The 227324-nt window shown below is 64.5% G+C and carries 205 protein-coding genes, 1 tRNA gene, 9 pseudogenes and 1 riboswitch (2 of these 216 cut by a window edge); of the genes and pseudogenes, 119 read left to right on the forward strand and 96 right to left on the reverse strand.

Going from position 1 to position 227324, the window contains the following annotated elements:
* The 4 genes from ACSFBC_RS05785 to ACSFBC_RS05800 all read right to left on the reverse strand — a co-directional run.
* Window positions 1-627, reverse strand: the 5' portion of a protein-coding gene (locus tag ACSFBC_RS05785; RefSeq protein ID WP_435509378.1) for an aldolase. It extends 156 nt beyond the left edge of the window; only the first 627 of its 783 coding nucleotides appear in the window; it begins with the start codon at window positions 625-627; its stop codon lies off the left edge, out of view.
* Between the two features lie 163 nt (window positions 628-790).
* Window positions 791-1642: an aldolase gene (locus ACSFBC_RS05790; RefSeq protein ID WP_435509379.1), complete on the reverse strand. Its 852-nt coding sequence runs from the start codon at window positions 1640-1642 to the stop codon at window positions 791-793.
* A 386-nt stretch (window positions 1643-2028) separates the two neighbouring features.
* On the reverse strand, window positions 2029-2637 hold the full coding sequence (locus ACSFBC_RS05795; RefSeq protein ID WP_435509380.1) for an ANTAR domain-containing protein: 609 nt from the start codon (window positions 2635-2637) through the stop codon (window positions 2029-2031).
* A gap of 714 nt (window positions 2638-3351) precedes the next feature.
* Window positions 3352-3975 (reverse strand): TetR/AcrR family transcriptional regulator, encoded by a 624-nt coding sequence (locus ACSFBC_RS05800; RefSeq protein ID WP_435509381.1) that lies wholly within the window; start codon window positions 3973-3975, stop codon window positions 3352-3354.
* Between the two features lie 143 nt (window positions 3976-4118).
* On the opposite strand from ACSFBC_RS05800, the gene ACSFBC_RS05805 reads away from it, so the two are divergent.
* The 4 genes from ACSFBC_RS05805 to ACSFBC_RS05820 all read left to right on the forward strand — a co-directional run bounded on the left by ACSFBC_RS05805 (window position 4119) and on the right by ACSFBC_RS05820 (window position 11270).
* Window positions 4119-5327, forward strand: a complete 1209-nt coding sequence (locus ACSFBC_RS05805; protein WP_435509382.1) for an efflux RND transporter periplasmic adaptor subunit — start codon at window positions 4119-4121, stop codon at window positions 5325-5327.
* A gap of 15 nt (window positions 5328-5342) precedes the next feature.
* Window positions 5343-8492 carry an efflux RND transporter permease subunit gene (locus ACSFBC_RS05810; RefSeq protein ID WP_435509383.1) on the forward strand — a complete coding sequence of 1050 codons (3150 nt, stop codon included), beginning with the start codon at window positions 5343-5345 and terminating at the stop codon, window positions 8490-8492.
* A 10-nt stretch (window positions 8493-8502) separates the two neighbouring features.
* Entirely contained in the window at window positions 8503-9960 is a 1458-nt protein-coding gene (gene adeC / locus ACSFBC_RS05815) for an AdeC/AdeK/OprM family multidrug efflux complex outer membrane factor (RefSeq protein ID WP_435509384.1), read from the forward strand.
* A 389-nt stretch (window positions 9961-10349) separates the two neighbouring features.
* Window positions 10350-11270, forward strand: a complete 921-nt coding sequence (locus tag ACSFBC_RS05820; protein ID WP_435509385.1) for a LysR family transcriptional regulator — start codon at window positions 10350-10352, stop codon at window positions 11268-11270.
* Between the two features lie 113 nt (window positions 11271-11383).
* On the opposite strand, the gene ACSFBC_RS05830 is transcribed toward ACSFBC_RS05820, so the two are convergent.
* The 3 genes from ACSFBC_RS05830 to ACSFBC_RS05840 all read right to left on the reverse strand — a co-directional run bounded on the left by ACSFBC_RS05830 (window position 11384) and on the right by ACSFBC_RS05840 (window position 13774).
* On the reverse strand, window positions 11384-11548 hold the full coding sequence (locus ACSFBC_RS05830; protein ID WP_435509386.1) for a hypothetical protein: 165 nt from the start codon (window positions 11546-11548) through the stop codon (window positions 11384-11386).
* A gap of 63 nt (window positions 11549-11611) precedes the next feature.
* Window positions 11612-12784: a M20 aminoacylase family protein gene (locus tag ACSFBC_RS05835; RefSeq protein ID WP_435509387.1), complete on the reverse strand. Its 1173-nt coding sequence runs from the start codon at window positions 12782-12784 to the stop codon at window positions 11612-11614.
* 9 nt (window positions 12785-12793) lie between these two features.
* Window positions 12794-13774 (reverse strand): tripartite tricarboxylate transporter substrate binding protein, encoded by a 981-nt coding sequence (locus tag ACSFBC_RS05840; RefSeq protein ID WP_435509388.1) that lies wholly within the window; start codon window positions 13772-13774, stop codon window positions 12794-12796.
* Window positions 13775-13900: 126 nt separating this feature from the next.
* On the opposite strand from ACSFBC_RS05840, the gene ACSFBC_RS05845 reads away from it, so the two are divergent.
* Complete coding sequence (locus ACSFBC_RS05845; RefSeq protein ID WP_435509389.1) at window positions 13901-14803, forward strand: LysR family transcriptional regulator; 903 nt, start codon at window positions 13901-13903, stop codon at window positions 14801-14803.
* Window positions 14804-15046: 243 nt separating this feature from the next.
* On the opposite strand, the gene ACSFBC_RS05850 is transcribed toward ACSFBC_RS05845, so the two are convergent.
* A complete protein-coding gene (locus ACSFBC_RS05850) occupies window positions 15047-15880 on the reverse strand; it encodes an SDR family oxidoreductase (RefSeq protein ID WP_435509390.1) in 834 nt (277 codons plus the stop codon).
* 108 nt (window positions 15881-15988) lie between these two features.
* Between ACSFBC_RS05850 and ACSFBC_RS05855 the strand changes: the two genes are divergently transcribed.
* Window positions 15989-16939, forward strand: a complete 951-nt coding sequence (locus ACSFBC_RS05855; protein WP_435509391.1) for a cupin domain-containing protein — start codon at window positions 15989-15991, stop codon at window positions 16937-16939.
* Window positions 16940-17046: 107 nt separating this feature from the next.
* Here the strand turns inward: ACSFBC_RS05855 and ACSFBC_RS05860 are convergent.
* A pseudogene (locus ACSFBC_RS05860) lies at window positions 17047-17483 on the reverse strand (transposase); the annotation flags it as partial.
* A 619-nt stretch (window positions 17484-18102) separates the two neighbouring features.
* Between ACSFBC_RS05860 and ACSFBC_RS05865 the strand changes: the two are divergent.
* The 3 genes from ACSFBC_RS05865 to ACSFBC_RS05875 all read left to right on the forward strand — a co-directional run bounded on the left by ACSFBC_RS05865 (window position 18103) and on the right by ACSFBC_RS05875 (window position 21179).
* Entirely contained in the window at window positions 18103-18846 is a 744-nt protein-coding gene (locus tag ACSFBC_RS05865; RefSeq protein WP_435509392.1) for a TetR/AcrR family transcriptional regulator, read from the forward strand.
* 102 nt (window positions 18847-18948) lie between these two features.
* Window positions 18949-20148 carry an FAD-dependent oxidoreductase gene (locus tag ACSFBC_RS05870; protein WP_435510026.1) on the forward strand — a complete coding sequence of 400 codons (1200 nt, stop codon included), beginning with the start codon at window positions 18949-18951 and terminating at the stop codon, window positions 20146-20148.
* A complete protein-coding gene (locus tag ACSFBC_RS05875) occupies window positions 20148-21179 on the forward strand; it encodes an alpha/beta fold hydrolase (RefSeq protein WP_435509393.1) in 1032 nt (343 codons plus the stop codon). The genes ACSFBC_RS05870 and ACSFBC_RS05875 overlap by 1 nt, the downstream gene beginning before the upstream one ends.
* Window positions 21180-21993: 814 nt before the next feature.
* On the opposite strand, the gene ACSFBC_RS05880 is transcribed toward ACSFBC_RS05875, so the two are convergent.
* From ACSFBC_RS05880 to ACSFBC_RS05935, 12 genes are all read right to left on the reverse strand, one after another.
* Complete coding sequence (locus ACSFBC_RS05880; protein WP_435509394.1) at window positions 21994-22890, reverse strand: intradiol ring-cleavage dioxygenase; 897 nt, start codon at window positions 22888-22890, stop codon at window positions 21994-21996.
* A 48-nt stretch (window positions 22891-22938) separates the two neighbouring features.
* Window positions 22939-23958: a branched-chain amino acid ABC transporter permease gene (locus ACSFBC_RS05885; protein ID WP_435509395.1), complete on the reverse strand. Its 1020-nt coding sequence runs from the start codon at window positions 23956-23958 to the stop codon at window positions 22939-22941.
* Window positions 23959-23962: 4 nt separating this feature from the next.
* Window positions 23963-24823, reverse strand: coding sequence for a branched-chain amino acid ABC transporter permease (locus tag ACSFBC_RS05890; protein ID WP_435509396.1), 861 nt, complete (start codon window positions 24821-24823; stop codon window positions 23963-23965).
* 16 nt (window positions 24824-24839) lie between these two features.
* Entirely contained in the window at window positions 24840-25541 is a 702-nt protein-coding gene (locus ACSFBC_RS05895) for an ABC transporter ATP-binding protein (RefSeq protein WP_435509397.1), read from the reverse strand.
* On the reverse strand, window positions 25538-26257 hold the full coding sequence (locus ACSFBC_RS05900) for an ABC transporter ATP-binding protein (protein ID WP_435509398.1): 720 nt from the start codon (window positions 26255-26257) through the stop codon (window positions 25538-25540). Before ACSFBC_RS05900 ends, ACSFBC_RS05895 begins: the two co-directional genes overlap by 4 nt.
* Before the next feature lies 1 nt (window position 26258).
* Window positions 26259-27512 (reverse strand): ABC transporter substrate-binding protein, encoded by a 1254-nt coding sequence (locus tag ACSFBC_RS05905; RefSeq protein WP_435509399.1) that lies wholly within the window; start codon window positions 27510-27512, stop codon window positions 26259-26261.
* Window positions 27513-27554: 42 nt separating this feature from the next.
* Window positions 27555-28628 (reverse strand): maleylacetate reductase, encoded by a 1074-nt coding sequence (locus tag ACSFBC_RS05910; RefSeq protein ID WP_435509400.1) that lies wholly within the window; start codon window positions 28626-28628, stop codon window positions 27555-27557.
* Window positions 28629-28635: 7 nt separating this feature from the next.
* Window positions 28636-29613 carry a tripartite tricarboxylate transporter substrate binding protein gene (locus ACSFBC_RS05915; protein ID WP_435509401.1) on the reverse strand — a complete coding sequence of 326 codons (978 nt, stop codon included), beginning with the start codon at window positions 29611-29613 and terminating at the stop codon, window positions 28636-28638.
* A gap of 16 nt (window positions 29614-29629) precedes the next feature.
* A complete protein-coding gene (locus tag ACSFBC_RS05920; RefSeq protein ID WP_435510027.1) occupies window positions 29630-31093 on the reverse strand; it encodes an aldehyde dehydrogenase family protein in 1464 nt (487 codons plus the stop codon).
* A gap of 101 nt (window positions 31094-31194) precedes the next feature.
* Window positions 31195-32202: a hydroxyquinol 1,2-dioxygenase gene (locus ACSFBC_RS05925; RefSeq protein WP_435509402.1), complete on the reverse strand. Its 1008-nt coding sequence runs from the start codon at window positions 32200-32202 to the stop codon at window positions 31195-31197.
* A gap of 26 nt (window positions 32203-32228) precedes the next feature.
* A complete protein-coding gene (locus ACSFBC_RS05930; RefSeq protein ID WP_435509403.1) occupies window positions 32229-32741 on the reverse strand; it encodes a cupin domain-containing protein in 513 nt (170 codons plus the stop codon).
* A 149-nt stretch (window positions 32742-32890) separates the two neighbouring features.
* Window positions 32891-33838 carry a LysR family transcriptional regulator gene (locus ACSFBC_RS05935; RefSeq protein ID WP_435509404.1) on the reverse strand — a complete coding sequence of 316 codons (948 nt, stop codon included), beginning with the start codon at window positions 33836-33838 and terminating at the stop codon, window positions 32891-32893.
* A gap of 71 nt (window positions 33839-33909) precedes the next feature.
* On the opposite strand from ACSFBC_RS05935, the pseudogene ACSFBC_RS05940 reads away from it, so the two are divergent.
* Window positions 33910-34378, forward strand: a pseudogene (locus ACSFBC_RS05940) (IS3 family transposase); the annotation flags it as partial.
* 201 nt (window positions 34379-34579) lie between these two features.
* Here the strand turns inward: ACSFBC_RS05940 and ACSFBC_RS05945 are convergent.
* Window positions 34580-35383: a helix-turn-helix transcriptional regulator gene (locus ACSFBC_RS05945; RefSeq protein WP_435509405.1), complete on the reverse strand. Its 804-nt coding sequence runs from the start codon at window positions 35381-35383 to the stop codon at window positions 34580-34582.
* A gap of 99 nt (window positions 35384-35482) precedes the next feature.
* On the opposite strand from ACSFBC_RS05945, the gene ACSFBC_RS05950 reads away from it, so the two are divergent.
* From ACSFBC_RS05950 to ACSFBC_RS05980, 7 genes are all read left to right on the forward strand, one after another.
* Window positions 35483-36052: a VOC family protein gene (locus ACSFBC_RS05950; protein ID WP_435509406.1), complete on the forward strand. Its 570-nt coding sequence runs from the start codon at window positions 35483-35485 to the stop codon at window positions 36050-36052.
* On the forward strand, window positions 36049-37086 hold the full coding sequence (locus ACSFBC_RS05955) for a fumarylacetoacetate hydrolase family protein (protein ID WP_435509407.1): 1038 nt from the start codon (window positions 36049-36051) through the stop codon (window positions 37084-37086). The genes ACSFBC_RS05950 and ACSFBC_RS05955 overlap by 4 nt, the downstream gene beginning before the upstream one ends.
* 49 nt (window positions 37087-37135) lie before the next feature.
* A complete protein-coding gene (locus ACSFBC_RS05960; protein ID WP_435510028.1) occupies window positions 37136-38110 on the forward strand; it encodes a Bug family tripartite tricarboxylate transporter substrate binding protein in 975 nt (324 codons plus the stop codon).
* Window positions 38111-38126: 16 nt separating this feature from the next.
* Entirely contained in the window at window positions 38127-40493 is a 2367-nt protein-coding gene (locus tag ACSFBC_RS05965; protein ID WP_435509408.1) for a cytochrome P450/oxidoreductase, read from the forward strand.
* A 153-nt stretch (window positions 40494-40646) separates the two neighbouring features.
* The gene (locus ACSFBC_RS05970; protein WP_435509409.1) at window positions 40647-41201 is read left to right on the forward strand and encodes a fumarylacetoacetate hydrolase family protein; all 555 of its coding nucleotides are present in this window, start codon (window positions 40647-40649) and stop codon (window positions 41199-41201) included.
* A 71-nt stretch (window positions 41202-41272) separates the two neighbouring features.
* Window positions 41273-42103, forward strand: coding sequence for a 2OG-Fe(II)-dependent halogenase WelO5 family protein (locus ACSFBC_RS05975; RefSeq protein ID WP_435509410.1), 831 nt, complete (start codon window positions 41273-41275; stop codon window positions 42101-42103).
* A 15-nt stretch (window positions 42104-42118) separates the two neighbouring features.
* Entirely contained in the window at window positions 42119-43090 is a 972-nt protein-coding gene (locus ACSFBC_RS05980; protein WP_435509411.1) for a tripartite tricarboxylate transporter substrate-binding protein, read from the forward strand.
* Between the two features lie 272 nt (window positions 43091-43362).
* Here the strand turns inward: ACSFBC_RS05980 and ACSFBC_RS05985 are convergent, their stop codons facing one another.
* From ACSFBC_RS05985 to ACSFBC_RS06025, 9 genes are read right to left on the reverse strand one after another with little or no spacing between them, the layout of a single operon-like run.
* Window positions 43363-44217, reverse strand: a complete 855-nt coding sequence (locus tag ACSFBC_RS05985) for a fumarylacetoacetate hydrolase family protein (RefSeq protein WP_435509412.1) — start codon at window positions 44215-44217, stop codon at window positions 43363-43365.
* Between the two features lie 33 nt (window positions 44218-44250).
* Entirely contained in the window at window positions 44251-45288 is a 1038-nt protein-coding gene (gene gtdA / locus ACSFBC_RS05990) for a gentisate 1,2-dioxygenase (RefSeq protein ID WP_435510029.1), read from the reverse strand.
* Entirely contained in the window at window positions 45288-46457 is a 1170-nt protein-coding gene (locus ACSFBC_RS05995) for an FAD-dependent monooxygenase (protein ID WP_435509413.1), read from the reverse strand. Before ACSFBC_RS05995 ends, gtdA (ACSFBC_RS05990) begins: the two co-directional genes overlap by 1 nt.
* Before the next feature lie 25 nt (window positions 46458-46482).
* Window positions 46483-46905: an acyl-CoA thioesterase gene (locus tag ACSFBC_RS06000; protein WP_435509414.1), complete on the reverse strand. Its 423-nt coding sequence runs from the start codon at window positions 46903-46905 to the stop codon at window positions 46483-46485.
* A 6-nt stretch (window positions 46906-46911) separates the two neighbouring features.
* Window positions 46912-48576 carry an AMP-binding protein gene (locus ACSFBC_RS06005; RefSeq protein WP_435509415.1) on the reverse strand — a complete coding sequence of 555 codons (1665 nt, stop codon included), beginning with the start codon at window positions 48574-48576 and terminating at the stop codon, window positions 46912-46914.
* The gene (locus ACSFBC_RS06010) at window positions 48573-49889 is read right to left on the reverse strand and encodes a TRAP transporter large permease (RefSeq protein WP_435509416.1); all 1317 of its coding nucleotides are present in this window, start codon (window positions 49887-49889) and stop codon (window positions 48573-48575) included. The genes ACSFBC_RS06005 and ACSFBC_RS06010 overlap by 4 nt, the downstream gene beginning before the upstream one ends.
* Window positions 49886-50413 (reverse strand): TRAP transporter small permease, encoded by a 528-nt coding sequence (locus ACSFBC_RS06015; protein WP_435509417.1) that lies wholly within the window; start codon window positions 50411-50413, stop codon window positions 49886-49888. The genes ACSFBC_RS06010 and ACSFBC_RS06015 overlap by 4 nt, the downstream gene beginning before the upstream one ends.
* A gap of 5 nt (window positions 50414-50418) precedes the next feature.
* On the reverse strand, window positions 50419-51393 hold the full coding sequence (gene dctP, locus ACSFBC_RS06020; RefSeq protein WP_435509418.1) for a TRAP transporter substrate-binding protein DctP: 975 nt from the start codon (window positions 51391-51393) through the stop codon (window positions 50419-50421).
* A gap of 33 nt (window positions 51394-51426) precedes the next feature.
* Window positions 51427-55008, reverse strand: a complete 3582-nt coding sequence (locus ACSFBC_RS06025) for an indolepyruvate ferredoxin oxidoreductase family protein (protein WP_435509419.1) — start codon at window positions 55006-55008, stop codon at window positions 51427-51429.
* Between the two features lie 122 nt (window positions 55009-55130).
* On the opposite strand from ACSFBC_RS06025, the gene ACSFBC_RS06030 reads away from it, so the two are divergent.
* A complete protein-coding gene (locus tag ACSFBC_RS06030) occupies window positions 55131-56069 on the forward strand; it encodes a LysR family transcriptional regulator (protein ID WP_435509420.1) in 939 nt (312 codons plus the stop codon).
* A gap of 240 nt (window positions 56070-56309) precedes the next feature.
* Here ACSFBC_RS06030 and ACSFBC_RS06035 read toward each other — a convergent pair.
* The 3 genes and pseudogenes from ACSFBC_RS06035 to ACSFBC_RS06045 all read right to left on the reverse strand — a co-directional run.
* Window positions 56310-56477 (reverse strand): annotated as a pseudogene (locus tag ACSFBC_RS06035) (hypothetical protein); the annotation flags it as partial.
* Window positions 56478-56578: 101 nt separating this feature from the next.
* Window positions 56579-56883, reverse strand: a pseudogene (locus ACSFBC_RS06040) (TrbI/VirB10 family protein); the annotation flags it as partial.
* Window positions 56884-57368: 485 nt separating this feature from the next.
* The gene (locus ACSFBC_RS06045) at window positions 57369-57647 is read right to left on the reverse strand and encodes a hypothetical protein (protein ID WP_435509421.1); all 279 of its coding nucleotides are present in this window, start codon (window positions 57645-57647) and stop codon (window positions 57369-57371) included.
* A 109-nt stretch (window positions 57648-57756) separates the two neighbouring features.
* Here ACSFBC_RS06045 and ACSFBC_RS06050 point away from each other — a divergent pair, with 109 nt between their 5' ends.
* The 8 genes from ACSFBC_RS06050 (at window position 57757) to ACSFBC_RS06085 (ending at window position 66677) form a co-directional block, all read left to right on the forward strand.
* A complete protein-coding gene (locus ACSFBC_RS06050) occupies window positions 57757-58290 on the forward strand; it encodes an IclR family transcriptional regulator (protein ID WP_435509422.1) in 534 nt (177 codons plus the stop codon).
* Between the two features lie 45 nt (window positions 58291-58335).
* Window positions 58336-59580, forward strand: a complete 1245-nt coding sequence (locus ACSFBC_RS06055; RefSeq protein ID WP_435509423.1) for an FAD-dependent oxidoreductase — start codon at window positions 58336-58338, stop codon at window positions 59578-59580.
* A 129-nt stretch (window positions 59581-59709) separates the two neighbouring features.
* Window positions 59710-61392 (forward strand): DUF1302 domain-containing protein, encoded by a 1683-nt coding sequence (locus ACSFBC_RS06060; RefSeq protein WP_435509424.1) that lies wholly within the window; start codon window positions 59710-59712, stop codon window positions 61390-61392.
* A gap of 21 nt (window positions 61393-61413) precedes the next feature.
* Complete coding sequence (locus ACSFBC_RS06065; RefSeq protein ID WP_435509425.1) at window positions 61414-62781, forward strand: DUF1329 domain-containing protein; 1368 nt, start codon at window positions 61414-61416, stop codon at window positions 62779-62781.
* Window positions 62782-62896: 115 nt separating this feature from the next.
* Window positions 62897-63541 (forward strand): TetR/AcrR family transcriptional regulator, encoded by a 645-nt coding sequence (locus tag ACSFBC_RS06070; protein WP_435509426.1) that lies wholly within the window; start codon window positions 62897-62899, stop codon window positions 63539-63541.
* A gap of 141 nt (window positions 63542-63682) precedes the next feature.
* Window positions 63683-64534, forward strand: a complete 852-nt coding sequence (locus ACSFBC_RS06075; protein ID WP_435509427.1) for an ABC transporter substrate-binding protein — start codon at window positions 63683-63685, stop codon at window positions 64532-64534.
* Window positions 64531-65517: a fumarylacetoacetate hydrolase family protein gene (locus ACSFBC_RS06080; protein ID WP_435509428.1), complete on the forward strand. Its 987-nt coding sequence runs from the start codon at window positions 64531-64533 to the stop codon at window positions 65515-65517. The genes ACSFBC_RS06075 and ACSFBC_RS06080 overlap by 4 nt, the downstream gene beginning before the upstream one ends.
* 23 nt (window positions 65518-65540) lie before the next feature.
* Window positions 65541-66677: an FAD-dependent monooxygenase gene (locus ACSFBC_RS06085; RefSeq protein WP_435509429.1), complete on the forward strand. Its 1137-nt coding sequence runs from the start codon at window positions 65541-65543 to the stop codon at window positions 66675-66677.
* 12 nt (window positions 66678-66689) lie between these two features.
* Here ACSFBC_RS06085 and ACSFBC_RS06090 read toward each other — a convergent pair whose 3' ends face one another.
* On the reverse strand, window positions 66690-67037 hold the full coding sequence (locus ACSFBC_RS06090) for a Rieske (2Fe-2S) protein (protein ID WP_435509430.1): 348 nt from the start codon (window positions 67035-67037) through the stop codon (window positions 66690-66692).
* Window positions 67038-67040: 3 nt separating this feature from the next.
* Window positions 67041-67979 (reverse strand): VOC family protein, encoded by a 939-nt coding sequence (locus ACSFBC_RS06095; protein ID WP_435509431.1) that lies wholly within the window; start codon window positions 67977-67979, stop codon window positions 67041-67043.
* A gap of 140 nt (window positions 67980-68119) precedes the next feature.
* Here ACSFBC_RS06095 and ACSFBC_RS06100 point away from each other — a divergent pair, with 140 nt between their 5' ends.
* The 3 genes from ACSFBC_RS06100 (at window position 68120) to ACSFBC_RS06110 (ending at window position 72597) form a co-directional block, all read left to right on the forward strand.
* Entirely contained in the window at window positions 68120-69028 is a 909-nt protein-coding gene (locus ACSFBC_RS06100) for a LysR family transcriptional regulator (RefSeq protein ID WP_435509432.1), read from the forward strand.
* 171 nt (window positions 69029-69199) lie between these two features.
* Window positions 69200-70222 (forward strand): WD40/YVTN/BNR-like repeat-containing protein, encoded by a 1023-nt coding sequence (locus ACSFBC_RS06105; RefSeq protein WP_435509433.1) that lies wholly within the window; start codon window positions 69200-69202, stop codon window positions 70220-70222.
* Complete coding sequence (locus tag ACSFBC_RS06110; protein WP_435510030.1) at window positions 70222-72597, forward strand: efflux RND transporter permease subunit; 2376 nt, start codon at window positions 70222-70224, stop codon at window positions 72595-72597. The genes ACSFBC_RS06105 and ACSFBC_RS06110 overlap by 1 nt, the downstream gene beginning before the upstream one ends.
* A 78-nt stretch (window positions 72598-72675) precedes the next feature.
* Here the strand turns inward: ACSFBC_RS06110 and ACSFBC_RS06115 are convergent, their stop codons facing one another.
* Genes ACSFBC_RS06115 through ACSFBC_RS06125 form a run of 3 tightly spaced genes read right to left on the reverse strand, consistent with a single transcriptional unit; the run spans window position 72676 to window position 75688 of the window.
* Window positions 72676-73572 (reverse strand): alpha/beta hydrolase, encoded by an 897-nt coding sequence (locus ACSFBC_RS06115; protein ID WP_435509434.1) that lies wholly within the window; start codon window positions 73570-73572, stop codon window positions 72676-72678.
* Between the two features lie 16 nt (window positions 73573-73588).
* Window positions 73589-75085 carry an aldehyde dehydrogenase family protein gene (locus ACSFBC_RS06120; protein WP_435509435.1) on the reverse strand — a complete coding sequence of 499 codons (1497 nt, stop codon included), beginning with the start codon at window positions 75083-75085 and terminating at the stop codon, window positions 73589-73591.
* Between the two features lie 57 nt (window positions 75086-75142).
* Complete coding sequence (locus ACSFBC_RS06125) at window positions 75143-75688, reverse strand: cupin domain-containing protein (RefSeq protein ID WP_435509436.1); 546 nt, start codon at window positions 75686-75688, stop codon at window positions 75143-75145.
* Between the two features lie 197 nt (window positions 75689-75885).
* On the opposite strand from ACSFBC_RS06125, the gene ACSFBC_RS06130 reads away from it, so the two are divergent.
* Window positions 75886-76836 carry a tripartite tricarboxylate transporter substrate-binding protein gene (locus tag ACSFBC_RS06130; RefSeq protein WP_435509437.1) on the forward strand — a complete coding sequence of 317 codons (951 nt, stop codon included), beginning with the start codon at window positions 75886-75888 and terminating at the stop codon, window positions 76834-76836.
* Between the two features lie 174 nt (window positions 76837-77010).
* Here the strand turns inward: ACSFBC_RS06130 and ACSFBC_RS06135 are convergent, their stop codons facing one another.
* Entirely contained in the window at window positions 77011-77523 is a 513-nt protein-coding gene (locus ACSFBC_RS06135) for an ABC transporter substrate-binding protein (protein WP_435509438.1), read from the reverse strand.
* Between ACSFBC_RS06135 and ACSFBC_RS06140 the strand changes: the two genes are divergently transcribed.
* Window positions 77465-77788 carry a DUF2274 domain-containing protein gene (locus ACSFBC_RS06140; RefSeq protein WP_435509439.1) on the forward strand — a complete coding sequence of 108 codons (324 nt, stop codon included), beginning with the start codon at window positions 77465-77467 and terminating at the stop codon, window positions 77786-77788. The two genes, ACSFBC_RS06135 and ACSFBC_RS06140, sit on opposite strands and share 59 nt — an antisense overlap.
* On the opposite strand, the gene ACSFBC_RS06145 is transcribed toward ACSFBC_RS06140, so the two are convergent.
* The 3 genes from ACSFBC_RS06145 to ACSFBC_RS06155 form a co-directional block, all read right to left on the reverse strand.
* Window positions 77731-78267 carry an SDR family NAD(P)-dependent oxidoreductase gene (locus ACSFBC_RS06145; RefSeq protein ID WP_435509440.1) on the reverse strand — a complete coding sequence of 179 codons (537 nt, stop codon included), beginning with the start codon at window positions 78265-78267 and terminating at the stop codon, window positions 77731-77733. The genes ACSFBC_RS06140 and ACSFBC_RS06145 overlap by 58 nt on opposite strands.
* Window positions 78268-78426: 159 nt before the next feature.
* The gene (locus ACSFBC_RS06150) at window positions 78427-78909 is read right to left on the reverse strand and encodes an AtaL-like protein (protein WP_435509441.1); all 483 of its coding nucleotides are present in this window, start codon (window positions 78907-78909) and stop codon (window positions 78427-78429) included.
* Window positions 78910-78939: 30 nt separating this feature from the next.
* Window positions 78940-79809, reverse strand: coding sequence for an SDR family oxidoreductase (locus ACSFBC_RS06155; RefSeq protein WP_435509442.1), 870 nt, complete (start codon window positions 79807-79809; stop codon window positions 78940-78942).
* A gap of 99 nt (window positions 79810-79908) precedes the next feature.
* Between ACSFBC_RS06155 and ACSFBC_RS06160 the strand changes: the two genes are divergently transcribed.
* Window positions 79909-80805 carry a LysR family transcriptional regulator gene (locus ACSFBC_RS06160; protein ID WP_435509443.1) on the forward strand — a complete coding sequence of 299 codons (897 nt, stop codon included), beginning with the start codon at window positions 79909-79911 and terminating at the stop codon, window positions 80803-80805.
* Window positions 80806-81351: 546 nt separating this feature from the next.
* Complete coding sequence (locus tag ACSFBC_RS06165) at window positions 81352-81903, forward strand: hypothetical protein (protein ID WP_435509444.1); 552 nt, start codon at window positions 81352-81354, stop codon at window positions 81901-81903.
* Window positions 81904-81951: 48 nt separating this feature from the next.
* Here ACSFBC_RS06165 and ACSFBC_RS06170 read toward each other — a convergent pair whose 3' ends face one another.
* Window positions 81952-82113: a hypothetical protein gene (locus tag ACSFBC_RS06170; RefSeq protein ID WP_435509445.1), complete on the reverse strand. Its 162-nt coding sequence runs from the start codon at window positions 82111-82113 to the stop codon at window positions 81952-81954.
* A 415-nt stretch (window positions 82114-82528) separates the two neighbouring features.
* Here ACSFBC_RS06170 and ACSFBC_RS06175 point away from each other — a divergent pair, with 415 nt between their 5' ends.
* Both ACSFBC_RS06175 and ACSFBC_RS06180 read left to right on the forward strand, forming a co-directional pair.
* Window positions 82529-82717 (forward strand): hypothetical protein, encoded by a 189-nt coding sequence (locus tag ACSFBC_RS06175; RefSeq protein ID WP_435509446.1) that lies wholly within the window; start codon window positions 82529-82531, stop codon window positions 82715-82717.
* A gap of 72 nt (window positions 82718-82789) precedes the next feature.
* Window positions 82790-83422: pseudogene (locus tag ACSFBC_RS06180) on the forward strand (IS3 family transposase); the annotation flags it as partial.
* A gap of 387 nt (window positions 83423-83809) precedes the next feature.
* On the opposite strand, the gene ACSFBC_RS06185 reads toward ACSFBC_RS06180, so the two are convergent.
* Window positions 83810-84577 (reverse strand): tripartite tricarboxylate transporter substrate-binding protein, encoded by a 768-nt coding sequence (locus tag ACSFBC_RS06185; protein ID WP_435510031.1) that lies wholly within the window; start codon window positions 84575-84577, stop codon window positions 83810-83812.
* Between ACSFBC_RS06185 and ACSFBC_RS06190 the strand changes: the two genes are divergently transcribed.
* A complete protein-coding gene (locus tag ACSFBC_RS06190; protein ID WP_435509447.1) occupies window positions 84522-84854 on the forward strand; it encodes a hypothetical protein in 333 nt (110 codons plus the stop codon). The two genes, ACSFBC_RS06185 and ACSFBC_RS06190, sit on opposite strands and share 56 nt — an antisense overlap.
* A gap of 390 nt (window positions 84855-85244) precedes the next feature.
* On the opposite strand, the gene ACSFBC_RS06195 is transcribed toward ACSFBC_RS06190, so the two are convergent.
* Window positions 85245-86027, reverse strand: a complete 783-nt coding sequence (locus ACSFBC_RS06195) for an IclR family transcriptional regulator (RefSeq protein WP_435509448.1) — start codon at window positions 86025-86027, stop codon at window positions 85245-85247.
* Window positions 86028-86219: 192 nt separating this feature from the next.
* Between ACSFBC_RS06195 and ACSFBC_RS06200 the strand changes: the two genes are divergently transcribed.
* From ACSFBC_RS06200 to ACSFBC_RS06235, 8 genes are all read left to right on the forward strand, one after another.
* Window positions 86220-86987, forward strand: a complete 768-nt coding sequence (locus tag ACSFBC_RS06200) for an SDR family NAD(P)-dependent oxidoreductase (RefSeq protein ID WP_435509449.1) — start codon at window positions 86220-86222, stop codon at window positions 86985-86987.
* Complete coding sequence (fahA, locus tag ACSFBC_RS06205) at window positions 86984-88303, forward strand: fumarylacetoacetase (RefSeq protein WP_435509450.1); 1320 nt, start codon at window positions 86984-86986, stop codon at window positions 88301-88303. The genes ACSFBC_RS06200 and fahA overlap by 4 nt, the downstream gene beginning before the upstream one ends.
* A gap of 37 nt (window positions 88304-88340) precedes the next feature.
* Window positions 88341-88664, forward strand: a complete 324-nt coding sequence (locus ACSFBC_RS06210) for an NIPSNAP family protein (RefSeq protein WP_435509451.1) — start codon at window positions 88341-88343, stop codon at window positions 88662-88664.
* Between the two features lie 29 nt (window positions 88665-88693).
* Window positions 88694-90028: a homogentisate 1,2-dioxygenase gene (gene hmgA, locus ACSFBC_RS06215; protein ID WP_435509452.1), complete on the forward strand. Its 1335-nt coding sequence runs from the start codon at window positions 88694-88696 to the stop codon at window positions 90026-90028.
* Window positions 90025-91005: a tripartite tricarboxylate transporter substrate binding protein gene (locus tag ACSFBC_RS06220; protein ID WP_435509453.1), complete on the forward strand. Its 981-nt coding sequence runs from the start codon at window positions 90025-90027 to the stop codon at window positions 91003-91005. The genes hmgA and ACSFBC_RS06220 overlap by 4 nt, the downstream gene beginning before the upstream one ends.
* 14 nt (window positions 91006-91019) lie before the next feature.
* A complete protein-coding gene (locus ACSFBC_RS06225; protein WP_435509454.1) occupies window positions 91020-91598 on the forward strand; it encodes an NADPH-dependent FMN reductase in 579 nt (192 codons plus the stop codon).
* Between the two features lie 100 nt (window positions 91599-91698).
* The gene (locus tag ACSFBC_RS06230) at window positions 91699-93342 is read left to right on the forward strand and encodes a bifunctional 3-(3-hydroxy-phenyl)propionate/3-hydroxycinnamic acid hydroxylase (RefSeq protein ID WP_435509455.1); all 1644 of its coding nucleotides are present in this window, start codon (window positions 91699-91701) and stop codon (window positions 93340-93342) included.
* A 46-nt stretch (window positions 93343-93388) separates the two neighbouring features.
* The gene (locus tag ACSFBC_RS06235) at window positions 93389-94369 is read left to right on the forward strand and encodes a Bug family tripartite tricarboxylate transporter substrate binding protein (protein ID WP_435509456.1); all 981 of its coding nucleotides are present in this window, start codon (window positions 93389-93391) and stop codon (window positions 94367-94369) included.
* A 471-nt stretch (window positions 94370-94840) separates the two neighbouring features.
* Here the strand turns inward: ACSFBC_RS06235 and ACSFBC_RS06240 are convergent, their stop codons facing one another.
* From ACSFBC_RS06240 to ACSFBC_RS06265, 6 genes are all read right to left on the reverse strand, one after another.
* Window positions 94841-95002, reverse strand: a complete 162-nt coding sequence (locus tag ACSFBC_RS06240; protein WP_435509457.1) for a hypothetical protein — start codon at window positions 95000-95002, stop codon at window positions 94841-94843.
* 385 nt (window positions 95003-95387) lie between these two features.
* On the reverse strand, window positions 95388-95729 hold the full coding sequence (locus ACSFBC_RS06245) for a HipA domain-containing protein (RefSeq protein ID WP_435509458.1): 342 nt from the start codon (window positions 95727-95729) through the stop codon (window positions 95388-95390).
* 88 nt (window positions 95730-95817) lie between these two features.
* Window positions 95818-96489 carry an RNA polymerase sigma factor gene (locus ACSFBC_RS06250; protein ID WP_435509459.1) on the reverse strand — a complete coding sequence of 224 codons (672 nt, stop codon included), beginning with the start codon at window positions 96487-96489 and terminating at the stop codon, window positions 95818-95820.
* A gap of 335 nt (window positions 96490-96824) precedes the next feature.
* Complete coding sequence (locus ACSFBC_RS06255; RefSeq protein ID WP_435509460.1) at window positions 96825-97808, reverse strand: FecR family protein; 984 nt, start codon at window positions 97806-97808, stop codon at window positions 96825-96827.
* A gap of 133 nt (window positions 97809-97941) precedes the next feature.
* Window positions 97942-98457, reverse strand: a complete 516-nt coding sequence (locus tag ACSFBC_RS06260) for an RNA polymerase sigma factor (RefSeq protein WP_435509461.1) — start codon at window positions 98455-98457, stop codon at window positions 97942-97944.
* Window positions 98450-99112, reverse strand: a complete 663-nt coding sequence (locus tag ACSFBC_RS06265) for a secretin and TonB N-terminal domain-containing protein (RefSeq protein ID WP_435509462.1) — start codon at window positions 99110-99112, stop codon at window positions 98450-98452. The genes ACSFBC_RS06260 and ACSFBC_RS06265 overlap by 8 nt, the downstream gene beginning before the upstream one ends.
* A 428-nt stretch (window positions 99113-99540) precedes the next feature.
* Between ACSFBC_RS06265 and ACSFBC_RS06270 the strand changes: the two genes are divergently transcribed.
* On the forward strand, window positions 99541-100203 hold the full coding sequence (locus tag ACSFBC_RS06270) for a hypothetical protein (protein ID WP_435509463.1): 663 nt from the start codon (window positions 99541-99543) through the stop codon (window positions 100201-100203).
* Window positions 100204-100529: 326 nt separating this feature from the next.
* On the opposite strand, the gene ACSFBC_RS06275 is transcribed toward ACSFBC_RS06270, so the two are convergent.
* From ACSFBC_RS06275 to ACSFBC_RS06285, 3 genes are all read right to left on the reverse strand, one after another.
* Entirely contained in the window at window positions 100530-100892 is a 363-nt protein-coding gene (locus ACSFBC_RS06275; protein ID WP_435509464.1) for a hypothetical protein, read from the reverse strand.
* 253 nt (window positions 100893-101145) lie between these two features.
* A complete protein-coding gene (locus ACSFBC_RS06280) occupies window positions 101146-101811 on the reverse strand; it encodes a transposase (protein WP_435509465.1) in 666 nt (221 codons plus the stop codon).
* A 153-nt stretch (window positions 101812-101964) separates the two neighbouring features.
* Window positions 101965-102411, reverse strand: coding sequence for a hypothetical protein (locus ACSFBC_RS06285; protein ID WP_435509466.1), 447 nt, complete (start codon window positions 102409-102411; stop codon window positions 101965-101967).
* 159 nt (window positions 102412-102570) lie between these two features.
* On the opposite strand from ACSFBC_RS06285, the gene ACSFBC_RS06290 reads away from it, so the two are divergent.
* From ACSFBC_RS06290 to ACSFBC_RS06300, 3 genes are read left to right on the forward strand one after another with little or no spacing between them, the layout of a single operon-like run.
* Window positions 102571-103077, forward strand: coding sequence for a prepilin-type N-terminal cleavage/methylation domain-containing protein (locus tag ACSFBC_RS06290; protein ID WP_435509467.1), 507 nt, complete (start codon window positions 102571-102573; stop codon window positions 103075-103077).
* A 2-nt stretch (window positions 103078-103079) separates the two neighbouring features.
* Window positions 103080-103481: a type II secretion system minor pseudopilin GspI gene (gene gspI, locus ACSFBC_RS06295; protein ID WP_435510032.1), complete on the forward strand. Its 402-nt coding sequence runs from the start codon at window positions 103080-103082 to the stop codon at window positions 103479-103481.
* Window positions 103478-104164, forward strand: coding sequence for a prepilin-type N-terminal cleavage/methylation domain-containing protein (locus ACSFBC_RS06300; protein ID WP_435509468.1), 687 nt, complete (start codon window positions 103478-103480; stop codon window positions 104162-104164). Before gspI ends, ACSFBC_RS06300 begins: the two co-directional genes overlap by 4 nt.
* Window positions 104165-104285: 121 nt before the next feature.
* Here the strand turns inward: ACSFBC_RS06300 and ACSFBC_RS06305 are convergent, their stop codons facing one another.
* On the reverse strand, window positions 104286-104765 hold the full coding sequence (locus tag ACSFBC_RS06305; RefSeq protein WP_435509469.1) for an RNA polymerase sigma factor: 480 nt from the start codon (window positions 104763-104765) through the stop codon (window positions 104286-104288).
* A gap of 295 nt (window positions 104766-105060) precedes the next feature.
* A complete protein-coding gene (locus ACSFBC_RS06310) occupies window positions 105061-117984 on the reverse strand; it encodes a filamentous haemagglutinin family protein (protein ID WP_435509470.1) in 12924 nt (4307 codons plus the stop codon).
* Between the two features lie 662 nt (window positions 117985-118646).
* On the opposite strand from ACSFBC_RS06310, the gene ACSFBC_RS06315 reads away from it, so the two are divergent.
* On the forward strand, window positions 118647-118811 hold the full coding sequence (locus tag ACSFBC_RS06315) for a hypothetical protein (RefSeq protein ID WP_435509471.1): 165 nt from the start codon (window positions 118647-118649) through the stop codon (window positions 118809-118811).
* A 19-nt stretch (window positions 118812-118830) separates the two neighbouring features.
* Here the strand turns inward: ACSFBC_RS06315 and ACSFBC_RS06320 are convergent, their stop codons facing one another.
* The 7 genes from ACSFBC_RS06320 to gspD form a co-directional block, all read right to left on the reverse strand.
* Entirely contained in the window at window positions 118831-119052 is a 222-nt protein-coding gene (locus ACSFBC_RS06320) for a hypothetical protein (RefSeq protein WP_435509472.1), read from the reverse strand.
* Between the two features lie 1193 nt (window positions 119053-120245).
* Window positions 120246-120593: a type 2 periplasmic-binding domain-containing protein gene (locus tag ACSFBC_RS06325; RefSeq protein ID WP_435509473.1), complete on the reverse strand. Its 348-nt coding sequence runs from the start codon at window positions 120591-120593 to the stop codon at window positions 120246-120248.
* Window positions 120590-120730, reverse strand: coding sequence for a hypothetical protein (locus tag ACSFBC_RS06330; protein ID WP_435509474.1), 141 nt, complete (start codon window positions 120728-120730; stop codon window positions 120590-120592). Before ACSFBC_RS06330 ends, ACSFBC_RS06325 begins: the two co-directional genes overlap by 4 nt.
* A 280-nt stretch (window positions 120731-121010) precedes the next feature.
* Window positions 121011-122270 (reverse strand): substrate-binding domain-containing protein, encoded by a 1260-nt coding sequence (locus tag ACSFBC_RS06335; RefSeq protein WP_435509475.1) that lies wholly within the window; start codon window positions 122268-122270, stop codon window positions 121011-121013.
* 622 nt (window positions 122271-122892) lie between these two features.
* Complete coding sequence (gene gspF, locus ACSFBC_RS06340) at window positions 122893-124098, reverse strand: type II secretion system inner membrane protein GspF (protein WP_435509476.1); 1206 nt, start codon at window positions 124096-124098, stop codon at window positions 122893-122895.
* Between the two features lie 14 nt (window positions 124099-124112).
* Window positions 124113-125585, reverse strand: a complete 1473-nt coding sequence (gene gspE / locus ACSFBC_RS06345) for a type II secretion system ATPase GspE (RefSeq protein ID WP_435509477.1) — start codon at window positions 125583-125585, stop codon at window positions 124113-124115.
* On the reverse strand, window positions 125582-128026 hold the full coding sequence (gene gspD / locus ACSFBC_RS06350; RefSeq protein WP_435509478.1) for a type II secretion system secretin GspD: 2445 nt from the start codon (window positions 128024-128026) through the stop codon (window positions 125582-125584). Before gspD ends, gspE begins: the two co-directional genes overlap by 4 nt.
* A 7-nt stretch (window positions 128027-128033) precedes the next feature.
* Between gspD and ACSFBC_RS06355 the strand changes: the two genes are divergently transcribed.
* Window positions 128034-128222: a hypothetical protein gene (locus ACSFBC_RS06355; RefSeq protein WP_435509479.1), complete on the forward strand. Its 189-nt coding sequence runs from the start codon at window positions 128034-128036 to the stop codon at window positions 128220-128222.
* A 109-nt stretch (window positions 128223-128331) separates the two neighbouring features.
* Here ACSFBC_RS06355 and gspM read toward each other — a convergent pair whose 3' ends face one another.
* The 10 genes and pseudogenes from gspM to ACSFBC_RS06405 all read right to left on the reverse strand — a co-directional run bounded on the left by gspM (window position 128332) and on the right by ACSFBC_RS06405 (window position 137896).
* The gene (gene gspM / locus ACSFBC_RS06360) at window positions 128332-128892 is read right to left on the reverse strand and encodes a type II secretion system protein GspM (RefSeq protein WP_435509480.1); all 561 of its coding nucleotides are present in this window, start codon (window positions 128890-128892) and stop codon (window positions 128332-128334) included.
* Window positions 128893-128942: 50 nt separating this feature from the next.
* Entirely contained in the window at window positions 128943-130157 is a 1215-nt protein-coding gene (gene gspL, locus ACSFBC_RS06365; protein ID WP_435510033.1) for a type II secretion system protein GspL, read from the reverse strand.
* A 2-nt stretch (window positions 130158-130159) separates the two neighbouring features.
* Window positions 130160-131116, reverse strand: coding sequence for a type II secretion system minor pseudopilin GspK (gspK, locus tag ACSFBC_RS06370; protein WP_435509481.1), 957 nt, complete (start codon window positions 131114-131116; stop codon window positions 130160-130162).
* 84 nt (window positions 131117-131200) lie between these two features.
* Window positions 131201-131653: a type II secretion system major pseudopilin GspG gene (gene gspG / locus ACSFBC_RS06375; RefSeq protein WP_435509482.1), complete on the reverse strand. Its 453-nt coding sequence runs from the start codon at window positions 131651-131653 to the stop codon at window positions 131201-131203.
* Between the two features lie 893 nt (window positions 131654-132546).
* The gene (locus ACSFBC_RS06380; RefSeq protein WP_435509483.1) at window positions 132547-132978 is read right to left on the reverse strand and encodes a TIR domain-containing protein; all 432 of its coding nucleotides are present in this window, start codon (window positions 132976-132978) and stop codon (window positions 132547-132549) included.
* 19 nt (window positions 132979-132997) lie between these two features.
* Window positions 132998-133609: pseudogene (locus tag ACSFBC_RS06385) on the reverse strand (SLOG domain-containing protein).
* A 3-nt stretch (window positions 133610-133612) separates the two neighbouring features.
* The gene (locus ACSFBC_RS06390; protein WP_435509484.1) at window positions 133613-134032 is read right to left on the reverse strand and encodes a hypothetical protein; all 420 of its coding nucleotides are present in this window, start codon (window positions 134030-134032) and stop codon (window positions 133613-133615) included.
* Window positions 134033-134048: 16 nt separating this feature from the next.
* On the reverse strand, window positions 134049-134753 hold the full coding sequence (locus ACSFBC_RS06395; RefSeq protein ID WP_435509485.1) for a hypothetical protein: 705 nt from the start codon (window positions 134751-134753) through the stop codon (window positions 134049-134051).
* Window positions 134754-134830: 77 nt separating this feature from the next.
* Window positions 134831-135220: a TIR domain-containing protein gene (locus ACSFBC_RS06400; RefSeq protein ID WP_435509486.1), complete on the reverse strand. Its 390-nt coding sequence runs from the start codon at window positions 135218-135220 to the stop codon at window positions 134831-134833.
* A gap of 30 nt (window positions 135221-135250) precedes the next feature.
* Window positions 135251-137896: an AAA family ATPase gene (locus tag ACSFBC_RS06405; protein ID WP_435509487.1), complete on the reverse strand. Its 2646-nt coding sequence runs from the start codon at window positions 137894-137896 to the stop codon at window positions 135251-135253.
* Window positions 137897-138329: 433 nt separating this feature from the next.
* Here ACSFBC_RS06405 and radC point away from each other — a divergent pair, with 433 nt between their 5' ends.
* The 4 genes from radC to ACSFBC_RS06425 all read left to right on the forward strand — a co-directional run bounded on the left by radC (window position 138330) and on the right by ACSFBC_RS06425 (window position 143076).
* On the forward strand, window positions 138330-138836 hold the full coding sequence (gene radC, locus ACSFBC_RS06410) for a RadC family protein (RefSeq protein ID WP_435510034.1): 507 nt from the start codon (window positions 138330-138332) through the stop codon (window positions 138834-138836).
* A gap of 643 nt (window positions 138837-139479) precedes the next feature.
* Window positions 139480-141486 carry a ParB/RepB/Spo0J family partition protein gene (locus ACSFBC_RS06415; protein WP_435509488.1) on the forward strand — a complete coding sequence of 669 codons (2007 nt, stop codon included), beginning with the start codon at window positions 139480-139482 and terminating at the stop codon, window positions 141484-141486.
* 244 nt (window positions 141487-141730) lie between these two features.
* On the forward strand, window positions 141731-142180 hold the full coding sequence (locus tag ACSFBC_RS06420) for a thioesterase family protein (protein ID WP_435509489.1): 450 nt from the start codon (window positions 141731-141733) through the stop codon (window positions 142178-142180).
* Between the two features lie 590 nt (window positions 142181-142770).
* A complete protein-coding gene (locus ACSFBC_RS06425) occupies window positions 142771-143076 on the forward strand; it encodes a DUF736 domain-containing protein (protein WP_076196773.1) in 306 nt (101 codons plus the stop codon).
* 53 nt (window positions 143077-143129) lie between these two features.
* Here the strand turns inward: ACSFBC_RS06425 and ACSFBC_RS06430 are convergent, their stop codons facing one another.
* Entirely contained in the window at window positions 143130-143798 is a 669-nt protein-coding gene (locus ACSFBC_RS06430; RefSeq protein ID WP_435509490.1) for a DUF6988 family protein, read from the reverse strand.
* 584 nt (window positions 143799-144382) lie between these two features.
* Here ACSFBC_RS06430 and ACSFBC_RS06435 point away from each other — a divergent pair.
* Window positions 144383-144730 (forward strand): DUF2958 domain-containing protein, encoded by a 348-nt coding sequence (locus tag ACSFBC_RS06435; RefSeq protein ID WP_435509491.1) that lies wholly within the window; start codon window positions 144383-144385, stop codon window positions 144728-144730.
* A gap of 39 nt (window positions 144731-144769) precedes the next feature.
* Here ACSFBC_RS06435 and ACSFBC_RS06440 read toward each other — a convergent pair whose 3' ends face one another.
* Window positions 144770-145060: a helix-turn-helix domain-containing protein gene (locus tag ACSFBC_RS06440; RefSeq protein WP_435509492.1), complete on the reverse strand. Its 291-nt coding sequence runs from the start codon at window positions 145058-145060 to the stop codon at window positions 144770-144772.
* A 176-nt stretch (window positions 145061-145236) separates the two neighbouring features.
* On the opposite strand from ACSFBC_RS06440, the gene ACSFBC_RS06445 reads away from it, so the two are divergent.
* From ACSFBC_RS06445 to ACSFBC_RS06495, 11 genes and pseudogenes are all read left to right on the forward strand, one after another.
* Entirely contained in the window at window positions 145237-145578 is a 342-nt protein-coding gene (locus ACSFBC_RS06445; protein WP_435510035.1) for a DUF2958 domain-containing protein, read from the forward strand.
* Window positions 145579-145598: 20 nt separating this feature from the next.
* Complete coding sequence (locus ACSFBC_RS06450; protein WP_435509493.1) at window positions 145599-146021, forward strand: transcriptional regulator domain-containing protein; 423 nt, start codon at window positions 145599-145601, stop codon at window positions 146019-146021.
* Complete coding sequence (locus tag ACSFBC_RS06455; RefSeq protein WP_435510036.1) at window positions 145939-146478, forward strand: DNA -binding domain-containing protein; 540 nt, start codon at window positions 145939-145941, stop codon at window positions 146476-146478. The genes ACSFBC_RS06450 and ACSFBC_RS06455 overlap by 83 nt, the downstream gene beginning before the upstream one ends.
* A 92-nt stretch (window positions 146479-146570) precedes the next feature.
* Entirely contained in the window at window positions 146571-146867 is a 297-nt protein-coding gene (locus tag ACSFBC_RS06460; protein ID WP_435509494.1) for a helix-turn-helix transcriptional regulator, read from the forward strand.
* Between the two features lie 19 nt (window positions 146868-146886).
* A pseudogene (locus ACSFBC_RS06465) lies at window positions 146887-147705 on the forward strand (replication initiator protein A); the annotation flags it as partial.
* Between the two features lie 233 nt (window positions 147706-147938).
* Window positions 147939-148688 (forward strand): ParA family partition ATPase, encoded by a 750-nt coding sequence (gene parA / locus ACSFBC_RS06470; RefSeq protein WP_435509495.1) that lies wholly within the window; start codon window positions 147939-147941, stop codon window positions 148686-148688.
* A gap of 20 nt (window positions 148689-148708) precedes the next feature.
* Window positions 148709-148948 (forward strand): ribbon-helix-helix protein, encoded by a 240-nt coding sequence (locus tag ACSFBC_RS06475; protein ID WP_435509496.1) that lies wholly within the window; start codon window positions 148709-148711, stop codon window positions 148946-148948.
* The gene (locus ACSFBC_RS06480) at window positions 148948-149463 is read left to right on the forward strand and encodes a DUF2840 domain-containing protein (protein WP_435510037.1); all 516 of its coding nucleotides are present in this window, start codon (window positions 148948-148950) and stop codon (window positions 149461-149463) included. The genes ACSFBC_RS06475 and ACSFBC_RS06480 overlap by 1 nt, the downstream gene beginning before the upstream one ends.
* The gene (locus ACSFBC_RS06485) at window positions 149460-149993 is read left to right on the forward strand and encodes a S26 family signal peptidase (protein ID WP_435509497.1); all 534 of its coding nucleotides are present in this window, start codon (window positions 149460-149462) and stop codon (window positions 149991-149993) included. The genes ACSFBC_RS06480 and ACSFBC_RS06485 overlap by 4 nt, the downstream gene beginning before the upstream one ends.
* Window positions 149994-150368: 375 nt before the next feature.
* Window positions 150369-152324, forward strand: a complete 1956-nt coding sequence (locus tag ACSFBC_RS06490) for a DUF3363 domain-containing protein (protein ID WP_435509498.1) — start codon at window positions 150369-150371, stop codon at window positions 152322-152324.
* A gap of 453 nt (window positions 152325-152777) precedes the next feature.
* Window positions 152778-152900, forward strand: coding sequence for an IS66 family transposase (locus tag ACSFBC_RS06495; protein ID WP_435509499.1), 123 nt, complete (start codon window positions 152778-152780; stop codon window positions 152898-152900).
* 434 nt (window positions 152901-153334) lie between these two features.
* Here the strand turns inward: ACSFBC_RS06495 and ACSFBC_RS06500 are convergent, their stop codons facing one another.
* Complete coding sequence (locus ACSFBC_RS06500; RefSeq protein ID WP_435509500.1) at window positions 153335-153847, reverse strand: MarR family winged helix-turn-helix transcriptional regulator; 513 nt, start codon at window positions 153845-153847, stop codon at window positions 153335-153337.
* A gap of 317 nt (window positions 153848-154164) precedes the next feature.
* Here ACSFBC_RS06500 and gtdA (ACSFBC_RS06505) point away from each other — a divergent pair, with 317 nt between their 5' ends.
* The 33 genes and pseudogenes from gtdA (ACSFBC_RS06505) (at window position 154165) to ACSFBC_RS06665 (ending at window position 186145) form a co-directional block, all read left to right on the forward strand.
* A complete protein-coding gene (gene gtdA, locus ACSFBC_RS06505; protein WP_435509501.1) occupies window positions 154165-155208 on the forward strand; it encodes a gentisate 1,2-dioxygenase in 1044 nt (347 codons plus the stop codon).
* A 27-nt stretch (window positions 155209-155235) separates the two neighbouring features.
* On the forward strand, window positions 155236-156111 hold the full coding sequence (locus ACSFBC_RS06510; protein WP_435509502.1) for a fumarylacetoacetate hydrolase family protein: 876 nt from the start codon (window positions 155236-155238) through the stop codon (window positions 156109-156111).
* A 3-nt stretch (window positions 156112-156114) separates the two neighbouring features.
* Window positions 156115-156537, forward strand: coding sequence for an acyl-CoA thioesterase (locus ACSFBC_RS06515; protein WP_435509503.1), 423 nt, complete (start codon window positions 156115-156117; stop codon window positions 156535-156537).
* Window positions 156538-156573: 36 nt separating this feature from the next.
* Window positions 156574-157452, forward strand: a complete 879-nt coding sequence (locus ACSFBC_RS06520) for a beta-keto acid cleavage family enzyme (RefSeq protein WP_435509504.1) — start codon at window positions 156574-156576, stop codon at window positions 157450-157452.
* Window positions 157453-157457: 5 nt separating this feature from the next.
* Window positions 157458-158462, forward strand: a complete 1005-nt coding sequence (locus ACSFBC_RS06525) for a 3-hydroxyacyl-CoA dehydrogenase NAD-binding domain-containing protein (RefSeq protein WP_435509505.1) — start codon at window positions 157458-157460, stop codon at window positions 158460-158462.
* Window positions 158462-160195: an acyl-CoA dehydrogenase family protein gene (locus ACSFBC_RS06530; RefSeq protein ID WP_435509506.1), complete on the forward strand. Its 1734-nt coding sequence runs from the start codon at window positions 158462-158464 to the stop codon at window positions 160193-160195. The genes ACSFBC_RS06525 and ACSFBC_RS06530 overlap by 1 nt, the downstream gene beginning before the upstream one ends.
* Before the next feature lie 21 nt (window positions 160196-160216).
* A complete protein-coding gene (locus ACSFBC_RS06535) occupies window positions 160217-161014 on the forward strand; it encodes a crotonase/enoyl-CoA hydratase family protein (protein ID WP_435509507.1) in 798 nt (265 codons plus the stop codon).
* 21 nt (window positions 161015-161035) lie between these two features.
* Window positions 161036-162178, forward strand: a complete 1143-nt coding sequence (locus ACSFBC_RS06540) for an FAD-dependent monooxygenase (RefSeq protein ID WP_435509508.1) — start codon at window positions 161036-161038, stop codon at window positions 162176-162178.
* Between the two features lie 24 nt (window positions 162179-162202).
* Window positions 162203-163771 (forward strand): class I adenylate-forming enzyme family protein, encoded by a 1569-nt coding sequence (locus ACSFBC_RS06545; RefSeq protein ID WP_435509509.1) that lies wholly within the window; start codon window positions 162203-162205, stop codon window positions 163769-163771.
* 82 nt (window positions 163772-163853) lie between these two features.
* The gene (locus tag ACSFBC_RS06550; RefSeq protein WP_435509510.1) at window positions 163854-164996 is read left to right on the forward strand and encodes an ABC transporter substrate-binding protein; all 1143 of its coding nucleotides are present in this window, start codon (window positions 163854-163856) and stop codon (window positions 164994-164996) included.
* A 38-nt stretch (window positions 164997-165034) separates the two neighbouring features.
* Entirely contained in the window at window positions 165035-166150 is a 1116-nt protein-coding gene (locus ACSFBC_RS06555) for an alcohol dehydrogenase catalytic domain-containing protein (RefSeq protein ID WP_435509511.1), read from the forward strand.
* Between the two features lie 250 nt (window positions 166151-166400).
* Window positions 166401-166724: a cupin domain-containing protein gene (locus ACSFBC_RS06560; RefSeq protein WP_435509512.1), complete on the forward strand. Its 324-nt coding sequence runs from the start codon at window positions 166401-166403 to the stop codon at window positions 166722-166724.
* 16 nt (window positions 166725-166740) lie between these two features.
* Window positions 166741-167778 carry a branched-chain amino acid ABC transporter permease gene (locus ACSFBC_RS06565; RefSeq protein ID WP_435509513.1) on the forward strand — a complete coding sequence of 346 codons (1038 nt, stop codon included), beginning with the start codon at window positions 166741-166743 and terminating at the stop codon, window positions 167776-167778.
* Window positions 167779-167785: 7 nt separating this feature from the next.
* Window positions 167786-169621 carry a branched-chain amino acid ABC transporter ATP-binding protein/permease gene (locus tag ACSFBC_RS06570; RefSeq protein WP_435510038.1) on the forward strand — a complete coding sequence of 612 codons (1836 nt, stop codon included), beginning with the start codon at window positions 167786-167788 and terminating at the stop codon, window positions 169619-169621.
* A 1-nt stretch (window position 169622) separates the two neighbouring features.
* Entirely contained in the window at window positions 169623-170354 is a 732-nt protein-coding gene (locus tag ACSFBC_RS06575; protein WP_435509514.1) for an ABC transporter ATP-binding protein, read from the forward strand.
* A gap of 195 nt (window positions 170355-170549) precedes the next feature.
* On the forward strand, window positions 170550-171212 hold the full coding sequence (gene leuD, locus ACSFBC_RS06580; protein WP_435509515.1) for a 3-isopropylmalate dehydratase small subunit: 663 nt from the start codon (window positions 170550-170552) through the stop codon (window positions 171210-171212).
* Between the two features lie 45 nt (window positions 171213-171257).
* Window positions 171258-171660 (forward strand): annotated as a pseudogene (locus ACSFBC_RS06585) (CoA transferase subunit A); the annotation flags it as partial.
* 156 nt (window positions 171661-171816) lie between these two features.
* A pseudogene (locus ACSFBC_RS06590) lies at window positions 171817-172059 on the forward strand (transposase); the annotation flags it as partial.
* 167 nt (window positions 172060-172226) lie between these two features.
* The gene (locus ACSFBC_RS06595) at window positions 172227-173114 is read left to right on the forward strand and encodes a LysR family transcriptional regulator (RefSeq protein ID WP_435509516.1); all 888 of its coding nucleotides are present in this window, start codon (window positions 172227-172229) and stop codon (window positions 173112-173114) included.
* A 282-nt stretch (window positions 173115-173396) separates the two neighbouring features.
* Window positions 173397-175388: a conjugal transfer protein TraG gene (locus ACSFBC_RS06600; RefSeq protein WP_435509517.1), complete on the forward strand. Its 1992-nt coding sequence runs from the start codon at window positions 173397-173399 to the stop codon at window positions 175386-175388.
* Window positions 175385-175894 (forward strand): CopG family transcriptional regulator, encoded by a 510-nt coding sequence (locus tag ACSFBC_RS06605; protein ID WP_435509518.1) that lies wholly within the window; start codon window positions 175385-175387, stop codon window positions 175892-175894. The genes ACSFBC_RS06600 and ACSFBC_RS06605 overlap by 4 nt, the downstream gene beginning before the upstream one ends.
* Window positions 175891-176925 (forward strand): P-type conjugative transfer ATPase TrbB, encoded by a 1035-nt coding sequence (trbB, locus tag ACSFBC_RS06610; RefSeq protein WP_435509519.1) that lies wholly within the window; start codon window positions 175891-175893, stop codon window positions 176923-176925. Before ACSFBC_RS06605 ends, trbB begins: the two co-directional genes overlap by 4 nt.
* The gene (locus tag ACSFBC_RS06615) at window positions 176922-177254 is read left to right on the forward strand and encodes a TrbC/VirB2 family type IV secretion system protein (protein ID WP_435509520.1); all 333 of its coding nucleotides are present in this window, start codon (window positions 176922-176924) and stop codon (window positions 177252-177254) included. Before trbB ends, ACSFBC_RS06615 begins: the two co-directional genes overlap by 4 nt.
* A gap of 14 nt (window positions 177255-177268) precedes the next feature.
* On the forward strand, window positions 177269-177532 hold the full coding sequence (locus tag ACSFBC_RS06620; protein WP_475544557.1) for a VirB3 family type IV secretion system protein: 264 nt from the start codon (window positions 177269-177271) through the stop codon (window positions 177530-177532).
* Window positions 177533-177542: 10 nt separating this feature from the next.
* Window positions 177543-179990, forward strand: a complete 2448-nt coding sequence (gene trbE, locus ACSFBC_RS06625) for a conjugal transfer protein TrbE (RefSeq protein WP_435509522.1) — start codon at window positions 177543-177545, stop codon at window positions 179988-179990.
* Window positions 179987-180715 carry a P-type conjugative transfer protein TrbJ gene (gene trbJ / locus ACSFBC_RS06630; RefSeq protein ID WP_435509523.1) on the forward strand — a complete coding sequence of 243 codons (729 nt, stop codon included), beginning with the start codon at window positions 179987-179989 and terminating at the stop codon, window positions 180713-180715. The genes trbE and trbJ overlap by 4 nt, the downstream gene beginning before the upstream one ends.
* Window positions 180716-180725: 10 nt before the next feature.
* On the forward strand, window positions 180726-180998 hold the full coding sequence (locus ACSFBC_RS06635) for an EexN family lipoprotein (protein WP_435509524.1): 273 nt from the start codon (window positions 180726-180728) through the stop codon (window positions 180996-180998).
* A 2-nt stretch (window positions 180999-181000) separates the two neighbouring features.
* The gene (trbL, locus tag ACSFBC_RS06640) at window positions 181001-182383 is read left to right on the forward strand and encodes a P-type conjugative transfer protein TrbL (RefSeq protein WP_435509525.1); all 1383 of its coding nucleotides are present in this window, start codon (window positions 181001-181003) and stop codon (window positions 182381-182383) included.
* A gap of 22 nt (window positions 182384-182405) precedes the next feature.
* Window positions 182406-183110, forward strand: coding sequence for a conjugal transfer protein TrbF (trbF, locus tag ACSFBC_RS06645; RefSeq protein WP_435509526.1), 705 nt, complete (start codon window positions 182406-182408; stop codon window positions 183108-183110).
* Window positions 183107-184129, forward strand: a complete 1023-nt coding sequence (gene trbG, locus ACSFBC_RS06650; RefSeq protein ID WP_435509527.1) for a P-type conjugative transfer protein TrbG — start codon at window positions 183107-183109, stop codon at window positions 184127-184129. The genes trbF and trbG overlap by 4 nt, the downstream gene beginning before the upstream one ends.
* Complete coding sequence (locus ACSFBC_RS06655) at window positions 184126-185415, forward strand: TraB/TrbI/VirB10 family type IV secretion system protein (RefSeq protein ID WP_435509528.1); 1290 nt, start codon at window positions 184126-184128, stop codon at window positions 185413-185415. The genes trbG and ACSFBC_RS06655 overlap by 4 nt, the downstream gene beginning before the upstream one ends.
* Window positions 185412-185657, forward strand: coding sequence for a DUF2274 domain-containing protein (locus tag ACSFBC_RS06660; protein WP_435509529.1), 246 nt, complete (start codon window positions 185412-185414; stop codon window positions 185655-185657). The genes ACSFBC_RS06655 and ACSFBC_RS06660 overlap by 4 nt, the downstream gene beginning before the upstream one ends.
* A gap of 290 nt (window positions 185658-185947) precedes the next feature.
* Window positions 185948-186145 carry a helix-turn-helix transcriptional regulator gene (locus ACSFBC_RS06665; protein ID WP_435510039.1) on the forward strand — a complete coding sequence of 66 codons (198 nt, stop codon included), beginning with the start codon at window positions 185948-185950 and terminating at the stop codon, window positions 186143-186145.
* 221 nt (window positions 186146-186366) lie between these two features.
* Here ACSFBC_RS06665 and ACSFBC_RS06670 read toward each other — a convergent pair whose 3' ends face one another.
* The gene (locus tag ACSFBC_RS06670) at window positions 186367-188940 is read right to left on the reverse strand and encodes an AAA family ATPase (RefSeq protein WP_435509530.1); all 2574 of its coding nucleotides are present in this window, start codon (window positions 188938-188940) and stop codon (window positions 186367-186369) included.
* 1022 nt (window positions 188941-189962) lie between these two features.
* Between ACSFBC_RS06670 and ACSFBC_RS06675 the strand changes: the two genes are divergently transcribed.
* Window positions 189963-190574, forward strand: a complete 612-nt coding sequence (locus ACSFBC_RS06675; protein ID WP_435509531.1) for a hypothetical protein — start codon at window positions 189963-189965, stop codon at window positions 190572-190574.
* A gap of 67 nt (window positions 190575-190641) precedes the next feature.
* Entirely contained in the window at window positions 190642-191115 is a 474-nt protein-coding gene (locus ACSFBC_RS06680) for a hypothetical protein (protein WP_435509532.1), read from the forward strand.
* 598 nt (window positions 191116-191713) lie between these two features.
* Here the strand turns inward: ACSFBC_RS06680 and ACSFBC_RS06685 are convergent.
* The 11 genes from ACSFBC_RS06685 to aceA form a co-directional block, all read right to left on the reverse strand.
* Window positions 191714-192940 (reverse strand): tyrosine-type recombinase/integrase, encoded by a 1227-nt coding sequence (locus ACSFBC_RS06685; RefSeq protein WP_435509533.1) that lies wholly within the window; start codon window positions 192938-192940, stop codon window positions 191714-191716.
* 214 nt (window positions 192941-193154) lie between these two features.
* A tRNA-Pro gene (locus ACSFBC_RS06690) sits at window positions 193155-193231 on the reverse strand.
* A gap of 25 nt (window positions 193232-193256) precedes the next feature.
* Window positions 193257-193718: a MerR family transcriptional regulator gene (locus ACSFBC_RS06695; RefSeq protein ID WP_435509534.1), complete on the reverse strand. Its 462-nt coding sequence runs from the start codon at window positions 193716-193718 to the stop codon at window positions 193257-193259.
* A gap of 65 nt (window positions 193719-193783) precedes the next feature.
* Window positions 193784-194176 carry an integration host factor subunit alpha gene (locus ACSFBC_RS06700; RefSeq protein ID WP_435509535.1) on the reverse strand — a complete coding sequence of 131 codons (393 nt, stop codon included), beginning with the start codon at window positions 194174-194176 and terminating at the stop codon, window positions 193784-193786.
* Entirely contained in the window at window positions 194173-196593 is a 2421-nt protein-coding gene (pheT, locus tag ACSFBC_RS06705; protein ID WP_435509536.1) for a phenylalanine--tRNA ligase subunit beta, read from the reverse strand. Before pheT ends, ACSFBC_RS06700 begins: the two co-directional genes overlap by 4 nt.
* A 50-nt stretch (window positions 196594-196643) precedes the next feature.
* Window positions 196644-197720 carry a phenylalanine--tRNA ligase subunit alpha gene (pheS, locus tag ACSFBC_RS06710; protein WP_435509537.1) on the reverse strand — a complete coding sequence of 359 codons (1077 nt, stop codon included), beginning with the start codon at window positions 197718-197720 and terminating at the stop codon, window positions 196644-196646.
* A 111-nt stretch (window positions 197721-197831) separates the two neighbouring features.
* Window positions 197832-198191 carry a 50S ribosomal protein L20 gene (gene rplT / locus ACSFBC_RS06715; protein ID WP_007832499.1) on the reverse strand — a complete coding sequence of 120 codons (360 nt, stop codon included), beginning with the start codon at window positions 198189-198191 and terminating at the stop codon, window positions 197832-197834.
* A gap of 24 nt (window positions 198192-198215) precedes the next feature.
* Window positions 198216-198419 (reverse strand): 50S ribosomal protein L35, encoded by a 204-nt coding sequence (gene rpmI, locus ACSFBC_RS06720; protein WP_007832497.1) that lies wholly within the window; start codon window positions 198417-198419, stop codon window positions 198216-198218.
* Window positions 198420-198554: 135 nt separating this feature from the next.
* Complete coding sequence (gene infC, locus ACSFBC_RS06725) at window positions 198555-199172, reverse strand: translation initiation factor IF-3 (RefSeq protein ID WP_435510040.1); 618 nt, start codon at window positions 199170-199172, stop codon at window positions 198555-198557.
* 76 nt (window positions 199173-199248) lie between these two features.
* Window positions 199249-201156, reverse strand: a complete 1908-nt coding sequence (thrS, locus tag ACSFBC_RS06730) for a threonine--tRNA ligase (protein ID WP_435509538.1) — start codon at window positions 201154-201156, stop codon at window positions 199249-199251.
* Between the two features lie 263 nt (window positions 201157-201419).
* Entirely contained in the window at window positions 201420-202751 is a 1332-nt protein-coding gene (gene aceA, locus ACSFBC_RS06735) for an isocitrate lyase (RefSeq protein WP_219219328.1), read from the reverse strand.
* Window positions 202752-202979: 228 nt separating this feature from the next.
* Between aceA and ACSFBC_RS06740 the strand changes: the two genes are divergently transcribed.
* The 3 genes from ACSFBC_RS06740 to ACSFBC_RS06750 all read left to right on the forward strand — a co-directional run bounded on the left by ACSFBC_RS06740 (window position 202980) and on the right by ACSFBC_RS06750 (window position 204684).
* Window positions 202980-203132: a hypothetical protein gene (locus ACSFBC_RS06740; protein ID WP_435509539.1), complete on the forward strand. Its 153-nt coding sequence runs from the start codon at window positions 202980-202982 to the stop codon at window positions 203130-203132.
* A complete protein-coding gene (locus ACSFBC_RS06745) occupies window positions 203129-204067 on the forward strand; it encodes a DMT family transporter (protein WP_435509540.1) in 939 nt (312 codons plus the stop codon). Before ACSFBC_RS06740 ends, ACSFBC_RS06745 begins: the two co-directional genes overlap by 4 nt.
* Window positions 204068-204249: 182 nt before the next feature.
* On the forward strand, window positions 204250-204684 hold the full coding sequence (locus tag ACSFBC_RS06750; RefSeq protein ID WP_435510041.1) for an SWIB/MDM2 domain-containing protein: 435 nt from the start codon (window positions 204250-204252) through the stop codon (window positions 204682-204684).
* Between the two features lie 89 nt (window positions 204685-204773).
* On the opposite strand, the gene ACSFBC_RS06755 is transcribed toward ACSFBC_RS06750, so the two are convergent.
* Entirely contained in the window at window positions 204774-206489 is a 1716-nt protein-coding gene (locus tag ACSFBC_RS06755) for a thiamine pyrophosphate-binding protein (RefSeq protein WP_435509541.1), read from the reverse strand.
* A 121-nt stretch (window positions 206490-206610) separates the two neighbouring features.
* On the opposite strand from ACSFBC_RS06755, the gene ACSFBC_RS06760 reads away from it, so the two are divergent.
* The 11 genes from ACSFBC_RS06760 to ACSFBC_RS06810 all read left to right on the forward strand — a co-directional run bounded on the left by ACSFBC_RS06760 (window position 206611) and on the right by ACSFBC_RS06810 (window position 218102).
* Window positions 206611-207261: a TetR/AcrR family transcriptional regulator gene (locus ACSFBC_RS06760; RefSeq protein ID WP_435509542.1), complete on the forward strand. Its 651-nt coding sequence runs from the start codon at window positions 206611-206613 to the stop codon at window positions 207259-207261.
* A gap of 131 nt (window positions 207262-207392) precedes the next feature.
* Complete coding sequence (locus ACSFBC_RS06765) at window positions 207393-208166, forward strand: ABC transporter permease (protein WP_183027171.1); 774 nt, start codon at window positions 207393-207395, stop codon at window positions 208164-208166.
* Between the two features lie 43 nt (window positions 208167-208209).
* Complete coding sequence (locus ACSFBC_RS06770; protein WP_435509543.1) at window positions 208210-209214, forward strand: ABC transporter substrate-binding protein; 1005 nt, start codon at window positions 208210-208212, stop codon at window positions 209212-209214.
* Window positions 209215-209374: 160 nt separating this feature from the next.
* Window positions 209375-210154: an ABC transporter ATP-binding protein gene (locus tag ACSFBC_RS06775; RefSeq protein ID WP_435509544.1), complete on the forward strand. Its 780-nt coding sequence runs from the start codon at window positions 209375-209377 to the stop codon at window positions 210152-210154.
* Window positions 210155-210218: 64 nt separating this feature from the next.
* Complete coding sequence (locus ACSFBC_RS06780) at window positions 210219-211646, forward strand: enolase C-terminal domain-like protein (RefSeq protein ID WP_435509545.1); 1428 nt, start codon at window positions 210219-210221, stop codon at window positions 211644-211646.
* Window positions 211647-211808: 162 nt separating this feature from the next.
* Entirely contained in the window at window positions 211809-212789 is a 981-nt protein-coding gene (locus tag ACSFBC_RS06785) for a tripartite tricarboxylate transporter substrate binding protein (protein WP_435509546.1), read from the forward strand.
* Between the two features lie 46 nt (window positions 212790-212835).
* The gene (locus ACSFBC_RS06790; protein ID WP_435509547.1) at window positions 212836-213999 is read left to right on the forward strand and encodes a Gfo/Idh/MocA family protein; all 1164 of its coding nucleotides are present in this window, start codon (window positions 212836-212838) and stop codon (window positions 213997-213999) included.
* Between the two features lie 5 nt (window positions 214000-214004).
* Window positions 214005-215201, forward strand: coding sequence for a dihydrodipicolinate synthase family protein (locus ACSFBC_RS06795; protein WP_435509548.1), 1197 nt, complete (start codon window positions 214005-214007; stop codon window positions 215199-215201).
* 8 nt (window positions 215202-215209) lie between these two features.
* Window positions 215210-216088: a sugar phosphate isomerase/epimerase family protein gene (locus ACSFBC_RS06800; protein ID WP_435510042.1), complete on the forward strand. Its 879-nt coding sequence runs from the start codon at window positions 215210-215212 to the stop codon at window positions 216086-216088.
* A gap of 48 nt (window positions 216089-216136) precedes the next feature.
* The gene (locus ACSFBC_RS06805) at window positions 216137-217231 is read left to right on the forward strand and encodes a DNA glycosylase AlkZ-like family protein (RefSeq protein ID WP_435509549.1); all 1095 of its coding nucleotides are present in this window, start codon (window positions 216137-216139) and stop codon (window positions 217229-217231) included.
* Window positions 217232-217337: 106 nt separating this feature from the next.
* Window positions 217338-217496, forward strand: a riboswitch (FMN riboswitch).
* Between the two features lie 93 nt (window positions 217497-217589).
* Entirely contained in the window at window positions 217590-218102 is a 513-nt protein-coding gene (locus ACSFBC_RS06810) for a 6,7-dimethyl-8-ribityllumazine synthase (RefSeq protein ID WP_435509550.1), read from the forward strand.
* A gap of 45 nt (window positions 218103-218147) precedes the next feature.
* On the opposite strand, the gene ACSFBC_RS06815 is transcribed toward ACSFBC_RS06810, so the two are convergent.
* Together ACSFBC_RS06815 and ACSFBC_RS06820 are read right to left on the reverse strand one after the other, a co-directional pair.
* Entirely contained in the window at window positions 218148-218906 is a 759-nt protein-coding gene (locus ACSFBC_RS06815; RefSeq protein ID WP_435509551.1) for a sulfite exporter TauE/SafE family protein, read from the reverse strand.
* A 7-nt stretch (window positions 218907-218913) separates the two neighbouring features.
* Window positions 218914-220164, reverse strand: a complete 1251-nt coding sequence (locus tag ACSFBC_RS06820; RefSeq protein WP_435509552.1) for an MFS transporter — start codon at window positions 220162-220164, stop codon at window positions 218914-218916.
* Between the two features lie 85 nt (window positions 220165-220249).
* Between ACSFBC_RS06820 and ACSFBC_RS06825 the strand changes: the two genes are divergently transcribed.
* Both ACSFBC_RS06825 and ACSFBC_RS06830 read left to right on the forward strand, forming a co-directional pair.
* The gene (locus ACSFBC_RS06825; protein ID WP_435509553.1) at window positions 220250-221077 is read left to right on the forward strand and encodes an AraC family transcriptional regulator; all 828 of its coding nucleotides are present in this window, start codon (window positions 220250-220252) and stop codon (window positions 221075-221077) included.
* Between the two features lie 89 nt (window positions 221078-221166).
* Window positions 221167-222852 carry a SulP family inorganic anion transporter gene (locus ACSFBC_RS06830; RefSeq protein WP_435509554.1) on the forward strand — a complete coding sequence of 562 codons (1686 nt, stop codon included), beginning with the start codon at window positions 221167-221169 and terminating at the stop codon, window positions 222850-222852.
* Between the two features lie 9 nt (window positions 222853-222861).
* Here the strand turns inward: ACSFBC_RS06830 and arfB are convergent, their stop codons facing one another.
* From arfB to ACSFBC_RS06850, 4 genes are read right to left on the reverse strand one after another with little or no spacing between them, the layout of a single operon-like run.
* Window positions 222862-223275 (reverse strand): alternative ribosome rescue aminoacyl-tRNA hydrolase ArfB, encoded by a 414-nt coding sequence (arfB, locus tag ACSFBC_RS06835; protein ID WP_435509555.1) that lies wholly within the window; start codon window positions 223273-223275, stop codon window positions 222862-222864.
* A gap of 30 nt (window positions 223276-223305) precedes the next feature.
* Window positions 223306-224490, reverse strand: coding sequence for an acetyl-CoA C-acyltransferase family protein (locus ACSFBC_RS06840; protein WP_435509556.1), 1185 nt, complete (start codon window positions 224488-224490; stop codon window positions 223306-223308).
* A gap of 51 nt (window positions 224491-224541) precedes the next feature.
* A complete protein-coding gene (locus tag ACSFBC_RS06845; protein WP_435509557.1) occupies window positions 224542-225327 on the reverse strand; it encodes an enoyl-CoA hydratase/isomerase family protein in 786 nt (261 codons plus the stop codon).
* The gene (locus ACSFBC_RS06850) at window positions 225324-226043 is read right to left on the reverse strand and encodes a TetR/AcrR family transcriptional regulator (RefSeq protein WP_435509558.1); all 720 of its coding nucleotides are present in this window, start codon (window positions 226041-226043) and stop codon (window positions 225324-225326) included. Before ACSFBC_RS06850 ends, ACSFBC_RS06845 begins: the two co-directional genes overlap by 4 nt.
* Window positions 226044-226185: 142 nt before the next feature.
* On the opposite strand from ACSFBC_RS06850, the gene ACSFBC_RS06855 reads away from it, so the two are divergent.
* Together ACSFBC_RS06855 and ACSFBC_RS06860 are read left to right on the forward strand one after the other, a co-directional pair.
* Window positions 226186-227037 (forward strand): ABC transporter ATP-binding protein, encoded by an 852-nt coding sequence (locus ACSFBC_RS06855; RefSeq protein ID WP_435509559.1) that lies wholly within the window; start codon window positions 226186-226188, stop codon window positions 227035-227037.
* Window positions 227037-227324: the 5' end (the start) of a branched-chain amino acid ABC transporter permease gene (locus ACSFBC_RS06860; protein WP_435509560.1), read on the forward strand. 591 nt of this gene lie beyond the right edge of the window; the window shows 288 of its 879 coding nt (coding positions 1-288); its start codon is at window positions 227037-227039; its stop codon lies off the right edge, out of view. Before ACSFBC_RS06855 ends, ACSFBC_RS06860 begins: the two co-directional genes overlap by 1 nt.

Here is a 227324-nt window from a genome sequence, read left to right on the forward strand (position 1 = left end):
TTGCATTCTTGCCGCTCGCTCCAGGTACACCGACAAATACGTCGCCTCTTGAACAGTCTTTCCTGCGGTGAGGTAACCATGGTGGGCTAACACGATTGCGCGCTTCTTGCCGAGTGCGCCGGAGATGATGACCCCTTCATCGTCCGCGATGGGTACTCCGGGCCACTCGCCCAGGAATGCACAATCGTCGTGAAGCGGCGTCATGTCCATCTGCGAGATGACAAGCGGTTGGCGAGCCGCTGCGAGCGCAGACGCCCACGGAGAGTGGGTATGAATGATCGATTGAACATCCGGTCGTGCACGGTAGACCCAGAGATGAAATCGCGTTGCCGGGTTGGGCATGCCCGATCCTGTGAGGGTGTTCAGGTCACCGTCGACCTCAATGAAATCGTCAGGCGTGGCTTCGTCGAAGCCGAGTCCGAAGCGCAGGGTCCAGTATGCGCCTTCTCGCTCCGAACGGGTGCTGATCTGTCCGGCGAGACCAGCTTCCTGGCCCGTCATTGCCAGAATGCGACACGCGTACGCCATGGTCTCCTTCATGCTCCGTTTCGGAGACTCCAGGTGCCGAGCCATGTCGCGCGTTGCTCGATCGTCGAAGTACTCTTTGGGGCGCAGGTCTTCATTCATCTTCTTTAGCTCCAGCTCCGCGGTGGAGCGCAGTGTTTACGACACAAAGTATCCTATTGATAGGAACGTCGTGCCATGCTTTGCAGGTAATAGCTGCTATACGCAGCTCGGGCAAACTTGGTCGCTTGGCGTCGTGCTGGCGCGAGTGGCACTGCCTCGTGAACTACGCGGTGATCGAAGCACCACGGGCTGCGTCGAGGCAGTCCGAATTGTTGGGGTTCTTGAGCATCCGGCGTGCGTAGTACTCGAACGCGACCATGTTGCGCGTTGGGCGAGACACCCAGTTTCGTGCCTCTGCACCGAGCGAAGGATCGATTGGCTTGATCTCACCCGCGCCGCTGGCGAGCAACTGCATGCGAGCCGCACGCTCGAAAGCTATTGCAAGGACACATGCTTCCTCCACTGTGCTTCCGGCAATCAGGAGACCATGGTGAGAAAGCATCAAGGCACGCTTTTTCCCGAGCGCTGATGAAATAAGTTCACCTTCTTCATTGCCTACGGGGATACCCGGCCACTTCGCTACGAATGCAACATCGTCATAGAGGACGCAATTGTCCATGTGGGAGACTTGCAATGGCTGCTCCAACATTCCCAAGGCTGCGGTGTGAAGTGCGTGGGTATGAATGATGCAGTTCACGTCTGGTCGCGCACGGTACACCCAAGAGTGAAAGCGATTGGCAGGGTTCGGGATGCCGCTGCCGTCCACCACGTTCAGATCCTCGTCGACCAGAAGCAAGTTGCTCTCGGAGATCTCGTCAAAACCTAAACCCAGTCGCTGTGTGTAGTACTGGCCTGGAGTGGCGGTTCGCCCCGTGATCTGGCCGGCAAGGCCTGAGTCATGGCCGTTCTCAAAGAGAATCCGGCACGTCAGCGCCAGCTTTTGCCTCAGAGAGTAGTCGCTTGACTTGAACTGCCGGTCCATGCGCTCGGTGGACTGGGATACGAGTGTCGCTTTGTCGAGCCCGAAGGTGCTCTGCTGTGCGGTCATGGTTAAGGCCTCGATTTCTGGGTGCATGTTTAACTGCATGCCGGGTGACCAACGTCGTGAACGTGCTTCCGGCGCCGTTCGCGCAGGACGTATATGGAACATCTTCATCTCCCAATTAACCCATCCACGTCATCTCGCGCATTGGGTTCAAACGAGGGAAGACCGGCATGTGATGACACATTGTGTCCTATCGCTCAATAAATGTCCATGGCGGTTTCATCGTCGATGACGATCAGACGGATCTTCCAAAGTGCAGGGTTTTTACTTAGGGACATTGGCATCAAGACCTAAGGGATGACGAACGCCGCCCTTTCGCGTTGTATCGCCACCGCCGTCGCGCAGAGACCAATACTCGCAGTTCCGAAATCAAGTGCGCTTGGGCCACTGCCCGCGCAGATGGTGCAGTGCATCGCTTAGCAAGCTCGACGGCGCAACCTCTGTAGATGCGTGAGCAGCCACCGTTCGGACTCAAGCCCGACTGCGGCGCTGTAGCGCCAGCGCAGTAGCAGCGAGCGCGGGGGCGTCGGGCGCCGACTTCCCAACCGGCCCCGGCCAAAGGCGCTCCGCGCTGTGAAGCGGCAGCGCTCCAGGCGATCGTTTTCAGCATGCAGTATGGGAATCACCGCCCTGCTGCCGTGGCAGCGTTCACGGAGTGGGCTGTGGCAGCCGACGCCTGTCAGCACGGAGGGGGTTTGCGCTCGCCCAGCGAAAGAATCTCGTTGGCGTTCACGATGGCCGCCGCGATTTCTTCCATCGTCGTGCGCCTGTCCCTTGGAAACGCTGCGTGTTTTCACGGGGATGCTCTTGGCCTTGAGGAGTTGCCGTACATCGAGTAGTTTGGCCTCGACCTTGCGCAGGCGACGCGCAAGCAAGCGGCTTTCCTTATGGGCCTCGCGAGCCACCACCAGCCCAAACGATCGCCCTGGCGAGGGCAGCACGGCCTTGGCGCCGATCTCGAGCACCGCCTCTACGATGGGCGGGTTTTCGTAGGTCACCACTGCGATGACGGCGGGAGCATCCACGCGATGTCGAACTGGCAGTCGGGCGGTGCGCGAGTCATTAGGAACATCCGACCTTCGAGGCTGTGCGTTGGGTGTCTCCTCCCGCCGCGCGGCTCCTGCAAACGAGCCTGGAACGTCACCGGTCTTTCTTCGGACAAAGCTCCGCCCCCGGATGACGCGCATCCGTTTTGCAAAGGCTTCGTTGCGACCGAAAAAACAAAAAAGCCCGAACCGGTGTTGAAACCGATTCGGGCTTTATTGCCCGACGCCTCGCTGGCAGCACTGGCAGCGGGTGTCGTATGACTGGTAACGATTGCTCGTTGGGGCGGATTCTTCTCAACTCACCCTGGCATGAACATATGCTTTTCCGCTAATTTTCGAAAGCAGCGAAAGTGTGTTGTTCGCCGCTTTCACGAAAGGCATGGTCGTCGGCGTCAAGGAGCCCCACCATGCGGGTGCGTTGGTCAACAACGTTCACACCTCCTTCATCAACATCGGTCTGACTGCTGGCGCAAGAGCGACGCCTGGGCTGCTGACGGCTACGGAGTGCAATCACCGCCGTGGGAGCTTGTTGTGCCGGTCACTTTGCCGGTTGACCTACGTTGGACGCAAGCCGCGAAATTCGCGGGCGATTGCGCAGCCCATAGCCCCTCCCGCGGGCGTATGTCCACCCGTGACACCGCAAGCGGCAGGCTTGCCGATCAGCCTGCGTGGACGAGGCGCCTCGATCCAATGTCATCCCGCAGCCTTGGCGACCGAAGCGTAGCCACCAAGGAACACCTGCAAGGCACGTTGTGTCGCCTCTCGCAGTTCCTTTCGGGTTCTTGGCCCTTCGATGCCGAGCAGACACGGTGTGACGGTTTCCGATTCCAGCAGCGCCATCAGATGGTGCGCTGCCACCAACGGATCCACCTTGCGCAACCGTCCCTTGTTGATCTGCAGCTTCAGAAAAGCGGCCACCTCGGTCAGCCCCTTGTGCGGCCCCCCTTCATAGAAGAGCCGCCCGATGTCACTGCGACCGGACTCCGCGATCACAGCCCTGCGCGCCTGAATGGCCTCTTGCGAACACACGACGGCCAGCGCCTTTTCGCCAAAACGCTGTAGCACCTGCGTCAAGTCGCCATCGCTCTCATGCTCCAGCGCCGCGAAGATCGGCTCGAAGTGGGTCTTCGCCATATCGTGCGTCACCGCGACGAAGAGTTCCTCCTTGGAGCTGAAGTACCCATAGATCGTTGCCCTCGAGCCGCCCACGCGTGCAGCGATCTCCACCATGGAGGCGCCCTCGAACCCCAGCTCTCTGAACACTTCCGATGCCACCTGGACGATGGCTTCGCGCTTGGCTTCGGTTTTCACTCGCATCTCACGTCTCCTTTTATTTTCATACACACGTGCTCATTATTGATTGACAGGCCCAGTTAGTCAAACTACATTTCAATACAGCACTGTCTATTTAATCATCGATCGGACACGCCAACGTCCTGTCGTTTCCCAGGAGAATCGCCATGCGCCCCCCTTTCACCTACGGCTTGACCTTTGTCGCGGCCTTTGTGTCCACCTGCATGCTCGCTGCCTGCGGCAAGCCGCCAGGCGGCCCGCCTCCGGCGCCCGGCACGCCCGAGGTCGGCGTGGTCACGGTGCAGCCGCAGCGCGTTGCCATCACGACCGAACTGCCGGGGCGCACCGTGCCCTTCCTCATTGCCGACGTGCGCCCGCAGGTCGGCGGCATCGTGAAATCCCGCAAGTTCCGCGAAGGCAGCGACGTGAAAGCCGGCGAAACGCTCTACCAGATCGACCCCGCCACGTACAAGGCGACCTACGACAGCAACCTCGCCGCGCTCGCCAAGACGCAGGCCAGCCTGGGCACCACGCGGCTGAAGGCCCAGCGCTACAAGGAACTGGTCGCCATCAAGGCGGTGAGCCAGCAAGACTACGACGATGCCGCGGCTTCACTGCAGCAGGGCGAGGCCGATGTCGCCGCGGCTAAGGCCAATGTCGAAACGAGCCGCATCAACCTCGCGTATGCGCGCATCGATGCGCCGATCTCGGGCCGTATCGGCAAGTCGACGGTCACGCCCGGCGCGCTGGTCACGGCCAGCCAGTCGACGGCGCTGGCAACCATCCAGCAGCTCGACCCGATCTACGTCGACGTGACGCAACCGAGTGCCGCGATGCTGCGGCTCAAGCAGGCCATGGCGCGCGGCGAGCTCCAGAAGAGCGGTTCCAATGCCGCCAAGGTACAGCTGATGCTGGAAGACGGCAGTACGTATCCGCTGGAAGGCAAGCTCGAGTTCTCGGACGTCACGGTGGACCAGAACACCGGCGCCATCACGCTGCGCGCGGTGTTTCCCAATCCCGCTGCGGACCTGCTGCCCGGCATGTACGTGCGAGCCGTACTGCAGGAAGGCGTGAAAGAACAGGCGCTTCTGGTGCCGCAGCAGGCGGTGTCGCGCGACGGCGCCGGCAAGCCGACGGCCTACGTGGTGGATGCCCAGAACAAGTTGCAGCGGCGCGCGCTCGAGACCGAGCGCGCCATCGGTGACCAGTGGCTGGTGCGCAGCGGCTTGCAGGCCGGCGACAAGCTGGTGGTGGACGGCCAGCAAAACGCAGCGCCTGGCGTCCAGGTGAAGACGGTGCAGTGGAGTCCCCGACCCAGGACCGGCACCGAAACCGCCAAGGCGGCCCCGTCCGACGCCGCCGGCACGGCCAACTGATCGCAAGAGACAAACATGGCACGTTTCTTCATCGACCGGCCCATCTTCGCGTGGGTCCTCGCCATCATCGTGATGCTGGGTGGCGTCATGTCCATCGCCACCTTGCCGATCGCGCAGTACCCGAGCATTGCGCCCCCTGCCGTTGCGATTACCGCCAACTACCCTGGCGCCTCCGCCAAGACGCTGGAAGACACCGTCACCCAAGTCATCGAGCAGAAGATGAAGGGGCTGGACCGGTTGAGCTACATGGCCTCGACCAGCGAGTCATCGGGCTCGGTCACCATCACGCTCACCTTCGAGAACGGCACCGACCCCGACACCGCGCAGGTGCAAGTGCAGAACAAGCTCTCGCTGGCCACGCCGCTGCTGCCGCAGGAGGTTCAACAGCAAGGCGTCACCGTCACGAAGTCGGCCACCAACTTCCTGACCGTGTTGGCTTTCGTCTCCGAGGACGGCAGCATGAACGGGTCCGACCTGTCGGACTATGTGGCCGCGAACGTGCAGGATGCCCTCAGTCGCGTCGAAGGTGTGGGCGACACCACACTCTTCGGCTCGCAATACGCCATGCGCGTCTGGCTGGACCCGAACAAGCTCGCCAACTTCAGTCTCACGCCGCTGGACGTGAAGAACGCGATCCAGGCACAGAACGCGCAGGTGTCGGCCGGTCAGTTGGGCGGCATGCCAGCGGCCGGCAACCAGCAGATCAACGCGACCATCACCTCGCAGACGCGTCTGAAAACCGCGCAGGAGTTCGAGGACATCCTCCTGCGCACGCAGACCAACGGCTCCCAGATCCGGCTGCGCGACGTTGCCCGCATCCAGCTCGGCAGTGAGTCGTACAACACGGTCGCCCGCTACAACGGCAAGCCGGCCGCCGGCCTGGCCATCAAGCTGGCTGCGGGCGCCAATGCGCTGGACACGGTCAAGGTCGTCGACGCGCGGGTGGCCGAACTGGAGAAGTTCTTTCCGCAGGGCATGAAGGTGCAGAAGCCCTACGACACCACGCCCTTCGTGCGCATCTCCATCGAGGAAGTCGTGCGCACGCTCATCGAGGCCGTGGTGCTGGTGTTTCTGGTGATGTATCTCTTCCTTCAGAATTTCCGCGCCACGCTGATACCGACCATTGCCGTGCCGGTGGTGCTGCTGGGCACCTTCGGCGTACTCGCAGCTTTCGGTTTCACCATCAACACCTTGACGCTGTTCGCGATGGTGCTTGCCATCGGGCTGCTGGTGGACGACGCGATCGTGGTGGTCGAGAACGTCGAGCGCGTCATGACGGAGGAAGGTCTCTCACCGAAGGAGGCCACGCGCAAGTCAATGGGCCAGATCACTGGCGCGTTGGTCGGAGTGGCCCTGGTGCTGGCGGCGGTGTTCGTGCCGATGGCCTTCTTTGGTGGCTCCACGGGCGTGATCTATCGGCAGTTCTCGATCACGATCGTCTCGGCGATGACGCTGTCGGTGCTGGTGGCGCTGGTGCTCACACCGGCCCTGTGCGCAACGCTGCTCAAACCGGTGTCCAAGGGCCATGCGATGGCAAGCACTGGCTTCTTCGGCTGGTTCAACCGCAGCTTCGACCGCGGAAACCACCGCTACCAGGGCATCGTACGGCACATGGTGGGCAAGGGCTGGCGCTACATGATCGTGTATGCAGTCCTGCTGGCCGCAGTGGTGTTCGGTTTCATGAAGCTGCCGGCTGGCTTTCTGCCGGACGAAGACCAAGGCACGCTGTTCGCGCTGGTTCAGCTGCCGCCGGGCGCGACGAACGCACGCACGGAAGAAGTGACCCGCCAGGTGGAGCATCATTTCCTGGTCGACCAGAAAGATGCGGTCTCGGGCATCTTCACGGTGGCGGGCTTCAGCTTCGCCGGCAGCGGGCAGAACACGGGCTTGGCCTTCATCAAGCTCAAGCCATGGGACGAGCGCGAGGGCGAAGCGCTGAGTGTGACGGGCGTCGCGGCGAAGGCCAGCGCCTTCTTCAGCACGATCCGTGACGCGAAGGTGTTTGCTTTCGCACCGCCGGCCGTGGCGGAACTCGGCAACGCAACCGGCTTCGACCTGATGCTGCAGGACCGCGCCAACCTCGGGCATGAGGCCCTAATGCAGGCGCGCAACCAGTTGCTCGCCACGCTGGCCAAGGACAAGCGCCTGGTGGCCGTGCGCCCCAACGGCCAGGAGGACTCGCCCGAATTCAAGCTCGAGATCGACTCGCACAAGGCACAGGCCCTGGGTCTTTCGATGAGCGATATCAACGACACCTTCTCAGCCGCGTGGGGCAGCAGCTATGTCAACGACTTCATCGACAAGGGGCGCGTGAAGAAAGTGATGCTGCAGGCCGATGCGCAGTACCGCATGCTGCCTAGCGACATCGATCGCTGGTATGTGCGCAACAGCACCGGCACGATGGTGCCCTTTACGTCGTTCGCCAAGGCAAGTTGGGGCTCCGGCTCGCCTCGCCTGGAGCGCTACAACGGGGTCCCCTCGGTGGAAATCCTGGGGATGGCACTGCCGGGAGCCGCATCGAGTGGCGAGGCGCTCGCCATCGTGGAGGCGGCCGTTGCGCAGTTGCCGCCAGGCATCGGCTACGAATGGACCGGGCTGTCGCGCCAGGAGAAGGCGTCAACCGGGCAGACCGGCATGCTGTACGCGCTGTCGATCCTGATCGTGTTCCTCTGTCTTGCTGCTCTCTACGAGAGTTGGGCCATCCCGTTCTCTGTGATCATGGTGGTGCCGCTCGGTGTCTTCGGCGCGCTGCTCGGCGCGATCCTGACGTGGAAGATGAACGACGTCTATTTCCAGGTGGGCCTGCTGACCACGATCGGCCTTGCATCGAAGAACGCCATCCTGATCGTCGAGTTCGCGAAAGACCTGCATGCGCAGGGCAAGGGACTGGTCGAGTCCGCACTGGAAGCGGCTCGCCTTCGCCTGCGTCCCATCCTCATGACGTCGCTGGCCTTCATCCTGGGCGTTCTGCCGCTGGTTCTGGGCAGCGGCGCCGGAGCTGGCGCGCAGCATGCGCTGGGCACGGCCGTGATCGGCGGCATGCTGTCCGGCACCATCCTCGCGATCTTCTTCGTGCCTCTTTTCTTCGTGCTGGTGCGCGGCCTCTTCAAAGGCGGTTCCACCGCGCCGGCCTCCCACGCACAACCGGCTGCGGCCGCATCCTGAGGTGTCTGCTATGAACCTGTTTCGCTTTACACCGCTCGCGCTCGCGGCCCTGATGGCCGGCTGCAGCCTGATACCCGTCTACCAGCAACCCGCGGCTCCCGTGCCGGCCAAGTTTGCCGACGGCTCGGGGGCTGACAGGGCCTCCACGCCTGTCTCCGATCTCGGCTGGCGAGACGTGTTCACCGATGCCTCGCTGCAGCGCGTGATCGAGATGAGCCTCGCCAACAACCGCGACCTGCGCGTGGCGGTGCTGAACATCGAGAAGGCCCGCGCGCAGTACGGGGTGCAGGACGCGGCGCTCTTCCCCACCGTCAACGCCAGTGCTGGCGGCAGCGGCAGCCGCACGCCGGCTGATCTGTCATCCACGGGCGCAGCGCTTACTTCGCATCAGTACAGCGCATCGCTCGGTTTCAGCGCCTACGAGATCGACCTGTTCGGCCGCGTGCGAAGCCTGAGCGCACAGGCGCTCGAGCAGTTCTTGTCCACAGCCGAGGCGCGTCGTAGCACGCAGATCACCCTGGTGGCCGAGGTGGCAACCCGCTACCTCACGCTCGCCGCCGACCAGGATCGGCTGAAACTCGCGCGCAACACGCTTCGGAGCCAGAGCGACTCCTATCGTCTGAACCAGCGCAGCTTCGAGCTGGGCGTAGCGTCGGCGCTCACGCTGAGTCAGGCACAGACCACCGTGGATGCCGCACGCGTCGACGTCGAGCGCTACACCTCGCAGGTGGCGCAGGATCGAAATGCGTTGATCCTGCTCGTGGGCGCGGAAGTACCGGACGAGCTGATGCCACAGACCCTGCCCGACGGCGCGACGGCAGCCGCGAGCCCGCTGGCCACCGTCCCGCCGGGGCTGCCCTCGGAACTGCTGCAGCGCCGCCCCGACATCCTGCAGGCCGAGCGCGATCTCAAGGCGGCCAACGCCTACATCGGCGCGGCGCGCGCGGCCTTCTATCCACGCATCAGCCTCACCGCGTCGGCCGGCACGTCGAGCGGCGAACTCTCGGGCCTGTTCAAGGGCGGCTCGGGCAACTGGAGCTTCGTGCCTCAGATCACGCTGCCGATCTTCGATGGCGGCGCCAACCGCGCCAACCTCAAGATCGCCACGGTGAGCCGCGACATCTCGGTGGCGCAGTACGAGAAGGCGATCCAGACGGCGTTTCGCGAAGTCTCGGATGCGCTGGCCCAACGCAGCACGCTCGGGCGCCAACTCGACGCGCAGCAGTCGCTGGTGGATGCGACGGCAGAGAGTTACCGGCTTTCGGATGCGCGCTTCCGGCGCGGTGTGGACAGCTACCTGAGCGTCCTCGATTCGCAGCGCTCGCTCTACAGCGCCGAGCAGGACCTGATCGGCACCCGCCTGTCGCGCTTCACCAACCTGGTGACGTTCTACAAGACGCTCGGCGGCGGTTGGGACGAGACCATGGGCGCGGCAGCGGCCGTCACGCCTTCGGACAAAACGTCGTGAGCTGATGCTCCAACGGAGATTCCACTACGGCCTGTGCATAGACTTGCAATGAACACTCCGACCCGAACCATTGCCATGCAAGACTTAAGGACGATGAATGAATACCAGGAAGAACAAGACGAAGCCGTACGGCCCACCGAGATGGTGGGAAACGATGGCCGGCGCGCCTTTGGCGTACTTCATGTTAACTGGTGGTCTGTTTGGGACGATTCTCCTTATAGACCTGCTGCTTCATTAGTCCAACGAAGCGATGTACTCTTCCATGGTTGAGGACCAATGGATGCAGTTTTACGCGACGCTGCCCAACACTTTGAAGCGCTGCACCTTCCAATTCCTGGGCGCACAGGCGCCCGGCACTACCGAGCTTTACCTGGAGCACGCACTGCACCATGGATGGACTTGACTTAATCAAAACATTTCGCGAGGTAGCGACACGCAGAAGCTTTTCTCGAGCAGCGGCGTCTTTGGGCCTGTCGAAATCGACCGTCAGCAAGTATGTGAGTACGCTCGAGTCGCGTAGCGGCGTTCGGCTTCTAAACCGGTCAACACGATCTCTAAGCTTGACCGAAGCAGGCGAATTTCTTTTGGCACGAAGTGTTGATATCGTAGAGATTGCTGATCGCACACTCCAGGAGCTTGAGCAGTATGGTGCCACTGCAAAAGGACGCCTTCGCCTGTGTGCGCCACATGCGGTCTCCGGAGGATGGCTCCCTCAGCTGCTGAGCGTGTTCATGACATTGCATCCTGATGTGCATATCAGTTTGGAATCTCGCAATGACGCTCCCAATCTGGTTGAAGAGGGGATTGATATCTGGATCAATGGTGGAGCCGTCCCCAATGAGGGCTTGATCGTCACCCGCCTGTTCAGTTATGAGATGGTGTTGTGTGCCTCGCCTCGATACTGGGAACTTAGAGGGCTACCAACAATGCCAGAGGATCTCCGTCGTCATTCTCTGCTGAGCTTGGCCGCACCATTCAACACGCCCATTGTTTTCAGCATCGATGGTCAACGTCAAACCATGAACCTTCCGAGCAGGATGGACACCAATGATCCAGCGTCGCTAATAGAACTTGCAGTCAGAGACCTTGGCCCGACATACGTACCCTCCCCTCTGGCCGCACACTATCTTGGTCGGGGCATGCTAGTCCCGGTGCTCCAGGAATTCATTCATGACGAACGATGGATCTTGGCGTCCTACGCGCATCGACGTCACAACAGCGCGGCAATGCGCCTGATGCTAGGCTTTCTCAAGGAGCAGGGTCATTCCCAATTTCCTGAAACAATTTATCACCACATGCAAACTTGCTAATATTTCAATGCAAAAATAGCTCGCAACTGGCGGTCAACCAGCATTGAGCAATTCACTCAGGCACTAGACTCATAGGTACAACGAGAAGCGGATCAAAACCTCCCTCGGTTCTCTCAGTCCCGTTGAATATCGGAAGAGCCAGGGCTCGCGGCATAACCAGTCCAAGATTTGCCGCCCCACCGCCACTTCCGGTTGGCGTCAACAGTCGTGGCGTCGAAGAAGCCGGCCTCGCCGATCTGCTCGAACACATCGAAGTTGGGGCCGCTGTCCGGCAGCACCCCCGTTCAATCTGCGCAAGCTTCGCAATCAACTCCTCGCGTTCTGCCCGCAGCGCCGCCTGCTCAGACCAGAAACCGCTGCGCCAGCAGCGCCCAGTAGGCCGCACCTATGGGCAGATTGGCGTCGTTGAAGTCGTACCCCGGGTTGTGCACCATGCATGCACCGGCGCTGTCACCATCGCCGTTGCCGATCAACAGATAACTGCCGGGCACGCGCTCCAGCATGAAGGCGAAATCTTCACTGCCGGACACGGCCGGGCCCTGCAGGGTCACGCGCTCGGAACCGACCAGCTCCAGCGCCACCTCGCGGGCGAAGGCGGTTTCTTCGGGCGTATTGACCAGCACCGCATAACCGGGCCGCCAGGCTATCTGCGCCTGCACCTCAAAGCTTTCGGCCTGCGCGGCGATCAACGCCTTGATGCGCTGCTCCAGCTTGCCGCGCACCGCGCGATCGAGCGCACGCACGCTGATCTCCAGCGTCGCGCTTTGCGGAATCACATTGTTGGCCTTGCCTGCGTGCAGCGCGCCCACCGTCACCACCGCCATCTGCAGCGGATCGATGTTGCGCGACACCACGGTCTGCAACGCCATCACGATGTTCGCCGCCGCCACGACGGGGTCGGCCGCGCGGTGCGGCATGGCGCCATGACCACCGATGCCGGTGAGCGTGACGGTGGCGTAGTCCGACGAGGCCATTGCCGGGCCTTCGCGCAGCACCAGCCGGCCCTGCGGCACGCCGGGCATGTTGTGCATCGCGAAGATCGCGTCGCACGGGTATTTGTCGAACAGGCCATCGTCCATCATGCGCAGGGCGCCGCCGCCGCCTTCTTCGGCCGGCTGGAAGATCAGGTTCAGCGTGCCAGAAAAGCGCCCCCGCTCGGCGAGATACTGCGCGGCGGCCAGCAGCATCGCCGTGTGGCCGTCGTGGCCGCAGGCGTGCATCACGCCGGCATGGCAGCTCGCGTAGCCCAAGCCGGTGGCTTCATCGATCGGCAACGCGTCCATATCGGCGCGCAGCCCGAGCTGGCGCTTGCCGTCGCCTCGCACCAGCCGGCCGACCAGGCCGGTGCCGCCCAGACCGCGCTCGACCTCGTAGCCCCAGGCTTGCAGCTTCTCCGCCACCAGCGCCGAGGTGCGGTGTTCGTCGAACGCCAGCTCGGGGTGGCGATGGATGTCGCGCCGCAGGCCGATGAACTCGTCGACCCGTTCGTTCAGCGCATCAAGCAGCATGCTCATTCCCGCTCCTCATTGCGGTTGCAGGTTGATCGACTTGGCGCTGGCGCGGTAGCGCGCGGTCTCGGCCTCGAAGTACTTGCTCGATTCGGCCAGCGACATCAGTGGCGATGCCACCTGCGTTTGCGCTGCCAGTTGCGAGCGCACGGAGGGATCCTGCAGCGTCGCGCCGATCGCCTTGTGCAGGCGTTGCACCACGTCCTCGGGCGTATCCTTGCGCACCATGATGCCGCTCCAGATCTTGTACGAGAAGTTCTTCAGCTCCTTGCCTTCGCTGACGGCCGGCACATTCTTCAGCAGTTCGGAACGCTGCTCGCCGAGCTGACCGATCACCTTGAGCCGGCCCTGTTCGACCAGTCCGCCCATCGCGGCGCTGTACACCAGCACCGCGAAGTCGACCTGCCCGCCGCCGATGTCTTGCAACAGCGGCGCATTGCCCTTGTATGGCGCATGCGTCAGCTTGATGCCTTTGCGCTGCTGCACGTCCTCGAGGATGAAGTGGTAAAGCGAGCCGATCCCCACGCTGCCGTAGCTCAGCGGCTTGTCGCCCGACTTGCGCGCCAGTGCGATCAATTCGTCGACGTTGTTGGCCGGCAGGTCCTTGCGCGCGACAAACACCATCACCGATTCGGTCACCGGCTGCACGAGACGGAAGTCCTCGGTCTTGAGCTTGACCGCCGCATTGGCCAGCGGTGAGAGGATGACCTCGTTGGCCGTGCCCAGGAACAGGTAATGGCCATCGGCGGGCGCCGCCAGCACCTTCTGCGCCGCGATCGCGCCGCTGGCACCGCCGAGGTTTTCGACGATCACCTGTTGGCCGAGTTCCTTGCTGAGCGGCATGTTGAAGATGCGCGCCATCGCGTCCGACGAGCCACCGGCCGGGTAGGGCACCATCAGGTTGACCGGTTTGGTCGGGTAGGTTTGGGCGAGGGCTCCACCGGTGGCCAGCAGCAGACCTGCCAGCAGGGGGCCGAATTTCTTGAATGCGTTCATGAGATGTCTCCTTGGAATGAGTGCATAGGGGGATGCACTTCACGATGCTAGGCATCCTGAAATAATGAGTCCAATGCATTATTTTTGTCATTGATGGTCGTATTACTCATACCATGCGCCTGCACCATGAACCTCCAACACCTCGCACACCTGCTCGCCGTGGCCGAGACCGGCTCGTTCAGCCGCGCCGCCGAGCAGCAGCATCTGACGCAGTCGGCGCTGAGCCGCAGCATCCAGACCCTGGAAGGCGACTTGGGCGCGCGCCTGATCGACCGCACGGGCAAGCGCAACGAGCTCACGCCGCTGGGCCAGGCCGTGGCGGTGCGTGCACGGCGCATGGTGTTTGAGGCGGCCGAACTGCGCCGCAGCGCCGAGCTGCTCAAGCAAGGCGACCTGGGCGCCATTCGTATCGGCCTGGGGTCGGGGCCGGGCGCGATGCTGATGACGCCGTTCCTGCGCCACATGGCCAGACACCATCCGGGCGTGCAGGTCAGCGTGTCGCCGGGCGCGGCCGAGTTGCAGTTGATGCAACTGCGCCAGCGCACGCTGGACGCGCTGGTGATCGACGTTCGCCGCATCGCACCAGCGCCCGACCTGGCCATCGAGAACCTGGTCGAACTGCGTTCCGGCTTTGTCTGCCGCAGCGGCCATCCCTTGCTGCAAACCGGCGGGCCGGTGTCTTTTGACGACATGCTGCGCTACCCGCTGGCTTCGATACCGCTGAGCGCGGAAGTGGCACATATGCTGGTCAACTGCTTCGGGCCACGGGCCGACCCGCAGCAGGCCGTGAGCCTGCGTTGCGACGACATCGCCAGCCTGATCGCGACGGTCCAGGCCTCGGACGCGATCTACCTCGGCATCCTGGCGGCTGCACGCGCCGGCATCGAGGCTGGACAGCTGGCCGAACTGGCGACCGAGCCGCCGTTGGTTATTGGCGCGCGCTGTGCGTTCGTCACGCTGGCCGGGCGCACCGAGGCGCCGTCGATGGGTTTGTTCCGACAGTTCGTGGCCGAGCGGCTACGCGACTGAGGCGCAAGTGAGAGAAAGCTCAGAATGCGTGGCCGCCGGGGCAAAAAAGCTCTTGGCAGATCTGCTTGAAGCGCTGCGCTTGGCAAGAAGCTCTTACTTCTACCCTCGGGCCCGACTGCAGGTCGCGAAAAATACACAGTAGGGTCGGTTCACTATCGGACCGGTCTTAACCGAAGGGCGAACGAGACCTTTGGTCCGATCAAGCGGTGGACTACTTCCGCTAGATCGGAAGCCGGTGCGCCGTCAAGCCCAGTGCGCCTTGAAGTCCTGAGCGTACTGCTCCATGCGGATGGGATCATGCCCCGTGATTTGCCGCACTGTGTCGGTGATGCGATCGGCAAGGCCAGCCTTGAACATACCCAGGATGCTCAGCAGGAACTCGGCGTAGTCGGCCGGCAGGCCCGCGCTCAGCAGGCCCTGGCGCATTGCGTCTTCGGGGACGTCGGTATAGCCGATAGTCCTGCCCGCCGCCTTCGACAGGATGGCAGCGACCTGCGTGTGATCCAGCGACTCACTGCCCGTCAGGTCGTGTGCAGCATTCACGAGCTCATCGCTGCTCAACAATTTCGCAGCCACGGCCGCGATGTCGCGCGCGTCGATGAAGCTGCCCTTGGCGTTGCCCGTCGGCAGGAGGATTTGGCCTTGGCTCTGAATGCCGTGCAACCAGAAGGTGTGGAAGTTCTGCATGAACCAGTTGGGGCGGATCACGTTCCAAGCCAAGCCCGATTGCTCCAGGTGAATTTCCGCTCGGCGCATCGGAATGCTGTCGTCGGTGTCCGCTCCCAAGGCGGAGAGCATCAGAACCTTGCGCACTCCAGCTTCTTTTGCGGCGTCGATGGCGGGGATCAGCAGTTCGTGCTGGTTGGCGAAACCGGGCGGCGCCATCAGGAACAGCTGGTCAGCACCCGCCAAGGCGTCGGACAGGCCTTCTCTGGTGGCCATGTTTACCTGGATTTCAAGGGGGCTCGAAGCTTCGCGGCTGGTTGCACTGCGGACGGTCTGACCTTGAGCAGCAAGCAATGGAACGAGGGTCGAGCCGATCTGGCCATTGGCACCGATCACGAGGGTGGTGGTCATCTTAGAAACCGCTGTTGGTGGAGAGGCTTTCAGTGTGTTCGCCGAGCTGCAATCCGGGAATGCATTAAATTCCAATATTCATGTCTAATCGTCCAAAATGCGATCCCTATGGACATCCTCTCCGACATACTTCATGTCGCCGGGCTACGCCGCCGCTTGCTGGATCTGCACCCGCTCACCCCGTCTACAGCACTGCGCTTTCCCTGCGAACGCAGCTTTGGGCTGCACGCCGTGATGCGTGGCCGCGCCTTCGTGCATGCGCCCAACCTCGACGAGCCGCTTGCGCTGCAGGCGGGGGACCTTGTGCTGATGGCACGGGGCTGCGTGCACATGCTCTCGCTGGACAGAGCACCACCCGAGCGCAGCACTGACGTTGCGATCACGCCGTTTGTTGGCATGGAGCAACGTGCTGCGCCTGACAGCAGCAGCACGCAGGTGATCAGCGCCGCCTACCAGCTTTGGCACGATCCGTTGCATCCTTTCCTGCGCAGCCTGCCCCCGTGGTTTGTGGTGCGCGGCCACACGCTGCCCCAGCTCTCGCCCCTTCCACTGACCATCGGCCTGCTCGACCGCGAGCTCGGGGATCAAGCGCTGGGCGCTACCTCAGCCTCACACGGACTGCTGGACGCGTTGTTCGCTTTTTCGCTGCGCGAAATCGCCGAGCGCGAAAGTACAGAAAAGCCGGGCTGGCATCACGCCATCGCCGACCGCCCGATCCGCCAGGTTTTGATCCTCATGCACGGGAACCTTGACCACGGCTGGACGCTGGAAGAACTGAGCCAGCAGGTGGGCCTCTCGCGATCGACACTGGCCGAGCGCTTTCGCACTGCCATGGGCGATACGCCGCTGAACCACCTGCGCACGCTGCGCATGCAAAAAGCGATACAACTGCTGGCCGACACGCAGCACACGCTGGAACAGATCGCAGTCGCCGTGGGGTACCAGGACGCCTTCGGATTCTCCAAAGTGTTCAAACGCACCACCGGCCAGTCGCCACGGCGATTCCGCGAACAAGACGCGATGGAGAAGCAAAGCCCTTACCGGGTTCAGAGTGCCTGAAGTTGGGTACGGGTTAAGTATCCGAGGGGCTGCAGCGGCCCCACCACTGGCCTTCCTAATTTGCATCATGGAAGCCTCAGCGACGCCCGTATCGCAGGGCTGCTCACCGGGTCGTACACCACCAGCGTGTGGCCCGGCAATGCCGCGCCGCGGAACCCGCGCAGCAGCGCCACCCGCTTCTCGCTGGCCTGCAGGTGGTTGCCGTCAAACACCCGCAGCTGCCAGCCCGCAAGGCTCTGGCGCTCGGGCAGGCAGCCCACCAGCGGCACAAGTCGCTCGGCGCTGCCTTGCACCAGCGCACGCAGCACCGCAGGCTGGGTGCGCTGCACCTTGGCGTACAGCGCCGCCAATGACACGGGCGGCCGAACGCCATCTTGCGCGCGGCTGCGTGCAGCGAGGGCCGCAGCCCCAGCTTGACCAGCAGCATCAGCTCCACCCTGCTGGGGAACAGCAGTTCGCGCGGGTACTGCCGTTGCCGATGTGCCTGGAACACGTCGTCGATCCAGCTCGCCGGCAACGCCCGGTCGAATGCCAGATGCGCCATGACCGCATCGGGAGCTTGCTGCTCGAACCGCTCCATGACTTTTTGCCAGATCTTGTGCTCCCAGATCACACGGACATCCCGTGCAATCAGCAGCTTGGATGATCAAGTTTGAAAGACTTGAAAGGGATGCAGCTGAGACCTTGAATGAGTACCTAAAATCCGTTCAACCCAGTGTTGCGACGACCGGTTGAATCCGCCCAATATGCAAGTGAAACCTATCGCAGGGCCCTCCAAGAAGCAGGACTGCGCGGATCGATGAGCTCCCCTAGCAACCCTTACCACAATGCGCAGGCCGAGAGCTTCATGAAGACGCTTAAGGGCGAGGACGTCTACGTCGGCGGCTACGAGACCTTCGGTGATGTCGCCAGCCGGCCTCCACGTTTCATTGAAGATCTACAGCGCAAAGCTGCTTCACTCGGCGTTCGGCCATCTTCCACCGAGCGATTTCGAATCCCGACTTGCTCGGAAGGCGGCTAGGTCGCATGAGCCCGGTGGTCCAGCCGCAGGGATTCACTCCAACGAGTGGTCATATCGGATCGGCTTTGTCTACCTGCAACTCAGACCAACCCAGCTCGAACATGCCAACGAGTCAGGCTATCAGTGAAAGTCGGAAGCGATGATGAAGAACAGCCCCACCCATGAGAAAACCTCGGCTCTCGCAGCCCACGCAGAGCAGGCGATACCGGGTCGCATAGCTGAAACACCGAAGATCGGCAACGCCAGGCCGCTGCTAAAGGCCCAACAGACGCGAAGCCGCAAGACCTCACGTGCACTACTCGACGCTGGTTTCTGCATCCTCGAGGAAGAAGGTTTGAGCGGCCTGACCATTCCGGGGGTGAGCAGCCGGGCTGGCGTTTCGGTCGGAACCGTCTATCGCCGTTTTGGAGACAAAGAGGGACTGCTGACGGCGTTGCTAGAGGAATTCACAACCTCATTTCGCGACGAAGCTTACACGCGAATGCATCGCGATCAGATCGACGCGGCTACGGCGCCCTTCGATGCCGTGCGGGTGGCGGTGCACGCCATAGTCGAGACCTATCGAGCGCACGAGCGACTGATGCGCGTCTTTGTCACGCTAGGGCAAGACGATCCGGCCACGTTTCACCAAGGAAGACAAGTTAGCCATGAGGGGCGACTTTTCTTTTGTAGCCTTCTGCGTCCGAGTCACGAGCTGTTCACGCATCCTGATTCCGGAAAAGTGCTCGACTTCGCCTACCGCCTGGTCTACGCAACATGCACGCACCGCGTAGTCAATGGAGCGAATCTCGAGTCGCCGACTGACTTCAGTTGGGATGACTTGGCTGACGGATTGACACGAACTGTCAGCCTGCTGCTGTTCGGCGAACTGCGCTTCCAAAACTGACCTCATCCATTAGTGAAACTACCGATATTTGGCGTCGCTCTTCTTCGTATGATAGTTATGTGAATGTTGGTTCACATTTACATTAAATGAGGAGAAGTGATGATGGCAAGCGCAATTGACGTTGTGGTGGTAGGCGCGGGGCCCGTAGGCCTTGCCACCGCCCTAGGGGTAGCCACTGCGGGGGGACGTGTTCTGATTCTGGAAAAAGCCCTAGAACTGAACACGTCTCCGCGAGCCATGGCATACCCCTTTCCTTCGCTGGAAGCGCTGGAGCGGCTCGGCGTGCTCGATGCGATCACGGAAAAGGCCTATATAGGCAATGGTTGCGGCTTTATCAACTTCCGCACGGGCGAGCAGTTTTCACAGAGCTTGGAAGTCCTCAAAGGTCACGTGCCTCACCCATACGGCCTTCAGCTGGGCCAGGGAGACGTTAGCAGCATCCTGGTTGAGGCTCTGAGCCGGGAAGGCGTGGAAGTTCAGTGGGGCTGTCCAATCACTTCGATCTCACAGGACGAAGCAGCAGCCACTGTCGTCTATGCTGGCGCTGATGGAAAGCCGATCAGCGTACGAGCAGCGTATGTCGTCGGGGCTGACGGTGCGTCCAGCGCGGTGCGCGACCTGGCGGGCTTTCAGTTCCCAGGCATGACTTGGCCGGATCGCTTCGTCTCCACCAACATCCGTTACGACTTCGCCGCGCACGGGCTACCCAGTGCGGCATGGCGCATTGACAGCGAATACGGCGCGGTCATCGCCCGCATCGACAAGTCGGACCTGTGGCGCTACACATTCCGCGAGTCCGAACAATTGCCGCTGGAAGGTCTAGAAGAGCGTATCCATAAGCACTTTGAACGAGGCTTGTATGGCGGCTCCTACGAGTTGGTGCAGTTCGCGCCGTACCGCATGCACCAGCGGTGTGTGGAGAACTTCCGCAGGGGACGGGTGCTGCTCGCCGGCGACGCCGCCCACGTGACCAACCCAGTCGGCGGAATGGGGCTATCAGGCGGCTTCATGGATGCTTATGTGCTGGCCGACGCACTGTCCGCTGTGCTCAAGGGTCGGGCGAACGAAGTGGTCCTCGACTTCTACGCCGCGCGGCGCAAGGAGATCTTTACGGGCATCGTTTCACCGGTCGCTACGACGTTGAAGGGCATGCTTTTTGATCCGCCTGAAGGCGACGCACGCGACGCGATGTTTGCCCATCTGCGTGCGCTCTCGCACGATGAAGACCTTCTGCGCGAAGATCTCCTTAAACAGCGTGCCTTGTTCACCGCCTCAGTTGTTCAGCCGAAGGGAGGTGAATGATGTCGTACACCATCGATCGATTCTGGGTCACTGCAGAAATTGAACCTTCAGAACGCGGCGCGGCCGCCAAAGGCCAGATGTATGTTGAGCATCTGGTACCTACGCAGCCGAACGGACGTGCGCCGTACTTGTTTATTCACGGCGGTGGCGGCCAAGGTCTGGACTGGCTGCAGACCCCAGATGCGCGCCCGGGTTGGGCGCCGTTGTTAGCCGATAGGGGCTACGATGTGTATGTGGTGGACCGCATCGGACATGGGCGCTCGCCCTATGACTCCGCAAAATTAGGTGCACTAGCGCCAGCAATGCAGGACGCTGTCTTTGCGAGCCTGTTCTTCCCGCCCGCCAATGGCGAAGGCAGCCACCCCACGTCCAGCGCGCATACCCAATGGCCTGGTGAAAGTACGCTGGACGACCCGGCAGTAATACAACTGCTAGCTTCGCAATCCCCCATGCTCGCAGACACCGAGAGGGCGCAGCGGCTTGATCAGGCCGCCTTAGCTGCGCTGCTCGAGCGTGTTGGAAAGGTTGTAGTGTTCTCGCACTCTGCGGGCGGCCCAGCAGGATTTCTGCTCGCCGACATTTGCCCAGAAAAGGTCATCAGCCTGGTTGCGTGCGAACCGTTGGGGCCGCCTCTGATCGGTGCACCTGGTTCGCCGCTCTCTTGGGGGGTGGCCAATGCACCGCTCAGCTACGCCCCATCGGTCAGCACTCCTTCCGATATTTCCTATCTCGTCAACGACAGCGGCCCTGTCCCATTGGCGTTGCAGACACAGCCGGCTCGTCGACTGGTCCAACTCGCAAAGGTGCCCATTTTTCTGGTGACCGCCGAGGCCTCAGTGTTTCGTTGGTTCGAAACAAGTACAGCTGCATATCTGCAGCAGGCAGGTTGCTGCGTCACCTCAATCCGCCTGTGGGAGCACGGAGTTTTCGGCAACTCGCATGGCTTCATGCTAGAGAAGAATAACGCCGAAATTTTGGACCTCATCCTTGCCACGATTCAGAAGGCACCTGCACCGGCACTGACGCAATAACAGCCTTGGGCAGGACTGCCCAAGCGGCGCCTTGGACGAGATCGTCAGTCGTGACATGCGACTCAGCCCGGCCGAGACGACTGGTGATCGGAATAGCCTCGGCGCGCCCCCACCAACTGGATCATGCGTTCGGCTACGGATGCGCGCAGGTCAGTGGCCCTGCGCGCCGAAATGTGAAACCTTGCTACGGAGCGCAACAATAGACTCAGTCAGCGAAGTTCGCATCCTGTCGTCACCGCGGGTGGTCAAGTTTGAATCGGGCTCAACTACGCACAAGGCATGAACCAGCACGACATGCCGACGATTCGGTGACCAATGAAAGCCGGATGTCATGTTGAAGATCCGTTCGCCCATGAAAACGCTCTGCGGTCGCAGTTGAGGCAGAGCAAGCGGGACCTCGCCACTGCTAAATCACCGACGACCAGTGAGGCCGGAGTGTTCCGGCAGTCGAACGACAAACACGCGACACGCGCGGAACTCGTGACCACAAACACGGAGCACGGTCAGGCGCTCAGTTCATCGCCCGGTCGAGTTCCCAGTTCCACTCTCGGACTGCCACTTCCCCGAACAGCCCGCTCACTAAGGGTCCGAGGCAAAAAAACTCGTGCGGTAGCCTCGTCCTCAGTTACGACAACGAGCATGGTGCCGTTCATCTGATGACCCGCTGCGTCCAAAGTCGGCCCACCTAGAACCGCTGCAACGCCATTCGGATCAGGCTGACGGATGTATGCGCGGTGCCGCTCGCGACTCTCTTGTCAGAGAGACTCCGTGCCACGCCAATCCGCAGAGGAAATGACGAAGTGACGTGTCGGCTTCATACGATCCGGGCATCGTCGCGCCTGCCCGTCTGCACCACCGGCTCCAATACGAAGTCGAACTCGAGCACGTGGAAGTGCATTGATTGCTCGCTGCCGTCGGGTGCCTTGCCCGGCGGATAGCGCACGAAGTCGCCGATCAGCGAACTGCGCACGCCGAACACAGCATCGCTGTCGAGGTAGCGATCCCCCTCGCTGAAAACGTGGGTGATCAGGGTTTCATAGCCCGGGGCCACGATCATGAAGTGCACATGCGCAGGCCGCCAAGGGTGTCGGGCGGTTGCGTTAAGCATGCGTCCAACCGGGCCGTCCGTGGGGATGGGATAAGCCACCGGCATCACGCCGCGAAACCACAGGCGTCCCGAGGCGTCCGTGCGCAGCACGCCCCGGCCTTGTGCTGTCGACAGCTCCGCGCGTTGAACATCGTAGAATCCTTCGGCATCAGCCTGCCAGACATCCACCTGCGCATTGGCGATGGGCTCGCCCTTCGGCCCGCGAACCGTGGCCTGCACGAACAGCGGTTCGCCGGCCGCGCCACCAGAGATGTCATTGCCGAGTTCGAATTCCGGTGCCCCGGGCACGTGAAAAGGACCGAATACCGTGGCCTCGGTCGCCTGTGAACCCTTGGCGTGATTGAGCGCGACGTTCAGCGTGGACAGGCCGAGCGTGTCCGACAGCAGAATGAACTCCTGCCGCTTGCCGTCGCACTTCTGTCCTGTCGCGGTCAGGAATTCGATCCCCGCCATCCATTCGGCCTCCGTCAGCTTCACCTCCCGCGCGAAATCGTGCATGTGGCGCACCAGCGCCGACAAGACCTCCAGAAGCCGGGGATCAGGGCAGCCTGCGAGGCTCGCGAGTACCGCGGGTGTGATGGTGTTCTCGTTGATGTTCCGCATGGATGCCTCTTTTGTGGTGACGGATGTTCGGGATCGCAACGACGGCGCTCAGGCGTCGGGCCGAACCAGCTTCCGCTGGGTCGGAAACAGCGACCAGCCCCAGCGCTGCTGCGCGTAGCCCCACAGGCCCTGCTTGAAGAACAGCGTGACAACGATGGCCAGCATGCCCAGGCCCAGCAGGTACCAGGTGCCGTAGTCGCTCAGGAACTTGTTCAGCGCCCAGAAGATGAGTGCGCCGGCCAGCGGGCCTTCGATGCGGCCGATGCCGCCGATCACGACCATGAAGATCGCGAAGGCCGACCAGTTCACGCTGAACGCCGCATCGGGGCTGATGCGCAGGTTGCCGACGAAGTAGAGCGCGCCCGCGAGTCCGGCGCCGAAGGCCGCGACCACGTAGACCGCGAGCTTGATGCGCGCGACCGGAATGCCCTGCGATTCGGCGGCCACCTCGTTGTCGCGGATGGCCAGCAGCGCCAGCCCGCGCTTGCTGCGCAGGAAGAGATAGACCAGCGCGATCGCCGCCACCACGCAGACCAGCGCCATCCAGTAGGTCGTGCTTTCGCGCGTCACCTTGTCGATGCCGCGCAAGGCCGTGAGCGTCGTGCCGGAGCCGCCGCCGACCGCCGAGACGTTGGCGAACGACAGCCGGAAGACCTCGGCGATGACCCAGGTGCCGATCGCGAAGTACCCCCCGGACAATCGGAACGCCACGAAGGACACCGGAATCGCCACCAGCCCGGCGGCCAGCGCGCCCAGCGGGATCGCCACGAACGGGTTGATGCCGGCGAAGTTGCCGAGCATCAGCATGACGTAGCCGCCGAAGCCGAAGAAGGCCTGCTGCCCGATGCTCACCATGCCGCCGTAACCGGCCAACAGGTTCCACATCATCGCGAAGATGAAGTAGCAGGCGATCTCGACGAACTCGCGCATCCAGCTCGACTCCCCCCAGAACGGGAGACTCGCCGCGATCAGGACGAGCGCAACGCCGATGCCCAGCGCGGCGCGGCTTGCGCGCGTGCCGCGGATCACGTCGAATGGGAGGTGGGTCGATGCAGTCGACGGGTTCATCGCTTCAGCCTTTCGTCTTCGGGAAAAGGCCCTGCGGCCGCAGCACCAGCACTACCAGGAACACGATGTGCCCGAACCAGATGCCCCAGCCCGGATCGAGCCGGAAGCCGATCTGCTGCGTCAGCCCGAGGATCATCGCGCCGGCCAGCGTGCCCCAGAAGGAGCCCATGCCGCCGATGATCACGGCCTCGAAAGCGAACAGCAGCAGCAGCGGCCCGTCCGACGGCGACACCGTGGTGCGCATGCCCTGCAGCGCGCCCGCGACGGCGATCAGCACGAAGGCGATGGCGGTCGCCAGCGCATAGACCTTGCGCGCATCCAGGCCCATCAGCGCGGCGATCTCGGGGTCGTCCGACACCGCACGAAACGCCCGGCCCAGGGCCGTGTGCGCGAACAGCCACTGCAGCAGCGCGGTCGCGACGATCGCCACCGCCAGCACGACCAGCGGCAGCACGCCGAGCGACAGCGCGTCGCCCACCTGCACGCCCTGGGTGGCCAGCGCGCCGATCTCGACCGCGCGCGGATCGGCCGAGAACAGCTCGAGCAGCAGGTTCTGGATCACGATCGACAGGCCGAAGGTGACGACCAGCGAGGGCAGCGGGTCCTTCCCGAGCGTGCCGTTAAGCACGAAGCGCTGCAGCGCATAGCCGAAGCTGAAGGCGAGCGGCAGCACGGCCAGCGCGACCCAGCCGGGTTCGCCGCCGATCAGCGCGATGCCGCCGATCACCGCGAAGGCGGCCAGGATGATGAAGTCGCCGTGGGCCGTGTTGGTCAGCCGCATCACGCCGAACATCAACGACTGGCCGAGCGCGAACAGGGTGTAGAGGCCGCCAAGCAAGGCGCCCTGGACAAGGGTTTCGATCATGGGGTGCGGTGCCGATTCAGACGCCGAAATAGGCCTGGGCGATCTGCCCACGCGTGAGCGCATCGGAGCGGCCCTGCAGCGACACCCGGCCCTCCTGCAGGCAGTAGATGCGCTGCGACACGCGCTGCGCCATCGTCACGTCCTGCTCCACGATCACCACCGTCATGCCTTCGCCGGTGATGGTGGGCATGGCCGCGTAGATCTCGCGCACGACGATGGGCGCCAGGCCGAGCGACAGCTCGTCGCACAACAACAGTTCGGGGTTGCTCATCAGCGCACGGCCGAGCGCCACCATCTGCTGCTGGCCGCCGGACAACGAGGTCGCAGGTTGCCCGCGCTTCTCGTGCAGGATCGGGAACAGCGCATACAGGCGCGCGAGGTTCCACGGCCCGGGCCGCCGCGTGGTGCCGCCCATCAGCAGGTTCTCTTCCACACTGAGACTCGCGAACAGGCGCCGGCCTTCAGGCACCAGCGCCAGGCCGCGCCGAACGATCTCGCCCGCGGGCAGGCCGCCGATGGCTTCGCCCTTGAAGTGCACCGCCTCGCGCGGCGCACGCACCAGGCCGGCCAAGCATTTGAGGAAGGTCGATTTGCCGGCCCCGTTCGCGCCAATGACGGCGACCAGTTCGCCCGTGGCCATTTCGAAGTCGATGCCGAACAAGGCCTGTGCGTCGCCGTAGAAGGCCTGCAGGCCATGGGTGGTGAGCAGTGCGGTCATGCGTCGATGCCCATGTACACGCGCTGCACCTCGGGGTCGTTCATCACCGCATGCGGCTCGCCCTCGGCGAGCTTCTGGCCGAAGTTGATGACGAGCAGCCGGTCGGCCAGCGACAGCAGGGCATGCACCACATGCTCGATCCAGATCATGGTCACGCCCTGCGCCTTGATGCGCTTGAGTTCGTCGACCAATTGCTTCGCCTCGTGCTCGGTCAGCCCGCCGGCGATCTCGTCGAGCAGCAGCAAGCGTGGCCGCGTCGCCAGTGCGCGCGCCAGTTCCAGCCGCTTGCGGTTGAGCAGGGTGAGGCTGCCGGCCGGCTTGTTGGCATGGGCCATGAGCCCCGTCTGGCCGAGGATCTCGTGCGCGGTCTGCCAGGCCTCGGCCTCCGGCTGCTGCCCGCCGAAGCAGGCGGCGGTCACCAGGTTCTCGAAAACGCTCATGTTGCCGAAGGGCTGCGGCACCTGGTAGCTGCGGCCGATGCCGGCATGGCAACGCTGGTGCGGCTTGAGCGCGGTGATGTCGCGCCCCTCGTATTCCACACGGCCGGCATCCACGCGCACGTCGCCCGAGATCAGGTTGAACAGCGTCGTCTTGCCCGCACCGTTCGGCCCGAGGATGCCGAGCGTCTCGCCCTGCTGCACCGCCAGCGTAATGCCATCGGTGACCTTGAGCGCGCCATAGGCCTTGCTGACTGCGTGAAGGGCGAGCAGCACCATCTCAGAGCAGCTTCAGCGTTCCGGTTGCCGGAATGTTCTTGGCCAGTTCGTTGTTGACGATGCTCAGTTCGACCTTGTACTTGCTGCCCTTGTTCCACTGGCCCAGCACGAGTGGCGTCTTGCTGACGTTCTTCATCGGGCCTGCCCCGCCCCACTTCACCGGACCGACCACCGAATCGATGGCGGTGGTCGCGACCGCGTCGCGCACCTCCGCCGGCTTGAGCGACTTGGCGCGCGACAGTGCGCTCGACGCGACCTCGAACAGCGCATGCGCGAAGCCGATGGGCTGCGTCCACTGCTTCTTGGTGCCGGCCTCGTAGGCCTCCGCCAGTGCCTTTGCACTTTGCTTCGTCAGGCTCGACGTGTACGGGTGCGAAGGACTCCACCAGACCTCCGTCGACAGGCCGTGACCGAGATCGCCCAGCGCTTCGATCGCGCCCGGGAACAGCAGCGCCTTGCCCAACGTGATGACCTTGGGCTTGAAGCCCTGCTGCTTCGCCTGGGTCAGGAAGGTCTTGGCATCGGGCGGGATCACCACGCCGGTGACGATCTCCACGCCGTCGCGCTTGAAGGCCGCAATCTGCGCGGAAAAGTCCTGCGTGCCGTTCTGGAAGCGGCCGGGGTCGGTGAGCGTGAAGCCCATCTGCGCCAATGGCTTCGGGAAACCGAGTTCCTTGTCGCCCCAGGCATTGCCATCGCCGTCGTTCGGAAACAGCCCGCCCACCTTCTTGTTGGTGGCCACCGTCTTCCAGCCGCTGGTGTAGGTGCCGATGACATCGTCCAGGCCCCAGAACAGGTGGTACGTCCAATTGAAGCCCTTGGCCGGATCGCCCTTGCGGCCGAAGAACCACGGCTGCCAGGGCACCACCGTCGACACGCAGGGCACCTCATTGAGTTCGCAGGCGTCGCTCACCGGGTTGGCCGTCTCGGGCGTGCCCGCCGTCAGGATCAGCGCCACCTTGTCCTTGAGGATCAAGTCGTTCGCGACCTCGCCGGCCCGGTTGGGGTTGGACTGGCTGTCTTTCAGCACGATCTGCACGGCGTACTTCCGGCCGCCGACGCTGATGCCGTCTTTGAACGCCGTCTTCATCTGTTCGATGACCCACTTGTCGGCCTCGCCGAAGGGAGCAAGCGGGCCGGTCTGCGGCGACACGTAGCCGATCTTCAGCGTGTCGGCCGCGAACGCGAGCGGGCTCGCAGCGGCCGCCATCAGCGCGGCACCGGCCTGGGTGAACTGTCTGCGATTGAGGGTCATGGCTGTCTCCTTGTTGTTGAGTCTGCGAACCGGAATGCGGGTTCAACCAGGGCGCGCGCCCACCCACGCGCGCTGAAACAGTGCCCGGATGGCAGCGCGCTCGGCGGGGCCGAAAGGCCGCGGATTCCAGTACGGGTTCTGCACCGCGATGTCGGCCGCCCGGTCGAGATCGCGCTCCTTCATGCCAATGTCGCGCAGCGCGATCGGGGCGCCGTTGGCGCGGGCCAGGTCCTGCACGCCCTGCGGCGCAGTCGGTGCGCCCAACGCACGGGCGATGAGCGCCATCGCCTGCGGTGCCGCCTCGGCGTTGAACGCCAGCGCATGCGGCAGCACCACCGTGTGCACCTCCGCATGCGGCAGGTTGAAGCTGCCGCCCAGCGTGTGGCACAGCTTGTGGTGCAGCGCCATGCCGACGCTGCCCAGCACGCTGCCGCAGAGCCAGGCGCCATAGAGCGCGTCGCTGCGCGCGTCGATGTCGTCGGCCTGGCCGCGAATCGCCGGCAGCGCGCGCGCCAGGGCTGCAATGCCCTCCTCGGCCATCAGGTCCATCACCGGGTTGCCGTCCCGCGCGTAGAGCCCTTCGGCCGCATGCGCGATGGCGTTGATGCCGCTGGTCACGCTCAGGCCCACCGGCAGCGTGCGCGAGAGTTCGGGGTCGTAGATGACGGTGCGCGGCAGCACGCGGACGTCGGTACCGGTCTTCTTCAGGCCACCCTCGGTGAGCCCGTAGATCGGCGTCATCTCGCTGCCCGCGTAGGTGGTCGGGATAGCCACGATCGGCAAGCCGGATTCGAGCGCGATGGCCTTGCCCAGCCCGGTGGTGGAGCCGCCGCCGATCGCCACGGCACAGTCCGCCCCCAGGCGCTGCGCCACGGCGCGCGCCTCGCGGGCCGTCTCGATCGGCACGTGCATCACGGCGCGGTCGAACACGCCTGCCGCACCGGCGCCGAGCATGTCGGCCAAGCGCTCGGCCTGGCCGCGCTGTTCGGGCGTGCAAAGCACCAGCGCGCGGCGTGCATCGAGCGCGTCGATTTCCCGCGCCAGATGCTGCAGCGCGCCCACGCCGAACACGACGCGCTGCGGGCGGCTGGTGTGGATGAAGTCGCGGTCGCGCATCGGTCGCCTATTCGAGGCTGAGCTGACGCTCGCGCACCAGCCGCGTCCACTTGGCCTGCTCGAGCTTGAGCGCCGCCCCGAACTCCTCGGGTGTGTTGGCGATGCCGGTCAGGCCCTGCTCCTGCAGCCGCGCCGCGAAGGCGGGGTCGGTGACGATCTTGCGGATCTCGGCCTGCAGCCGGTCGATCACCGGGCGCGGGGTGCCGGCCGGTGCCAGCATGCCGACCCAGGAGTTCACCTCGAAGCCCGGGTAGCCGCTCTCGGCCACGGTCGGCGTGTCGGCATAGGCAGTGACACGTTTCACCCCGGTCTGCGCCAGCGCGCGCAGCTTGCCCGCCTTGACGTGGGGCTGCGCCAGCACGGCCGACAGGAACATCATCTCGACCTGGCCGCCGAGCAGGTCCTGCTGGGCCGGGCCACCACCGCGGTAGGGGATGTGCGTGACGAAGGTGCCGGTCTCGGCCTTGAAGTATTCGGCCGTCAGATGGTTGCTCGAGCCGGGCCCGACGCTTGCGTAGTTGTAGCGACCGGGCTGCGATTTCAGCATGCTGACGAAGCTCTTGAAGTCCTGCGCCGGCACCTTGGGGTTCACCACCAGCACCAGCGGATTGCTCGCGATCTGCGTGACGGGCAACAGATCCTTCGCAACGTCAAAGCTCAGCTTGGGATAGACCAGCGGATAGGTTGCGTAGCTGTCGAACACCATCAGCAGCGTGTAGCCGTCGGGCGCGGCGCGGGCCACTTCCATCGAGCCGACCGTGCCGCCGGCGCCACCGCGGTTGTCGATAATCACGGGCTGGCCCATTGCCGCCTGCAGCTGCGGCTGGATCTGCCGCGCCACGTTGTCGACGATGCCGCCGGGTGGAAAGGCGACGACCACACGCACCGGCTTGTTGGGCCAGGCCGGCGTCTGGGATTGCGCAGGCATCGACTCCCCTGCAAGGAGTGCGCAGGCGATCAGGCCGCGAGCAAGGATTGACTTCATGGGGGTGTCTCCAGGGTCAGCGTTTGAAGTGCGGAGCAATCTGCGCGTCGACATTGACCCACACGCTCTTGACCTGCGTGTACTCGCGCATCGCATCGAAGCCCATCTCGCGGCCGTAGCCGCTCTGGCCCGCGCCGCCGAAAGGCGAGCCTGGGTTGACGCGCTTGTAGCTGTTGATCCAGACCATGCCCGCGTGCAGGTCGCGCGCCATCTTGTGGGCGCGCTGCAGGTTGGACGTCCACAACCCGCTGCCCAGCCCGTACTCCGTACCGTTGGCGATCTCCATCGCCTCGGCGTCGTCCTTGAAGGTGAGCACCGTCACGAACGGGCCGAACACCTCTTCCTGTGCCACGCGGTCGCGGTAGGAGCGCGCACGCACGATGGTCGGCTCCACGTAGCAACCGAGCGCCAGTTCGCCGCCCGGCACCTTGCCGCCGACGAGCACCTCGCCGCCCTGCTCCCGCGCCACGTCGACATAGGCCAGCACGCGTTCGCGGTGCAGCGCGCTCGTCAGCGGGCCCATCTCGGTTTCGGGGTCGAGCGGGTTGCCCAGTCGGATCGACTGCGCAAGCGGAATGAATTTTTCGAGGAATGCGTCAGCGATCTTCTCGTGCAGAACCAGCCGGGAGCCCGCGATGCAGGCCTGGCCCTGGTTGTGGAAGATGGCCCAGGCGCTGCCGTTGACGGCAGCCGGCAGGAAGGCGTCTTCGAACACGATGTTCGGGCCCTTGCCGCCGAGTTCGAGTTGCACCTTCTTCAGGTTGCCGGCGCTTGCCTCGACCACGCGGCGTCCGGTGGTCGTGCTGCCCGTGAACGCCACCTTGGCGATGCCGGGATGCTCGGCGATGTACTGTCCCACCACGCTGCCGAGGCCCGGCACCATGTTGACGGCACCATCGGGCAACCCAGCCTCCTGCATCAGTTCGGCGATGCGCAACGAACTCAGCGGGGTGATCTCCGACGGCTTCATCACGATGCAGTTGCCGGCCGCCAGCGCGGGCGCCATCTTCCAGCTGGTGAACATCAGCGGGAAGTTCCACGGCACGATCTGGCCGACCACACCTACCGGCTCACGCAGCGTGTAGTTGAGGAAGCCAGCCTCGACCGGAATGGTCTCGCCCTGGAACTTGTCGGCCATGCCGCCGAAGTAGCGGAAGCACGCCGCCGTGCGCGGCACGTCGAGCGCGCGCGAGTCGCGGATCGGATGACCTGTGTCGAGCGATTCGAGCTGCGCCAGCTCTTCGGCGTTGGCCTCGATCAGGTCGGCGAGCTTCAGCAGGATGCGGCCCCGGTCGGCGGCGGCCATGCGGCTCCAGGCCGGGAAGGCGCGCGTGGCGGCGGCCACCGCCTTGTCGACATCGGCCTTGCCGGCCAGCGCCACGTCGGCGATGGTGGTGTTGTCGTGCGGATTAAGCGTGGCCAGTGTTTCCCCAGACTCGGCATCGACGAAGCGCCCGTCGATGAAGAGCTGGTGGCGGATGGAAGCTGAAGGCATGGGTGATCCTGTCCCTCTCTCTCGGCAGGAGGGTTGCGGTGGGCGGCAGTGGCGAGCGGCGTCTGCGACGCAGCACGCCCGGGGCGTCAGAACTCGACGGGGATCTCGGGGCTCTCGCCCTTCTGGATTTCATAGACCAGCGTCGGCGAGCCGTTCTCCCACACCAGCAGCATCGAGCGCTTGGGGCTGTAGCCCTGGTGGCGGCAGTAGGCCGGCATGGCCGACATGTCGCCGGCCTTCATGATCACGCGGGCCATCGGCTTGCCAGTGTTCTTGTCGGCACAGTCCCAATGGATCTCGTCGGTCATCTGGAAGAACCATTCAACGCGGTCGTTGCCATGGATGATCGGCAGGATGTGCTCCTCGGTGGTCGGGCACATGAAGCTGTGCTTTACCACCGACGTGAAGCTGGGGTTCCACGTCACTTGCGAGCGGCTCAGGAAACCGAACAGACTGAACGCGTGCACGTCGTTCTCGAAGCCGGGCTCGGGGTGCAGCTCGGGCTGGTCCTGCGAGACGTCCGCAAACGCGCGATTGACCGGTGCCCCGCTGGCATCGCTGCGCAGATTCAGGTCGTCCTTGAGCCCGACGCAACGCGTTGCGAGTTCACGAGCACGCGTGACCTTGGCCGTGTTGTTGCCGTTCTTGCGGCCGTAGGGGGAGCCGGTTTCCTGCGGTGCTGAGAACGGGTCGAAGGTCTCGTTGGTCCAGTCGTCGAGCATCGCCTCGAAGGTGGCGCGGATCTGCGCCGTCGGAAAGTTCTCCAGCAGGTCGATGCCCGCTTCCTTCATCGTGCCGTTGAAGCTGCCGGCATACAGGTCGACCGACTGGTAGTGGTTGACCGTGCCGAACACATGGTCGAAGTTGACCCAGCCATAGAAAAAGCCCCAGGCCACGTCGCGCATCAGGGCACGCAAGTAATTGCCGGCGTCTATGGTGTGGCTCATCGGCCGGCCGTCGCGGGTCTTCCAGGTGATGTGAACGAAGTATTCGTCGCGTCGGAAGTCGAAGCTGCCGAGCGAGAAATCCTTGTAGCCGAGCGACGCGTTCGGCTGAGATGCGATGACCTTGGCGAGTTCTGCGGGTGCGTTCATGGTGTTCGTCTCCGGTGTTCGGTCGTTCAATGCGTCTGGCAGATGTCGGCCCACTTCTCGACCGAGAGTTCGCCCTTGCAGGTCTGCAGCACGATGACGCCCGGTTCGCCGGGCGTGCGGAACTGATAGGCCGTGTTCTTGGGTAGCAGGCCCTGGTGGCCACGCGACAGCTTCATCCAGCCCATCTTCTTGCCCACCGGCTCGCCTTGAACCATCACGGCGCCGTTCTTGTCGGCGTCCTGCACGGACTGGGCCGAATCGAGCTGTACCAGGTGCACCTCGACCGCGCCGTCCATCACCAGCGCGAACTCGTCGTGCGCGCAGGTGTACCAGGGCGACACGCCTTCGGCGCGCAGCGTCTCGAGCACGTAGATCTGGTTCTTGCCGAAGACGACCTTCTCGTAGGGCGCGCTGTGGTTGGCGATCTCGAAGCAGTTGGAGAACGCATAGTGGCGAACGTCATCGGCGATGGGCTCGACGCGGCCTTTTTCGTATTGCTTGAGCGAGCCGAACTTTGTCTGGTAAGCGACTTCCGTCATGGGGCGTGTCTCCGTGGCGTTGAGCACATCGGTGTGCGATGGGCTGAACTCTAAGGGCCACGGTCGCTCAGCGGTAGGCCTTCAATGCAGACCGTATTGTTCGTGGAATCCGGTCAATCGGCGGGGTTAACCCGCAAGCAGGCATCGCCTCAATCGGTGATCACCTGGGCGGGCAGGAGCCCTCTCGCGATCATGTCGGCGTCCCACTTCGGCACCTTGTTGAACGCGCCTGCGATGTGCTCGATGAACAGCCGGAGCTTGAAGTCGTTACGTGACGTGCCGGGGTAGACCGCACTCAGCGAGAACGACGACAGCAGATGCTCGGGCAGGACCACCTGCAGATCGCCCCGCAGGATGGCGTCGCCGGCCACCAGGGTCGGCAGGCACACGATCCCTGCATGCTCCAGCGCGTATTCGCGCAGCAGGTGCACGCTGTTGGTCAGCAGGGCCGCATTCATGTAGAGCGTGACCTGCTCGCTGCCATGGTGGAAGGTCCATCGGTCCCGCGTCGGGTAGCCCGAATAAAGACCGAGCGCATGCTTGTGCAGGTCGCGCGGACTCCCCGGCATGCCGGCCTCGCGCAGGTACGCCGGTGTCGCGCAGAACACGCGCCGCACCGGGAACAACGGGCGCGACACCAGTTCGGTGGACGCCGCGGGAAAGATCTGCAGGGCGCAGTCGACGCCGACCTTGACCGGGTCGACCACCGCGTCGCTCACGATCAGTTCGAGCCGGATGTCAGGGTAGCTCACCTGGAACGCGTGCAGCAGCGCCGCAAAGTGCCCCAGCACGAAGCCCGTCAGCGCATGGATGCGCAACACGCCCGCGGGCCCGGCGTGGGCACCGCGCATCTGATCCAGGATGTCGTTGGCCCGGCCCACGAGGTCGGTGCAGTCCCTCAGGAAAGCCTGGCCGATCTCGCTGAGCCGCACGACGCGCGTGCTGCGATGGAACAGCGGCGCGCCGACGTGGTCCTCCAGCTGCTTGATGCGGCTGGTGACCACCGACTTGGCCAGGCGGAGTTGCCGCGCGGCCTCCGCGAAGCTCTGCGTCTGCGCCACGCGCACGAAGATCTCGATGTTCTCAAGGCGGTCCATGGCCAGCAATGTAACGTTCTCGACAGTCGGTCAGCGATCTCAGATCATCGGAGGTGCGCGAGAGCGCGGCTGTCACGGAGTTCCAGATCCCGGCTGACAAGGTGTACCTCTCGCCCATCATCGACTGCTTCGATGCAATGGTCGTCAGCTGGACCATTGGGACCAGTCCGGACGCCGAGTTGGTCAACACTATGCTGGATGCAGCCATCGAGACAGTGGCCGAAACGACTGACCGGCCTGTGGTTCACTCCGATCGGGGCGGCCACTACCGCTGGGTTGGCTATCAAGAACGAGCGAAGCGAACTTCACCCGCTCGATGTCCCGCAAGGCATGCTCACCTGACACGCCGCTTGCGAAGGCTTCTTCGGTCGGCTGAAGAACGAGCTGTTCTATCCTCGGGACTGGAACAGCACCACCATTGAGCAATTCATCGAGGCGGTCGACTCGTACATCCGCTGGTACAACGAGAAGCGGATCAACATCTCTCTTGGCTCTCTCAGCCCTATCGAATACCGGGTGAGCCTTGGAGTTGCGGCATGAAACCAGTCCAAGTTTTTATCCGCACCCCCGCCGGGTCAGAATTGCATGGAACTCAACAGCACACCGTCAACGCGAGCCACCGCACTGCAACGTGCGTTGCGAGACCTTTCCCTGGAAGACACCGCACATACGCTTGGGCATGGTTGAGTGAGTCGGTGGTGCAACTCTTCGGGAGTGGAGAGGAACGGCCGCCTTCTTTCGTCAACGATCAGCGGCAGGCGTGGCAGACGTGCGACCGCCTAGGAGCGCGACGAGTTCCCGCAGGCTCCCGACTCCGAGGCGGCGAAAAACGCGGTAGCGGTATGTCAGAGCCGTCGTCTCGGACACGCCCATGCGCTGCGCGGCAGCTTTTGTGGTGAGTCCTTCCATGATGAATGAAAAGAGCTGGCGCTCCCTTCCTGACAGCCGTGTCATGACTTCGCGCTGCATCTGGCCTGCAGGATGCGTCTGCCTTGCCAACTGCACATGACGATCCACCGCCGAGCTGATCAGACCTGCGTTCCCTTGGAGCCACGCAGAGTCGCCGTCGTCGAACGATTTGAACGACAGGTTTCTGTAGAGGTTGATCGCAACGCGCGCACCGTCGGGGGACAGCGAGAGCAAGGACAGCCGCTCCCGGATCCCAATCTGCCCATAGCACACGAGACGGTATTCCTCGTTTGCCACCTGTTCCGCGAGTTGGTGCGCAATCCAGAGCTTGGCCGATCGCCCGGTCATTCGCCTCGATAGCCACACCATGTTGGAGTCCTGCTTGTCGAAGCCCATGCGGATGTAGTCGAGCGCGGTGAGGGTCGCGACTTCGCCGATCGCGCTTGCACTCGAGATCGCCTCGACCCGGCCATCGCTGCCCAGGGAAAAGACGGTGCAGTGACTGGCCGGCATCCCAATGCCGACAGCAGCCAGCAGTTGCGCCGCAAAGTCCTCCGCGCCAATTGCCTTCATAAGACCCGTCGCCAAGGCAGCGCTGGCAGAACTCGGCTTGTTGTCCAACTTCAGCAACTTCAACTTCAGGCTCCTGGGGTATGCACGTCCTAGTTTACTAGGACATTTTTGCGGCATCAGCGTTCGAGAATCCAGACTGGCAACCACAGGCAAACCAGCGAGATGAAACCGAACCCGACCACTCCGGCTGAATTCCAGTCACAACCCCGTCCGGTTCAAGGGCTGCACCACTTCGCGTGGCGCTGCCGCGATGCGGAAGAGACCCGACATTTTTATGAAGACATCCTCGGCCTCCCGCTCGTCCACGTGATTCGGAATGACCACGTTCCCAGCACAGGTGAGTTCTGCCCTTACGTGCACATCTTCTTCCGGATGAGGGATGGCTCCTGCATCGCGTTCTTCGATCTAGGAGACGACATCGCCGCACTGCCCTCGCCGAACACGCCTTCGTGGGTCAATCACATCGCGTTGCGGCTAACGGGTCGCGACGATCTGGAAGAGGTGAGAGCACGACTCCAGGATCACCAGATCGACACCGTCGGCATCACCGATCACGACGGGTACATCGAATCCATCTACTTCTACGACCCCAACGGCCTGCGCCTGGAGCTGACGGTCGAAGTTGCTCCGGCGGAGATGGTGCGCAGTTTCGAGCGCGATGCGCATAGGGATCTGGCCCAATGGAATGGCGAGAAGCAGGCAAGGCGCAAGCCTGCGGAGGCGGCGCCATGAAGCGGCCAGTCCATCTGCGTCTGGCAACGCGTCGAAACGGGCGCCGCGATGGGGAATTGATGCTCGTGAGTCCCGCCACGACGCGTTGGGTTTCTGCAGGCGCCAATGCCTTGACCTTGCAGGCCTTGCTCGATGACTGGCATGCTCAGGTCGAGTTGCTCAGTGGACGTTGCCACACCCTCGATGCCTGCGGCTGGGCTGGCACTGAAACATTCGATGCATCCCAGGCCATGGCACCGCTGCCGCGCGCCTTCCAATGGGCGGATGCCTCGGTCTATCGCAATCACGCGCGGCTCATCTACAAATGGCGAAATCAGCCGATCCCGCCAGGCTACGAGGATGAGCCACTGGTGTACCAAGGCGGGTCGGACGTGATGTTGGGCCCCGAAGAAGACATCGTTGCCGGCGACGAGGCTCATCAGATCGACCTGGAAGCAGAGATCGCCGTGATCACGACGGACGTGCCGATGGGCGCCTCACCGGCAGAGGCGGCCGACTGCATTGCGCTGGTCGTGCTCCTCAACGATGTCTCCCTTCGTGGGCTGATTCCGCAGGAGCTTGCCAAGGGGTTCGGCTTCTATCAAAGCAAACCGGCCACGAGTTTCGCGCCAGTTGCCGTCACGCCCGCGGCGCTTGGCAATGCATGGCAAGACGGCATGCCCAATCTGCGCGTGCGGATCGACCTCAATGGCCAGCGATTCGGCGAGCCGCACGCCAACACCGAAGCGATCTTCAACTTCGGCGAGATCATTGCGCATCTTGCCCGTACGCGTCGACTTGTTGCTGGGAGCATCGTCGGAGCGGGGACCATCAGCAACGAAGACGAGGCGGCAGGAAGCGCGTGCATCACCGAAGCGCGCGTGCGCCAGATTCTTGCTGGCGCGGATGAGGGGAGCCTTCAATCCTACCTGCGGCACGGAGACAGAGTGCGCATCGAGTCGACGGACGATGATGGCCGAACAGTGTTCGGCGCCATCGATCAGCAGGTCACAGTCGTGCGTAGACCGCCAATCCCACTTAAGACTCGCAGCTAAGCCCGCTTGCCTCGACCATTGAAGAAGCTGGAGACACCAAATGAAGATCATGAAAACATCCCGCAGACAGTCGACGTTCATCCTTGTTGCTGGCCTGCTCGCGGCATCGACTGTGTTTGCGCAAAGCTATCCGAACAAGCCTGTTCGCTGGATCGTTCCCTACGCGGCGGGCGGCGGCTCCGATGTCCTGGCGCGCACGATCGCGCAGCCTTGGTCGACAGCGGTAAGCCAGCCTGTGCTGGTCGACAACAAGCCGGGTGGCAACACCGCGCTGGGCGCCGCCGAACTGGCCCGCGCACCTGCTGATGGCTATACGGTGCTCTCGGCCGACAACGGCACGCTGGTGTTCAACCCGGTGCTCTACAAGTCACTCAGCTACAACCCCGGAAGGGATTTCGCCTCGGTCTCGCTGCTGGCCCGCGCGCCGATGATCTTGGTTGTCGGCCCTGGCATTCCTGCAGCCAATGCCAAGGACTTCATTGCGCAGGCCAAAGCCAAGGTCGGAGGCTTCAACTACGGCTCTGCCGGCGCTGGCAGCCCGCATCATCTGGCCATGGAGTTGCTCAAGTCCGAAGCCGGCCTGGTCGTGACACACGCGCCGTATCGTGGTGCAGCTCCTGCGCTGGCGGATGTCGCGGGCGGTCAGATCCCGGCGATGATGGTCGACTTCGCCGCTGGGGCAGGCTTCATCAAGGGCGGCAAAGTCAGGCCGCTCGCCGTGGCCAATGCGACGCGTCTCCCGCAACTGCCAGACGTACCCACCTTTGCCGAGCTGGGATATAAGAACGTCGAAGCCGCTGCACTGGTCGGCATGGTCGTTCCAGCAGCGACGCCAAGCGCCACCATTGCTGCTCTGAACCGGCAGATCGTGGCAACGATCAAGGAGCCCACGACGCACAAGAAGCTGATGGACTTCGGTCTGGAACCCGTCGGCAGTTCCCCGGCGGAACTCGACACCTTGATCAGGACCGAGACCATCAAGTGGCACAAGCTCATCACCGATCTGAAGATTTCCCTGGACTGACGGCAGGAGCTGCGCGATGACGACGACCCTCGACACCCCCCTCCTCCGCACTGGCTGTCCTGTGGCGCATGGCCTGCTGTCGGACACGCGCACCCCGACCGGTTGTCCGGTGAGCCAGCGCGCGGCCGAATTCGACCCCTTCGAAGACGGTTACCAGCAGGACCCACCCGAATACGTGCGCTGGGCGCGAGAGCAAGAGCCGATCTTCTGGAGCCCGAAGCTTGGCTATTGGGTCGTCACGCGCTACGACGACGTCAAGGCGATCTTTCGCGACAACATCACCTTCAGCCCGTCGATCGCCCTGGAGAAGATCACGCCAACTGGCGACGAGGCCAATGCGGTGCTCGCGAGCTACGGCTTCGCATTGAAGCGCACGCTGGTCAACGAGGACGAACCGGCCCACATGCCGCGGCGACGCGCGCTGATGGCCCCGTTCACGCCCGAGAGGCTCCAACATCACGAGCCGATAGTGCGCGAACTTGCGCGCGAATATGTCGACCGCTTTATCGACGACGGCCGCGCCGATCTTGTCGACCAGATGCTGTGGGAGATCCCACTCACCGTGGCGCTGCATTTTCTCGGTGTGCCCGAGGACGACATGGCGCAGCTGCGCAAGTTCTCGATTGCTCACACCGTCAACACCTGGGGCCGGCCCAAGCCGGAAGAGCAGGTCGAGGTCGCCCACGCGGTCGGCAACTTCTGGCAGTTCGCCGGGAAGGTGCTCGACAAGATGCGCCAGGACCTCGACGGCCCCGACGCCGGCGGCTGGATGCAGTACGGGCTGCGCAAACAGCGCGAACTGCCCGAGGTAGTGACCGACTCGTACCTCCACTCGATGATGATGGCCGGCATCGTGGCCGCGCACGAAACCACTGCCAATGCGATGGCCAATGCCATGAAGTTGCTGCTGCAACATCCCGACGCCTGGCGCGACATCTGCGAAGACCCGAGTCTCATCCCCAATGCCGTCGAGGAATGCCTTCGCCACGCCGGCTCCGTCGCGGCATGGCGCCGCATGGTTGCGGCGGACACGCACGTGGGGGGCGTCGCCCTGCCGGCAGGCTCGAAACTGCTGATCGTCACCTCGTCGGCAAACCATGACGAAGGCCACTTCGCCGATGCCGACCTGTTCGACATTCGCCGCGACAACGCGAGCGACCACCTCACCTTCGGCTATGGCTCGCATCAATGCATGGGAAAAAACCTCGCCCGCATGGAGATGCAGATCTTTCTGGAGGAGTTCACGCGCCGGCTGCCGCACATGCGGCTTTCCGAACAGACTTTTTCGTACGTGCCGAACACCTCGTTCCGCGGGCCGGAGCACCTGCGGGTCGAATGGGATCCGGCGCGCAACCCGGAACGCGCGCGGCCGGAACTCAAGCGGCTCGACGCGCCGGTGCCGGTGTGCATCGGCGAGCCGTCGAAGGGCGCGATCACGCGGCCTGTGGTGGTCGAGCGCGTGACGCCGGTAGCCGACGGCATCGTCAAGCTGCGCCTCGTGGCGCCCGGCGGCAGTCCAATGCCGCGCTGGACGCCCGGTTCGCACATCGACGTCGAATGCGGGCATGCGGATCTCTCGCGCCAGTACTCGCTGTGCGGCGATCCGGCTGATGTGCACGCGCTCGAGATCGCGGTGCTGCTCGACAGAGCGAGTCGCGGTGGCTCAGCCTGGGTGCATGCCAAAGCGAAGGTCGGCGACCGCCTCAAGATTCGCGGGCCGCGCAATCATTTCCATCTCGACCAGTCGGTGAAGAAGGCGATCTTCATCGCGGGCGGCATCGGCATCACACCGATCAGCGCGATGGCGCGCCACGCAAAGTTGCTGGGCATCGACTACGCGCTGCATTACAGTGGCCGCTCGCGGGCGAGCATGGCCTTTCTCGACGAACTCAAGGCGCTGCACGGAGACCGCCTTGCGGTCTATGCCGGCGACGAAGGGCGGCGCAACGATCTCGCGGCTTTGCTCGCCACGTCCGACGCGGCCACGCAAATCTACGCCTGCGGCCCGGTGCGCATGCTGCAGGCGCTCGAGGCGCACTGCGGCCACTGGCCCGACGATGCGCTGCACGTCGAGCACTTCGAGTCCACGCTCGCAACGCTTGATCCGACTCGCGAACATGCGTTCGATGTGGAATTGAAGGACTCGGGCATCGTGGTGCACGTGCCGGCCGACCAGACCGTGCTGACCGCGCTGCGCGCCGCCAACATCGACGTGCAGAGCGACTGCGAGGAAGGCCTTTGCGGCACGTGCGAGGTGCGAGTGCTGGGCGGCAAGGTCGACCACCGCGACGTGGTGCTCACGCGCAGCGAGCGAGAGGCACACACTAAGATGATGGCCTGCTGCTCGCGCGCCTGCGAGAGCCGGTTGGTCCTGGACTTGTAGAACGTCCATGCTTCAACCCAGACATCACCACCTGGCCTCTAATCAGGTCTACAAAGACTGCGCGGAAATCGCGCTCTGCAACAACCAATTAGTACGCCGTTGTTGCGAACCAACGGTAGTCAGTGAGCGGTTCAAGCACGGCGACCTCCGGCTGTGCAGCAAGGCGTTGAGCGAGGGTCGGTTTGTGCCGCCACACCATCGGGCAATTTTGTATGCGGCACGCTACACGTGGCGGCCGGCATGAACCTGGATCTCTTCATCGCGGGCCGCGGAACGCCCTACGGGCTGGCTGAGATGCCGGTCGTCAGGGCGGCCACCCGCGGCGGGCTGGCGCCATTGACAGGCTACGACGACGCATGGGACGTTGATTTCAAAGCCGAGATCGCCGTGGTAACAGGCGACTTTCCGCAAGGTGCCAACCCGGAGGTTGCCGCACGCCTCATCCGCCTGGTGGTTCTGTTTAATGACATTTCGCTGCGCGGTGTGATTCCAACCGAGCTGCGCAAAGGTTTCGGCTTCTACCAGAGCAAGCCGTCGACTGCATTCGCGAGGGGACCACCGACGGTGCTAGCACGTTCTCCAGCGCCGACCTTGCGACCGGCAGCGCGTGCCTCACCGAGGCGCAGATGCGCCAGCAACTATCCGGCACGCAGCCAGGCGAGCTGCAGCCGTACTTGCGCAGCGGTGACCGCGTGCGCATTGAAGTGATCGCTGCGGACGGGCGGTCAGTCTGCGGCACCATCGATCAAACCAGAACTTATACCCGAGAGAGACAAACCATGCACAGCGTTCCCCACGCACCCATTTCCACCGCCCCCTGGAAGACCAAGGAGGCGCAGCCGCTAACAGTCGAGAACCTTCGCGCGTTGTTCAACAACGAGATTCCGATGATCCGCATCCGCAACTTCGCAGCACCCGATGAGATCAAACGCATGGTTACGGCGTTCGAGACGGTGGATCCGACTGGGTATTTCCAGCTTCCCACGGCGCATCCCTCGCACCAGCACGCACGTTTTGTCGGCGTGGCGCAGTTCCAGTATGCGTCGCGCCCGAAGAAGGATTATTTTGAAGAAGGTGCGGCTGCGCGCAAGACACAGAAGACGGTGTTCGCCCAGTCGTTCGACGGCATCCAGCGCTTCCTCGATCTGGTTCGCTCTGCCTGGAAGGAGCCCGTACGTGTCGGCGAGGAGCCCGGCCTGGGACCATACTACGCCGGCATCTTCCGGTTGGCCACACTGGGCGGACCCTTGCATTGCGGCTTCGGGCCTTACACCGCACCGGACTATGAGGTCCTCGGCAAGGTCAACGCCGACGTTGCGGTGAATCTGTACCTAGAGCGCCCGACCAAAGGGGGATTCACCACAGTCTACAACCGGCCGTGGGCGACGGACCGCAACGTGTCTACGCCCGAAATCTTCATGTCGGCCGAGAGCGTCGCCGACGCCGAGAGCGTCACCTTCGAGCCCACGGTGGGCGACGTCGTGATGTTCAACAACCGCAATCCCCATGGATGGACCCCGAGCGAGAACCTGGACGACGGCACGCGACGCCTGGGCCTGGGGACCTTCCTCGCGAAGCTTCCGGACGAGTCAATCATTCTTTACTCCTAAAAAGGGAGACACGCCATGTTGACAAGGAGACAAGTTGCCGCAGCGCTGGCGTTGCCGGGTTTTCTGGCCACCGGTGCAGGCGCGCAGCCGGTGGTAATAGACACTGCCAAGATCGTGATCGGGTTTCCGCCCGGTGGCACGATGGATGCGCTGGCGCGGCGGGTGGGCGAGAAGCTGCGGGGCCGCTATGCAGGCACTGCGGTCGTAGACAACCGCCCCGGTGCCGGTGGCCAGATAGCCGCGGCGATCTTCAAAGACATGCCCGCAGACGGGACGGCCTTGCTGCTCCAGCCTTCGTCGGTCGTGACAATCTATCCGTTCACCTATCCTAAGCTGCAATACGGAGCTGGCAGCTTTACCGCGGTTTCGACGGGCGCCTACACAGACCATGGTATCGCGGTGGGACCGGCGGTTCCAGCGATCGTTCGCACCTTTGCGGAGTTCGCGGCCTGGCTGAACGCCAATCCCGGCAGAGGCTCCTTTGGCAATCCCGGCGCCGGCTCCATGTCCCACATGGTCGCGGCGCTCGCGGCCAAGTACCTCGGTATTGCCGATGCCCAGCATCCGTCGTACCGCGGGACGACGCCCGGTGTCCAGGATCTGCTGGGCGGCCAGATCGCTGCCTTCTGCGGTCCGATCGGCGACTACCTGCAGCACCCGGGCCGGCTGCGTATTCTGGCCATTGCAGGCCAGGTCCGATCCCCGTTCCTTCCTGACACGCCGACGCTGACCGAGCTGGGCCATCCCTTGGTGGCGCGCGAATGGTACGGATTCTTCCTGCCTGCGAGGGCGCCGGCGGACTTGGTCGAGCGGGTGGGCCGCGTCCTCGCGCAGGCCCTCGCGGAGAGGGACGTGGCCGATGCGATGGCCAAGGTCGGCATGGAAGTGCAATCATCCACGCCGGCCCAATTCACGCGCCAGGTTCGCCAGGAGTCAGCCCAGTGGGAGCGCTTGACCAAATCGTTGGGTTTCACCGTCTCCAGCTGACTGCCGAGCGAACGTCTCTTCGACGCCGAAGCTCGCACGGATCGCCGAGTCGTTGTCGCGCACGATCTTGACCTTTTACTCCCGCAGGCGTCGACACCACGTGCCCATCGGGGGCCGCAAGGGCTCGAGCTACGGCCGCGCGAGCAGGGCAGGTCGCATTGCCTGCGGACTTGATGAAAGACGCACGTGAGGGACCCATTCAATAGGCGCTCGGGCGCTGATCTGTGCCGCCAGGGTCGCAAGAGCGAGCGAGATCGCACGACGTGTGCAACCTACCGGGCGACGCGCACTGACATCGTGCCGACACCCGAGACCGAGACGTCCAGCACATCGCCCGGGGCGACCGGCCCGACACCTGCCGGAGTGCCCGTCATGATGACGTCCCCAGGATGTAGCGTGTACATGGCCGACGCATACTCGATCAATCGTTGGACGCTAAAAATAAGGTACTTCGTGTTCGATGACTGCTTGACCTCGCCGTTGACGCGAATGGCAAGGTCGAGATTGTTTGGGTCGGATATCTCGTCTTTGGTGACGATCCATGGCCCGAGGACAGAGAAGGTGTCCGGCGACTTGCGGAACGTTGGGAACTCCGGGCCGCGCACAGTCATGTCAAGCCCGATGCAGTAGCCAAGAACGTAGTCGAGCGCGGACGCTCTGGAGACGCGCTTTGCCGTTCGGCCGATGATGACTGCCAGTTCCACCTCATGATCGGTGCGTCTGTCTGCAAATGGGATCTGAATCTCTTGGCTGCAGCCGATGAGGGAACTGTTTGCCTTCAGGAACAGGCCGAACTTGTCCAGCTCGGTGTAGGTCTTGCCGTGGTTGATCTCGTTGTCGGCATTCGCCTCTTCGATGTGATCCTTGTAATTGATGGGTGCGCCGATGATCTTTCCGGGATTGGCGATGGGGGACAGCAAGCGCACTTGATCCAGGGGCAAGGGCGTCCCGGACGCGGCGATCCGCTCGACCTCCTCCCGCGCGGCTTCGAAGTTCTCGATCAGCCAGTCCGCCGGCGGATAGGGCCAAGAAGCCTTGGGAATGTGCGCGAACGCTAGCGTGACGTCGACGACGCCGGTTCCGGTCGCCACACCAATGCGGTGATCGTCAAACAGGCAGAGTTTCATCTTGTTGAACCAGGTAGTAGTAGTAGCAGCAGGTCAGCTGCGGGCTTCGCGCAAGAGCCCCAGCTTTTCGTGAACGGGCCGGTCCGAATAGCTGAAAAGCACCGTGTTCCGGCGCGCGGTCACGGTCCATTCGCTCCAGCCGGGGACCACAGCCACATCGTTGGGACCGATGCATAGCGCGTCGCATCCCTTCACGCGAATTTCCGCTTCACCCTCCAGACCGACCAGTACTGTGCTGTCCGTTGACCTGTACGGTCGGGTCGCGAATCCGCCGGGGTAATAGCGCAGCACCGCACCGATCGTCGGCATCGCCCAGCCGCCGGTAGCCGGATTGACGTACCGCAGGCACACGCCCAGATGCGGGTCGGGGTCGGCGGTGCGTGCCTGCACCTCGATGGCCTCCCGCGCACGCGCATACGGGTAGCAGAACATCGGCGACGTGAGCCCGCGCTGTACATGGTCGATCGGCAGGAGGCCCGAGCCGAAACGCGCTGCGCTGTCACCCGAACTACGGCTGGTGCTCTGAGCCTTGTGCGAGAACTCCTCGCGGAACCCTGCCCGCAAGAACGTGACCAGCGGAACATCGAGCCCGTCCAGCCACACCACCGGTTCGTCCCCGTCATGGCCATGGTCGTGCCAGGTCCAGTGCGGTGTGATGATGAAGTCACCGCGGTGCATCGGTGTTTTCTCGCCGTCGACTGCGGTGTAGGCGCCTGAACCGTGCAGCACGAATCGCAATGCCGATTGCGTGTGCCGGTGCGCCGGAGCCGTCTCTCCGGGCAGGATGAGCTGCAGGCCGGCGTAGAGCGTGTCGGTCACCTGGGATTTCCCAGCCAGGCCCGGGTTCTCGAGCACCAGCACCCGGCGCTCGGCCTCCTCGGCCGTGATCAGTTCGCCCGCCCGAAGCAGTTGGGGGTACACCTCGTTCCAGGACCACATGCAGGCCCGGGCGGCGGGAACGGGCTGCGCCGGGACAAGGCCCTTGAGCACGCTCCACAGCGGCGCCAGGTTCAGCGGCTGCAGTTGCTCGTAGTAGCGCTCGCGCGCCGACTCTTCCGTACTGGCGTTCATCATGACTTTCCCATGGTCTTGTCAACGGCGGCGGCATCAGCAGTGGTTCGCCACGCTTCATAGCCGTCCACGAAGCGTGGAGACATGGCTCGCAAGCGCTCGGGATCGATCCGTCCCGATCGGCCGATGTAGGACATCGCAACCTCCCACGCAGGCTGATTCAGGTGCTCGGCGAAATGGTCGTACCAGGTGGCGCTGCGCGTCGCGGCCCCCGCCAGCTTGTCCACGATCGGCTTCCTGTGTAAAACGAACTCACCCAGCGCGTCGTCCACGCTGCCAGGGTGCGCCGCGAGCGCATGGACGAGCGCCTGTACATCCTCCAGCGCCAAGCGCGTTCCGGATCCGATCGAAAAATGCGCGGTCCGCAACGCGTCGCCGAGCAGCACGTGCTTGCCGGCCACCCACTTCTGGTTGCTGATGACCGGGAAGCGGCGCCAGATCGACCTGTTGGTCACCAGCCGGGCGCCTTCCAGCTCGTCGGCGAACAAATCTTCGCAGTAACGCCTCGACTGCTCCTCACTCATCTGCTCGAAGCCGACGCGCTCGAAGGTCTGCGCGTCCACTTCCACCAGAAAGGTGCTCATCGAAGGCTCGTAGCGGTAGTGGTGCGCATTGAAGCTTCCCTGCGGAAGCTGCTTGAACGTTTGAGTCAGGAAGTCGAACGGCCGTGTGGCGCCGAACCATGCGAACCGGTTCTCCAGCAAGGTCACCCGCGTGCCGAATTGCGGCTCGAACGCGCGGCGCACCAGGGAGTTCACGCCATCCGCACCGATCACGAGATCCGCTTCACCCAGCTCCGCGACGTCATGGACGACGCGGCTGTCGATCAGGGTGGCGCTGACGGACAGTGCCCGTTCGCGCAGGATGTCCAGCAGACGCAACCGCCCGATGGCCGTGAATCCGACGCCATCCACGCGAATGCGCTGGCCATGAACGCGCAGTTCGATGTCGCTCCACTTCTCGAGCCCTGCCGTGATGAGCGACAGTGTTTCCTCGTCGCCTGCCGCGAGAAATTCCAGCGCGCGGTCGGAGAACACCACACCAAAGCCGAACGTCGTGTGGGCTTTGTTCTGCTCGAACACCGTCACTTCGGCGCCCGGCACGTCTCGCCGGATGCGATAGGCGGCATAGAGGCCGGCCGGCCCCCCGCCAAGAATCTTGACTCTCATTTCATGATGCTCCTTGCAATGGTGCTCAAAGGCCTTGCTTCAGAAGTGCCCGCACTTCGTCAGGGATCGGCGTCGCACGCAGTCCGCGTGGATCGCCGTGCGGATGTTCGGCCCACACGCGTGTCTCCTCGGCTTCCATGAGCAGTTCTTGTCCGTGCAGGAAGCAGTGCCGGAAAGCCAGAGACTTGCCGCCCAAGCGCGTCACTTCGATGCGGTGAGTGATCATTTCGTGCAAGGCTGGTGCGCTCGCGAACTTCATGACAAGGGCGAGGACAGGCAAGCCACCGAGCGCCGCGCCGCCGCGCGGACCATTGGGGTCTACGCCAAGTTCGAGGAACATTTCGTTCAGGCCCTCCACCATCCAGCGCGCATAGTGAGGAAAGAAGATGATCCCACCGGGGTCGCACTCGCTCCAGTGCAATCGGCGTTCATAGGTGTACTGGTACATGGTCGTTCACTGTGCGGAGGGTTGGGACGAGAGCTTGGTCGCGATCCACTGGCGCATCTGCTGGCGATCCAGCTTACCGACGCGTGTGACGGGGAAGGCCTCGACGGCCTCGATCCGCTCCGGGCACTTGTATTTCGCAAGCCCTTGGGAGACGAGAAAGGTCGCCAGCTCCTGGACAGTCGGAAGGGTCTTGCCCTCGCGCGGGACTAGGTAGGCACAAGCCTTCTCGCCGTATATCGGGTCGGGCATCGCGACGACCTTGCCATCCATGATCTGTGGATGTCGCCCGAGCAGCAGTTCAATGTCCTCCGTGCCGAACTTCTCTCCACCGCGGTTGATGTTGTCTCGCATTCGTCCTTCGAAGTAATAGACCGTCCGCGAATCCACCTGGCTCGCGCGCACCATGTCGGCAGTCCGGAAGAAGCCGTCGGATGTCATGCTCGCAGCGGTGATGTCCGGCGCTGCGTAGTAGCCTCGCAGCGACGAGGGTCCACGGAAGCAGAGTTCCCCCGACTGGCCAAAGGGAACCTCGCGCTCCGTCCCGGGTTCGAGCAGGCGAATTTCGTCGTGCGTCCAGCACACGGTGCCTATGGAACCGTGGCGCACTGCGGCAGCCTCATTCGGTGTACCGCAGAGCACCAGTCCCTCGGTGATCCCGTACATGTTGGTCGCCGGGCGGCCGGTGCCTTTCTCGATCGGCTCGGCACCGATCAACGTGAGGGTGAGCTGCAGCGACGAAAGGTCGTGGCGTGCGGCGTCCGTGCAGCCTGCGATGGCCGGCGCATGCGGACCGATGGTGAAAGCGTGTTGAACGTGCTCGCGCTCGACGGAAGCGAAAAAGCGGGCTACATCCCAGCGCGGCATCAACACGGTGGTAGCCCCGTACAGCACGCAGCGCAACACCGAGAACATCATGCCCGCGTTGTGCAACATCGAGAGGGCCCAGATGCCGACGTCGCCCTCCCCGCAACCAAAGTGATCGCACCAGGCCTTGGCGTGCGCGAGGTACTCGCCATGGTGGCGTGGGATGACTTTGGGCACGCCCGTCGAACCACCCGAGAGTTGGAACGCCGCAACGTCGCAGCAGTTCCACTGTTCCTGAAAGGCGGCGTCAGGGCGATGGGCCTCCAGATCCTCGAGTGCAATTCCCGGCGCTTCCAACCGGCCGCCCGCGACTACCACGTGCTCGATCGCGTGCAAGGTCGACATTTCCTGGGCGAACGCGACCTGGTCGAAGTTCGGCGCGACATCGGCTTGCACAAAGAAGGCCCGCGGCCTGATCGCCTGCGCCAGCGCAGAGATTTCGACCGACCGGTATTGCGGAATGGTGCAGACCGGCAGCACGCCGGCCTTGAAACATCCGAACAGCGCCAGAGCCGTGTCGATGCCGGTTCCCATCTGGAAGATGGCCCGATCACCGGGCCGCAGGCCGAGCTCGCGCAGGCCGGCGGCGATCCGGCTGCTTCGGTCGTCCAGTTCGGCGAAGGTGATGCGAAGGTCTTCGCAGATGTACGCCACTCGGTGCGGATGGCGTTCTGCCACCTCGGCTAGGGCTTGACCGACGGTTCTGCGCTGCCACGCGCCCGCCTCCAGATAGCGCAGTGCCTGCTCGGGTGGCGTGTAGACCACGCCTTCCAACTGGAGGCGCGCACGGGTTTCAATACCGCTCATTTGATAGTTCCTGGCAGCCACGTCGCGAGTGGCGGGAAGAAGAACACGGCCACGAGCACGATGAAGCTCATGACCACGTAGGGTGCGACGGCGCGGAAGATGTGAGCCATCGTGACGGTCGGCGGTGCGACGCCCTTCATCGTCATCAGCAGCAGGCCGTGCGGTGGCAGCAGCAAGCCCATCTGCATGCAGATCAGGAACATGATCCCGAACCAGATCGGGTCGATCCCAAGCCTCTGCACGATGGGCATGAAGATGGGGATGGTGATCAGCATCATGCTCACCTGGTCCACGAAAATCCCGAGGAAGATCAGGATCAACATCATTCCGGCGACGATGGCCATTGGCCCGAGCCCGGTACCGGTGATCACCTCGACGATGCCATTGGAGGCGCCGGAGAAGGACAGTATCTGGGCGAAGGTAGTCGCGCCCATGATGATCAACAGGATCATTCCGGCGATCGCGATGGTTCCTCTCAGGGACTGCATCAGCGCCTTGAGCGACAGCGCGCGGTAGGCCACGGCGATCGCCAGCGTCGCGACCACACCGAGCGCAGCGCTCTCGGTCGGCGTCGACCAGCCAGCCACCATGGCGCCGACCACCACGCCGAAGATCGACAGCAGCGGCAGGACGTACTGGAAGAATGGCCTGAAGCGCTCCCAGCCGCGGAAGCTCTCGAACTCGGTCGGAGGTGCAAGGGATGGTTTCATGGTGCACCGGATCACGATCCAAAGCACGAAGCCGGTGGACAGCAGCAAGCCGGGGCCGATGCCGCCGATCAGCAGTCCGGAGATCGAGATGTTTGCGAGGCTTCCCAGCAGCACCGTCAGCGCGCTTGGAGGGATCAGCATGTCGACCGCGCCGATCGCCATGATCGGACCCGTGGCCATCGTGGGGTGGTAACCCCGTGCCAGCATGACCGGCACCATCAGCGAGCCCAGCATGGCAGTGGTCGCGATGGTGGATCCGGAGATGGCGGAGAACACCGTCCCAGCAACGACCGCGACGACCGCCAGCCGGCCGGGCAAGCGCGTGATCAGGCGCTCGACGCCTTCGATGACCTTCACCGCCAAACCCGTGTGGAACAGTATCTCTCCCATCAGGATGAAAAGTGGAATGGGCGTCAGGGAGAAGGAGCTCACCGCGACAAAGCCGTTGCGCACGATCTGCCCGAGGCCCGCTTCGTTGCCCAGGTACAGCCAGGCGCCGACGAGGTTCGTCACCAGGAAGGCGAATGCCACGGGAATGCCGACGAAGAGCAGCAGCGTCGAGCCGCCCAGCAGCAATACGGCCGGAAAGATCCAGTCGTTCATGCCGCCGACACCGCATCTGAACGCGGCTCCACCGGACCGTGGGCCAGCCGCCACATACGGAACACGAACTCGATCGCCAGCAGTGCAAAGGCAATCGGCATGCCGGCGAGCAGCCACCACTCCGGAACCACCAAACTGCGCGTCTGCATGGCGCCGGCTGCATAGCTCTTGCCGACCATGATCCACCCCATCCAGGCCAGTGCCGCGCATGCGGCGAGGCCTGCAGCGTCGGACACCCACTCGCAGGCCCAGGCGACCTGCCGAGAAATCGCCCGCAGCAGGATGTCCACCCGGATGTGCTGTCCCGCCCTCAGCAGCGCGGGGGCAGCCAACAAGGTGCAGAGATACAGACCGTACTCCGAGATGTCGTTCGCAGCCGTGAAGCCGCGCGGCAAGCCCGGGACAGCGACGTTGCGCAGCAGGACATCGACGGCAATCGAGCCGACCACACCGAGCAGCACGATGCAGGCGACTGTCATCATGAAAGCGTAGATGCGGCCGAAGGCCGCTTGCAGGCGCGTCATCGCGTTCACTTCGGGGCCGCCGACAGGAGGGCGCGCAGCTTCGGGCCGTGGACGGGACTCAGCTTGATCAGGTCGGTCCAGCCGGCCTCGTAGACCTTGTCGAGGTACTTGGATGTCTCTGCGGGGCTGAAGGTGGCGGACTGGATGCCCGAGCTATTCTGCCTGCGCTTCTCGTCTTCTCCTTCCTTGCGCCAGTAGCCGGAGTTCGCCTCGACTTCCATCGCCATCTTCTGGATGAAGTCGCGCTGCTGCGGGTTGAGGCTCTTCCACTTGTCGAGATTCATCACGATCGAAACGTCGGCGTCGTAGAAGCCCGGGTCGACCCGGTACTTGGTCATCGCCGCCAGGTTCAGATCGAACACGCCGCCAATGGACCACCCGTAGCCGTCGATGACGTTGCGCTCGAGCGCGGTGTAGATCTCGCCGGGGGGTACGTTGATGGGATTGCCGTTCAGCGCCTGCAGTGCGGGCCGGATCGCCGGTGACACGCGGATCTTCTGTCCGGTGAAATCGAGCTTCTCCGGCTTCTTCGTCAGGAAAATATGAAACGGGTAGCCCTCCACCATCCGGGCGAGGTACTGCATGTTGCCCTTCTCGTTCCAAACCTTGTTGATGTAGTCGACCGCGCCGTTCTTGCGCTGCTCGGCAATCGGGATCTGCGCCATCTTCAACGTGTCCGCTTCCGGAAACACGTTGGTATAGAAGGCGCCGGGACTCAGGGCGATGTCGACGACGCCGCTCTTGACAGCGTTGCCGATTTCGAAGGTCGGCACGGCGCGCGGGCCACCGACGAAGTTGATCTTCACCAGCCCCTTGCCCTGGGCGTTGACCCGCTCGCTCCACTTGATGATTTCCTGCGACCATGCCGTGTTTTCGGGGAATGCAGTCGCCAGGCGCAGTTGCGCTTCCTGTGCGGTTGCTGCCAGAGCAGTCGCACCGAGCAACGTCGCGAGTGCGAGGTGTTTCAGGTTGGGGGTCATCGGGTTGTCTCCTGTTTTGATGGAACGGTGCGGTCAAGCCGCGAAGGGAACGGATTGAATCGGGATCGTGCGTGGCCGACGAAGCTGGACCAGCAGTGCATCGGCGCGTTGCCTGACCTCGGCGACGGCGGCCGACTTGACGCGCTCGTAGCCGCGGATGTCCATCGGCAAAGCCAGCAGCTGTGCCACGAGCACCGTATTGCCTGGTTCGAGGAGCGCAAGCCCGTCGCGCAACAGGGCTTCGTACCAGTCGATCAGCGTGCGCTCTTCGCGACGCGACGCCATTCGGCCGAACGGGTCGACGGGGGTGCCACGCAGCACCTTGAACCGCGCCATGGCGACCAGCACCGGGCGCATCCAGGGGCCGACGCGCACCTTGCCCTTGAGCCCGAGCAGTCTCGCGAATGGCGGCTGCAGGTTGTAGGAAAGCCGCACCGGGCCCGAGAACATGGCACCGACGCGCTGCTCGAAATCGGTTTTCGTGAGAAGCCTGGCCACCTCGTACTCGTCCTTGTAGGCCATGAGTTTGTGCAGGCTGTCGACAACAGCCGCGGTCACAGCAAACGAAAATCCCGATGCGCCGAGCGAAGATTCGGCGCGCACCGAAGCGGCCACCTGCTCGAGGTATCGCTTTGCATACCTCGCATCCTGGTAGTCGGCCAGATCCCGGGCCCGCAACAAGACGCGGTCACGCAGCTTCGGCGGCAACGTGGCGGCCAGCAGTTCGAACGACGCAAGTGCCACGGTCTTGTCGGCAGTCCGCAAAGCCTCTGCGCGGTCGGCCAGCGGCTGGGGCTGCAGGGTCCCGAGCTGTGCGATCTGCTCCGGCGCGTGCACCCAAAGCCGGCCCGCCCTGAAAGCCTGGGTGTTCGTCTCAACCTGGGTGCCGTTGAGGGCAATCGCGGCCTCGATCCGATCCGCCGGGATGGGCAGCCACCCTGCCTGGTATGCGGCGCCGATGGCCACCATGTTGGTCATCATGAAGTCGCCGAACAGGACCTCGGCAATCCGCCGTGCGTCCAGCGTCACCCTGCCGTCCTCGCGAGCGGCTCCGGCGACGGTCGCGACCAGTTCATCGACCGGTAACGACTTGCGCGAGTCGCGCACCACGTCCCCATTGGGAAACACGCCCGAGTTGATCACGGCGCGGGTCCGTCCCGCATCGCAGCACTTCAAGTTGTTCGCGTCAACCGCCGCCAGGAGGTCCAGCGCAAGGTAGAGGTCGGCCTTGCCGATGCCGACCTTGTTGGTGTGCGAAGGCGCATCCGCCGGCGCGAGGATCAGGCTGGACAGAACCGCGCCCCACTTCTGCGAGGCCCCGGTCTGGTCGTAGGTCTTGACCTGCAGGCCGTCCATCGCCGCCGCCTGCGCCAGGATCGCACTGGCCGTCAGCACACCGGAGCCGCCGAGGCCCGGCAAATAGACGTGGTACGGCGCCGCCAGCGGCGCGACCTTGACCTTCGGCAGATCCTCGGCCCGGATCGTTGGCCGCACGGGCTTGCGCACCCCGGTGCCGGGGGAGACTTCCACGGTGACGAACGAAGGGCATTCGCCGTCGAGGCAGGCCATGTCCTGGTTGCAGGTCGACTGGTGGATCTGCGTCTTCAGTCCGAACTCCGTCGGGACCTTCTGCAGCGACATGCAGTTCGCCTTCGCTCCGCAGTCGCCGCAGTTTTCGCACACCTCCTCGTTGACCACGGTGAACAGCGTCGGCGCTGGCTCCAGCCCGCGCTTCTGGCGGCGGCGCCGCTCGTTGGCGCAAGCACCGTCGTAGATCACGATGGTGACGCCGGACACTTGCGCCAGCTCCGCCATCGTGGCCTCGAGCTCCGACGGCGTGCGGTGCACAAGCCCTGTAGGTAGACGCACCACCGCATACTGCTCTTTTTCCTTGCTCACCAGCACGACGCGGGCGGCCCCGTCCTGAAGCAAGCGACCTGCAAGGTCGGCGATGGCGGTCGCACCAACCGCCTGCTGTCCGCCTGTGTTGGCCAGCACGCCGTTGATCAGCAACTTGAACGTGATGTTCGCTCCGGTGGTGATCGCGAACCGGATGTTCTGGTAGCTCGAATGCGCCAGCGCGCCATCGCCGACGTTCTGCACGATGTGCGCGCGGCTGGTGTATTGCGCCAGTCCAAGCCATGGCAAGCCCTCACCTCCCAGCTGCGTCGTTCCTTCGACTCGCTTTTGCGGGTCTTCCATCAATGCAGCGAACAGGTGGCAGCCCGGTGCTCCCCACGCCACCTGCCCCGGCGCTAGCAACGTCGATACGTTGTGCGGGCAGCCCGAGCAGTAGTTGGGCGCGCGTGCCGGCAGGCTGGCGGCGCGGTGGGCCGTCTTTTGCGCGAGATAGCGCACGCGCTGCAGGCCCCGTTGCGGCAGCTCGAAGTGGCGCTGGAGCACGCGCGCAAGCCGCTCGGCGACCATGTCGCTCGTCATGCCACCGTGCACAGGGAAAAGCCGATCGCCCTGCGAGTCCTGCTTTCCGAACAGTTCTCGAACGCTGGTACCGACGATGCCGACGGCCACCTGCCGCTCCAGGAAGTCGCGCTTCTCTTCGACGACGATGACGGTATGGAGGCCCTGCGCGAACTCGCGGAAAAAGGCGGCATCGCCGGGGCAGAGCAGGCCCACCTTGGCCAGCCTCACGCCTTGGGCCTGCATCACGGCGCGGTCCAGCCCGAGATCTTCGAGCGCCTGCAAGGTATCGGTCCAGCTCTTGCCGGCACTGACGATGCCGATGCGGTCTTCGGGCGTCGACTGGACGACCCGGTTGAGATGGTTCGCGCGTGCATACGCAAGTACGGCAGCGTGACGCTCGTCGTAGAGCCGACGTTCCGTCTCGACGTTGGTCACAGGAAAGAAGCGATGGTTCGCAGCCTTCGCGAACGGCTGGCCCGCGAGCTCCAGTGTGGGAAGTACCGGCCGAATCCCATGCGCATGCAGCTGCACGACTTCTCCGCCGTCGCACAGCGTTCCGACAAGCTTCAGCGCCACCCAGCAGCCCGAATAGCGCGAGAGCGCGGCTGCATGCAGGCCATAGTCAAGAATTTCCTGGATGCTCGCCGGGTACAGCACAGGGATGCCGTGGTGCTCGAACGAAAATTCCTGCTGGTAAGGAACGGTCGAGCTTTTCGCTTCATGGTCTTCGCCGCTGAGGATGACCACGGCGCCATGCTTGCTTGTCCCAGCGAAGTTGGCATGCTTGAGTGCGTCACCCGCGCGGTCCAGCCCCGGTCCCTTGCCGTACCAGTAGCCGACCACGCCGTCGACCTCGGGATGGGGGTGTTCCTCCAGCATCTGGGTGCCGCTCAGCATCGAGACGGCGAACTCCTCGTTCTGGGCCTCGCGGTGCGTGATTCCGTGCGCATCGAGCGTCTTGCGCGCTTGCCGCAACGCGATGTCGATGCTTCCCAGGGGTGAGCCCGGATAACCCGTGACGAAGGCTTGACTGCGCAGCCCCGCGGCCCGGTCCGACCGCATCTGCTCGACCATCATCCGGATCAGAGCGCTGTTGCCGTTCAGGAAGGTAATCGCTGTCTCGACGTCGAAGCGTGAGTCCAGCGAAGCGGCGGAGCCGGCCCGCTGGGCGATCGGGTGCCCGTTCGAATCCATGGGGTTCGTCTCCTGTCTGACCGACGGACATTCCTGGTCGGCATTTTTATGGAGAGCAAGGATCTGCCAGTGCAGCCATTTAGACAATAAACTTGAAGTTAAATTCATTATTTACACTGCAAATGTCCGAACACTTCGGTTTCGATCTCAACTTGCTGCGCGTGCTGGTGGCCGTCCATCGATGGCGCAGCGTTTCCAAGGCCGCTGTCGAGCTGGATCTCAGCCAGCCCGCCACCAGCCTTGCACTCGGGCGGCTGCGAAAGAGCTTGGGTGACCCGTTGTTCGTGCGATCACCGGCCGGTATGCTCCCGACGGCGCGGTGCACCCAGGTGGTGGAAGCGGCGAGGAAAGCGCTCACCGAGATCGACGAGACCGTGCAGCACGGCACGGTGTTCGATCCAGCCACGACCCGCCGCGACTTCGTCCTGACCATGGCGGACGTCGGGGAGCTGCACTTCATGCCCCGCCTGATGGCGCATCTGCAGCGCGAAGCGCCCCACTGCAACGTGCGATGCGAGACCTTTCCGCTGGAGGACATCGCACGCGCGCTCGAGGATGGCCGCTGCGACCTTGCGCTCGGCTTCTTCCCCAATCTGGAGCGACCGACGCTCTATACGCAGACGCTCTTCATGCACTCATTGGCCTGCGTCGTGCGCGCCGACCACCCCGAGGTGCGCTCATCGCGCATCGGGCTTCGCAAATTCCTGGAGATGTCGCACGCAGTGGTGATCCCGATGGGACGCAGCGGTGAGCTGTTCGAGACGCTCCTGAAGGAGAAAGGTTACAAGCGGCGGGTGCAACTGACCTCCCTGCATTTCCTGACTGTGCCAGCCATCGTCGCCGCGACCGACATGATCGTCACCGTCCCCCGATCCATCGCCGACTACTACACCCGCATCGAGCGGCTGCGCATCGTCGAGCCGCCGATCAATATCCGCCCTTACGCCCTCAAGCAGTTTTGGCACCCGCGGTATCAGTCGGATGCAGCGGTGAAGTGGTTGCGAGAGTCTGTGGTGGAGTTGTTCGGGAACGATGAACATCGACCGTCCGTCATATCTTGAGCCGTTGGGCGATCCTATGCATGCGCTGCTTTTGATGGCGCTGTTTGATCGGTGGAATCGAACAAGTTACGGCCTTCTGCGGTCCAGTCGCCTTTCTGGGTCAAGTGGCCATGCAGATCGCGCCACCCGATGCGTAGCACAGGCCATTGCGTGCTGCTGCCGACGGCAGGCCTCGTCGAAGCGGTGCTGGGCTTGGCCGCCGATCTCCTGCTGCACTTGCCCTGGAACTGCCACGTCTTTTCACCTGAACGCGATGAGCGACACACCCGGACGAACGTATTCCGCCCTCGGCTTCGCCTTGACCCTCAGCGCCTTGAATCGCCGATCCCATGCAATGAACGCCGAGTGCATGGGCGGAATCAGCGCCATCGCATCCACTGGCCCATGCAGATGGCTGTGCACCTCGGCATATGCCTCGAGCTACGTCTTGAATTCCACCGGCACTGTGATCATCAGTTTCACGCTACGCGCGTGGCAGCGCTCCAGGCTTAATCGACTCGTACCTGTGCTCATGGCGAACTCCCGCGCTTGAAGAACAGCGGCTGGTACGGCCGCAGGATGAGAACCCTGCTCACCATCACCCGCATCGGAAATCCCGGCCGGATCGCCAGTTTCGGCTAGATCCTCGCATTGCGCTTTGTGATCTCCTGCCCGGCCTGGTTCACTGTGTCTCGCGCCCCCTCGCGCACGGCGATCACCAGGCGATTTCCGTCCATATCGGCCCGGCTCTGCGGAGCCGCCAACTCTGCGCCACTCCAAGCAGGGTCGACAGCGCCGGACCGGCCATGGTGCGATCCCGATGCCAGTCAGCTCCAGCCCCGCCTATCCGGCCGTATCGATACAGTCACGAACCCCATCGATCTCCGCCCGCCGCACTTCGCGAGTCAGAAAAGCATGCGTGGATCGTTACGTTTCAGCGAGGCCGGGGGCCAAGGGCTCAGGAGGCTGTTGTGCAAGGGGATGCATGATGGCGCCGTCACCATAGGTTCGGATTACCTGCGCAATGACGGTCTGATGCTCTGCAACTACACCGCTTGTTCGTCCCACTCCATCATCAACAGGCGGTCCAAACCGCATGGTTAAAGGACTTAGCTGCGATCGACATGGGTCCTTACCGTCGTTTTTACCGTCAGAAGCGCGGGTCTTTTGCTGGCGCGGGAGATGGAGCGATTTGCGGGGCGTCGACGTTTTCGACATCATCATCAATCAAATGTGATACAGAAAAAGCACCGGACCCGACAGTCATCCTCGGGAGGGAAAGTCGGTTAGGTCTGCCAATCATGCAAGTCATGCGATACCTCAGGTATCGGGTCTTCTTTCGAAGAAGAAGCACTCGGGCAGGATGGCCGGAGCGATGTAGTCGATGTCCCTGACCGACACGCCGCAGGCGAAGAAGCCGCCGCGCCAATGCCGGGCAACATCGACGAGTCGATCGATTTCCTTGCGCGCCTCTTCCGCCGACAAACCGAAACGCCCCGCCTGCGACAAGAAGTTGTAGATGCTGGCCGTGCGACCGTAGTCGCCGACGGTCAAGGCCAGGCGGATGTGAGCATCCCGCGCATCCAGGGCGGGCGCCATAGGCGGCTTCCCGGGCCCGGTAGTGGGCAGCGTTCGAAGGGTCGGCCATTGCAAATCCCTCTGCAATTTTCGCACGCACGACATCCTGTGCGAAACGCAGATGACCGCCTTGGCCGAAGCCACCGGCGACACCGCCTACCTGGTGGTGTGCAGCGGCTTCGACGCGGTGTGCATGCACCGGCGGGAGGGCAGTTTTCCGATCAGGGCACTGGTGCCGGAGGCCGGCAGCCGCCGGCCACTGGGCGTCGGTGCGGGCGGACTGGCCATGCTGGCGGCCGTCGAATCGGAAGAACGCCAGCACATCATCGAACGCGTCGCCCTGGCCTTGCCCGACTTCGGCCGGCTGGACGCGGTGACGCTGGCTCAGGCCTGCGACCAGGCACGCGCCGACGGGGTCGCCGTCATCAGCAACCGCGTCGGTCTGGGCGTCACCGCGGTCGGCATGACGGTGCGCGACACGCTGGGCCAGCCTATCGCCGCCATGAGCGTCATGGCGCTGTCGCAGCGCATGGGTCCCCAGCGCATCCGCCAGATCGCGGACCTAGTGGGGAGTCCGTCCGACAGGTGGAAGTCAGATTTCGACAAGGACGCTGATCAAGGGTTTGCGCTAAGCGACCGCCAGCCGAGAAATGCCATCATTTAAATATCGTACGAAACGAATCGTATTGATAAATGACTGGAGAACAACTTGGCAATCCAAAAATCCCGCGGCCGCGTCGCCGTCATCGGGGCTGGTCCTGGTGGCCTGGCCACTACTCTTGCCCTGCACCGACTGGGCTTCCAAGTCACCTTGTACGAGCGTTATCACGAAATCAAGGCGGCGGGCAACATCCTCAATCTCTGGCCCACACCGCAGAAGGTGCTCCGGGTTCTGGGCGTTGACACCGATGACCTCGGTGCCGCCGCCCTGACGCAGTTGCGCCGCTTCGATGGGCACAAGCGCGCCGATTTCGTGATCCCGCAGGCGGTGGTCGACGAATACCAGGGCGGCTTCATCGGCCTGCTCCGCTGGGGTCTCTATAAACGCATGCTCGACGCCCTGCCGGCCGGCGCGCTGCAGCTCGACCACCGCTGCACCAGCATCGTCGATCGCGGCCGCGACGTGGTCATCTCGTTCGAGGGCCGCGACGACGTGATCGCCGACATCGTTGTGGGTGCCGACGGCATCGATAGCAAGGTGCGCAAGGAGCTGTGGGGCGACGCACCGATCCGCAACCACGACCTGCACCTGATGGGTGGCTACTTCTTCACCGACGAGCCCATCGGCACCCGGGGCGTGTTTGCACACGACCGCACCGTGCAGGGCAGCTACACGCCGATCCGGCACGAAGGCCGCAACGGCTACGAATGGTGGGTACTGGAGTCCTGGAAGGCCGGCATGCCCTTCACGGAGAACATCAAGGACCGTGCGCTGTCGCTCATCTCGCACTTCGACGCACCGCTGCCCGGCTTTGTGCGGCGCACCGACCCGGCGCACACGCACCGTTGGGAAATCCGCGACCGGCCGCCGCTCAAGCAGTGGTCGAAGGGCCGCATCACGCTGGTCGGGGATGCCGCCCACCCGACCTCGCCTTACGCCGCCTATGGCGCCGGCATGTCCATAGAGGACGGCTACTTCCTGGGGCGCGAGCTGCAAAACGTCGACGTCGCCGACCTCGATTCCGTGCGCCGCGCCTTGCAGGCGTTCGAGGACCGCCGCAAGCCGCATTGCGCCCGCGTCTCGCAGGAGGCGTGGGTGGCCGGCAAGGTCTTCCACAAGACCCCGGCATTCCTGCGGCCGCTGCGCGATTTCATCATGGACCACACCACCCTGATGCAGCGTGTTCATGGCGACGCCTATCCGGCGCTCATCCTGGCGCAGCTGGCGGAGGTGGAGGACCCACCGCCACGGCGCCTGCGTCCGGCGCCGGCCAGCGTAGCCGTGACCCCCTGAGTCCGCGGGCAGCGTTCACGCCGCCCCCCCTCCCGACGGCCTTCCGCAGGCCGACCTTCCATGGCGTCCCGCCCGACGCCGGGGGTGGCCTGCGCCGCGCATTTTCGACAACAACGAGGAGACAACGAGATGAAGACCAAGAAACGTCGCGGCATCGCCCGCCACCGCCCCGCCATGTGGGCGGCCGCCAGTTGCGTGTGTGCGTCAAACGCGCTGGCGTTCGAATTCGAGACCGGTAACCCAGACCTGAGCGCGCGCTGGGACAATACCCTGAAGTACAGCGCCGCCGCCCGCGTCAAGGGCCAGAGTTCGGGCCTGACATCGCTGCCCAATACCGACGACGGCAACCGCAATTTCAGCAAGGGCTTGATCTCCAACCGGGTCGACCTGCTTTCAGAACTCGACGTGGTGTACGCCAAGCGCTACGGCCTGCGCCTGAGCGCCGCCAGTTGGTACGACGACACTTACAACCGCAGTAACGACAACCCCGGTTTGGCCGGCGGCGCCTTCCCCAATCAGGTCTCGGCGCCGTACAACGAGTTCACCGCCACTACCCGCCGCCTGCATGGCCGCAGCATCGAGGCGCTGGACGCCTTCGTCTTCGGCGGCTTCGACCTCGGCCAGACCCGCGCCACCGTGCGCCTAGGCAACCATAGTCTGGTATGGGGCGAAAGCCTGTTCTTCGGCGCCAACGCAGTGGCCGGGGGCATGAACCCAGTGGATGTCATCAAGCTGCTGTCGGTGCCGAACACGCAGTTCAAGGAGGCGATCCGCCCCGTACCGCAGGTTTCGGCGCAGTGGCAACTCAACCCGTCGCTGTCGTTCGGCGCGTTCTACCAGTTCCGCTGGGAACCCAACCGGCTGCCGGCGGCCGGCAGCTACTTCTCGGGCTTCGACTCCAACCCCGAGGGTGGAGAACGCCTGCTGCTTGCGGGCCCGGGCAGCCCCTTCGCTGCCAATGCCGGCCGCCTTCCCGACCAACGCGCACGCAATAGCGGCCAGGGCGGCGTGCAGGTGCGATGGCAGGGCGACGAGTCCGACTTCGGCCTGTACCTGATCCGCTTCCACCAGCGCTCGCACCAGCAGATCACCAACATCGGCCTGGCGTCCGCGTCGGGCGGCGGTTTCATTCCAGGACCCATCGGCTACCGCTTGGCCTACCAAGAAGGCATCACCGCGCTTGGCGCCAGTGCCTCGCGGACCTTCGGCGACGTCAACCTGGCGGCGGAAGTCTCGGTGCGACATAACCAGGACCTAGCCAGCACCCGGGCCAACGACACCGGCTTCTTCACGGGCCTGAACAGCGACAACAGCTCCAAGCCGGCCTACGCAGTCGGCAAGACGGCGCACGTCAACGTGAACGCCATGTGGACCATGCCGAACTCGCCGTTGTACAACGAAGCGAGCCTGGTAGCCGAGGTGGCCTGGAACCGGGTGATGTCGGTGACCCGCAACGCCAACGCACTGGACCCCAACGCCACCCGTGATGCCGTGGCGCTGCGCGCCTTGTTCGAACCGGCCTACCGGCAGGTGCTGCCCGGCCTCGACCTGTCGGTGCCGGTCGGCCTGGGCTACAGCCCCAAGGGCTCACGCTCGATGGCGCTCGGCGCCGGCGCCCTTCCGCCGTCCGGCGGCGGCGACTTCACGCTCGGCGTCAAGGGAACCTACCTGGGCGTCTGGCACTTCAGCCTGGCCTATACCCACTTCCTGGGCGGGCAGGGGCCCCTGCTCGACGGCAGCAACTCCTACTCCTACCGGCAGTACCTGAAGGACCGCGACTTCATCGCCCTTTCCGTGCGCCGAGCCATCTAATTACACATTCCGAAGAACATCATGAAGACACCTCATTCGACCACCCTGTCAATCCTGATCGCGATTACGCTAGCGGCCGGTGCTGCACGCGCGGAAGTCACGGCGGCGGAAGCTGCACGCCTGAAGACCGAGCTGACCCCGCTCGGTGCGGAACGTGCCGGCAACAAAGAAGGCACCATTCCCGCTTGGACAGGTGGTCTGACCACACCCACTCCCGGCGTCCAGAACGGCCGCCGTCCGGACCCGTTCGCCGCCGATAGACCCCTGCTGCAGATCACCGCGAAGAACATGGAGCAGCATGCCGACAAACTGACTGACGGCACCCGAGCGATGCTGGCCAAGTACCCGGAAAGCTTCAGGGTCGACGTCTATCCCACCCGACGTACGGCCGCAGCGCCTCAATGGATCTACGACAACACCTTCCTCAACGCCACACGGGCCGTCGTCCAGGACAACGGCAGCGGCCCCGTGGCCAAGGGCGCCTATGGCGGTGTCCCCTTCCCGATCCCGAAGACGGGCGCGGATGTGATGCTGAACGCCCAGGTGCGCTGGCGCGGCGAGTCTTGGAACACCCAGAGCAACGGCTACCAGGTCACCTCCGAAGGTCGGGCGGTGCTGGTGCATTCACTCAACGTGGACAATCTGGCGCCTTACTACTTTAAGGAGGGTACGCCCGAGAAGTTCAGCGGGTCCTATTGGATGGTCCGCGTCGCCACCTCCGCACCGACCATTCGCGCCGGCGAGGCCATCCTGGGACACCAGGCGGTAGACGAGAGCAAGACCTCCACGTGGGTCTACCTTACCGGCCAGCGTCGGGTACGTAAGCTGCCCAACTCCTGCTGCGACACGCCGCACCCGACCGCCGCCGGCATCGTCACCTTTGACGAGATCGAGACCTATGCCTCGCGCATGGATCGCTACGACTGGAAGCTGGTCGGCAAGAAGGAGATGTATATCCCGTACAACTCCAACCGGATCCTGCAGCCGGCCAAGGACAGCGACATCCTAGGTGCCCACCATCTCAACCCCGATGTCGTCCGCTGGGAGCTCCATCGCGTGTGGGTGGTCGAGGCAGCCTTGCGCCCCGGCCAGCGCCACACCTCGCCCAAGAGCGTGTACTACGTGGACGAGGACAGCTGGTGGCCAGTGCTGGCCGATCGCTGGGACGCCAACGGCCAGCTGGCCCGCATGCCCTTCTCCATCCCAGTGGCCATGCCGGACCTCCCCGGCGTGGTGGGCACCGTCTGGGGCACCTACGACCTTCTGGCGGGCACCTACTTCACATCGGAGCTGATGAACTCCTACAAGGAGCAATACAAGCTGCTGACGCCGCGTCTGACCGAGAGCCATTTCTCGTCCGAAACACTGGCGGGTGAAGCGGTCCGCTGAGTTCCGTGGCGTAGGGGCGGCACGGGGGCGGGACGACCGGGCGTGGCTGATAAGATCTCAAACGATTATCCAAGCGATACGGATCGTTTTACCAACGTTCGAAAGACCATCATCCATGCCCACAGCCGCTCCTGAAACCACTGACCCGGGCGTACGCACCCGGGGCCGGCCTCGCAACGAGGCCACGCGAGCGCAGATCCTCTCCGCCACCATGCGCCTGCTGGAAACCAACACCGTGCAGGCCATCACCATCGAAGCCATCGCACGGGAGGCCGGAGCCGGCAAGGCCACCATCTACCGCTGGTGGGAATCGAAGGCGTTGGTGGTGATAGACGCCTTCATGGAAAACCACGTAGTAAAGACGCCGATGCGCCGTGATTTGCCGCCGGGCGATGCCATCGCCCTGCACATCGCCGCCCTAACCCGGCAGTACGCAGGCTGGTCCGGACGAATCGTGGCGCAGATCATTGCGGAGGGTCAGGCCAACCCGGACGTGGCCCGCGAGTTCCGCGAGCGCTTCCACTACGGCCGCCGCGCGGTGGTCCGCGAAGTGCTGGCCGAATGGCGGAGTTCGGGCGGCTTGCCGCCGTCCACCAACCTGGAACTGCTGGCAGACATGTTCTACGCACCCATCTACATGCGCCTGCTGCTGGGCCACGCGCCGTTGGACCAGGGTTTTGTGCAGGAGCATGTGGCATTCGTGTACGGCCTGCTGGGTGTGCCGGTACCCACCTTCGATCGGAAGGACGGCAAGGGCTGAGCCGCCGCTTACCCCCACATCACCAACCGGAGGTCGCCACCGACGCCTATTGCCGATTCAGCGATTTCAGCCTTTCTCAAATTGACGAACGATACGTTTCGTTCAATAATAAAATAACAACAACAAGACGAGAGACAAGACATGCTTTTACGAGTGATGTGGTTCGTGCCGCCCGCCATAGCGGTGGTGGCCCAAGCCCGCGGGCCGGTCCGAGTGGAGGGGGAGCGCAACCTCTCCTCCCAAGCGCAGTTCGAGGCACTTTCGCGCGGCACCGTCGACGCGGTGGTGACCTCCATGGACAACGTGATGGCCTGGAACCGCTTGCCAGGACCGCAGGATTTCCGCATCGTGGCGCAGTTGGAGCGCAGCACGCCGCTTTCACTGGTGGCCCGGCGGGGCTTCCGGGAACTGGGCCATCTGCGTGGCACCGTGATATTGGTCGATTCGGCCAGCAACGGTTTTGTGGTGGCTCTGCGGGCAATGCTCCAGGACGGCGGCCTGCAGACCGGCGACTACACCCTGCGCGAAACGGGAGGCGTGCGCGAACGCCTGGAGGGCCTGCGCTCGTCCCTGGGCGCGGCCACCCTGCTCGGCCCGCCATTCGACGCCATGGCCATGGCCGACGGCATGGAGCAACTGGGCCGGGTCCAGGAAAGCTATCCCGACTTCCCAGGCCAGGGCCTCGTAATGCGTGACTCGGCCTCGCCGGAGGTACGCGAGGCCGTGCGCACCTGGCTGGCGGACCTTCAGCAGGCCGGCGCCGACATCGCGCGCCAGCCCGAGAACGCCTACGCGGCGATGGCCGCCACCGGCCTGCCCGCACCGGCGATCGAGGCAATGTTGGCCGACCGCCCCGCGTCGCTGCAGCCCAGCCGCGCGGGCATCGCGCTGCTGATCCGCCAGCGCGGCCGCTTCGGCCTGCCGGGCGCAGACGACGAATACGCCACCCTGGTCGACACGGACCTCCTTCCCCCTCCACTGGACACGCCATGACCCGCTATGCCCTAGGTACCTTCTCGAAGAACGACGGCCCCCGCTTCGCCGGACTGGTGATCGACGACCGCGTAGCACCGATGAACCGGCTCGCCGAGGCCGTGGGCGCCAGCCAGGCCCTGGCGCATGCGCGCGTGCTGGACCTGCTAGAACGCTGGGACGACGCCCGGCCCTGGCTCGCCGCCCTAGCCGCCGGCGCCGCGCAGTTCCCAGACTGGCGGCCGGCAGCCACCCTGACGATCCACCCGCCCGTCGATCTGCCCCGCCAGGTGTTCTGCACCGGCGCCAACTACCGCAAGCACGTGGTCGACCTCACCGTCGATTCCGGCGTCGGACCCGAGGGCCTGGATGCGCAGGGCCTGCGCCGCTGGGCCGAAAACATGATGGACGAGCGGGCGGCCAACGGCGAACCCTATGTATTCACCAAGCCGGTGTCGGCAATCAGCGGCCCCTTCGAGCCCCTGGTGCTGCCCGTCACCACCACCAAGCCAGACTGGGAGCTGGAGCTCGCCGTGGTGATCGGCCGGGGCGGCTATCGCATCCGGCGGGAGGACGCGCTCTCGCACGTGGCCGGCTACGCCATCGTCAACGACATCTCGGCACGCGACCTGATCGCCCGCACCGACTACAAGATGCTGGGCACCGACTGGCTGCGCTCCAAGGGCCAGCCAGGTTTTCTGCCCTTCGGGCCCTATCTGGTTCCGGCCGAATTCGTGCCACGGCCGCATGCGCTGGCGATGCGCCTGAGCGTGGGCGGTCGTACCATGCAGGACGAAACCACCGCCGACATGATCTTCGGCATCGAGCGGCAGATCGAATACATCTCTACCTATGCCCGCCTGCTGCCGGGCGACGTGATCTGCACCGGTTCGCCGGCCGGCAACGGCACCCACTACAACCGCTTCCTGCAGCCTGGCGACGTGATGGAGTCCACCATCGAAGGCCTGGGCACTCAGCGCACCATCTGCCAGGCCTCCGCCTGACACCCAGGGAAAGCAGAATGGCAATGGCCAAGAAACTCAGGATCCTGGTGGTCGGCGGCGGCATCGGCGGCATGGCGCTCGCGATTGGTGCGGCCCACAACGGGATGGAAGTGCGCGTGATCGAAGCCGGACACCGGCTGGATCAGCATGGCACCGGCATCAACCTGATGGGCAACGCATTGAAGGCACTCGATTCGCTCGGGCTGGCCGACGCGTGCCTGGAGAACGGCTACGGCTGGGACACGGTGCGCAACAAGAACGCGCGTGGCGAGTTGCTGAACCAGCTCGACTCGCCCCGCTTCTTCCGGCCCGACGCGCCGAGCGCACTCGGCATCATGCGGCCGCGGCTGGCGGAAATCCTCGAAGCCAACGCCCTGGCGCATGGCGTGAAGATCGAACACCGCACGCGGGTCTCCGGCATGATCCAGGACGACGACGGTGTCACCGTCAGCCTGGACAACGGCGAGACCGATCGCTGCGACCTGCTGGTGGCCGCCGACGGCGTCTATTCGACGACACGCGAGATGGTCTTTGGCACCCAGCACCGCCCCACCTACGTCGGCCAGGGCAGCTGGCGCTACACCGCGCGGCGCAGCGCCGAGGTCGAGGGTTTGAACCTCTACCACGACGACCGCGGCCATGCCGTCGGCGCACTGCCGCTGTCGCTGGAACTGTGCTATTTCTTCTTCGTGGAGAACAGCGAGACCCGGCCCTGCGTGCCGACCGCGGAGATCCAAGCCATGTTCAGGCAGCGGCTGGAGGGCTTCGACGCGCCCGAGATCCGCGACGCGGTCGCGGCCCTGAACGCCGACAGCTACATCAGCTTCCGCCCCTTCGACGTCCTGCTGATGCCACAGCCCTGGTACCACGGCCGCGTGGTGCTGCTGGGCGACGCTGCGCACTCGGTCACGCCGCACCTCACCTCGGGCGGCGGCATGGCCGTCGAGGACGCCGTGGTGCTGGGCCAGGAGCTTGCGCACAGCCCGGACGACGTGCCGCGCGCACTGGCCGCCTATTGCGAGCGTCGCGGCCCGCGGGTGAAGAAGGTCTACGAGACCACGCTGGCCATCTCGCAGATCGAACAAGACCCGCTGGGCAGCGGCGGCGCCGCCATGGCGCTGATGCACGAGGGCTACGCATTCCTGGCGCAGCCCTTCTGAAGGCACCGGATGTCAGGGCGCGGCGGCGAGGAAGACCTCCCCCACATCCGTGACCACAAGCGGCACCGGCGTGAGCGCCTGTCCCAGGCAGGGCCCGAGCGTGCAGCGCCCGGTATCGATCTCGAACTCCGCGCCATGTCCGTTGCACACGATGCGGCTGCCTTCCCGATTCAGGTAGGCATGGCGGCGCCATGCCATCGCGCTGCCCGGCCAGTGCGGGCAGGCGTCCCGGTAGGCGAACAGCTCGCCGTCGCGCCTGACCACGAACATCGTGTCGGAGCCAGCGCGCGAAGGCATGAAGCCCCGCGCACCGCCTTCGGGCAACTCGTCCCGGTGACACAGGCGGAGGCTTGCATCCATGGCTCAGTCCTTCTTAGGCTGCGGGCCGTTGGGCGCCCACTTCTCACGCCAATCGAACAGGAAGATCTGCGAGCGATCGGTCTCCGCGACGGCCTCGCGCGCCACCCAGCTGTCGTCGTGCAGGTCCATGTCGGCGTCATATTCGACATGGCAGCCCAGCGGGCTGTTGAAGTACCAGAACCAGTTGGAACCGAAGCGGTGCCGGCCCGGTCCCCAGTGCGACTGGTAGCCCTTGCCGACGAAGGCATAGCCCGCCACCAGGAGTTCGGTCGGTCCGCCCATGTGGAAGGTGAAATGCTCGCAACCCTGCATGAAGGGCGGCGTCTTGATGAAGAACAGGGTGTGGTGGTCCTGGGTACCAGCCGGACGCAGGAACGGCCCGAGCCCTACGAACCGGTCGCTCACGCGAAAGCCCAGCCGCTCGACGTAGAAGGCTTCGGCCTTCTCGAGGTCGGGCACGAAGTACACGACGTGCGAAAGACTGCGCGGGCGCGGAATCACACCCGGGCCTTCGGCCGGCGACGCCGGTGTATTGATCGGCCGGTTCGCGTCGCCCGGCGCGTTCACGCGCTCCGCGGGCAGCTGGAGCGGCCGGCGCCGGCTCACCTTGAAACCGAGCACGAAGCCGACATCGTCCACCGACTCGATCGATCCATCGTCAAGCCAGCGCACTTCGCGGTCGGTGGAGAGTTCTGCCGCGATCGCCTCCAGCGTCACCACGTCCGCCACTCCGTAGACCGTCTTGCGCAACAGGTTGGCGGTCTGCAGGGTCCTGCGCGCCAGCGAGGCGTCCTCGGCGTGCCGCACGATCACGGCGGTGCCGTCGAGTGCCTCGAAGCGCCCCTCGCTGACCGGCTCCAGGCCGTAGTCGGTGAGGTAGCGGGTACAGGCGTCGAGGTCCTCCACGCCAAAAATCAATTCATCGGGTCCAAGGATGTTCACGGTGTCTTCTTTCTGGTTTCTCCATCAGGTTGCGATGGCCCGGGCAAGGTTATGCAAGGCACGCGTCGCCACAAAATCGTTTATCTGGATGCACGATATCGAGCGCACCGATACATCCAGGGTTAGCCCCGGGAAGGCCTATGCACTATCAAAAGCTCGACCTGAACCTGCTCGTGGCACTCGATGTGCTGCTGCACGAGGCCAACATCGGCAAAGCCGCCGCACGCCTGCACCTGAGCCAATCCTCCACTAGCGGTGCGCTGGCCCGTCTGCGGGCGTATTTCGACGATCCGCTGCTGGTGCTGGTCGGCCGGCGCATGGAACTCACGCCACGCGCCCAGGTGCTGCGTGACGCCGTGCACGACCTGCTGCTGCGGGTGGACGCGACCATCACCGCCCGCCCGAGCTTCGACCCGCAGACCCACGACCGCGAGTTCCGCCTGTCCCTTAGCGACTACACCCTGCACACCCTCATGCCGGAGGTCCACCGCGTGCTGGCCCGCGCGGCGCCGCGGGTTCGGCTGCGCCTGCTGCCGCAGGTGCGCGAGGCCAGCCTGGCGCTGGAGCATGGCGAGGTCGACCTCCTCATCATCCCCGAGCCATTCCAGGCACCACAGCACCCCTGGGAGGCGCTGCTGGAGGAGCGATTCGTGTCGGTCGTCTGGTCGGAATCCGCATTGGCGCAGGGTCCGCTCACCGAGGACCGCTACGCGCGGGCGCAGCACGTGCTGATGGTGCCGCAGGGCGAGGGTGACCAGTCCTACGAGGACGTGGTACTCCGCGACGCACGCATCGGGCGGACCGCCAGCGTGGTCTGCTCGAGCTTCACCGCCCTGCCCGCCCTGGTGGTCGGCACCGAGCGTATCGCCACGCTGCAGGAGCGGCTGGCCGTGCAGGCGGCACGGCACCTGCCGGTCGTGGTGAAGGAGCCGCCGCGTGCCATCGGGATGCGCCAGGGTGTCCAGTGGCACCGCTTCCGCAGCGATGACCCCGGCATCCGCTGGCTGGTCCAGATGCTGCGCGAGGCCAGCCGCAGCGTGGACGATTAACCGGTGGCCAGCGGGTTTTCACTACAGCATATTTCGATACTGTCCGTATAGTATTTATTTACTGTACCAATCGGAATTGCGATGAAATCGACTCTGGGATCGAGGCCGCCCCTGCTGCGGCGAACTTTGCTGGCGGCAGCTGCCACCCTGTTTGCCGCGGGACCGCTCGCCATGGCCGCCCCGGCCTCGCGGGAGGCCGCGGCTGGCGTGGTGGGCGACGCGCTCACCCGCCCGGCGCTGCCGGTGCGCCATCCCGGCCAGGTGATGCTCCTGTCGGCGGCCGCTGCCGGTCGCCGCCTGGTGGTGGCAGGCGAGCGCGGCGTGCTGGCCGTGTCCGACGACGGCGCCGCCAGCTGGCAGCAGGTCGGCATACCGGTCAGCGTGACGCTGACCATGGTGCGTTTCGCCGACGAGCGCCACGGCGTGGTGATCGGCCACGGCGGCACCGTGCTCACCACCTCGGATGGCGGAAGCACCTGGACGCAGCGGCTCGACGGCCGCCGCATGGCCGACATCGCGCTGGCGGCCGCGCTGGCCTCGGGCGATGCCGCGCGCATCCGCGAGGCCGAAGGCCTGGTCGCCGACGGCCCAGACAAGCCGCTGCTGGACGTCGCCATGTTCGATGCACGCCGCATGCTGGTCATCGGCGCCTACGGCCTGGTGTTCGGCACCGAAGACGGCGGCGCCACCTGGCAGCCCTGGATGAGCCGGCTCGACAACCCGCGCGCCCTGCACCTCTACACCCTGCGCCGCGCCGGCGACACCCTGCTCATCGCGGGTGAACAGGGCTTGCTGCTCAAGTCCGATGACGCCGGGAAGCGCTTCGAGCGGCTGGCCAGTCCCTACAAGGGCAGTTTTTTCACCGCCGAGATGCCCACGCCGCGCGACCTGGTGGTGGCCGGGATGCGCGGCAATGTCTGGCGCTCACCCGACGGCGGCCGGTCGTGGCATGCGCTGGCCACGCCCGCTCCGGTGTCCATCACCGCTTCGGCACTGCGGCCCGACGGCACGCTGGTGCTGGCGACCCAGGCCGGTACGCTGCTGGAGGGTCGCGAGTCCCTGCAGGCGCTGGCCACGCCGCCCCTGCCGCCGCTCAACGCGGCGCTGGTGCTGGACAACGGCTCCCTGCTGGCCCTGGGCCTGCAGGGCGCACGACTGCTGCCCGCGGACGGCGCACAGGGGAGCGCGAAATGATGGCCGCTTCCTCGCACCCGGCAGCACAACCGGATTCCGCCCCCTTCGATCCGCGTTCGGGCTCGCTGGTCGAACGTGCATTCTTCAACCACCGGCCCTGGGTCGTCGCGCTGTGCCTGCTGACCACGCTTTTGCTGGGCTGGCAGGCGCTGCAAGTCCGACTGAACGCCAGTTTCGAGAAGTCGATCCCGACCGGCCACCCCTACATCGTCAACTACCTGGCACACCAGAAGGAGCTGTCCGGCCTGGGCAACGCGGTGCGGATCGCGGTGGCCAATCCGGGTGGCGACATCTACGACGCGGCCTACCTGGAGACCCTGCGCAAGATCTCCGACGAGGCCTTCCTGCTGCCCGGCGTGGCCCGCAACCAGATGAAGTCGCTGTGGACGCCCTCGACCCGCTGGAGTGGCGTGACCGAGGACGGCCTGGAGGGTGGCCCGGTGATCCCCGACGGCTACGACGGCTCGCCGCAGAGCCTTCAGGCACTGGCGGCCAACATCGCCCGCTCCGGGGAGATTGGCCAGCTGGTGGCGCTGGACGCCCGCTCTTCGGTGATCTACCTGCCGCTGCTCTCGAAGGACGCCCAGGGGCAGCCGCTGGACTACCCCGACCTCGCAGTCCGCCTGGAGTCGCTGCGCGGCAAATACCAGGCGCAGGGCGTGGAGATCCACATCACCGGCTTCGCCAAGATCGTGGGCGACCTGATCGAAGGCGTGCGCGCGGTGTTGGGCTTCTTTGCGCTGGCGGTGCTGATCGCCTCCGTCATGGTCTACATCCACACCCGCTGCCTGCGCTCGACGGCACTGGTGGTGGCGGCCTCGCTGGTGGCCGTGGTCTGGCAGCTGGGCATGCTCCCGCTACTGGGCTACACACTCGACCCCTACTCGATCCTGGTGCCCTTCCTCGTGTTCGCCATCGGCATGAGCCACGGTGCACAGAAGATGAACGGGATCATGCAGGACATCGGCCGCGGCATCGACAAGCTGGTCGCCGCCCGGTTCACGTTCCGCCGGCTTTTCCTGGCCGGGCTGACCGCGCTGCTGGCCGACGCGGTGGGTTTCGCGGTGCTGCTGATCATCGACATCCAGTCGATCCGCGAGCTGGCCGTGGCGGCCTCGATCGGCGTGGCGGCGCTGATCTTCACCAACTTGATCCTGCTGCCCATCCTGCTGAGCTACACCGGCGTGAGCGTCAGTGCAGCCCGGCGCAGCCTGCAGGCCGACAGCGACGCGCAGGCGCAGGGCGACCGCGCGTCGCTGTGGCGCTGGCTGGACCGTTTCACCACGCGGCGCCATGCCGCTCTGGCCCTCGTCGCCGCGGCGCTGCTTGGCGCGGCCGGGTTCGCCGCCAGCACGCGGCTCAAGATCGGCGACCTGGACCCCGGCGCACCCGAGCTCCGGGCGCAAAGCCGATACAACCGCGACGTCGGCTTCATGAGCAATGCGTACGGCGCCTCCAGCGACGTGCTGGCCATCATGGTCACCACGCCCGACGGCGAATGCTCCCGCCTGGCGGTGCTCAACAAGGTGGACGCGCTGGAATGGGCGCTGCGCCAGCTCGAGGGCGTGGAAAACACCGGCACGCTGGCCCTGCTGAACCGGCGCGTTCTGGCCGGGCTCAATGAGGGCAATCCGAAGTGGACGGAATTCCTGCCCAATCAGGACATGCTGAACACCGTTACCGCCGGTGCGCCGCGCGGCCTCTACAACGAAGCCTGCAACCTGCTGACGATGTACGTCAACCTGCGTGACCACAAGGCCGAGACGCTGGCCCGCGTGATCGCACACGTGGAGGCGTTCGCCGCCGCCAACAACGGCCCGGACGCTCGCTTTGAGCTGGCCGCCGGATCCGCCGGCATCGAGGCGGCGACCAACATCGTGGTGCACAAGGCATGGGTGCAGATGCTGTTGCTGGTGTACGGCGCCGTGGTGCTGCTGTGCCTGGTCGCGTTCCGGTCCTGGCGCGCGGTGGTCGTGGCGGTGCTGCCGCTGCTGCTCACCTCGGTGCTGGCCGAGGCCCTCATGGTGGTGCTCGGCATGGGCGTGAAAGTGGCGACCTTGCCGGTGATCGCGCTGGGCGTGGGCATCGGCGTCGACTACGCGCTGTACATACTGTCGGTGACGATGGCCCAACTGCGTGAGGGCAGGAGCCTGTCTCAGGCCTACCACCGGGCGCTGCTGCTGACTGGGCGCGTGGTGCTGCTCACCGGCGTGACGCTGGCCATGGGTGTCATCACCTGGGTGGCGAGCCCGATCAAGTTCCAGGCCGACATGGGCGTGCTGCTGGCGTTCATGTTCCTCTGGAACATGCTGGGCGCCCTGGTGCTGCTGCCGGCACTGGCCCACTTCCTGCTGATGCCTGCGCGCACCACCTGATCCGCTCGGCAACAAAAAAGGCCCGGCACCACCAGCGTGCGTGGTGCCGGGACTTTCGGCCTGGGCCGGTGCTGCTGGCTAGTGCGTGTCGGCGGCGTTCGCCGGGTCTGTCGCTAGCGGCAGGTTGCGCTTCAGCCATCCGGTGAGCAGGCCGGGGTACAGGGGATCGCCATCCGCGAACGGGAAGTGGTCGCCCTTCAGGATCGCCAGCTCCGCGAACGAGCGGGTGCGCTCGTAGATGCTGATCGCCTCGGTGGTCGGGGTCACCGAGTCGTCGGCGCCGTGGCAGATCAGGAACGGACGTGGCGCGATGCGCTCCACAACGTCTTCCGGCTTGAAGTCGAAGATGCTCTGCGCGGTATCGACCGGGAAATCCATGATGCAGCCGGGCGGCAGCAAGGGCCGCAGCGCCTCGGGCACCGGCACGATGTCCCAGCGCATGACACGCATCGACTGGCCGGTTTCCGCCTGGTACTCGCGGCCGCGTTGCAGCATGGCCAAGAACCGCTCCCACCCGCCCCCGCCCGAGTGCTGCAGCTCGAGCTTGCGCTCGCCGTGCGCCCAGCCGCCGATGGAGATCACCGCGGCCACGCGGGCGTCCACCGCGCCGACATACATCGAGATGGCCCCACCGAAGCTCTGGCCGCTGACGGCGATGGCATCGGCCCGCACCGCAGGGTGTGCCGACAGATAGTCGATCGCGGCCTGCGCATCGACCACCTGGTCCTCGCACAGGATGTGCCCGCGGATGCCTTCGCTGTCGCCGCATCCGCGCATGTCGAAGCGTAGCGCCACGTAGCCCAGCGACTCGTAGAGGCGGGCCTCCCCAATGTGCGTGGGGCCGTCCTTGTTGCCGCCGAAGCCGTGTATGACGATCAGCGCGGGCCGGCGCTCGCTGGGGGCGAGGCCGTCCGGCACGTGCAGCACGCCGGACAGGCGCCGGCCGGCGGAGTCGAAGTCGATCTTGGTTTGCATGGAGGGGTATCTTTCTTTAAGCGTAGCGGAGCAGCACGGACTTGCCCTCGAGGTATGACTCGAATGACTCATCGCCCAGGTCGCGGCCGTAGCCCGATGCACGGCGCCCGCCCTCGGGCAGGCCGGGCCATGGGACCGGCTCGGTATTGACGGCTACGCGGCCCGAGCGGATGCGAGGCACCACCGAATGCATGGTGGCTATGTCGCGCGTCCAGAGGCTGGCGGAAAGGCCGAAGATCGTGTCGTTCGCCAGCGCGATAGCGTGTTCGGTGTCCTCGAAAGGCATCACAGTGAGCACCGGCCCGAAGACCTCTTCCTGCATGACGGTGCACCGGTTGTCCTGCGTGGTGAGCACGGTGGGCCGAACGAAGAATCCGGCCGTGTCCAGGCGCGGATCGGCGGTCAGGCGCACCGCGCCCGCTTGCTCGGCGGCGTCGATGTACGCCAGCACGCGGGCGCGCTGACGCGCGTTGACCAGCGGGCCAAGCTGGGTGGTGGCCAGCAGCCCCGCGCCCACCTGCAGCGCGTCAGCATGACGCGCCAGTTGCTCGATGGCGGCGGCATATATATCGCGGTGGATGTAGAGCCTAGAGCCGGCCGCGCAGACCTGCCCGGAGTTGGCGAAGATACTGTTGGCGATGCCCTGGATGGCGCGCGTCAGGTCGGCGTCGGGGAACAGGATCTGCGGCGACTTTCCACCCAGTTCCAGCGTCAGCTTGGTGACGTTCTCAGCGGCCGCGCGGGCGACCTTCTTGCCGGTCGCCGTCGACCCCGTGAAGGTGAGCTTGTCGATGCCCGGGTGGGAGGCCAGAGCCTCGCCGCCCTGGGCGCCGCCGCCGGTCACGATGTTGACCGCGCCGGCCGGAAAGCCGGCTTCTTGGACCAGCCGCGCCAAGTACAGGATGCCGAGCGACGCCTCTTCCGAGGGCTTGATCACCACGGTGCAGCCGGCAGCCAGTGCCGGTGCGAGCTTCCAGGCAGCGATCATCACGGGCACGTTCCACGGGACGATGGCGCCAACTACCCCCACCGGCTCCTTCTGCGTGTAGCCGAAAAACCCGGCCTCGGGCAGGCCGCCGCTGATCTGCATCGTCTTGCCATGCCCGCGGCGGGCCAAGCCCGCCATGTAGCGAAAGGTGTCGATAGCGCCACCGACATTCAACTGCGACGCGAGCCAGATCGGCATACCGACGTCCAGCACCTCGAGCTCGGCCAAGATGTCGCGGTCGCGCTCCATAAGGTCAGCCAGGCGCAGCAGCAGTGCCTGGCGCTGTGCGCCGTCGAGCTGGGACCACGGGCCGCGCTCGAACGCGTGGCGCGCCGCAGCGACGGCATCGTTCACGCCATCGGCACCGCCCTCCGCGATGGTCGAAATGACCTTGCCGCTGCTGGGGTCGACGACATCGAGGCTGTGGCCGCCACGGTTCCATTCACCGTCGACGAATATCCTAGGCGATTCATCAAGGGCATGGCGCGTGCCAGCCGATATAAGCGATAGATCATTTTCAAACATCAGACCTGCCTCTTGTAAAGTAATGGGTAAGAATAATTTTCAATATCGACAAAAGGCTCAATCGGCGGCTTTGGCGGGCTGGTCGATCAATATGAAAGCCATGCGGCAGACCTTGTCCGAGCGATTCGACCAGCTGTGGTTGGTGGCCTGCTGCACCAGAACGTCGCCGGCTTTCATCAGGCGTTCACCTTCGTCGAGCATCGCGTAGATCTCGCCTTCAAGGCAAATCGCATAATCCAGCGTCTGGGTTTTGTGGAACCAGAAATGGCGCGGCCGATTTACGTCGCGCACCCCTTCCGCGTCGAGAAAACCCTGCAGTTTTTCCTGGTCGTACTGGTCGTCCGGTGGGAACTCCGCAACGCGCAGTAGCGAACCGCCCGGCGAGTGAAACCCGAAGCGCTGACCGGCGGGCGCCGGGTCTTGACCGGATGCGCTTGCCTCGCCGGTCACCCATACCACCTGCGCCTTCGGCACCCCGGGCTGCACCACGCGGTTGGGCGTCGGCTCGTCGAACAGGAAGTACGAACGACCGTACTCGTTCTCAGCCGTCACGAGCCGACGTACAGGCGTATACAGATATGTTTCAGAAGTGGTATCGGTCATAGTACCGCTCATAAAATACTCCTTTTAAAGACGAAACGTATCGTTGATTATAAAGGTACAAAATGTCAGCGATGAGACCAAGATCTCAAGAGAGGGTTAACACTTATGGGCAGACTATCTTTGCGCTGTAATCATCTCACTCAGGAACTTTACGATACGTCTCGTTCCGATACAAAGGAGATGAAATGGATCGACGGATGGCATTGAAGGGAACAGTGGCCGCAGCACTGGCAGCGGCAGGCGACGCCTGGGCACAACCGGCGTCCATAACCTTGCTGGTAGGCTACAACGCCGGCTCGACGCCGGACACGGTGGCTCGGTTGATCGGTCGTTTTGCCGGCCTGCAGCTGCACCGGTCTGTGATCGTGGACAACCGCGGCGGCGCTGGTGGCCAAATCGCCCTGAGCAATCTGAAGAACAGCGCTGCCGACGGCTCCTTCCTGGCACTGACGCCGGCAAGTCCGCTCTCGCTTTTTCCCAGCACGTATAAGAAACTGCCCTATTCGCCGCTGGAGGATTTCGCGCCAATATGCTCGACCTGTGCCATCGATTTCGCATTTGCCGTGCCAGCTAGCCATCCTGCGAAGACATTGGCCGAATTCATTAAATGGGCGAAGAAAAATGGATCGGATGGCAATATCGGAAATCCCGGCACAGGCACTGCGCCGCATTTTCTTGCTTGGGCACTCAAGAAAGCTGCCGGGCTGGAAGTGCCGGACGTTCCTTATCGTAATACTCCCCAGATTGCACTGGAACTTGCAGCAGGCAGCCTGTCCTCTGGTATTGCGGCGGCGGCCCTTTTTGCTGAATTCGTAAAGGCCGGAAAGATCCGCGTCTTGGCCACCAGCGGCGTCCAGCGCAACTTACTCTATCCACACAGCCCAACGTTCGCTGAAGAGGGTTTCGGCTCGTTGACTACCCAGGAGTGGTACTGCTTGATGATGCGTTCCAGCGTGCCGCGGGCCGCGTCCGACCTCGTGTTCGACGCCATGCGGTCCCTGGTGGGCAACGCCGCGTATCGGGAGGGCCTCGCGGGGCAAGGTATGCTGCCGGTGGTGCAGGGCCGTGCCTGGATGACCGAGCGCCTCAAGGCCGAGACAGAGCATTGGCGCGAGGTGGTGAAGGCCACCGGCTTCGTAGCTGACTAAAACGGCTAACACGACCTACAGGGACTTCCCACCTCATCAACAGCGGCTCATAGTTTTTCTTCCTGATAAACGGTACCGTGTTCGGCGTCGTGGTCGAGGAGGTCTTCAGGCTGGTGCTCAGCACCACAGCGCCCTTGCTGAGCACCATGTCGGTGGTGTAGGGCTTGATGTGGCTTAGGTTGTCCACCTATTCAGCCCGGAACGACTCGACCATGGCGAGAAGGTCGTTGAAGTACACGAGTTCCACGTCCTTGTCGGCCACCGCAAGGCGGGTGAACTCCCGCTTGAGGATGAGCTCCAGCGTGTGCCCTGAAGCGTGGCAATCTTGAGCTTGGGCTTGCCAGCTCCGATGTAGCCTTTGATGTCGTCCATCGACATGAGGCCGAGCTTTGCGTGCGCCACGACTTCCATGACGCCCCAACCTCCGGCAGCTGCGATGCCTCGGATGGGAACACCACTGTTTGCCGCGAAAAACGGGAGTATGAAGGGATTGGTACTGCATTCGATGGCGCGCCCAGCCAACACAGCGTTGTTGTCGCCTGGATCGGCGAAGAAGACGGTCTCCGCATGCAGCCCTTGCTGCACGAAACAACCGCTTTCCTTGGCAACGAACAACGGTGCCATGTCGATGGCAACGAAGTGCCCGGCCTTGGGGCCTGTGCCGAAGGCCAAGACCTTCAAGCTCACGATTGTCCTACCAGCCGAATTGAAGCAGCGCCTTGAGCGGTACGCGCAATTGCACAGCCATGGCCAAATCCATAGCGCGTTAGCGCTGTTGAAAAAACGGGTTTATAGCCTCCACAGCCTCATCCATTCGCCCTTCCCTCTCCGCATTGCGCATGAAGTCGACCCCTTCCACGAGGATCTCGCTAGGCGTGGGCGTCTGCTGGAAGATCACCATGACCTGATCGGCGAACTTGTCAGCGGCATGAATCGCACGTTGTACTTCTGACCCGGCGTCAGGTCCGTCTGCACGGCCGGCGGCACCAACTCGATCACTTCCACCTTGCCCCTCAGGACCGCACGCAGCGACACCGTATAGCTATGGATCGCAGCCTTGATCGCCGAGTAGGTCGGCGCGATGACCAACGGCACGAAGGCGAGACCCGAACTCACATTGACGATGGCCGCATCGGGCTGACGGATCAGATGTTCGATCAGTGCGTTCGTGAGGCGGATCGGCCCGAGCAGGTTGCTGGTCACGCTGGCTTCGGCATCGCTCAGGTCTCGGAACTTGTCGAGGCCCGACTCCATGCGCATGATGTCGACGCTGTTGACCAGCACGTTGGCTTCGGGGAAGTCCTTGGTGAGCTTCTCCGCAAATGCCGCGACTTTAGCAGGATCGTCCATATCGAGCGTGAGCGCGTGCATGCGCGACCGGTCTCCAATCGCCGTCTTCAGCGGCTCCATGCGCCGGCCCGCGATGATCACGGTGTTGCCGAGGTCATGGAAGCGATGCGCGAGCGCTCGCCGATCCCCGTGCCGCCGCCGGTAATGAGGATGGTGTTCTGGGTGGTTTTCATGTCAGAGTTTCTTTTGAGAGATGAGTTCAGTCTGTGCCAAAGGCTTGGCGTTCTTCGGTGAATGCGATCAGGCCCGGCCGAGGGTGCCCTCTGCGAGCAGCTCGCGCGTCCGCTTGAGCGTCGAGAGAAGTGCCGCCCTGTAGCCCTTGTCACTGTCGAACAGCGCCTGCTCGGCCTGCTCCTCGGGGCCGTTCGACTTTTTGCCGCGCAGGCCGATGTAGCAATAGAAGCGAAGCTGAAGTTCCCCGGCCTCGTCCTTGAACAGTTCGTTGACGATCGCACCTTCGCGCGGCCCGGTGGCCTGGAAAAAAGTCACCTTGCTCTGCGGCTCGAGCGCGATGATCTCGCGCAGATCGGTGCCGGCGATCGTCGCTTCGCGCACGAAATGGGTGGCGCTTTCTTCTGTGACGTCGCAGCGTGTGCAAAGGCCCGGAGGGAGGAACAGGCGCGCGTCGCGCGCTTTAAGGACCAAGCCTGCCCACGCTTGGGCACGGGTCAGCGGAATCTCGCCAATGGGATTGACTGGCACGATGGCGGTCGAATAGATCATGAAGAAACTCCTTGTGTGTCGGTTGATAGGTCAGGCCGACGCCGAGATTTCGGAAGCGAATTCGCGATACGAGCGCAGCGGGCGGCCCAGCAGCGTCGTCAGGCGTTCGATGTCTCCTGCGTCCGGGTTCATGCCCTCGGTGAGGAAGCGTTCGCTCATCAGGCGCATGTCGTATGCCATCCAGCTGGGCATGAAGTTCAGCAGGTTCTTCTCGAAGCCCGCGGTGTCGTCGCCGCCGTAGTTGATCGGGCGACCCAGCACGTCCGACCAGATGCCGGCGACCTCGGTCCCGGTCAATGCGTCGGGGCCCACCAGATTGATCCGGCTCAGCGCAAGCGATCCGGATGCCTGTTCGCGACGAACCAGCTCGATGGCCGCGATCTCGGCGATGTCGCGCGTGTCGATCATGCCCAGGCCCTTGCTGCCGATGGGCATTGGATAAACGCCGTAGCCGGTGATGACGTCCTTGACGGTGATGTCGTTCTGCATGAAGTAGGCCGGGCGCAGGATGGTGGCGGCGAAGCCCATCTGCTCGAGCATTCGCTCCACGCCGAACTTGCCGGCGAAGTGGGGAACGTTCAGGTACTTGTCGCTGTGGATCACCGACAAGTAGACGACCCGGTCGATACCCGCATCACGGGCCAGGTTGAGGGTCACCAGGGCCTGCGTGAACTCGTCCGGGACCACGCCGTTGAGCAGGAACAGCGTAGACACGCCAGCCATGGCTCGGCGCAGCGACTCGACGTCGAGCAGATCGCCTTGAACGACTTCGACGCCGGCCGGGAGTGTGGTCTTCGCCGGGTCACGGACGAGTGCGCGGACCGCAGCTCCGCGGTCCACGAGTTGCTGCACGACTTGGCGGCCGATGGCGCCAGAGGCGCCGGTGATGAGGATGGTCATAAAAAACTCCGGTTGGTTGAAACGAGCCTTGATCCTCCTTGTTCCGAATGAAGCGCGATAGACGTTATATTTGGACACTTCGTCTCACGGGTGGAACAGATGGACCTACTTGCCCTGGCCGACTTCAATCTGGTGGCAAAGCACGGCGGTTTTGGGCGTGCGGCCCGTGAATCAGGGCGCCCCAAGGCAACCCTGTCCCGACGGGTGTCCGATCTCGAAAGCGGCCTCAACCTGCGCTTGTTCGAACGGGGCGCGAGAGTGCTGAAGCTCACCGAAGAGGGGCGCGCCCTTTACGAGAGGACGTCGGTGCTTCTGACGGAAATCGATGAAACGGCGACAGCCATCGCCTCCGGCGGCGACACCCCGCGCGGCAATTTGCGGGTGAGTGCACCGCTGCTCTTCTCTCAGGCTGCCATGGGCAAAATCGCCGCGCGGTTCGCCCTGAAATATCCCGAGATCCGCCTCGAGGTGACCACGGAGGATCGGGCGGTCGACATGGTGGAAGAAGGCTACGACCTGGTGATCCGCGTCAACCCGGATCCGGATGCCAGGCTGGCGGGGCGGATCTTCATGAGGGATCGCCTGGTCGTTGTTGCCGCTCCGCAGCTCAAGCCGCCCACGGGCAAGGCAACGGTTCCCGCAGTGATGCGCGGCGGAGGGATGAGTGCCGCAGCATCGTCATGGGAATACACGGGAATATCCGGCAAAAAGCGCATCACCGTGCACCCCATGCTTTGGCTTTCCTCCTTGTTCATGGTGCGAGAGGCTGTCCGTGCGGGCGTCGGCGCTGCCCGTTTGCCGGTGTCTCTCGTGACAGGAGACCTGGCCGCTGGGACCTTGCTCCGTTGGGGCGACGTTGAAGGGCCGGAGATCGCACTTTGGGCCTTGTACCCGTCTCGCAGGCTCCTGAGCAGCCGCGTATCGACGTTTCTCGACTTCTTAAAAGAGTCGTTTCCGTCCGGCTCTCCCGGTGAGCTAGCAGCCTTCATCAATTAGTTCACGTCCATAGCTCCACGACCGGGTCGTTGCTCTCAGCCCTGCAGCGAGGATGCGCTGAGAACCTAGAGTCACGGTTTTGGCCCGCCGCGGGTTGTCCGTCTCCACTTCGAATGAAGCCATGAAGGCCTCGCTCGCTTTAGAGCACCCTCCGCCCTCAACCCAGCTCATTGAGGCAACGCCTCCAGCCGCCTCTGTGCGCGGACGCGCTGGTCGGTTGCAATCCGGTTGCCGGCACGAAAAGCAAACTACCTCGCACGATCGAAAAAGTGAATGATCCAGTCTCGCAAGCACCCTCACTTCGGCAGCGTCGAGGCCTCGACACGGGTAGATTTGAAGCCTCGATCCACGGCACGCCGGCGCGCTGAACTGGTGCTACGTGAAGCCGGTGAGCCCCCGCAAGGCCTGCGAGACCTTCGGCACTAGGATGGTGGCCTGGCCACCTTGTTGGACGACGGTCGGCAGATGCTGATCAACCGAGGGTTCTGATGGAACAAGACAGCCACAAGGAAGAATTGCCTCTTCCCCACCCCCGAGGAGGAGGCGGTGATCCGCCAGATATTGTTCCGCTGCATGCACGCGAATACTGAGCGCACGGTGATCCGACGACTGCACTATTCGCTCTGCCGCGACTGCGGCAAGGACATGATGCTGGGCTCCGAGAACGAAGCCAAAGCCATCAGCGACGCTGAGATCGTTCGCCGCTGGAAGACCGGCCTACCGCGGCCTGCATCGCACCTCGTCGTGGCTCAAGCCGCGCTCGCCGAGGTCGGCCGCGCTGGGTGGGAGGTCAGGATGCGGCAGACCACGCCCGCTGCACAGATGCATCCGCCGCACACGGCGCGGCGCGGCTTCGGATACGGCTACTTGTGGTGGCTGCTCGAGGAGCCGCAGAACTCGCCGCTGAGCGGCGCGTACATGGCCTGGGGTGTGCATGGCCAGTACATCCTCGTGGTGCCGAAACGGCAGATGGTGATCGCACACAAGCGCCAAGTGCCCGTCGCGGGCAACTGGAACGTCAGCTGGGTCGGCCCGGTGGCGTTTCTGCGCGCAGCGCGAATGTTGGCCGAAGCACCCTGTCGGGTGGGAGAGGAATGAGTTCGCTGCGCGTACAACGAATGGCAGCCATGGGACCCTAAGCTGTCTTCAATCTGCGCTGCCAATTGTGCGGAAGCTGGCATAGAACCAGAACGGCTGCCCGACGATTCCGAAGATGCAGGCCCAGCGGCGCCAGGACTCGCGGCGCTCCTGCGAGCCCCATGCGGCGAGCGCGCCGAGGATGGGGATGGCGATTTGATCGAGGGACATAGGCGATTGTCAACAGCGTGTACTCCGTCAGGGCGGCACAATCTCGCCCATGACGGAGACGGAAAAGCTACCTGACGAGGAACTGGGCCGCCGAGCCGCTGAGTGGCGAAGGCGAGCACTGCAGGGCGAGTTGCATGCGCGAGGCATGGCACACGAACTGGAAACCGAGTTGCGGCGCCGCAACGGCGCACTGCTCCCGGGCCACGACACGCTCGACATGCGTTCGCTCGAAAGCAAGCAGAAGCGGTCTTCGCGGTGGGCGTTCTGGCGGCGAGGCCAATAAAGCCGTCCTTAGCCCAACTGGGGTGAGGAGGCCGCAAGCGATCAACCGTTCACGACTGGCTGCTTGACAGTCATGCTCGCCATAGTTCTAAGACATTAGAGGATGTACGCGAGTGTAGGAAAATGCGTACAGATGAGAGAAATACGACTGCACTGGAAGCCTGAGATCCTGCACGTCCGTGAAGAAATCCTCAGCCTGCTCGAATGGCAAGAGCGGTCGACTGTCAGCGTTTTACTGCTCGAGTCGATGGTCAAGGCCGGGAATGCCATCCACGGCCCCGGCACACACTGGATCGAGTCGAGGGTGCGTCCGACGATTTGAGGGATTGTGGAAAGTAGGAGTTCGCCTTTTCTCACGGCTGCGCCCGCCCGCGAACTTCACGCCACCCGGCTGGTCTACCGACTCTACAGCGCCGCCAACCTGGCAGTGCGCAAGCGCAAGAAGGTCAAGCGCCCGACCAGTGAACGCGTGCCGCTGCAATTGGCCACGACGGCCAATGAGGTGTCGAGCATGGACTTCGTCAGCGACAGCCTGAGCACGGGGCGGCGCATCAAGTGCTTGACGGTCGCCGACGACTTCAGCCACGAATGCGTGAGCATCGCGGTGGACTGGGGCATCTCGGGCCAGTACGTCACACGGTTGCTCGACCAGGCGGCTGTCTTCAGAGGCTACCCGCTGGCCGTGCGCACCGACAACGGCCCGGAGTTCACCAGCCGGGCCTTCATGGCCCGGGCCACCACGCATGGCATCCGCCATATCCTGATCGAGCCGGGACGACCCGTGCAGAACGGCTACATCGAGAGCTTCAATGGCAAGTTCAGGGATGAGTGCCTGAACGAGCAATGGTTCGAGACGCTGCACCAGGCCAGATCGGCCATTGCCGTCTGGAGGCGGGACTTCAACGAGGTCAGGCCGCACAGCAGTTGTGGGCGAATACCACCGGCGAAGTTCGCCGAGCTGCATCGCCAGCGCGCTGGCGATGCAGCTCGAGCCAGTTCAACGACCACTGAGATCGAGATCAATTAATCTTGCAACCCCGGACTTCCTAGTTACGAATGGCACGGCGCGAGGGGGCAGGTCACCCCAGGCCAGCGCGGCGGTTGACTCAACATCAGCGACGATGGCTCCGCGCCCACGGCTTCTCAGCACGCTCTGCGATGGAGCTCTCCAAGGTGCGCTGGGACCCGCCAGCCCACTCCATCATCTTGGAGGCCTGAAAACCCGCTTCAAACCTGGGATCTAATGAAAAGCTGCGGCGTTTTACCGTCAGTTTTACCGTTGACTCCGGTTCTCGAAAGACGATGTGCGACAGCTTGCGATCGAGCACTCTTCGTCAAGCTGCAATATTCAAACGCAGATGGCACTAGCGCTTGCGCCCCCAACGAGCGACGAATTGCAGCTACGTTGGCGGGTTTAATCGACCTTGGCCCCGGAGGCCTTCACGACCTGAGCCCAGCGACCGATCTCGCTGTGGATCAGGGCCTTAAATTCGGCGGGGGTGCCGCCCATCGGACCGGCGCCAAGCTTGCCCAGGGCGTCGCGCACAGCGGCTGTGCGCAAGCCACGGTTCACCTCGGCGTTGATCTGGTCGATCACTGCCTGAGGCGTTCCACGCGGCGCCAGCAGCCCCCACCAGGAGCTGATGTCGAAACCTCTGTAGCCCAGCTCATCGAGCGTCGGCACGTCGGGAAGCACCGAGGACCGCGTGGCCGAGGTCACGGCCAAAGGCTTGAACTTTCCGCTTCGGATGTGCGGCTGCGCAGTGGGCACCACGTCGAACATGAAGTCCAGGTGGCCACCGAGGAAATCGGTGATCGCCGGCGTCGAGCCCTTGTAGGGCACGTGCGTGGCCTTGGCTTGCACGGTCGCGAGGAAGTATTCGGAGGTCAGATGGGTCAGGTTGCCATTGCCGGCCGAACCGTAGTTGAGCTTGCCCGGCTTGACCTTGAGCAGCGAGACAAAGGCGGGTACGCTGTCCACGCCGAGCGAAGGCTGCACCACGAGCACAGCCGCGGTGCCCGCGACCTTGACGATCGGGTCGAAGTCTTTCTCGCTGTCGTAGGGCAGCTTTACGTACAGGCCGGGGTTGATGGTAAGTGGGCCGATGGGGCCCAGCAGAAGGTCGTTGCCGGTGGCCGGCGCGTGCCACCGCCTCCATGCCGATCGCGCCGCCGGCGCCAGCCCGGTTGTCCACGATAACCTGCGCGTCCCAAGCCTGTGTCAGGTGGTTGGCGATGATGCGGGCCACGGAATCGACCGCGCCCCCGGCGGGAAAGGGTACGACGATGCGGATCGGCTTTTGCGCGAAGGTCGGAGTTGCGGCATGGGCCGGAACCAGGATGCACAGGGCCAGGGCCAGGGCGGCGGCGCTCAAGATGCTGGAAATGGTCTTCATCACAGGGTCTTCTACTCGTTGTTCTGGCGTTTTCTGGACGGTGGTACCGGCCTCGTCGATTGAGGGAGGAGGCAGTCGCTGGGATGTCCAAGGAGAGTTCAGTGAGAAAAACGGCCAGCAGGCGGTACAGCCCGCTGACAGGCAGGCCGGATTGTTCGGCCGAACCGGGCATTTGCACCATAGAGATGTCCGATAGACGAACATCACTGACCAATTTCCGACGCGGCGCTTGAGAGCCGATGTCGTGCTCGTCAAGCTTCCGGCGAGCGCTGCTTCCTGCCCATCCTCACGAAGATCGAACTGCCCGCACTCGACGACAGAGCCCTGCTGCTCACCGGCCCCGCCATCAGGGAAGCGTTAGGGCGGGTTCCATCCCGCAGTGGTCGTACGTTGCCAGGTGAGTTCGGACAGCGTCATTGCACGGTTCGGCACTATCTTGCGTTCCGGGACGATTCACACGAAGACCGATTGGCGTTTCCGCATCAACGTCTCAACGGCCCGACTCGCGTCTTGCAGCATGCCGGCGACCTGATGGGTACGTCGTTGGTTCAGGCGCTGGGTGAGTGCCGCGACGCTCAGCGCGCCGATCGCCTGGCCCATGGAGTCCTTGAAGGCGACACCGACCGCGCGCACGCCGAGGCTCACGCGGTTCTGTATCACGGCCGCGCCGATCTCCCGTGATTGCTCGCAGGCCTCGGCCAGGTCGTCCGCGGACAGCTTGCCGAACGCGGGAAGGCTGGGCGCCACGCGCGCGATGATCTCTGCGCGCTCCTCGTCGCCGATGGCCGAGAGGATCGCGAGCCCGCCCGCACCCACGCCCAGCGGGCGCCGGCTGCCGACCTCGAGCACCAGTGCACGGATCGGGAACTCGCCCTCGCGGCGGTGCATGCACACCGCGTCGAAACCGCTGCGAACCACCAGGTAGATGGTGTCGCCGGTCTCGCATGCCAGCGCGTTCATCGCCGGTTCGCAGAGGTCGCGGATGTCATGCATCGTCGATCCGGCCACGCCCAGTTCGAATGCCAGTGGCCCCAGCTTGTAGCGCCGCGTCTCGCTGTTGTGGATGGCCAGCCGTTCCGCCGCCAGTTGGCCCAGCAGGCGATGCACAGACGGATGGGGAAGTTGCGACTTGGCCGCCAATTCGGACAGTGCAAGTCCACGGGTGCCAGCCGTAGCCAGCAGTTTGAGCAGCACCACCCCTCGCTTTAGCGAGCCCGCATTGGAGATTGTTTTCATGTTCGATTAGTGGACAAACGACTGGTTTGTGTGCCTCCATTAGAAAACAATCAAGTGACACGTTCCGCGAAATATTCCGTTAATCGTACTTTCGTGGAGAAACGTCCGAAGGCTCCGTGTCCGCACCGGAGCCCACCCAGGAGACAAGATGAAATCTCGAGAACGCATACCTCGCCGAACCCAAAGCACTCCATGACACCTCCCTCTCTCCACGCGGACCGGCCGCTCGCCGGCAGGGTGGCTGTGGTCACCGGCGGCAGCAGCGGCATCGGCGCGGCCTGCGTGCGGCTGCTGGCCGCGCAAGGCGCGACCCTGGTAATCGGTTTCCATCACGGCCAGGACCGTGCACAGGCGCTGTGCGCCGAGCTTGCTGGCGCTGGCCATCGGACGTTGCACATTCCTTTGACCGACGAGGCTGCGCATGCCGCGATGGCGCGCGAGCTCGAAGCCGGCTTCGGCCGCGTCGATGTGCTGGTTAACTCGGCCGGATTCACGCAGCGCGTCGTGCACTCGGACCTCGAGGCGCTGGACATGGCGCTGTTCAACGAGATCCTAAGTGCGAACGCGGGCGGGCCGTTCTCCATCATCCGCTCGCTGATGCCACTGCTGCGCGCGTCGGACGATGCGACGGTCGTGAATGTCTCGTCGGTGTCGGCCTTCACCGGCCTGGGCAGCAACATCGCCTACTGCGCGGCCAAGGCCGCACTCGACACCATGACCATGTCGCTTGCGCGGGCCTTTGGGCCGGGTGTCCGATTCCTCAGCGTAGCGCCCGCGTCCGTCGACACCGATTTCGTTCAGGGCCGCAGCCGCGTCGAACTCGAGAAGAAGGCCGCGCTCACCCCGCTGGGCCGCGTCGTTTCGCCGGAAGACGTGGCACTGTCGGTGCTGGCCTGCATCACCCATCTGCGCACGGCCACCGGCACGCGCATCGTGATCGATGGAGGGCACAGCCTGTGAGCACGTTCGCGATCGATGCCACGCACGACGCTGGGCTACGCAGCTGGATCGAAACGGCGAATGCCGAAGGCGCGGACTTTCCAATCCAGAACCTGCCACTGGCCGTGTTTCGCCGTCAGCCTGCTGAGGCGTTTCGCTGCGGTGTCGGCATCGGCGACCGCATCTTCGACGTCGGCGCTTGCCTGGCGCTGTTCGAGGGCTCGGCGTACGACGCCGCCTCGGCATGCCGCGCGCCGACGCTGAACGCGCTGATGGCGTTGGGCTCCGACGCTGCGTCGGCCCTGCGCGCACGCGTGTCGCAGTTGCTCGCCGCAGGCGCGCAGGCGCCACGCGAAACCGTGGCAAATGCACTTCATGAGATCAACGCGGTCGAGTTGGCTTTGCCGGTCAAGATTGGCGGATTCACCGACTTCTTCGCATCGGTGCACCACGCGACCAATGCAGGCCGGCTGTTCCGTCCCGACATGCCGCTGCTGCCCAACTACAAGTACGTGCCCATCGCCTACAACGGCCGCGCCAACAGCGTGCACGTCAGCGGCGCTCCGGTGCAACGGCCTCATGGCCAGTTGAAGGGGCCGGCCGACGCCGCGCCGCGCTTCGCCCCGGCCCAGCGGTTGGACCACGAGGTTGAACTCGGCGCCTACATCGGCGCAGGCTCGAAGGCCGGCGCGCCGGTTGCGGTGGACGACGCATGGCGCCATCTGTTCGGCTTCTCGCTGCTCAACGACTGGTCGGCGCGCGACATCCAGGCCTGGGAGTACCAGCCGCTCGGACCCTTTATGGCCAAGAGCTTCGCGACGACCGTCGCGCCCTGGGTCGTCACGGCGCAGGCCCTGGCGCCGTTCCGCGTGCCCGCGGCCGCACGGCCTGCAGGCGATCCGGCGCCGCTGCCGTACCTGCATGGCGACGAGGACGCGCGCCACGGCGGCCTGCGCATCGCGCTCGATGCACATCTGCAAAGTCAGCGCATGGCGCAACAAGGGGTGTCGGCGATGCGGCTGTCGCGCTCGGGTTCGGAACTGCTTTACTGGACCTTCGCCCAGATGGTCGCCCACTACACGAGCAATGGCAGCGCGCTCGACACCGGCGACTTGCTGGGCTCGGGCACGGTGTCGGGCGAGACTGCCGACGCATTTGGCAGCTTGCTCGAGATCACGACCGGCGGCACGAAGCCGCTGACCTTGCCCACCGGCGAACAGCGCAGATTCCTTGCCGATGGCGACGAACTCACGCTCACGGGGCGATGCGAGGCACCGGGGCGCGTTGGCATCGGATTCGGCCGCTGCGCGGCGCGCATCACCGCCGCGACCGCCTGAGATCCAACCGAAACCCACGCCACGGAGACCCACGCGAATGCTCGTCGAACAACGCACCTACACCACGCATCCCGGCAAATGGCGGGACTATCTGGCGCTCTACGAAGCCGAGGGCCTGTCGATCCAGCGGCGCATCCTGGGCCGCATGGTGGGCTACTACCGGACCGAGACCGGGGCACTCAACCAGATCGTCCACATGTGGGCCTACGAGGACATGAACGAGCGTGCCGAACGTCGCGAGGCATTGATGGCCGATGCCGCCTGGCGCGGGTACGTGGCCCGCATGCTGCCGCTGCTGCAGAGCCAGGATTCGAAGATCCTGCTGCCGGCGCCGTTCTTCCAGCCGCAGTGGCAGGCGTGAGCCTCGCAACGAGGCGCACAGGAGACACCATGTCATCGACAACCCCCGTCCACGACGCGGACGAGCGCTACCAGGCCGGCTTCGGCAACCAGTTCGCGAGTGAAGCGCGACCCGGCGCACTGCCGGTCGGACGCAACTCGCCGCAGCAGGCACCGCTGAACCTGTATGCCGAGCTGTTATCGGGTACCGCCTTCACGGCACCGCGCGACCACAACCTGCGCACCTGGATGTACCGCCTGCATCCCAGTGCGATGCACGCGCCGTCCCGACGCATCGATGATGGCTGCTGGCGCACCGGGCCGTTCAACGAAGTGGATACGCCGGCGAACCGCCTGCGCTGGAACCCCTGGCCCATGCCGGCCGAAGGCACGGACTTCATCGACGGCATGGTGACCATCGCGGGCAACGGCGACGCGCATGCACAGACCGGCGTGGCCGCCCATGTCTACCGCGCCAATCGCTCGATGCACAAACGCTATTTCATGGACTCGGACGGCGAACTGCTCATCGTTCCTCAGTCCGGCGCTTTGATGGTCCACACCGAACTGGGTCGCCTGCACCTAAGTCCGGGCGAGATCGCGCTGATCCCGCGCGGCATGCGCTTTCGCGTGGAGTTGGTTGACGACGAGGCGCGCGGCTACGTTTGCGAGAACTACGGCACGCCCTTCCGGCTGCCCGAACTCGGGCCCATCGGTTCCAACGGGCTGGCGAACGCGCGCGACTTCCTCGCCCCCGTGGCCGCCTTCGAACCGGACCAGGGCCCAGTGCGCATCGTCAACAAGTTCCTGGGCCATCTGTGGGAAGACGAACAGGACCATTCGCCGCTTGATGTGGTCGCATGGCACGGCAATCTCACGCCGTACAAGTACGACCTGGCCCGCTTCATGGCGATCGGCACCATCAGCTTCGACCACCCCGACCCGTCGATCTACACGGTACTCACTTCGAACACCGACACCCCCGGCGTGGCGAACTGCGACTTCGTGATCTTCCCGCCGCGCTGGCTGGTGGCCGAAGACACCTTCCGTCCGCCCTGGTTTCACCGCAACGTGATGAGCGAACTAATGGGGCTGGTGCGTGGCGTCTACGACGCCAAGGCCGAGGGCTTCGTGCCCGGCGGCATCAGCCTGCACAACTGCATGCTGCCGCACGGCCCGGATGCAGCCACCTTCGACAAGGCCAGTACCGCCGAACTCAAGCCGCACCGGGTGGACAACACGCTGGCCTTCATGTTCGAGAGCCGGCACGTGTTCCGCCCGACGGCGCAGGCCTTGAACGCCGACAACCTCCAGCCCGACTACGACACCGTGTGGGATGGATTTCGCAAAGGCTTGAACAACCCAGAAGAAGGAGGCCATTCATGAACACGATCGACAGACGCCATTTCCTGCGCGCCGCATGCGCATGGGGCGCCGCGGCGATCGGTGCCACAAGTTACGCGCAGACCGACTATCCCTCGCGCCCGCTGCAGCTGAGCCACGGATTCGGCGCGGGCGGGAATGCTGACGTTGTCTCGCGCCTTGTGGCGCAGCGCTTGAACGAGACCTTGAAGCAGCCGGTGGTTGTCGAGATCAAGAGCGGAGCCGGTGGTGCAATCGCCAGTGACTTTGTCGCGAAGAGCAAGCCCGATGGCTACAACCTGGTCATGCTGACCGGTGCGCACACTGTTTCTGCGGCCTTGCGCAAGACCTTGCCCTACGACGCGGTCAAGGACTTTGCGTTCATCTCGACCGTCACGAGCTTTCCCTTCGTCGTGGCCGTGCGCGCCGAACACCCGGCACACACGCTCGAAGAATTGCTGGCGATGGCGCGCAAGGAGCCGGGTCGCGTCACGTTCACCTCGGTGGGTGTGGGCTCGACGCAGCACATGGTCGGCGAGCTGCTGGCCGATACCGCGGGCGTCAAGTTGCTGCACGTGCCCTACCGCGGCGGTGGTGCGCCGGTGCAAGCGGTGATCGCAGGCGACGTGGACATCTTGACCGACACGCTGACCGTCGCCGCGCCGCACATCAAGTCGGGCCGGTTGCGCGCGCTGGGCGTGACCAGTTTGCGCGCATGGCCTTCGACGCCCGAAGTGCCGCCGGTCAGCACCGTGCTCAAGGGCTTCGAAGTGCGTTCGTGGCTGGGTCTGGCCGCGGCCGCAGGGACTCGCCAGGGGATCGTCACGCGGCTCAACGACGGCGTGCGGGCGGCGGCGAAGGATCAGGCCTTCCTCGCGACGCTGGCCAATCTGGGCAGCGAGGCGTCGCCTTCCTCGCCCGCAGAGATGAAGGTCATGGTCGAGCGCGAGATCGAGCGTTGGCGCGGCGTGGTGGCACAGGTCGGAATTCCGTCTCAATGACACAGGAGCACTCCGTGAAAAATCAGACCCTCGATGTGGTGGGCCTGTGCGGCAGCCTGCGGTCGGCATCGATCAACCGCATGGCCCTGCAACTCGCGTCGGAATGCATGCCGGCGCACATGGCGCTGGAGATCGTCGATTGGCGGGAGATTCCGCCCTTCGATGCCGACCTCCTTGCGGAAGGCATGCCGCCAGCGGTACTGGCATTGCGTGAGCGGTTGCGGAGCGCCGATGCGCTGGTCATCGCGACGCCCGAGTACAACTTCTCGATTCCCGGCATGCTGAAGAATGCGCTCGACTGGATCTCGCGGGGCGACGATCAGCCCTTGCGACGCAAGCCGGTGGCGATCCTGTCGGCGGCGCCAGGAGCAGTAGGCGGCGCGCGCGTGCAGTACGACCTACGCAAGGTACTGCTCTTCATGGACGCGATGGTGCTGGCCAAGCCGGAGATTTTCATTCCTCACGCGACGAGCAAGTTTGACGCCCATGGGCATTGCATCGACGAGGCAACCCGCGCCTTCGTGGGCAAACAGATGGATGCACTCGTGGCCTGGGTTGCGGACGTCCGCGCGATATCCCGCACGAAGACCTGAGGGACCTGCGATGACCAGGGCAGACTGCGATGGTCAGCGACACCCGCATTGAGCCGCAGTAGTGAGCGCGATCACGTTTAGGGCACAAGGAGCACCCGCCATGACTTCCTCCAACTTTTCGGCCACGGCCGCATTCGACATCCTCGTCGTGGGCTACGGTCCCAGCGGGGCAACCTTTGCCAACCTGATGGCTCGACGCGGCTACCGCGTGGCCGTCGTGGACCAGGCAACCCAGATCTACGGCAAGCCTCGAGCCATCACCGCCGACCAAGAGGTCATGCGGATTTTTCAGGAACTCGGACTTGCCGAAGAGATCGCTGCTACCACGTCCCCGCACCCGGGTACAGACTTCGTCGGCATCGACGGTCAGGTGATCAAGCGCTTTTATCCGGCGCCGCCGCCCCATCTGCTGGCCTGGGAGCCGACCTGGATGTTCGTGCAGCCAGAACTGGAAGCCACGCTGCGCCGGGGCCTGGAAGCCCAGGCAGGCGTCGACATCTTCCTGGGCCACGAGTTCATCGGGTGCAATCAGGACGCCGATGGTGTAGCAGCTACCTTGCGGCGTCTGTCGGACGGCGTCGAGACAACCCTGACCGGACGCTACCTTGTCGGCGCCGACGGCGGCCGCAGCGCAGTGCGTCGGCGCATGAACGCCTCGATCGAAGACCTGGCCTTCGACGAGTGGTGGATGGTGGTCGACGCGCATCTGCGCGGCCTCATTGACCTCCCGACGCGCTGTGTCCAGTACTGCCGACCCTCTCGGCCGGGCACCTACATCATCGGGCCCGACAAACTGCGGCGCTGGGAAATCAAACTGCTGCCTGGCGAGACACCGGCGGATTTCGCTACGGACGAGGCGGTGGTTGCAGTCCTATCCGAGTTCGTTGACACACGCCAGCTCGCGTTGTTCCGCACGGCGATCTATCGCTTCCATGCGTTGGTGGTGAACCACTGGCGGCAAGAACGCATGTTCCTGATGGGCGACGCAGCGCATCAGATGCCGCCCTTCCTCGGCCAGGGACTGTGCGCGGGAATCCGCGATGCGATCAACCTGGCATGGAAGATCGACGGTGTCGAGCGGCGGGGCTATGCGCCAGTGCTGCTCGATAGCTACGAGGTAGAGCGCAAGAAGCATGTACGCACGGTGGTTGGACACGCCAAGTCATTCGGACTCATCATTGGCGAACTCGACACTCAGGTGGCGCTCGAGCGCGATAGGAGACTAAGCGAGGAGCTTGCCAGCGGCCAAGCCGTCACCGTGCGCCAGAAATTCATTCCGTCGTTGGAAGCGGGCCTCATCGGTCGGCTGCCCGACGGCGGGTTGGCGCCCGGCGCTGGGGACCTCTTCGTCCAGCCCTGGATCGTCGAAGGCGATGTAGCAAGGCGCCTCGACGACCTCCTCACGCCGGGATTCCTGATGATCGCGACCCAACCCTCTGCGCTCGCCTGGATGACCGACGCGCTTGCGACGCAATGGCAGCGCGTCGGCGGCAGCCAGTTGCTCGTGGTTCAGCGCGATCACGAGCCTCTGCCTGTCGAAGCGCATTTCGTGCGTGAGCGCGATGGACTGGTAGCCGAGCAGCTGCGCGCGCTGCAAGCGCAGGTCTTGCTGGTGCGCCCCGACCGCTACGTCTTCGCGGCAGCGCGGAACCCCGAAGAATTGGCCGCACTGCTCGACCAACTCGAGCGCGGGCTCTTCGCTGTCGTTGACGCCGGCCGAGAGAGCCAGATGAGCACAGCCTGACTTTCATTCGCCCCTAACCTGAATCACAACAACGGAGACATATATCATGCCCAAATTCTCTTACATGACGCGGCGGACCCTCGCCTTTGGCGTCGCCGGTGCGTTGCTGAGCGTCGGTGCCCTTGCGCAAAACTACCCCACCAAGCCGATACGCTGGGTCGTCGGCTTCCCAGCGGGCGGCGGAACCGACGTACTGGCACGCACGGTGGCATCACCCATGTCGACCGCGCTCGGCCAGCAGGTACTGGTGGACAACAGGGCCGGCGCGGCCGGCATGATCGCCGCCGAAACCGTGGCGCGTGCGGAGCCGGACGGCTATACGCTACTGACGGCGGACATCGCGATTCTTGCGCTCAATCCCGCGATCTACCCGAAGGTGAAATACAACCCGTTGGTCGACTTCATCAATGTCGGTTTAATGGCCCGTTTTCCACTTCTGATCGCGACGCACCCGTCCAGCGGCATCAAATCGATCCAGCAACTGGTGGCGGAGGGCAAAAAAGGGGCGAATGTCAACTACGCCTCGGCAGGCGTCGGAACGCCACACCACATGGCCATGGAGGTACTGCTTTCGACGACGGGCATCAAGGCCACGCATGTCCCCTACAAGGGCGACGCACCAGCACTGCAGGACGTCGCCGGAGGGCAAGTTCCCCTTGCCGTGGTGGCGCCTTCGTTGTCGCTTCCATTCGTCAAAGAAGGCCGGCTTGTTCCCTTAGCCGTAACCTCCGACAAGCGCATGCCGCAACTGCCGGATGTGCCAACCCTTAAGGAGCTTGGTTACTCGTCCGCGGGGGTCTACGCCTGGCAAGGAATGGTGGTGCCCAAGGGCACGCCTGCAGGCGTGGTGGCAACGTTGTCAGGTCAGATGCGCCATGCGATCGAACAACCGGCAGTTCGCCAGAAATTAGCTGACCTTGGCATGGAAGCAATTGGTAGTGATTCTGCTGAAATGGAGCGATACGTGCGAGAACAAATTGCCTTCTGGGCACAGCTGATCCCTCGACGAGGAATCAAGGCTGACTGAGGTGGCGATCGTCTCCCTTCGGTGAGTTGCCATTTTCGGTTCTTCGATGCGTTCCCTCAGACGAACCCCATGGGCGTAGTTCTCTGCGCCAGCGGCGCTCCGAAGTCCTCCGCCTGCACAGAGCTCCGATCCCTAACCAACGCCCGCCGATCGCGATGACTGCCCGCGTTTTGAACTGCCGCACCGAGAACTTCCCGACCACGTGATCCAGGATCGAGTTCGAGATTTCGAGGGCGAGACCTTACCCAGCATCGTGCCTCGAATCTCGCTCGCGAAGACTCGCTCGAACAGCCTGCGCGTTTCAGCCAGGGTATCGGTGAGGCAACCTGTTGGAGAAGCGCCTGCAGCTGATGTGGGCCTGGGCGGTGTACGCACAACCCATCAGCGGATAGACAGGGTCACCAACCCAAATACACACCAGCTACTTCTTCGTCTGCCATCAGACCAGTTAACGGCACTAAGAGGCTGCCCTTATGAATGCCGCAGCTGCTCGATAAATACTATTCGCTTCGAACCGGTTAGCTCGGTAAAGTCCGACAGATGATCGAGCGCAATCGGCGCCAGCGGCGGCGACAGCCATGCGTCGCGCTCGACACTGGCCGCCTGCGCAGCTCGCCTGTCGAAGACGCGCATGAGGGGACGCAGTCGCCGCTCTTGTTCTTCAAAGCGGGGCAAATATAAGTCAATCCGCTGATCGCGGACGCGGTTCTGTCGGGTCGCAGCGGTCGACTCAATTCAGCGACGATAACTCCGCGCCCACGGCCTCTCAGCACGCTCTACGCTGCAGCTCTCCAAGGAACGCTGCGCCCCGCCAGCCCACTCCATCATCAACAGGCCGTCCAAACCCGCATGGTTAAAGGACTTGGCTGTGATTGACATGGGTCTATACCGTCGTTTTTACCGTCAGAAGCGCAGATCTTTTGCTGGCGCGGGAGATGGAGCGATTTGCGGGGCGTCGACGTTTTCGACATCATCATCAATCAGATGAGAGGATACAGAAAAAGCACCGGACCGACAGTCATCCTCGGGAGGGACAGTCGGTTAGTAGCCGACGGTCAGCCAGGTCGCGCCTCTCCAAGCTGACCACAGGTGCGGGCGCGACGTCATAGGCCGGAGACAGCCGCCATCCCTTCTGCGTGCGTAGTAGAGCGTGGTTGCGCGGATGTTCATCGTTGTTGGTCACAGCGGCCTTGAAGACCATCCACCTGAATAGTTCGGTGCAGTCGGCCGCGTGCGCGGAACTTGGTGCCACGGTTGCGGCGGTAGCTCGAACCTCGCCCTTAACGACAACTCGTTCACGACTGGGCCGCGCGGTCGCAGCGGCGCGGGCGCTTCCAACACCATCAGAACATCGCTGCAAGAATCAGCGCCGGAGTTCCTCGCCCATGGCGATGTAGTAGCGTAGGTGCCGCAAATCCATCCGCATTCGATGTCTCCTTCTTGACGGCTCACATGAGGTTCGCGGCGCTTCCTGCTGCGGACTGGGGCCGCCAGCGTTGGGGCAACCCGCGTCGGGGTGAGCTCACACCCACCATCACCGTCTGGTCGGATGCTTCGGCACAGTGTTCCAGGGCCTTGCGCAGCGCAGTGTCCACGCTGCGCAAGGAGATGCGAAGCCAGGCGGCGACTTCCTGGCGGGTTTTGTCTTCGAGGCGAAGTGCGATCAGCACCGAACGATGGCGGCGCGGCAGGCGCTGCAGCGCGCGCTCCACCGCTTCTAGCTCGGAGCGGGCTTCGGCAATGACGTCGGGGCCGGGCGAATGGTCGGCCAGTGCGTCCAGCTCGGATTCCACGCCGCTCGCATACTGCATGGGCCGGTTGCTGCGCAGGCGGTCCATCGCCAGGTTGCAGGCCACGCGGTAGACGTAGGCCTCGGGGCTTTGCACGGGCTCGGACACGTTCATCTCGCCCAGGCGCAGCCAGGCATCGTGCAGGCAGTCGCTGGCCAAGTCGGGACACCCCAGATGGCGAAGCAAGCTCCGGTGCAGGCTGCTGTAGTTCGCCGCGAGCACGCCGCGCAACAAGATGCCTGGTGTTCGGTCACCGGCATCGTCACCAATCACAAAACCATCTCCATCGCCGGAGGCCTCCAGACAAAACCAAGTACTCACGTCTAGCATGGAAACCTCCGCATCGATCTGCCCCCATAGCGGCTGCCCCGAAGGGGCTGCAGCGAAATCGGCACGTATTGCCATTTACGGGCGAAGCGGTATGCGCGCGCACCTAATCCCGAATGTCTCGGCATTCACGGGCGTTCACCGGTCATGATCCGCAACTGATTTTTCTAGACGAGTTCCAGCTACCAGACCCGCAGGAAAAGGCGAAAAAAGGTTTCCCTGCATCTACAAGCGGTGTGATTTCAAGGGCCTGCCGCCAACTTCAACAAGATCAACATTGCCGCCCAGAGCGCGTCATTTCGCCCTCACATTGACACCTGTCCCAAGCAGGAAACAAGTCAACTTAAAACGAGCAGGCCCGCAGGAAATGACCGCACGTTGAGGTCAAAGGTGTGCTGAATTTGCAGCAGCGCAGTTTCGATTTCGGTGATCTTGATGCGCGCGGTGACGGTCTTGGCGCGCAGGGCGTCGCCGATCAGTACCACGCGCCCTGGGCGGTAGCGGTTGACTTCTTCTACGACAGCAGGCAGCGGCGCCTGCTCGAAGACCAGTTCACCCTTGCGCCAGGTCGAGATGTTCTCCGGAACAGCGGCGGCGATCTCGCTGACGGTCTGGTGGCTATACACAACGAGCTGCCGCTCCTGCAGCAGACGCCGGCTCGCCGGATGGTCAACACTCACTTGGCCATGCAGGCAGGTGACGCAGGTTCGACCATCGAGGTACTTGACCTCGAAGCCCGCCGCTTCGGCGATGACCCACCCCAAACCAGCTTTAATCCGAAACGGCTGCCCGTTTCCGAAGACCTCCACTGCGGCTTCGCCTTCCAGCAACTCCACCCCGACCGATTGACCCTGCTCATTCACTCGACGCAAGCTGGTACGAGTGTTCATCACTATGGCTACACGATCGTTCAGGGAGACTTCGCGCTGCTCGCCCACAGCCGTGCTGTAGTCGGCGCCCCACTGCTCGACGGAAGGCCACATGCCCAAGGGCGAATAGGCGGCGACACCCGCAGCGGCCGCGCCGCCGATCGCCGTACTGAGAAACGCGCGCCGACCGAACCGGGGTCGGTAGAGCGTCTTGCGGTGGTAGCGCGCAGCCTCGGCGCTGGTGCTCAGCACGCTACCGGAGACCGATTCCAGCAATCGCCATTGGCGCGCCGCTTCCTGGAAGGCCGCCAGATGGACAGGATCGGCGTCGCGCCAGCGCTTGAATGCCTGCGCCTCCCATTCGCTGACATGCCCCGAAGTGAGCTTGCGCACCCACGCCTGCGAATCCTTCAGCACATTGGGCAGGTTGCCGTGATCGTGGGGTGTTGTCATTGCTTCATTTTCGACCGGCCGTACCTGGCCGCACGGAAGGCGGGGTGCTCTTCCAGGAGCTGCCCCCGCCTATCAGACGATTCTCGAGCCACAAACCCGCTGAAAAATCTCGCACGCGCGCCATGAATCCCTGTTACTGCCGCTGCAGCAGGCGAGCTGCGCAGTATTCCTGCGCGGTCTTGAGTTCACACTCCACGGTGCGCAACGAGACCCCCAGCCGCTTGGCAACTTCCCTCTGAGGCCAGTGCTCCCATCGCACGAGAAGCAATATCTCGCGACGGCGTGCCGGCATCTCGTTGACCACGGCCTTCAAGGCTTCCAGTTCAGATCGCGCCTCGGCGATCTGGGCCGGCCCCGGCGCCGGGTCTGGGATGACGCTCATCAACTCCTGCAGATCCTCTACCGACAACATTCGGCTCTGGCTACGCCGGATATCGATGGCCAGGTTGACGCCCATGCGAACCAAATAGGCCTGTGGATTGGCAACCGGGCCGGCCACATGGCCGTCGCGCTGCAAGCGCAGCCAGACTTCATGCAGCGCATCGCCCGCCAGTTCAGCGTTGCCGAGTTGGATGGAGAGGCTTTGCTTGATTTGGTCGTAGCGCTGGATCAGTGCGCTGCGCAGCATCGGCAGGACGTTGTCAGTCATGGCGCCCCCCCGTCTCGCACGGCCGCCCCGCCACCCTGTCGCTCGGCAGGATGACCAGCATGAGCGGCTGGCGCAGATCCGACGGCGGAGAATCATCCATTCGCAAGCCATTCAATGCGGCGACCATCGCCTTGTCACGGCCGGTATCGCCGGTCGAACCGATCAAGCGCGGCGCCAGTTGGCCTGCGGAATCGACATTCAGCCGCAGCGAAGCCTGGTAGTTACCTGGCACGGTGCGTGGATCGGCGCACAACGCTTGCCAAACGCGCATCTGAATCAAGCCGTCGTAACGTCGATCCAACCCTGGCCCGTTCGCTGCATCTGCGGTGACGGTGGCTCCCTGCTTGAGCACGAAGGCATTTTGGAGCCTGCCGCCCGGGTTGTCCGCCACCAAGCCTGTACCCGCCAATAGGGCCGCTAACGCGGCCTCCGGGGCATACTGACCCTTGACGGGGCCCGACAGGCGGCCCGCCACCAGCGCATCACTGAATAGGACGGTCTGGTCCGCAATGACGGCATAGCGCCGCAACGCCGACGCCAGCGGCTGCGTGGGCAAATCGAAATCTAGGAAAGCCCTATGAGGCGAGGCGGCAACACCATTCTCCGCACCCGTCGTCGAGGACGCTAGAACAGGTTCTACGGCCATCCACAACATGCAGGCACATACCGCCTTGCGGCCTATGTCTCGCGCAACAGCACGCAACACAGCCTCCCCCCGCGCAACGCCCTCCTGAAGACACTTTGCCGCCCTCCGTCAAGATGCTCGGGATGAAACGAGGAGGGAGAGGATCGCTTCAGCACGGCAACAAGAATCCTATTGAAAACAGAGATCCTGCCCACAGGAGGTTGCATGCATGTGACAACAAGTAGCCCGAAGCCCAGGATGGCGTTGAGAAGAACCTCCACGTATGCAGCGTTGGAGCCGCTATGCAAGGACGCAGAACGAGCCATGTCCGCGGTGCTCTTACCCCCCATCCAGGCCTTGGACATCGAGAAACTGCGGGAACGCTCATCCGGACTCGTCTAGGAATAGCCCATCCCTAAGTGACCGCTGGCGGCCGAGTCACGCTCTAAGAAGTACCGATGATGAAAATGAATTTATGCCGACGGTTGGCACTGATCATGGGGGCCCCATCACTCTCAACCAGACGAACCGAGATCGAGCAGCAAGGAGCGGACGACGCGCCATCGGCAACGCCCGCATGGCCCACTCAGACGGCTCGATCACAACCTTGTTCAGATTCCTCGAACTCACCGAGCCGCCTGCACTGGCGTGACCGGTGGTGGGCGTGGCTGCTGGCTTCGTGGCTTCTGACGACCCTTTTAGCTCCGACCTTTTGGATCATAGGCATCCTGCTGGCGCTCGATTCCCGGAGCGACCACCCCGCATTCTGGCCCTTGCTCATGGGCAGCGTCGCGCTCACCCATGCAGTGACGATCGTGTGTGTCAATCAGCGCCAGCACCGGAAGGCATACGTTTGCCGCGAAGGCCTGGCACGGCACTACTGCGGCATAAGCCAGCGCATAGGCGCTGTGTTTTTTCTGGGCGTGGGTTGGGGCAGCGGTTTTCTGCCGGCCCTCACCTTGCCGACCGCTCAGATCCACTTCTCCCTGGTAGCCACAGCCACAGCGTTAATGTGGAACGCGCTGCTCGCTTGGCTTTTTAGCCTGAGTTCTTTCGCCCACGCGGGCGTGATATACGCCCGCCTTGGGTTTGCCTATCGAAGATGTTCTGTTCAGACTTGAAAGGTCCTGATCACTTCGAGCGAACCGCGGGGTAAGGCACATATGTCTGCATTCACAGCCCATGACCCTTTCGCGCTCTCCCGAGCGCTTCGACTTGCGAGATTCATAGACGATGGTTTGCGGTATGTCAGACGGTTTGGTCATCGTAGTGACCCTTGAAGGAGTGACATGAAACAAAGTCTCGAATGATGGTCTAACGCGAACTTCACAGCACCGTCACGTTCGACCATCGCGCAACGGTCCGACATCACTGATGAGATCGCAGACCGATGCGCATCTTTCCCGGCCACAAACCTACTGAGGGGTTGTATGCAGCGCTGAGGCTCTTATCCTTTTGCAATCCACGTCATGTCAGCACCAAATCTTGGAAGATCGTCCTGGACCATGTCCCAAAGCGAGTCCCAGTTGATCATGTCAGCCGACTTCCAAGTGAAGTCCCAGAAGAACGCTACCCAATGATTCAGAAGGGCGTCGTGCTTCTGGAGGCTCGAAATGGACTGAAGGCCCAGTACGTTGTGAGCGATCAAACCCATGCTGTGCGCTATGGCGTCCTGGCGCATCGGCTCCATCAGATCCCTCTTACTATGGCCATGCGCATAGGTGTTGATGCGATCAATAGCACCAACCACCCGATCGAGACTTCGTCCCAACAGCGCCTTATCATTCGCATCGTCGACTGTTTTCTGCATTTTCGTGGACACCTTCAACGTAGAAATTCTCACCTCGCACAACTGATTTCAGCTCTTTAGGCGAAATGCCTTTGGGTGTGAACCGGCTTCAGCACCCATTGGCAGGAATGCCGAAAACACCGAGACTAGGCACCATCCTTGACCGTTTGATGAAGAAAACTCGGGAGCTTTTAGTCAAGCGAATGCGAATGCATCTTTCGCGATGAAAACGGGCAACATTGGGCAGATGCGAATCCTTTACTCCACCGCAGATTTATCGCGTCGCTCGTTCTGATTCCGGACGGACGGAACCCTTTGAAAGGTCCCTCACTTCGAGGTGATCGGCCCGCAAGGAGTGCAGCCAACCGTAGTTGATACAGAACTCTGCAGGATCAGCATGCAAAAATGACTCATCGTTCAGACAGCGAAAAATCATATCGATCACACGAGGATGGGCGCTGACCATCTTGATATCTTGGACGAATGCCTGCAGCTCGGGCAGAGGCTCAGAGCGCAACGAGTAGCCGACGAACCAACGCCACAGCATGTTGTAGACCAAGCCCTTGCGCACGCGCTTGGGGTCGGCCAACGAATAGACGATCTGCAGAAGCCAAGCGCGTGTGACCATTCGCGCGTCGACCCCACTTGCACACTGCGGGGTCAGTTCGTTCATCACGAGGCCTTCGTAGGCCAGCACACTGTCAATAGCCTCGCGCAACGCTACCAGCCCGTGATCCGGTTCCGCATAGGACTTCAGGCAGTCATCTTCCACTCTGAACGAGTGCGAAACGATCCACACCCACGGCGCCCCATAACGATCGACAAGCACAGGCCTTGTTCGAGCGACTTCGACATGCTTGGACAGTTCTTTGTCCAACGTATGCATCGGTACGCTCCTAGGCTGACCATAAGAGACCTTTGGCTCCGGCTTCTTCTTCATCCAGATTCCTCCGCCCGCCCGCACGTGGATGCCCCACAGGCAGTCTTGGGCAATTCCCAACCATGATCCGCGACTGTTTTTTCTAGACGAGTGCCGAATGGCAAACCCGCAGGAAAACCCGCGAATGTTCTTCAGGTTAGTGGAGGCCAGTACTCAGGGCACCCGGAGGATTCCGGCAGGGCCGTAATCAGGCCGTGCGGGGGCGGCGATGCGGATCAGGATGCCGGCGCGATCCAGCGTCACACCGTCACGCTCGACCGACACGAGCCTGACGTCTCGCATCAGCGTCTCACCGGCCATGAAGGCCCGGGGCGATGTGCCGTTGACCCCGAGCACGGCGACCGCGCGGTCCTGCCGGCGCACGAGGCCGACCACGGCAACGCTCAGTCGCAGTTTCCCCGGTCCCAGCCAGGAAGCGACCGTCTGGGCGGCAGGGTCTGCGCGAAACGCCGCGACCGCCGGTGCCTGCTGCGGCGCCGGCTGGCGCACGTGTAGCCGGTCGACCCAGAAGCACACGCCGACGAGGACGGCAGCCAAGCCGGCCGCATGCACTGCATGCGGCAGCGAGACCGCGGGTGGCCATTTCCATGTTCGGGTCATCGTGCAACTCCTTCAATGTCTGCGGTCCGCATGGAGGCGGCGCACCGCGCCCCTTCGGAAGAAGACCCAGTATTAGCAGAGACATGTTGGAAATTCATGTCAACGCCACATTCGGCGCTTACTATTTTTCGAGCCATCACGGATGGACCTGCACGCCACATGGAACGGCAACGCTGCTTTATGAACTCCCTTCGCCGCAATCTGGGCTTCTCGCTGATCGAGGTCATGGTCATACTGGTCATCGTCGGCATCGCGACCGCCGCAATCTCGCTGAGCGCCGCACCCGACCCAGCCGAACCGCTGAGGCTCGACGCGCGCGAGCTGGCCCTGCGACTTGCCACAGCTCAGCGCGAAGTGCGCATCGACGGTCGCGTCATCGCCTGGGAAGCGCATGGCGATGGCTACCAGTTCGTGCGCGGAACATGGATCCTCACGCCTGGCAGCGTGGTCCCCATCGTCTCGACCGCCGGTGAAATCGATCGTTTCGCGCTCGACGACGCACTGCGCCCGCGTCGATGGCGGGCCGGCGTAGTGGAAGTCGCTCCGGCGCCCCTCCTGCTCCTGACCTCCGAATGGATCGGCACGCCTTTCTCCCTCGAACTGCGCAGCGGTCCGCACACGGCCTCGATCGTGCGCGATGCTACAGGCGGCTTCCGGGTGCAATGACGATGCACGCGCACCCGCTCCTTCGTCGACCGGTCAGGCCCTGCCTTGCAAGGGGCTTCACGCTCATCGAAGTGCTGATCGCGCTCGCCATCATCAGCATCGCGCTAGCGGCCTTCGTGCGCCTGACGAGCCAGACCGCCACCAACCTTGGGCAGCTCGAGGAGCGGTCGCTCGCGATGCTCTCCGCGCAGAACAGCCTGGCCGAGCTGCAGATCGATGCGCTGCCGTCCGCCGGACTCCGACAGGTTGCATGTCCTCAGGCGGGCCAGCCCTTCATATGCCGGGTTCAGATCGGTCCACTCCAGGAAGGCATGCGCATGGTAGCGGTCGACGTCTACCTGGGCCTCAACAGCGACCGACGTCTGGCCAGCCTGCAATCGCGGCTGCTGGAGCGGCACCGATGAAAGAGCCGGGCATCTGCAAGCGACGATGCGTGGCCCCGGGCTTCACCCTGATCGAGGTGATGATCGCCATCGTGATCATGGCGGTCCTGAGCCTGATCGCCTGGCGCGGTCTCGACAGCATGGGACGCGCCAACACACAGCTGCAGGTGCGCACAGAAGAAGCGGCACGGTTGATGCGCGCGCTGCAGCAGATCGAACGCGACCTGAGCTGGCGCACCACGGTCGAGCTACCTTCGGCCGCCCTCGACGCGTCGAGTCAAGACGACGCGCAGGCAGCGCTCGCGACACAACCGCAGATACCGACGCCGCTGCTGCCGATGGGTATAGAGGCACGGCGCTCTGGCCAGGGGCCATTCCTGATCGAACTGGTGCGCACCGCGCCCGCCGCACCGGGGCGCTGGCTGCGCGTGCAGTGGTGGCTGCAATCCGGCACGCTGTACCGCGCGGCAGGCGCGGCGGCCGATGGCTACCCGCTTCCCGCGCCGCAGACGGCCGACCGCGTCGCGGTGCTGGAAGGCATCGCGTCGTTCGAGATGCGCGCGTGGGAACCTGAGCAAGGCTGGCGCCCGCTGCCAGCCACCAGCGTGGCGCGCGCACCAGCTTCCGGAATCGAGGTCTCGCTGGGCATTCGCACCGACGCGGGACCAGCCCTGCGGTACCGTCGCGTCATCGCGCTGGATTGAGCGACGGGATGGAAAGAACCCGGGAGGGTTCGCCCGCCCCGGGGCATCGCATGAGTCGTTTCGCTCTACCCCGATCCGGTTTCATCTCGAACATGTCGAGCGAAGACGTCACATTCGTCGCTCAGGCGCGAAAGTGCCGCGCGGTCTGCTGCGAGACGGGGGATGTCGAGCTGGGTTGCCGGCATGTCTTTTGAGGCGCCGACGACGTCTGTGCGCGCGGGTCGATCCCCGGATGCACCGTCTGGCCCGTGGCCTTCGCGCAGCGCTCGAGGGCCTGGCGCAGCGCCGTGTCCACGCGGCGCAGGGAGATCTGATGCCGGTCCGCGACTTCCTGGTGGGTCTTCTCTTCAAGGCGCAGGGCGACCAAAACGGCGCGCTGGCGGCGCGGCAGGTGCTGCATGGCGCGCTCGACCACATACACGTCCGAACGTACCTCGGCAATCGACTCCGGGCCGGGCGACCGGTCGGCCAGATACTCGAACAGGGCCTGGCCATCCTCGATATGCGGCAGCGGGCGGTTGCGGCGCAGGCAGTCCACCGCCACGTTGCAGGCCGTGCGGTAGACGTAGGCTTCGGGGTTCTGAACTTCCGGCGCGGCCATGTCGCCAAGCCGCAGTCAGGTGTCGTGCGGGCTTGTCGCTGGCCAGGTCAGCATCGCCGAGATGGTGCAGCACGCGCCGATGCAGCCAGCCGTAGTTCACGACCAGGCACTCACGCACGCGCTACCGGGGGATGCCTTGCCCGCTCCCTCGGCGTCCTAGCGGTCGCCCCTGGGATCCGGAGACTTCAGGCGCAACCAGGGACTCATATCCAACATGGGAATCTCCGCATCTTGGCCCTCTCGAAGGATCGCACCGCTGGTGTTGCGCGCGAAACGCACGAGAGGGTTCAGGCAACTACTTGCTTCGCCGCAGCTCGCGCTGCTCAGCTTCGGACAGCTTCGACATCACGGCCGGGTCGAACGCATCGCCGTGCGCCGCGATCTGAACGAAGCTGCGTGGGTCATAGGGGATCGGTGCCTTGCTTTGCATACCGGCTCGCGGCAGCGGCGGTGCCTGTTTCCCCTCTTCCACCGGCTCGTTGCCGAAGCCCAGCACGCGCACCGTGAAGACCGAGGGCAGGTTCTGGCGAGCCGATGCTCGGTCACGCTGCATTACGTCCTGAGCTGCCGCACTCGCTTGCGAAGCCGCAGCACTGGCATTGGTGAGCGCGCCGACGTTCACTGCTGCAATCGTCGGAATGCCTGACGACTCGCCCTTGACCGCGATGTTGGCGGCATTGACCACGTGCAGGGCCGCGATGTTGACGTTCCCCGACACGCGGATGCCTGCTTCGCCCGCATCGATGGTGCCCAGCGGCGCGATCAGGTCGATGTCGCCGGCCGGCACCTCCGCGATAGGCGCCAGCGTCGCGATGCCCGCGCCCGTGCTCGGCACGTCCGAGGACAGCGTCACGTTGCCCCAGCTGTCGTAGGCGCGCTTGGGCGGCGTGTAGACCACGGTCGTCTTGGAGCCGCGGCCCGCATTGATGTCGCCCTCAGCCGACCAGGCGAGGATATGACCGCCAAAGGTGGTCATGATCCGGCTCTGCCCGAGCAGGATATCGTCCAGCGCATACAGGTGTATGTTGCCCGCGCCCTGGGTGACAACACCCGGAACGACGCCAGTCACTGGTACCGGCACCTTGCCCTCGACGCCGAAGATCTGGCTGCCGCCCGGAGTCAGCATCTCGATGTCGCCGCCGAACAGGGTGTTGACCCCGGCCGAGCCATACATCGTGATGTCGCCCTTGTAGGTGATCGGCCTGCCCTGCGCATCGGTGCTGGGGAACAATGCTGTGATCGCATTGCGACCGCGCAGGTAGCTGCCCTGGCGGGCGCTCGTGGTGTCGTTGTATTCACGTCCACCGGCCTTGAGTTCGGCGAAGTACACGCCGCGCGCATAGACGCGTTGCTGCTCGGGCGACAGCCGGTTGAAAACCGCCAGGGCGTCTTCCGAGCCGTCGTAGCCGAAGCGCTCCTCGAGCCAGTTCACCAGATGCAGCTGGCTTGCCTCGCGGTAGTCGTTGGGCAGGATGCGCTTGGGCTGGCTGCTGTCCGCGTCGCGACTGGCCTGCAGCTTGTCGAGGAAGGTTTGCGCCTCCTTGTCCTCGCCCGTGAAGCCGTGCGCCTCGCGCAGCCAGTCGGCCAGGCTCAGCTTTCGGCTGTAGACGTAGGGCACCTTGCCCGGCTGGCTGGCCAGCGAAGCGCCGGCGTCCGCGAGGTTCGCCGGGTCCAGGTAGCGCCGCAGGAAGCCAGCGTAGTCGGCGCCTTGGCTGCCCAGGCCGGCCTGCATCACGATGCTGGCGCCGGGTCGTGCGTCGCCGGGCACCACCGGGCCGATGCTGCGCACGGCGGTTTCGCCGTACACGGGCACCCCTTGCAAAGTTTGTCCGACCTGCCCCGCCATCAGGATGTTGCGGCCCGCGCTGATCTCGAGCGTGCCGGGGCCGGCAACGTCGAAGCTGCTGTAGAGGATGTCGCGGCCGGCCTCGACGATGGAGACGTCGGTGGGGTTGTTGTGGACGAACAGGTTGCCGGTTCGGGCGCCGGAGCCGTAACCCGAAGAGGTCAACGGTAATTCGTTAGGAAGAAACGGAGATATTTGCCCGAGCACGGATCCGGAGCGCACGATGTCGCGCCCGGCACGCATCCAGACCGGCCCCGCTCCCTCGTACCACGTCTGCCCGATCCGTCCACCGCCAATGAACGCCAGGGTTCCGCCACTCTCCAGGCCGAGGATGTCGCCGTCTCGCGCATACAGCCGCGCCGGTACGATCGTTTTTCGAATGGCAGCCGCTGCTGTGTCGGGACCGAATGCGAACAGCGAGTATCTACCGCCCCAAGTCAACTCCGGAAACACGGCATCGTCTGCCAAGTTATCTGCCTGCAGGGCAAGTCCATCTGCTGGCTGCTGGGCCGCAAAGGCGGGCCTCAGCGGAGTCGGCAGCGCGTCAGCGCTTGCCCCGGACTGAGAAACGACAGAGCCATCGGCATAGATGGAATTTCCTGCCAGCAGACTCAGCTTAGCATTGGCCGACGGAGCGAGGAGCAGAGATTGGCCCAGCACCGAATCCCCTCGCAAGAACACGTTGCCTGCGGCCGCCACCGCCTGGAGTTGCGATGGGTAGACCAGCCGACCGTCCGTCGCATCGTAGTCGCGCCGTGGCATGCCTTCCGGAGCCTTGGCCATTGGTGTCACGGGTGCGAGATCCCCGCCGCCGGACATCAGGTTGATGGCGGTGTTTTCTGTCCACAACGAGAACCAGCCATGGCCGCCCGACGGGTAAGGTATGCCATTGAAGGTAAAGGGCAGCGAGTACGGCAACGGCACACGTCCTGGGTCGCCGCTGCCGGCCAGGACCAAGTCCCCGCGGGTGTCCAGCGTCGCGATGGCATCGCCCAGCTTCAACACGAGACCTCCCGTCGCAGTGCCAAGCGAGGCCGTATTCGGATCGTAGGCGCGAATGTCGCGCGAATCCGGCGCCCCAAGACCGTACGACAACGCAATGCCCCCTAGTTCCCCCGCCCGCACTTGCACGGCGCCGCGCAGATTGGCCAGCACACCGTTGACATCTGGATTTTGGAGGCTGTAATTGTCGACCGGTGCATTAGGGTCGCCGCGGCCAGACGCCGCCCGTGCTTGCAATCCGGCATTCACGTTGCCAATATTTAGCCGCAGATCGCCCCCTCCCGTGAGCATCAGATGACCATCGGCAGTCACTCTTCCGGTACTCCCCACCGCCAGTGCCAGGCCTTCGCTGCGAGGCCTGTCGCCCACTCCGCCGCGCCGAGAGAGCATGCCGGCATTGCCCCCCACCTCGACATCCACGTTGCCGCCGCCCAGAGTGCCGATGCCGGTGAAGCCGACGAGCTCCGGGATGGCGGCCACGGCCAGGCGATCTGCATCGTCCAGCGCCCATTCCTCATTCGTCACGGCTGCTCCGAGGACATACGCCCCGAAATTAATCCACCAAGCGGTGTCGATCGGGTCCACGCCAATGGTGCCGCCACTGGCTTGGCGCCACAGCCAGTTGCCCATGCTGGAGTTGCTGCGCTGTGAACGCAATTCTTGGCCAAGAGGATAGCCGTTCGGGGTATAGGTCCCGAGCAAGTCTCCCGCCAGATTGCCTCCGGCTCGCAGCAGAAGGTTGCCGCCGCCGTCTGGGTGCCAAGCGGTGTAGCCACTGTGATTAAAGGCAGCGGAGGTACCCGCCGTGTAGATACCGTAGAGCGAGTGCGTGGCGACATCGCCACTGGCGATGAGGTCCAGATCGCCGGTCCCGGTGCGAAGCACGCTGAAGTTCTGTGCCACCGGATGGACCTTGATCACCTCGCCGGTAACCCATTTGTCCGGTGTCCCGGGAATCTCGGGCGTCGGCTCGCCGAGCGAAATGCAGATGCCCGGATCCATACAGGCCGACTGCAGATCGTCCGAAACGGGCGTACCGGGCTTGAAGCCGTAGACCTCCGCGCCCAATCCATCCCATACGTAGCGGACTCGCACACATATGCCGGCGTCGACACAGGCCGATTCCAATTCAGCAGGAACCGGCGTGTTGGGTTCGAAGCCATAAACCTCTGCACCCAGCGCGTCCCAGTACCACTTTCCGCCCGGCTGCGCCGGCGTGCCCGGCGTACCCGGAACCAGCGTCTTCTCGCGCTGCTCGTACAAGCTGTAGTGCGTGTCGGCCAGCACCAGGCTAGCCTCGGCTCCCGGCCGCACGATCCGGGTGTCGGCCGCGGCGATGTCCGCCCCGGCTACGAGGCGCAGTGACCACGACAGCGAGCCCTCGGGCAGCATGGCCGCCACCGCCCAATTGCGCCCCATGCGGCCGTCGTTCACCGTGCGCAGCGGCACCGACAGCGCGTCGTCCGGCAGCTTCACATCGGTCATCGACGGAATCAGCGCGCCCGTCGGCAAGGCCAGGTTGCCGGCCAGCAAGACCGACAAGCCCGGCAGCGGAACGCCGCGCGGCCAGGCCAGCGCCTTCAGCGCGGCCTGCGCCGGTAGCACGCTGCCGGCATCCAGGCGCGTGTCGGCGGGCAGGGTCACGCCCTGCCGCAACACCGTGCCCGCGGGGTACAGGACATTGCCCGCGGCATCGCGCACCGCGGCGCGCAGCACGGTGCCGGCCGGCAGCGTCAGCGCCTCGTTGAGCGTCGCCGGCACCGGCACGACAGTGCCCGCCGGCAGCGTCAGGGCCTGGATCGGCAGGTCGTAGTTGAGCACCTTGCCGCCTACGAAGCGCGTGCCCTCCGCCAGCGTGACTCCTGGCCCCGGCACCACCACGTCGCCGCCATAGCCCTGCACGCCCGGGGTCAGCACCCACCCCTTGTCGTCGAGCGAATCGGGCGGCGGCGCGAAGCCGTCGTTGATGCTGCCGTAGATGGAGAGATTGCCGCCCGCGCGGATCGCCAGGGCGCCCGGCTCGCCGGACCCGTAGACGCCGGTCTTCTGCACATGCGGGTTGAGGCTGGCGTAACGGTAGCCCGACAGATCGATGTCGCCGCTGACAACCATCGCGCCGTCCGGCGTGGCACTCACGATCTCCACCGCCGGCCGCAGATGGAAGGCGTCGCGGTAGCTTGCGTTGTTTAATCCCGCCAGCTTGCGGTTCAGCAGGTCGGCATTGGCCAGAGCCTTGTCGATGAATGCCGTGCTGTCGTCGTGCTTGCGATTCAGGTAGTCCTGGTCGATCACCTGGTAGGGCCGGCCATCGGAGGACAGGTCCAGCACCGGTAGGCCGTTCGCGTCCTTAACCTTGCCGTACTCGGCATCGGCGTAGCGCTGCACGGCATTGACCGCGATCGACCTCGCGCCCCGGATGTCGAGCCGGCCGCTCGCGTCGATGGCGATGTCGCCGTGGGTGGCCGCTCCGGTTGTGCCGCCGCCGCCCGCGCCATCGATCCGCGGCGCGTACAGGTCCAGCGTGCCGCGCTCGCGGCCGTCGTACAGCGCGGGGCGCGCCTTCACCCGCGCATCGTCGGTGCCGTGGCGCAGGTCAATGCGTGCACCTTCGGCCAGCGTCAGCAGGCCGTCGCCCGAATTGAGTTCGACCATGGCTCGGTTCGGGCTGTCGATGATCTGGCCGTGGCTGTCCAGCCGCAGCTGTGTGCCGTGCGCGTCGAGCACCGCGCTGCCCACCAGCGTCAGGCCCTGCTTCGCGGCCAGGCGGATGCTGCCGACACGCTCGCCGCTGGCATCGACGGTGCCCGCCACGGTGAGATGGCCGTTGTCCAGCGAGACCTCGACCTGGCTGGCCTTGAGATCGTTGCCGATGGTCAGGCTTCCCTGCTTCAGCTGGAAGCTGCGCAGTCCAACCACCTCGCCGAGGTTCAGCCGCTGGTTCAGCGCGGCGAACTGCTCGTCCAGGCTGCCGGCACCGCTCAGGCGCTGGGCCCGCAGCTCGATACCGCCCGCCAGGTAGGGCACCATGGTGCCGCCCGCGTTGTAGTGGCCGCTGGCCCCGCCAAGGATGTGGCCCTGCAGGTCGACCAAGCCCGCAGCCTCGTCCAGCGCGATGGCGGTCAACCGCCCCGCCTGGTTGTTACGGGCCGAGAGATCGATGATCGAATCCGCGGCCTGGCGGATGTTCCCGCGGCGGCTTTCCAGCGTGGCATCGCCGCCCCAGCTGTACTGGGTGGCGCCCGGATCGCCGAAGAACGTCACGCTGCGCCCCGACAGGTCGAGCCGGGCCCCCCCACCCAGCACGAGGTCGGACTCCGCGGCCAGCGTGAGCTTGCCGCTGGGCAGCGCCACGGTGGTGTCCAGGTTCAGCGCGCCGCCAGCTGCGAGCGACAGCTCGGCGCCCAGCGGCTGGATCCCTGCCGCATCGGCCGCGCCAGCAGCCGGCGCGGTCACTGTGATCGTTCCGCCCGCCGTGATCTTGTTGACCGAGCCCGCCTCGCCGGTGAGTAGCGGCGTGACGATGTTGAGGTTGCCGCCGCTGTACTGGTAGCCCTTACCGGCCACGTATTCGCCCTGCCGCTCGTAGACCGCCAGGGAGCCCTTGTTGTTCGCGGTGATGCGCTCGCTGGCAGCGAGGTTGACCTTAGCAAAGCCCAGCACTTGCCGGTCGAGCGCGCTGACGCCGTCGGGCTGTCCATAGGGACCGTAGCCGAAGGTCATGCGCTTGGCCTGCACGTCCAGTGTGCCGCTCCCCGTGCCGGCACCGCCGGCCACCACCGCCCCGGGCTGTCCGGCCGCACCGTTCCAAATCAGGTGGCCGGTCTTGATTCGGGCCGTGTCGCCGGCGCCGCCGTAGCCGTAAACGGCCGGCGTGGTCAGCATCAGGTTGCTCAGCCGCGACTTGCCGTCCGCGTCCAGCGTGGACAGGGTCACCGAGCCGAGGAAGTTCAGCGAGCCCCCCGCGATCAGTTCCAGCGTCTCCAGCGCCGGCGCGCCAGACTCAGCATCGCCCTGCAACAGGCGGTCCATCACCTGCTGGTTCAGCGCAAGGCCCAGGGCGAGCGCACCGCGCGCGCTCGCGGCGGCCAGCGATTCGGTGCTGCCGACATTGAAGGCCCCGACCGCGAGGCTCAGATGGCGCGTGCCATAACGCACCGCGCTGTCGAGCTCGAACTCGTTGTCGGTGGCAAAGGCGATGCTGCCTTCCGAATACAGACGGGTCGTCCCCGTGCAGCCGCCGGCCGTGCAGAGACCGATGCGGATGGGACCTGGAGATCCGTTGTCATTTTTTTGCGGCGCCAGCCATTGCAAGCGGCCGTTGGAGACAGCCACTACGCTGTTGTTACTAGGCTGGTAAATGAATCCTTTGCTCGAGTCATAGGCTGCCGCACCCTGGCCCAGGGTGTTGATGACCGCGCCCTGCTCGATCTCGATTGATCCGCTGATCGTCGCAAAGCCCTTCGTGATTAACATCACTTCCGGAGCCGCGAGCGTCGCGCCGCTGCGCATGACGATGGCGCCGGCTGGCGTGCCGCCCTGATCGAACCGCACCAGATTGCCCCCCTGGCCATACACCGCCAGCGGCATGCCACCGATGGCGATCCGGTTCACGTCCACCTTGCTCAAGTCCGAAGCCTGCAGGGCAACGCCATAGTCCATGCCGGGCACACTCCGATCGCCGAGGATCTCGATCGTGTTCCCGAGCACGGCCAAGGTACTGCCAAACCCGTCCTTCGCGGGTTCGCCACGCACCGTGCCTTCGAACCGAAAACTGAGTTCCTGCGGGTTCGCCGTTCGATCGGCGAGTTCGAGCAGCAGTGCCTTGGCGTCCGCCTCGAGCTGGGCGCGCGGCACGCCGAGCCGGGCCGCATCCGTGCGCACGAAATCGGAGTAGGAGGTTTCGTTGTACTGCGAGTAGGTGCGCAGCACGTCGGCCGGCGTCAGGATCACTTGGCTGGCCAGGCTGTCTCCGATGGAGGTGCCCGCCACCGACAGGCGGCCCGAGGTGGACCAGGAGCGGTTGCGCATGGCGATCGGCACGGCCGGCACTCCCTGTTCTCGCAGCCCGCCCGCGCCGTTGATCTCCACGCGAAAGGCGCCCGGCAGCAGCGCATAGGTAGAGGGCATCAGCGTGTAGGTGCCCGCCGGCAGGCCGGGCACGCCGGCGCCGATGGTGATCTGCTGGCCGACGACAGGGTCCACCGCGCCGGCTTCTCCACCCAGCGGTGCCTGGCTCGCCTGCTTGCCCGGCACGATCGCGTAGACCGGATTGCTGCCGAGTCCCGGCAGGGTGAAACCCTTGCTGGAGATCTGCATCAGGGGATTGAAACGCGCGTCGGTGGAGCCGCCGCGCCCAGACACGAAGCCCGCACCCGCGAGCGTGCCGCCGCCCGACAGATCGATCGTGGCGCCTTCGCGCACGTCCACGTGCTGGCCCAGCAAGCGCACGCTGCCGGCCGTCCCCACGCCCTGCAGCTTGACCTGCTCACCGGCGTACTGCCAGGCCACGCCGTCGCTCGTGCCGCCATAGGGCATGACCAGGCCCGCCGCGCTGACGGAAGTCTCGCTGCCCTCGAGCAGGTTCACGGCGCGCGTGATGCTACCCTCGTCGCCCCCCTTGTTCACGCCGAGATACAACGCGCCCAGCGGCGCGCGCAGCACGCCGCCTTGATCGATCACGGCCGCGCCCAGTGTCAGGCTGCCGAACACCGAATACGGCAACTCTGACAATTCGTCGGTCGTGCGCGCCAGGCTCAGGGTCCGCTCGGGATCGAAGCCGGCGATGTTGCCACGCCAGCCGGCATAGACCTTGGCCGCGGCGCCGGTGACCGGATAAATCTGCGCTGCGGCCAGGGTCAGGTCGCCCGGCGCGTAGACCGTGCCCGAATCGATGCGCAAGTCCCCGCCGCTGCGCAATGCGATCTGCCCGATGCCGCGCCGGTCGATTAGTGGGTCGTCTGCGCTGGTGACGCCCGGAATCGTCAGCCGCCCGCCGCTGCCCAGGCCCTGGCCGCCGCGCACGTCGAGCAGGCGACCGGCTTCCAGGCTCAGACTGCCCACGGGAGGCTGTTGCGAGACGTTCAGCCGCGAATCGCCGTAATGCATGCCCAGCCAATCGATACGGCTGCCCGAAGGATTGTCGGCCAGGGCAGAGGCTGCCAAACGGATGGAGGGAGCGGCCAGTTTCACCCGGCTGTCCACAACCGCGGCATCCGTCCATCCCAGCGAGCCCGCATAGAGATTCAACGCCTGACCCAGCGACAGGGACACGCTGCCATCGAAGGCGATCATGCCGCCGCTGTGCAGCGTCAAGGTATCGAAGCCTCCGGTGCTGACCTGGTCGGCCCCCAGGCGCGCATGGCCGTACTGCAGCCGATCGGCAGCCACTTCGACGCCGACGCCTGCGGCCAACGCGCTCGGCACCTTTCCCTGACCCAGCACCAGTTCGCGGATCTGACGCAGCGGCGCCGGCGTTTCGGGAATGACGCCGAAGTTGGCGATGCTCACCGACAGGTGCCCGCCCGCCGCTCCCGCACCGCCTGCCAGCGCGCGCATCTCGCCGTCGAGGTAGAGCCCCCGGGTGGAACCGAGCGAGATCGAGCCACCATGGCTTGCAACTGCCGTGCGGCCCTGCCCCGGCACGTCGAGCACCGCCTGGGCGCCCGAGGCATCGAGCAGCGCGCCTTCGCGCAGCACCACGAACCGGTCCACGGCCGTGCTGCTGCCGTCGCGCGGATCGACTTCGCCGCCGATCACGATCTGCCCGCCATCGCCCACCAGCCCATAGCGACGGCCCTGCACGTCCACCGCGGTGGCCGCGCGCGCTGCGACGTCGAGCACGGCATGCTCGCCGATCCAGGCCGACAGCCCCTTGGCCTCGTCGGCGTTCAATTTCGCGGCGATGCTGCCCAGCTCGATGCGACCGCCCCAGGCCTCAAGCCGGCCGTCCACGGTCAGCTGCCCAGCGCTGCGCAGCACGATGGACTGCCCGGGATCGACGGCCACGCGCGCATCGCGGCCGATTAGCAGCGTGGTCGAACTCGCGGTCGTATCGGCATCTCCAGCCTGCAACGTCAGGCTGGCGCCGGCACGCCGGGTCAGCACGCCCGCCGTGGGATCTTCCTGGTACAACGGCGGTGTCCAGACCTCGAGCGCCGCGGAAGACGGACTGCCCGTCGGCAGATCCTTGGCGCCCGCCACGAGGCGAAACACCGGCATCCTCGCCTCGACCTGTGCACCGTCGGCCACTGTCGTCCCGTGCTCGCCCACGACCTTGTAGGCCGAGAAGCCCTGGGTGAAGAAGTCGCTGTCCAGGCGCAGCGTCCCGAGCTCCGCGGGCGCATCGGGCGCGCCGCCGATCAGCACCCGCGCCGTCTGCAGATCCAGCGTGCCGCCGCCTGCAACCCCATGGGCGCGCAGTTGCCCTTGCAGGGACAGGACCCCGTCGACGGGCTCGGTGCCCGCGCTGGCACTGGCGACACCACGGCCAGCCTGCAGCGTGATGTCGCCGCCCTTGCCGCCCTTGACACTGGCATCGCTCATGATCGCCGCGCCCGAGGACACGTCGATCAGCGAGCCCTGCGCCAGCGCGACGTCGCCCGTGCTGCGCAGCGAGACGCGCCCGCCGTTCCGGTAGGGCAGCGCGGCAATGTCCGCCGGGTCCTTCAGCAAGTTGCTCCACAGGCCTTGGGTATCGATCCTGACGCCATCCGCGACGGTGACACCGGCCGTCACGCCGTTCGGTGCCGCCAGGATGGTGTCCTCGACGCGGAGGTTGCTGCTGACCTGCTCGAGCACATTGCCGAGGCGGATCGTTCCGCCCGCGCTGCGGAGATCGGCCTTCACCTCGACCTGCGGCCCGTACAGCGTGATCTCGCCGGCCGGCGCCATCTGCAGCGCGCCCTCCACCGCGATGCGCCGGCCCGCGGCGATCCTGATGCCGCCGAGCTCGAAGCCGCTGAGCTGCGCGCTGTCCAGGTACAAGGTCGTGCCGCGGTCGTCGGGCAGCACGCCGTCCAGGCCCAGGCCGGCGGCGATCTTGCGTGCCTCTTCGGCGATGACCACGTTCTGCGGCGTGTCGGCATTGGCGCTCAGGCCGTACAGCCAGCTGCCGCTACTCTTGACGTAGTAGGGCACGTAGCTGCCCACCACGAGCTGGCCGCGGCGCGCCACCGCCTGCTGCGACTGGTTGTAGCCGTCGAGCGCGGCCTGCGCCGCCTGCGTCTGGCGGCTGCCCTGGAAGGTGTCGCCCGCGATCTCGCCCTCGAGCACCGCGCTCTTCGTGCCGATCACCAGCACGCCGGCATCCCGGCCCGCGGTGTAGCCGCTCTCCAATCGCCGCTGCGGGCCGATCAGCGGGTTGTAGAAGTAGTCGGTGGTGTTCTTGCCCCAGCGCGCGTGCTCGTCCTCAAAGCCCTTGTACAGGCCCTTGTAGAGCAGGTCGCCCGGCGCCCTCGACACTTCGTAGAGCCGGCCGTCCGAACCCTTGAGCCAGCTCTGCTTGAGAAAGCCGGTCTGCACATCGAGCGTGCCGCCCGACAGGTTGACCAGCGAGCCGCTCTGGGTGACGACATCGTTGCCCGAGAACTGCACGATGCCGCCCTGCGCCATCCATTCGCCCACCGTGTGGCCCTGGGTGCCCAGATAGCCCGACACCTCGAGCAGCCCGCCGGCCGTGTACCAGCGATCACTGGAGTAACCATTGGTGCCCTTCGGCACGAAGACCAGACTGCGGCGGTCGATCCAGACGTCGTTGTTGTTGAGGCTCTTGCCGTCGCGGTTGATCGGGGCATCGCGCTGTTCGTTGCCCTGGATGTTGACCTTGACGTTGTTGGACTCCATCGAGACCTTGACGCCGATGGCGCCCGAGACGTCGATGAGCGCGCCCTCGCGCACGAGGCTGCGCCGCTTCGCATCGACCATCACTTGGCCTCCGGTGGCCAGCGTCAGCGAGCCGCCTTTGAAGTCGGCCGTGCCGCCGCTGCCGATCTCGATGCGCGAAAGGTCTCTGCGGTCGTTGCCCGCCGCAATGATGTCGCCCGTGCTGTCGATGACCGGCGCCATCAAACCCGCGCGCTGGCTATCGAGCGCGGTGGCATTGCCGGTGTCCAGCACGATGGCCGTGGTGCTGCCCGCGCCCAGCGTCACCGTGCCGGCATCGCCGATCGCCTTCAGGTGGACCGTGCCGCGGGTGTTGACCGAGGTGCTGCTCAGGACCACGCCGTCCTGGCGCACCTCGCGTCCCGTCAGCGTGACATCGCCCAGCGGCGCCTGGATCAGCCCGCTGTTGACGACCTTGCCCGCCAGGCTGTCGGAGCCGAACGCGGGCGTCACCTCGTTGCCGCGCGTGGTGGAGAGCTGGTTGCCGGTCGAGCCCACGCCCTTGCGGATGAAGAAGCTGTCGCCGGCGGCAAGCACCGTCTGGCCCGACGGCGTGCTGATCTGCCCCGCGTTGTGCACCTCGCTGCCCAGCAGCATCACGTAGCCGCCGCCCTGCGTGGCCGACTGGGGCGTGCGTGTGCTGATCTGCGCACCGGCCTGCACCTCGACCTTGCCCAGCGCATCGGTGAAGCTCGCGTTGGTATCGCTGCCGTACACACCGCCGCCGCGGAACTGGTCGTCGGTGATCTTGGCCGCGGCGGCCACGAGGTTGCGCGTGTCGACCTGGCTGGTGCCCGAGAACACCACGCCATTGCGGTTGGCGATCAGCACCGTGCCGTCGGCCTTGATCTGGCCCTGGATCTGCGAAGGGCGCGCCTGCGGATCGTTGACCTTGTTGAGCACGGCCCAGCTCGGGTCCTGCTTGAAATCGACCGTGGTGTTGCGCCCGACGTTGAAGGTCTCCCAGTTCAGGATCGCCTTGTCGCCGGCCTGCTGGATCGCGACGTTGGTGCGGCCGTCGACCTGCGTCTGCACCGGTGCATTGGCGTTGTGCCAACCGGCGGTGAGGCTGTGGGTGTCGATCTCGAGGCCGCCCTCGGCCAGGCCGTCGGGCACCGAGGGATCGTTGCCCGCGGCACGGCGCGCGGCTGCCTGCGCGGCCTGCTGCGCGGCGATACCACGTGCCGCGAGATTCAAGTTGCTGATTGAGCGATTCAGTTGCTCATTGGCACGTTGCTGCTGCCCCTGCGGGCTGGTCAGCATCGAGGCGGGCATGCCATTGGCGAGTCGGCCAGTTTGCATGGCGTTGTTCTGAATCAGGTTCTTCTGCGCCATCCAGCCTGCGCTGAAGGCGCGCTGCGCGTGCGCACCGCCGACCACGCCGCCCGCCGCCATCAGCACGGCGATGGCCCGCGCCATCGGGGCCAGGCGCCACGACATACCCCTCGGTTGCCCTGCCTGTTCCTTGCCGCTGCCCCTGTGAGTGCTCATGAGAATTCCTGCCGAAGTGGATGTCGAAGCCAGGCCAACTGCACGCACCGGGGCGTGGGTGACCGTTTTTCTAGACGAGTACCAACTGGCAAACCCGCAGACCGATCCTCGAAAAATTTGGCGGCCGGCATTTTCATCCGTCTCGCGGCCGGCGGCGCGGGAACGAGGACCTTTCTTGCACGAAGGATTCGCAGGCGAGCGGCGATCGCCGTCGCCAATGGATTGCTGGAATGGGTCTGCGCATCGATCTAGAAGAGAGCAGCTTGCCAAAGCCGCCTCCAAATCCTCGAAAACACTATCAGATGACGATGAAAGCGGCCTCACGCCGTTGACTGCCCCCGGACGGCGCGGCGTCGGCAGTGCCCGCACCGGCGTCGCTTCCGGCCGGCCCGCACTTCTCGACGATGCCGTGAACGCGCCCAGGGCCTTGCACTGACGCGCCCTGGCAGGCATGCCTGCTGGGAGCGGCGATGGCACCGACCTTCTGGCTCGTGGACACGCTGCTGGCGATCGATCCGCGCAACGATCACCCGCCTTCTAATTCTCGCTGTGGGGCAACGTTGCGTTCTGAAATGCGGTGCGCATCAACCAGCGCCAGCTCCGGCAGCCCTATGCCTACCGCTAGACGCTGGCGCTGCATTACCGCAGTATGCTGCCGACGCATGAGCGCGACCCTGTTCGGCCCTGCCACGCTCGCCGCGGTCGCCACCGCACTGCTGTGGAACCTGCTGCTGGTCTGGCTGTTCGGCTGGCTCTCGTTCGCGCATGCGGGCGGGTTGCATGCGCGGATCGGGTTCGTCTATCCGCACCGTGGCCCACGGACCTAGGTTCGCGCGTCAACGGCTCCTACGTGTCGAGATGCTGGGCCCGCAAGGTGCGCAACAGGTCATGGTTGATGCGAAACTCCTCGGATTCGCCATGGAACAGCGCACTGTTGGCCAGGCGACGGAAGACGATGCCCACGACGTGCGGATGGGCTCTGGCCACGTTCATCTCCTGGACGAATGCGCGCGACTTGGGCATCGGCTCGGAGCGCAGCAGGTAGCCGACGAACCAGCGCCCCTGCATCTTTGTAGCCCAGGCCCTGGCGCACGCGCTTGGGGTCGGCATCGAATAGACGCCTGCAACAGCAAGGCGCGCACGATGATCCGAGCGCCGATCACGCTCGCGCACTGGGCGCCCAGTTCGTTCGACACCGAATCCTCGTCGGACAGCAGGCCATCGATCCCGCCCGCAGATCGAGCAAGCCATGATCGCTCTGCACGAAGGTCTCCAACCACAAGCCATGCGAGAGATCCAGACCCAGGGCTCGCCATAGCGGTCGACTAGCACCGGCGCGGGCTGCGCGATTTCGGCCTGCTTCGACAGCTCCCTGTCCAGAGCGTGCATCGGGATGCTGCCGGGCTGCCGTAGGGAATGTTGAATCTCGGTTTCTTCCCTCTCATCTTCTGGATTTCTCCGTTCGCCCGAAGTGCCGCATCTCATGCATCCGTGAGACGTGAGCACGCACGGCCCCGCATCGAAGGAGCACCGCGGGCATCCACCCCCTGGCCATCACTCTCAGGCCGGACGGCCCTTGCCGGTGCAGACACTCGCGTAGCCAATGCTCTCCGGGTTGGTGGAGATGAAGAACGCGTTGTAGACAGCGGTCCTCCAGTTGGCCGGCAGCTTCATGAACGAATGCGCGGCGATCGCTGCGTCGTTGTCCGTGGTGTTGTAGTGCTGGCGGGAGAAGTTGCTGATCCGGGCGTTGTCGGTCGCGCTCGCATAGCATTGGCTGATGATCAGGTGGACGCATCAATGAACGGATAGCCATACGAGGGGTTCGCCACGGCTGCACTGGAAGAGCCAGCACCGATACCCCAATACGCGGCCGGAGTCGCCGGATTGGCCGGCGGATTGACGGAGAGCGACCCTGAAGCACTCAAATCAGACGGCAGAAAATTGTGTGTCACGCCATTGATCGTGCGAGTGATAGCGACCACCTTGGACGGATCGTCGAGCGCAACCTTTTCGGGGCTTTCATAGGTGATGGAGTACGGGTAGCCAAAGCCGCCATCACACCATCGCTGCCGGTCATGGCCATGTATTTGCCGGTTTTGCTGACGTCTACGACCGACGAGAAGGTTCTGCTGACCGCAGGCACCCTGATTCCGCTCACGAAGTTGAGGGGGCGTAGAAGATTTCGTTGGTACCGTTGCTGTCTGCGCGATAGATAACTTGATCGGCTGGTTCAGAGTCGAGAATCCAACGACCTGGTTTCAGTTGACGATGCTCGGGTCGGCGAAGATCTGTGCCAGCTGGACGCTGGTCAGATTCACCGAAGTGAGGGCAACCGGCACCTGGATCAGTCGGCCAAAGTTCGTCTTTCCCAGCGTGGGGTGTGCGTTGTAGGCGTTTTCCTCGGCGTCGGTCAACAGTGAATCGCTGCCGGCGTAGTCGACGGTCACCGCCGGCGAGTAATAAGGAGCACCGCCAACTGTCAGCAGGCCCGAGTTGTTTTCGAAGAAGGAGTTCTTGCCCGCGCCGCTGCCCACGCCGACATAGGCGTTAAAACTCGAGCTGAGGATCGTGCCCGCAACTGTCTTGTTCCGAATGCTGGGGGTCAACGCCGTAGCATTCGCGGCCAGCCATAGAGCCCTTCGGGCAGCGTCGCACCGCCGCCCACGACTTGGACCGAGACGCCACCGATCCAGGCTATCACACTGAAGACGAGCAGCGCTTTGTGCTTGAAGACAGTATTCATTCAATACTCCTCGAACATTCTTCAAATAGAGACCCGAGGAGTCGCGCGGAATCTCAAGCGACCCGCTCGCGACTCGATTCACGCCGCTTCACTCTGGGTACAGGGCTGATTTTTGGGCACGCGGTTTCGCCCGGCCGCTTCGCGAAGCTGATCGATACCAACCCCGAAATTGGAAGGCCGGCCAGACACAAATTCCTGGCCGGCCAGAACGAAGGTTGAAAGTGGGCCCGCGTTGCCAACGCCTCGCGGGCATCCATCAAACCCTAGGTATCACACACGCTCAGGCCGGGCGGCCCTTGCCGGCGCAGACGCTGGTAAAACCCACGCTCTCCGGGCTGGTTGCTGTGTAGAACGCGTCGAAAATTGCGGTCCTCCAGTTGGCCGGCAGCTTGATGAACGAGTGCGCGGTGATCGCGGCGTCGTTGTCCGTGGTGTTGTAGTGCTGGCGAAAGAAGTTGCGGATGCGGACGTTGTCGGCCGCACTCGCATAGCACTGGCTAAAGATCAGGTTGGTCGCGCCAACGATCGGGTAGCCCGCCGCGGGATTAGCCAGAGGGCTCACGCCAGACGCCACATAGCCGATGCCCCAGCTGGTGGCGAGTGCCGAAGCTGCCGGAGGATTGATACCAGTGAGTGCAGCCGTGACATTCACCTCGGTCGGCAACAGATTGCTCGTCACGCCGTTAATCGTGCGCGTGATGGCCACGACCTTGGTCGCGTCACCGAACGCAACCTTGTCCGGGCTCACGTACGTGATCGAGTAGGGGTTGGCGGCCAGCGCCGCCACCACGCCATCGCTACCGGTCGCGGCGATGTACTTGCTGGTGTTAGTGACGTTCACGACCGAGGAGTACGTGGTGCCGACCGAAGGCACGAAAGTGGTAGTAGGGTCGCTATCGATATCCACCTTGTTGAGGTGGCGCAGGAAAATCTCGGTGGTGCCGCTGCTTTCTGCGCGATAGATGACCTTGATCGGCTGATTCAGGCCCGGGATGATCTGATTCCAGTTGGTGATGGCTGGATTGGCAAAGATATCGAGCAGTTGAACGCTGGTCAGGTTCAACGAGGGGCGGCCGGCGATGTTGTACGGCACGGTCACCGAGGTGAGGACAGCCGGCACCTGGATCAGGCGACCAAAGTTCGTCTTGCCCAGTGCGTTGGCGGGAGCGTCGTAGGCCGTTTGTTCGGCTGCGGTCACCAGCGAGTCGCTGCCGGCGTAGTCGACGGTCACCGCCGGCGAGTAATAAGGTGCGCCGCCAACCGTTAGCAGGCCCGAGTTGTTTTGGAAGAAAGAGTTCTTTCCCGCGCCGCTGCCCACGCCGACATAGGCGTTGAAGCCCGGGCTGGGGACTGTGCCCGCAGCGGTTTTGTTCAGAATACCGATGCTCGACGTCGTGGCAGTCAGGGCCTTGCCATAGAGGCCTTCGGGCAACGTTGCACCGCCACCCGCGACCTGGGCCGAAGCAGCAGCGGCCATGGTCATCACACCGACTGCGACCAGCGCCGACAGCGCCTTGCGTTTGAATTTAACGGAATTCATCGAATTGCTCCTAAGCAAACTAGAAAAGTTTGAGAAAACAGAAATGAACCGAACAGATCCTCAAGCACCTCTGCGCTCACTACTTGCAGCGCCCCAACACCCTTGGACCCACATGTCGCCATTGCCTTGGCGACGAGATAAGTTTGCAGATCGTCGATGACCATGAGTTGAAAAAATTACCCGAACATTCCATCAATTTCACCTGAACATTCAAGCACTTAAGGCGAGCTTCGAAGCCTCGATGGAAAGCAGCCAAGCACGTGCAAGATCGCCTTGCAAAGAGGATGCAAGCTCTTGATTCTTCATACCAATCTGTTGTCGATCGCTCGGATCAAACTGCGTCGTGCATGGACTTGTCACGCTTCAAGAACGGGCGCTCGATGAAAAATCCTCCCGAACATTGGGAAAAGCACACCCGAACATCTGTCTAGCGCGCATCCTTCGGCGCTTTCGCGAGCAAAGTTTTTCGAGATCGTTCGGGAACTTAGCGTGCAATAAGCGATAGCCGCATCAGCATCGAACTGCTGATTCGCGATCGAGACCCCAATCGACGCATCGTTGCTGGATGCGTCAAGATTGCCTGCGGCTGCGGCTGCGGCTGCGGCTGCGGCTCGCCTGAGCCTCACTGCACCATCTGATTGATCTCCATGATCGGCAGCAGAACGGCCAGCACGATCAGCATCACCACGCCGCCCATGCCGAGGATCATCAAGGGCTCCAACAATGCTGTGAGGCGCGCGGCACGCCGCTCGAGGTCGCGCGACAAATTGGCGGCCGCTCGATCGAGCATGGGTGCGAGTGCGCCGGTCTTCTCACCGCTCGCAACCATGTGGATCAGGTTTGAGGGAAACAGCTTCTGCACCCGCAGCGCAGACGCGAGCGGCGCGCCTTCCCTGACGCGCGCGGTGGTATCGGCCGCGCACTGCCTGAGCCGGTCGTTGCCCATGGTCTGGCGCGCCGCCTCGAGTGCGCGCAGCAGGGGCACGCCGGCATCCATGAGGATGGCCAGCGTCGAGGCGAAGCGCGCAGTGTTCACACCCAGCACGTACCGCCCCACCATCGGAAAGCTCAGCATTGCGCTGTGCCAGCGCAGGCGCACTGCGTCGTCTCGCAGCGACCATCGCCAGGCCGCGAAGATGCCGGCCGCCGCCGTCGCGGTGAGCCATCCCCATTCGCGTACGAAACCGCTCGCGGCTAGCATGGCCTGCGTGAGCATCGGCAGTTCCTGGCGTGCCTGCGAGAAGGCGCTGACCACCTGCGGCACCACGTAGCCGAGCAGGAAGATCACGATGCACACCGAGACGAAGGCGACGACCGCGGGATAGATGAAGGCCGTGAGCATCTTGCTGTGCAGATTGTCTCGGCTCTCCAAGTAATCGGCCAGCCGTTCCATCACGCGCGCAAGATCGCCCGAGTCCTCGCCCGCGCTCACCAGCGCGCGGTAGATCGCGGGGAAGTCGCGCGGGCGCTCGCCGAGGGCGTCGGCCAGCCGCATGCCACCGCGCACATGATTGCAGACGGAGGTCAGTGCCTCGGCGACGACCTTGTGCTCCGCCTGCTCGATGGTGGCCATCAGCGCCGACTCCAGTGGCAGGCGCGCGCCCAGCAGGCTCGCCAGTTCGCGCGTGGCCCAGCAGAGGTCTGCGGCGCCGAGCCGTGGACCGAGCCAAGCAAGGCCGCCGCCGGCTGCGGCACTCTCGTAGACATCCAGCGCCGTCAATCCACGTTCGCGCAACTGCAAGCGCACCGCGCGCACCGAGTCGGCCAACATCGTGCCTGTCTGGATCTTGCCCGTCGCATTGGCGGCTTCAAAGTGGAATCGCGGCATGCGCCCCTCCCTGGTTACCCGTCGTCGCGCGTGACACGTAAGATCTCCTCCGAGGTACTGACGCCCGCAGTGACCCAGCGCTGACCGTCCTCGCGCATGGTGCGCATACCCCGGCGGCGCGCCGCGTCGCGCATGGCTTGCTCGTTGCCACCGTCGTGGATGATCCGGCGGATCTCATCGTCGATGACGAAGAGCTCGTGGATGCCGGTGCGCCCCTTGAAGCCCGACTGGTTGCAATGGGCGCAACCCACAGACACCCAGCGGATGCTGCCATCAGCCTGCGTCTCTGCGAGCTTGCACTTCGGACACAGGCAGCGCACCAGCCGCTGGGCCAGCACACCGAGCAATGAGGAAGACAGCAGGAACGGCTCGATACCCATATCGGTCAGGCGCGTGACCGCCGAGATCGCATCGTTGGTGTGCAGCGAGGCCAGCACGCCGTGCCCCGTGAGCGAGGACTGCACCGCGATCTGCGCAGTTTCCAGATCGCGGATCTCACCGATCATGATGTTGTCCGGGTCTTGCCGCAGCGCAGCCCGCAACGCCGCTCCGAAGGTCATCCCGATCTTGCTGTGCACCGGGATCTGGTTAACGCCGGGCAGGTCGTACTCGACCGGATCTTCCACCGAGAGAATGTTGCTCACGCTCTTGTCGAGCTGGCCAAGCGCGGCGTAGAGCGTGGTGGTCTTGCCGCTGCCGGTGGGGCCGGTCACGAGCACGATGCCGTGCGGCTGGCGAATCAGCCGCGTGAGCGCCTCCAGCGTGTCGGGCGCCAGCCCCAGGCGCTGCAACTGCAGGCGGCCCGCGTCCTTCTCGAGCAAGCGAAGCACGGCGCGCTCGCCGTGCACGGTGGGCACGGTCGACACGCGAACGTCGATGGGGCGCCCACCCACGCGCAGGGTGATGCGCCCATCCTGCGGGATTCGCTTCTCGGCGATGTCAAGCTGCGACATGATCTTGATGCGCGAGATCAGCGCGGCGTGCAACTCCTTGCGTGGCGAGACCACGTCGCGCAGCGTGCCGTCGACGCGATAGCGCACCACTGAGTGCGTCTCGAAGGCCTCGAAGTGCACGTCGCTGGCGCCGTCGCGCGCGGCCTGCGCGAGCAGCGCGTTAATCATGCGGATGACGGGCGCGTCGTCCTGTGCGTCCAGCAGGTCGGCCACGGCCGGGATGTCCTGCATCAGCCGTTCCAGGTCGACCTCGGACTCGGCCGCGCCGACCACGGCGGCGGCACTGCCGGTCTCGGCATAGCCCGCGGACAGCAGCGCGTCCATCTCCTGGTCGGACACCTCGCGCCACGCATGGATGTCGGTCTGGCGCTGCGCCTCAGTCAATGCCCAACCCGGCGTGCGCGCGCTGATCGCGAGCGACATTGCATCGCCCTCACGGCACGCAACGATGCGTTGCGCACGGGCCCAGGCGTGCGGCAGGATCGGCGTGGATTGCAACTCGGGGCGCAGAGGCAGAGGAAGGGCCGCGTTCATGGTGCCACCACGATCTCCGGCTTGTAGCCCAGTTCGCGCAGCACGCCCACGGCGGTGTCGACCGCGCGCGCATCGCGCGGCAGGTCCACGCGTATCGCATGGCCGATGCCGCCCGGCCCGGACACGATGTACGCAGCCATTCCACTGATGCGCACACGCCTGGCAATGTGCACCGCATCCTCCTGCTGAGAGACGTCGGCCACCTGAAGCACGCTCCTGTTGTTATCGGGTGTGGCGTAGAGCACTGCAGGGTCACCGGTGACGCCGACGTTGGAAGGCAGCTGAGATCGGATTTCGGGTTCCTTCGGCGCGTTCGAAGCAAGCCGCTCGCGCACCTCCTTGGATGTTTGTGTGGCGGGCGCCTGCTGCTCGCGAGTGGTGCTCCATTGTTCCGGCCGCAGGTCCACCTTGGGTGGCCGCCCGGCCACGGGCACGTCGGCCGGTGGCAAGATGGGTGCAGCCATGTCGGGCAAAAGCAGATGCTTGCCAGGCTGCCCCCGGCTTTGCTGCATGCGCATGAAGTTGTAGCGGTCCTGGGTGAGACCTCGGCCCGCATTGGCATCACGGATCACATAGGGCCGCAAGAAAACCATCAAGTTGGTTTTCACGCGTTGCCGTTTGTCATACCGGAACAGATTGCCAAGCACAGGAATCGTTCCGAGACCTGGCACCGATTCCGTCGTGTTGGTGACGCTGTCCTCCAACAGACCGCCCAGAACCATGATCTGACCGTCATCGAGCAGCACACTGGTGTCCAACGCCCGTTTGTTTGTGACGATGCCCCCCACACCGGAATTCTGGTCGTCGATGCTCGAGACTTCCTGGTAGATGTCGAGCTTGACGGTGCCACCTTCTGAGATCTGCGGCCGGATCTTGAGTTGCAGGCCGATGTCCTCGCGCGTCACGGTCTGGAACGGGTTGTCGGAGCCGCCGCCCCCCGGCGTGATGTACTGGCCGCTGACGAAGGGCACTGTCTTGCCGACGATGATCGACGCCACTTCGTTGTCCAGCGTCAGGATGTTCGGCGTCGAAAGAATGTTGGCGCCGCCCTTGGTTTGCAAGGCACGTGCCAGCAGGTTGAGATTCAAGATCTCGCCCCCACCGGGAAGCTTCACCGTGCCGTCGACGATGCCCAGGTTGAGGCCCTTGGGAAGCAGATCGATGGTGTTGGTCGCGCTATTGTTCAGGCCCGCGCCACCGCCAAGGTTGGTCCCACCAATGAATCGGCCATTGTTCCGCATCCATTGAATCCCCAGTTGTGCCGCATCTTGTTCCGTGACCTCCACGATCAGGCTTTCGACCAAAACCTGTGCTCGCCGCTGGTCGAGCATGTCGATGACACGCCGGATGCTGCGGTACATCGGCTCGGGCGCCGCGATGATGAGCGCGTTGGTGGTCGCGTCGGCCTGCACCGTCACGCCGTTCGCCGAGAACGCGGTGCCCGTGCCACCGCCCTGCTGTGCACCGCCAGCGTTGCCGCTGCCCGCACCAAAACGCGCACTGGCACCGCCGGTGCTGTTCGTCGCACCCCGCGCACTGGCGCCTGACGTTGGGGCGCTGGTTCTGGCCGTGCTACCCGAATTTCCCGTACCGCCTGGAGACCCGGTGCCACCGAGCATGCCACCGGCCCCGAGCGCCGCGCGAGCGCTGTCACCGCTTCCTAGCGCCGTGCTGCCCGAGTCGCCAGTGAGCAGCCCTCTGAGCACTCCAGACAGGTAAATCGCCTGTGCATTGCGCAGATACACAACATGAAGGTTGCCAGGGTCCTCCTGCGTGTTGTCAAGCTTGATGACTAGGTCGCGTGCAAGTGATGTGCGCGCCGGACTGCTCGAACGGATGATGACGCTGTTGGAACGCGGGTCGGCCAGCACGACGATGTCGCGCTTGGGCTCGTTCCCACCGCCTTGCAACAGTTCATTGGCGAGTCCTGCGATGTCCACCGCGACCCCGTTGTGGACCTTGACCACATCAGTGTCGAGTGATGCCGGCGTGTCGATGCTCTCGATGATGCGCGCGATGCGCTCAAGGTTGTCGACGTAGTCTGTGATAACCAAGGTGTTGTTGGCCGCGTAGGCAACGATGCTGTTCTCCGGGGCGATCATCGGCTTGAGTACCGGGACAAGCGCATCGGCGCTCTCATATGCCAGTCGGAAGGTACGGGTGGCAATGCCACCGCCGGGGGTTTTCGCATTGACTGAGCCGCCTTGCAGCTTTGCATCGGCGACCGGCACCACGCGGCTGACCTTGCCCACATCGACGATGGTGAAGCCGCGCATGCGCAGGGCCGACACCAGCATGTCGTAGGCCGTCACCGCCGGGATCTCTCCGTCGGAGACCAAGGTGATCTGGCCCTTGACGCGCGGGTCCATCAGGAAGTTGCGGCCCAGGAACCGAGACAGTCCGGAGATCACGGCCTGAATGTCGGCGTCGACGAAGTTCATCACCGCCTTGTCCTCAGCGCCCCCCCCGGACCGGTACGCCGGCATGGCCGAGCTCGCGGGACGCCGCTCGGACTGGACGGGGCGCACGACGCGCCCCGTGGTGCCCGGCGCGGGCGCCGCGCCCGGGACTGTGGGCTGCGCGGGCAGCTTCGGCGCGGCCGCAGCCTCGGCGACCGGGCCCGAACTCGGCACGTAGGTGCCGTCGCGGAACAGTGACTCCTCCGTCGTCGTCGCGGCGCATCCAGCCAGCGCCAGACAGCACAGCAGCGCACAGCGCATTCCTCTTCGACCCACGTTCGCTCGCATCATGATCCGTTCCCCGTTTTTCGTTGCACTGTCACCGTGGCACGAGCCCGGACCTGCTCCATGGGGCCCGATGAACCGCGGCCCTCGGACCGCTGCAGCGTGACCTGCTGCACCGCCATCCCCAGACGTGCCGGGGCATTGAGCAACCAGGCCATCACCCGCGGCACATCGGCGGCACCTTCGAATTCGATCTGCCATGCGGCATCAGCCTCACGCAGCCGGTAGGCGCCGGCCAGGCCCGCCGCATCCAGGCTCGCGCGCAAGCGCTGTTCCACCGACGCATCGCCCAGTGCAGCCGTCGGGCTGTCGACATCGGCCAGCACCTCCTTGAGCGCCGCGGCCTGCGAGCGCAGGCGTGGCAGTTCGTTGCTCCAGTGTTGCAGCGTGTCCAGCGCCGGCTTGGCCAGCAGTAACCAAACGGCCGCCACGGCCACGACCACCGCCATCGCGATGACCTGCTGGCGCTCGCGCCGCGACAGCCCGCGCCAGCGGGCCTGTCCCTGCGCCAGCACCGGCTGCAGACGCGATCGGAGCGCCGTCGACCACGCATGCCAGAGCATCGGTGCCTGCGGTCCGCGTTGAGGCCCGCGCCGCGTACGCCAACGGCCGCTCATCGCAAAGTTCCCGAAGCGGCAGCCTTCGGCGCGGGCGCCGTCCGGGACGCAGCCCCGTCGCTCTTAGTCGCGGCAGCGACCTGCATTCGGAGGCCGCCATCCTCGGCCTGCACCGCGAGCCCCCGCTCCTCTGCCCGTCCTTGCAGGGACTTCAGCTCGTCCGGGCCCGGTGCGGCGCCCTCACGCCAGCGGACTTGCAATTGGCCGTCGCGGAACTCCAGCCGCTGCACCTGTCCCCCCGCCTGGGTGAGCAGCCCTGCGGAAGCCCGCACGAGCGCGGCGAAGTCCGCCGATGCCACCGTACCCGAGCCCGCATGCCGCGCATCGCGCAGTTGCCGCGCCTGCTGCAGCGGATTGAGCACCACCGACACATCGGGATACGCGGCCTTGACCTGCGCTGCCATCTGGCGCGTCAACGCCTGGCCCTGCGCGGCGACCTGCGACGCGTGAAGGTGGAGGCCCGCGAGCCACACAAGCGCAGCGGCCGCGGCCCAGCCGATCGCCGGGCGCAACCAGCGACGGTCGGCTTCATGAGTCCCGTTCCCGCCCGTCGACAGCGTCCAGTGCCAGCCACTGCCGGTCCAGGGGCCGGCTACCTCGTCCACTTGCAACCAGTGCAATGGCGGCGAACCGGGAAGCAGCAGCTGCAGCCTCGCCTCAATCTGTGACGGTTCCATGCACTCAGCAGGAATGGGATGCAGGTTGCCGTCGTCGTTGCCGGTCCGCACGATCAGCCAATCATCAACGACGATCGCGCTGGCAACGCCTTCCTGCGGACCGGGCAGGAAGGCAGGCGGTGGGTACACCGCCTGCACAGGCAGGCCGTGGTCCAGCAGCGTCCGCAGGCAGCCAGACAGGACATCAGTCCCCATCCAGGCCACCGGCACCGAGCCCTTCTCGCTGCGCGGGCCGAAACCGACCGCGAGGCCCTTCGGCGACGCCAGCGCCAGCAGCTCAACGGCGCCGAGTACTGCGCTGCGCTGGCGCCGGGCCGGCAACGGCGGCAATTCGATCTGCGTCATCGACACGTCAGTCGGATGCGGGCAGACCTCAACACGCCGGGGTTGGTAGCGCGCGGCAATCGCCGCCAGTCCCTCGATGCGTTCGCTGTGCCAAGTCCCCTGCGGCGTGCGCCAAGCGCACCGCACCGGCGATGCCTCCATGTGCCGCGCGGGCGGCAGCATCAATCGCAAGAGATCGACGCGTGTCACCTTCAAGCGCCCTCTCGCAGCCACATCACCCGAGGCAACGTTTCCTTGTCGTCATGCAGCAGCGCCTGCATCAGCAGCGTCGTGCGGGACATTTGCAGGGCACTCGAGACTCGGAACCACTGGCTGGTAATGCCGATGAGGATTTCGCTCTCGTCGAGATGCGGCATCTGTAGCCTGTTCGCGAAGTCGCCGCGGTTGATGAACCACTGCCCGTTGTCACGCATCTGCAGCAGCGCACGCGCACGGTCCAGCGCGAGGCCGGGCACCCAGGCGGCAAGCACCTCGGCCTTCGCGGTGTTGGCATTGATCCACGTCCTTTGCGGCAGGACCGTGACGAACGGGCCAAGGCGCGCGACGCTGCCGGCTTCCACGCCGGGCACGGCCAGCAGGTCTTCGACCGCGCGCAGACGCGGCGCCTGTTCGCGCGCGGGCAGGTCCGCCAGGCCCAGTTGCTGTGCCGCCTCCCTGGCCGCCTTGAGCTCGGACGGCAGAGAAGGAGCGGCCGACTGCCGATCCGCTTCAACCAAGCTCACGGCGACCCGCCTCGCCATGCGACCGGCCTGGTCCGCCGACACGCCGAGCAGCGTGCACAGCCGCAGGAAGGCTGCGCTCTCGACTGGGTCGATCTGCCCGCCGTTCACGAGGTTGCGCAGATTGAACTTGGACTGCTCGTCGATGATCTCGGTGAACGCGCGCGCCGGTGCGCCCTCGATCTGGCCGAGCACTTGTCCGTTCACCGGCCGACTCCACAGGCCGTCGAGGCGGGTGGCCGGCTCGCGCTGCGCCTCGGCGCGCAGCACGAGCTGCGCGCGACCGATCTCGCCGCGCAGCAGCCAGTGCGCCTGCGCCAGCGTCTGTTCCGCCTGGGCCGCGCGGATGGCCGCAGTCTGCCTTCCAAGCAGGGCCGAGGCCAGCACCGCGATCACTGCCACCACCAGCAGCACACCGACGACGGCCATGCCCTGTGGGACATGGTTTGGCTGCACGCAACGTCGTCTTTCCCGGCCCGCGGGCTGCGTCCTGGTTTCACCCATGGAGACCGCCTACAGCTGCCAGGAACCGATGTCGGTGTTGGCTTTTTCTCCGCCGGGCTCTCCGTCGGCGCCGAGAGAGAACACGTCGATCTCACCGTTGGTGCCGGGGTTGAGGTATTGGTAGGACTTGCCCCAGGGATCGTTGGGCAGCCGCTCAAGGTAGTTGCGCCAGTTCGGCGGGACCTTGCCCCCAGTGGGTTTCTCAACCAGCGCCCGCAGGCCCTGAGCCGCGCTGGGGTACTCGCCGTTGTCGAGGCGGTATAGCTTGAGCGCCTGCATCACGGACCCCACGTCCTGGCGTGCCGCCGTGGCGCGCGCTTGGTCGGGGCGCCCCATCAGGTTGGGCACGATCAATGCCGCGAGCACGCCCATGATGACCAACACCACCATGATTTCGATCAACGTGAATCCCTGCTGCAGCCGCAGGCGCAGGTGCTTCTTTTTGAGGGTCCCTGCGGCCATGTTGCGCTCTCCGGATCAGTGCATTGGACAGCTGGAAATGATGATGGCCCCGCGTGTCAGCTTGATGGAGAAAGTTCGGGAACATTTGCGGTTTCGCGTTCCCAAAACGCACGATCCTTCGTGCTTGGATGCCAATTTCACCCGAACATTTGGGATGGATCTGCCAAGCATGTGCGTCAGCAGCTTGGGCCCCAGGTGACGCGAAGACAAGAAATCCACCGGGACCGGATAGACAACTTCTGCCGTTTCGGAGCGCTCCGTCAGGAAGAAGATCGACCGGAGCCGACCTGCTCTGGCAGGATAAGCACCGCCACCGGTTGACGCTATTTCGGCTGGCGCTGAGGCGGCCAATCCGCACAGGCTGCAGGTCAGTGATAGCCCATGATTCAGTGCCTTGACAAAGCGATCTATCTGAATGGCCTGCCTTCAAGTGGTAGCACTTGGCACGGTGATCCGTCAGCGCGTGCAAGCGGTAGGGACGAAATCGCGGGCATCCAACGCATCATGGCCAAGGCCTGGGACTTGCTGCATCCAAGGATGCATGAGGAGGCGGCATGAACAGGAACCACGACGTCGAATTGACGTACCCTAAGTGCAGATTTAGACCGCGCCGCGCCGGAGGGCACCCAAATGCGAGTCCAGAAGTCGAACGGTGGTTTACATGTCTACGCAGTCGCTGGCACGTATGTTGGCATGCTCGGCTTTGAACCCGGGGCGGTTCAGTAAGACTAGGTTGAGATCGACGTAGTCGTTCTTCGAGATGAATCCGAGAGCGCGAGCAACGGCGAAGCGTTGGCTGAAGTTCGATAGAGGACCGACTGCTTGAAACAGGGGTTCAGCGATCTTTTCATCGACCACAAGCGAGCGCAAGTAGATGCCAAGATAGTTCTCAACTAAGCCTCCACCAGAACCACTGCGCCGCGGTCAGACTCTCTGTGGAACGAGTCGATCATCGTGTTCCAGTTGAAAAGGTTTAATTCGTGCGGCTTGCCGCCAGCAATCGTCGCCTGCTGGCTGTGATCAAGAAGACGGTGGATGCGGACGCCAAAGAGTCCTTTTTTTCCATCATTCCAAGACTTCTCGATTTCGTACTTCACCCATTGACGGCTCGCTGTTTCTGCGCCAACCAACACGACGGTGCAGGTCCGTCCGGTCAGTTGCTCGTCAATCCATCTGCGGATTGCCGTGTCGCCACCGCGCTTCACTTCTTCCCACTTGTTGTCGGTGGCAGAGGGGTTGCCTTCGACGACGCCAATATTACGAACTTGAGATGCGCGCCAAGCATCTCGCTGGTAGTGAAAGCTGAAAAATACCCTGCGCGCCATACCGGCCTCCTTGAGTTAACTATCGTCGTTCGTCGATTGATCTTCGGCTGTGCCTTGCATCGGCGTGGGGGGGCAGTGCCGAGTGGAACAAGCCGGCAAAGTCCACGCTGAAAATTGCGGACTCCTTGGGAATGCCGAGTCGTTCGGCAAGTTGGCGAGCCGCCCCACCGGGAGCTGCAACGGCCAGGGTCTTGGCTACAGGATGAAAGCGCCCAAACAAGTCAAACTCTGCCTCGACTCCTTCCATGCCTCCGATGAATACTGCGGCAGTCAGATCGGATCGAGACAACATGGCTTTACGCATGTTCAATAGGCTGGCCTCCCTATCATTGAGTACAGCATCGACAAAAACGACATTGCCGAAGTGTTTGTTCTCATCCGGAAATCGGTCTTCAAAAAACCGGCTCTAGTACAGCACGACCGACTTCGCGTAGTCGATCCCGAGGTCTTCGCAAATGGACCAGATCATCGGCGTGATCGCAGGATGCCCGCCCCAGACGATCTGTTGCGTCTTGATCACTGCCATCACCAGTTCACGGACGGCGCACTGGATCAAAAATGGGTCGGCGGTTTCGTGGTAGTTGCCACGGCCAACCAACGGCACACTGGCGGACAGGAAGATTGCGCCCATCTCTTATGCCTCCCAATCTGCGAACTGCCACGCAGCTTCGCTGGCCTTGACCCAACGAGCGCCCCGAACATGGCTTCCTACCCAGTCGAGATGTCCAAGCCAGCTGGGGTGGAGACCGATCGGGTCATACACCACGGCGACAGAGCGATCAGGCGCATTGGTCGTCGCATCATGCAAAGTTATCGAAGTAGGCACGCCGACGGTGGGGTAGACCACAACATCCCGCCCGTCCGGCAGCTGAACATACACGGCCTTGTTCAGACCAACGCCCGCAACCTGTCCGCCGAGCTGCTCTACCGCGTTGCGGATGTTGCTACCCAGGTTGAGATTGCGAACTGCATGGCTTTGGCTGCGCACGGCCTCGAGTTGCAGACAGATTCGCACTACGGCTTCCTCTTTCAGCCGACCCGTTGCCGGATCCACCTCATCGGGAACAAGTTCAGCTCGGCTTGCGGTCCCGGTGCGTACCGAAGGTGTCGAATCTGGCCAACCAACGCGGAGCACCGAGATACCCTTGGCCAGCGCACGGCCGAATTCGGCGCTCGTCCAACGGCTGCCGAAGTAGTTTGGAGTGTCTAGCATGACCAGAACATCCGAATCGCAGAGGCGATGCCACAGCATGGCCTGAATCCTCAGCCGGAGCGATGCCGTGGGTGTCAAGGAAAACATCAAACAATCGGGCAGAGAACGCGTCGAACAGCTGCAATGCAGCCTGCCGTGCCTCGTCTCGGCGATAGCTCACAAAGACCCGGCGCTGACGAGGCAATAAGCCCGCACACTCCAACAGCGCCGAGGTCGTCCGTTGAACACCGCTGACGTTGTAGGCTAGACAATTCAAAGGGCGCAGCACCTCCGGAATCTCTTCATGTACTTTGGTGATGTCAGAAACGACCGGCAGTATTGGAATACCGCGACGCAGCAAACTTGCAATATTGGATACAGGGGCGCCTGCAGCACCGAAGAACACTGCAGCGGCAGACTTGGTCTGTGCAGGATCGAACGCATCCGGGCGCACATGCCAAGCAATCTCGCCTCCTAGGCGCAGTCCGAAAGGTGCAGTTGCAGCCGAGATGCTGCTTTCAAGCTCACCGAGGATCGCATCGGTCGGCGCGCCGAGGACAGCCAGTTCATAGAGGACTGTCAAGGGACTACCTTCAAAGATTTCTGACGAACACACCATTGGTGTTCTGCCCAGGGTCCCATACAGCGAGCTCGTTCTTGTCAGACAGATCGACGCGGCGATACAACTGCAGATATTCGTTGCCGTGCGTCTGTGCACCGTCTTCGGTCGGGACAATCAAGATGCGGTCGAGCTGACTTCGGCGTCGCCAGGAACAGAAAATACTCCAGGTCAACGATCTTCTGCTTGATGCGCTGCGCAGTTTCCCGGCTCGGGGTATCCGGCATTTCGGCGTCCTGCCAATCGATGTAAACGCGCCAGCCGGCATCGGACAGTAGTTGAACCAAGCCCTTCGCCAAGTTCGCGTCATGGTGGCTATGGCACAGGAATGCTGTCTTGACGCCCAATGTCCGGGCCTCGTTCAAAGACCGGGTTACGACGGTGGCTTGTCGCGTCGCCGCCGAACGCAATGCATCGATCTTGATTGCCATATGATTTCCCCTCGTTCTTCGTCTATCTGTTCACAAACTATTCGAACCAAATGCGGTTACCGTAACAACGGGAGCCGCCTTGCGCTTCTTGGCTGTCTCAACACTACGCTTGTCGATCTGTGAGCGCCACGTTTCCAGCGCCATGATGTCGACGAGCAATTCATCGGGTTCAGGGATCGCAACGCCACCCAGCAGCGCCTTGTCGTGTGCGTAATTCGAGCACTTCGTCATACCGGCATTCACTTGAGCATAGTCGTCGTCTTCGACGCTGACGCCAGCGAGTCGCTGCGTTTCCACTCCTTTGCGGAAACGCAGGATGACCTCGCGCAACAGCACCTCTTCGACGGCGCGCTCCCACGCCATGCGCAGCCGAAAATAGGCATCGACAGTCTGCTTCCGGTGCTCCTGCTCTTCGCCGTCCTTGTGCAGTTTGGCTATGGCCTGATGCCGGGCCTTCAAGGCGCCGATACGCTTGCTCGCATTCTTGCCCTCGAACGGCAGTTCAGGATCGGCAATGCCGAATCCCTCTGCACGCCGAGTCAAGCTCTGCGTGGCAATCGTCGCGCCGGCCAGCTTTGCTTCCTCCGCGAGGAGACAGAGGAAATAGATGTCGTGAGTGAACACGATCACTTGGCGTTGCGCAGCTTCGGTGGCCAAGCGCTTTGCCACGCGCTCGCGCCGGCGATGATCGAGCGAAGACACCGGATCGTCGAACACGATGCCGCCCTTGCCACCGCTCAACCCGACTTCTGCCAGGAAGGCAGCGATCGCTACCGCGCGCTGCTCACCCTCGCTCAGGATATCGCCGGGGCTGCGGCTCTGCGGCAGTTCCAGTTTCAGCTTGTGCAGCGCCTTGCCCCTGTCGGCACGGCTCTGAAGTGAAACACGCAGCGTACCGACACCCAGCGCTTTGAATTCGCGGTTCAACGCTTCGGCCAGTTCCTTGGAGACTACTTTCTCAGCCAACTCTGAGGCTTTCAGCGAGATGGCGTTGGTCTTGACGGCCGACAGACACTTCACGAGCTTCGCTTGGTGGCTGAGTTTCGCGACCGCCGTGACGACAGCGTCCTTGACCTGGCTCAGTCGTATGCGTGCATCGAGTTCACCAAACTGCTTTTGCAGGGCCGCCCGCGCCTTTTCGTCCGATGCCTTCTCCAATGTTTCGGCCTCGGTGTTCAGCTTGTCTGCCAGAGCCTGGAGCCGCGCAGCCGGGCTGACTAAGGGCTGATCGATACCGTCCCATTGGTGCGAAAGCACTGCAGCCTTGATTGCTTCCTGGCGAGCGGTCAGCAACGGCTCGAATGCTTTTGCATCAGCCGCAAGTTGCGGGTCGAGGACTTCGATTTCGCCATGGGTTACATCGTCCAGATTCAGCGTCAGGACATGTGCGACGAAAGGCTTGTATTGGGCGAACAGTGCGGTTCGGCGAGCCTGGGATGTTTTCTCGGCCTCCTGCTGGATGAAGGCCTCGAAGCGCAGCATGCGCTCCGCGCCTTCGCCGAGAGGCTGCTGGCACAGTGGGCAGGGTGCTTCAGCGCCCAAGTCGGGGAACGCCTTGTCCGGGTGGGATTCGACCGCGAACCTGCGGGCTGCATCGAAGAGCTCGCGCCAGACCTCGCCGCCGGTACCCGGCAACAGGTTCTCGCCTTCCTTGAACTGCTTGGCTGCGAGCGCGGCCGCCGCCTGCGCTGTGCGATAACTGTCCGCCAGGCCGCGCAGCTTTGCGGAGACCACCTGGTCGACCAGCGCACCCTTGTTTGTGGCATTTGTCGAGATGGCGGCCACGCGGCGAGCGCGCAGGCGCAACTGGGTTGCTTTCTCCTTCGGATTGTTCTCTTTCAGGCTCTTGTCGAATGCGACGCGCTGGGTCAGTTCTTCAGGCGTAAGCGTGGCCAGCGCATCGACCTGGGCAGTAGTCGTCTTGGCAGACAGCGATGTGATCAGCTTGCCGACGAGCGTGTCGCCCTGCAGCGGCACGAACGCGGTGAGGTCGGCAGCGAACTGTGCATGCTCGGTTTCGATCGAAGTCTTCAATTGCTTGCAGACCTTCGCCAGTCCTTCGAACACGTCCAGCCCATAGGGCACGTAGGAAAAATCATCCTCGCTGTCGAGGTAGGCGCGCGCGCAGCGTGAATCGAAGATGGCGAATGACGACAACTCGGGAGGCGCAGCCTTGCCCTGGGTCCAGTGCGCATCCCTGGCAACGCCGTCCACGGCAATTTCGAAGGCTGCCTCTGGATCGCCAGCCTTGCCGGCCGGCAGATTGGCGTTTGGATGGATGGCTTCCATCTGATCTCGAGCACGGCAGGCGCGCTTGAGCACGCGTGAGTACCCGGATTTCCCCGAGCCGTTGTCGCCGTAAATAACCGTCATTCCCGCCGCGCTGAACGGCAGATGCTGGTTCTCCGCGATCGCATTGACGTGGCGCATGTTCTTTATGGCGCGCAGCTCAACGTGCGTCGTCGCCTTGACCGGCGCGGGAATCTGATCGGCCGTGAGCGGCTTGGGCTTGCGGTCCTTGGGGTCGGGGATATCGTGTGCTGCCTTGAGCAGAGCGAAAAGATCCTCCTGATCCTCTGCCGTCAGGGTCTGTTTGGCCAGCAAGCGGGCGACCGCATCGCTTTGCCATGTGGCCAGCCCCTGCGTCCAGACCAGTATTTCCTGCAGTATCGACATGGGTCTCCTCCAGTCGTTGTCGTTGCTTTTCCTCTTCGGAATGCGCGTATGAGCGTGACCACTGAGCTCATGCAGCAGTAGTCATCGCGGAACATTCAGAAACATTATGGCGTTCCGGCGTCCCGCCGTCAGGCTTTTCGGGCGTTGCCCCGTGCCAAGCTGTGCCTGTCACCGCCTTGCGGCTTCTATCCTTCACGCCTCCGGCCATCTCTGCGTTCCTGGCCTGCGCGCTACGCTTGCCGTTGGACGGTGGAGTGAGACGGTGGGGTGGACTTGCTGTTCCCTTCAACCTACCACGCTGTTCTCTGCGTCAAGGTCTGCGCGCATTGCATGCGCTTGCGTCCTGGCGGCCGTCTGCGAACCCTGACACCTGCGCTGCAGCGTGCTGGGGCCGGTCTCGGGCAATTCCGCCCGCTACAGACCGGAGCAGACCATGTCGCATCTTTCTCTTTCCATCGAATCTTCCCTTCTCGTTCGCGATGTCGCGGGTGAGTACCGGCCAGCAAGCGCCGACGAAGTGCTGCAGGCCGCACAGCGGCTGCTGGGGGCGCAACTGCGCGGGCGTGAAGTGCTGCCGTCGCCGCAGGCGGTACGGGACTTCCTGCGGGTCAAGCTGGGCGGGCTGGAGCACGAAGTGTTCGCGGTGCTGATGCTCGATGCGCAGAACCGGCTGATTGAATACGTCGAGCTGTTCCGGGGCACGGTGAGCCAGGCGTCGGTCTATCCGCGGGAGGTTGTCAAGGAATCGCTGGCGCGCAATGCCGCAGCGCTGGTCCTGGTGCACAACCATCCGTCAGGGGTTGCTGAGCCGTCGCGGGCCGATGAGCACCTGACGCAAACGTTGAAGGCTGCGTTGGCGCTGGTGGACGTGCGCGTGCTGGACCACCTGATCGTCGCGGGCAGCGACGTGCTCAGCTTCGCGGAGGGCGGGTTGCTGTGACACAAGGGGCCTGCGGGCCCTTTGATTCTTTCCTTGTCGTGCGCGCTGCGCGCATGGTCCCGCGTACTCCAGGGGAGTGGCTTGCTCCAATCCCCGCCGCGCAGGCTTGGCGCCCCTCGATACCGCCGACCAGGCAGCGCCTGATCGGCCAGTCCATGTTGCCGATACGCGCTGGCGCGCTTGGTCACCTCCAGCCAGGCGTGCCCACGGCACGCGGGGGCGCTCGCCGCGCGGCCGTGGGTTCGTCGCTCCCCTGGCCGTTGGCCGGGTTTCCGTCTTTCCCCTCCTTCATCGCTGATCCCGCGACCGTAGCCGGTGGTGCCTGGCCGCCAAGGCACGCAGGGCCCTGTCCTCGCCTGCGGCTGCGGGCCGTACCAACCCTGCGCTTGTTTCCTTGACGGCCCGTCCCCGCCGGCCCGGTTTTTTCGCGGGCGATGAACTCAGGAAAGACGGCGGCAACGGCGACCAGCCCAGGTCACTGCGCCGAACCCACCGAAGCCAACACCGGGCTCCGAATCTTGGAATCCGGCTGGGGTGGGAGCCACAGGAGAGCCGCGCATGCAGATACCGACACCTTGAATTCCTTCCCTCTTTCTTCCCTTTTTCACTTTCAACGTCCCGGCAAGGGACAGGATATTTCAATATGAACACCGCTACCCTTCACGAAACCACCGCCGTCGCCGCTGCTGTCGCAGCCGTCACGGCTGCGCAGGAACTGCTGCTGATTCCGCTGTCCAAGCTGCGGCCTTCGAGCCGCAACGTGCGCAAGAGCGGCGGCACGTCAATACCCGAACTCGCTGCCAGCATCGCCCGCGTCGGCTTGCTGCAAAACCTCAACGTGGTGCTGGCCGCCGATGGCGATTACTACGAGGTCGTGGCCGGTCGCCGTCGCCTCGCCGCGCTCAAGCTGCTGGTCAAGCGGCGCAAGCTCGCCAAGGACTTCGAGGTGCCCTGCCTGCTGGGGTCCGATGCGGCGGCGCGCACCGTGAGTCTGACCGAGAACGTGCAGCGCGAAGCCATGCACCCCGCCGACCAGTTCGAGGCCTTCGCTGATCTGGTGGGCGAGGGACGCCCCATCGAGGACATTGCCGCCGACTTCGGCGTGACGCCCTTGGTGGTGCAGCGGCGCTTGAAGCTCGCCAACGTCTCGCCGCGCCTGTTGGCCGACTACCGGGCTGACGCCGTGACGCTGGAGCAATTGATGGCCCTTGCCATCACCGACGACCATGCGGCGCAGGAGGCGGCGTTCTATGAATCGCCGCAGTGGCAGCGCAGCCCGGAGGCGCTGCGCGACCACCTCACGCATGAAGAGATCGACGCGGGCCGCGATGCGCTCGCGAAGTTCGTGGGCGTTGAGGTCTACGAGCAGGCTGGCGGGGCCGTGCGGCGCGACCTGTTCGCGGACGAGCAGAACGGCATCTTCCTCACGGATGCAGCGCTGCTGGAGTCGCTGACGAAAGACAGGCTCGTGCCGATGGCCGAGCAGGTGCAGGCCGAGGGCTGGGGTTGGGTGGACGTGGCCCCGCGTGCCACCTACGCCGACTTGCACCAGTTCCAGCGCATGCGCAGCAAGCGGCGCGAACCGAGCAAGGCCGAAGCCAAGCGCATCGCCAAGCTCGAAGCGCAGCAACGCAAGCTGCAAGACCATCTGGACGACGAGAACGAGGACATGACGGACGAGCAGGCGCAGGCAATGCAGGACGAGATGGGCAGCCTGGGCAATGAGCTGGAAGCCTTCGAGCGCACGCTGATGGTCTATCCGCCGCGCGGGATGGCGACGGCGGGGGCCGTGGTGTCACTCAACCACATGGGCGGGGTGATCGTGCATCGCGGGCTGCTGCCCGAGGCACAGGCCAAGGCATTGCGAGAGCAAGAACGCGACGGGCAAGGTACGTGTGACGAAGCCGAAGGGGGTAGCGGGCAGCGGGAAGCCAAGCTCACCATTTCGGAGAAGCTGGTCAAGCGCCTGAGTGCCCATCGCACCGCTGCCCTGCAGGCCGAGGTCGCCCGGCATCCGCATGTTGCGCTGGTGGCCGTGGTGCACCGGCTTGCGTTGCGCGTCATCCATGACGCGCACTACGGTTCGTCCATTAACATCACCGCCAACCCGCAGGCCCGGCTGGAGCAGTACGCGCCGGACGTAGCCGAGGCACCGGCTGCGGTGGGCATGCGACAGGTGCGGGAGGCTTGGGGCAAGCGCCTGCCCAGCGACCCGGATGCGCTGTTCGCCGAGTTGCTGGCAATGCCACAGCAGGAGTTGCTGTCGCTGCTGGCAGTGTGCGTGGGTTTCACGGTGACCGCCATCGCTTCGCGTGAGGACGAAGCCCCGGCTGCTGCGCTGGCGCAAGCAGTCGGGCTGGACATGCACGCGTGGTGGACGCCGACCGCAGCAGGCTACTTCGACCACGTCTCCAAGGCCAGGGCACTTGAAGGAGTGCGGGCCTTCGCGCCCGGCGAGGTGAACCGGCTCGGCAAGCTCAAGAAGGCGCAGATCGCCAGCGAGGCCGAGCGGCTGGCAGCGGGCACGGGCTGGCTGCCTGCGATGTTCCGCGCCCCGGAGGTAACGCCGGCTGACGTTGCAAGCCCTGACCCGATTGCTGAGGGGCAGGCCGATGCCGAAAACCACGAGGACGCGCACGCAACGGCGTGATCCTTATGACTCCCCGGCCGCGAGGCCGGGGATCAAGAAATCGGCGCGACGCGCGCGGCAGGTCTGCCGCGCGCGTATTGACTTCCCGGAACGCGCAAGTCCAACGCTCCCTGCGGGCCGCCTTACGCCAGCGCCCGCTGCGGTGGGTTGGGGATGCCTGCTGGTCACGGGAGCATCGAACAGCACCGATCGCCTGCAATCCAGCGCGCTGATCGAGCCTTCGACAACCCCATCCGGATAACCCATGAACCACCAAGGCGTCAGCGAGATATTCTTTGAAGAGTCCTACACCGTGCCGGCGGACCAGACGGCGAAGTCGCTTTTCGCGCGGCTTCCGCACGGAAACGGGTATGCGGAGCGACTGATCGAATGTCTTGCCACGGGATACCTGGTGGCAGTGGTCGAATCCATTTGCATTCGTGAGATGCATCAGCACGTCGATGCCACCACAGAAGTGGTGGTCGGTCGAACCGTCCGCATCGACCATCGGGGGCCAATCCCGCCAGGGTCGCCACTGCGGCTGCGCGGATGGCTCGAACGGCTGGGGGACCGGAGCGCGACATTCCGCGTTCAGGCCCACGATGCGCACGAGGTCGTCTGCGAAGCCACTGTCACGCTGGTGGCTGTCCAGCGGGCGCAGATGGAGTCGCGCATCGCGACAAAGGTATTGGCACTCCAATGCCCTGGAACCTAGAAGTGGGCGTCCCGCCGGTGGCGGAGCGCAGACACGACGCAGCTTGCTGCGCTCGGATGTCGTGCAAGCCGTCCTGATTAAAGCGGGCGAATAGTCCGCCAGACGACGGTGGCGCACAGAGAGCGTTCCGATGCGCAACTCCTTCCGCGCCACAAATGCCGATCTACTGGCAGCGCCGATGCAATGGGATCGTTCTCCCTTTTCGTTGCGCGGCTGACATGGACTGGGATCGCTTGGGGGGCCGTGCCGGAAACGCTGTTGCGGCGGAGACGGTGCAGGGGCCATGGGTCCTTTCGATACAGGATCACACCCACAGCGGCCTTGCATTTGTCGTGAATCCTGGCGAGGGCACGGCGGCGTTGCACTTCGTTTCGCGCCGCCTCGGGCTTCTTCGCCACAACCGTCCGGCCCGACAAATTTCCCCGACCTGCGGTCTTCCTCGCGAGGCAAATTTCTCGGGCCTCCCGGTCCTTCACTGCGTTGCGACCCCTTCGCTGCGCTATGGGGTGCGGCGCGCCCGGACCCTCACCCATCGGATCACGCCAAGGCCGCGATGGGCGCGACCTGGTCAACTTCATAAGGACTTCATCATGGCCAACATCGGCACCTTCACAGCACAAAACGACAGCTATACCGGCACGGTTCGCACCCTGACGCTCAACGTCAAGGTCAAGATCGTGCCCAACGACAAGGAGAGCGAGAACGCCCCGGACTACCGCATCGTTGCCGGCAACTTTGAGATCGGCGCAGCGTGGAAGAAGCTCAGCCGGGCTGAACGCCCCTACCTCTCGGTGACCCTGGATGACCCGTCGTTCCCGGCAACGATCTACGCCCGCCTGGTCGAAGGCGAGGACGGCGCGCACAATCTGATCTGGTCGCGCAGCAAGGGCGACTGAGCGTCGCCCTCGGCGCCCCGCCACCGGCGCGGCGCTTTTCTTCTGCCACTTCGCTACTTCACCAGGTCGGGCAGGCAGTCGGCGAACGCAGGCTGGATCTTGCTCATGGGCTTGGCGACCGCTTCATCCCATGTCAGGACCGCCAAGGTCATGGCGGTCATCGTGAGCAATCCATTGGAATTGCGCAGGATCTGCAGGGCCAGGTGGACCGGAAAGCCCTCGGACTGGCGGCGCAGTGGGCGGATGCCGCCGTGCACGAACGAGTTCAGTGAATGCCAGGGCACATCCTTGAAATGCGCCAGCATCTGATGCGCGGCCGCGGGCACGTTTGGTCCGACACGTTTGCCAATCTGCTCGATCATCTCGCTGGCCGAGGGGAGGTTCTTCGCGGCCTGCTCGCTCTGCAGGGTCAGCGGTGCGCTGAGCTTCTCGATGGCCAGATCGCTGGCGGCATATTGCAGCCACATGGCGCGGGTCAAGGCCTCGAACTGAAGCCGCATCAGGCCGACCGCCGACGTGGCCAATCCCATCGCCATCAAGGCGCGCAGGCTGAGCCCATGCTCGAGCGCCACGGAGCACATGCCGAAGGCGGCCTCGCCACGAGCTGAGGGATCGAACTCAGCGCCGTCGAGCAGGTGCAGCAACGAGCTGCACGAAGCGTCGGACCGACGGAGCATGACTTCCAGGGGATCGTCCGAGGGTTCTTGTTGGGGAGCTTCCATGCAGGCATCGTATTCGCTCCCTGTTGGGCTGCGCGTCATCAGACCGGCGCAGACTCGCCCCTGACTCACGGGTTTGCTGATGTTCCCAATTTAGTAAACCCGTATCTGCGTCTGCTTGCCAATCCGCTTTTACGGCTTTACGGCTCCACGGTTCAACGGCGATTTCGTGAAGGCGGCTTTACGCTTCGGAGGGTTTGTTGAATGCCGGATCGCCGGCTCTACGACTCTCCAGATATCCGTCATCCAGACCAAGCGTTTTTGTGCGTCTCCGGCGATGCCGGCCGCGCTGTCGTGCTGCGCATCAAGCCGCCGGTGGCGTCTCGCCCCTTCGGGCTTCCATCGCTGACGCCTTCGCGCCAGTCGGCGCTGCGCGCTGCGCTTGCCAAAAATCAGGTGCGTAGCGCTGGTGGGGGGGCTGGCTTGCTGTTCCCTTCACCGTATCACGCCGTTCTCACCGTCAAGGTCTGCGCGTGCTGTACACGCTGGCGGCCTCGCGGCCGTCTGTCGAACCCTGACAGCTGCGCTGCGCCGTGCTGCTTCCGGTCTCGGGCAATTCCGCCCTGATTCCTTCCAAGGAGAAGACCATGACGAAGCTCATCACGGACGAACAACGCGCGCAGCTGCTGGCCAACGGCCGGCAGTCCCTCGAACAGAAAAACTTCGATCCAGCCCCGGTGGTCAAGCTGTTCACCCCGGACGCCGGGGCGACCTGGCTGCTGACCGAGATCGACCCGGACGACCACGATCATGCGTTCGGTCTGTGCGACCTGGGCCTGGGCTACCCCGAGCTGGGGTGGGTCAGTCTGGCAGAGATCGCAACTGTGCGCGGCCGGCTCGGGCTTCCCATTGAGCGGGACTTGCACTTCGAGGCGCAGAAACGCTTGAGCACCTATGCGCGAGAGGCGCGTCTCGCCGGTCGAATCGTGGCCTAGCCATGACGCATCGGCAGCCGGCGACAGTCGGCGGCCGATCTACTCCTCATTCCTATGCAGACGCGCCTCGGTTTCCAGCATTAGTTCCCCAGCGCTACGGCCCAGCGCTCGTGCGATCTTCAGGATCATCGCCAAGGTCGGCATGTGCTCGCCGCGCTCGATCTTGCCCATGTGCGAACGCTCGATACCAGCCTGGTGCGCCAGGGTTTCCTGGGCAACGCCATCTTCGGTGCGCAAGGCGCGCACCGCATCGCCAAAGGCCCGTGCCGGGCCTGCCTCAAATGTCGTCGCGCCGGTCGGCCGCCCGCGCTGTATTCCCTGCTTCTGCATGCACAGAAGCGTTACGTTATAAAGCAATTAAAACCACGTTATCTTTAACTCATAAAATGGCCACTTCTGGCGACTGGGGTGGCGCAAATGCATTCGCTGCCGCACTCCATCTGCCGCTTTCCCGACTTGCACAGTTCTATCTGAAAGCTATATTCGTATTCATCCCGGCGATAACGATGACATTCCTAACCGACGAACAGCGCCTTCGAATGCTGGCAAATGGCGCCGCGCGCACGCGTGGCGAAACCATTGACCCGCTGCCCGTGGTCAAGCTCTACACCCTCGACGCAGGAGCCGCCTGGTTGCTGACTGAACTCGATGCCGACGCGGATCGCGCCTTTGGGCTGTGCGATGCCGGCACCGGTAGCCCGGAGCTGGGTCAAGTCAGTCTCTCGGCCCTCGAAGGCGTCCGCGGCCCGCGCGGCATGCGCATCGTTGCTGATCCACACTTCAAGCCGCGCCAGCCACTCTCGGGCTACCTGGCAGACGCACAACGGGACGGGTCGATCAACGACTGACCGATCGCAGGTAGTCGCCGATGGCGCGATGCAGTGTCGCTTCGAAAGCGAGCTTGTGCGCCCTTCCCTGTGGCAGGTTTCATCTTCCAAGGAGGATTCCTGTGACCAAGCTCAACCCCGAAGACCTGCCTGGCGCCCCGTGGGCCCTCACCGCCGCCTATCTGTACGTGCTGGACCTTGACGACTCAGGCGTCGCATGGGAATACCTGCGCCGACATCCGGACTACGGCTCGGACTGGGCACGTCGCAGGCGCGTTGTGTCCTTCGCCCGCTGGGGGTTGCGATGTCGCCGAAGATCCAGGTCTCGACGGGCGCTCTGCGCGTCCGCTGTGGCTGTCCTTCCAGGACGGATTGCTGCAGGTGCGGGCCGCGCATGCGCACGACGCCGCAGCCCACCGTTTCGACTTGTGGCGCATTCCCGGCCGCAAGCGCCTGGCGCTTGACGGCCCAGACCTGTCGCTCACTGCCGACCTCAGCGCACGGCGCATGCGCTTGTCGCTGGCGAGCAGCTTGGCTGATGGTGCTGCCTATGTGAGCGCAGTGCCGCTGACGCCCCGCCTGCGGGGCCAGCTCAATGCCTTCCATGCGCAGGCACAGGCCCTGGAAGGTCATGCACCCCGGGTCGATCCTGCGCGGGCGGTCACCCGCGCCGCGCTGCTGCATCTGCGCGCTTTGCAGGCGCTCGATGCCGCGCAGGCGGGCGCATCGCACCGGGACATCGCCCAAGCCTTGTTCGGCCTCGAAGCCGTCGTCCTGCGCTGGCACGAGGATGGCGAACTGCGCGCGCAGGTGCGCCACCTGCTGCGGCGTGCGCAGGGATACGTGACCGGCGGCTATTTAGCTCTCGCTGGCGTGCCGCACACCACAGCAGAGCACCCCGGAGACGAGCCGGTGCGCTGAATCTCTCCCTGCCTTGATCGGGCCTGATTCCCGAGACTGCCTCCATCGGGCCGCGAATGGTTTGCGGCCCATCGACAGCGATGGAGTCCGTCATGGCAGTTGGCAGTTCGCTTCCTCACCGCACGACCGCAGCGGTTGCGCCGCAGCCTGCTGCGGTTCCGGCTGCGCCGGCCAATCCAGAGTTTCTGACCACCGACGAAGCTGGCGCCTTCCTGCGGCTGTCGCCGCGGACGCTGGAGAAGCAGCGTGTGCTCGGCGGCGGTCCGCGCTTTCGCAAATTCGGTGCGCGCGTGGTCTACGCCGCCGCCGATCTGCGCGCCTGGGCCGACAGTCACACCTACGGCATGACCTCGGACCCAGGCTACGTGCAGCGCGACTCCGTTCGCTGACTAGCTTGGGCAACGCCGCATGTCCAAGCGCATGAGCGAACGCGAACAGCTCTCGCTGTTCCGCGCGCTGCCGCACGACGGCATGGCGCTGCGCGATGCGCAGGATCTGATGGCCTACCCCTTCTTTTCGCTGGCCAAGTCGCCGCGCATCGTGCCGATCCGCTTCGAGGCTGGTGGCATTTCGCTCACCGTAGAGGGCGTGCCCGAGCATGGCATCGCCACCATCTGGGACGCTGATGTGCTGATCTGGGCTGCCAGCCAGATCATCCAGGCCAAGAAAGAAGGCATCGCACCTTCGCGGCTGATGGCGGCCACGCCCTACGAGATTCTGCGCTTTGCGCAGCGTGGCACCGGTCGCAGCGATTACCTCGCGCTGCGCGCCGCGCTGGACCGCCTGCAGTCAACCACCGTCGCCACCACGCTGCACCAGCGCGAGCGCCCGAATGGCGGCAAGCGGGTGCACCGCTTTTCCTGGATCAACGAGTGGAAGGAGTACATCCGGCCGGATGGGCGCTCCGACGGCATCGAGCTGATCCTTGCCGACTGGTTCTTCACCGGCGTGATGGAAGACGCGCTCGTGCTCACGCTTGATCCCACGTATTTCCGGCTTTCGGGCGGCATCGAACGCTGGCTGTACCGGCTCGTGCGCAAGCACGGCGGGCGGCAACCTAATGGTTGGCGCTTCGAGATGCGGCACCTGTACTTGAAGTCCGGCGCGCTCCAGCGCTCCCGCGACTTCGCCGCCCACGTGCGCGGCCTGGCACTGCGCCAGGCGCTGCCGGGCTACCGCTTGTCCGTCGAACGCAGGGGCGGAATCGAGTGGTTGATTTTTCATCCTTGCACCGACAACTCCCCGAAGACCGACTTATCCACTCCTCGCGTGGACCGAGACTTATCCACAGCTTCTGTTGAAGAACCTGTGGATTTCATGGGGACGGGCTCGGTGGATCACCGGCGCGGGACTCGGGTGATCACCGGCGCAACCATCGGTGGATCACCGGCGCAAAACGTCCCGCAGCCCGCGCCCCGCAACGGTTTCGGGCCTCCCTAAACATCTAAAGGGATACATAAATGGAATTCACGCGCGCGCGAACCGAAGCTGCCCAAAAAGCGGGCAGCGCCTCGCAGGAGGCAGTCCGAACACCAGAAAACCGCTTGCCAGGAAGACCGTACCGGCCTGGCAAGGTGATCGCATTGCTCAACCAGAAAGGCGGCGCGGGCAAGACCACGCTCGCCACGCACCTGGCCGGCGAGCTGGCGATGGCGGGAAGCCGCGTGACGCTGCTCGACGCCGATCCGCAGGGCTCGGCCCTTGACTGGGCGCAACGGCGGCTTCAGAACGGCCAGGGACGGCTCTACGGCGTGTTCGGGCTGGCCCGGGACTCGCTCCACCAGGAGGCGCCTCAGATTGCCCTGGAGGCGGATTACGTGGTGATCGATGGGCCGCCCCGCGTGGCGGCCCTTGCGCGCTCCGCGCTGCTGGCCGCCGACCTGGTGCTGATCCCCGTCCAGCCCAGCGCCTACGACGTCTGGGCCAGCCACGAGATGGTGACGCTCATTGCCGAAGCCCGGGTGTTCAGGCCGCAGCTTCGTGCGGCCTTCGTGATCAACCGGCGTGTGGTCGGCACGGTGATCGGCCGAGAAGCGCGCGCCGCCCTGGCCGATCAGCCCTTTGCCGCTCTGCAGGCCGAAGTCTCGCAGCGCATCGTATTTGCCGACAGCGTAGCCGCCGGGCGGCTCGCATGCGAGGCCGCGCCGAAGTGCGCCGCCGCGCGCGAGATCGCGGCACTGGCGCAGGCAGTGCAGGAGATGTTGCGATGACGGCCTCAGCGTCATCCTCAATGCCGAGGCGGGCATCAATCGGCCGCAAACCTGCCGCCGACCTGGCATCGACCTGGGTGCGCCAGGCCGATGCACCGGAGACCATCGCGAAGGCGTCGATCTTCACCGCGCGCCTCACCATCGACGTGACGCCGGCGCTGCGGGGCCGCATCAAGGTGATCGCCTTCGAGCGTGGCCTCACTGCGGCCGAGATGCTGCGCGAGCTGCTGGAGCGTGAGTACGGCGGAGGCCAGTCATGATGCAGCCGTCGCCCATTGCCGTGCAGACTTGGCCCCGCGCAGCGCTGCCGCCAAGGCCTGCCCCTATGCGCGTCTCGCTCGCCTTCGTCGAGCATCGCGTGAACGTCTGGCTGCGCTTCGGCCAGCCGGTGCGCGAGACGGTGCTCGACCGCTGGCGGCGCGTGGCAACCTTCGAGCCCAACGCGGTGTGTTGCCGAGTTAAATGGATCGGCAACGACTACGGTACGGCGCTCTGGCAGCTCATGGTGCTGCAGGCACCGATGCCGTTCGATGGTGCACAGCGCATCGCCGGCGTGGTGCCTTGCGCGCGCATCCTGCTGCGCGCCGATGGCGAGGAGCAGGTCAAGGCGGTGCTCGAAAAGATCGACGCCATCGAAGCGCTCGGCATCGAACCGGCTACGGTTGCCTCGACGTACTGGCACACCGTTGGAAACCGGCTGGCTGCGCGCCAGCCGCTGCCGGACTACACCAGCGGGCGCCATGCGGCGCATCTTGCGCGCGAGGCGCTGCGATGAGCCGTCGGGTGCTTTTTGCCGCCATGGGCATCGGCCTCGCTGCGCTGTGCGCGCCGGCCTTCATGCCGATGTCGGTGCATGAACGTGTGTTCCTGGTCTACAACCCGACGGACAGCGTGCCGCGCGGCTGGTACCAAATCGGCAGCATCGACAGCGCAGCTGCGCTGCACGTCGGCAGCATCGTGCTCGCCCGGCTTCCTGTCGACGTAGCAGCCTTCGCAGAACAACGCCGCTACCTGCCGAACGGTGTGCCGATCCTCAAGCGTATCGGCGCCATTGCACCGCAGTCCGTGTGCGTTCGAGAACAGGTCGTGCTGATTAATGGCGCAGTGGTGACGACCGCACGCACACATGACGGCGCGCGCTGGCCACTGCAGGCTTGGCAGCATTGCCGCCCCCTCGCCAGCGGCGAACTGTTCCTGCTCAGCGACACGAACCCGGCGTCTTTCGACAGCCGCTACTTCGGCCCCATCACCGCCTCTGCCGTGCTCGGCATCGCGCGACCCCGGTGGACATGGAACACGCCATGAGATCTGCCTTATCGCATCACCCAAGAAGCCACCGGACTGCAGCCGGGCATGCGCCCGCGCTGCACTCCATCGTGCAGGGAGCCCGCCGCCAGCGTGCAGCTCGCGCTGCACCGACGCCGCCCCTCGGGCAGCGCTGCGCGCCCGGTGCGCGGCTGGCGGCAGGTCGGAGCCGGGAGCGGATGCGGAAGGCGGATACGGAGGGCCAGATAAAGGGGGTGGCACGCCGTGCCCCCGAAAGCCAGTCTGCACGTGGGTTTGCGGCGGCACCGCGAGGGGGCTCGCATGTGCCTTGTCGACACGGGACCCCGCATGGCTACGGCGTTTGCCGCGTGCCGTTTGCGCTGGCGTGCGCCATGCTGCGCTCGGGGTTTCGCCATGGCCCGCCGTAAAGAACCACAGGATGGTGACCGCATCCGCGTCAAGCCCACGGCGCCGAAGTCGCGCGGCGGACCGCGCTCGCAGCGCTTCATCTCGCAGGTTCTGAAAGAGGTGTCGAAGGGCGGCGCCACGCGCTCTGGCAAGAACGCAGGGCGACCCGCTAACACCTTCGGCCGGGGCCGCGTCGCGGCCGCGATGGCCGGGCAGCGCCTGGGCGCGAACGCCCGGCGCATCATCATCAAGAGCCGCTTCGTGGTGCTCCGTCGCGCCAGTCCGAGCTCCGTGGCCGTCCACCTGCGCTACATCGAGCGAGACGGCGTCACGCGCGATGGGCAGAAGGGCCAGGCCTACGGGCAAGACACAGACGCGGCGGATCTCGAGGCCTTCCAGGAACGCGGCCGGGGCGACCGGCACCAGTTCCGCTTCATCGTCTCGCCCGAGGACGGGTTGGAGCTTGAAGACCTCCGGGGATTCACCCGTCATCTCATGCGCCGCATGGAGCTTGACCTGGAGAGCCGGCTGGACTGGGTGGCCGTCGATCACTGGGACACGGAAAACCCGCACACTCACATCGTGTTGAACGGGCGGACCGCCAGCAACGAGGATCTGGTGATTGCGCCGGACTACATGTCCCACGGCATGCGCATGCGAGCCAGCGAGATCGCCACCGAGTGGCTGGGGCCGCGCACCGAAGCGGAGGTGCGACAGAGCCTGCTACGCGAGGTGGACCAACAGCGGCTGACCGGCCTGGACCGGGCACTGATCAGACAAGCCGGCCGAGAAGGCTGCATCGACCTCACGAGTCCCCCTTACGATCAGCAGCGCCAGAACGCGGCGCGCGCCAGGCTGCAGCGGCTCGAAGGCATGGGACTGGCCCAGCGGGTGGGCGCCCACCGTTGGATGCTACACCCCAGCATGACGGCCGCTCTCGATGCGATGGGCGAGCGCGAGGACGCGCTGGACGCCACGCGGCGCGCGCTGGATGGCCAGCAGCGTGAGCTCGTGCTGCATGGCACAGCAGAGGGCAGCGCCGCTCCCGTTATCGGTCCCATCGTCGGCAAGGGATTGACCGATGAACTGAGCGACTGCGGCTATCTGGTGGTCGACGGCATTGATGGCCGCGCTCACTACCTGAAGCTGCCGCCCAACGCCGAATTGGCCAAGCTTCCGATGCACGCCATTGTGGAGGCAAAGCCACGGCCGGGGAGGCAAGTGGATTGGAAGATCATGGCCGTGTCGGAGAACCGTATCTATCGCGTAGCAGACCATCTAAGCCAGCTTCGACGAGCTGGCGATGACGATCCACAGGCCACTGTCGAAGTACATGTGCGCAGACTCGAAGCCTTGCGCCGCGGGGGTCTTGTTGAGCGCATGGCCGATGGCATTTGGAGCATCCCGGGGAACCTGGTGCAAAGCGCCCAGCAGCACGATGCGCGGAAATCTGACGGTCACATGATCGAGCTGCGCTCGCATCTTCCCATCGAGCAGCAAATCCGAGCCGTCGGCGCGACCTGGCTGGATCGGAACTTGGTGACCGACGCGGGCATCGCGAATCGGGGCTTCGGCGCCAAGGCGCGCGATGCGATGCAATCCCGCGCGGCGTTCCTCGTCGAGCAGGGCCTGGCCGAACGCCGGGGGCAGCGCTTGATTCTCGCGCGCAATCTGCTGACTACGCTGCGCGATCGAGAACTGGCAGCCGCCGGGCGATCATTGCAGGACCAGACCGGCCAGAGCTACAGGCCCCTGCGAGACAGCCAGCAAGTCAGTGGCATCTATCGCCGCTCCGTCCAGCTTGTCAGCGGGCGCTTTGCCGTGCTCGAGGACGGCATGAGCTTCAGCCTGGTGCCGTGGCGGCCAGTGATCGAACGGCGCCTAGGGCAGCAAGTCTCGGCCGAGGTTCGCAGTTCTTTTGTCACTTGGAATCTTGGCAGGCAACGCGGCCCTTCTGTCTGATGTTGTCAGAGCCAACGCTGCTGCAGGATCTGGCTGTCGTGTGACGCGCCCCGCGGCGATATTCTCGAAAAGTGGAGAGTTGGACCTGCCGGCGAGCTGTGAGAACCTCGAGTATGCCAAGTCCCCAGATCTGTATCGTGGCGCGCCATTAGCTCCGAAAGCCGCCCTGCTCATCCAACCCATGTAGCCGATGACGAGCTTGTTCGCCTCGCGAATTTGTGGCGCTCTCGCGCGCCATTCGTGGTGATCGTGAGGCGTGCGAATCGCTCACACGCTGGAAATCCAACAGAACCGCAGGCAGAACGACGGACTACGACGCGTTGCGCGCTGTGGTGTCCGAATTCGCCGACAGCCAAGGCGGCCAGCATGCCCGGGCCTTCCTTGGGCTCGGTTACAAGAGCGGTTGGCACAGCACCCCTGGCGCCGATGACTACTCAGGATACAAAGCGTGCCTTGAGTTGGTCGTCTGAGGCCGGCTGCCTCGCGCACGCCAAACGCAAGTTCCATGAGCTGTGGCCCAGCCACGGCAGCCCGATCGATGAGCAGGCCCTGAAGTTCGTCGGCGAGCTCTACTAGATCGAGCGGGTCGCGGCTGAACTGGCCGCCAAAGACCGCGAGCATGTGCGCCAGGAGCGCTCGCGCAAAGTCGCCAATGCGCCGAACCAATGGCTCATCGCGCAGCGCCAGAAGGTGCCCGAGGGCTCATTGACCGTCAAGGCCATCACTACAGCCTCAAGCGCTGGCTGGCGATGACACGCTATATCGCCTGCTGCCGCACCACTGGCAGCAATTGGCAAGTTCCTGATCCGGAGCCGTCTCCAAGACGGGTTCACCGCGCGCTTATCGCACGACGGCGTACTCGATGGGATCAAGAGCCTGCTCAATGCGGCGTGACCGCCCCTCGTAGCACTACAAGGCCTGACGGCCTGAATGACCTCGACGTGGCGTACGCGCTACGGACCGCAGGTGGTCGGTAACGCGGGAGGGCCAACGACTGAGCGCAAGGCACCTCAGGACTCAGTAGGCGCGATTTTAGAAAGCAGACGTAGCAACTGCTCTCTCTCCGAAGCCGTCAGAGCGGTCGCGATCTCGACTTCGAAGGTCTTCACGAGTTGTTGATACTTTTTTAGGGCCTCAGCACCTTTCTCAGTTAACACAAGAGCGTAGTTGCGTCTATCGCCCATGCGCTCTCGCCGCAAGACCTCCATGCCCTCCAAGTCGTCAATCACCTTCACAACGCTCGGCCCGGCGATGTTCAGCATCGCGCCGAGAGCAGACTGATTGATGCCTGGATTCACGCCAACGGTCGCCAGAGCACTCAGGCGCGCCGGCGACATGGGTGGCTCCAGATACTTTGCGAACGCACCGTCGCTGCGCACGAGAGCTCGGCGCAAGGCATACCCAACAGAGTCTTCCAAAAGGTACTTTCCCATCGCAATCGCAGAACTTTTTGTGGCTGCTGATGCAGGTGAGCGCTTGCCACGGGGCGCGCTCTTCTCGCCAGAAACAGAAACTTCGCTCATAAACCACGTCGCCTCAATGCGGTGTAACGAGCCATTTTAGCGCAGCACATCATAACTATTAGTGTGGCGAACCGTTAGCCAATCTATTTACCCGTGCAGTGTTGCGCAGTCGACTCATCGGCGGCAGCCCAATCGCTTCCGAATCCTCAAGCCCCCTGCTCCTTTTCAGGCGCCTTGTCGTGACGGAAGAGAAGGGGCGGGATGAAGCGCCAGACGTAGGGAAAGTACTGATCAAGGAGCCATCTTCCGCGGTTGACCCCGCAGTCTTAGCCTCATACATTGTTAGCCAGGCTAATCATTAGCCATTCGAGGCAACAATGAATCATTCACCCCTGTCTGCCAGCGAGCTCGCCCAGCGTGAGGCCTACTACGAAGAGTTGCGTGGCGAGAGCCTTGCCCCTCTCTGGGCTTCCTTGACCCGCCTGGTTCCGCCTTCCCCTCAACCCAGTGCGAAGCCATTCTCGTGGAGCTACGCGGCGGTGCGAGAGCACTTGCTCACGGCAGGGACGTTGATCACGGCAGAAGAAGCCGAAAGACGCGTGCTCGTTCTTGAGAATCCCACGCTTGCTGGTCAGTCTCGGATCACAGATACGCTTTATGCCGGCCTCCAACTGATCCTTCCGGGCGAGGTTGCACCGGCCCATCGCCATGTGCAGTCAGCGCTGCGGTTCGTGATCGAGGGTGAAGGTGCTTACACCGCAGTGAACGGTGAGCGCGTCTCGATGTCCCCGGGCGACTTCATCATCACGCCAGCATGGACTTGGCACGACCACGGCAGCGAGTCGGAAGGCCCCGTTGTATGGATGGACGGGCTCGATGTGCCCTTTGTCGACTTCTTGAAAGCTGGCTTCCGCGAGCAGTACGAGCAGACCGCTCAGATCCCCCATCGCAGCGAAGGCGAGGCACGCCTGCGTTACGGGAGCGGAATGCTCCGCCCCTCGGACAAGGCAACGAACTCTTCACCGCTGTTCAAGTATCCGTACGCACAAACCAAAGCGGCGCTGCAGTTGATCGCACGTAGCGAAGAGGTTGATCCACACCGCGGTTTCGAGATTCGCTACGTCAACCCAACGACCGGTGGCGACGCTCTGCCCACCATTGCAGCGGGCATGCGCCTGCTGCCAGCCGGGTTCAAGACGGCCCCTTATCGATCCACCGCTGGGTGCGTGATCGTGCTTGTCGAAGGAAGCATCCGGGCAACCGTCGGAGAGGAGTCGATCACGCTAGCGCCCAAGGACGTGCTGACGGTTCCTGCGTGGTCGCGAATCGAGATCGAGGCCACGGAAGAAAGCATCTTCTTCAATTTCTCCGATGCCCCTGTTCATCAAAAGCTTGGCCTCTGGCGCGAAGAGCGCGCCTGACTTCAGAACACAGCACTGCCACACATCATGAAAATCTGCCGCTTCAACAACGACCATGTTGGCCTCGTCGACGGGGAAACCGTCATCGATGTCACCGACCTTTTCGATCGCCAACAGGCCTGGCCCGTGCCCCACGGGGACACGATCATCCGGCAGATTGCCGGCCTGAAGGATCAGCTCACGGAAGCGCTTGGTAGCGACCGGCCGCGTGTCGCTTTGAGCAGCGTTCGGCTCGAGAGCCCGGTCGCGAACCCCTCGAAGATCGTGGGCGCACCGATCAACTACAAAGCGCATATCGCCGAAGCCAATGCTGATTCCGCGATCAGCCATGGCCATGTCTACACCTCTCTGGATCAGTACGGACTTTTCCTCAAAGCGAACACGTCGCTGATCGGCGTGGCAGATGAGGTCAAGGTCCGTTTTGAAGAACGTCGCACCGACCACGAAGTTGAACTCGCGGTCGTCATCGGGCGCGAAGCGCGGATGGTCACCAAGGAATCGGCGCTTGACTATGTCTTGGGCTACGCGGTCGGCTTGGACATGACGGTGCGTGGCAAAGAATTCCCGACGTTTCGCAAGTCTGTCGATACGTACTGCGTGCTCGGACCATGGATCATCACCGCCGACGAGGTCGCAGACCCTAACGCCTTGGCTCTGTCGTTGACGGTGAACGGTGAGCCGCGCCAGCAGTCCAACACCGACAAGCTGATCTTCAACGTGCAACGGCTGATCGAGTACGCCTCGTCGTTCTATACGCTCTATCCAGGCGACATCATCATGACTGGGACGCCAGACGGTGTCGGTGCTGTGGTGCCCGGCGATGTCATTGATGCCGAAGTCCAAGGCATTGCCAAGATTCAAGTGCGCGTCGCTGCAGGCTACGTCACCCCGGCGGGCAACTGAGCCATGCACACCTATCGCTACGAGCGCCTCCTTCAGTGGAGTGAATGCGACGCCGGTGGAATCATCTTTTTCCCCAACTACGGGCGATGGATGGTCGACGGCTTGAACCAGATGTTCTTGTCGCTCGGCATCGATCCGAACGCAGTGGTCGATGCGGAGACGCGTGGCGGCCTGCCGGTGCTGCAGCTTTCAATGCAGTTTCATCAAGCGCCGAAGCTCCACGAAACCGTGATCCACGAGATCGCCGTAGAGAAGATCGGCGGCAAATCGCTCGGATTCAAGCATCGGTTTTTTGTCGGCGACGCGCTGTGCATGGAGTCCAGCGAAACCCGTGTTTGGGCTACGCACTCTCTCACCCATCCCCCCGTACTTACGACGCTGCCCGTGCCGGACCAGGTGCGAACGGCTCTCTCAGCCGAAAGCTGATCACCCGGCCTTCCTGTCCAACTCAAGGAGACTCTCATGGCAAGCAACAAAGTAATCATCACCATCGCCCCCACCGGCGGCATGGCAAAGAAATCCCACAACCCGAACCTGCCGACACAGCCTGAAGAAATCGCGGAATCGGTACATCGCTGCTACAACGCCGGCGCCTCGGTGGTCGCGATCCACGCGCGCCGTCCTGACGACGAAGCTACCTGCAACGCCAACATCTATCGCAAGATCAACCAGTTGGTGCGCGAGCGGTGCAACATCGTCATCAACAACTCCACCGGTGGCGGCGTTGACGGCGACATGCTGATCGAACGACCCGACGGTCTCTACGACGTCAATTTTGAAGAGCGCCTGAAGGGGCTGGACGCGGGTGCCGAGATGGCGACCTTCGACGGCTTCACCGTCGCAGCAATCCATGGCAAGCGAGAGATGCTCGTCAGCACGACGCCGAGCCAGTGCGACCGGCTTGCCGCACGCTTTATCGAGCGCGGCATCAAGCCCGAATGGGAAGTTTTCAGTCCCGCGCACATCCTTCAAGACGCCACCCGTCTGATCACGGTTTGCGACAAGCCGCCGTATTTCTTCAACTTCGTGCTGAACGTGGACCGCGGCTTTCAAGGAGCCATGCCTTACACGCCTGACATCCTGCAGATGATGGTGAAGCTGCTGCCGCCGAACTCGATCTTCAACGTGTCGGCAGGCGGACCTGCACAACTTCCTGCCACCACGCACGCCCTTCTGCTTGGCGGTCATGTGCGAGTCGGCCTGGAAGACAACCTTTGGTACAGCAAAGGCGTGCTGGCCACCAACGAGATGCTTGTCGAGCGGCAGGTCCGTATCGTTCGCGAGCTCGGGTTCGAGCCGGCGACGCCGGATGAAGCTCGCCAGATGATGGGCTTGGTTTAAGGCGCATGGTGGCACTGCTTGCGCTCGAAAACATCCGCGTAGCGGGCTTGGCCGGCGCCGGTTCCGTGGGCACCGCCTGGGCGGCCCTGATGCTGGCCAAGGAGCTGAAGGTCGTCGTCTACGATCCTTCCCAGGGCGCAGAGGAGCGCCTCATTGCAGGTGTCACCGCGGCGTGGCCAGCCTTGCTTTCTCTCGGCCTCGCCCCCCAGCCAACGCCGCCGTTCGAAGCGATCAGCTTTGCTGACTCGCTCGCAGACATGGCACGGCAGAGCGATCTCGTACAGGAGAACGTCGCCGAGGCGCTGGAGATCAAGCGCGATGTCATCGCGCAGATTGATGGTGCGTTGCCGCCAGACCGATTGATTCTGTCGAGCAGCGGAGGTGTTCCGCCCACCAAGCTCCAGGCCTTCTGCAGCCATCCGGAGCGTCTGCTCCTTGGACACCCGTTTCACCCTGCTTACATCGTTCCATTGATCGAGGTGGTCGCAGGGGAAAAGACCGCGCCGGAGGCTGTCGCCCTCGCGCGCGCTTTCTACGAAAAGCTCGGCAAGCACCCGATCACGCTTCAGAAGGAAATGACGGGACACCTGTCAAATCGACTGCAGTTCGCGCTTCTGCGCGAGGCCATTCATTGCCTGCACGAGGGCGTGGCCAGCGCCGAAGACATCGACGCTGCCATGCGCTTCGGCCTTGGGCCACGGTGGGCCGTGATGGGTCCACTGATGACGTTCAACCTTGCAGGCGGTGACGGCGGCGTGGAACAGCTTCTTTCGCGCTTTCGATCCGATGTCGATGGTTGGTGGGCCTCCCTGGGACAGCCAACGTTGACGGACGAAGTCGTTGCGTCGGTCAGCCAAGGCGCGCAGGTGCTGCGTCGTGGCAGATCCAATTCGGATTGGTCGGCTTGGCGCGACCGTGAACTCGTGGACTTCCTGTCGTACCGAAAAGATCACCCTTACGCTGGCTTCGGTGCGTCTGTGGAACAGGCTTCATCAACGGGAGTTGCGTGATGGACAGCGACTATGGCTTCCACGCGGACGTGATCCGCAAGCACATCGAACTGGTGCCCGGCTACGAGGCCCTTCGCAGCCGCCTGGCGCCTGTGGTGGACGTGTCCCCTGAGTCGATCCAGCAGATTCTGGACGCAGCTGCCCAGTTTGCCGAAGATGTTCTTGTACCCATCAATCGCGCCGGCGATGTTGAAGGTTGCCGGATCGAAGACGGTCGAGTGAAAACCGCTTCTGGCTACCCCGAGGCTTGGAAGAGCTTCGCAGAAGGCGGCTGGAATAGCGTCGATCAGCCCGAAACATTTGGCGGCCAGGGGCTGCCGACCTTCGTCAACGCGGCGTGCCGAGAGCTCTTCGATCGAGCGTGCATGGCCATCGGCATGGTCAGCGGCCCCACAAGGGCTGCGACGCAGGTGCTTGAACAGTTTGCGCCGAAGGAGCTACAGGAAGAATGGATTCCAAAGTTCGTTACGGGCGAGTGGGCTGCGACCATCTGTATCTCTGAGGCTGACGCGGGTTCTGACGTCGGCCGAATCCGCACCCGTGCGATACAGGGCGCTGAAGGCACATGGCGGCTGACTGGCGAGAAAATGTGGACCACGTTCGGCGACAACGATCTGGTCCAGCGCATCGGACATCTGGTCCTTGGACGGACGCCTGACGCTCCCGCCGGAAGTGCCGGCCTGAGCTTGTTCCTGGTCCCCAATCTTGTTCGCGATGCATCTGGCGCACTCGCGCCAAACGGAGTCAAAGCACGCCGCATCGAAGAGAAGCTCGGGCTGCATGGCTCTCCCACCTGCGCGATGGGCTTTGAAGACGCGCAGTGCCACTTGCTGGGCAAACCTCACCGGGGGCTTGCGCAGATGTTCGTGATGATCCAGACGATGCGCCAGATGGTGGCCATCGAAGGCGTAGGCATGGCATTCGGTGCCGAACAGGTAGCGAACCGCTACGCTGCAGATCGGCGTCAAGGGGGCAGCCCTTCACAACCGCCCGTCGCGATCAACACGCATGCGGATGTTCAGCGGCAACTGCTCACGATGGCCAGCAGGGTCGAGGTGCTGCACGGTCTGGTGTACGAGATGGTTATACGAATCGACGCCCAGCAGCTCGATTCGGCAAGCGCCGCTGGCCAACGGCCGGTGACCGACAACGTGGCGCAATGGCTGCTGCCGATCGTGAAGGCCTCATGTGCCGACGCCGGCCACGAAGTGCCGGACGAGGCGATTCAGGTGCTTGGGGGCGCTGGCTACACAACTGAGTGGCCAGCGGAACAGTGGATGCGCGACGCTCGGATGATGTCGATTGCCGAAGGCACGACGGGCGTCCAGGCTCTCGATCTCATCCATCGGAGGTTGTGGCGCGACAACGGCGCGGCACTCAGCGAGTTTCTCGCTGTCGCGTCTTCTGAGATATCACAAGCCGATATCGCGATTGCGGCTCCGGCCGCAGACACCCTTGCCCTCCTTCGCAGCACCGGGGACCACTTGCTCACGTTGCAGGGCCACCCGAAGGAGGCCGAGGCCGGCGCTGTCGCTTTCCTGCGGCTGGCCATGCTGGCGGCCACAGGATGGATTGCTGTGCGGCTCTCGTCTGCCAAGGGCGATGACCGTGTCACCAAACGCCTTGTTGCAGCAGGCAGCTTCTGGCTGAGCGACCTTGAAGAGCGTGCCTCCTTCGTGGCCCGGCAGGCCACCGCAGGCGCTTCGTCCCTGGCTTTCTTTGAACACATCTGACCGCATCCGCGGAACCATCCCATGACTCAAACCGACTTCATTTCCTACGAGCTGCGCGACAACATTGCTCTCATCTCGATCGATCGCCCGGAAAAGCGCAATGCGATGAATCAGGCCATGTTCGAGGCGCTCGGAGAAGCAGCAGAACGCGCACAAAAAGAAGCGCGTGTGGGCATCATCTACACCCGCAACGACAACTTCTCGGCCGGCTTGGATCTGGCCGAGCACATGGGCCGCACACCGATCGACGGCTTGCATGACTCTCGTGCGCAGCACGCTCTTCTGAACATGGTCGAGCAAGGAAAAATCCCGTTCATCGCCGCCCTTCAGGGCGCCACGATCGGCGCTGGACTCGAGATCGCAGCCTCTGCCCACATCCGTGTGGCGGATGCGACGACCTACTTCGCGTTGCCAGAGGGCAAGCGGGGAATCTTTGTCGGTGGGGGTGGGTCGGTGCGGGTCGCGCGGTTGCTCAGCGTGACGCGCATGGTCGAAATGATGCTCACAGCTCGCGTCATGAAGGCAGACGAGGCCCTCTCCGCAAACCTGGTGAACTTCGTGACAAAGACGGGCGGTGCGCTCGACAAGGCGCTCGAACTCGCTGCAGGAATCGCAAAGAACTCGCCGATCTCCAACTACGCAATCATCAACGCGCTCCCACGCATCCACGACATGTCGCACGACGACGGCCTGTTCGTCGAGTCGCTGATGGCAGCGATGACACAAACAAGCCCAGAGGCGCAGGCCGGTCTCAAAGAGTTCATTGAAAAGCGCGCTGACCGGCTGAAGCCGGTGACCGCGGACGAAGCCAAGACCTGAAGCAAGAGACGGAGACAAACCATGCGAGTCAAGATCCTCGGCGGCGGGCCCGCCGGCCTGTATGCGGGCTTTCGAATCAAGCGTCAGTTCCCGGCTTCGGAAGTTGTCGTGTACGAGCAAAACGCTCCAGGCGAAACCTTCGGCTTCGGTGTCGTTTTCTCAGACAAGGCCCTTGAGTTCTTGAGCGCGGAAGATCCTGAGACCTTGGCCGCTATCACCGCGGGCCTGGAATCCTGGAGCGACATCGAGCTGCGCATCCACGGTGAATCCATTCGGATCGATGGCGTCGTATTCACGGCGATCGCTCGGCTGCGGCTCCTCCAGGTGCTTCGTGAGCGTGCCGAATCCGCCGGCGTCACGCTCGTGAACAACAAGCTCATCACCGACCTGTCTGAGCTGGGCGATGCTGACCTGGTCATCGGCGCCGATGGCGTCAATTCTCTGGTGCGCCGTAGCCACGAACAAGAGTTCGGGACCAAGATTGACCTGCTCAACAACCGATTCGCATGGTTCGGAGCCACCAGGCCTTTCAACTTCTTGACCCAGACCTTCAAGGCAACGCCGGACGGCAACTTCAACGCGCACCACTACCGGTACTCGCCGGACATGAGCACGTTCCTGGTGGAAGTCAACGAAGCGACGTTTGACCGGATCGGGTTCGCGTCCATGACCGAAGACGAGTCGCGCCAACGCTGCGAAGCGGTGTTTGCCGAGGAACTTGACGGCGCCAAGCTCGTGACGAATAAATCTTTGTGGCGCCGGTTCCCGAACATCAGTAACGCCCACTGGTCACATGGAAAGTATGTGCTGATCGGAGATGCACTCCGCACCGCGCATTTCTCGATCGGTTCTGGCACCCGTTTGGCGCTTGAGGACGTTCAGGCCCTCACCAGGGCCTTGGGCGAACATGCCGACAGCATTCCCGATGCGATTGCAGCGTTCGAATCTGGCCGGCGCCCGATCGTGGACAAGTTGATCGCGGCCTCGGCGCGCAGCTCCGGCTGGTACGAGAACTTTCAAGAGCACATGAAGTTGCCGGCGTGGGAATTTGCCATGAGCTACATCAGTCGTTCTGGCCGAATCGACACGGAGCGTCTGAGAGCCATGTCACCTCGCTTCGTGGCGGGTGTCGAAGCGTGGCGCAGTGCGCACCCTAAAGCCTGAACCGGCAAAAGGCAGGAACTTTTCATGTCCTTTCTGACTGCATCCGTCTTCGGCGACATCGTGCAGGCGCAGCGTGCGCTTGGCGAAAAGATTGCGTTCCAGGACGACACCCGAGCCGTCAGATTTGACGACTTCGGTCGTCGCGTCGACGCCCTCGTCCAATCCCTGCTTGCTGCCGGTCTGCAGCCAGGTGATCGCATCGCACTCCTAGGCCGCAACAGCGTGTCCTTCGCCGAGTGGATTGCGACCTGCTCGGCTGGCTTCATCCCGGTCCCACTCAATTGGCGCCTGTCGCGTCCTGAACTTGAGCATCTGCTTGCTGACTGTGCCCCTGCAATCCTTGTCGCAGACGCAGCGTGGATCGAGGCTGCGGACGACATGGCCAAGGGGGCCGAGTTCGTCAAACTTCGGGTGGCGGCGGGTGCGTCTCACGAAGGTTGGGTCGACCACGAAACGTTGACGCTGCCAGCAGCAAACCCAGTCGAAGTCCCGCAGGTCAGCCCTGATGACATCGCGTGTCTAATCTACACCAGCGGCACGACAAGCGCCCCCAAGGGTGCAGAAATCAGTCATCGGGGGTTAGTCGAAAACTGCCGCGTTTCGGCGACTAAAGCGATCGGAGTGACTGCTGCCGACAAGGTGCTCTGCGTTATGCCGATGTTCCACGTCGGGGGACTCTGTTACTACTTGCTCCCGAGCTTCAGTGCGGGTGCCACCACGCTACTGCGCCCCTTGTTCGATCTTGGCGACCTGGTCTCGAGCCTCGCCAAGCATGCCATCACGAACGTACACCTTGTGCCGACCATGTTGGGCGACCTGATCGGCCATCCGGAGGCCGCGTCAGCATCGACAAGCTTGCGAAGAATCGTTTATGCAGGGTCCGCAATGCCCGTCGCGCATCTGAAAAAGGCCATGTCGGTACTGGGCGACTGTTCGTTTTCGCAGTCCTACGGCTCGACCGAAGGCGGGATCATCTCAACGCTCACTCCTGAGGACCACACCGCTGCTGCAACAGAGCCAAGCAAGGCACATCGTCTTGCGTCGTGCGGACAGCCGATGGGTGCGAGCGAGGTGCGCATAGAGACGGTCGATGGCGAACTCGCCCCCACTGCGACCGCCGGGGAAGTGCTGGTCAAGAGCCCACGGACGATGGTGGGCTACTGGCAACAAGCTGCAAAAAGCCAGGCTGCATTTTCGGATGGGTACCTGCGCACAGGTGACATCGGCTACCTGGACGGCGATGGATATCTGTACCTCGTCGATCGCAAGAACGACATGGTCGTCACGGGTGGCGAAAACGTCTTCCCTTCAGAGGTCGAACAAGTCTTACATCTCTCGCCGGACGTCAGCGAGGCCGCTGTTTTTGGCGTCCCCGATCCTCGTTGGATCGAGAAGGTCGTGGCTGCCGTGGTGCTCAGACCAGGAGCCACCACGACGCGCGAGGAGCTGATCGCATTTGCACGTGTGCATCTCGCCGCCTTCAAGTGCCCGAAGGAGATCTACCTGGTCACAGATTTGCCCAAGAGCGGTGCCGGAAAAGTGCTCCGCAAGACGCTCCGAAATCAGTTCGGCTCTTCATCAGAGCCCAAGTAGCCGAGAAACGCTCGATTTTTCCAGTCCCATGCGAGGACAGGCGAGCCCGCCATTTCAGTCCATCAACAATCAGGAGACCACCATGAAATTCAATCGCGCTACCACCACTGTCGCGGCGGCCATCCTGGCACTGCTTGCAGGCACTGCCACTGCTCAAATCAAAGTCGGGATCATCACCGGGGCGACGGGCCCCGGGGCTTCGCTCGGCATCCCCTACAAGAACACCTTCAGCGCAACGCCGGCGACGCTCGGGGGCGAACCTGTGACATACATCGTCGTTGACGACGCCACCGACCCGGCTGCGGCAGCGAGGTTGGCTCGCAAGCTGATCACCGAAGACAAGGTGGATCTAATCATCGGCTCGGGCAACGTCCCGACGGCCTCCTCCATCAGCTTTGTCGCCTCTGAAACGAAGACACCGCAGATTGCTCTGTCGCCGCTGAGCGGCGAGCCCGCGAAAAATCCTTGGGTCTTCTCTATGTCCCTGCCAACGTCGTTGCAAATGGGCGCCGTTGCGGATCACATCAAGGCGGAGGGCGCCAAGAAGGTCGGCTTCATCGGCTTCAGCGATTCATGGGGTGACCAGGTCTACACGGCTCTCATGGCTCACGCGCCGAACTATGGCTACACGGTCACAACGAATGAACGTTATGCCCGCCTTGACACATCCGTCACAAGCCAGGCTCTCAAGGTGGTTGCGTCCAAGCCCGACGTTGTTGTCTTAGGCGGATCGGGAACGCCTGGCGCCCTGCCCCACACGGCTCTCATCGAGCGAGGCTTCAAAGGCCAGATATACCATAGCGCCGCAGTTGTCAATCCAGAGTTCCTCAAGATCGGAGGCAAGTCGCTAGAAGGCGCGCTGGTCTCTGCTGGGCCCGTCGTTGTTGCAGAGCAGCTTCCCGACTCGAGCCCGGTCAAGAAGCAGGGTCTGGAGTTCACGAAGGCCTACGAAGCGAAGTACGGCCCAGGCACTCGGAACTCGTTCTCGGCCTACTCCTGGGACGCTTACCTCCTCGCGGACAAGGCCGCGGCAATCGCTAAGACCAAGGCGAAGCCAGGCACGCCGGAGTTCCGCCAAGCGCTGCGTGACGCTCTCGAATCGACCAAGGAGCTTGCTGGAGCTCAAGGCGTCTACACCATGACGCCGACCGACCATGCGGGCGCCGACAAGCGGGCTGTCGTGCTGCTTCGTGTCGAGAACGGCACCTGGAAGTTGGCGAACTGATCTGCCTTGAGCCACCAAAGAGACCGGAGCGAGACAAGATGAACAGCAAAACCATGCGCGCAGCACGCCTCCATGACGTCGGCGGTCAGTTTCAGGTCGACGAGGTTCCCGTACCTGAGGTGCGCCCCCTCGATGTCTTGATCGAGGTGAAGGCAGCGGGCGTTGTGCCAAACCTGCGCAACGTCATTACCAACTATCCCACCTGGTTTCCCTATCTGCCACTGCCGAAGCTGCCTGCGATCTACGGCTTGGACACGGTCGGTGTCGTGAGTGCGGTTGGCAGTCAGGTCCGCTCGGGCATCAAGCCAGGTGATCGTGTGTACGTGAACCCAGGGCTGTCATGTGGAGGATGCGTCGCTTGTCGACGCGGCGACTCCGTGAACTGCACGGCCTACACCTTCATGGGCTATTTCGGCTTCGGTCCGGGCTCACAGCAGCTGTTTGAAGACTACCCGTACGGAGGATTCGGCCAGTACCTCGTTGCTCCCGTTGCCAACTTGGTGAAGCTGCCGGACACGGTCACCTTCGAACAAGCCGCACGTTTCGGGTACCTGGGCACTGGGTACTCGGCACTCAAGAAGTCCAACTTCGCGCCAGGGCAAACGGTCCTGATCGGTGGCGGGACGGGCACGTTGGGCGTGGGCACTGTGATGCTCGCACTCGCAATGGGCGCCTCGAAGATCTTTCCAACAGGCCGGAACAAGGCGCTGTTGGAAAAGTTGCAGCAGTTGGACCCCTTGCGGATCCATCCGGTCGCCGTTGGAGAAAAAACAGTCGCTGAAACCGTCATGGCCGCCACCGACGGGCTCGGTGTCGATGTCGTCATCCAGGCGCTCGGCGCCAACGCGCCTGCTGCTGCTGTGCTGGATTCGTTCAACGCGCTGCGTCGCGGCGGCAAGGCGATCAACGTCGGAGGCGTTGCGGAGACGTTGGCTCTGGAGCCCATTCCACTGATGGTCCAGCAGAAATCGCTGATCGGCTCGTTGTGGTTCACCACGGCCGAGGGCGAAGACATGGCGGCAATGGCTGCAGCCGGTCAGCTCGACCTCAGCGTCTTCGAGCATGAGGTGTTTCCCCTCGAGAAGGTGAACGAGGCGCTTGACGCCGTCGACCAGCGCACCGGCGGTTTTACCAACATCGTGATCAAACACTGAGTGCCTGCCGCAGTGTCTTTTGGAGAAATACATGCAAGTTCGCCGAATCGTTACCGGGCACGACAGCGCCGGCAAATCAGTCTTTGTCTCGGATGGCGCTCTGACTCGTCACGTCGCCTTTGATCACGTTCCGGGCCTCAGCGCCGGTCTTGGCTGGGAGACGTCACCTGGGGTGACGGTGCCCTGCCCGGCCGGGGACCCCACGGCCTCGTCCGCGTCGTGGGTTCCGTCTGCCGGTGGCACGAACGTCATGATCATCACGTTCCCGCCCGACTCTGTGATGACCGGTCCGGATTTTGATCCTGCTGCAGCCGGCGGCGAGTATGTTCAAAAACTCCCAGGGCTTGCCAAGCGGTTCGAGATGGAAAGCCCAGGGATGCACACGACCGACAGCGTCGACTACGGGATGCTCTTGGAAGGCGAGCTTCACCTTGAGCTCGATGACGGTCAATCGAAGGCGCTCAAGGTCCATGACCTCGTTGTGCAAAACGGTACCCGCCACGCGTGGCGCAACCGAAGCGATCGGCCAGCGACCATCCTTTTCGTACTTGTCGGCGCGGCGCGCGGCGCCTGACTTCAGAGAGCAACGTATGGATTTCTCCATTGCATCACTGCTGCTCGTCGACGGCGCCGTCAATGGCGCGGTCTACGCGTTGATGGCGATCGCCATCATTCTGGTTTTCACGGTAACCCGTGTGCTCTTCATCGCTCAGGGCGAATTCGTTGTGTTCGGCGTCGTGACACTCGCTCAGTTGCAAGTTGGCAAGCTTCCATCCGCCGTCTGGCTCGTGGTTGCGATGGCCGCCGCATGCTTGGTTCAGGAAGTTTGGAACGGACTGCGCAACCGCACGGCAGCGCCTTTGATTGCAAGAGCCTGCTTGCGCGTGGTGTGGCTACCGGTCCTGGTCACGGCTTTGGCGTACTGGCTCGCACCCATGAACGCGCCCCTGGCCGTTCAGGTTGCCCTGACGATCGCCATCATCACGCCTCTCGGGTCGATGCTTTACCGTCTGGTCTATCGATCGCTGGCCGATTCGACGGTGTTGACGTTGCTGATCGTTTCGGTCGGCGTTCACTTCGCGCTGACCAGTCTGGCACTCGCATTCTTCGGGCCTGAGGGATTCCGCACGCCGTCGTTCTTCGACGCAACCCTGTCGCTGGGCGAACTGACCGTCAGCAGCCAGAGCGCCATCGTCATCGGCGTTGCTGCGGTGCTCATTGGGCTGCTTTTCTGGCTGTTCACGCGCACTTTCCGTGGAATGAGTCTGCGTGCCACGGCCGTGAACCAGCTTGGCGCTCGGATTGTTGGAATCTCAGCGGAGCGCGCAGGAATGCTGAGCTTTGCGCTTGCCGCAGGAATCGGCGCGCTCTCGGGCGTGCTCATCGGCCCAACGACGACCGTGTTCTACGACACCGGCTTTTTGATTGGACTCAAAGGCTTCATCGCGGCGGTGTTTGCTGGGCTTGCCAGTTTTCCAGGCGCGCTGGTTGGCTCCATTGTGGTGGGACTGCTCGAATCTTTCGGATCGTTCTGGGCAAGCGCGTTCAAGGACTCCATCGTCTTCGCCGCGATCATTCCTATTCTTCTCTGGCGGTCCATGCTGCACCAAGGCGTAGAGGAGCACTGAAATGGCCATGACCAAAACCGCGCCGCTCGCAATCCCGTGCCGTAAAGAGAAGCGGAGGGCACGATTGTCCATCGGACGAGTCGGGGCCATCACGTTCGCGATCCTTGTATTCGCTCTTCCGTTGCTACCGATTCCTGAGTTCCTCATCACCCAGATGAACTACATCGGGATCGACGCTCTGGTGGTGCTCGGGATCGTTCTGCTCACCGGCGTTGTCGGTCTGACCTCCTTCGGCCAGGCAGCTTTCGCCGGCATTGGGGCATACACGACCGCATACCTATGCCTGAAGATGGGCGCTTCGCCGTGGGTCGGACTGCTTGCTGGCCTGCTGCTGACGGGCGCCGTATCAGTCGTTCTGGGCTGGGTCACGCTGCGCATGTCCGGCCACAATCTCCCTCTGGCGACGATCGCGTGGTGCATCGCCCTGTACTACGTGATCGGGAACCTGGATGCGCTTGGGAAGTACGACGGCTTGAACAACGTGCCGCCCATCATGATCGGGACGCACAGCCTTCAAAGCGGCCGCGATTTCTACTACTTGATCTGGACGATCGCCCTGGCCGCAGCGCTGGGCATGCACCACTTGCTTGAGTCTCGCACCGGACGGATTCTCAAAGCCATGAACCCGGATCGTGGCGGGGGCCAAACCATGCCGTCGTCGGTCGGCGCATCCACCTTCCGCTACAAGCTCGTCGTTTTTGTGATCGCGGCCTTGTTGGCATCTGTCTCGGGCTGGCTCTTCGCGCACATGCAACGGGCCGTCACCCCCTCCCCCTTCGGCATTGGCAGGAGCTTGGACTTTCTCTTCATGGCCGTTCTCGGCGGTGTAGGCCACATCTGGGGCGCATTTCTCGGTGCTGGCTTCTCCACGGTTTTGAAGGACGCACTCCAGGACTGGATGCCGGCGATCTTCGGCGCGGGTGCCAGTTTTGAAGGCGTGATCTTCGGCTTGCTCCTGATCATCGTCCTCAAGGTTGCCCCTCAAGGCCTCTGGTCTCTCGTTGGCCGCGTGATCAAGAGATCTAGCCGACCTGTAGATTGGCAAGATGCTGGCTCATTGAAGGCTCGGAAAAAAACGCCCAAGGGCGAGCGCTTACTGGAAGCCATCGGCATCCGCAAGCAGTTCGGCGGCTTGACCGCGGTTCATGACATCGACTTTGCCGTCAATGGTGGCGAGATCGTCGGTCTCATCGGACCGAACGGTGCGGGCAAATCCACGACTTTCAACCTGATCTCAGGTGTTCTGCCGCTCACAAGTGGGGAAGTAAGGGTGAGCGGGGATCGCGTCGACGGGAAGCCATCGCGCTACATCGCCGCGCAAGGCCTTTCGCGAACTTTCCAGCACGTGAAGCTGGTGCCCGACATGACCGTGCTTGAGAACGTCGCGATTGGTTGCTACCTCAGGACATCATCGTCGATTTTGGGATCCATCTTCAGGCTCGATCGCGCAGAGGAGCGCCGCGCGCTCAAAGAGGCAGAGGCGCAGATCCGCCGCATCGGTCTCGGCGGTTCCATGTTTGAACTCGCTGGAAATCTTTCGCTGGGCTCGCAACGCTTGGTCGAAATCGCACGAGCGCTTGCATCGGATCCAACGCTGCTGCTCCTCGATGAGCCAGCTGCCGGGCTGAGGCACGGCGAGAAGCAGGCCCTCTCCAAGGTGCTCAGCCAACTTCGCGCCGAGGGACTGAGCCTCCTGCTGGTGGAGCACGACATGGAGTTTGTGATGAACCTCACCGACCGCATTGTCGTGATGGAGTTTGGCAGGAAGCTCATCGAAGGCACCCCCCAGGAGGTCCAGGACAGTCCTCTCGTCCGCGCTGCTTATATTGGAACGGAGCACTGACATGACCAAGCTTCTTCTAGAAATCGGCGAACTGCGCGCAGGCTACGGAAAAGCAGAAGTGCTATCGGGACTGACGCTGACCGCATCAAAGGGCACGATCGTTTCCGTTCTGGGCCCCAACGGCGCAGGTAAGTCGACGCTGCTCAACGCCCTTGGTGGGGTCATTGGCAGCCGCGGCTCACAGCGCTTCGACGGCGAGGACATCTCGCGACTCTCGCTCGAGCAGCGGGTTATGCGCGGCATCTCCCTCGTCCCCGAAAAACGTGAACTCTTCACGACCATGACGGTGGAAGAGAACGTCCTTCTCGGAGGTCATCGCCCAAGAGAGCTGGGTGTCAAAACCTGGCGCGATACGACCGACTTCGTCTATTCGCTTTTCCCCCGGCTCAAAGAACGCCGGAAGCAGCAAGCGGGCACGTTGTCGGGGGGCGAACGGCAAATGCTTGCTGTCGGGCGAGCGCTGATGGGCCAACCCAAGCTGCTGATGCTTGACGAGCCCAGCCTTGGCCTTGCGCCGTTAATCGTGGCCGAGATGATGAAGGCCATCCATGAGCTCAAAGAAGCAGGTCTGACCGTGCTCCTTGTGGAGCAAAACGCTCGTGCCGCACTTGAAATTTCGGACTGGGCGTACGTGCTTGAAGGCGGTGCGTTTCTTATGCAGGGAAGCGCGGAGCAAATGCGGACCGATCCTCGACTCATCGAGAGCTACCTTGGAACACGAAAAGCTGTCTGAAGGTGGGGTAACCCCGCCCGGATCAACTCCTACCGGGAAGAAAAAGGTGATCCACCTGGACGTCCCTGGATCGTTGGCCAGCGTCGAAGTGGAGGATGACGACGACCACCCCGGTTCACTTTGGTATGCGGTCCCAGCAGTGCTGGTGATGGTTGTCCTGTTGTTTCTGTACGTTGCGCAGATCGGGCGATAACTGTGGATAAGTTGAAGTCAGTGCGAAGCGTTGTCGCCCCTCTCGACAGAGAGAACGTTGACACCGACGCGATCATCCCGAAGCAGTTCATGAAGTCGATCCGTCGTACCGGCTTCGGGCCGAACCTATTTGACGCATGGCGGTACGTTGATCCGGGTGAGCCTGGCAAGCCGCAGTCGCAGCGGATTCCTAACACTGACTTTGTGCTAAACCAACCGCGTTACGCAAACGCACGCATTCTTTTGGCAGGTCCGAACTTCGGGTGCGGATCGAGCCGAGAGCACGCGCCGTGGGCGTTGCAACAGTTTGGCTTCCGGGCGTTGATTGCACCGTCGTTCGGGGAGATTTTCCGGACCAATGTCTTCAAAAATGGCATGCTTCCGATCGTTTTGGATGTCTCCATCGTTAGACGCCTGTTCGACGAAATCGCAGTCGAGCCCGACTACGAACTTGCGATCGACGTATCTGGCCAGCAGATCGCGCTACCGGACGGCTCAGTAATCGGCTTCGAAATTGAGCCATTTCGCAAGCACTGTCTCCTTGAAGGACTTGACGAGATTGAGCTGACGTTGAGCCATGCAGACAGGATCGCTAAATTTGAGAGACAGCGGCTGGCGACTTACCCCTGGCTCAGCAACACCTTGAGCACCGAGCAACAGCGATAAAGGTGCTTCGCGCAGTCTTCCACTGCGTTCTGGGACAAACAAATGGTGAACAAGATCTATCCGTCCGCTGACGCGGCGCCCAAGGGCGCCGTTGCCGATAGGGAAACGCTCGCCGTCGGCGGCTTCGGCCTGTGCAGCAGTCTCGGGGCGCTGATCGCCGCGCTGCCCGATTCGGGTGTCAAGAACCTCACCTGCATTTCGAACAACGCGGGCGTCGACGGCTTCGGCCTGGGCAAGCTGATGGAAACCCGGCAGATCAAGAAAATGGTCGCGAGCTATATCTGCGAGAACAAGAAGTTCAAGCGCCAATACCTCGCCGGCGACCTCGAACTCGAACTCGCGCCGCAGGGCACGTTGGCCGAAAAGCTGCGCGCGGCGGCGCCGGCATTCCGGCCTTCTTCACTAAGACCGTGTCGGCACGCAAGTCGCCAAAGGCACGAGTAGGCGCTGGCCGCCAGCCGGTGGGCTTACTTCGCATTGCTGCGCATGTACTGCCTGCAGCTGAGCTGGCCCTTTGAATGACAGAACACGGTCTATCGCGATCTTTAAAGATAGGAGTAGGACTGTGAGTACGACTAGGAACACGGATACCGTCGGAGTGATCATGAGGGACCAGCGCCGCAGGCGCAGGCCCCTCGCAGAGAAGGCCGCACTGGTACGCCGAAGCTACAAACCGGGCACGAGCGTGTTGCCGGTTGCACGTCCGGAAAGCGTTGCCGCGAGCTTGTTGTTCCAGCGGCGTAGGCTGGAGCACGAGGGAGGGTTGAGCATGGTCTCCGCCGGTGAGGCCGTGGTGCCTGCCTCCGAGCTCGCTGCCGCACACGCCGAAATTGCCAAGCTGCCGCGCTCGCACGTCCATCGACCGCAGGCTCGCTCCGAGAAATGGATCGCCAGTCGGCCAGGCAGAGGCAGCACTATCAGGAAGACCCTCTCATCTCGATTGGCCGAGGCGTGGAGCTCAGCGTCCTGGCACGCGGGATCTAAAGGCCGCCGGTCAACCTGCGGCGTGTACCGATGATTGAACTGCGGCACCTTCGTTATTTCGTTGCAGTCGCGGAAGAACTTAGTTTCCGCCGCGCCGCCGAGCGCATCCACATCGACCCGACGCCGCTGTCACGCACCATCCGCGATCTGGAAGAACAGCTTGAGGTGCAGCTTTTCGTGCGGATGCCGCGCCAACTGCGTCTTACCCCAGCCGGTGCACGTTTGCTGAAGGAAGCCCGCAAGCTCTTCATCCGGGTGGAACGCACGCGCCGCGTCGTGCGCGCGACCGATTCTCGCTACCGTGCCCCTTTGCGCATCGGTGTGGCCGATGGCATAGCTCAACCCAGGCTGTCCGAATGCATCGCTGCCTGGCGGACGCTAGTGCCAGAGACGCCACTCGAGTTGTCGGAAATGAGCGCCGATGAACTGGCCGCCGCTTTGCGACGCGAAGAGATCGATGCCGGCGTATCTTTTGGTCTGCCGGAAGACGAGGCCATCGCTCAGGAGCCGGCCTGGAACTACCCGCTGGTGGCGATGCTGCCGTTTGGGCACGAGCTCGCGTCCTTGGAGAAGGTGGCGCTGGCCGACCTTCTGGCCTTCCCTTTGATCTCATGCAGGGCTGACCGGCAGCCGGGCCTGGTGCAGCAGATGCGCGACATCGTGCGGCGCCATCGAACGCAACTCACGATCACGGGCGAAGCGAGCAGCCTGGCCGGCTACGTCACACGCATCGCCGCCGGCATGGGTGTCGGCTTGGCAGATGCGGGTCATGCCGCCACATTGCACCGCACCGACGTGGTCGCGGTACCGCTCCAAGAAGATGAGCGCATCATCACCTGGGTGCTTCACAAGCAACGGCGCTTCGGCCTGCCTGAAGAGTTGCGGCGCTTCCTGACCCACGCCAAGATGCTGCACTGATCGTTACAAGGCCGGCCGTATCGCAGCGGTGCGTCGCGCCATCGGCCTTGGACAAGCTGCTCATGCTTTGCAATGCTGCAGGCTCGACGGCCTTTAGGCCGTCGTTGATCGGGCCAGCCACTTGCGTTTTCACGTACCCGCCAGCGTACGCCGTGCCACGCCCTGTTGGGTGTGCATCGCGGCGATCCGATTCCAGACTCAAGCAATTGTGCCGCTGCGGCACGTGCGTGCTGGAGGCAGGACGCAAACAAAGACGGAACCAAGACGTGAAAGGGGTGGACGATGCCCACAGGCATCCTTTTCGGACAGATCTGCGTTGTACTGGGCGTGGCCTTCGGCGGCGTGTGGTCGGCAACACAGTGGACGGCTCATGCGCTGGGCTATCAACCGCGGCTCGGAGCTGCATGGTTCGATATTTCCGACGTGCCCGTTTACGAGCCCTGGAAGCTCTTCGAGTGGTGGTACTTCTACGATGCCTACGCACCCGACGTGTTCCTTCGCGGCGGCACCATCGCGGCATCGAGCGGCCTGCTCGCCACCGGCGCTGCCATCAGCATGGCGGTCTGGCGCTCACGTCTGGCCAAACGCGTCACGACTTACGGTTCGGCCCGCTGGGCTGATGCCGATGAGATCCAACAAGCCGGTCTGATCCGCGCCACCGGCGTATTCCTCGGCAAGCTGAGCGGCAAAGTTCTCGCATACCTGCGCCACGACGGCCCGGAGCACGTGATGGTCTTCGCCCCCACGCGCTCAGGCAAGGGTATCGGTCTCGTCATCCCCACGCTGCTGTCCTGGACCGGGTCGGCCGTGATCCACGACATCAAGGGCGAGAACTGGAACCTCACCGCAGGCTGGCGGACGCGATTCAGCCACTGCCTGCTGTTCAACCCGACCGACTCGAAGAGCGCAGCCTACAACCCGCTGCTTGAAGTGCGACGCGGCATGCATGAGGTCCGCGACGTGCAGAACATCGCCGACATCCTGGTCGATCCCGAAGGAGCGTTGGAGCGCCGCAATCATTGGGAAAAAACCAGCCATGCACTGCTGGTTGGTGCAATCCTGCACGTGCTCTACGCGAGCGAGGACAAGACGCTGCGCGGCGTTGCCAACTTCCTGTCCGATCCGGCATGCCCGTTCGAGGTGACGCTGCATCGAATGATGACCACGAAGCATTTGGGTGATGAGGTCCATCCTGTCGTCGCCTCCGCCGCCCGCGAGGTCCTCAACAAAAGTGACAACGAACGCTCCGGCGTCCTGTCCACCGCCATGAGCTTCCTGGGCCTGTACCGCGATCCGACGGTGGCCGCGGTGACTTCCCGCTGCGACTGGCGCATCGCCGACCTGATTTCGGCCAAGCATCCCGTGTCGCTGTACTTGGTCGTTCCGCCTTCAGACATCAGCCGCACCAAGCCCCTGATCCGCCTGATCCTCAACCAAGTCGGCCGGCGATTGACAGAATCGCTCGACGGCTCGGATGGCATCGCGCGCAAGCACAAGCTGCTGATGATGCTCGATGAGTTCCCGGCACTGGGCCGGCTGGACTTCTTTGAGTCCGCACTGGCCTTCATGGCCGGCTATGGGCTGCGCGCCTTCCTGATCGCGCAGTCCTTGAACCAGATCGACAAGGCCTACGGCCAGAACCACTCGATCCTGGACAACTGCCATGTGCGCATCGCGTTCGCCACGAACGACGAACGCACTGCCAAGCGCATCTCGGAGGCACTGGGCACCGGGACTGAATTGCGCGCGCAGCGCAACTACGCCGGCCACCGGCTGGCCCCCTGGCTCGGCCACCTCATGGTCTCGAGGCAGGAGACCGCGCGGCCGCTGCTGACGCCGGGCGAAGTGATGCAGCTTCCGCCCGATGACTCCGTGGTAATGGTCTCGGGCCACCCGCCGATCAAAGCGAAAAAGCTCCGTTACTACGAGGATCGGAACTTCATTGCGCGGGTGCTTCCGCCACCGGTGCTGGCATCAGGTGTCTATGCGGATCGCCCTGCGGCACGCTCTGACGATTGGAGTGGGCTGGCTCCGCTCGCAGCGACGGAATCTTCTTCCGGTGCCGAGGAAGGCGGCTTTGCCGACGAGGGAGGTCACCAGCTCAAGCCCGAACTCGAGATGGCCCCCGACACGCCGATCCTTCCGGCCGACGATGGTCTGCTAGTGCTCGACGATGAGGACGACATGCCATTGCGTCCGCAGGACGTGGACCGGCAACTCACGCGCAGCGCACGTCTTGCCGCCATGGACCCCGACGACGGGATCGCCCTATGAGTCGCACACGCCTGAACATCTTCATCGAACCAGCCCACGCCAAGCGCCTGGACCAGGTCTCCGCGCACAAAGGCGTTTCAAAGTCCGCCGTGATCGCGGCGGCATTGGCGTCATTCCTTTCGCCCGACGGCGAGGACCAGCGGGAGGCGGCCTTGGCCAAGCGCCTTGATCGCCTGTCGCGCCAGTTCGACCGTCTGGAACGCGACCAGGGCGTGCTCATCGAGACCGTCGCCTTGTACCTGCGCCACTACCTGACCGTGGCGCTGCCGGTGCCCGAGCACCAGCAGGAGGCCATGCGCGCCCAGGGCCGCGCCCGCTATGCGCAGTTCATAGAACAACTGGCCCGCCACATCCAGCGCGGCCGCAGCCTGGTTCGCGAGATCCATCAGGAGATCGAGCCGGTTGCACCGGCACAGCAAACGGGTGAAGGCCACCAGCCGCCCTCCTCCGACGGCGCGAGTCATGGAGACGACCCAGCCATGTCTAGTGAAGGAGAAAGAGCATGAGGTCTATCAACATTGCTCAGGGCGGAGGCGCGGGTGACGGCGGTGAATCCGCCGTCCGCCGCATCCGCATGCTGCGCACGGCGATGGGGCCAGAGATCGCGGCGGCGCTCGACGACCCGGAGATCGTTGAAGTGCTTCTGAACCCCGATGGATCGCTGTGGGTGGACCGTCTCGGCACTGGCCGCGCGCCGACCGGCACCGCGCTTCCTGCACCGGTGGTCGAACGGATCATCCGGCTCGTGGCTGCGCACGTTCGCACGGAAGTGCATCCGGGCGCGCCGATCCTTTCAGCCGAGCTGCCTGAGACCGGCGAGCGATTCTTGGGTGTGCTGCCCCCCGTTGTGCGGGCGCCGTCGTTCGCGATCCGCAAGCGGGCGCTGCGGATCATGAACCTCGCACGCTACGTGGAAGACGGCGTGATGACGGCCGAGCAGGCGGCCTTCCTGCGCTCGGCGGTGCACGACCGGCTGAACATCGTCGTCGCGGGCGGGACCAGTACAGGCAAGACAACGCTCGCGAATGCTCTGCTCGACGAAATCGCCGAGACGCGCGATCGGGTGCTGATCCTCGAGGACACAGTGGAGCTGCAGTGCCGCAGTGACGATCACGTGGGCATGCGCACCGAGCCCGGCGTCAGCACCATGGCCGACCTTGTGCGCGCCACCCTTCGGCTGAGGCCGGACCGCATCGTCGTGGGCGAAGTACGCGGCGCCGAGGCACTGGACCTGCTCAAGGCCTGGGGCACAGGGCATCCGGGTGGCATCGCCACCGTGCATGCCGGCTCCGCCGCTGGCGCACTCACGCGGCTCGAACAGCTCGTGCAGGAGGTGAGTGTCACCGTCCCGCGCGCCCTCATCGGCGAGACGGTCAACGTGATCGTCTTCATCGCAGGCCGCGGCCGCGCGCGTCGCGTGCGGGAGATCGCGCGCGTCGTCGGCTTCGACAGTCATGGTTACCAGCTCGACACCTCGCTTGGGCCGGGCTTTCCTTCGATTTCCCACAACCCGTCATCCACAGGAGAACCGACATGACGAATCTGCGTACTTCCGTAAAGCCGCTTCTGATCGCCGCCATTGCTGCGGCGGTGTTGCTCACCGTTGCGCTGCCCGCGCACGCGGCCGGCTCCAGCATGCCGTGGGAGGCACCACTGCAATCCATCCTCGATTCGATCCAGGGGCCGGTGGCGCGCATCGTCGCGGTGATCGTCATCATTGCCACTGGGCTGGCACTGGCGTTCGGTGACACCTCTGGAGGCTTCCGCAAGCTGATCCAGATCGTTTTCGGTCTGTCCATCGCGTTCGCCGCTTCCTCGTTCTTCCTGACCTTCTTCAGCTTCACGGGTGGGGCGGTGCTGGCATGAATGCCACTGCACAGATGCATGGCTCGGCGCCGGGCTTCGAGGTGCCGCTGCACCGATCGCTGACCGAACCGATCCTGATGGGGGGCGTGCCGCGTACCGTGGCGATCGCCAACGGCACGCTGGCCGCAGCGGTCGGGCTGGGCCTGCAGCTTTGGTTGCCCGGCATCGCACTGTGGATCCTCGGGCACTCACTCGCTGTATGGGGCGCCCGCACGGACCCGCAGTTCATGCAGGTCTTCGCGCAGCACATCAAGCACCGTCAACTGCTGGACGTGTGAGGACATCACGATGATGAACCTCACCGAATACCGCAAGCGTCCGGCGCTCCTGGCCGACTGGCTCCCGTGGGCTGGCCTGGTCGCACCCGGCGTCATGCTCAACAAGGATGGCTCCTTCCAGCGCACGGCGCGTTTCCGCGGGCCAGACCTGGACAGCGCGACAAAGGGCGAGCTGGTCGCCACGTCAGCGCGCCTCAACAACGCACTGCGCCGGCTCGGCTCGGGCTGGGCGCTGTTCGTCGAGGCCGAGCGCCGCGAAGCCGCGGACTACCCGGAGTGCTCGTTTCCGGAACCACTGTCCTGGCTCGTCGACGAAGAGCGCCGCGCCGCCTTCGAGGAAGACGCCAGCCACTTCGAGAGCAGCTACCACCTGACGCTGCTGTATCTGCCACCAGAGGAATCGCGCACGCGTGCGGGCCGGCTGCTCTACGAGAACCAGAAGACCAAAGGCGTTGACTGGCGCGAACGGCTTGCCACTTTCGTGTCCGAGACCGAACGCTTCTTCGGGCTGCTCGAAGGCGTCATGCCGGAGATCAGCTGGCTCGACGACGGTCAGACCTTGACCTACCTGCATGCGTGCATTTCGACGCGCCGACATACCGTCGCGGTGCCAGAGGTGCCGATGCACCTCGACACGCTGCTGGCGGATGAGCCACTCGTTGGTGGACTGGCGCCGATGCTGGGGAGCTCACATCTTCGGGCGTTGACCGTGCGCGGCTTCCCGACGTCGACCTGGCCCGGTCTGCTCGACGATTTGAACCGCCTGGGCTTCGCCTACCGCTGGAGCACACGGCTCATCGGCCTGGACAAGCCCGAAGCCGAGAAGGAGCTTGCCCGCCTGCGCCGCCAGTGGTTCGTCAAGCGCAAGAACATCGTCGCGCTGCTGCGCGAGACGATCTTCCAGCAGGAGAGCCCGCTAGTGGATTCCGATGCATCGAACAAGGCATCGGATGCTGACGCGGCGTTGCAGGAGCTGGGCAGCGACCAGGTGGCTTTCGGCTACGTCACCGCTACCGTGACGGTGCTCGATGCCGATGCGGCCGCGGCAGACGAAAAGCTGCGGCAGGTGGAGCGAGCCATCCAGGGTCGCGGATTCGTGACGATCCCTGAAACCCTGAATGCGGTCGATGCCTGGCTCTCGTCGATCCCGGGCCATGCCTACGCCAACGTGCGCCAGCCGATCGTCTCGACGCTGAACCTGGCACACATGATGCCGGTCTCGGCGGTCTGGGCCGGGCCGGAGCGCAATGCGCACCTGGACGGTCCACCGCTGATCGTCACCCGTACCGATGGTGCGACGCCGTTCCGGCTGGTCACGCACATCGGCGATGTGGGCCACACGCTGGTGGTCGGGCCGACCGGCATGGGCAAGTCGGTGCTGCTCGCCACATTGGCGATGCAGTTCCGGCGCTACGCAGGCTCCCAATTGCTCGTCTTTGACATGGGGCGCTCGATGCGCGCCACCGTGCTCGGTCTTGGAGGCGAACACTACGACCTTGGCGCGGACCGAGCCATTGCGTTCCAGCCTCTGGCTCGCATCGACCAGCACGCCTACCGGACCTGGGCAGCCGACTGGATCGAAGGACGCTTGGTTCAGGAAGGCGTCGCTGTCGGCCCGCCCGAGAAGGACGCCGTGTGGTCTGCGCTCAATAGCCTGGCCAGTGCGCCCGCCGAACAACGCACCATGACCGGGCTGTCGGTCCTGCTGCAGTCCAACGCGCTGCGCCAGGCGCTGCAGCCCTACGTGCTGGGTGGTGCGCACGGCACGCTGCTCGACGCGGATTCGGACCGGCTCGGCACGGGTTCGATCCAGTGCTTCGAGATGGAAGAGCTGATGCAAAGCAAAGCAGCGGTGCTGGCCGTGTTGGGGTATCTGTTCGCGCGCTTCGATGAGCGCTTCGACGGAGCGCCGACCTTGTTGATCCTCGACGAGGCGTGGCTGTTCCTCGACGACCCCGTGTTCGCGTCGCGCATCCGGCAGTGGTTGAAGACGCTGCGTAAGAAGAACGTCTCGGTGATTTTCGCGACGCAGTCACTGGCCGACATCCAGAACTCGTCGATCGCGCCGGCCATCGTGGAGAGTTGCGCGAGTCGCATCTTCCTGCCGAACCCGCAAGCCCCCGAGCCGCAGATCCGCTCGATCTACGAAGGCTTCGGCCTGAACACACGGCAGATCGACATCGTCGCGACCTCGCAGCCGAAGCGGGACTACTACTACCAGTCGCGGCTCGGCAACCGGGTCTTCGACCTTGGCCTGGGGCCGGCGGCGCTTGCTTTCGTCGGGGCCTCCTCTCCGGAAGACCAGCGCGCAATCGATGCCGTGCTTGCACAGGGCGATGCCAGTGCATTTGCCGCCACCTGGCTGCGCCATCGCGGCCTCGACTGGGCGGCCGATCTCATCCCCTCGTTTCCTTCCTCTCCATCCTTTTCGTCCACAACTCAGGAGAACACGCCATGAAGAAGACCTTGCTTGCCGTCGCCGCAGCGGCCTTGATCAGCGCGCTGCCCACTGCGCATGCGCAGTGGGTCGTGATCGACCCCACGAACCTCGCGCAGAACCTCATGACGGCCGCTAACACGCTGGAGCAGATCAACAACCAGATCAAGCAACTGCAGAACCAGGCGCAGTCGCTGACGAACCAGGCGAAGAACCTGACCAGTCTGGACTTCAGCGCGCTGAACGAACTACGCGCCGCGCTGTCGGCGACGAACCAGTTGATCCAACAGGCGCAGGGCCTGGCCTTCAACGTGCAGCAGATGGAGACGCAGTTCCAGCAGATGTATCCCGAGTCGTTCAGTGCCACGGTCTCCAGTGGACAGATGGTGCTGGATGCGCGCAAGCGCTGGACGAACTCGCTGGACGCGCTTCGCACCGCGACCAAGGTGCAGTCTCAGGCGGTGCAGAACTTCGCCTCGGACGAATCGACGCTGACGGATCTGGTGAACCGCAGCCAGTCGGCCGTCGGTGCCCTGCAAGCCACGCAGGCGACCAATCAGCTCCTGGCCCTGCAGGCCCGGCAGTCAATCCAAGCGCAGCAGCTTCAGATCACGCAGGACCGCGCGGCGGCGCTGGAGCAGGCGCGGCAAGTTGCCGTCCAGGAGCGAGCGCGCGAGGTGCGCCGCCGCTTCATGGGTGCGAGCACGCCATACACGCCTGCCGCGGTAAATTTCTACAGCGAGTGAGAGGCGAGCCATGAACAAGCTCTTTATCCTCGCAGCCGTGGCTTCAACCCTGCTGATGGTGGCCTGCGGCAAGCCGGCATCCATCGAATCCGTCGAATCTCTCGTGGCTAACCCCGAGCGCTTGAAGGAACTGCGTGCGCAGTGCAAGGCCGACCATGCCAAGGTCGGCGATGCGCAGTGCAATGCAGTGGCAGAGGCCACGCGTCGGCGCTTCTTCGGCAGCGGTGGCCCGACGTACACGCCGCCCGCTTCATCGCCAGCATCGCCGGCGCCGAAGGAATAGCCGTGCAAGACGTGGCGGTCATTGACCGCTTCCTCGACGTCTTCTCGCGCTACATCGATTCCGGCTTTGGGCTGCTGCGCGGTGAGGTGGCCTTCCTCACGGCCACGCTGATCGCGATTGACATGACGCTCGCCGGTCTCTTCTGGGCGATGAGCCATGCCTCAGGGCAAGGTGACGACGTGATCGCCAAGCTCATCAAGAAGGTGCTGTACGTCGGAGCCTTCGCCTACATCATCGGCAACTTCAACAGCTTGGCGGGCATCCTGTTCCGGTCTTTTGCCGGGCTGGGCCTGACCGCTTCGGGATCGGGCATGAGCCAAACGCAGCTGCTGCAGCCAGGCCAGCTCGCCAAGGTCGGCATCGATGCCGGCCGGCCGATCATGGAGCAGATCGGCACCATGACGGGGTTCCCGGAGGTGTTCGCGAACCTCGACACCATCGCGGTGCTGTTCCTCGCATGGCTCGTCTTGATCGTGGCGTTCTTCGTGTTGGCGGTGCAGCTCTTCGTCACGCTGATCGAGTTCAAGCTGACCACGCTCGCGGGCTTCGTGCTGGTGCCCTTCGCGCTGTGGAACAAGACTTCGTTCCTGGCTGAAAAGGTTCTGGGCAACGTGGTGTCGTCGGGGATCAAGGTACTGGTGCTCGCGGTGATCGTGGGCATCGGCTCCGGCCTGTCCGCAGAGTTCACAGTGCCACCAGGTGCAGACCCTAGCATTGACCATGCGCTGGTGATCATGCTGGCATCGCTGGCGATGCTCGGCCTGGGGATCTTCGGGCCGGGGATTGCGACAGGGCTGGTATCTGGCGCGCCGCAGCTGGGCGCCGGTGCTGCGGCAGGCACCGCGATGGGCGCAGCGGGGCTGGCCGTCGCCGGCGGTGCGGCCGTGGCGGGCGCCGGATCCGCGGTCGCGGCGGGTGCGCGGATGGCGCCCGGTGCGGCGCATGCGGCCATCAGCGGCGGCGCGACCGCCGCGCGCTCGGCCAGCGCCCTGGCCAGCGGTGCGAAGTCTGCTTACCAGACGGGCGCGGCCGCATCGGGCGGTAGTGGCGTGCGGGCTGCCGGTGCTGGCCTCGCCAGCCTCGCAAAGGCCGGGGCGAGTGCAGCCGGCCAGCGCGTCGCTTCCGGCGCCAAGACTGTCAAAGACCACGCTGCGAGCTTCGTGGCTGATGCTGTCGCGCCTACCTCTCCTTCTGCATTCGCCTCTGGTCCAGCTGCCGAAGGCAGTGCATCGGCCCCTTCCGCAGCAGAGCCCGCATGGGCGCAGCGCATGCGCCGCAAGCAGCAGGTGACTCAAGCCGCGACGACCGCAGCCCACGTTCTGCGCTCGGGCGACCACGCCGGTGGCGGCGCCAGTCCCAGCCTGCAGGACAGCTCCAACTCCTGAACCCTTTTTGAAAGGAATCCCTGTGCGTTTCAAACGACCCCAGGTGCGGTACTCGGACACGCCCGAGCCCGTCACCCCCTATCAAGCCGCCGCGCAGGTCTGGGACCAGCGCATCGGCGACAGCCGCGTGCAGGCGAAGAACTGGCGCTTGATGGCCTTCGGCAGTCTGTCGCTGGCACTGTTGATGGCCGGCGGCCTGGTCTGGCGCTCGGCGCAGTCCATCGTCACCCCCTATGTCATCGAGGTGGACAACGCAGGGCAGGTGCGCGCCATCGGCGAAGCGGCCGCGCCGTACAAGCCGGCCGATGCGCAAATCGCGTTCCACCTGGCGCGCTTCATCAGCGACGTCCGGTCGCTCTCCATTGACCCGATCGTGGTGCGGCGCAACTGGCTTGAAGCCTATGACTACACGACCGACCGCGGTGCCGCGACGCTGAACGATTACGCGCGCACCAATGATCCGTTCTCCCGCATCGGGCAAAGCTCGGTGGCGGTGGAAGTGACCAGCGTGGTCCGTGCCAGCGATGCTTCGTTTCAGGTGCGCTGGATCGAGCGCAGCTACACGAATGGGTCGCCTTCGGGCACCGAGCGCTGGACGGCCGTGCTCTCCGTCGTGCTGCAGCCGCCGCGCACCGAAGAGCGGCTGCGCAAGAACCCACTGGGCATCTACGTCAACGGCCTGTCCTGGAGCCGTGAACTCGAAGCAACGCAAGGAGCAAAACCGTGAAGACACATTTCCGTAGAACCGTATCGCCGCTGATCCTGCTGGCCACGCTGGCGTCTGCCGCCGGCTGCGCCACGCAGGGCAAGCCGCCACCGGTGATCTCACTCGACGAGCCCGTGGCCGTCGCTGCGAAGGTTTTGCCCGAGCCTGCGAAGCCCATCGAGGTAGTGGCTGTTCTGGAGCCACTGCCGTTGCCCGGGCAGATGAAGGCGCTGCCGGCCGAGACCGAATCGAAGCTGGTGCCGGAGCCGGCCGACGACAAGGTGCGTGTCTCTCGTGCAAACGAAGAAGCGCGCATCGCGCCGACGCGCGAGGGCTATGTGAACGCGATCCAGGTCTGGCCGTATGCGGACGGAGCGCTGTATCAGGTCTACACCAGCCCGGGTCGTGTCACCGTGATCGCGCTGCAGGAGGGTGAGGAACTGGTGACGGTCTCCGCCGGCGACACGGTGCGCTGGATCGTGGGGGATACCGCCAGTGGCGCGGGCACTACCCTGCGCGTCAACGTCCTGGTGAAGCCAACCCGCGTGGGGCTGAAGACGAATCTCGTCGTCACCACGAACCGGCGCACTTACCTGCTGGAGCTGTCCTCGACGCCGCAGGCCTGGATGGCTTCGGTGTCGTGGGACTACCCGAAGGATCGGATGTTTGCGCTACAGAAGCAGGCGCGCGAAGCCCAAGCGGCCATGCCGGTGGACTCGGGCCTGTCGCTGGAGCAACTCAAGTTCCGCTATGCAATTACGGGCGACGGTCCGTCGTGGAAGCCGCTGCGTGCGTTCGACGACGGGCAGCGGGTCTACATCCAATTCCCCGGTGGTATCGCACAGGGCGAATTGCCCCCGCTGTTCGTGATCGGGCCGCAGGGGGACGGGCAGCTCGTGAACTACCGGTTTCGTTCGCCGTACTACATCGTCGATCGGCTTTTTGGCGCGGCGGAACTGAGGCTGGGCGGGTTCAAGGGCAGCAAGGCGGAGGTCGTGCGGATCGAGCGCACGGATGGTGCCGCGCGGAGCGGGTCATGAAGGACGCCAATCCTGCTGTTTCGGCCAAGGCCAGCCCGGAGACGCTGGCGCTGCGCGCGCAGCCGCGCCCAGTCGTTCGCTTAAACCGCCGTGTGCTGGCAGTCGGAGCTGGCACGCTGGCTGCGGCGGTGCTGGGCGGCACGTTGTGGTCGCTGCAATCACAGCAGCGCTCGCGAACTCCTGCAGCCGAGTTGTTCAACGTCGATCGCATTGCGAAGTCGGAGAGCCTGGACCGGCTACCGAAGGACTATGCTGGGCTTCCGCCGGCGCCGAAGGCTGCACCGCCTGTGTTGGGCGAGCCGTTGCCGGGGGATCTCGGGCCGGCCATCGTGCAGTCGCAGCAGCCGATGGAGCAGCGAATGGCCTCGCATGGCACCGATCCGGCGCAACTCACGGCCGAAGAGGCCGCGCGATCTTCGGTGTTCTTCCGGGGATCCGGGAGCAGCGGCGGTAGCGGCAGGCCGATGGCCGCAGTTTCCCCTACGACTCCAGCAGCCAATTCGAATGCAGGCATTGCCGTTCCGACCCAGAATCCGTTCAATGCAACGGCCGGAAACACGCTGCCTGCGGTGCCGTCCGATCCGACGGGCGCGCAGAACCGGCAGGATTCGAAAGAGGCGTTCTTGACGAAAGCGGGAGACGGGGCCACGCGCAATCCCGGGAGCCTGCAACTGCCCACATCGCCGTACCAGGTGATGGCGGGCACGGTGATTTCTGCAGCGCTCTTGACTGGGATCAGTTCGGATCTGCCGGGGCAGGTGATCGCCAACGTGACCGAGGCGGTCTACGACACTGCCACGGGTCGGCAACTATTGGTCCCGCAGGGCTCGCGGCTGATTGGGCGCTACGACAGCCAGGTTTCCTTTGGCCAAAGGCGGGTGCTGCTGGTGTGGACACGGCTGATCCTGCCAGACACGTCGTCGGTGGCGTTGGACCGCTTGCCGGGAATCGATCCAGCGGGCTATGCCGGGCTCGAGGATGGTGTCGACTGGCACTGGGACCGCATCCTGGCCGGCGCGGCGCTGTCCACGCTGTTGGGCGTGGGGGCAGAGCTAGCAGCGCCGGAGAGTCGTACGAACCAGAACGGCAACCGGACGGTGATCGCCATGCGCGAAGGCGCGCAGGACTCGATCAACCAGGTCGGGCAGGAGATCACGAAGCGCAATGCGAGTATTCAGCCGACGTTGACCATCCGACCGGGATTTCCGATGCGGGTGATGGTGAGCAAGGACTTGGTCCTTCGACCGTATCAGCCTCTTTTCTTCGCTTGCGGGAGTTCGCAATGAGCAAGGACGCGAACAGGTTGAGCCTCGGGCCGCTGCCTGCAGCGTCGTCGGTGAAGTTGACGATCACGTTGTCGGCCGACCTGAAAGCACAGCTCGATGCGTATGCGGAGGTGCATGCCCGGCTGCATCAAGTGCCAGTCGATGCCGTGGCACTGGTACCGCACATGCTAACGGCGTTCATCACGCGTGATCGCGGCTTCAAGGCAATGAAGACCAAGCACGCCATAGGGCCACTCGTTTGAGTTGATACCCCGCGCCGCCTCCCTCCCCTACTCCTCGCTTTGCCGCGTCAGGTTGGGGGCGGCGGACATCCCCGGCAATCTATGGACATCCCGCAACCGGTGACGAATGCCAACGCGACAGTTGAAAGGAATGCCCTATGCCAGCCTCCATAACGAACACCTCGCGCAGGACGGCCGAACAGGTCACTTCTGATCAGACGGTCGCTAGAACCGAGCAGGCCACCCAGCTGCTTCGAGAAGCCCTCGCGCTCTTGGATCTTGACTCGAAACCGTCAATGGCGCTGATCGCTATGAAGCGCACACCTGACAGACTTCTGCGACTGCCCGAAGTCGAGCGACTGACTGGCCTCCGTCGCTCGGCAATCTATGAGCAGATGCAACGCGGAATCTTTCCACGATCCGTCAAGGTCGGACCGCGTGCAGCGACATGGTCGGAGATCGCTATTCAGGGGTGGATCTCAGATCGTCTCGGCAGAGGTTTACGCTAAGGCGGACCGATCATCGAATCGCCATTGCATTCTGCATGGGCTCGGGTGCTTGTGCATCCTACTTGGACTCATCGGCAAGCGCCAAGGCAAAGTCAATGGACGAATCCCACATGGCTGCTCTGCAGCGGTTGCAGTCAGTCGATGGGCCGCGAGAGACAGGCCGCTTTCAAGTCCAAAGCGGTCTATAGGCGACGAACCGCAGGCGGCGTTGTGATGAAGCTTCATCGACCGGGACGAAGGTCCAGGGCGTCGACTTCTTCGAGCGTCCGAACCACGGACTCCACCAAATCCGCATCGAAGTCATCTCGGTTTGCCTCTTCGTGCGTGCCCTTGTTCAGGTAGATCCACACCAAATTCGCCACCGGGATGCCCAGGATTCGACCGTATGCGGTCAAGAGCGCGGGCCTGTTGGCGTGGTTGAAGTGCGCCGCGTCGTCGAGCCGCTTGCGCAGGGCTTCGCACAGGTTGCGCAGGCCCGGCTCGGCGCCGACGCCAGCGAGTTGAAGGTTCAGCACGCCCAGCTCGTGGCTGCCGAGCCAACGCCACACCTTCTCCGACAGCATCTCAAGGCCTTGACGGCAGGAAGCGAGGGCATCGCGGTGGTCCAGGCTGTCCTTTGACGCGCGGGCCTTGGCCACGTAGTTCCTGATCGAGACATTGCTCGACACGCGCGGCTGGTAGTCGCCTGCGTGGTGGCGGAACAGATAGACCTTGCAGTCTTCGCGGTGCGCCGCGGCCAAGTGCTGCTGGATGTCCTTGATGAACTCGTTGCTGTGGCAGGTAACGATGAGTTGAGTGTCGGCGAAATGGTCGCTCTCGAAGATCGTCTCGCGGATGCCGCCGCGGTGGTCGTGGTCGATGGCGTTGATGGCGTCGTCGAACACGACCAGGGGGCTTTGGATGCTCTTGGCTTTGGCCAGCAGGATCGCCAGGCCCAGGCAGCGGATGTGGCCTTCGCTGAGGATGCGCAGGGCGTCCACCCGCACGCCGGGATTGCCCCGGAACGCGATCTCGATCTTCTGCTCGCCGTTGAGGGGCAAGTGGAGGGCGGCGAGCTTGTCGGGATCGAGGTCGTTGCGGTTGAACTCGTTGTAGAGGTTCATGGCCGTGTCGTTGAGACCCGCCATCAGCATGCTGGGAAGATGGTTGCGGTAGTCGCGCAGCAGCCCCAGGAATCGGTCGTAGGCAGCCTTGATGGGGGCGTCCCGCGCGATGTCGACCGCTTCTTGAGCCACATCGGCGATGAGTTGGGCGTTGTCCACGTCGAACGCCGCGATCCTGGCCCTCGCAGCGGCGACGCCGTCCATGAGCTGCTTGCGCTTCAAGTCCTGGGCTTGGACCGCCAGTTGCAGGGTGACGAGAGCTGCGCGCTCGTTGGCGTGCTGTTGCCGCTGCTGGCGGGCTCGCTCCGAGGCGGCGTCCTGGGCCGCGATGCGGTCGGCCACCACCAGGATCGCCTCGAGCGTTACGGCCTCGGCCTGTTCACCCTCTTGCGGCTCCTTGGCTGGGTAGACCGTCGACCACCATTCGCCAGGCGGCTCGGCCGCAAGCCCTGCGAGGAACCGGCCCGCGGGCGACGCTTGCTTCTCATGCGCCGCCAGGTAAGCGGACAGCCAGCCAAGCTGGCGGCGCAGCTCGCGCGATGCCGTGCCGACCTTGCGCTGCGCGGTAGCGCGCTGCTCTTGCAGCTCGCCGAGCTCCTTCAAGTCGACCAGGCCCGCCGTGGCCTTCTCAAAAGGGTTGGCCTTGGCATCAGCAAGCGGCGTGTCGCAAGCCGGACAATGGTCGCCGTGGGTGGCTTGCAGCGCGAGGACGGCGGTGTAGAGGTTTTTGAAGGAGACCTGGCTGCTGCGCGCCTCGAGCTTGGCGGCGATGCCGGCGAGCTCTTCCTGGGCCGCGCGCGGCGCTTCGAAGGCGTCCAGCAGGCCATCGCGCGCCACACCGATGGCCGCCGGCGGCAGCGCGCCAAGAATGCCGTCGAGCTCTTGCATGCGCCCCGGTGCCGCGGCCGTACCGATAAACGGTTTGAGCCCGTCGTAGGCCATGCCGTCCTGATGCGCGGCGGCCATCGCGGCCTCTTCGGCCGCCAAGCCCCGCAGGGCTTGGGCCTCGCCGTTGACTGTGGCCTGATCGTTGGCCAGGGCGTTGCGCTTGCTGTTGAGCGCGAGCTGCTTGGTGGCCATCGTCACCAGCTGCGCGTCAATGGACTCGTTGAAGTGGCCGACGAACTCGTTGAACTTCTCCATGCCAAACAGCGTGGCGATCAGCTCCGTGCGCTGCGCCGGGGGCCTGGCCGCAATCCGCGAGAACGCGTCGATGCGGTTTTTCTCGATGAAGCAGAACCGGAAGGTGTCGGCGTTGGCGACGACGGCGACCTCCGCGTTCTGGTGATTGGTCGCCCGCAGGGCCGGCGCCTCGAAGCGGCTGGCGTGCAGGTTGGCCAGGTAGGTGCGCCCGTCGATGCGCTTGGTCTCGGCCTCCTCGACCGAGCCCAGCAGGCCGAACTCCAAGCCTTCGCAGAAGCTCGTCTTGCCGCTGCCATTGGGGCCGTAGAAAAGGACCACCCGCTTTTGCAGGTCGAAGGGCTCCGGGTTGCGAAACCCTCGGAAGGGCCCAATGGTCATACCCCGCAGCCGCTTCCACGGCCAGTCGCCGTCGGCCGCCACGGCCTCCATGCGTGGCGGGCCGTCGGGTGTCTGGGCCAGCTCTTGGCGCGCCTTGCTCACCAGGTAGGTGGAGCGCTGGCTGTGCTGTCGCGAGGTGCGCGCCAGGGCGTCGAAGTGGGCCAGCGCCATGTTGGCCAGGCGCCTTACGTCCGCCGGAGCTTCCGAAGCTGGCGAATGCAACCAGGCCACGAACCGCTCAAAGTCTCGTTTGGAAGATGCCATGTCGCTCCCCGAATCCAATGTCAGCTTGCAGGATCTGCGACCCCTACAACCGGGACTGTCAAAGCCGCGCGCAAAACGCCGGTATGGACCAATCGTAACCAATGGTCTCGAGTCGGACTGCGAGAAGGTCCTCCGATCTGTCTTGCATCTCCAAGAAACGGATTCTTGGGTCGTCAAACCAACATGGAGCAGCCCTTCGCCAACCCAAGGCGAACGACCGCAACCAGTCTCCATCGGCTGGCTGCTGCGGACGCAAAGCATCACGGCGGCTGCAATGCTGAGGGGCCAGGCATCGGCCAGAAGCGGCCGGTCGGAGCATCCGCCACAGGCGCCATACAGCATGAACGGTGAGCCGGCTGCGCGAAATTTCTTGCAGGACCAGCGGATGGCCCATGCACCCGCCAATCAGCAGGCGCGGCGCAGCCGTAAGCAGTTGGCCCGACGCCAACGCCAGCCCCGTCCGATGACTGCTGGCTCAGAAGGGCAAAGTGACGAGAGTTCCTGTCATTTGCTCCTTGGGGGGGTGCTCGATTTACTCGGTCTGAGGGACGAGTTATTTCCTGGCGTCGTTTTGTTATCACGGCGGCGCTGATCAGGCTTGCCCGTTGATTTGGCAATCGGCTTAGGTCCAGGTTTGAGTGCCATCATGCTCTCCTCTGTGGTTTAAAGTTGAGGTGTGCGCGTACCAACATTTGGTGGATAGCGGCACCCTGGGACGGGATCACCTTGCATCACTTTGACTATAGACGGCGAGGCAGGCGAGCGGGTTTTCCCCTCTGGGCGAAGATTTCGAGCGGCTGGTATTGGTCGGTGTTGGCCTGCATCGCGTCATGTCAGACACAATCTTGCTTGACCTCGCGGGTACATTCGGCCATTAGCTGTCGTTCCGACGGACGTGACAACGGTCACTGGCGAGCAAGACTGAAACGATGAAGCTGCCACCGCCCAAGAAGCCCATACCCGCGAAAAAGGCGCTGAGCACGCCTGCCGTGCGGTATCTTGACCTCCACTCCATCCACCAACTGCTGGGTCACGTCCAGCACGGAAAAATTGGCTCCTTGCCTGTGTCACTGCTGTACTTCCAGCTCGAAGCCTTCCTGAAGCGGTCTGAGAAGAACTATGCACAGCCAGTCGGCAGCATTCCCCGCCGCCTTCTTGAGCACAACAAGCAGCCCCGCAAGCTTCACCTCTGCGAGCTCGCTGTCATCGACGCCGATGTCGTCTTCAAGTACGACGCCGCGACGAAGCACACCGACATGCGGTGGAAGGCGTACTTTGAGCACCCACAATTCACGCGCCCCGCGCACGAGCAGCGGGTCGTTCTGCACATCGTCGTGAAGGAGGCCACCGGGCTGACTAGGTCCATCAGTATCCCGCTCCAGGTCTTGATGATGGGTTACGGTGATGTCTCCGAAGGGCACCAGGGATACGCGCACAGCTTGACGTTCATGGACCACAGCGGCGACATCTTGAACCAGGTGTATTACGTGGGCATCACCAGCCGGAACTGGTTGGTGCGGATGGAAGAGCACCTGGCTTGAGATACGGGGCGGCAGCAACAAGCGCTTCCACGCAGCATGGCGGTCGTACACGGGGGATGCGAACGTCATGCTTGGCTCAGAGCTGGTCGTCCTGAACCACAGCTACGAGGGCATCATGGCCTGGGAAGAGCAGATGGTCGACGAGCAGATGGAGGCCGGCAAGTCCCTCAACATGCTTCCAGGGGGAGTCAAGGGCCTGCGACTCCTCCATGAGCACCGGCTCACCAGCCAGGTCGAGGTCAGCCTGGAAGAGCGTGACCGGGCCATTGCGGAGTTCGCTCGCCGGGTGGGTGTGCGGGCTGGCGTGCCCAATCTCTTCCTTGCCGAGTTATGGCGTGACGACGACTTCTACCTGAAGGTCCTGAGAGGGCGGTCGGACGTCCTGTCGCCTGGGCAGGTGCTGGCAATCCGCGACTTGGCGGCGAAGGGGCAGACGGCGCAGCAGATTTCCGAGGTGGTCGGGGCAAGGAACGTGGAGCAGGTCCAACGCGTTCTTGCTGGCAAGACGTACAGCCGCATCAAGCCACCCAGTGAGGAGTGAGCCACGATGCCTTTGACGCACGCCATTGCTGCCTTCCTCAAGGGCGTGACACCCGTCGAGGGGCACGAGCGCTGGCTTGCACGAAGGACGGTGGCGCCCGCGAAGCGAGACCGTGGGCGCGGCCCTAGCCCGGAAGCGGTGACGCTGGCGCTTTACAGGGAGCCGATCCATCAAGGCGGTGATCCACATGGCGGTTGCCCTTTATTGCGCGAAAGCGCCAGAGATGAAGGGCCCGTGTCTTAGTGAGCAGCCTCGGAGCGGCTCAAAAGGCTGCGTCAGCTAACTGTTTTTGAGCGCACGCATGAATCTGCGAATTTAAAGGCCGCGATGGGCACACTCCCGTCGCTCGGCCCTTGCTGAAACGCGTCGGGCTCGGTCGGTGAGTCCGAGTGTCTCCTATTGCTGGAAGCAGGCTTTCGAACCCGGATGCGCGACCGACTGCTCACAGTCTGAAGCTGTCGTCCGTTTCCGGACGCCGAAGGACCGCGTTTGGGCCGCCAACGGCGGGATGCAATAGCGACCTCTTTGAGGGAAAGGACCGCGAAGTTCGAGCGGCCATTCTCACCGATTTAGAACTAGGCGCAGGAACTGTAGCTCCCTACAGTGCCGCCGCGCTGCCGGCGGCCAGTCCATCAAGGTAGTCTGCCCACCGCTGCATCATGACTGTGCGCTGCTTCACGTATTGCGTTCGGTTGTAGGCTCGGCCGTTGGCATCCTTCACGGCGTGGGCAAGTTGAGCCTCGATCACCAGTGGGTCGACTTCCAGCACTTCAGCCAACAGCGTGCGCGCCGTGGCTCGGAAGCCGTGCACAGTTTGGACCGTCGGACCGTAGCCCAACGTCAACAGCGCTGCACGCAGGGTGTTGTCGCTGATTGGACGCTCGTGGCTGCGTTCGCCCGGGAACACCATCACGCCATGGCCGGTAATGGGATGCAGCCTGCGCAGGATTTCGACGGCCTGCGTGGGCAATGGCACAAGGTGCGGATCGCCGTTTTGCTTGCCGTCGATCCGCCGCTTCATGCGTGCGGCGGGCACCGTCCACAGCGCGTTGTGGAGGTCAATCTCTGCCCATGACGCGCCGCGCAGCTCGTTGGGCCGCTGGAACAGCATCGGTGCGAGCTGCAGCGCCGCGCGCACGATAGCGCCGCCTTGGTAGACGCGAATGACTCGGATCAGTTCGCCCAGCTTGCTCGGATCGGTAATGGCTGCGAAGTGCCGTTTTTTGTGGGGAGTCAGCGCGCCTTTGAGATCGGCGGTGACGTCGCGTGATGCCCGCGCCGTGGAGAGTGCATAACGCCACACCGCCCGCGCGGTTTGCAACACCCGGCTAGCCACGTCCAGCGCACCGCGCTCCTCCACGCGTCGCAGCGCGGCCAGCAATTCGACGGCCTCGATTTCGCCGATGCGCCGCTCGGCGAAGTAGGGGAACAGGTCTTTTTCGAGGTTGCGCTTCTCGCGAATGGCGTAGTGGCTGCTCCAGCGCGCTTCGTTCCGGCCGTACCACTCCAGCGCCGTCGCCTTGAAGGTTTCGCCCTCTGCCACCACCCTCTTGAGTTTGGCAAGCTTGCGCACCTGCACCAGATCGATTCCTGCAGCCCGGTCTCGCTTGGCGGCATCGCGGGCGAGCCGGACGGCCTTGAGTGTCACCTCAGGATAGCTGCCCAACGCCAAGCGGCCTTCCTTGCCGTCGGCGTAGGTTTTCCAGAACCATCGTTTGGAGCCTGTGGGACTGACTTCCAAGTAGAGCCCGCCCGCATCCGTCAGGCGGAGCCGCTTCTTGTCAGGGGGGCAGGTGGCGTTCCTGCATTGGATCTCGGTCAACATGGGGAACTCCCACCAGGAACCGTCGATCTCCGAATGAGAACCGGGGAACATCCCACGGCTTTCGACTGTTCTCCCGGTTTGTTCCCCGGAATATTCCCCGGTCTGGGGCTGGCAGTCAACGGATCGCCTCGGACAACAGCGGCTGTGAATCACCCGCTTCTCCAATGAAAAAGGGCGTCCGGTGGATGAAACCGGACGCCCTTGGACGTTATGTTGGTCGGTGTGAAAGGATTCGAACCTTCGACCCCTTGCACCCCATGCAAGTGCGCTACCAGGCTGCGCCACACACCGAAGCCTGTGATTATAGCCGGCGAGATCAGTGTCCTGACGTCAGGAGCTCACGAATTTCGAACAACTCGCGTCGCAGTTGCTGCCACGGCACCGGGTCGGTGACGGCGAGCGGCGCAGCGGAGGCGTGCGTCGCCGCCTCCCACTCTTCCGCATCGATGTCCGTCGCGTCGGCACCCTCGAGATGAATCTCTTCGGCAAGGCCACCCGCCTTGCGGCGTTCGCGCTCGGACTGTGTGAGTTCCTGCAGCTTGTTGCGGGCACCACTGATGGTGAAGCCCTGGTCGTAGAGCAGATCGCGGATGCGCCGGATCATCAGCACCTCGTGGTGCTGGTAATAACGTCGATTGCCGCGCCGCTTCATCGGCCGCAGTTGGGTGAATTCCTGCTCCCAGTAGCGAAGCACGTGCGGCTTGACGCCGCAGAGCTCGCCCACTTCACCGATCGTGAAGTAGCGTTTGACAGGAATCGGTGGGAGGGTTTTCTCCATTGAAATCAAGATCGTGCGCGCGAAACCTCATAGGTTACTCCAGGCACGCGCGCCCCACCAAGCACTTATTCCGTACCGACACGCCAGACTTCGGCAGACGTTGTTTCGCCGGTATCTTCCGCGGCCTCGCCGACCAGCCCGCCCTGGATCTGTTCCTTGAGCTTGGCGCTGGCATGGAAGGTCGCGACGCGACGCGCGCCGATGGGGATCGCCTCGCCGGTGCGCGGGTTGCGCCCGGGCCGCGGCGCCTTCACGCGGATCTGGAAATTGCCGAAGCCCGAGATCTTGACGTCGGTGCCTTCAATCAGACTGCCCGACACGAGCTCGAAGAAGGCCTCGACCATGTCCTTCGACTCGCGCTTGTTCAGGCCGATCTGCTCGAACAGGAGTTCGGCCAGATGCGCCTTGGTGAGCGCGGGCGTTTCGAGGGCTTCGAGCGTGAAATCCATGGGGGTCATCCTCGCAGACGTGCGCCGAGCCGTTCCGCGAGGCGATCGAGGATCGCACGCACGGCCGGGTCGACCTGTTCATCGGTCAGCGTGGCGCTGTCGCTGTGGAAGCTCAGACGCACCGCCATGCTCTTCTCGCCTGCCGCCAATCCGCCATCGCGGCCCGGTTGCGGACGGTAGATGTCGAACAGCGCCGCTTCGCGCAGCAGGCCGTCGGTCGGCGCACCGTCGATGGCTTGCAGCAGCGCATCGTGCGTGACGCGCTCGGCCACGACGACCGCGATGTCGCGCTCGACGGCCTGGTGCTTGGGCACCGGCTGTGCCACGGGCACGGGGCGCGCGGTCACGGCATCGAGGTCGAGTTCGAACACGACGGGCGCGTGCGCGAAGTCCCATTTCTGGCGCCAGCGCGGATGCAGTTCGCCGACCACACCGATGGCTTTGCCGTCGATCAGCACACGGGCTGCGCGCCCGGGGTGCAGCGCGGGATGCTCGGTCGCCTCGAAGGTCGGCACCAGCGGCGCCAGCAGGGCTTCGACATCGCCCTTGACGTCGTAGAAGTCGACCCGCTGCGGCTTGCCGTCCCAGCGCGCATCGGCCGCATCGCCCCAGGCCAGGCCTGCAAGGCGCATCGGCTGGTGGATGCCCTTGACGGTGCTGTCGGTGGTCTCGACTGCGTCGTCGCGCACGAACACGCGGCCGGCTTCGAACACGCGCACGCGCGGTGCCTTGCGGTCGAGGTTGAACTTCAGCACCTGCAGCAGCGAGCCGATCAACGACGAGCGCATCACGCTCATCGGGCTGGCGATGGGATTCAGCAGCTTGATCGGATGGGCATTGCCGGCCAGATCGGCTTCCCAGTGCGCTTCGACAAAGCTGAAGTTGATGGTTTCCTGGTAGCCCAGCGCGGCCGCGCGATGGCGCACCGCGAAGCGGCTGCGCTGCGCTTCGGGGCGCAGGCGAGCCGTGATCGGCGCCAGCGGCGGCGTGGTCGGCAGGTTGTTGTAGCCGATCAGGCGGGCGACCTCTTCGATCAGGTCTTCCTCGATCTGCAGGTCGAAGCGGTGCGGTGCGGGCGTGACGATCACGACGCCCTCGCCTTCCTCGATCGGCAGGCCCAGGCGCTTCAGCACATCGACGCATTGCGCCTGCGTGACGGGCATGCCGATCACGCGCGCCGCGCGGGCCACGCGCAGCGTGACGGGCTTGGCTTCAGGGAGGCGCAGGGTCTGGTCGTCGATCGGGCCGGCAGCGCCGCCGCAGACCTCGACGATCAGTTGCGTGATGCGTTCGATGATCTCGATGGTGCGGCTCGGGTCGACGCCGCGCTCGAAGCGGTGTCCCGCATCGGTCGAGAAGTTGAAGCGGCGCGAGCGGCCCTGGATGGCCTCGGGCCACCAGAAGGCGGCTTCGACATAGATGTTCTTGGTGTCGTCCGACACCGCAGTCGCGTCGCCGCCCATGATGCCGGCCAGCGATTCGACTTCGCGCTCGTCCGCGATCACGCCGACCTTTTCGTCGACGGTCACGGTGTTGCCGTTGAGCAGCTTGAGCTGCTCGCCCGCCTTGCCCCAGCGCACCGTGAGGCCGCCGTGGATCTTGTCGAGGTCGAAGATGTGGGACGGCTGGCCGTACTCGAACATCACGTAGTTCGAGATGTCGACCAGCGGCGAGACGCTGCGCTGCCCGCAGCGCGCGAGGCGCTCGACCAGCCAGGCCGGCGTGGCAGCCCGGGTGTCGACGTTGCGCACGATGCGGCCGGAGAAACGGCCGCACAGCTCGGGCGCCTCGACCTTCACGGGCAGCCGGTCGGCATGGGCCGCGGCGAGCGGCGCGATGGCCGGCGTGGTCAGCGGCGTGCCGGTCAGGGCCGAGAGTTCGCGCGCGATGCCGTAAACGCTGAGGCCGTGCGCCAGGTTCGGCGTGAGCTTGAGCGTGAGCAGCGCATCGTCGAGCTTGAGCACGTCGCGCACGTCGGCGCCGACGGGCGCATCGGCGGCCAGCTCGAGCAGGCCACCGTGGTCTTCACTGAGCTTGAGCTCGCGCGCCGAACACAGCATGCCCTGGCTCTCGACGCCGCGCAGCTTGCCCAGCTTGATCAGGAACGGCTTGCCGTCTTCACCGGGCGGCAGCTCGGCACCGACCAGCGCGCACGGCACCTTGATGCCCACGCGCGCATTGGGCGCGCCGCAGACGATGTTGAGCAAGGCGCCCTGTCCCACGTCGACCTGGCACACGCGCAGGCGATCGGCATTGGGGTGCTGTTCGGCTTCCTTGATCTCGCCGACGACGATCTTGCTGAAAGGCGGCGCGACGGGCCGGCGTTCTTCGACTTCGAAGCCGCCCATGGTGAGCGTCTCGGCCAGGTCAGCGCTGGACAGCGGCGGGTTGCAGAACTCGCGCAACCAGGATTCGGGGAATTGCATCTCTTCGATCTCGATCTGTTTTTCTGGCGTGGAAAGGGCGTGTCAGTGAATCACTGGAACTGCGAGAGAAAACGCAGGTCGCCGTCGAAGAAAAGGCGAAGGTCGCTCACGCCATAGCGCAGCATCGTGAGCCGGTCCGGCCCCATGCCGAAGGCGAAGCCGATGTAGCGCTCGGGGTCCAGCCCCATGTTGCGCACGACGTTGGGGTGCACCTGGCCGGAGCCCGCGACCTCGAGCCAGCGGCCGGCCAGCGGGCCGCTCTGGAACTGGATGTCGATCTCGGCGCTGGGCTCGGTGAACGGGAAGAAGCTGGGGCGAAAGCGCAGCACCAGGTCGTCGCTCTCGAAGAAGGTGCGGCAGAAGTCGGTGAACACGACCTTCAGGTCCTTGAAGCTCACGTTCTCGCCCAGCCACAGGCCTTCGCACTGGTGGAACATCGGCGAATGCGTGGCGTCGCTGTCCACACGGTAGGTGCGGCCGGGGGCGATCACGCGGATCTCGGGTGCCTTCAGCGTGCCGGTGGTGTCTGCTGCAGCGGCCTCGAAGGCGGCCGCGTGCTTCTTGATGTGCTGGTGGGCATAGCGCACCTGCATCGGGCTGGTGTGCGGGCGCAGGTTGTAGGGCACGCCGTCGTCGCCGTCGATGTCGACATAGAAGGTGTCCTGCATCGAACGCGCCGGATGGTTCGGCGGGTTGTTGAGCGAGGTGAAGCTGTGCCAGTCGCTCTCGATCTCGGGGCCGTCGGCCACGTCGAAACCCATGCTGGAGAAGATCGCCTCGATGCGCTCCAGCGTGCGGCTCACGGGATGCAATCCACCGTCCGCGTGCTTGCGGCCCGGCAGGCTCACGTCGAGCGCCTCGGCGCGCAGTTGCACCGCGAGCTCCTCGTCGGCGAGTTGCTGGCGGCGTTCGTTCAGCGCGGCCTCGATGGCCTGCTTGGCCACGTTGATGGCGGCGCCACGCGACTTCTTCTCGTCGACCGGCAGTTGGGCCATGCCCTTCATCAGCTCGGTGATGCGGCCGGCCTTGCCGAGAAACAGCGCCTTGGCGTTTTCAAGCTCCGCGGGGGCCGTCGCCTGGGCGAAGGCGGCACTGGCGGTGTCGACCAGAGAGTCCAACTCGTTCATGGGATTTCTTCGGGAAAAAATAAAAAAGGGCTGGTGCTCTTTCAAGCGCCAGCCCTTGTGCCGTGGGCGCAAACGGACGCCCCCGAAAGGGCTGCCGTCTGCTGTGCGGGATCAAGCAGCCAGCTTGGCCTTGACCTGCTCCACGATGCCGGCAAAAGCGGCCTTGTCATGCACGGCGATGTCCGCAAGCATCTTGCGGTCGATCTCGATGCCGGCCTTGCGGATGCCGTTGGCGAACTGGCTGTAGGTCAGGCCCAGTTCACGCGAGGCGGCGTTGATACGCGCAATCCACAGCTGACGGAAAACACGCTTCTTGGTACGACGATCACGGTAGGCGTATTGGCCTGCCTTCATCACCGCCTGTTTGGCGACGCGGAAGACATTACCGCGGCGACCGCGAAAACCCTTGGCGAGTGCGAGAACTTTTTTGTGGCGGGCGCGAGCCGTTACACCACGTTTGACGCGAGGCATGTATTTACTCCTTGTTCGTCTGAATTAAATGCCACGGCCGGGCAGCATGGCGGCGACAGAAACCATGTTGGTTTCATGCACTGCGACTGCACCACGGAGGTGACGCTTGTTCTTGGTGGTCTTCTTGGTCAGGATGTGACGCTTGAAGGCTTGACCGCGCTTGACGGTGCCACCGGGACGAACGCGGAAACGTTTTTTCGCGCTGCTCTTGGTCTTCATTTTGGGCATGTGCATGCTCCTTTAATTTGTGCTCGTGAGGCGCCACGGAAACTCCGCAGACTTGTTGGCCCCGAGACACTTCTTTATCTCGCCATCGCTTTGCAGCGCCGGCGAAATCCCTTCAAAAACTTCTTCTCTCGTCGCTCAGGCCGGAGCCGTTGCGGGTGCAGCACCTTCTGCTGCGGCCGGTTTCGGCGCGACGCCCGGCTTCTTGCGGCCAGGCGCGATCATCATGATCATCTGGCGGCCTTCCAGCTTGGGGAACTGCTCGACCAGGATGGTGTCGCCCAGCTCGTCGCGGATGCGCTGCAGCAAGGCCAGACCGAGCTCCTGGTGCGTGATCTCGCGACCGCGGAAGCGCAGCGTGATCTTGCATTTGTCGCCGTCTTCAAGGAAGCGCTTGATGTTGCGCATCTTGATGTTGTAGTCGCCGTCGTCGGTACCGGGCCGGAACTTGATTTCCTTGACCTCGATGACCTTCTGCTTCGACTTCGCCTCGGCGGCCTTCTTCTGCTCGTGGTACTTGAACTTACCGTACTCGATCAGACGACACACCGGCGGGTTGGCCGCGGAGACAACCTCCACCAGATCCACATCGGCCTCACCGGCCAGACGCAGAGCCTCGGAAATACTCATGACACCCAATGGCTCGTTTTCCGGGCCCACAAGGCGGACTTCCGGGGCCATGATTTCCCGGTTCAGGCGGTGTTGGCGTTCCTCGCGGTGGCGGCGGTCGCGAAATGCAGTAGCGATGGTCAGAATCCTTCAAACAATTTGCTACAAAAACTGTAGCTAACACCCTCGCATCCACGCGCCACAACCGGCCTGCTTCTAAAAATCAGCGTTTGTGTTGAATGTCGTCGGCGATCTTTTGGGAGAACGCCTCGACCGACATGGCACCGAGGTCAACATTGCCTCGGGCGCGCACTGCGACGGCACCTGCTTCCTTCTCCTTGTCGCCTACGACAATGATGTAGGGAAGCTTTTGCAACGAATGCTTGCGTATTTTATACGTAATCTTCTCGTTGTGCAGATCGAGCTGAACTCTAAGCCCTTGATTCTGCAGCGTTTTCGCCACGGATGCCGCGTAGTCAGCCTGGCCTTCGCTGATATTGAGCACCGCGACCTGGACTGGCGCGAGCCATGCGGGCAGTGCGCCGGCATGGTGTTCGATCAGCATCCCGATGAAGCGCTCGAGGCTGCCGACGATCGCGCGGTGCAGCATCACGGGGTGGGCGCGACCGCTCGTTTCCGTCACGTACTCGCCGCCCAGGCGCTCGGCCGTGTTGAAGTCGACCTGCATCGTGCCGCACTGCCACTGTCGGCCCAGCGCGTCCTTGAGCGTGTATTCGATCTTCGGGCCGTAGAAGGCACCGTCGCCCGGCGAGATGATGAAGTCGACGCCCGAACGGCGCAGCGCCTCCATGACCGCGTGTTCGGCCTTGTCCCACAGTTCGTCGGAGCCGACGCGGTTGTCGGGCCGCGTCGCGACCTTGTAGAGGATGTCCGTGAAGCCGAAGTCGGCATACACCTTCTGCAGCTGCGCCGTGTAGGCCACGCATTCGTCGAGGATCTGGTCTTCCGTGCAGAAGACGTGGCCGTCGTCCTGCGTGAAGCCGCGCACGCGCATGATGCCGTGCAGCGCGCCGCTGGGCTCGTTGCGGTGGCACTGGCCGAACTCGCCATAGCGCAGCGGAAGGTCGCGGTAGCTGCGCAGGTCGCTCTTGAAGATCAGCACGTGGCCCGGGCAGTTCATCGGCTTCAGCGCGTACTCGCGCTTCTCCGACTCCGTCGTGAACATGTTGTCGCGGTAGTTCTGCCAGTGGCCCGTCTTCTCCCACAGGCTCTTGTCGAGGATCTGCGGACCCTTGACTTCCCAGTAGCCCGTGTCGCGGTAGATGGCGCGCATGTACTGCTCGACCTGCTGCCACACGGCCCAGCCCTTGGGGTGCCAGAACACCACGCCCGGCGCCACTTCGTCGATGTGGAACAGGTCGAGTTCCTTGCCCAGCTTGCGGTGGTCGCGCTTCTCGGCTTCCTCGATGCGCTGGATGTACTGCTCGAGCTGCTTCTTGTCGGCCCAGGCCGTGCCGTAGATGCGCTGCAGCTGTTCGTTCTTGGCGTCGCCGCGCCAGTAGGCACCGGCCAGCTTCGTGAGCTTGAAGACCTTGAGGAAACGCGTGTTCGGCACGTGCGGGCCGCGGCACATGTCGACGTATTCCTGGTGGTAGTACAGGCCCATGGCCTGCTCGTCGGGCATGTCCTCGACCAGGCGCAGCTTGTAGTCCTCGCCGCGCGACTTGAAGACCTCGATCACTTCGGCGCGCGGCGTGACCTTCTTGACCACGTCGTAGTCCTGCGCGATCAGCTCGCGCATGCGCTGCTCGATCGCGGCCACGTCCTCGGGCGTGAAGGGGCGCTCGTACGAGATGTCGTAATAGAAGCCCTCGTCGATCACCGGACCGATGACCATCTTGGCCGTTGGATAGAGCTGCTTGACCGCGTGACCGACCAGGTGGGCCGTCGAGTGGCGGATGATCTCCAGCCCCTCGTCGTCCTTGGGCGTGATGATCTGCAGCCTGGCATCGTGATCGATGATGTCGCTGGCGTCGACCAGCTTGCCGTCGACCTTGCCGGCGACCGTCATCTTCGCCAGGCCGGGGCCGATGGAACGGGCAACGTCGGCCACCGAAACCGGGCCGGGGTACTCGCGCTGCGAGTTGTCAGGGAGCGTGATCTGGATCATGAAAAACCTTGGGCGGAAAAACAAAAAAGCGCGGTGATGACCGCGCTTTGCTCTGGTTGAACGGCTGGCCGGACCAGCGTGCGCGGATTACCGGCGCGTTCCTTCGAAGAGGGAAGCGCCGTGGAATGCGTCGGACGTAGTTCGCGGTGTCATAACCAGAATGCCTTTCCCGTTCTTGTGAGGGGCAGAGAGGGCCGAGTTTAACAGCGGGCGCAAAAAAAGCCCGGCACGGGGCCGGGCTCCTGGTGCGGCGCAAGGGCCGATCAGTGGAACTGCTCTTCCTCGGTCGAACCGGTCAGCGCCTTCACGCTGGACGAGCCGCCCTGGATCACCGTGGTCACGTCGTCGAAGTAACCCGCGCCCACTTCCTGCTGGTGCGACACGAAGGTGTAGCCCTTGTCGCGTGCGGCGAATTCGGGTTCCTGCACCATGTTCACGTAGTGCTTCATGCCTTCGCCGTTGGCGTACGCGTGGGCGAACTGGAAGGTGTTGTACCAGTTGATGTGGATGCCGGCCAGGGTGATGAACTGGTACTTGTAGCCCAGCTCGGACAGGTCTTCCTGGAACGAAGCGATCTGCTTGTCGTCGAGATTCTTCTTCCAGTTGAACGAGGGCGAGCAGTTGTACGACAGCAGCTTGCCCGGGCAGGCGGCATGCACGGCCTGCGCGAATTCGCGGGCGAAGCCGATGTCCGGCACGCCGGTTTCGCACCACACCAAGTCCGCGTAGGGGGCGTAGGCGACGCCGCGGCTGATGGCTTGCTCCAGGCCGTTCTTGACGCGGTAGAAGCCTTCCGGCGTGCGCTCGCCGGTCAGGAAGCGCTTGTCGTTGGCGTCATGGTCGGAGGTGATCAGGTTGGCGGCTTCGGCATCGGTGCGGGCCAGCACGATGGTCGGCACACCCATCACGTCGGCCGCGAAACGCGCCGAGATCAGCTTCTCGCAGGCCTCATGCGTGGGCACCAACACCTTGCCGCCCATGTGGCCGCACTTCTTCACGGCCGCCAACTGGTCTTCGAAGTGCACGCCGGCCGCGCCGGAGGCGATCATGTTCTTCATCAGTTCGAAGGCGTTCAGCACGCCACCGAAACCGGCTTCCGCGTCGGCCACGATCGGCAGGAAGTAGTCGATGAACTCCTTGTCGCCCGGGTTGATGCCGCGGCCCCACTGGATTTCGTCGGCGCGCTTGAAGGTGTTGTTGATGCGGCGGACCATGGTCGGCACCGAGTCGTAGGCGTACAGCGACTGGTCGGGGTACATCGTCTCGGAGGTGTTGCCGTCGGCGGCGACCTGCCAGCCCGACAGGTACACGGCCTCGAGCCCGGCCTTGGCCTGCTGCATGGCCTGGCCGGCGGAGATCGCGCCGAAGGCGTTCACGTAGCCCTTCTTGGCGCCGCCGTTGATCTTGTCCCAGAGCTTCTCGGCACCGCGCTTGGCCAGCGTGTGCTCGATGGGCAGCGAGCCACGCAGGCGCACCACGTCGGCGGCGCTGTAGCCGCGCTTGACGCCCTTCCAGCGCGGGTTGCTCGCCCAGTCCTTCTCGAGGGCGGCGATCTGCTGTTCACGGCTGAGCTGTTCGGTGAAATTCTGGGGCATGAGTGACTCCGGAGGTGGGTTGAAAGTGGATCGTTCGGCGCGGGGCCTTGGCGTCTACTGTAGTCCCGACACCTCTGTCTTATGTCTTATATAAGACATATTTTTAGTTCAACAAAATCAATAGCTTATCGATTACTTTTCTCGATACGGAATTTGTTTTCTCATATTGAGAAAAAATACTGCGCTGCAGCAAGCTGAAATTTCGTATGGCGGAATTGGTTTCTACGGATGAAATCGCGGCGCGAGCCGATAGCGCGCGATGTGGCTGGAACCGCCGCGGCGCAGCGTGCCGTCGACGAAGACATGGACGATGCGGGACGGCTGGGGCGATGGGGCATCATTGAATTCAATCTCGTCATCGATTCGATCGCCCTCCAGTGAACCCCACCGCCCCCGACCCGCGCCGTCTGCTGGCCTATGGCTGCCTCGCGCTCAGCATGACGCTCGTCGGCACCTATGTGGCCCTGTCCAAGCCACTGGTCGCGGCCTTCCCCGTGCTGTTGCTGGCCTGGCTGCGCTTCGGCATCGCGGCGCTGGCGATGCCGCACTGGCTCAAACGGCCGACCGACGAGCCGCCGATGACGCGGCGCACGCGCGGGCTGGTCTTCCTCGAATCCTTCCTCGGCAACTTCCTGTTCTCGGTCTGCATGCTGTTCGGCGTGAGCATGACCAGCGCGGTTTCGGCCGGCGTGATCATGGCGTCGATCCCGGCGGTGGTCGCGGTGGCGAGCTGGATCTTCCTGCGCGAACGCATCGGCTGGCGCATCGGCCTGGCGATCGGCTGCGCCGCCGTCGGCATCGGCCTGCTGGCCCTGTCGCCCGCGCATGCCAGTGCGCCCACCGACGCACCGCGAAGCGCCATGCCATGGCTCGGCAACGTGCTGGTCTTCTGCGCGGTGCTCTGCGAAGCCGCCTATGCGGTGATCGGCAAGTCGCTGACCGGCCGCCTCGGACCCAAGCGCATCTCCTCGCTGATCAACCTCTGGGGCTTCGTGCTGTCGACGCCCTTCGGCATCTGGTTCGCGCTGCGCTTCGACTTCGCGGCCGTGGGCACCGGCACCTGGGGCCTGCTGGTGCTCTACGCGCTGGCCGCGAGCATCTGGACCGTGTGGCTCTGGATGACCGGGCTGAAGCATGTGCCCGCGGCGCAGGCCGGCGTGTTCAGCGTGATGCTGCCCGTGAGTGCCGCGCTGGTCGGCGTGCTGGTGCTCGGCGAATCGCTCGGCGGTGCGCAGATCCTGGCCTTCGCGGCCGCGCTCGCGGGGGTCGTTCTGGCCACCTGGCCGGCACGGCGCGGCACACCATCGCTCCACTGATGCGAGCGCTGGAGCGCATCGGTTGAGGACCGCACTTGCTCGCCCCTCTGAAAAAACAACAGCGCCCAATGAAAAAGTCCCTTTTCCCCTTGGAAACGCGTTTCTTCTCCATTAGCATGCGATCTGCCAGTGGAGACGCGCTTTTCATTGGTGAAATGTCCAACCAAAAAAGGAAATCAACCATGGCAACTGCAAAGAAGGCTCCGGCCACGAAAGCGCCCGCAAAGAAGGCCGCTCCGGCAAAGAAGGCCGCTGCACCCGCGAAGAAGGCTGCTGCACCGGCAAAGAAGGCCGCTGCACCCGCGAAGAAGGCTGCGCCCGCAAAGAAGGCAGCACCCGCGAAGAAGGCAGCCGCTCCTGCCAAGAAGCGCACGCCCAACGCCGCGTTCATGAAGGCCCTGACCCCCAGCCCGGCACTGGCTGCCGTCGTCGGTTCGACGCCGCTGCCGCGCACCGCCGTCGTGAGCAAGCTGTGGGACTACATCAAGAAGAACAATCTTCAAGACAAGGCCAACAAGCGCAACATCAACGCCGATGCCAAGCTGAAGGAAATCTTCGGCAAGCCACAGGTCTCGATGTTCGAACTGGCAGCGCTGATCGGCAAGCACGTCAAGTGAGTTGTCGGCGCCTCGTGCGCTGAAGCAAAAAGCCGGCTCGCGCCGGCTTTTTTTTGGCCTGCGCGCAGCGCGCGCAGCGCGCGCATCCGTCAGGACTTCGCCTGTGCGGCCTTCGTGATCGCGCTCAGCGTGACGCGCGTGGTGATCACCTCGGGGTCGAACGGGATCTCGATCAAGGTGCCCGTGTCGGCGGCCAGTGCGCGCAGCAACGCGGCCTCGAACTGGTCGGTGGCCGTCACGCGCTCGGCCGCATAGCCATAGGCGCGGGCCAGCGCGCAGAAGTCGGGGTTGCGCAGCGCTGTGCCGCTCACGTGCTGCGGATAGTCGCGCTCCTGGTGCATGCGGATGGTGCCGAACATGCCGTTGTCGAGCAGCACGATGATGCTCTTGCCGCCATGCTGCGCGGCCGTGGCCAGTTCCTGCCCGTTCATCAGGAAGTCGCCGTCGCCCGCGATCGTGAACGCCACGCGCCCGGTCGTCAGGTTGCAGGCGATGCCGGCCGGCACGCCGTAGCCCATCGCCCCGCTGGTCGGCGCCAGTTGCGTCTTGTGGCCCTTCGCGAGGCCGTGGTAGCGGAAGAAACGATGCACCCAGCTCGCGAAGTTGCCCGCACCGTTGGTGATGGCCGCATCGGCCGGCAGATGCTTCTGCAGCAGCGCCACCACCGCAGCCATGTCGACCGCACCGCGCGGCGCGTCGGCGGGCAGGCCAGGCAACGCCTGCGGCACGAGGTTGGCGAGATAGTCGGCATGCGCGGCCGCGGTCCAGTCTTCCCACGGCAGCTCGGGCGGCGCGCTCAGCACCTCGAGGCTGCGCGCGGCGGCGCTCATGCCGGCGTTGATCGCCAGGTCGGCCTGGTAGACGCGATTGAGCTCTTCCGCGCTCGCATGGATGTGGACCAGCGTCTGCTTCGACCTCGGCGCTTCCAGCAGCGTGTAGCCGCCAGTGGTCATCTCGCCCAGCCGCGGGCCGATCGCGAGGATGAGATCGGCCTCCTTCACGCGCGCCGCGAGCTTGGGGTTGATCGCGATGCCGACGTCGCCCGCATAGAGCGGATGGTGGTTGTCGAAAGTATCCTGGTAGCGGAAGGCGTTGCCCACCGGCAGCCGCCAGTTTTCGGCAAAGCGCTGCAGCGCCTGCGCAGCCTGCGGCGTCCAGCCGCCGCCGCCCGCGATCACGAAGGGCCGCTTCGCCTCGATCAGCAACTGGCGCAGCGTACGCAGCGCGCCGGGGTCGCTCCAGGGCTCGACAGCCTCGACGCGCGCCAGCGGACGCGCCGAGGTCATCGAGCGCAGCATGTCCTCGGGCAGCACGAGCACCACCGGCCCGGGGCGGCCGTTCATCGCGGTCGCGAAGGCGCGGGCGATGTACTCGGGAATGCGGTCGGCATCGTCGATGCGCTCCACGCGCTTGGCGAACCCCTTGGTGCTCGGACCGAAGAAGCTGCCGTAGTCGACCTCCTGGAACGCCTCGCGGTCGCGGAAGTCGCTGCCGACGTCGCCCACGAACAGCACCATCGGCGTCGAATCCTGGAAGGCGTTGTGCACGCCGATCGATGCATTGGTCGCGCCCGGCCCGCGTGTGACGAAGCAGATGCCGGGCCGGCCCGTGAGCTTGCCGTGCGCCTCGGCCATGAAGGCTGCGCCGCCCTCCTGCCGATTGACGATGAACCGGATGCGCTCACGGTGCGCATGAAAGCCCTCGAGCACCGCGAGGTAGCTTTCGCCCGGCACCCCGAAGGCGTGTTCGACGCCCTGCGCCACCAGACATTCAACGATCAAGCGGCCGGCCTGCTGTGCACTCATGAGGGTTCGATGCGAAGAAAGAAGGAGGACGCAGCTTATCGTGACGGCAACGGTTGCGGCGGCCTGCGCCCGCCCCGCCACCATAATTCCCCGCTCGGTTAGTTCGAACACACAGCAGCTCATGGCCTCCTCCCCTTCCAAGCCCACCACCGCGCCGCGCGCACGCGACGCCGACAAGTCGCAACTCTCGATCCTGACCGCCGCGCTGGAGGAGTTTGCGCAGAGCGGCTTCGCCGGGGCGCGGGTCGATCGGATCGCCGAGCAGGCGGGCGTCAACAAGCGGCTCATCTACTACTACTTCGGCAACAAGGACGAGCTGTTCCTGGCCGTGCTCGAGCGCACCTACGCCGACATCCGTTCGGCCGAACAGGCGCTGCACCTGGACGCGATGGACCCGGTCGAGGCGGTGCGCCAGCTGGTCTCCTTCACCTGGCACTACTACCTCGAGCATCCCGAGTTCATCACGCTCCTCAACAGCGAGAACCTGCACCAGGCGGTGCACTTGAAGCAATCGGCACGCATCCAGGAGATGAACTCGCCGCTGGTGCAGATGCTGGCCGACGTGCTCGAACGCGGCCGGCGCGATGCGCTGTTCCGCGACGGCGTCGACCCGATCCAGCTCTACATCTCGATCGCCTCGATCTGCTACTTCTACCTCTCGAACAACGCCACGCTGTCGACCGTCTTCGGGCGCGACCTGCGCGCTCCCAAGGCGCTCGCGCAACGCCTCTCGCACATGACCGAGATGGTGCTCGGCTACGTGCTGCGCTGACCGCCGACCGACTCCCCGTGCTTACCCTCGGTGTCGTTGACACCGATTCCCCGGGCACCAACAATTCACCGATTGGTTACTTAGCTGCGCGATCGGTCTGACGCGCGCGTCACCCCCGGAGACTCCGCCCGATGATTCGCAGGCTTCTTCTGCTCCCGGCCCTGCGCCCGTTCTTCCTGATCATCGTGCTGCTGGTGCTCTGGGACCTCGCCATCCGGCTGTTCAGGATCCCGGCCTATCTGGTGCCACCGCCGCTCGAGGTCGTCAAGCAGCTGATCGCCGAATGGCCGCGGCTGCTCGCCGAAAGCTGGAAGACCACGCTGGCCACGCTGGGCGGCTTCGGGCTCACGATCGTGATCGGCATCCCGATGGCGATGGTCATCGCCTACTCGCGGCTGGTCGAGTCCTATGTCTATCCGCTGCTGGTGTTCTCGCAGAGCATCCCCAAGGTCGCGATCGCGCCGCTGTTCGTGGTGTGGTTCGGCTTCGGCATCTTCCCCAAGGTCATCTCGGCCTTCCTGCTGGGCTTCTTCCCGGTGGTGGTGTCGACGGTGATGGGCTTCAAGTCGGTCGAGCCCGACATGCTCGACCTGGCGCGCTCGATGGGCGCGAGCCGCCTGCAGACCTTCTTCAAGATCAGCCTGCCGCAGGCCCTGCCGGCGATCTTCAGCGGCCTCAAGGTGTCCGTCACGCTGGCCGTGGTGGGCGCGGTGGTCGGCGAGTTCGTCGGCTCCAACTCGGGCATCGGCTACGTGCTGCAGGTGGCCAACGGCAACTTCGACCTGCCCCTGATGTTCGCGGCCCTGGTGGTGCTGTCGAGCATCGGCGTGATCCTGTTCGTGGCGGTCGACCTGGTCGAGCGCCTGATGATTCCCTGGCACGCATCGCAACGCATCGTGCAGTGATTTCCCCGGCACAACGACAGACAGACCCAACGGAGACAACACCATGAAGAACACCCGCTTCCCCACGTTGATCGCCACCGCCGCGGCGCTGGTGATGGCCATGGCGCCTGCGCAGGCGCAGACCAAGGCGCCGGAAAAGGTGACCCTGATGCTCAACTGGTACCTCTACAGCGAGCACGCGCCCTTCTTCCTGGGCAGGGAGCGCGGCTTCTATGCCGAGGAAGGCATCGACCTCGAGATCCAGGAAGGCCGCGGTTCGGCCGTGACCGCGCAGGCGGTGGCCGCCAAGTCGGCCACCTTCGGCTACATCGACGTCACGACCATGATCAAGGCTGCTGCCAAGGGCGCGCCGCTGAAGTCGACCGGCGTGCTGTTCCAGGTCAGCCCGATGTCGGTGATGGGCTTCACCGAGAAGAACATCAAGACCCCCAAGGACATCATCGGCAAGACCGTGGCCGTCACGCCGGGAGACTCGATGTCGCAGATGTGGCCGCTGTTCCTCAAGGTGAACGACATCAAGGCCGACCAGGTGAAGATCGTCTCGGGCGACGGCCAGACCAAGCTCAATGCGGTGATGAACGGCCAGGCCGACCTGCTGCTCGGCTACGTGATGGACCAGGCCATCAAGCTGCAGGATGCGACCGGCAAGCCGGTGACGCCGATCCGCTTCGCCGACTCGGGCGTGAACCAGATCAGCTCCGGCATCATCACCAACAAGGCCTTCCTGGCCGAGAACGGCGACCTGGTGAAGCGCTTCATGCGCGCCTCGACCAAGGCCGCCGAAGCCGCCGAGAAGAGCCCCGAAGCCGCGGTCGACGCGATGCTCAAGGCCAACCCCAAGGCCGGCGTGCGCGACACGCTGATCGTCGGCATGAAGCAGAGCGTGGCGCTCTATCACACCAAGGAAACGGCCAACCAGCGGCCCTTCCGCGTGGGCATGAAGAACGTCAACGACTCGCTCGACCTGCTGGTGCAGTACGGCGGCATGGACGCGTCCACCCGCGGCAAGCCCGAAGACTACGTGACCCTCGACTACCTCCCGCAATAGGCTCGCCCCCAGGCTCCGCGCACCTTGGCCCGTCCTGAGCTTGTCGAAGGGTGTCGCTTCTCCCTCCCCCGACCGGAGGCGACACCGGCGGCCCGGCAAAGCCGGTTCCGCGGTGTCCCTGGACTGGAACCTTCCTTCTCATCTTTCTGCATTGCGCCTCATGCCAACCGAAGTCCTGATCGAAGCCCGCGGCGTCACCAAGGTCTACCAGACCAAGGACGGCCCGGTCGAGTCGCTGAAGCCACTCGACTTCGCCATCCGCAAGGGCGAGTTCGTCTCGGTCGTCGGGCCTTCGGGCTGCGGCAAGAGCACGCTGCTCAAGATGGTGGCGGGCCTGCTGCCGATCACCGACGGCACGCTCACGCTGTCGGGCAAGCCGATCAAGGGCGCGCAGAAGGACGTGGGCATCGTATTCCAGAGCGCCGTGCTGCTGGCCTGGCGCACCGTGCTCGACAACATCCTGCTGCAGGCCGAGATGCGCCACCTGCCGATGGGGCCGGCGCGTGCGCGCGCCGCCGAACTGATCGCCATGGCCGGGCTCAAGGGCTTCGAAGGCAAGTACCCGTGGCAGCTGTCGGGCGGCATGCAGCAGCGCGCGTCGATCTGCCGCGCGCTGCTGCACGACCCCAGCGTGCTGCTGATGGACGAGCCCTTCGGCGCGCTCGACGCGATGACGCGCGAGAAGATGAACCTCGAGCTGCGCCGCATCGTCGGCGCCTCGGGCAAGACGGTGATGCTGATCACGCACAGCATCCCCGAAGCGGTCTACCTGTCGGACCGCGTGATCGTGATGAGCGAACGCCCGGGCTCGATCGCGGCCGTCTACGACATCGCGCTGCCCAAGGAACGCCCGCTCGACATCATGGGTTCGGCCGAATTCGGCGCCTATGCAAAGACCATCCGCGCGCACTTCTTCTCCGAGGGCATCCTCGACCACTGACCCACGGCCGGGCCCCGCAAGCGCCGGCCCGCCGCGATGGCGCGCACCGCGCCGGAGACACACCATGGCCCTCGCCGCGCCCCGCTTCCACGTCGAACACATCGCCTTCTCGGAGCGCGACGTCACGCTGCGGCTGCCCTTCCGCTTCGGCGCCGTGACGGTCACGGCCTGCCCGCAGGTCTACGTGCGCGCGCGCATTCGCTTCGAGGACGGCCGCACCAGCGAAGGCTGTTCGGCCGAGATGATGATTCCGAAGTGGTTCGACAAGAACCCGGCGCTGTCGAACGCACAGAACTTCGAACAGCTGCGCCAGGCCCTGCGCAACGCGCGCGAGGCCTACATCGCGCCCGGCCCCGCGCAAAGCGCGTGGGATCATTTCGCCGAGCACTATGCCGACGTGCTGGCCACGGGCCTGCGCCAGGGCCTGCTGCCGCTGGTGGCCAGCTACGGGCCGGCACTGATCGACCGTGCGGTGCTCGATGCGCTGTGCCTGCACCTCGGCTGCAGCTTCGCCGACGCGATGGCGACGAACGCCGCGGGCATCGACCTCGCACGCCACGGCCTGGCACCGGACCTCGCGGGCTTCGACCTGCCCGCCTTCCTCGCGCAGCAGCGCCCGCGCACGCGCATCGCCGCACGCCACACGGTCGGCCTGGCCGATGCGATCCGCGACGGCGACCTGCCGGCGGACCCGTTGCCCGCCGATGGCCTGCCGACCTCGCTCGAAGCGGCCATCGCGCGCTACGGCCACCGGCACTTCAAGCTCAAGCTCTCGGGCGACACGCCCGCCGACCTGCAGCGGCTGCGCCGCATCGCCGAGGTGATCGAGGGCCGCGCCGAACTCGTCACGCTCGACGGCAACGAGCAGTACGCCGACGCGGCCGCCTTCACCGATTTCCTCGACGCCTTCCAGGCCGCACCGGCCTTGCGCGGCCTGGTCGCGCGCACCGTGTTCATCGAGCAACCCATCGCGCGTGCGCATGCGCTCGAACACGCCATGCACACGACGGTTGCGCGCATGCCGCTCTTGATCGACGAATCCGACGCCACGCTCGACAGCTTTCAGCAGGCGCGCGCGCTCGGCTACACCGGCGTCTCGAGCAAGAGCTGCAAGGGCTTCTACAAGTCGATCGTCAACGCGGCACGCTGCGCCCAGGGCCGCGCCAAAGGCGAAGCGCTGTTCCTCTCGGCCGAAGACCTGACGATGCAGGCCGGCATCGGGCTGCAGCAGGACCTGGCGCTGGTCGGCTGGCTCGGCCTCGACCATGTGGAGCGCAACGGCCACCACTACGTGAACGGCATGGCGGCGCTGCCGAGCGACGAACAGGCCACGCTGCGGGCGCTGCATCCCGCGCTGTACGCGCACAGCGACGGCGCGGCGCGCTTGCGCATCGTCGACGGGCAGATCGCCCTGGCCTCGCTGGCCGCGCCCGGCTTCGGCACCGGCCGTACCGGCGCCGGTGTGCGCTGGGACGCGATGCGCGACCTCTGAGCGGTACCGACAGGCACCGGGTAATCCCTGAGGCCAACCCCGCACGCGCGGATTGACCCGCAGGCCTTCAAGCCGGAAAATTCGCTTCAATTCACCAATTGGTGAATTAGACGATTCACCTGCCCCGGTGGGGGCGCCATAGAAATCAAACGGAGACTTTTCATGACCCCCTTTGCCCGCATTGCCGCGGCCGCCTCGCTGGCGTGCCTCACCGTGCTGACCGCTTCCGGCGCCGCCGCCCAGGGCGCCTACCCGAACAAGCCGATCCGCGTGATCGTGCCCTTCGCGGCCGGCAGCACCACCGACATCATTGCGCGCGCCATCACCGACAAGATGGGCCAGAGCATGGGCCAGACGCTGGTGGTCGACAACCGCGGCGGCGCCAGCGGCACCATCGGCCAGCAGGCCGTCGCCACGGCCGCGCCCGACGGCTACACGATCATGTTGCACTCGTCCTCGCACACGGTGAGCCCGTCGACCTTCGCCAAGCTGCCCTTCGACACGCTGGGCGACTTCGCCGGCATCACCCCGATCGCGACGCTGCCCAACGCACTGGTGATCTCGCCGTCGAAGAACATCAAGACGCTCAAGGAACTGGTGGCCAACGCCAAGGCCAAGCCCGGCACCATCAACTTCGCATCGGCCGGCCAGGGCAGCGCCACGCACCTGAACGCCGAGAAGTTCAAGATGGCCGCCGCCATCGACGCCACCAACATCCCGTTCAAGGGCTCGGCCGATGCCGTGACCGAAGTGCTGTCGGGCCGGGTCGACTATTACTTCTCGCCCATCGCGCCGGTGATCGGCCAGATCAAGGACGGCCATCTGATCGCACTGGCCGTGGGCTCGCCCAAGCGCGCCGCCGCGTTGCCCGACGTGCCGACCACCGCCGAGGCCGGCGTGCCCGGCTCGGAATTCAACTTCTGGATCGGGATGATGGCGCCCGCCAAGACCCCGCGCGAGATCGTCAACCGCCTGCACGACGAAGTCGTGAAGGCGCTCGCCACGCCCGAGGTCAAGGAACGCTTCCTGAAGCTCGGCGCCGATGCCTGGACGCTCACGCCCCCCCAGTTCGACGCCTACATCAAGGACGAAATCGCCAGCAACGCCAAGCTGGTGAAGGCCGCCGGCCTGTCGCCCCAGTAAGCCCCCCAGTCAACCCCGCAAGTAAGCAAAGCAAGCAGAGAAAACCATGGCTACACAACGACTCGGACTCATCATGCACGGCGTCACCGGACGCATGGGCATGAACCAGCACCTTATCCGCTCCATCTGCGCGATCCGCGCCCAGGGCGGCGTCACGCTCTCCAACGGCGACAAGGTGATGCCCGACCCGATCCTCGTCGGCCGCAACGCCGAGAAGATGGAAGCGCTGGCCAAGAAGCACGGCATCGCACGCTGGGGCACCGACCTCGACAAGGCGCTCGAAAACCCCGACGACACGATCTTCTTCGACGCCGGCACCACGCAGATGCGCCCGACGCTGCTGGCCAAGGCCATCCGCGCCGGCAAGCACGTCTACTGCGAGAAGCCGATCGCGACCAACCTCAACGAGGCCGTCGAGATCGCCCGCCTGGCCGAAGGCTCGGGCCTCAAGCACGGCGCGGTGCAGGACAAGCTGTTCCTGCCCGGCCTGCGCAAGCTCGACATGCTGCGCCGCGCGGGCTTCTTCGGCCGCATGCTGAGCGTGCGCCTGGAGTTCGGCTATTGGGTGTTCGAAGGCGACCTGCAGCCCATCCAGCGCCCCAGCTGGAACTACCGCAAGGAAGACGGCGGCGGCATGATCCTGGACATGATGTGCCACTGGCGCTACGTGCTGGACAACCTGTTCGGCGAAGTCAAGTCGGTGTCGTGCATCGGTGCGACCCACATCCCCACGCGCTGGGACGAAGACGGCAAGCCCTACCAGGCCACCGCCGACGACGCCGCCTACGCGACCTGCGAACTGACCGGCCACAACGGCGAGCCGGTGATCGCGCAACTCAACATGAGCTGGGCCACGCGCGTGCGCCGCGACGACCTCGTGACCTTCCATGTCGATGGCACCGACGGCTCGGCCGTGGCCGGCCTGTCGAGCTGCCGCGCCCAGTCGCGCGTGGCCACGCCGCGCCCAGTGTGGAATCCCGACGAGAAGCAGACCATGAACTTCTTCGACCAATGGCAGGAGATTCCGGACTCGCAGGTCTACGACAACGGCTTCAAGATCCAGTGGGAACACTTCATCCGCCACGTGGTCGAGAACGAGCCCTACAAGTGGACGCTGCCCGAAGGCGCCAAGGGCGTTCAGCTGGTCGAGGCCGCGCTGGAATCGTGGCAGGACCGCCGCTGGGTCGACGTGCCCGCACTGAAGGTCTGAGCGCCGTGGCCCTCTCGATCACCCTCCCCACCGCCGGCGGCACGCTGGCGCCCTACGCCCTGCGCGGCACGGTGCTGGCCAAGCCCGCGGCGGGCCTGAAGTTCAACCGCATCGCCTACTCGGCCGCGCACGTGGTGGCCGACCCACTGGCGCAGATCGATCCGTGGCTGCAATCGGCGGTCGACTGGGACACCACCATCGCCTACCGCCGCCACCTGTTCTCGCTGGGCCTGGGCGTGGCCGAGGCCATGGACACGGCACAGCGCGGCATGGGCCTCGACTGGCCCACCTCGCTCGAACTGATCCGCCGTTCGCTCGATGCGGCCAAGGACTTTTCCCGTGATGGACGCGGCGCGCTGGTGGCTTCGGGCTGCGGCACCGATCACCTGAACATCGACGAGGTGAAGAGCGTCGACGACGTGATCCGCGGCTACGAGGAGCAGATGGCCGCGATCGAGAAGCTCGGCGGCAAGCTGATCGTGATGGCCAGCCGCGCGCTGGCCCGCGTGGCGACGGGCCCGGCCGACTACGAACGCGTGTACGACCGCATCCTGCGCCAGGCGAAGCAGCCGGTGGTGCTGCACTGGCTGGGCGACATGTTCGACCCGGCGCTGGCCGGCTACTGGGGCACGAAGGACGTCGACGCCGCCATGGACACCGCGCTGGGCATCATCGCCGCGCACCCGGACAAGGTCGACGGCATCAAGATCTCCCTGCTCGACAAGGACAAGGAGATCTCGATGCGCCGCCGCCTGCCCCCGGGCGTGCGCATGTACACCGGCGACGACTTCAACTACGCCGAACTGATCGCCGGCGACGGCTTCGGCAATGAACCGACGCATGGCAAGAGCGATGCGCTGCTGGGCATCTTCGACGCCATCGCACCGGCGGCCAGCACCGCGCTCGGCGCGCTGGCCAAGGGCGACACCGAGACCTTCCATGCACTGCTCGGACCCACGGTGCCGCTGTCGCGCCACATCTTCGCGGCGCCCACGCGCTTCTACAAGACCGGCGTGGTGTTCATGGCCTGGCTCAACGGCCACCAGAAGCACTTCACGATGGTCGGCGGCCAGCAGAGCACGCGTTCGCTGCAGCACTTCGCCGAGCTGTTCCGCCTGGCCGATGCGGCCAGCGTGCTGGAGAAGCCCGAGCTGGCGGTGCAGCGCATGAAGACGCTGCTCGCGCTGCACGGCATCGAGTGAACAGCACGATGCGCGACTTCTCGCAAGACCACGATTGGCTGTCGATCAACACCGCCACGGTGCGCAAACAGTCGGGCGCCGAGGTGCCGCTCGACCGCATCATCGACCAGTGCGCCGAGCGCGGCATCCGCGCGATCAGCCCCTGGCGCGACCAGGTCGCGGCCGTCGGCCTCGACAAGATCGCCAGGCAGTTGAAGGCGCACGACATCGGCCTCTCGGGCTATTGCCGCGGCGGCTTCTTCCCGGCCGCCGACGCCGTGGGCCTGAAGGCCGCGCTGGACGACAACCGGCGCGCCATCGACGAAGCCAAGACGCTGAACGCACCTTGCGTGGTGCTGGTGGTGGGCGCGCTGCCGGGCGCACTCGAAGGCAAGCCCGCCTACACCGACATCGCGCGCGCCCGCGGCGAGGTGCGCGACGGCATCGCCGCCTCGCTGGAATACGCGCGCGAAGTCGGCATGCCGCTGGCCATCGAACCGCTGCACCCCATGCAGGCGGCCGACCGCGCCTGCATCAACACGCTCGAGCACGCGCTCGATCTCTGCGACGAACTCGACGCAGGCCGGAGCGGCATGCTCGGTGTGGCGCTCGACGTCTATCACGTGTGGTGGGACCCGAAGCTGCAGCAGCAGATCGCACGCGCGGGCCGCGAGCGCCTGCTGGCTTACCACGTGTGCGACTGGCGCACGCCCACGCGCGACCTGCTGTCCGACCGCGGGATGATGGGCGACGGCGTGATCGAACTCAAGAAGATCCGCGGCTGGGTCGAGGCCGCGGGCTTCGCGGGCTTCAGCGAGGTCGAGATCTTCTCGAACCTCGACTGGTGGCAGCGCACGGGCAGCGAGACGCTGGACGTCTGCATCGAGCGGCACCGCAGCGTGGTCTGAGCGATCGGGCCGAAGCGCGTCGCAGCCGTCTGTGCTGCAATGCGATGCATGGCTGAGCCGACCCTCGACGACCTGCGCCGCTACGCGGTGGCGCGCACCCTCTTTCCCCCCACCACGCTGCCCGCCGCGATCCGCAAGCTCGGCTTCGTGCAGGCCGATCCGATCCGCGCACCTGCGCGTGCCCAGGACCTGACGCTGCGCCACCGCGTGAAGGACTACCGCGCCGGCGACCTCGAGAGCCGCTACAGCCGGCTCGCGATCGAGGAGGACTGCCTGGTCAACTACGGCTTCCTGCCACGCGAGCACTTGGCGCTGATGCATCCGCGCGAATCGAAGCGTGCCTGGGATGCCGACACGCAGCGCAAGGCGGCCGAGGTGCTGGCCTATGTGCAGGCCCATGGCCCGGTGCATCCGCGCCAGGTCGAGTTGCACTTCGCGCACGGCCGCGTGACCAACTACTGGGGCGGCTCGAGCAACGCCACCACCCGCCTGCTCGACGGCCTGCACTACCGTGGCCTGCTGCGCGTGGTGCGGCGCGACAGCGGCACACGCGTCTATGCGGCGGTGACGCATTTGCCCGCCGACGACAGCCCCGCGGGCCGTGCGCAGCGCGCGGCCGCCCTGATCGCGCTGGTGGTGCGCAAGTACGCGCCGCTGCCGGCCACGAGCCTGACGTATCTGGTGCGGCTGCTGGGCTATGGCGCGCCACACCTCGCCGCGCAGACCCAGGCCGCGTTGCGCATCGCGCGCGAGGAACTGCTCGCGAGCTGCCGCATCGACGGCACCACCTGGTACTGGCCCGCCGACGAGAAGCCGGCATCCAAGCGCCACGCGCCCGACGATGCGCTGCGCCTGCTCGCGCCCTTCGACCCCGTGGTGTGGGACCGTCGCCGCTTCGAACTGCTCTGGGGCTGGACCTACAAGTTCGAGGCCTACACGCCGGCGCCGCAACGCCGCTTCGGCTACTACGCGCTGCCGATGCTGTGGCACGAGCGCGTGATCGGCTGGGCCAACGTGAGCGCCCCGGGCGGCTCATTGCAGCCGAGCTTCGGCTACGCCGCCACGCCACCGCGCGGCGCGGCCTTTCGCGCGGCGCTCGGCGACGAGCTGCAGCGCATGACACAGTTCCTGGCGCCGCGCTGAGCATCTCCCGGAAAAATCCCCCGCGCCCGAAGGTCTGGCGCGCGGGCGACAACGCCGCCCTCGGCCGGCTTCTAGAATCGGCGCGTGGTCCGGTTCGCCGGGCGACAAGCGTTCTCAGGGCGGGGTGCAATTCCCCACCGGCGGTGATGGCGATTCGTTCGCACAAGCCCGCGAGCGCCTGCGGCACACGACGTGTGCGGCAGGGTCAGCAGATCCGGTGTGATTCCGGGGCCGACGGTCACAGTCCGGATGAAAGAGAGCGCGAACCGTCGGCGTGGCCGCGCGTCTTTTTCGGACGCGCGCCGCGGCTGCGGCTTCGTGCGCCCTGATTCAGGAAACCTGCTTTCAAGGGCACACCATGAGTCAGATCAACGACCTTCCCCTCTCCGCCATCGGCGCCTCGGAAAACTCAGAAGCGCAGCGCGTCGCCTTCATCGAGGCGCAGTGGCATTCCGACATCGTTCACCAGGCGCGCGACGCCTTCCTGGCCGAAATGCAGCGCCAGGGCTTCCCGCGCGAACGCATCGACGTGCTCGATGTGCCCGGCGCGTTCGAGATCCCGCTGCACGCCAAGCGGCTCGCACTGTCGGGCCGCTATGCCGCCATCGTAGGCTGCGCCCTGGTGGTCGACGGCGGCATCTACCGCCACGAGTTCGTCGCCAACACCGTGGTCGGCACGCTGATGTCGCTGCAGCTCGAGACCAACGTGCCGATGCTGTCGGCCGTGCTCACGCCGCATCACTTCCACGAGCATGTCGAGCATCGCAAGTACTTCCATGCGCACTTCGCGGTCAAGGGCACCGAGGCGGCCGACGCCTGCCTCAAGACCATCGAAGGCCTGCGCCAGGTCGAGGCGCTGCTGGCGGCCTGAGCCACGCGCTCCGCGCGGCCTTGGCCCACGCGGGGCCGCGCAGCGTCAGCGCTGCAGCAGGATCGGCAGCGCTGACGCCAGCAGCACCACGCCCGACACGGTCAGCAGCCCCAGCACGATCTGCCGGAAGGCGGCGTCGCTGATGCCGACGTAGAGCCGTGCGCCCAGCAGCACCGGCACCCACACGCAGGCCGCGACGATCGCCAGCATCGGCACCATGGCAACAGTGACATTGCCCGCGCCCATGTGCAGCGCGAAGGCCACCGCGAGCATCGCGAGGTTGAAGTTCTGGATCACCGCGCGCTGGACGTCCTTGTCCATGCGGCGCAGCGTGCACCACAGTGTCGGAATGGCGCCGGCGAAGCCGCCCACGCCGCTGCACACGCCCCCCACCAGTCCGATGACGGCATCGGTCGCCCGGCCGCCGACCGTGATGCGCGGCAGATTGCGCGCCATCAGCATGGCCGGGCACCAGATCACCAGCAGGGTTCCGAGGCAGGCCTTGAACATCGCCACGTCGAGCTGCGGCAGCAGCCACACACCCACCGGCACCCCGACCAGCCCGCCCACGACGAAGGGCAGCAGCAGCCGCTTGTCGAAGGCCCGTTGCCGCGATGCGGCAGCGATCAACTGGCCGGTCAAGGCGCCGAAGGTGGCGAGCACGGCGGCGAGTTTCGGGTCCACCGTCCAGGCCCAGACCGACATCGCGACCAGGCCGAAGGCGAAGCCCGACAGGCCCTGCACGAAACCCGCCACCGCCGCGCCCAGCGCGACGATCAGGTAGAGCGAGAGGCTGCCGTCCAAACGCCGCTCAAGCGGACGCTGGCACCAGCGCCTCGCGTCGCACGCGGCGCACGTTGAAGGCACTGGCGATCAGCACGCCCTGCACGATCGCCAGGCCGACGATCACTTCGGTGTAGCGGCCACCGTCCATCAGCCGGCCGAAGATCAGCGGCGCCACGGCCTGCCCGATGTCGAGGCCGGCGTAGACCACGCCATAGACCCGGCCGGTGGCGTTGGCCGGCGTCGAGCGCTTGACCAGCAGGTCGCGCGACGGACCGGCGATGCCGGACGCGAAGCCCATCGCGCCGAACAGCACCGGCACCAGCACCGGCGCGAAATCCGCGAAGGCCAGCACCAGCGCCAGCGCCGCCGCGATGCCGAAGCCCGCGCCGACGATGCGTTCGCACCGCGACGGGTCGGACGCCAGGAAGCCGCCGACCACCATGCCGGCGGCGCTCGCCACCATGTAGACCGTGAGGCACACCGCCACCAGCGCCAGAGGCACCGCATGCAAATGGCCAGCCGCCACGGGGGCGAAGGTCTGCACCACGCTGATCACCATGGCGTAGAAGAAGAAGAAGCCGAAGCACATCCAGACCGCGGGGATGCGCAGGAAATCGAATTGGCCCGCCGAGCCCGGAGCGCCCTGCCCCGTGGCCTTCTGCACCGCCTTCACGTCGAGCGTGAACACGCTGCGGTAGAGCCACAGCACCACCAGCACCGCCAGCGCCAGCGCGCCCGCTGCCGCCAGCGCGACGCGCCACGAGTACGCCATGGCCAGCGGCACCACGAAGGCCGGCGCCAGCGCCCAGCCCAGGCTGCCGGTGATGCCGTGCACGCTGTAGGCATGGCCCAGGCGCGTGGGCGCGACCTTGCGGTTGAACAGGGTGTAATCGACCGGATGGAAGACGCCGTTGCCCACGCCCGCCACCACCGCGCTGGCCAGCAGCATCCAGTAGCTCTGCGCCATCGCGTAGCCGAAGCCGGCCAGGCCGAGCAGCCCGAGCCCGACGAACAGCACCGGCCGCGGACCCAGCTTGTCGACGATGAAGCCCGAGGCCGCCTGCACCACGCACGAGACCACGAAGAAGACCGTGAGCACCGCGCCCAGTTCGGTGTAGCTGACGTTGAAGGCGTCCTTGAGCCAGGGAAAGAGCGGCGCCAGGATGAGCTGGCTGAAATGGCTGATCGCGTGCGCCAGGCCGACCAGTCCGATCAGCTGGGCGTCGGTGCGCAGGGTGGTCGCGGGGGAAGCACCGGCAGGGGAAGAGGTGGACATGGCAGCAGCGGGGAAAAAGGTGCGCCTATCGTAGGCCGCCATGGCACGGCAGAATGACGATATAAGGACAACATTTGTCGAAATCATGACAGCTGCAAACCCCACCTCTCCCGCCACCGTGGTGGGGCCGCTAACGCCGCACCTCTATGCGCCCGACGCGGTGCGGCCGCTGCGCGCCAAGGAGCAGTTCCTGCGGGCCGACACCTTCGTCGAACTGCATGTGCACCCCTGGCCGCAGCTCACCTTCTCGACCCGCGGCGTGGTTCGGCTGAGCACCGAGGATGGCAGCTACATCGTGCCGCCTTCGCGCGCGCTCTGGGTGCCGGCCGACATACCGCACAGCATCACGCTGATCGAGGACGCCGAGCTGCGCACCGTCTACATCCACCGCTGGCTGGCGCCGGCCTGGGAGAAGTGCGAGGTGCTGGAGATCAGCCCGCTGCTGCGCGCGCTGATGCTCGCGCTCGACACCACACCCGACGGCCAGCCGCCCGCCGAGCCGCATGCACCGCAGCGCGAACGCATGATCGCGCCGCTCCTGATCGACGAGATCGAGCGCGCCACGCAGATCCGCATCGACGTGCCGCTGCCCGCCGACAAGCGCCTGCGCCAGCTGTGCGAAACGCTGCTGCGCAACCCGGCCGACCGCGCCACGCTGGCCGAGCGCGCGCACGCCATCGGCGCGAGCGAACGCACGGTGGCGCGGCTCTTCCGCGACCAGTTGGGCATGAACTGGCAGCAGTGGCGCCAGCAGGCCGTGATGGCGCATGCGCTGCCGCTGCTGGCGCGCGGCATGGCGGTGAGCCAGGTCGCGACCGCCAGCGGCTACGCCACCGACAGCGCGTTCTGCGCGATGTTCAAGGCCGCCACCGGCCGCTCGCCCACCGCCTTCCAGCACCGCAAGCGCGCCTGAGCCGGGCGGCGACGCGCAAGCCGGTTTCCGTATCATCGGCCGGTGCACTTCCTCTCTTCCGGTCCCGGCCCCCGCAGGCCCTTCATGCCATGGCACTGAACCGCGCGCGGCTCGCCACCTGGTTCCCCTTTCTCGGCTGGCCCCGCCCGGACCGCGCCACGCTGCGCGGCGAGATCATGGCCGGGCTCACGGTCGCGATGCTGGTGCTGCCGCAGGGCGTGGCCTACGCCGCGCTGGCCGGCATGCCGCTGGTCACGGGCATCTATGCCTCCTTCATCCCCGCGCTGGTCGGCGTGCTGTTCAGCGCGTCGGCGCGGCTGTCGGTCGGGCCGACCGCGCTCACCAGCCTGCTGATCGGCGCCTCGCTCGGGCCGCTCGCGGTGCCGGGCGGCGCCGACTGGGTCTCGCTGGCCGTGTGGCTGGCGCTGATGTCGGGCGTGCTGCAGCTGCTGATGGGCGCCATGCGCTTCGGCTGGCTGCTGAAGCTGGTCAACTCGCCGGTGCTGATCGGCTTCACGCAGGGCGCGTCGGTGCTGATCGCCTTGTCGCAGCTGCCCGCATTGCTGGGCTTCACCGGCCGGCCGATGGCGCAGTGGCTGTCGGGCCCGCCGCCCGACTGGACGGCGATGGCCTTCGGCTTCTGCACCATGGCCATTCTCTGGACCGCCAAGCAACGCTGGCCTCGGCTGCCGGCCGCGATGCTGGTGGTGGGCCTGGGTGCCATCGTCAGCGCGGCGCTGGGCTATGCGCTGCGAGGCGGCGCGGTGATCGGCACGCTGCCCACCGGCCTGCCCGCGCCCTACCTGCCGGCCGCCATCTCGCTCCACACCTTCGGCGCGCTGCTGCTGCCCGCGCTGATGATCACGATGGTCAGCTTCCTCGAGACGGCCTCGAGCGCCAAGGTCGACAACAGCCGCTCGGGCAAGCTCTGGAACGAGAACCAGGACCTGATCGGCCAGGGCCTGGCCAAGATCGCCTCGGGCCTGTGCGGCGCCTTCGCGACCAGCTCCTCCTTCTCGCGCTCGGCGATCAACCTCTATGCGGGTGCCAAGACGGGCTGGGCCACCATCGTCTGCGTGGTGCTGATCGGCGTTGCGCTGCTGTGGCTGATGCCGCTGCTCTACCACGTGCCCCAGGCGGTGCTGGCCGGGCTGGTGGTCACGGCCATCCTCGGCCTGGTGCGGCCGGCCGCGTTCGTCGCGCTGTGGCGCGTCTCGCGCATCGAGGCCGGCACGGCGATGGCCACCTTCGCGCTGACCATCGCCACCGCGCCCGCGATCTACTGGGGCGTGCTGGCCGGCCTGGCGATGAGCCTGAGCCACTACATGTACCGGCACCTGCACCCGCGCATCATCGAGGTCGGCCTGCACCCGGACGGCCGCCTGCGCGACCGCCACCTGTGGCACCTGCCGCCGCTGCGCGAAGACGTCTGCGCGCTGCGCATGGACGCCGAGCTCGACTTCGCCTCGGCCAGCACGCTCGAGCGTGCGGTCTCCGAACAGCTCGCGGCGCATCCGTCGATCGGCACGCTGTGCCTGTTCGCGCAACCGATCAACCGCATCGACATCACCGGCGCCGAGGTGTTCGGCAGCATCCGGCAGTCGATCGAATCGCGCGGCCTCTCGCTGTGGGTGATCGGGCTCAAGATGCCCGCGCAGACCGTGCTGGAAAAGGCCGGGCTGCTGACGCCGGGCCCGATGCTGCGGGTGTTCGGCACGGACGCCGAAGCGCTGGCGGCGCTGGCCGAGCCGACAACACCCTCGACCGAGGCCTGAAAAGCCGGCTCAGTCCTGCACGCGGCCGCGTAAGCTCTTGATTTCCGAGCGCTGGCTCTTGCCCTCGAGACGCCGCTGCTTCGAGCCGTAGGTGGGCTTGGTCGCGCGGCGCACACGCGGCGGCGCGGCCACGCTGTCGACCACCGCCTGCAGCCGCGCGAGCGCGTCGTTGCGGTTCATCTCCTGCGTGCGGTACTGCTGGGCCTTGAGCACCAGCACGCCTTCCTGCGTGATGCGGCTGTCGCGCAGCGCCAGCAGCCGCTCCTTCACATCGGGCGGCAGCGAGCTCGCAAGGATGTCGTAGCGCAGGTGCACCGCGCTCGACACCTTGTTCACGTTCTGCCCACCCGCGCCCTGCGCGCGGATGGCGCTCAGTTCGACCTCGTCGGGGTCGATGGGGATGGTGAACGGGCGCGGAATCATCCGCGCATTGTCCTGCAACGCCGTGGCGCGTCAGACCCGTTCAAAGATGGCCGCGATGCCCTGGCCGCCGCCGATGCACATCGTGACCAGCGCATAGCGCCCGCCGGTGCGATGCAGCTCGGCGATCGCCTTGGTGGTGATGATCGCGCCGGTCGCGCCCACCGGATGGCCCAGCGAGATGCCCGAGCCGTTGGGATTCACCTTGGCCGGGTCGAAGCCCAGCTCCTGGATCACCGCGCAGGCCTGTGCCGCGAAGGCCTCGTTCGACTCGATCACGTCGAGGTCGCTGACCTTCAGGCCGGTGCGCTCCAGCACCTTGCGCGTGGCCGGCACCGGGCCGATGCCCATGTAGGCCGGCTCGACGCCCGCGTGCGCATAGCCCACCAGGCGCGCCAGCGGCTTCAGGCCCAGCGCCTTCACGCGGTCGCCGTTCGCCAGCACCACGGCGGCCGCGCCGTCGTTGATGCCCGAGGCGTTGCCGGCCGTGACCAGGCCGTCCTTCTTGAAAGCCGGCTTCATCTTCGACAGCGACTCGACCGTGGTGTCGGCACGCACGTGTTCGTCGGTGTCGAACAGCACCATGCCCTTGCGCGTCTTGACCTCGACCGGAACGATCTGATCCTTGAAGCGGCCGGCCGCGATCGCGGCGGCGGCGCGCTGCTGGCTCTGCGCCGCGAGCGCGTCCTGCATCTCGCGCGAGATCTTGTAGCGCGCGGCCACGTTCTCGGCGGTGATGCCCATGTGCATCTTCTCCCATGGGTCGTGCAGGATGCCGAGCATGTAGTCGACCAGCACCGCATCGCCCATGCGCGCGCCGAAGCGTGCGGCGGTGTCGAAGTACGGGCCGCGGCTCATCGACTCCGAGCCGCCGCCGATCGCGATGTCGCAGTCGCCCAGCGCGATCGCCTGCGCCGCCGACACGATGGCCTGGAGGCCCGAGCCGCAGAGGCGGTTGACGTTGAAGGCCGGCGTCTCGATCGGGCAGCCCGCGTCGATGGCGGCCACGCGGCTCAGGTAGGCGTCCTTGACGTCGGTAGGGATCACGTTGCCCATCACCACATGGCCGATGGCATCGGCCGCGACGCCGCTGCGCTCGATCGCGGCCTTGACCGCGGTGGTGGCGAGCTGGGTGTTGGGCACGTCTTTCAGTGCGCCGCCGAAGGTGCCGATGGCCGTGCGGGCGGTGCCGACGACGAAGATGTCGGGGGATGTCATGGGAAGGTCTCCTGCTGCAAGTTGAAAAATCAGTGGCCCATCAATGGCCGATCAGTGGCCGGTGAAGGCGGGCTTTGTCTTCGCGAAGAAGGCGTTGATGCCGATCTTGAAATCATCGCTGCTCGCGCACTCGCGGAAGGCGGCCGATTCGGCATCGAGCTGGCCCGCGAGGTCGCGTTCGAACGAGGTCCGCATCAGCCGTCGCAGGCGCCCCAGTGCCACCGTCGGCCCCTGGGCCAGGCGGCGCGCGAAGGCCAGTGCCTCGGCCTCGAGCTCGGCAGCCGGCACCACGCGGTTGATCAGTCCCATGCGCTCGGCCGCGGCCGCGTCGAACATGTCGCCCAGCATCGCGATCTCGAGTGCGCGGCGCAGGCCGACCAGCCGCGGCAGCGCCCACGAGGCGCCCACGTCGCAGCTGGCGCCGATGTTGACGTAGGCCAGGTTGAAGCGCGTTCCCTCGGCGGCCAGCACGAAGTCGGCCTGCAGCATCAGGCTCAGGCCGGCACCTGCGGCCACACCGTGCACCTGCGCGATCAGCGGGGCGTCCATGCCGGCCAGCACCGTCAGGGCCTCGTGCAGCGGACCGATGAGGTCGGCCGCGCCCTGCACCGGGTCGGCCTGCAGCACGGCCAGGTCGCCGCCGGCCATGAAGCCCTTGCCCACGCCGCTCATGAGCACCGCGCGCACGCTCTTGTCGGCCGCGAGCTCGCGCGCCGCGGCCAGGAAGGCGATGGCCATCGGCACGTCGATGGCGTTCAGGGCCGAGGGCCGGTTGAAGCGCAGCGTGGCGATGCCGCCGTCGCGGCCCACCTGGAGGGGGGAATCGTTGTGGCTCATGCTTGTCCTTTCTTGCGCGGCCTCTTGACCGCAGGGGAAGATTCGGTGGCGGGTTCGCGCCGGGCCGCGGCGGGGCGCTGCCGCACCACGCCATTGAGCAGCAGCGCGATGCCCTGGTCGGCGATCTGTTCGGGCGTGAGCGCACCGTCACCACGGTACCAGCGGCCCACCCAGCTCAGCGCACCGGCCAGCATGAAGGCGGCCATCTTCGGGTCGCAGGGCGCGAGCGAGCCTTCGGCCACGCCGTCGGCGATGAGCCGGCGGAACTGGTGGTCGATGCCGGCCTTGAGCCGGCGCAGTTCGGTCTTGAGCGGCTCGGGCAGCGGGTCTTCGCCGATGCGGATCACGCACATGCCGAAGTCCTGCGTGACCACGCCGGTGTAGATGCGCATGCAGGCCTGGAGCTGGTCGATGGCGCTGCCGCCCGCATGGCGCACGGCCTCGATGCCGTCGTGCATCAGGTCGAGCGCGGTGCGCACGCACTCCAGCAGGATCTGGTCCTTGCTCTCGACGTAGTAGTACAGCGTGGGCTTGCTCACGTGCAGCCGCTCGGCGATGTCGTCGAGCGAAGTGGCGTGGAAGCCGCGTTCGTTGAAGAGCTGCGCGGCCGTCTGCAGCACGGCGTTGCGCTTGACCTCGCGTTGCAGCGCGCGCGCGCTCGCGGGTTCCCACGGGGAGACGGCGGCAGCTTTGGAGCGGAGAGCGGAAGAGGCCATTTCACAAAGGTCAGCGCGGGAAAGTCCGGATGCCGCAAGACGCGGCCAGCAGCGACATTACCGACGAGTAGAAATTCTACGGAGAAGTAGATTTTCCCGCTTTTGAGGCAAACCCTCGCTGCCTTCCACACCTCTTTCATCCATGCACCAGGCCCTTTCCGCTTCCGCCGATGCACCCGTGCTGCAGGTCGAGGCGTTGACGCTGGCTTTCGGTGGCGTGAAGGCGCTCACGGGCGTGGGCTTCAGCGTGCAGCCGGGCTCCATCACCGCGGTGATCGGCCCCAACGGCGCGGGCAAGACATCGCTGTTCAACACCATCTCGGGCTTCTACCGCCCGTCCGCGGGCCGGGTGCTGTTCGAAGGCACCGACATCACGCGCACGCCGGCGCCGCAACGCGCCAAGCTGGGCCTGGCGCGCAGCTTCCAGAACATCGCGCTGTTCCGCGGCATGACGGTGCTCGACAACATCAAGCTGGGGCGCCACGCGCACCTCAAGACCAACGTGCTGGAGGCGTTGTTCTACGTCGGCCGCGCGCGGCGCGAAGAGGCTGAACTGCGGCGCGACGTGGAAGAACGCATCATCGATTTCCTCGAGATCGACCACATCCGCCACGCGCCGGTCTCCGCCCTGCCCTACGGCCTGCAGAAGCGCGTGGAGATGGCGCGCGCGCTGGCGATGCAGCCCAAGGTGCTGATGCTCGACGAGCCCGTCGCGGGCATGAACCGTGAAGAGACCGAGGACATGGCGCGCTTCATCCTCGACGTGCGCGACGAATGGGGCGTGACGGTGCTGATGGTCGAGCACGACATGGGCATGGTGATGGACCTGTCGGACCACGTGGTGGTGCTCAACTTCGGCCAGGTCATCGCACAGGGCGCACCGGCGCAGGTGCAGGCCGACCCCGAGGTGATCCGTGCCTACCTGGGCGCAGGCGACGTGGGCGACCTGCGGCGCAAGCTGCGCGGCGAACAGACGGTCGCGGGAGTCGCGTGATGGACTGGGCCTACCTGTTCGAGATCAGCCTCACGGGCGTGGCCAGCGGCGGCCTCTATGCGCTGGCCGCCCTGGCTTTCGTGCTGGTCTACAAGGCCACGCGCGTGGTCAACATCGCGATCGGCGAGATGCTGATGATCGGCGCCTACCTGTTCTTCACCTTCTCCGCGACCTTCTCGCTGCCGATCTGGGCCGCGGTGATCGGCGCGGTGATCGGCACCGGCCTGCTGGGCGCGATCGTCGAGCGCACCATGATCCGGCCGCTGCTGGGCGAGCCGCCGATCTCG

It is taken from the genome of Variovorax frigidus (assembly GCF_051216515.1).
Taxonomy (GTDB): Bacteria; Pseudomonadota; Gammaproteobacteria; order Burkholderiales; family Burkholderiaceae_C; genus Variovorax.

What these genes read in the sequence shown, in the direction of transcription:
- ACSFBC_RS05790 (WP_435509379.1), bottom strand. Translation starts at nt 1,642, where the DNA reads ATGCACCCAGAAATCGAGGCCTTAACCATGACCGCACAGCAGAGCACC.
- ACSFBC_RS05800 (WP_435509381.1), bottom strand. Translation starts at nt 3,975, where the DNA reads ATGCGAGTGAAAACCGAAGCCAAGCGCGAAGCCATCGTCCAGGTGGCA.
- ACSFBC_RS05805 (WP_435509382.1), top strand. Translation starts at nt 4,119, where the DNA reads ATGCGCCCCCCTTTCACCTACGGCTTGACCTTTGTCGCGGCCTTTGTG.
- ACSFBC_RS05810 (WP_435509383.1), top strand. Translation starts at nt 5,343, where the DNA reads ATGGCACGTTTCTTCATCGACCGGCCCATCTTCGCGTGGGTCCTCGCC.
- adeC (WP_435509384.1), top strand. Translation starts at nt 8,503, where the DNA reads ATGAACCTGTTTCGCTTTACACCGCTCGCGCTCGCGGCCCTGATGGCC.
- ACSFBC_RS05820 (WP_435509385.1), top strand. Translation starts at nt 10,350, where the DNA reads ATGGATGGACTTGACTTAATCAAAACATTTCGCGAGGTAGCGACACGC.
- ACSFBC_RS05835 (WP_435509387.1), bottom strand. Translation starts at nt 12,784, where the DNA reads ATGAGCATGCTGCTTGATGCGCTGAACGAACGGGTCGACGAGTTCATC.
- ACSFBC_RS05840 (WP_435509388.1), bottom strand. Translation starts at nt 13,774, where the DNA reads ATGAACGCATTCAAGAAATTCGGCCCCCTGCTGGCAGGTCTGCTGCTG.
- ACSFBC_RS05845 (WP_435509389.1), top strand. Translation starts at nt 13,901, where the DNA reads ATGAACCTCCAACACCTCGCACACCTGCTCGCCGTGGCCGAGACCGGC.
- ACSFBC_RS05850 (WP_435509390.1), bottom strand. Translation starts at nt 15,880, where the DNA reads ATGACCACCACCCTCGTGATCGGTGCCAATGGCCAGATCGGCTCGACC.
- ACSFBC_RS05855 (WP_435509391.1), top strand. Translation starts at nt 15,989, where the DNA reads ATGGACATCCTCTCCGACATACTTCATGTCGCCGGGCTACGCCGCCGC.
- ACSFBC_RS05865 (WP_435509392.1), top strand. Translation starts at nt 18,103, where the DNA reads ATGAAGAACAGCCCCACCCATGAGAAAACCTCGGCTCTCGCAGCCCAC.
- ACSFBC_RS05870 (WP_435510026.1), top strand. Translation starts at nt 18,949, where the DNA reads ATGGCAAGCGCAATTGACGTTGTGGTGGTAGGCGCGGGGCCCGTAGGC.
- ACSFBC_RS05875 (WP_435509393.1), top strand. Translation starts at nt 20,148, where the DNA reads ATGTCGTACACCATCGATCGATTCTGGGTCACTGCAGAAATTGAACCT.
- ACSFBC_RS05880 (WP_435509394.1), bottom strand. Translation starts at nt 22,890, where the DNA reads ATGCGGAACATCAACGAGAACACCATCACACCCGCGGTACTCGCGAGC.
- ACSFBC_RS05885 (WP_435509395.1), bottom strand. Translation starts at nt 23,958, where the DNA reads ATGAACCCGTCGACTGCATCGACCCACCTCCCATTCGACGTGATCCGC.
- ACSFBC_RS05890 (WP_435509396.1), bottom strand. Translation starts at nt 24,823, where the DNA reads ATGATCGAAACCCTTGTCCAGGGCGCCTTGCTTGGCGGCCTCTACACC.
- ACSFBC_RS05895 (WP_435509397.1), bottom strand. Translation starts at nt 25,541, where the DNA reads ATGACCGCACTGCTCACCACCCATGGCCTGCAGGCCTTCTACGGCGAC.
- ACSFBC_RS05900 (WP_435509398.1), bottom strand. Translation starts at nt 26,257, where the DNA reads ATGGTGCTGCTCGCCCTTCACGCAGTCAGCAAGGCCTATGGCGCGCTC.
- ACSFBC_RS05905 (WP_435509399.1), bottom strand. Translation starts at nt 27,512, where the DNA reads ATGACCCTCAATCGCAGACAGTTCACCCAGGCCGGTGCCGCGCTGATG.
- ACSFBC_RS05910 (WP_435509400.1), bottom strand. Translation starts at nt 28,628, where the DNA reads ATGCGCGACCGCGACTTCATCCACACCAGCCGCCCGCAGCGCGTCGTG.
- ACSFBC_RS05915 (WP_435509401.1), bottom strand. Translation starts at nt 29,613, where the DNA reads ATGAAGTCAATCCTTGCTCGCGGCCTGATCGCCTGCGCACTCCTTGCA.
- ACSFBC_RS05925 (WP_435509402.1), bottom strand. Translation starts at nt 32,202, where the DNA reads ATGAACGCACCCGCAGAACTCGCCAAGGTCATCGCATCTCAGCCGAAC.
- ACSFBC_RS05930 (WP_435509403.1), bottom strand. Translation starts at nt 32,741, where the DNA reads ATGACGGAAGTCGCTTACCAGACAAAGTTCGGCTCGCTCAAGCAATAC.
- ACSFBC_RS05935 (WP_435509404.1), bottom strand. Translation starts at nt 33,838, where the DNA reads ATGGACCGCCTTGAGAACATCGAGATCTTCGTGCGCGTGGCGCAGACG.
- ACSFBC_RS05950 (WP_435509406.1), top strand. Translation starts at nt 35,483, where the DNA reads ATGAAACCGAACCCGACCACTCCGGCTGAATTCCAGTCACAACCCCGT.
- ACSFBC_RS05955 (WP_435509407.1), top strand. Translation starts at nt 36,049, where the DNA reads ATGAAGCGGCCAGTCCATCTGCGTCTGGCAACGCGTCGAAACGGGCGC.
- ACSFBC_RS05960 (WP_435510028.1), top strand. Translation starts at nt 37,136, where the DNA reads ATGAAAACATCCCGCAGACAGTCGACGTTCATCCTTGTTGCTGGCCTG.
- ACSFBC_RS05965 (WP_435509408.1), top strand. Translation starts at nt 38,127, where the DNA reads ATGACGACGACCCTCGACACCCCCCTCCTCCGCACTGGCTGTCCTGTG.
- ACSFBC_RS05975 (WP_435509410.1), top strand. Translation starts at nt 41,273, where the DNA reads ATGCACAGCGTTCCCCACGCACCCATTTCCACCGCCCCCTGGAAGACC.
- ACSFBC_RS05980 (WP_435509411.1), top strand. Translation starts at nt 42,119, where the DNA reads ATGTTGACAAGGAGACAAGTTGCCGCAGCGCTGGCGTTGCCGGGTTTT.
- ACSFBC_RS05985 (WP_435509412.1), bottom strand. Translation starts at nt 44,217, where the DNA reads ATGAAACTCTGCCTGTTTGACGATCACCGCATTGGTGTGGCGACCGGA.
- gtdA (WP_435510029.1), bottom strand. Translation starts at nt 45,288, where the DNA reads ATGAACGCCAGTACGGAAGAGTCGGCGCGCGAGCGCTACTACGAGCAA.
- ACSFBC_RS05995 (WP_435509413.1), bottom strand. Translation starts at nt 46,457, where the DNA reads ATGAGAGTCAAGATTCTTGGCGGGGGGCCGGCCGGCCTCTATGCCGCC.
- ACSFBC_RS06000 (WP_435509414.1), bottom strand. Translation starts at nt 46,905, where the DNA reads ATGTACCAGTACACCTATGAACGCCGATTGCACTGGAGCGAGTGCGAC.
- ACSFBC_RS06005 (WP_435509415.1), bottom strand. Translation starts at nt 48,576, where the DNA reads ATGAGCGGTATTGAAACCCGTGCGCGCCTCCAGTTGGAAGGCGTGGTC.
- ACSFBC_RS06010 (WP_435509416.1), bottom strand. Translation starts at nt 49,889, where the DNA reads ATGAACGACTGGATCTTTCCGGCCGTATTGCTGCTGGGCGGCTCGACG.
- ACSFBC_RS06015 (WP_435509417.1), bottom strand. Translation starts at nt 50,413, where the DNA reads ATGACGCGCCTGCAAGCGGCCTTCGGCCGCATCTACGCTTTCATGATG.
- dctP (WP_435509418.1), bottom strand. Translation starts at nt 51,393, where the DNA reads ATGACCCCCAACCTGAAACACCTCGCACTCGCGACGTTGCTCGGTGCG.
- ACSFBC_RS06025 (WP_435509419.1), bottom strand. Translation starts at nt 55,008, where the DNA reads ATGGATTCGAACGGGCACCCGATCGCCCAGCGGGCCGGCTCCGCCGCT.
- ACSFBC_RS06030 (WP_435509420.1), top strand. Translation starts at nt 55,131, where the DNA reads ATGTCCGAACACTTCGGTTTCGATCTCAACTTGCTGCGCGTGCTGGTG.
- ACSFBC_RS06045 (WP_435509421.1), bottom strand. Translation starts at nt 57,647, where the DNA reads ATGGCGCCCGCCCTGGATGCGCGGGATGCTCACATCCGCCTGGCCTTG.
- ACSFBC_RS06060 (WP_435509424.1), top strand. Translation starts at nt 59,710, where the DNA reads ATGAAGACCAAGAAACGTCGCGGCATCGCCCGCCACCGCCCCGCCATG.
- ACSFBC_RS06065 (WP_435509425.1), top strand. Translation starts at nt 61,414, where the DNA reads ATGAAGACACCTCATTCGACCACCCTGTCAATCCTGATCGCGATTACG.
- ACSFBC_RS06070 (WP_435509426.1), top strand. Translation starts at nt 62,897, where the DNA reads ATGCCCACAGCCGCTCCTGAAACCACTGACCCGGGCGTACGCACCCGG.
- ACSFBC_RS06075 (WP_435509427.1), top strand. Translation starts at nt 63,683, where the DNA reads ATGCTTTTACGAGTGATGTGGTTCGTGCCGCCCGCCATAGCGGTGGTG.
- ACSFBC_RS06080 (WP_435509428.1), top strand. Translation starts at nt 64,531, where the DNA reads ATGACCCGCTATGCCCTAGGTACCTTCTCGAAGAACGACGGCCCCCGC.
- ACSFBC_RS06085 (WP_435509429.1), top strand. Translation starts at nt 65,541, where the DNA reads ATGGCCAAGAAACTCAGGATCCTGGTGGTCGGCGGCGGCATCGGCGGC.
- ACSFBC_RS06090 (WP_435509430.1), bottom strand. Translation starts at nt 67,037, where the DNA reads ATGGATGCAAGCCTCCGCCTGTGTCACCGGGACGAGTTGCCCGAAGGC.
- ACSFBC_RS06100 (WP_435509432.1), top strand. Translation starts at nt 68,120, where the DNA reads ATGCACTATCAAAAGCTCGACCTGAACCTGCTCGTGGCACTCGATGTG.
- ACSFBC_RS06105 (WP_435509433.1), top strand. Translation starts at nt 69,200, where the DNA reads ATGGCCGCCCCGGCCTCGCGGGAGGCCGCGGCTGGCGTGGTGGGCGAC.
- ACSFBC_RS06110 (WP_435510030.1), top strand. Translation starts at nt 70,222, where the DNA reads ATGGCCGCTTCCTCGCACCCGGCAGCACAACCGGATTCCGCCCCCTTC.
- ACSFBC_RS06115 (WP_435509434.1), bottom strand. Translation starts at nt 73,572, where the DNA reads ATGCAAACCAAGATCGACTTCGACTCCGCCGGCCGGCGCCTGTCCGGC.
- ACSFBC_RS06120 (WP_435509435.1), bottom strand. Translation starts at nt 75,085, where the DNA reads ATGTTTGAAAATGATCTATCGCTTATATCGGCTGGCACGCGCCATGCC.
- ACSFBC_RS06125 (WP_435509436.1), bottom strand. Translation starts at nt 75,688, where the DNA reads ATGACCGATACCACTTCTGAAACATATCTGTATACGCCTGTACGTCGG.
- ACSFBC_RS06130 (WP_435509437.1), top strand. Translation starts at nt 75,886, where the DNA reads ATGGCATTGAAGGGAACAGTGGCCGCAGCACTGGCAGCGGCAGGCGAC.
- ACSFBC_RS06140 (WP_435509439.1), top strand. Translation starts at nt 77,465, where the DNA reads ATGGCAACGAAGTGCCCGGCCTTGGGGCCTGTGCCGAAGGCCAAGACC.
- ACSFBC_RS06150 (WP_435509441.1), bottom strand. Translation starts at nt 78,909, where the DNA reads ATGATCTATTCGACCGCCATCGTGCCAGTCAATCCCATTGGCGAGATT.
- ACSFBC_RS06155 (WP_435509442.1), bottom strand. Translation starts at nt 79,809, where the DNA reads ATGACCATCCTCATCACCGGCGCCTCTGGCGCCATCGGCCGCCAAGTC.
- ACSFBC_RS06160 (WP_435509443.1), top strand. Translation starts at nt 79,909, where the DNA reads ATGGACCTACTTGCCCTGGCCGACTTCAATCTGGTGGCAAAGCACGGC.
- ACSFBC_RS06170 (WP_435509445.1), bottom strand. Translation starts at nt 82,113, where the DNA reads ATGTCCCTCGATCAAATCGCCATCCCCATCCTCGGCGCGCTCGCCGCA.
- ACSFBC_RS06175 (WP_435509446.1), top strand. Translation starts at nt 82,529, where the DNA reads ATGAGAGAAATACGACTGCACTGGAAGCCTGAGATCCTGCACGTCCGT.
- ACSFBC_RS06195 (WP_435509448.1), bottom strand. Translation starts at nt 86,027, where the DNA reads ATGAAAACAATCTCCAATGCGGGCTCGCTAAAGCGAGGGGTGGTGCTG.
- ACSFBC_RS06200 (WP_435509449.1), top strand. Translation starts at nt 86,220, where the DNA reads ATGACACCTCCCTCTCTCCACGCGGACCGGCCGCTCGCCGGCAGGGTG.
- ACSFBC_RS06210 (WP_435509451.1), top strand. Translation starts at nt 88,341, where the DNA reads ATGCTCGTCGAACAACGCACCTACACCACGCATCCCGGCAAATGGCGG.
- hmgA (WP_435509452.1), top strand. Translation starts at nt 88,694, where the DNA reads ATGTCATCGACAACCCCCGTCCACGACGCGGACGAGCGCTACCAGGCC.
- ACSFBC_RS06220 (WP_435509453.1), top strand. Translation starts at nt 90,025, where the DNA reads ATGAACACGATCGACAGACGCCATTTCCTGCGCGCCGCATGCGCATGG.
- ACSFBC_RS06230 (WP_435509455.1), top strand. Translation starts at nt 91,699, where the DNA reads ATGACTTCCTCCAACTTTTCGGCCACGGCCGCATTCGACATCCTCGTC.
- ACSFBC_RS06235 (WP_435509456.1), top strand. Translation starts at nt 93,389, where the DNA reads ATGCCCAAATTCTCTTACATGACGCGGCGGACCCTCGCCTTTGGCGTC.
- ACSFBC_RS06240 (WP_435509457.1), bottom strand. Translation starts at nt 95,002, where the DNA reads ATGCGCGTCTTCGACAGGCGAGCTGCGCAGGCGGCCAGTGTCGAGCGC.
- ACSFBC_RS06250 (WP_435509459.1), bottom strand. Translation starts at nt 96,489, where the DNA reads ATGCTAGACGTGAGTACTTGGTTTTGTCTGGAGGCCTCCGGCGATGGA.
- ACSFBC_RS06255 (WP_435509460.1), bottom strand. Translation starts at nt 97,808, where the DNA reads ATGACAACACCCCACGATCACGGCAACCTGCCCAATGTGCTGAAGGAT.
- ACSFBC_RS06260 (WP_435509461.1), bottom strand. Translation starts at nt 98,457, where the DNA reads ATGACTGACAACGTCCTGCCGATGCTGCGCAGCGCACTGATCCAGCGC.
- ACSFBC_RS06265 (WP_435509462.1), bottom strand. Translation starts at nt 99,112, where the DNA reads ATGTTGTGGATGGCCGTAGAACCTGTTCTAGCGTCCTCGACGACGGGT.
- ACSFBC_RS06270 (WP_435509463.1), top strand. Translation starts at nt 99,541, where the DNA reads ATGATGAAAATGAATTTATGCCGACGGTTGGCACTGATCATGGGGGCC.
- ACSFBC_RS06275 (WP_435509464.1), bottom strand. Translation starts at nt 100,892, where the DNA reads ATGCAGAAAACAGTCGACGATGCGAATGATAAGGCGCTGTTGGGACGA.
- ACSFBC_RS06280 (WP_435509465.1), bottom strand. Translation starts at nt 101,811, where the DNA reads ATGAAGAAGAAGCCGGAGCCAAAGGTCTCTTATGGTCAGCCTAGGAGC.
- ACSFBC_RS06285 (WP_435509466.1), bottom strand. Translation starts at nt 102,411, where the DNA reads ATGACCCGAACATGGAAATGGCCACCCGCGGTCTCGCTGCCGCATGCA.
- ACSFBC_RS06290 (WP_435509467.1), top strand. Translation starts at nt 102,571, where the DNA reads ATGGAACGGCAACGCTGCTTTATGAACTCCCTTCGCCGCAATCTGGGC.
- gspI (WP_435510032.1), top strand. Translation starts at nt 103,080, where the DNA reads ATGCACGCGCACCCGCTCCTTCGTCGACCGGTCAGGCCCTGCCTTGCA.
- ACSFBC_RS06300 (WP_435509468.1), top strand. Translation starts at nt 103,478, where the DNA reads ATGAAAGAGCCGGGCATCTGCAAGCGACGATGCGTGGCCCCGGGCTTC.
- ACSFBC_RS06305 (WP_435509469.1), bottom strand. Translation starts at nt 104,765, where the DNA reads ATGGCCGCGCCGGAAGTTCAGAACCCCGAAGCCTACGTCTACCGCACG.
- ACSFBC_RS06310 (WP_435509470.1), bottom strand. Translation starts at nt 117,984, where the DNA reads ATGAGCACTCACAGGGGCAGCGGCAAGGAACAGGCAGGGCAACCGAGG.
- ACSFBC_RS06315 (WP_435509471.1), top strand. Translation starts at nt 118,647, where the DNA reads ATGAGCGCGACCCTGTTCGGCCCTGCCACGCTCGCCGCGGTCGCCACC.
- ACSFBC_RS06320 (WP_435509472.1), bottom strand. Translation starts at nt 119,052, where the DNA reads ATGCAGGGGCGCTGGTTCGTCGGCTACCTGCTGCGCTCCGAGCCGATG.
- ACSFBC_RS06330 (WP_435509474.1), bottom strand. Translation starts at nt 120,730, where the DNA reads ATGAATACTGTCTTCAAGCACAAAGCGCTGCTCGTCTTCAGTGTGATA.
- ACSFBC_RS06335 (WP_435509475.1), bottom strand. Translation starts at nt 122,270, where the DNA reads ATGAATTCCGTTAAATTCAAACGCAAGGCGCTGTCGGCGCTGGTCGCA.
- gspF (WP_435509476.1), bottom strand. Translation starts at nt 124,098, where the DNA reads ATGCCGCGATTCCACTTTGAAGCCGCCAATGCGACGGGCAAGATCCAG.
- gspE (WP_435509477.1), bottom strand. Translation starts at nt 125,585, where the DNA reads ATGAACGCGGCCCTTCCTCTGCCTCTGCGCCCCGAGTTGCAATCCACG.
- gspD (WP_435509478.1), bottom strand. Translation starts at nt 128,026, where the DNA reads ATGAACTTCGTCGACGCCGACATTCAGGCCGTGATCTCCGGACTGTCT.
- gspM (WP_435509480.1), bottom strand. Translation starts at nt 128,892, where the DNA reads ATGCTCTGGCATGCGTGGTCGACGGCGCTCCGATCGCGTCTGCAGCCG.
- gspK (WP_435509481.1), bottom strand. Translation starts at nt 131,116, where the DNA reads ATGGCCGTCGTCGGTGTGCTGCTGGTGGTGGCAGTGATCGCGGTGCTG.
- gspG (WP_435509482.1), bottom strand. Translation starts at nt 131,653, where the DNA reads ATGGCCGCAGGGACCCTCAAAAAGAAGCACCTGCGCCTGCGGCTGCAG.
- ACSFBC_RS06380 (WP_435509483.1), bottom strand. Translation starts at nt 132,978, where the DNA reads ATGGCGCGCAGGGTATTTTTCAGCTTTCACTACCAGCGAGATGCTTGG.
- ACSFBC_RS06400 (WP_435509486.1), bottom strand. Translation starts at nt 135,220, where the DNA reads ATGGCAATCAAGATCGATGCATTGCGTTCGGCGGCGACGCGACAAGCC.
- ACSFBC_RS06405 (WP_435509487.1), bottom strand. Translation starts at nt 137,896, where the DNA reads ATGTCGATACTGCAGGAAATACTGGTCTGGACGCAGGGGCTGGCCACA.
- radC (WP_435510034.1), top strand. Translation starts at nt 138,330, where the DNA reads ATGTCGCATCTTTCTCTTTCCATCGAATCTTCCCTTCTCGTTCGCGAT.
- ACSFBC_RS06415 (WP_435509488.1), top strand. Translation starts at nt 139,480, where the DNA reads ATGAACACCGCTACCCTTCACGAAACCACCGCCGTCGCCGCTGCTGTC.
- ACSFBC_RS06420 (WP_435509489.1), top strand. Translation starts at nt 141,731, where the DNA reads ATGAACCACCAAGGCGTCAGCGAGATATTCTTTGAAGAGTCCTACACC.
- ACSFBC_RS06425 (WP_076196773.1), top strand. Translation starts at nt 142,771, where the DNA reads ATGGCCAACATCGGCACCTTCACAGCACAAAACGACAGCTATACCGGC.
- ACSFBC_RS06430 (WP_435509490.1), bottom strand. Translation starts at nt 143,798, where the DNA reads ATGGAAGCTCCCCAACAAGAACCCTCGGACGATCCCCTGGAAGTCATG.
- ACSFBC_RS06435 (WP_435509491.1), top strand. Translation starts at nt 144,383, where the DNA reads ATGACGAAGCTCATCACGGACGAACAACGCGCGCAGCTGCTGGCCAAC.
- ACSFBC_RS06440 (WP_435509492.1), bottom strand. Translation starts at nt 145,060, where the DNA reads ATGCAGAAGCAGGGAATACAGCGCGGGCGGCCGACCGGCGCGACGACA.
- ACSFBC_RS06445 (WP_435510035.1), top strand. Translation starts at nt 145,237, where the DNA reads ATGACATTCCTAACCGACGAACAGCGCCTTCGAATGCTGGCAAATGGC.
- ACSFBC_RS06450 (WP_435509493.1), top strand. Translation starts at nt 145,599, where the DNA reads ATGGCGCGATGCAGTGTCGCTTCGAAAGCGAGCTTGTGCGCCCTTCCC.
- ACSFBC_RS06460 (WP_435509494.1), top strand. Translation starts at nt 146,571, where the DNA reads ATGGCAGTTGGCAGTTCGCTTCCTCACCGCACGACCGCAGCGGTTGCG.
- parA (WP_435509495.1), top strand. Translation starts at nt 147,939, where the DNA reads ATGGAATTCACGCGCGCGCGAACCGAAGCTGCCCAAAAAGCGGGCAGC.
- ACSFBC_RS06475 (WP_435509496.1), top strand. Translation starts at nt 148,709, where the DNA reads ATGCCGAGGCGGGCATCAATCGGCCGCAAACCTGCCGCCGACCTGGCA.
- ACSFBC_RS06480 (WP_435510037.1), top strand. Translation starts at nt 148,948, where the DNA reads ATGCAGCCGTCGCCCATTGCCGTGCAGACTTGGCCCCGCGCAGCGCTG.
- ACSFBC_RS06485 (WP_435509497.1), top strand. Translation starts at nt 149,460, where the DNA reads ATGAGCCGTCGGGTGCTTTTTGCCGCCATGGGCATCGGCCTCGCTGCG.
- ACSFBC_RS06490 (WP_435509498.1), top strand. Translation starts at nt 150,369, where the DNA reads ATGGCCCGCCGTAAAGAACCACAGGATGGTGACCGCATCCGCGTCAAG.
- ACSFBC_RS06500 (WP_435509500.1), bottom strand. Translation starts at nt 153,847, where the DNA reads ATGAGCGAAGTTTCTGTTTCTGGCGAGAAGAGCGCGCCCCGTGGCAAG.
- gtdA (WP_435509501.1), top strand. Translation starts at nt 154,165, where the DNA reads ATGAATCATTCACCCCTGTCTGCCAGCGAGCTCGCCCAGCGTGAGGCC.
- ACSFBC_RS06510 (WP_435509502.1), top strand. Translation starts at nt 155,236, where the DNA reads ATGAAAATCTGCCGCTTCAACAACGACCATGTTGGCCTCGTCGACGGG.
- ACSFBC_RS06515 (WP_435509503.1), top strand. Translation starts at nt 156,115, where the DNA reads ATGCACACCTATCGCTACGAGCGCCTCCTTCAGTGGAGTGAATGCGAC.
- ACSFBC_RS06520 (WP_435509504.1), top strand. Translation starts at nt 156,574, where the DNA reads ATGGCAAGCAACAAAGTAATCATCACCATCGCCCCCACCGGCGGCATG.
- ACSFBC_RS06525 (WP_435509505.1), top strand. Translation starts at nt 157,458, where the DNA reads ATGGTGGCACTGCTTGCGCTCGAAAACATCCGCGTAGCGGGCTTGGCC.
- ACSFBC_RS06530 (WP_435509506.1), top strand. Translation starts at nt 158,462, where the DNA reads ATGGACAGCGACTATGGCTTCCACGCGGACGTGATCCGCAAGCACATC.
- ACSFBC_RS06535 (WP_435509507.1), top strand. Translation starts at nt 160,217, where the DNA reads ATGACTCAAACCGACTTCATTTCCTACGAGCTGCGCGACAACATTGCT.
- ACSFBC_RS06540 (WP_435509508.1), top strand. Translation starts at nt 161,036, where the DNA reads ATGCGAGTCAAGATCCTCGGCGGCGGGCCCGCCGGCCTGTATGCGGGC.
- ACSFBC_RS06545 (WP_435509509.1), top strand. Translation starts at nt 162,203, where the DNA reads ATGTCCTTTCTGACTGCATCCGTCTTCGGCGACATCGTGCAGGCGCAG.
- ACSFBC_RS06550 (WP_435509510.1), top strand. Translation starts at nt 163,854, where the DNA reads ATGAAATTCAATCGCGCTACCACCACTGTCGCGGCGGCCATCCTGGCA.
- ACSFBC_RS06555 (WP_435509511.1), top strand. Translation starts at nt 165,035, where the DNA reads ATGAACAGCAAAACCATGCGCGCAGCACGCCTCCATGACGTCGGCGGT.
- ACSFBC_RS06560 (WP_435509512.1), top strand. Translation starts at nt 166,401, where the DNA reads ATGATCATCACGTTCCCGCCCGACTCTGTGATGACCGGTCCGGATTTT.
- ACSFBC_RS06565 (WP_435509513.1), top strand. Translation starts at nt 166,741, where the DNA reads ATGGATTTCTCCATTGCATCACTGCTGCTCGTCGACGGCGCCGTCAAT.
- ACSFBC_RS06570 (WP_435510038.1), top strand. Translation starts at nt 167,786, where the DNA reads ATGACCAAAACCGCGCCGCTCGCAATCCCGTGCCGTAAAGAGAAGCGG.
- ACSFBC_RS06575 (WP_435509514.1), top strand. Translation starts at nt 169,623, where the DNA reads ATGACCAAGCTTCTTCTAGAAATCGGCGAACTGCGCGCAGGCTACGGA.
- ACSFBC_RS06595 (WP_435509516.1), top strand. Translation starts at nt 172,227, where the DNA reads ATGATTGAACTGCGGCACCTTCGTTATTTCGTTGCAGTCGCGGAAGAA.
- ACSFBC_RS06600 (WP_435509517.1), top strand. Translation starts at nt 173,397, where the DNA reads ATGCCCACAGGCATCCTTTTCGGACAGATCTGCGTTGTACTGGGCGTG.
- ACSFBC_RS06605 (WP_435509518.1), top strand. Translation starts at nt 175,385, where the DNA reads ATGAGTCGCACACGCCTGAACATCTTCATCGAACCAGCCCACGCCAAG.
- trbB (WP_435509519.1), top strand. Translation starts at nt 175,891, where the DNA reads ATGAGGTCTATCAACATTGCTCAGGGCGGAGGCGCGGGTGACGGCGGT.
- ACSFBC_RS06615 (WP_435509520.1), top strand. Translation starts at nt 176,922, where the DNA reads ATGACGAATCTGCGTACTTCCGTAAAGCCGCTTCTGATCGCCGCCATT.
- ACSFBC_RS06620 (WP_475544557.1), top strand. Translation starts at nt 177,269, where the DNA reads ATGCATGGCTCGGCGCCGGGCTTCGAGGTGCCGCTGCACCGATCGCTG.
- trbE (WP_435509522.1), top strand. Translation starts at nt 177,543, where the DNA reads ATGATGAACCTCACCGAATACCGCAAGCGTCCGGCGCTCCTGGCCGAC.
- trbJ (WP_435509523.1), top strand. Translation starts at nt 179,987, where the DNA reads ATGAAGAAGACCTTGCTTGCCGTCGCCGCAGCGGCCTTGATCAGCGCG.
- ACSFBC_RS06635 (WP_435509524.1), top strand. Translation starts at nt 180,726, where the DNA reads ATGAACAAGCTCTTTATCCTCGCAGCCGTGGCTTCAACCCTGCTGATG.
- ACSFBC_RS06655 (WP_435509528.1), top strand. Translation starts at nt 184,126, where the DNA reads ATGAAGGACGCCAATCCTGCTGTTTCGGCCAAGGCCAGCCCGGAGACG.
- ACSFBC_RS06660 (WP_435509529.1), top strand. Translation starts at nt 185,412, where the DNA reads ATGAGCAAGGACGCGAACAGGTTGAGCCTCGGGCCGCTGCCTGCAGCG.
- ACSFBC_RS06665 (WP_435510039.1), top strand. Translation starts at nt 185,948, where the DNA reads ATGAAGCGCACACCTGACAGACTTCTGCGACTGCCCGAAGTCGAGCGA.
- ACSFBC_RS06670 (WP_435509530.1), bottom strand. Translation starts at nt 188,940, where the DNA reads ATGGCGCTGGCCCACTTCGACGCCCTGGCGCGCACCTCGCGACAGCAC.
- ACSFBC_RS06675 (WP_435509531.1), top strand. Translation starts at nt 189,963, where the DNA reads ATGAAGCTGCCACCGCCCAAGAAGCCCATACCCGCGAAAAAGGCGCTG.
- ACSFBC_RS06680 (WP_435509532.1), top strand. Translation starts at nt 190,642, where the DNA reads ATGCTTGGCTCAGAGCTGGTCGTCCTGAACCACAGCTACGAGGGCATC.
- ACSFBC_RS06685 (WP_435509533.1), bottom strand. Translation starts at nt 192,940, where the DNA reads ATGTTGACCGAGATCCAATGCAGGAACGCCACCTGCCCCCCTGACAAG.
- ACSFBC_RS06695 (WP_435509534.1), bottom strand. Translation starts at nt 193,718, where the DNA reads ATGGAGAAAACCCTCCCACCGATTCCTGTCAAACGCTACTTCACGATC.
- ACSFBC_RS06700 (WP_435509535.1), bottom strand. Translation starts at nt 194,176, where the DNA reads ATGACCCCCATGGATTTCACGCTCGAAGCCCTCGAAACGCCCGCGCTC.
- pheT (WP_435509536.1), bottom strand. Translation starts at nt 196,593, where the DNA reads ATGCAATTCCCCGAATCCTGGTTGCGCGAGTTCTGCAACCCGCCGCTG.
- pheS (WP_435509537.1), bottom strand. Translation starts at nt 197,720, where the DNA reads ATGAACGAGTTGGACTCTCTGGTCGACACCGCCAGTGCCGCCTTCGCC.
- rplT (WP_007832499.1), bottom strand. Translation starts at nt 198,191, where the DNA reads ATGCCTCGCGTCAAACGTGGTGTAACGGCTCGCGCCCGCCACAAAAAA.
- rpmI (WP_007832497.1), bottom strand. Translation starts at nt 198,419, where the DNA reads ATGCCCAAAATGAAGACCAAGAGCAGCGCGAAAAAACGTTTCCGCGTT.
- thrS (WP_435509538.1), bottom strand. Translation starts at nt 201,156, where the DNA reads ATGATCCAGATCACGCTCCCTGACAACTCGCAGCGCGAGTACCCCGGC.
- aceA (WP_219219328.1), bottom strand. Translation starts at nt 202,751, where the DNA reads ATGCCCCAGAATTTCACCGAACAGCTCAGCCGTGAACAGCAGATCGCC.
- ACSFBC_RS06740 (WP_435509539.1), top strand. Translation starts at nt 202,980, where the DNA reads ATGAAATCGCGGCGCGAGCCGATAGCGCGCGATGTGGCTGGAACCGCC.
- ACSFBC_RS06750 (WP_435510041.1), top strand. Translation starts at nt 204,250, where the DNA reads ATGGCAACTGCAAAGAAGGCTCCGGCCACGAAAGCGCCCGCAAAGAAG.
- ACSFBC_RS06755 (WP_435509541.1), bottom strand. Translation starts at nt 206,489, where the DNA reads ATGAGTGCACAGCAGGCCGGCCGCTTGATCGTTGAATGTCTGGTGGCG.
- ACSFBC_RS06760 (WP_435509542.1), top strand. Translation starts at nt 206,611, where the DNA reads ATGGCCTCCTCCCCTTCCAAGCCCACCACCGCGCCGCGCGCACGCGAC.
- ACSFBC_RS06765 (WP_183027171.1), top strand. Translation starts at nt 207,393, where the DNA reads ATGATTCGCAGGCTTCTTCTGCTCCCGGCCCTGCGCCCGTTCTTCCTG.
- ACSFBC_RS06770 (WP_435509543.1), top strand. Translation starts at nt 208,210, where the DNA reads ATGAAGAACACCCGCTTCCCCACGTTGATCGCCACCGCCGCGGCGCTG.
- ACSFBC_RS06775 (WP_435509544.1), top strand. Translation starts at nt 209,375, where the DNA reads ATGCCAACCGAAGTCCTGATCGAAGCCCGCGGCGTCACCAAGGTCTAC.
- ACSFBC_RS06780 (WP_435509545.1), top strand. Translation starts at nt 210,219, where the DNA reads ATGGCCCTCGCCGCGCCCCGCTTCCACGTCGAACACATCGCCTTCTCG.
- ACSFBC_RS06785 (WP_435509546.1), top strand. Translation starts at nt 211,809, where the DNA reads ATGACCCCCTTTGCCCGCATTGCCGCGGCCGCCTCGCTGGCGTGCCTC.
- ACSFBC_RS06790 (WP_435509547.1), top strand. Translation starts at nt 212,836, where the DNA reads ATGGCTACACAACGACTCGGACTCATCATGCACGGCGTCACCGGACGC.
- ACSFBC_RS06800 (WP_435510042.1), top strand. Translation starts at nt 215,210, where the DNA reads ATGCGCGACTTCTCGCAAGACCACGATTGGCTGTCGATCAACACCGCC.
- ACSFBC_RS06805 (WP_435509549.1), top strand. Translation starts at nt 216,137, where the DNA reads ATGGCTGAGCCGACCCTCGACGACCTGCGCCGCTACGCGGTGGCGCGC.
- ACSFBC_RS06810 (WP_435509550.1), top strand. Translation starts at nt 217,590, where the DNA reads ATGAGTCAGATCAACGACCTTCCCCTCTCCGCCATCGGCGCCTCGGAA.
- ACSFBC_RS06820 (WP_435509552.1), bottom strand. Translation starts at nt 220,164, where the DNA reads ATGTCCACCTCTTCCCCTGCCGGTGCTTCCCCCGCGACCACCCTGCGC.
- ACSFBC_RS06825 (WP_435509553.1), top strand. Translation starts at nt 220,250, where the DNA reads ATGACAGCTGCAAACCCCACCTCTCCCGCCACCGTGGTGGGGCCGCTA.
- ACSFBC_RS06830 (WP_435509554.1), top strand. Translation starts at nt 221,167, where the DNA reads ATGGCACTGAACCGCGCGCGGCTCGCCACCTGGTTCCCCTTTCTCGGC.
- arfB (WP_435509555.1), bottom strand. Translation starts at nt 223,275, where the DNA reads ATGATTCCGCGCCCGTTCACCATCCCCATCGACCCCGACGAGGTCGAA.
- ACSFBC_RS06840 (WP_435509556.1), bottom strand. Translation starts at nt 224,490, where the DNA reads ATGACATCCCCCGACATCTTCGTCGTCGGCACCGCCCGCACGGCCATC.
- ACSFBC_RS06845 (WP_435509557.1), bottom strand. Translation starts at nt 225,327, where the DNA reads ATGAGCCACAACGATTCCCCCCTCCAGGTGGGCCGCGACGGCGGCATC.
- ACSFBC_RS06850 (WP_435509558.1), bottom strand. Translation starts at nt 226,043, where the DNA reads ATGGCCTCTTCCGCTCTCCGCTCCAAAGCTGCCGCCGTCTCCCCGTGG.
- ACSFBC_RS06855 (WP_435509559.1), top strand. Translation starts at nt 226,186, where the DNA reads ATGCACCAGGCCCTTTCCGCTTCCGCCGATGCACCCGTGCTGCAGGTC.